The sequence below is a fragment of the Streptomyces sp. V3I7 genome (assembly GCF_030817495.1).
GTDB lineage: Bacteria > Actinomycetota > Actinomycetes > Streptomycetales > Streptomycetaceae > Streptomyces.
Genome location: NZ_JAUSZK010000001.1, coordinates 3292413 through 3521020 on the forward strand (window position 1 = coordinate 3292413; position 228608 = coordinate 3521020).

A 228608-nucleotide genomic window follows, 5' to 3' on the forward strand; every position below is an offset into this window, starting at 1 on the left:
TGCGTCACCGGAACCGAACTGGCCGGTTTCCGGCGTCGGCCACCTGGGCATCCACACCGTGGCGTGGGGCGAAGGAGGTCTCGGGGGTGGCGTTGGTGGTGGCACAGGAGGTGCCCACGTCGTCGAGCATGGCCGTACCCCATGGCCCTGCGGGCGTGGGGCTGGCGAGACGCCGTATGCGCGATCAGCTGCGCGGCGGCGGGGTATCGGAAACGGTCATCGACGATGCCGTACTGATCCTGTCCGAACTACTCAGCAATGCGTGCAAACACGGGCGCCCGCTGGGCGACGCGCAGGCCGGGGACGGGGACGTCCTGGCCGCATGGCGCGTGGACCCGCGCGGCAGGCTCATCGTCGAGGTGACGGACGGCGGTGGCCCGACCCGCCCGGCTCCGGCCACCCCCTCGGTCACCGCGCACGGCGGCCGCGGGCTGAACATCATCACGGCACTGGCCGACGACTGGGGCGTCCGGGACGACGCCCGCGGCGAGGTCACCGTCTGGGTCGTCGTCCACTCCGACGTCTACGACCCTGATGCCGGTCACCGCCGCGACGCCTTCGCTACGCGCGTCATGGCGCCGCCGGTGCCGGCGATGGCCGACCTGGATTTCGCGGACGTCTTCGACGACCTGGGCTGAGTTCCCGGCGCCTGGCGACCGCGCCGACGAGGTCCCGGTGCACGGCGACCGCGCGGACGAGGTCCCGTGGCGCGGCGACCGCGCGGACAGCGGCGACCGCGGTCGCCCGGCTCACTTCCGCCGACGGCCTCTCCGCGGGCGGGCGCCGAGTTGTCCACAGGTCCGCGTCGGCCGAGGCGCGAACGGCTAGGCTCCCGCCCGTACAGGACGAGCCGTAACCGGGAGACACCCACGATGGCCAAGAAGCGCCCCCAGACGAAGGCCAAGCGCCCGCAGCCGAGCGACGCACAGATCCCGGTGGTCGGCGCCCGCGAGCCCTGCCCGTGCGGCAGCGGCCGCCGCTACAAGGCCTGCCACGGCCGGGCCGCCGCGCACGCCGTGACCGAGCTGGTCCAGCGCCCCTTCGAGGGCCTGCCCGGCGAGGGCGACTGGGTGGCGCTGCGCGAGCTGGTGCCCGCCGCCACGGTCGGACTGACCCTCAAGGACGGCCTGCCCGAAGGCGTCCCGTCGGTCACGCTCGCCACGGTGCTGCCGATGGCCTGGCCCGCGCTGCGCCGCGACGACGGCTCGGTCCTGCTCGGCCTGCAGAACGACACGGCGTCCGGCGACCTCAGCCGCGACCTCGCCGACACGCTCCAGCGCGCGCTGGTCGCGCAGCCGGGCACGCCGGTCCAGGGCCGCCGCGCCCCCGCCGAAGGCCCCCGCCTCCAGGACCTGCTCGATCCCGAGGGCGCGTTCGAGCCGGAGGTGCACAGCGGCTTCGAGTTCTGGATCCCGGACGCGGAGAACGCCACGCCCGAGGTGACCGCCTCCCTGGAGCGGGCCAACGCCGCGGCCGTCCCCACGGTGAAGCTGGCCGGTGTCGACGCCGCGTACTGGTGCGAGACCCCGGACAAGAACCACCTGCGCTGGGTCATGCCGTACCCGGAGGAGCAGCTTCTGGACGCGCTGGCCCGGCTGCACGCGGCGGGCCGTTCCGGCCTCGGCGAGGGCACGCGCCTGGTCGGTTCCTTCCGCGCCCACGGGCTCACCGTGCCGGTGTGGGACCTGCCGAGCGGTGTCACGGCCGAGGACGTGGAGAAGCCGGCCGCCGAGTTCGCCGAGCGCCTCACCGCCGCCCTGGCCTCGGACGAACCGCTCACCGCGGACGAGCGCCGGGCGCGCGGTGGCCTGACCAGCCGTCAGGTCACGCTCAACTGACGGACGCCGTTCACACGTCTTCGCGGCTGACCGGTCGGTCAGCCGCGAAGACGTCCGGAATTCGGGTGACGCGGGTCACAACTCCCCATCGCGCCAGGCAAGTCGGTGTCTGAATGGCCGAGATCGAATTTGCGAACCGCCGATCTCTTGTTACCGTTCCAGTAGCCCGGTTGCTGGTGCATCCCCCGTCGCCAGCAACCGGGCCTCTCCATGCCCGGCCGTCGGCCGTACGAGGCGCGCGTCGCGCCAACTCCCGCTGAGAACCTAGGCGTTGCTTCCCGAGCGCAGCAGCAGCGGACCCCCGTCGCGCCGCTCCGCGAACTCCGCGACCGCCGTGTAGGAGTCCAGGCCGCCCCGCGAGCGCTCCCGAGGGGTCTCACAGGTGGCGGGCTCGTCGTCGGCGCCGGGCGCGCAGCGCATCTGCACGGTGCGGCCGCCGGGCCCCATGAGGCTCAGCACGGCGTCCAGCGCCCGGCCGGTGGCGTTGCGGTAGTACGTCCGCGCCCAGGTGTCCGGCCCCTGCGTCACGACACAGGTCTGCGCCTCGATGCCGTCGGGGGAGGAGAGTTCGGGTCCGCAGCGGACGGCGGTGCCGAGTCCCACGCCGAGCAGCAGCGGATCGGAGGCATCCCGCTCCGGGCGGGTCGAGGAGTCCTTCTCGTCCGTGTGCCGGACATCGTCCGCGCCACCGGCCGAGGTGCCGTACGGCGCGGAGACCGCGGCGTCCTGCGCGAAGCGGCGTACGGCGGGCCGTCCCTCGTCGCTCACGGGCCCGGCGGACGCCACGGCCAGAGGCAGCGCGAGCGCGCACACCGCGACGCCCGCGAGCGCGAGCAGACGAACGTTCATGATCGGACGATAACGACCAGGGCCGGGCAGCCGGTTCCCCGCGCGCCCGACACCCTCACAACTCGGGCGCGCTCACACCCGTACGAGTGAGGGCGTCGACCACGGTGTCCACCACGGCCTCGACGTCGGGCACCCAGGGCGAGGCCGAGCCGGGCAGCGGCGCGCGCTCCCAGCGCACCGGGCCCTGACCGGCCTCCGACGGGGGCAGCGCGAGATAGCCGCCCTCGCCGTGGAAGCGGAGCGAGCCCGGCACGAAGTCCTTGGCGTAGAGCAGCTCGCCCAACTGCTCCATGGAGTACGGCCGTACCAGCAGCGACCAGCGCGTGGGCGAGGCGATCACCGGGCCGAGGCGGATGCCGCGGTGGTCGAGCGCGGCCAGCGCGCGGGCGCCGGCGAGGGCCGGCAGGCTGACGGCGCAGGGCGCCTTCTGGCCGGTGGCCAGGATGACGGGCGCGGCCGGCCGGTTGGTCCACCACCAGCGCACCATGCGCTCGTCGGTGGTGGCCGCGAGCAGGCCCGGGTCGAAGGGGTGCGCTCCGGGCACCGTGCACTCCGGGTCGGGGCACGCGCAGCGGGCCCGTCCCTGCGGGTCCGGGGCCACACCCGGGAGTACGGGCCACTGCCACTGGGTGGCGAAGGTCAGGGCCGCGCCGATCACGTCAGGCCTCCCGTCGTCACGACCTTCGTCGCGCCGACCGTTCCACCAGGACAGGAGCCTGCGTCGCCTTCCGAGGATCTCGCGCATGAGCGCTCGTTCCTTTCCGTTGCACCGCTGGCAACACCGTGGACCACATCACACCATGCGTTGATCACTTCACTGTGCGTACCTGTTGGCGCATCACACCCCCGCGTCAGGCAGGGGGAACCCCAAGGGTCGAGCGTAGGCCGTGTCCGCGTCCGTACCGCGTCTGTTTCACCTGGACGGTCACGGCGTGGGGGGTGGCGAAGTCTGGCGTTTCGCCTTACCGCGTATTTCTCTCCGCCTCCGCCACGGGAGGATGGGGCACGGTCGTCGGTGGCTAAGACGCCCGGGTCGGTCACCAGGTTCCGGGTGGACTCAACCACCCCTGGTCTTCTCCGAGTACGTACCCATCACGACCGCAGTGACGCTCCATGAAGCAAGGCCAGTCGACCGCAATAAACCAATACCCGAGGCAGTTTCAAGCCAACTTCACTGTCGCGCAAGGGGCCCGGAGGGAACGCGCGCGGAAATGCGCAAGAACCCCACGGACACCAGGAATCCCGGCAGGACAATGCTGGACATCTCCTCACGAGTGCGTGTACATGTGGAGACACTGCTAGCGGCGCAGAATGACATGGGGGTTTGCGATGCTTTTCAGCAATACGCACCGGCCCGAAAGCCGGACGCCATGAACGCCCCGCACCCTCCGAAAGTGGCCGGAACCGATCCCACAATTCCCCCACCCGCACACACTGCCGCTCCCGTCCCGGGCCCCCCTCCCGTCCCCGCTCCCGGTGGACCGGCCCCCGGCGCCCTGCTCCAGGACCGGCTGGCCGGCTGGGTCTCGGATCTGACGACCCTGCACGAACTGACCGAACGCCTCGCGCGTACCCGCACACTCGACGCCGCACTCCAGGAACTGCTGCGCGCCGGGGCCGCCCTCGTCGGCGCCCGGCGCGGACTCGTCGTCCTGGAGTCCGGCGACGCGCCCGGACCCGGCACCACCGTCGGACTCGGTCTCGCCCGGGCCGACCTCGGCCACATCGAGACCGTGCCGCGCGGCGCCCTGCCCTACGGCAGACTCCTCGACACCGCCGCCGGACTTCCCGGCGGCGAGGGCGAGATCGTCCATCCCGACCTGTTCGCCGACGACGGCCTCGACCCCCGCCACCGCGAGGTCGCCGCCCGCCTCGGCTACGCCGCCAGCTACGCCCTGCCCCTGACCACCGAGGCGACCGGCCGTCTGGGCGCCGCCGTGTGGCTGTACGACGAGCCCGCCGAACCGCACGAGCGCCGGCGCCATCTCGTCGGCCTCTACGTCCGCTACGCCACCGAGCACCTGGCCCGGCTGACCGAACTCGAGTACACGCGCGCGTGCATGACGACCATCGCCGAGGAGCTGCTCCCCTCCCGGCTGCCCCGGGTGACCGGCGTCCAGCTCGCCGCCCGGCACCGCACCGGCCCGCGCGGCGGCGGTGACTGGTACGACGCGCTGCCGCTGCCCGACGCCGCGCTCGGCCTCGCGGTCGGCTCGGTCACCGGGTCCGGGCCCAGCGCGGTGGCCGCCATGGGCCGGCTGCGCGCGTCCCTGCGGGCGTACGCCGTGATGGAGGGCGAGGACCCGGTCGCCGTCCTGTCCGACCTGGAGCTGCTGCTGCGCCTGACCGAGCCGGCCCGCTCCGCCACCGCCCTGTTCGCCTACTGCGAGCCCGCGCTGCGCAAGGTCACGCTGGCCGGTGCCGGACACAGCCCGCCGCTGCTGATCGGCGAGCGGCGCACGGAGTTCGTGGAGACCTCCGTGTCCGCGCCGCTGGGCATGCTCGCCTGCTGGGAGGCGCCCAGCGTGGAGTTCGAGACCGAGCCAGGAGAGACGGTTCTGCTGTACACCGACGGACTGCTGCACCGCACCGGTGACCCTATGGACCGCGCCTTCGCCCGCCTCCACGCGGCGGCGGCCGGGGTGCCGCGCACCCTGCGCCGCGACCCGGGCGCCGTCGCCGACCACGTCCTGCGCACGGTGCTGCCGGACGGCCTCGACATGGAGGACGGCACGGAGGACGTGGTGCTGCTGGCGGCCCGCTTCGACTGACCGGTCGGTCAGCCCACGGCGGCCCCATTTCGGCACGAACGTACGATGGACCCGATCCAGTGGTGCAGTGTCGAGGAGGATGACCGTGGCCGACGAGCTCAACCCGGCGGTATCAGATGGTGCTGCTGACGCGGCGGGCCCGGAAACCGAGTCCGAAGAGCCGATCAAGCAGCGCAAGAACGGCCTGTACCCGGGCGTGTCCGACGAGCTCGCCGAGAACATGAAGTCCGGCTGGGCCGACACGGAGCTGCGTGACCTCGAACCCGTCGAGCAGGCCGAGCACACCGCGCGCCGCCGCGCCGCGCTGTCCGCCCGCTTCCCGGGCGAGCGCCTCGTCGTTCCCGCGGGCCACCTCAAGACCCGCTCGAACGACACCGAGTACAACTTCCGCGCCGCGACCGAGTACGCGTACCTCACCGGTAACCAGAGCGAGGACGGCGTCCTCGTCCTGGAGCCCGTCGCCGGCGGCCACGAGGCCACGCTGTACCTCCTGCCCCGCTCCGACCGTGAGAACGGCGAGTTCTGGCTGTCCGGCCAGGGCGAGCTGTGGGTCGGCCGCCGCCACTCCCTCGCCGAGTCCGAGGCGCTGTACGGCATCCCGGCCGCCGACGTGCGCGAGCTGGCGGAGAAGCTGCGCGAGGCCGCCGGCCCGGTGCGCGTCGTGCGCGGTCACGACGCCGGCATCGAGGCCGCTCTGACCGACAAGGTCACCGCCGAGCGCGACGAGGAGCTGCGCGTCTCCCTCTCCGAGCTGCGCCTGGTCAAGGACGCGTTCGAGGTCGGCGAGCTGCAGAAGGCCGTCGACTCGACGGTCCGCGGCTTCGAGGACGTCGTCAAGGTCCTCGACAAGGCCGAGGCCACCTCCGAGCGCTACATCGAGGGCACCTTCTTCCTCCGCGCGCGCGTGGAGGGCAACGACATCGGCTACGGCTCCATCTGCGCGTCGGGCCCGCACGCCTGCACGCTGCACTGGGTGCGCAACGACGGCCCGGTCCGCTCCGGCGACCTGCTCCTGCTGGACGCGGGCGTGGAGACGCACAGCCTCTACACCGCCGACGTCACGCGCACGCTGCCGGTCAACGGCACGTTCAGCGAGGTCCAGAAGAAGATCTACGACGCCGTGTACGAGGCCCAGGAGGCCGGCATCGCGGCCGTGAAGCCCGGCGGCAAGTTCCGCGACTTCCACGACGCCGCCCAGCGCGTGCTCGCCGAGAAGCTCGTCGAGTGGGGCCTGGTCGAGGGCCCGGTCGAGCGGGTCCTGGAGCTCGGCCTCCAGCGCCGCTGGACGCTGCACGGCACCGGCCACATGCTCGGCATGGACGTCCACGACTGCGCGGTCGCCCGCACGGAGACGTACGTGGACGGCACGCTGGAGCCGGGCATGTGCCTGACCGTCGAGCCCGGGCTGTACTTCCAGGCCGACGATCTGACCGTCCCCGAGGAGTACCGCGGCATCGGCGTCCGCATCGAGGACGACATCCTGGTCACCGAGGACGGCAACCGGAACCTGTCGGCGGCCCTGCCGCGCCGCTCCGACGAGGTCGAGGCGTGGATGGCCTCGCTGAAGGGCTGACATCGGCGAATCGGCGAGGGGCCGGGCGGCGGGAAGCCGCCCGGCCCCTTCGCATGGCTACACCGCCACGAGCGGCGCGTCCGCGCGCCACTTGAGAACCTTGTCGAAGCTCACCACCGTGCCGGCCCTGCCCGGTTCACCGCCGATGTGGACGTGGTCCGCGAGCTCCCGGATCAGGCACAGCCCCCGGCCGCTCTCGGCGTCCGCGCGCGCGGGGCGCAGGCCCCGCTCCGGCACGAACCCGGGCCCAGAGTCGATCACTTCGATGCGGCACATCTCGCCGTCGAGGTAGGCGGTGACGTGATACGCCTCCGCGAAGTCGCCGCGCGTGGTGTCCCCGCCGTGCTCGACGGCGTTGGCGCATGCCTCGCTGAGGGCGACGGAGAGGTCGTACGAGACGTCGGGGTCCACCCCCGCGGTCTCCATCGTTCCCAGCAGCAGCCGTCTGGCGAGGGGAACGCTCGCGGCTTCGCGGCGCAGATGGAGTGACCACCAGATGCTCATGCTCCAGCCTCCTGGCCGCGGCTCGACATACCGTTACGTATTGCCACCCGGCTCGGGATGTAAGCACACTCTTGACGTGACACCGCCCATATGGTGGATGTGTCCGGGCCGGATTCGGTGTATGGGGGCGGAGGATGCGGGCCGGGACCGGCGGAATCCGGCGCATGGGTCACTTTCGGACCTGCCGCACCGCGCGCGGGTGCCCGGTGCGATGATGAGCCCCGCCATGTCTGTCCCCCAGCCGCGCACGGTGCGCTCCGGAGGCGAACTCCGGGTTCTGCGGGCCGCGGTGTTCGCCGCGGTCTGCGTCGTGCTGGCCGCCGCCGGGCACACACTGGCCTCCTGCACCGCCGTTCCGCTGTGGACGCTGGGCGCCGGCTTCCTGGGCTCCCTCCTGGTCGTGGCGCCGCTCGCCGGGCGGGCACGCTCGCTGCCGGGCATCGCGGCGCTCCTCGCCGTCGGCCAGACCGTGCTGCACACACTGTTCGGGCTGGGCCAGCACGGAGCGGCCGTCTGGTCGGCGGGCGCCTCGGGCGCGATGTCGATGGGGCCCATGGGCCCGATGGGAACCTCGGCCGCACAGTCCCTGGGAACCCTGAAGTCCGCCGAAGTCACGGGGACTTCAGCGGGATCCATGAACGGGATGAGCGACGCCCTGCTCGTCGAGCGGGCCGCACGGCTCGTCTGCGGCGGCACGACGCCGATCACGCCGGGCCACGCCTACCGGATGCTCTCCGACGCCCGTCTCCTCGACGATCCGGGCGGGAACCTGGGCGTGACGAGCGGCGCCCTGCACCACGCGGGCGGCGCGACCGGCGCCCCGGCGGCCCTGCTGGCGTCGCTGCTGCCGTCCCTGCCGATGCTCCTCGCCCACGCCCTGGCCGCCGTCGCCGTCGGCTGGGTGCTGCGCCGCGGGGATCTGGCGGTGCTGCGCCTGATCGAGCTGTCGGCGCACGAGGTGGCCGAGGGGACGCTCGTACGGGCCCTGCGCGCGGCGTGCGCGATGGTGCGCGCCCTGTACGCCGGGCTGCGGCCCGAGCCGGAACCGGGCCCGCGTGAGCGCCGTACGTCACGGGACGACGTACCGGCCCCACGCACCCTCGCACTCCAGCACACGGTGATCCGACGCGGCCCGCCGTCCGCCCTCGCCGTCGCCGCCTGACGCGACCGCCGCTCCCCCGTGACCGGGACGGAGAGAGGCCGCCGTCGTGCGGCACGCGCGCGCGTGCACTCCTGGTGCCCGCATCCCGCGCGCCTCTTCGTCACCTTCGTCAACGGAACTCACTCGGAGTGGAGTGCTCCCTGCCATGAAGCCTTCTCGTATCGCCGCCGCCGCTGCCGTCGCGGGCTCGGCCGTCCTCGCCCTGTCCGCCCCCGCCTTCGCGCACGTCTCCGTGCAGCCCGAGGGCACGGCCGCCAAGGGCGGCTACGCGGTCATCGACTTCAAGGTCCCCAACGAGCGCGACAACGCCTCGACCACCAAGCTCGAGGTCAACCTGCCCACCGACCACCCGCTGGCCTCGGTGATGCCGCAGCCCGTCCCCGGCTGGAAGGTCAAGGTCACCAAGTCCAAGCTGGACAAGCCGCTGGAGATGGAGGGCGAGAAGATCACCGAGGCCGTCACCAAGGTCACCTGGACCGCCGACGGCAAGGGCGTCGAGCCCGGCTCCTTCCAGAAGTTCCCACTGTCCGTCGGCACGCTGCCCGAGGACACCGACAAGCTCGTCTTCAAGGCGCTGCAGACCTACTCCGACAAGGAGGTCGTGCGCTGGATCGAGGTGCCGCGGGACGGCCAGGAGGAGCCCGAGAACCCGGCCCCGACGCTGGAGCTGTCCGCGGCGGACGCGGACTCCCACGGCGCGGCGGGCGCCGAGGCCGCCTCCGGCGAGGAGAAGGGAACCGAGCCGCCCGCGCGCGCGGACGCCGCCGGCTCCTCCGGCTCCTCCGCGAGTGACACCACCGCGCGCGTGCTCGGCGTGGTGGGCATCGTCGTCGGTCTGGCGGGCCTCGCCTTCGGCGTGGTGGCCGGCCGACGGCGGTCCAACGCCTGACACCCCTCCGCTCACTGACACGCGCCGGGGCCGTGGCCCGCGGCCCCGGCGCGTGCCGCCCTTCACCTCTGGGATTTTCCTGATGCGCAACAAGACGTTCGCCGCGGCCGTGCTGCTCGCCGGCGCCGCCCTGACGCTGTCCGCCTGCGGCAGCGGCGACAACGGCAAGCCGCCCGTCTCCGTGGTCTCCGACGAGTCCGGCCAGGACAAGGCCGCGACCGTCCTCGACCAGCCCTTCGAGAAGCCGGACCTGGTCCTCACGGACACGCACGGCAAGAAGTACGAACTCCGCGAGAAGACCAAGGGCCACCCGACGCTGATCTACTTCGGCTACACGCACTGCCCCGACATCTGCCCGACGACGATGAGCAACATCGCCGTCGCCCTGAAGTCCCTGCCCAAGGCCGAGCAGGACCGGATGCGGGTCGTGTTCGTCACCACCGACCCCGGCCGCGACACCCCGGCCGAACTCGGCAAGTGGCTCAAGGGCATAGACCCCCGGTTCACCGGCCTCACCGGCGACTTCGCCACCATCCAGGCGGGTGCCCGCTCCCTCGGCATCTCCATCGAGCCGGCGAAGAAGGACACGAAGGGCGTGGTCAACTCCGTCCACGGCACCCAGGTCATCGCCTTCTCGCCGAAGACCGACGGCGGATACGTCCTCTACGGCGAGGACGCCACGGTCGACGACTACACCCAGGGCCTGCCGAAGATCGCCAAGGGTGCGAACCCGTGAGGCGGCTCGTCCTGCCCGCCGTGCTCCTCGCGGGCACCGTCGCCCTCACGGGCTGCGACGGCGGCGGGGACTCCGCGGCGCACGTGTCCGTCGGCTCCTCCTACATGCCCCAGCCGGTCTCGGACGAGATGGCCGCCGGTTTCCTCACCGTCGTCAACCGGGGCGGCACCGCCGACCAGCTGACCTCGGTGACCAGCGACGCGGCGAGCGACGTCACCATGCACAGCACCGCCGGCGGAGCCATGGAGGCGAAGAGCTCCTTCGCCGTCCCCGCGCACGGCCGGCTCGTGTTCCGCAGCGGCGGCAACCACCTGATGTTCGACGGCCTGAAGCGCAAGCCGAAGCAGGGCGACACCGTCACCGTGAAGCTGACGTTCGCCAGGTCCGGGACCCTCACCGTCGAGATGCCGGTGAAGTCCGCCACGTACCGACCGCCGACCGGGCACTGAGGGAGGGACCGCCGTGACACCGACCATCGCACCCCGCCTGCGGACCCTGGTTCTGCTGTTCCTCGCCGTCACCGGCGCGCTCCTCGCGGGCGCCGGGCCGGCGTCCGCGCACGCCGCGCTGACCGGCAGCGACCCCGCACAGGGCGTGGTGGTCGACCAGGCTCCCACCCAGGTGTCGCTCACCTTCTCCGAGAAGGTGGCGACGGGCGACGACTCGCTGCACGTCCTCGACCCCGAGGGCAAGCGCGTCGAGACCGGCCCGGCGTCCGACGTGAGCGGGACGACGTACGCCGTGCGGCTGCGCGGCGGGCTGGCCGACGGGACGTACACCGTCACCTACCAGGTCGTCTCGGCGGACAGCCATCCCGTCTCGGGCGCCTACACCTTCTCGGTCGGGGCGCCCTCGAAGACCAGCGTCGCGCTCTCCGGACGGACGGCGGACGACAGCGCGGTGGGCCGGCTCTACGGGTTCGGCCGGTACGTGTCGTACGCCGGGTTCATCGTGCTGGCCGGCGGCGCCGCCTTCGTCCTCGCCTGCTGGCAGCGCGGCTCGGGCGTACGGGCCGTGCAGCGGTTCGTCGTCGGCGGCTGGCTCACGCTCACCGCGGCCACGCTCGGGCTCCTGCTGCTGCGCGGCGCCTACACCACCTCCGGAAAGCTCGGCGACGTCCTCGACCTGGCCCTGCTCGGGCAGGTGCTCCAGACCAAGACGGGCGCCGCGCTGGTGTCCCGGCTGCTGCTGCTCGCCGCGGCCGCGCTGTTCATCGCCGTCCTCTTCGGGGCGTACGCCCACCGCGTGACCGGTGACGGGACCGACGCCGACGGCACGGACGCCGAGGACGCGGAGAGCGCGGAGAGCGCGGAGAGCGCGGACGTGGAGCGGCGGGACCTGACGTTCGGGCTCGGGATCGGCGGGGTCGTGATCGCCGTCGGGCTCGCGGCGAGCTGGGCGATGGCCGAGCACGCCTCCACCGGACTCCAGCCGGGCATCGCGATGCCGGTCGACGTCGTGCACCTGCTGGCGGTCGCCGCCTGGCTCGGCGGTCTGGCCAGCCTCCTCGTGGCCCTGTACCGGGCGCCCGCGACGGCCCCGGTCGAGGCCGCGGCCGTACGCCGTTTCTCGCGCGTCGCCTTCGGCTCCGTCCTCGCGCTGGTCGCCACCGGCACCTACCAGTCCTGGCGCCAGCTCGGCTCCTGGCCGGCGTTCACCGCGACCCGCTACGGCCAGCTGCTCCTCGTCAAGATCGGGCTCGTCCTGCTGCTGGTCGGCATCGCGTGGATCTCGCGGCGCTGGACTGCCCGTCTCGGGGACACGGCGGCCTCCGAGGACACCGAGACGGAGGCGGAGGAGCCCGAGAAGGCGAGCGTGGCGCGGGTGACGTCACCGGCTACGGCCGGGGAACCCAGTGCCGCGGCCGACTCCGCGCGGGCCCGGCAGCTGGCCCGGCAGCGGGCCGCCGTGGACACCGCCCGGCAGAAGCGGCTCCGGGACGCCGACCCGCACCGGTTCGGCCTGCGCCGCTCGGTGCTCGCGGAGGCCGGGGTCGCCGTCGTCCTGCTCGCCGTCACGACCGTGCTGACACAGACCGAGCCGGGGCGCACCGAGCAGGCGGCCCGGGCCGCCACGTCCGCGTCGTCCTCCGCGGCGTCCGGCGAGTCCGGGGCACTGACCCTGGACATGCCCTTCGACACGGGCGGCAGGAACGGAAAGGGCGTCGTACGGCTCGATCTCGATCCCGCGCGCGTGGGCGGCAACTCGCTGCACGTCTACGTCCAGCGGCCCGACGGCCGGGCGTACGACATTCCCGAGGTGAAGCTCGCCTTCACCCTCACCGCCAAGAAGATCGGCCCGCTCTCCGTGGCCCCCGACCACATCACCACCGGACACTGGGCGGCGAACGACGTGCAGATCCCCATGGCCGGCGACTGGAAGGTCGCCGTGACCGTGCGGACCTCCGACATCGACCAGGTGACCGTCTCCAAGAACGCGCAGATCGGCTGAATCGCACCATGGGTGACCAGTCCACGGCGGCAACCGCCGCCGAGAAGACCGAAGGGGCCGTCTCCGGGAACGGCGGCGCCGAATCGGGCCTGTCCCGCCGGACGCTGCTCGGCACCGCCGGGGCCACCGGCCTCGCGCTCGGCGCGGCGGGCGGGGCCGTGGGCTACGCCGCCGCGCCCGCCCAGGCCACGCCGCTCACCTCCGTGGGCAGCGGCCGGGCGATGTTTCACGGGAAACATCAGCCCGGCATCACCGAGGGCCTCCAGGCCCACGGCCATCTCGTCGCCTTCGACCTGAGGGCCGGCGCGGGCCGCAGGGAGGCCGCCGCGCTGCTGCGCCGCTGGTCGGCGACGGCCGAGCGGCTGATGGCGGGCGAGCCGGCCGCGCACGACGACACGGACGTGACCCGGGGCTCCGGCCCCTCCTCGCTCACGGTCACCTTCGGCTTCGGACACAGCTTCTTCTCCCGTACCGGGCTGGAGAAACAGCGGCCGGCCGCCCTCGATCCGCTGCCCGCCTTCTCCTCCGACCATCTGGACAAGGCGCGCAGCAACGGCGACCTGTGGGTGCAGATCGGCGCCGACGACGCCTTCGTCGCCTTCCACGCCCTGCGCGCCGTCCAGAAGGACGCGGGCAGCGCCGCCCGCGTCCGCTGGCAGATGAACGGTTTCAACCGCTCGCCGGGTGCCACCGCCCGCCCGATGACGGCCCGCAACCTGATGGGCCAGATCGACGGCACCCGCAACCCCCAGCCGGCCGACTCCGACTTCGACCGGCGGATCTTCGTCCCACCGTCCGGTTCGAACGACCCCGCCTGGATGGCGAACGGCTCCTACGCCGTCGTACGCCGGATCCGCATGCTCCTCGACGACTGGGAGAAGCTGTCGGTCCCGGCCCAGGAGCGCGTCATCGGGCGCCGCAAGTCCGACGGGGCGCCGCTGTCCGGGGGCACCGAGACGACCGCGATGGACCTGGAGAAGGCGAACGCCCGGGGCGAGTACGTCGTCCCGCTCAACGCGCACGCCCGGATCAGCCGCCCCGACCAGAACGGGGGCGCGGCGATGCTCCGGCGCCCGTTCTCCTTCCATGACGGCTTCGACGCGGACGGGGTGCCCGACGCGGGGCTGCTCTTCGTCTGCTGGCAGGCCGACCCGCTGCGCGGCTTCGTGCCCGTGCAGCGCAAGCTCGACCGGGGCGACGCGCTGTCGGCGTTCCTCCGGCACGAGTCGAGCGGCCTGTTCGCGGTGCCGGGCGGCGCCGGGCGGGGCGAGTACGTGGGGCAGCGGCTGCTGGAGGGCTGAGGGCGGGCCCGCTCCGGTCGCGGTCACCCCCAGGAGGGGCTCTCATGAGACAGCCGAGCCACCCTTCGTCAGGGCAACTAGGGTGAGGTCATGCCAGCGAGCTATGCGTATCTGGGTCCCGAGGGCACCTTCACGGAGGTCGCCCTGCGCACGCTTCCGGAGGCCGCGACCCGGGAGCTGATCCCGTACGTGTCGGTGCAGTCCGCCCTGGACGCGGTGCGCGCCGGTGAGGCCGAGGCCGCGTTCGTGCCGATCGAGAACTCGGTCGAGGGCGGCATCACCGCGACCCTCGACGAACTCGTCGCGGGATCGCCGCTGATGATCTACCGCGAGGTGCTGCTGTCGATCACCTTCGCGCTGCTGGTCCGGCCCGGCACCAAGCTGTCCGACGTCAAGACGGTCACCGCCCACCCGGCCGCCCAGCCGCAGGTCCGCAACTGGCTGAAGGCCAACCTCCCGGACGCCCTCTGGGAGTCGGCCGCCTCGAACGCGGACGGTGCCCGCCTGGTCCAGGAGGGCCGGTACGACGCGGCCTTCGCGGGTGAGTTCGCGGCCGCCCGCTACGGGCTCGTGCCGCTGGAGACCGGCATCCACGACGCGGAGAACGCGCAGACCCGGTTCGTGCTGGTGGGCCGGCCCGCCCGGCCCGCGGCCCCGACCGGCGCCGACAAGACCTCCGTCGTGCTGTGGCAGCGCGACGACCATCCCGGTGCGCTGCGCGATCTGCTCGGCGAGTTCGCCAGCCGCGGCATCAACCTGATGCTGCTCCAGTCCCGGCCCACCGGCGCCGGTATCGGCAACTACTGCTTCTGCGTCGACGCCGAGGGCCACATCTCCGACCGGCGGATGTCCGAGACCCTGATGGGGCTGAAGCGGCTCTGCCTTCAGGTGCGGTTCCTGGGCTCGTACCCGCGCGCGGACGTCGGTCCGGAGGGCGTGCGGCCCACGCTGCCAGGCACCTCGGACGAGGAGTTCGCGGCGGCCGCGGACTGGGTGGCGCGCTGCCAGGACGGCCGGTTCTAGTTCCTACCTGCATATTTTCGTTATCCACAGGCGTTATCCACAGGGTGGCTTCTCGACCTGGGGACAAGTCGATAACGAAGCGCCACCTAGTCGACAAATCGCCCCACAGCCCTCAAGTGCACCTCCGACCTCGCACGTCACCCTTCGTCCACCCTTTTCCTTTGATCAATCCTTTGAGGGGAGACTCTTCCACTCGAAAGTGGGGATAAACGCGGTTTGCGCCGAGAATCCTCAGCCCGGACCCCGGCCCACGGAGTGATCAATTCCGACGTCCACAGATCTTGCTCACAGCCTGTGGATAACTCTCCCCGACTGTGGATTCCTGTGGACAAGTGATCTTCAAGTCCCCTATTCCACAAGGGACTCGAGTCAACCCCGAGGTCGGTGCGTGCCCCGACCTGGGGGCGCGACACTTTTTATTGACACGGCAGGCCATTCCCGCGACAACGGAACGTAAGCCGCGTTCCGGAACCGCGACGGAATAGTGATTCGTGGGCCGGAACCCGGCACCGGTAGCCTTGGGCCCGTGATTGACCTTCGCCTGCTCCGTGAGGACCCCGACCGTGTGCGCGCGTCCCAGCGCGCCCGTGGAGAGGACGTCGCGCTCGTCGACGCTCTCCTGTCCGCCGACGAACGGCGCAGGTCGTCCGGCGTCCGCTTCGACGAGCTGCGCGCCGAGCAGAAGTCGCTCGGCAAGCTCATCCCCAAGGCCTCCGCGGACGAGAAGGCCGAACTGCTCAAGCGCGCCGAGCAGCTCAAGGCCGATGTGAAGGCCGCCGACGCCGAGCGCGACGCGGCCGACACCGAAACCCAGGAACTGCTCCTGCGGCTCGGCAACCTCGTCTACCCCGACGTGCCCGTCGGCGGCGAGGAGGACTTCGTCACGCTGGAGACGCACGGCACGATCCGCGACTTCGGCGCCGAGGGCTTCGAGCCCAAGGACCACCTGGAGCTCGGCCAGATCCTCGGCGCGATCGACGTCGAGCGCGGCGCCAAGGTCTCCGGCTCCCGCTTCTACTTCCTCACCGGCGTCGGCGCCCTGCTGGAGCTCGCCCTGGTGAACGCGGCGATGGCGCAGGCCACGGCCGCCGGCTTCACGCCGATGCTGACCCCCGCGCTGGTCCGCCCGCAGTCCATGGCCGGCACCGGCTTCCTCGGCCAGGCGGCCCAGGACGTCTACCACCTCGACAAGGACGACCTCTACCTGGTCGGCACGTCCGAGGTGCCGCTCGCGGCGTACCACATGGACGAGATCATCGACGCCGACAAGCTGCCGCTGCGCTACGCGGGCTTCTCGCCCTGCTTCCGCCGCGAGGCCGGCTCGCACGGCAAGGACACGCGCGGCATCTTCCGTGTCCACCAGTTCGACAAGGTCGAGATGTTCTCCTACGTCTCCCCCGGCGACTCGGAGGCGGAGCACCGGCGCCTGCTGGAGTGGGAGAAGGAGTGGCTGACCTCGCTGGAGCTGCCGTTCCGCGTCATCGACGTCGCCACCGGTGACCTCGGCGCCTCGGCCGCCCGCAAGTTCGACTGCGAGGCGTGGATCCCGACCCAGGGCAAGTACCGCGAGCTGACCTCGACCTCGGACTGCACCGAGTTCCAGTCCCGCCGCCTGTCGATCCGCGTCCGCGACGGCAAGCAGGTCAAGCCGCTGGCCACGCTCAACGGCACCCTGTGCGCCGTACCGCGCACGATCGTGGCGCTGCTGGAGAACCACCAGCTGCCCGACGGCTCCGTGTACGTCCCCAAGGTGCTGCGCCCCTACCTGGGCGGCCGGGAGGTCCTGGAGCCGGTGACCAAGTGACCGAGGCCGACGGCTTCCCCTACAAGATCATCGCGACCGACCTCGACGGAACGCTCCTGCGCTCCGACGGGTCGGTCTCCGAGCGCACCCGTGACGCGCTCGCGGCGGCCGCCGAGGCGGGCGCCGCGCACATCGTCGTCACCGGCCGCGCCGTCCCCTACACCCGGCACATCCTCGACGCCCTCGGCTATCAGGGCCTCGCCGTGTGCGCCCAGGGCGCCCAGGTGTACGACGCCGGGCAGCACCGCCTGCTGACGGCCGTGACCCTGGACCGGCAGCTCGCGGGCGTGGCCCTGGCGAAGATCGAGGCGGAGGTCGGCCCGCTGCACCTGGCGGCGAGCCGGGCGGGGCTGGACGGCGACGTGCTGGTCGGACCGGGCTACGCGCCCGTCGGCCACCTCCCGGCGACCCCGTTCACCGACGCGTCCGATCTGTGGGCCGCGCCGCTGAACAAGATCTACATCCAGCATCCGACGCTGTCGGACGACGAGTTGACCGAGGTCGCCCGCACGGTCGCCGGTGGCTTCGTCACGGTGGCGATGGCCGGCGCGGGGATCGTGGAGCTGCTGCCGCTGGGTCTGTCCAAGGCGACGGGACTGTCGCTGGCGGCCCGTCGGCTCGGCCTGAAGGGCACCCCGTCGATCGCCTTCGGCGACATGCCCAACGACATCCCGATGTTCGGCTGGGCGACGTACGGCGTGGCGATGGCGGACGCCCACGAGGAACTCAAGGCGGTGGCCGACGAGGTGACGTCCTCCCACGAGGAGGACGGGATCGCGGTGGTGCTGGAGCGGTTGCTGAACCGCTGAGTCCCTGGGACCTGCTGCCCCGCCGCCGCTCCGGCGCGCTGCGGGAGCCCTGCCGCTCTGACACGGCCCAGCCCCGTACTCGGCCGGTCAGAGCGGCAGGAGCGGGAGGACGGCCCACGCGAGAGCGACATCGCGTGCTCGAAGCGGCCGCCCCTGACCACTGTGCCGGGACGCCGCCCTCGGCGCCAACGAATTACCCGGCCGGGCCGTCCTCCGCTCCGGCGGCGCCTACTCCTCGCCCGCCAGCGTCAGCGAGCGCAGCTTCTGGCCCGCGAACCAGGTGGCCAGCACGGTGACCACGACCAGCAGCACCGTCGCCGTCGGCAGTCCGACGTCCGACGTCACCAGGTCCCCGCCGGCCACCTTGTGGGCCACGGCCAGCGACCACTGCTGGACGCTCAGCGTGCGCGCGCCCGGCACCAGGGAACCGAACAGGGCCTCCCAGACCAGGGCGTAGACGAGCCCGAGGACCACCGCGTGCCGGGACACCGTGCCCAGCAGCAGGAAGAGCGCCGCGTACGCGATCGACGCGACGAGCGCGGCCACCGTGTAGGCGACGGCGATCTGCTGACCGTTGCCGTTCAGGATCAGGCCCGCGAGCAGGGTCGGCACCGCCGAGAACACCATGGTCACCGCGATCGCCACGATCAGCTTGGTGAAGATGATCGTCGGCCGCTTCAGCGGCTTGGACAGCAGATACACCACCGAGCCGTCGTCGATCTCCGGGCCGATCGCGCCGGTGCCCGCGATGACACCGATGATCGGCACCATGGTGGCGAGCGCCAGCCCGCCCAGGATGTCCGCCGCCGTCTGGTCGTCGGCGCCGGTCAGGGCGCGTACCGCCACGGAGATCACGATCAGCAGCAGCGGGAGCGCGCCGAGGATGAGGGCGCGGCGTCGGCCGAGCAGGGCCCGGTAGGTGAGCCGGGCGACTGTGGGGTCGTACATCTTCGGCCTCCTACGCCGCGACGAGATACGAGAAGACTGACTCGAGGGACTCGTCGGACGGCGAGACCGTGAGCAGCCGGATGCCGTGGTCGCGGGCGACCCTCGGCAGCAGGGCGGTGAAGCGGCCGAAGTCGACGGCCTGGACGCGCAGGGCGCCCTCCGCGTGGTCGACCTCGATGCCGGACGTCGACGGGTCGGCGATCAGCGCCGCCGCGAGCGCGCGGTCGTCGCTGGAGCGGACCACGTAGCGGTGCGGCCGGTCGGTCATCAGCCGGCGGATCTTTCGGAAGTCGCCGCTGGCCGCGTGCCGGCCCGCCACGACGACCTCGATGTGCCGGGCGAGCTGCTCGACCTCCTCCAGGATGTGCGACGAGAACAGCACCGTGCGGCCCTCGTCGCCCATCCGCCTCAGCAGGTCCATGAGTTGCATGCGCTGGCGCGGGTCCATGCCGTTGAACGGCTCGTCGAGCAGCAGCAGGGACGGGTCGTGGACGAGCGCGCTCGCCATCTTCACGCGCTGGCGCATGCCCTTGGAGTACGTGGCGATCTTCCGGTCCTGCGCGTACTCCATCTCCACCGTGGCCAGGGCGCGTTGGGCCGCCTTGCCGCCGAGGCCGTGCAACTCGGCGTTGGCGAGGACGAATTCGCGGCCGGTGAGGAAGTCGTACATCGCCTCGCGCTCGGGGACGATGCCGATGTGCCGGTAGATGTCCTCGTTGCGCCACACCGGCTTGCCGTCGAGGGTGACCGTGCCGGTGGAGGGGGCGAGGAAGCCGCCCATCATGTTGATGAGGGTGGACTTCCCGGCGCCGTTGGGGCCGAGCAGGCCGGTGACGCCGGGGCCGATCGTCATGGTGATGTCGTTGACCGCCACCACGTTGCCGAACCAGCGGGAGACGTGGTCGAGGGAGAGAGTGGTCACAGCCCCACCTTCTTGTAGCGGCGGATCAGAAGGCCGTAGCAGGCGGCGATCAGGCCGAGGAGGACGAGGACGTAGACCACGCCCTGCGCGTGCGAGGGGCCCACGCCGCCGGGGGCGGCGGAGGTCGCGCCGAGGAAGGCGCTCTGGAGACCGTCGATCAGCGTGATCGGCGAGAACAGGCCGATCCACGGGATCGCGCCGGTGCTGCCCTGGGCGTCGGAGATGGCCTGGAGCGTGGAGACCGCGCCGTAGGAGATGGTCAACACCGCGATCACGGCGGCGATGCCGAAGCCGCGGCGCGGGGTGACGGCCGCGATGACCAGGCCGATGCCGGCGAACAGCAGCGAGAGCAGGGCCACGGAGACCAGTCCCTCGGCGAATCCCTCGGTCTGGTGCGCGAAGTCGAGCTTGGCCAGCAGCGCGCCCACGTAGAGCACGACCAGGGGGACGGCGGTCAGGATGAACAGCGCCGAGGCCAGCGCGGCGTACTTGGCGCGCACGTAGTCGGCGATCTCGATGGGCCGCGAGAAGTACAGCGGGATGGTCCGAAAGCGCAGGTCGCGCGAGACGGACTGGGGCGCCTGCGAGGCGACGTACAGGCTGATGACGGCCTGCATCATGATCGCGTAGCGCGTGTAGTCGACGGGTAGTTCCTTCGCCTTGGTGGCGACGGCCACGGCCACCATGATGGCCGCGGGCACGCACATCACGGCGAACAGCAGCATCGGCAGCACCTTGGACTTCACCGAGCGGCCGAGGCCGTAGGCGCCGCGCAGGGACTGCGAGTACAGGGAGCGGGTGGCGTAGGAGCGGCCGAGGCGCGGGCCGTCGTAGCCGCGGTAGCCGATGTTGTGGATCCGGCTCTGGTCACCCGCCGACGCTGCCGTCGTCTGCGCGGGCTGCGTGCGCTGCATGGGCTGCATGGGCTGCTCAACCGGCATGGCGGACCGCCTCCTTTCCCTGCTCGCTCTGTTCACGTTCCCCTTGCCCGTCGTCGCTCCGGAAGACCTCCGAGATGTGGTGCCGGCGCTGTTCCATGCGCACCAGGCCGAGGCCGAGGTCGGCGACCACGTCTCGGACGAGGTCGTACGTCTCCTCGCCGGAGGCGGTGAGCAGCAGGACGTGTCCGGCACCGGGCAGCCCGCTGCCGTCGTCGTGCGTGTCCACCCCGCGCGCGTGGAGCGCGTCACGGACCGCGCGGGTGCCGTCGGGGTGCTCGTCGCTGTCGGTGACCTCGATCGCGAGGGTGGTCGTGGTCTGCGTGAAGTCGGTGGTGGAGCTGGAGCGCAGCAGCTTGCCGCCGTCGATGACGACGACGTGGTCGCAGGTGCGCTCCAGCTCGCCCAGCAGATGGGAGGTGACCAGGACCGAGATGCCGAAGTCGGTGTGGATGCGGCGGATCAGGCCGAGCATGTCGTCGCGGCCGACCGGGTCGAGGCCGTTGGTGGGCTCGTCCAGGAAGACCAGCTGCGGGTCGTGGACGAGCGCCTGGGCCAGCTTCACGCGCTGCTTCATGCCGGTCGAGTAGCCGCCGATGGGGCGGTAGCGCTCCTCGTACAGGCCCACATGGCGCAGGGTGTCCGCGGTGCGCTCACGCGCGGCGGTCGGCGGCAGGCCGGACATGCGGGCCATGTGCACGACGAACTCGGTGGCCGAGACGTCAGGCGGCAGGCAGTCGTGCTCCGGCATGTAGCCGACCCGCTCCCGGATGGCGGCGCCCTCGGTGGCGACATCGAGGCCGAGGACGCGTGCGCCGCCCTCGGTGGCGGGGGACAGACCCAGCAGGATCTTGATCAGTGTGGACTTGCCGGCCCCGTTGGCGCCGACGAGCCCGGTCACACCGGGTCCGACGTCCACGGAGAGCCGGTCAAGCGCGGTCACCCGGGGGAACCGCTTGCTCAGGCTTTCGGTCGCGATCACAGTCACGCCCTCGACGGTAGTGACCCGGGCCGGGTGAGTCATCAGACCGAAGAGCCGTCTTGGCATCAGCCTCCAGTCGTACGGGCCCTGAGGGTTCCCCCGCGTTTTCCACATCCGTACGGCCGTCCACAGGCTCCCGCACGCCTATTGACGCTGCCTCTAACAACTGTCAGATTCGCCTGTGCCGGGTTACCCGATGAGAGCGCCTTCTGGCTGGACGACGATCTGCCGCACGTGCGGCGCTGGGCGGAGGACAAGTGACGACGCTGAAGGGCGCGCGGGAGCGCCGGGTCCACACGGGCGGGGTCGAGCTGTGCGTGGCGGAGCTGGGCGACCCCGCGCGACCGACCGTCGTGCTCGTGCACGGCTATCCGGACAGCAAGGAGGTGTGGTCCGAGGTCGCGGTCCGCCTCGCCGAGCACTTCCACGTGGTCCTGTACGACGTCCGGGGCCACGGCCGTTCCACGGCGCCGGAGCCGCTGCGGGGCGGTTTCACGCTGGCCAAGCTGACGGACGACTTCCTGGCCGTGGCGGACGCGGTCAGCCCGGACCGGCCGGTGCACCTGGTGGGGCACGACTGGGGCTCGGTGCAGTCGTGGGAGTTCGCCGACGGTCGAGCGCACCAAGGGCCGGATCGCCTCGTTCACCTCCATGTCCGGCCCGTCCCTCGACCACTTCGGGCACTGGATCAACGCCCGTATGAAGCGGCCCACTCCGCGCCGGGTGGCCCAACTCCTCGGCCAGGGGGCCAAGTCCTGGTACGTCTACGCCCTTCACACCCCGGTGCTGCCCGAACTGGCCTGGCGCGGCCCGCTCGGCAAGCGCTGGCCGGGGATCCTCCGTCGGATGGAGAAGGTGCCCGGCGGTGACTATCCGACCTCGTCGCTGCCCGAGGACGCGGCACACGGCGCCTGGCTGTACCGGGACAACGTCCGGCCCCGGCTGCTCAGGCCGCGCCCGGACGCGTACGCCCATGTGCCGGTGCAGCTCATCACGCCGCTCGAGGACGCCTTCCTCTCCGAGAAGCTGTACGACGAACTGGAGCAGTGGGCACCGCGGTTGACCCGGCGCACGCTGCCGGCCAAGCACTGGATCCCCCGCACGCGGCCGGACCAACTGAGCGCATGGATCACGGAGTTCGTCACCGACATCGAGAGCGGGCACCCCGAGCGGACGAAGGCCTCTGGCCGGTACGCGGACCGCTTCAACGGACAGCTCGTGCTCGTCACCGGTGCGGGAAGCGGCATCGGACGGGCCACGGCGTTCGCGTTCGCGGAGGCGGGGGCACGCGTGGTGGCCGTCGACCGGGACGCGAAGTCGGCCGCCCGCACGGCTGAACTGGCTGCTCTCCTGGGGGCGTCGGAAGCCTGGGCGGAGAGCGTCGACGTCTCCGACGAACAGGCGATGGAGAAGCTCGCCGAGAAGGTCGCCGCCGAGTACGGCGTGGTCGACGTGCTCGTGAACAACGCCGGCATCGGCCTGTCCGGCTCCTTCTTCGCGACGTCGCCGGAGGACTGGCGCAAGGTCCTGGACGTCAACTTGTGGGGGGTGCTGCACGGTTGCCGCCTCTTCGGGCGGCAGATGACCGAGCGCGGCCAGGGCGGCCACATCGTCAACGTCGCCTCGGCGGCCGCGTTCCAGCCCTCTCGGGAGCTGTCGGCGTACAGCACGTCCAAGGCCGCGGTCCTGATGCTGAGCGAGTGCCTGCGCGCCGAACTCGCCGACCAGGCCATCGGGGTGACCGCGGTCTGCCCCGGCTTCGTCAACACCAACATCACCTCGACGGCCCGCTTCACCGGCGTGGACGGCGAGGAGGAACGGCGCCGCCAGAAGCGCACGGCCCGTCTGTACGGTCTACGCAACTACCCGCCGGAGAAGGTGGCTCAGGCGATCCTGCGCGCGGTGACGCGGAACGAGGCCGTGACGCCGGTGACGCCGGAGGCCCGTGGCGCGCACCTCATGTCACGTTTCATGCCTCGGGTGTTGAGAAGGGTCGCGCGGATGAAGCTGAAGGTGTGAAACGGGCGGATCGCCGAACATGAGTCGTGGACTGGTCACTTGGGTGACCTGTCTCCAACCATCCTGATTCTTAGTGATCTTGACGAAGTGACCTTAATCGCCGGGAAGTTGTCCACAGATTCGTCAATTCCTCTGTGGATAAAGTCCGTTGGTTGTGGATCAAACCTACGGACGAAAAAGAGCTGCGTGATCCGCGTCTCTCCCGGCGAAGACCGCTCGCGACGCCTGCGTCATCAGCCCGAGCACATCAGGCCCGTTCTCGACAAGGGGGGCTGGGTCGAGATCAGCGCGCTGATCGCCGCGGAGGCCGGACACGGGTTCCGGTTCACCCGCGAGGAGCGCGACCATGTGGTGGCCGCGGCGACAAGCAGCGGTTCGCGATCGAGGGGACGCGGATCCGGGCCAGCCAGGGCCACAGCGCCGAGGGCGACCTGGGCTGCCCCGGCCACCCCACCGACGTACTTCTGCCACGGGACGGTCTCGCGCAGGGACTGCGCCCCATGAGCCGGCACGACGTGCACCTCTCGGCCGGACCCGAGGACCGCGCCCCCGGTCGGCTCCCGCCGCGGCCGCCCCGTTGTGCTCGCGGTCGACGCCGCCGCCATGCACCGCGACGGCCACGTCTTCCGCGTCAGCGCGAACGGCGTGTGGCTCACCCGGCCGTACCGCCCCGGTACCTGCGGTCTCCCGGGCCGCGCTGAGGCGACCTGAGAGCAGGTCCGGGGGGTGCCGTCAGCCGAGCTGGGCGAGGGCCTCCGTGGCGATGCGCTCGAAGACGTCCTGGTCCGCGGCGAAGTCCGAGTCCGGGATCGGCCAGTGGATGACGATCTCGTCGAACCCGATCTCCCGGTGCCGGCCGGCGAAGTCCACGAAGGCGTCGAGCGACTCCAGCGGGCGGCTCCGGTCCGGCGTGAAACCGGTGAGCAGGATCTTGTGCAGGGCATCGGTGTCCCGTCCCGCCTCGGCTCCCGCCTTGCGGAGCTTCTCGACCTGGTCGCGCAGGGCCTGGCGGGACTGCTCGGGCGTGCCCGACTCGTACAGCCTGGGATCGCCGGTGGTCACCCACGCCTGCCCGTGCTGCACGGCGAGCCGCATCCCGCGCGGGCCGGTGGCGGCCACGGCCAGCGGCAGCCGGGGGCGCTGCACACAGCCGGGGATGTTGCGCGCCTCGTGCGCCGAGTAGAACTCACCGGAGTACGAGACCCCGTCCGGGCCGTCCTCGGTCAGCAGCCGGTCGAGCAGCGTGACGAACTCGGCGAAACGGTCGGCCCGCTCGCGCGGGGTCCACGGCTCCTGGCCGAGCGCGGTGGCGTCGAAGCCCGTGCCGCCCGCCCCGATGCCGAGCGTGACCCGGCCGCCGGAGACGTCGTCCAGGGAGATCAGCTCCTTGGCGAGGGTCACGGGGTGCCGGAAGTTGGGCGACGTGACGAGCGTGCCCAGCCGCAGCCGCTCGGTGACCCCCGCGGCGGCCGTCAGCGTCGGGATGGCACCGAACCACGGGCCGTCCCGGAACGAACGCCAGGAGAGGTGGTCGTAGGTGTACCCGGCATGGAACCCGAGCTCCTCCGCGCGCTGCCATGCCGCACGGCCCCCCTCGTGCCAGCGGCGGTACGGGAGGATCACGGTGCTCAGGCGCAGACTCATGCCCCAGAGCCTACGGCGACCCCGATGATCGGTTCACCGGGCCACCGCACAGCAACGCGCACCTCGCCGCCGGGCGGCTCGGAGTCATCTGCGTCTCATCTGTGCGGACTCACGCACGCCCGTGCGGGCATATGCGTGAGAATGACGCGGTGACCTCAGCGACCCGACAGCCCGAGACCCCGGCCTCCACTCAGCTCTCGACCTCGCTCCACCAGGGAAACGCCTCCGCCCTCCGGCCGCGGCTGATCGCCACCGACCTCGACGGCACGCTGCTGCGCGACGACAAGTCGGTCTCCCCGCGCACGGTCGCCGCGCTGGCCGCCGCCGAGGCAGCCGGCATCGAGGTCTTCTTCGTCACCGGCCGCCCCGCCCGCTGGATGGACGTCGTCAGCGACCATGTCCACGGTCACGGCCTGGCGATCTGCGGCAACGGAGCCGCGGTGGTCGATCTGCACGGCGGCCCCGGCAACCACCGGTTCGTGAAGGTGCGCGAGCTGGCCCGGGAGAACGCCCTCGACGCCGTGCGGCTGCTGCGCGAGGCCGTGCCGGGCACGATGTACGCGGTCGAGCAGACCTACGGCTTCCACCAGGAGCCGGCGTATCCCAAGCTGCACATGGAGCTCCCGGACAAGCTCCTGCCCGCGGAGGAGCTGCTGGCCGCCGACGGCCCCAGCGCCGACCAGCCGGTCCTGAAGATCCTGGCCTACCACCTGGAACTCGATCCCGACCTCTTCCTCGCCCGCGCCCGCCTCGCCATCGGCGACCGTGCCAATGTCACCCGCTCCAGCCCCAGCGCGCTGCTGGAGATCAGCGGTCCCGGCGTCTCCAAGGCCAGCACGCTCGCCCTGTGCTGTGCGGAGCACGGCATCTCGCGCGAGGAGGTCGTCGCCTTCGGGGACATGCCCAACGATGTCGAGATGCTGACGTGGGCGGGCCGGTCGTACGCGATGGGCAACGCGCACCCGGACGTGATCGCGGCCGCATCGGGCCGTACGGTCGCCAACAACGAGGACGGCGTGGCGGTCGTCATCGAGCAACTGCTGGCGGAGCGGGCGTAACAGGCACCCGATCGGCAGGTTTCACGTGAAACACGCCCTTTGGTTCAGGGTGGGGCGTTTCACGTGAAACCCGGGAGCACTTCCGTGCTCGTCAGTGAGCCACCTCAGGGGCGATGTGCTGCGTCCCGATCCGCTTGCGGAACACCCAGTACGTCCACCCCTGGTAGAGCAGCACCAGCGGTGTGGCGATCCCCGCGCACCAGGTCATGATCTTCAGGGTGTACGGGCTGGACGACGCGTTGGTGACCGTGAGGCTCCAGTCGCCGTTGAGCGAGGACGGCATGACGTCCGGGAAGAGCGACAGGAAGAGCATCGCCACGGTCGCCACGACGGCAAGGCCCGAGAACGCGAACGACCACCCCTCACGCGCCACCTGATTCGCCACCAGGGCGGCGACCAGTGCGGCGACGGCCACCACCAGGGCCACCAGGCTCATGCGGTCACCGCGGCCAGCTTGCGTCCACAGCAGGAAGGCCGATGCCAGCACGGCCGTGACGAGACCGACCCGCAGCGCCAGCTTCCGCGCCCGCTCCCGGATGTCGCCGACGGTCTTCAGCGCGGTGAACACCGCTCCGTGGAAGGTGAACAGCGTGAGCGTCACCAGGCCGCCGAGCAGGGCGTAGGGATGGAACAGGTCAGCCACGGTGCCGACGTACTCGAAGCGCCCGTCGATCTTCACGCCCCGAGCGATGTTGCCGAACACCACACCCCACAGGAACGCCGGGATCAGCGAGGTCCAGAAGATCGCCGTCTCCCAGGTGCGCTGCCAGTTCTCCTCGGGCCGCTTCGCCCGGTACTCGAAGCCGACGCCCCGGACGATCAGGCAGACCAGGATGACCAGGAAGGGCAGGTAGAAGCCGGAGAAGAGGGTGGCGTACCACTCGGGGAAGGCGGCGAAAGTCCCACCGCCGGCCGTGAGCAGCCAGACCTCGTTGCCGTCCCAGACCGGGCCGATGGTGTTGATCAGCACCCGCTTCTCGGTCCGGCCGCGGGCGAGGACCTTGGTGAGGATGCCGACCCCGAAGTCGAAGCCCTCCAGGAAGAAGTAGCCGGTCCACAGGACGGCTATGAGAACGAACCAGACATCGTGCAGTTCCATGACGGTACGGCTCCCTCGGCCTAGTACGAGAAGGCCATCGGCTTGTCGGCGCCCCGGGGGTCGCCGCCCACCCTCGTGGGCGGGTTGAGGTCGTCCTCGCTGAGCTCGGGAGGACCGGCCTTGACGTACTTGACGAGCAGCTTGACCTCGACGACGGCGAGGACGGCGTACAGCACGGTGAAGACGAGCATCGAGGTGAGGACCTCGCCCTGGGAGACACCGGGGGAGGCCGCGTCACGGGTGCGCAGCACGCCGTACACGACCCAGGGCTGACGGCCCATCTCGGTGAAGATCCAGCCCCAGGAGTTGGCGATCAGCGGGAAGGCCAGGGTCCAGATCGCGATGCGCCAGTACCAGGTGGTGAGCTTCGGGCCGAGCGCCTTGTTCCGGAACAGGACCAGGTGCGGCACCTCGTCCTCGCCGACCCTCAGGTGCTCCGGCAGCAGGAACTTCCTGCGGGTCAGCCACAGGCCCACCAGGCCGATCGCGAAGGACGTCATGCCGAAACCGATCATCCAGCGAAATCCCCAGAAGGTGACCGGGATGACGGGCCGGTAGTCGCCGGGACCGTACTTCTCCCGCTCGGCCTTGTTGGTGTCGTTGATGCCGGGGACGTACGCGCTGAAGTTGTCGGCGGCCAGGAAGGACAGCAGCCCGGGGACGGTCAGTTCGACGGAGTTGTGACCCTTGCTGACATCGCCGTAGGCGAAGACCGAGAACGGCGCGGAGTCCTGGCCGTCCCACAGGGCCTCGGCGGCGGCCATCTTCATCGGCTGCTGCTTGAACATGACCTTGCCCAGCAGGTCGCCGCTGACCGAGGTGAGCAGGCCGGCGACGACCACGGTCACCAGACCGAGCCGCAGCGACGTCTTCATCACGCGGACGTGCTTCTTGCGCAGCAGGTGGAAGCAGGCGATGCCGACCATGAACGCGCCACCGGTCAGGAAGGACGCGGTGAGCGTGTGGAACGCCTGCGTCAGCGCCGTGTTCTGGGTCAGGACCTGCCAGAAGTCGATGAGTTCGGCGCGCCCCTTCGCCTTGTCGAGCCGGTAGCCGACCGGGTGCTGCATCCACGAGTTCGCCGCGAGGATGAAGTACGCGGACAGCAGCGTGCCGAGCGAGACCATCCATATGCAGCCCAGGTGGATCCGCTTGGGCAGCTTGTCCCAGCCGAAGATCCACAGGCCGATGAAGGTGGACTCGAAGAAGAACGCGATCAGCGCCTCCAGGGCGAGCGGAGCACCGAAGACGTCACCCACGAAGCGCGAGTAGGCCGACCAGTTCATGCCGAACTGGAACTCCTGCACGATGCCGGTGACGACACCCATCGCGATGTTGATCAGGAAGAGCTTGCCCCAGAACTTGGTCGCCCTGAGGTACTTCTCGTTCTCCGTGCGCACCCATGCGGTCTGCAGACCGGCGGTGAGAGCGGCCAGGGAGATGGTCAGGGGGACGAAGAAGAAGTGATAGACGGTCGTGATACCGAACTGCCAGCGCGCCAGTGTCTCCGGCGCCAACGCCAACTCCACGTCGAGGGCCCTCCTTGCGCAGCTTGTGAATGCGTTCACATTCACAAGACATTATGGCGCACTGCTTTTCGATGTTCGAAGGGGGGTCCCCGCTGTCCGACTGGGCGTCAGCTCAACGTTCTCACCAGGGACTTCACGGCGCTAGACCGCACGGCCCCAAACGACGCTCCCCGCCGCGGACGGGGCCGGCGGCGGGGAGGTCACAGACGGACGGGGCAGCCTCAGAGGTCCTTGCGGAAAGCTTCCGTCACCTTCAGGAAGATGTCGTTCGCCTCGCTCTCGCCGATCGTCACCCGCACGCCCTCGCCCGGGAACGGCCGGACCACGACGCCATGCTCCTCGCACGCCGCCGCGAAGGGCGCCGTGCTCTCCCCCAGCCGCAGCCAGACGAAGTTGGCGTGAGTCTCGGGCACGGTCCAGCCCTGGGCGCGCAGCGCGTCGACCACGCGCGTGCGCTCGCACACCAACGAGCCGACGCGGCCGAGCAGTTCGTCCTCACAGCGCAGCGAGGCGACCGCCGCGTCCTGCGCGAGCTGGCTCACACCGAACGGCACGGCCGTCTTGCGCAGCGCCGCCGCCACCGGCTCGTGCGCGATGGCGAAACCGACGCGCAGCCCGGCGAGGCCGTACGCCTTCGAAAAGGTCCGCAGCACACAGACGTTGGGCCGCTCCCGGTAGATCTCCACGCCGTCCGGCACCTCGGGATCGCGGATGAACTCCCGGTAGGCCTCGTCCAGCACCACCAGAACGTCCCGGGGGACCCGGTCGAGGAAGCGCTCCAGCTCCGCCCGCCGGACCACCGTGCCCGTCGGGTTGTTGGGGTTGCAGACGAAGATCAGGCGCGTCCGGTCGGTGATGGCGTCCGCCATCGCGTCCAGGTCGTGCACATCGCCCGGCGTCAGCGGCACCTGGACCGGCCGGGCGCCGCTGATCTGGGTGATGATCGGGTAGGCCTCGAAGGACCGCCAGGCGTAGATGACCTCGTCACCGGGGCCGCTGGTGGCCTGGACCAGCTGCTGGGCGACGCCGACCGAACCGGTGCCGGTGGCCAGGTGCGTGATCGGGACGCCGAAACGCTCCGCCAGCTCCTCCATCAGAGCGCTGCACCCCATGTCCGGGTAGCGGTTGAAGGCGGAGGCGGCCGCGGTCACGGACTCCATGACCCCCGGCAGCGGCGGATACGGGTTCTCGTTGGAGGACAGCTTGTAGGCGACCGGGCCGCCGGCCGCGGCGGGCCTGCCCGGCTTGTACGTGGGGATACCCTCCAGCTCGGCGCGCAGCTTCGGGCTCGTCTCGCTCACCGCATCCTCCTCGCGACCACCGGCGGACCGTCAGCGCCGCCGGCTTCCAATGCTCCTCACCTTATGAGGATTCCGCCCGCCTGCGTACAGCTGAACAAGGACGGGGACGGTCCGGAGCAGAAGCCCATGAGCCCCGCGGGCATCGAGGGCACCGCCGCACCAAGGCGTACGAAACGGGGGGGGCGCGCCGCACATATATCTACGCGCCGGTGGCTTGCGCCGTGGCGCGCGTCCCTCGTGCAGGTGAGTTGAGACCTCTTCGAAACATCAGGCACTTGGCAGGTCCATCCGCGTCGACAAGTTACGTCTTGCCATTAGATCGTTCAACTGGCTTGCTTTCCCAGGCTATTGACCGGGTGCGGCCTTGCAGAAACGTGCCTGTCAACGCGTGCATATGCGTCCGCACTACCCCACCGTATGAGCCCTACTATCGGCTCGCCATGACAGCAGCAGGGAAGCACCAGGTGAGCCGAGCGGAAACCTCACGTCGAGGCAGCCGGCCGGGCCGGGCGGGCATCAGAGACGTGGCCGCCGCCGCCGGGGTCTCCATCACGACCGTCTCCGATGCCCTCAACGGCAAGGGCCGGCTCCCGGACGCCACCCGGCGCCACGTCCGCGAGGTCGCCGACCGGCTGGGGTACAGACCCTCGGCCGCCGCCCGCACCCTCCGTACCGGCAAGTCGGGCCTGATCGGCCTGACCGTGACGACGTACGGGGATGAACCTTTCACCTTCACGGAGTTCGCGTACTTCGCGGAGATGGCCCGGGCCGCCACCTCGGCCGCGCTCGCCCGCGGCTACGCCCTCGTCATCCTGCCCGCCACCTCACGCCACGACGTGTGGTCCAACGTCGCCCTGGACGGCACGGTCGTCATCGATCCCTCCGACCATGACCCGGTCGTCAGCGAACTGGTCCGCCAGGGCTTACCGGTCGTCTCCGACGGCCGCCCGGCCGGCTCGCTGCCGGTCACCGCCTGGGTCGACAACGACCACGAGGCCGCCGTACTCGGCATCCTCGACCATCTCGCCGACGCGGGCGCCCGCCGGATCGGACTGCTCACCGGGACCACGACGGACACCTACACCCACCTGTCCACCACCGCCTACCTGCACTGGTGCGAGCGGGTCGGGCAGGACCCGGTGTACGAGGCCTACCCCGCGCACGACCCGTGCGCGGGCGCTGTCGCCGCCGACCGGCTGCTGGCCCGCCCGGACCGCCCTGACGCCGTCTACGGCCTGTTCGACCCCAACGGCACCGACCTCCTCGCCGCCGCCCGCCGCTACGGGCTGCGCGTACCGGACGACCTGCTGCTGGTGTGCTGCAGCGAGTCCACCGTGTACGCCAACACCGAGCCGCCCATCACCACGCTCTCGCTCAAGCCGCGCCGGATCGGCACGGCGGTGGTCCAGCTCCTCATCGACGCCATCGAGGGGGTCGACTCGGACCAGCCGGTCGAGCAGGTGATACCGACCGAGCTGATCGTCCGCACCTCGTCCCAGCGCCGCTCGCCCCGTACGACGGTGAGCCCGCCGCGGACATCGGACGACACGTAGCGCACCGGGGCCGGGCACGGGGCTGCGCACCGGCCCCGGCCCCGCGGACGTGTCGTGATCACCGTTAGGGGGGACGCGGCGGTTCCGGGAGACGGGCCGGGCGAGCCGGGAGATCGCCGGCCGGTCATCCTCCGGTCATCGATTCGGTCACCCGCTGGTCATGAGACGGGCCGTATGTCGGTGACCAGCCACCGACATATCCGCGTAAACAGGGCGAACGCTGCGCCGGACCGGAGTCCTACCCGGATTCACCACCCCTGGGTCATCACATGGCGCGATCCGCATTCCTATGATGGGCCCACGACACCGCGGGCCGCTGCGACCAGGCAGTCCGATGCGGTGCAGATGCGGCGCGATGGTGGAGGGGTCTGATGACTCAGGGGGCCGGTCAGGGACCCGTAGCGGAGCGGACGGCGACGACGTTGCGCGACTTCCGGGTACCCGCGTACGTCCACGAGACCGGTCCGTACGCCCACGGTGCCATCCTCGGTGTCGATGTGACGCGCGTCGACGAGGACCAGCCGGAGGGCTACCCACCCCCGCAGCGCGACCTGCCGGTCGACCTGGGAGACACGCTCGAGATGCCCGTCGAGACGGCCGCGGATCCCGCCGCGCAGCCCTCGGAGGGCACCGGCCCGCTGTACGTGGTCGGCGACGTGCACGGCTATCTCGACGAGCTGCTCGCCGCGCTCCGGGAGAAGGGCCTGATCGACTCCGACGCCCAGTGGTGCGCGGGCGACGCCCGGCTGTGGTTCCTCGGCGACTTCACCGATCGGGGCCCGGACGGCATCGGCGTCATCGACCTCGTCATGCGGCTGTCCGCCGAGGCCGCGGCGGCCGGCGGTTACTGCAAGGCGCTCATGGGAAACCACGAGCTGCTGCTGCTCGGCGCCAAGCGGTTCAGCGACGCCCCCGTCAACTCCGCCGCGGGCACCGCCACCTTCCAGGCCGCCTGGCTGCTCAACGGCGGCCAGAAGACCGATATGGACCGCCTTCAGGACCACCACCTCCAGTGGATGGCGCGGCTGGACGCCATCGAGGAGGTGGACGGCCACCTGCTCGTCCACTCCGACACCACCGCCTACCTCGACTACGGCGACTCCATCGAGGCGGTCAACGACACCGTCCGCGAGACGCTCACGCGCAACGACGTGATCGAGTGCTGGGACCTGTTCCGCAAGTTCACCAAGCGTTTCTCCTTCCGGGACGAGGGAGGCGCGGACGCCGTCCGTTCCCTGCTCGATACGTACGGCGGCACCCGGATCGTTCACGGCCACAGCCCGATTCCCTATCTGACGGGCGAGGCCGGCGCCGAGGACGGCGAGGCGGACGCGGGCCCGGTCGTCGAACGGCCGCACGTCTACGCCGAGGGGCTCGCCATCGCGATGGACGGCGGAGTGACCATGGCCGGAAAGCTGCTGGTTCAGCAACTTCCCCTGGATATCTGAGCGTTCGCCGGGCAGGCGTCCCCCGACGGCGCGTGTGCGGGTCCTGACCCAATTTCCGGCACCCCCTGTCGCCCCGAGCCGTCACCGCTCTACCATCGGCTTATCCGTAGCAGGCTCCCCTCCGTTTCTGCCCGACGGGCTCGTCGGCGTGCGAGCCCCAAGCCTTACGGAGCATCGGGGGATGCACATGAACAGCGTTCCGCAGCACCTGCTGAGCGAGGACCGCCAGGAGTACGAGCGGCTCCTCGATGAGGCGCTGCGCTCCGCCCCGCACCGTCCGGAACTCGCCGCTGTCGGACAGCGGCTCAACTCCGAACAACTGCGCACGATGGCCCTCAACGCCACCGCGCTCATCACCGCGGCCGCGGCGACCGAGTACCAGCACTACGTGAAGGTCCGCGAGGACCTGCGCCGCCCGACGCCGGCCACCGCGCCGTCCGGACATGCGTCCGGCTCCGGAGAGCCGGTCGGCGGCGCGATGGGACTCGCCACCTCCCTCGGCGAGGCCGCCGAGAGCACCGGCGCGGGTGCCATCGCCGTCGTCGCCGTGCTCGCGCCCGTTCTCGCCGGGACGGCCGCGGCGATATTCCTGCTCGTCGGCTACATCCTGAAGATGCTCGACCCCGAGCCGGCGTTCGCCCGGACCATGCTGACCGCGGGCTGGGCGTTCGGCGCGCTGACCGCGGCCGGGATCCTCGTCGCCGCCGCCGGGCTGCTGCTCACCGCCCTGCGCAACAGCCCCTCGCTGGAGGCGGGACCGTACGGAGCGGCGAACACGGATCTCACCCGCGCCAGGGAGGCCTGGGGCGACGCCCTGCTGGAGCGCGGCATACTGCCCTTCCTCCGCGAGGCACTCGCCGAACCCGGAGCGGCCACGGTCCCGCGCACCCATCCACTGGCACCGGCCGGACGCATGCCACGCCTGGGCTACGACCGCCCCGGCTTCAGCAGCCCCGACGACGGCTCCGCGTCCCGCCCGCACCCGAGGTTCAGCAGCCCTGACTACTCGAGCCCGGACTTCGGAGGCCCGGACTTCGGAGGCCCGGACTTCGGAGGCCCGGACAACCAGCCGGAATGACTCCGGCCGGCGTCCGCCGAGAGAAGCGGGCCCGGGCACCCGGTCCCGCCCGACGGCGGAACCGAGCACCCGGCCTCCCACGGCCGGGACGGCACGGACCGGCATCGCTTTCCGGACATGTGCCGGGCAGCGATCCGGACCCACCCTCCGGGCCGGTCAGTCGGCGATCGGCAGGTACACGCGGTTTCCGGCCGCCGCGAACTCCTCCGACTTCCGGGCCATGCCCTCCTCGATCTCGGCCCGAGCGCCGCCGTGTTCGCGGCGGATGTCCTGCGAGATCTTCATGCTGCAGAACTTCGGCCCGCACATCGAGCAGAAGTGAGCCGTCTTGGCAGGCTCGGCCGGCAGGGTCTCGTCGTGGAACTCCCGTGCCGTGTCCGGGTCCAGGGCGAGGTTGAACTGGTCCTCCCACCGGAACTCGAACCGGGCGTCGGACAAAGCGTCGTCCCACTCCTGCGCACCTGGGTGCCCCTTGGCGAGGTCGGCTGCGTGGGCGGCGATCTTGTAGGTGATGACGCCGGTCTTGACGTCGTCACGGTTGGGCAGGCCCAAGTGCTCCTTGGGCGTGACATAGCAGAGCATGGCCGTGCCCCACCAGGCGATCATCGCGGCACCGATGCCGGAGGTGATGTGGTCGTACGCCGGCGCGACGTCCGTCGTCAGCGGGCCAAGGGTATAGAACGGAGCTTCATCACAGATCTCCTGCTGAAGGTCGATGTTCTCCTTGATCTTGTGCATCGGGACATGTCCCGGGCCCTCGATCATCGTCTGTACATCGAAACGCCTGGCGATCCGGTTGAGTTCCCCGAGCGTCCGCAATTCCGCGAACTGCGCCTCGTCGTTGGCGTCCGCGATCGAGCCGGGCCGCAGACCGTCGCCCAGCGAGTAGGTGACGTCGTAGGCGGCGAGGATCTCGCAGAGTTCCTCGAAGTTCTCGTAGAGGAATGATTCCTTGTGGTGCGCCAGGCACCACGCGGCCATGATCGAGCCGCCCCGCGAGACGATGCCCGTCTTGCGGTTCGCGGTGAGCGGCACGTACGGCAGGCGCACGCCCGCGTGGACCGTCATGTAGTCCACGCCCTGCTCGGCCTGCTCGATGACCGTGTCCTTGTAGATCTCCCAGGTCAGTTCCTCGGCCTTGCCGTCGACCTTCTCCAGGGCCTGATAGAGCGGCACCGTACCGATGGGAACGGGGGAGTTGCGCAGCACCCACTCGCGGGTGGTGTGGATGTTGCGGCCGGTGGACAAGTCCATGACCGTGTCGGCGCCCCAGCGGGTCGCCCAGGTCATCTTCTCGACCTCCTCCTCGATGGAGGACGTCACCGCCGAGTTGCCGATGTTGGCGTTGACCTTCACCAGGAATCGCTTACCGATGATCATCGGCTCGATCTCCGGGTGGTTGACGTTGGCGGGCAGCACCGCCCGTCCCGCCGCGATCTCCTCGCGGACGACCTCCGGAGAGACGTTCTCGCGAAGCGCCACGAACTCCATCTCGGGCGTGATCTCGCCGCGCTTCGCGTACGCGAGCTGGGTGACCGCGGCCCCGTCACGACCGCGGCGTGGCTGCCGTGGCCGCCCGGGGAAAACCGCGTCCAGGTTGCGCAGTCCGCCGCGTGGCGAGGTGTGCTTGATGCCGTCGTCCTCGGGCCGGACGGGGCGTCCCGCGTACTCCTCGGTGTCGCCTCGGGCTGTGATCCAGTTCTCCCGCAGCGGCGCCAGGCCGCGCCGGACATCGGTCTCGACGTGCGGATCGGTGTACGGGCCGGAGGTGTCGTACAGCGTGACCGACTGCCCGTTGGTGAGATGCACCTGACGGACCGGCACGCGCAGGTCGGGGCGGGAGCCCGCGACATACCCCTTGTGCCAGCCGATGGACTTCCCGGCCTCCGGGGACTGTTCGTCCTGGACGGAGGCAGGCGTGCGTGCGTCCTTGATGGTCATGAGACCTACTCCCTACGCCGGCATTACCCGGTAACAGGTTCGGCGGTCGACGCAGCGGATTCCGTCAGCCGGTGTTCCCTGTGAAACATCACTCGTTCCACGTGAAACATCGCGAATACGGAGGTCAGCGCCCTCTCAGCCCGGTGCTCCGAGCTCCCGCGTGTGCAAAGGTGCCTCCACGCTAGCGTCAATTCGGGCGCGGTGAACAGTGGGCCCCTACCGTTCTTGCGATGATCGGTCGGTGACCACGACGCAGCAGCCTCCGTACCCGCCGCCTGAGCCACCGCGCCGACACGGTCCCGGACCGGGCGACGGACACCAGCACGCGGGCGCGGGACCAGGGGGCGCCCAGGGGCACGGGCAGAGGCACGGGCCCTCAAGCGGCCATGGGCACGACCACGGTCCTGCCGGTGGCCACGGGCACGGACACGGCCCTGCGCCGGGCCGCGGTCACGGCCACTCACACAGTCACAGTCACGGCCCCGCCGCGCCCGTGTCCAAGCATCTGCGCAAGGTCATCGCGGCCATCCTGATCCCGTTCACCGCAGCCGTCGTCGTGGGGCTCGTGGTGCTCTGGCCAGGCGGTGCCCCACCGCACGAGCGCACCGGCGTCGGCTTCGACCGGCAGACGCAGCAGGCCTCGGTCACCAAGGTCGTCGAGGTGAGCTGCAAGTCGGTGAACGCCTCGGGGTCGGCCGCCCCGTCGGGCGATGTCTCCGCTCCCGACGGCAACTCACCCCAGCAGCAGGCGGACGGCATCTGCAAGAAGGCCACCGTCCGCGTCGATACCGGCAAGGACACGGGCCGTACGTTCACGGAGATCGTGCGCCCGGACCAGACGCGCCAGCTGCACGAGGGCCAGAAGGTCGTGGTCGCGTACGAGCCCGCGGCGCCCAAGGAACTCCAGTACGCGGTCACCGATGTGAACCGGCAGTTCCCGATGGCTCTGCTCGCCGGCATCTTCGCGCTCGCCGTCGTGGTGGTGGGCCGGATGCGCGGCGTCATGGCGCTGGTCGCACTCGCCGTCAGCTTCCTGCTGCTGACCCTCTTCATCCTGCCCGCGATCCTGCAGGGCTCGAACCCCCTGCTCGTGGCGGTGGTCGGGTCGAGCGCCATCATGCTGATCGCCCTCTACATGTGCCACGGCCTGTCGGCACGCACGTCGGTGGCGGTCCTGGGCACGCTCGTCTCGCTGTCGCTGATCGGCGTCCTCGGCTCGGGATTCATCGGCTGGGCCGCGCTGACCGGCAACACGGACGACAACACCGGCCTGATCCACGGGCTGTACCCGTCCATCGACATGAGCGGTCTGCTGCTCGCCGGCGTCATCATCGGTTCGCTGGGTGTGCTCGACGATGTGACGGTGACCCAGACATCGGCCGTCTGGGAGCTGCACGAGGCCAATCCGACGATGGGCTGGCGCGGGCTGTACCGGGCCGGTATCCGCATCGGCCGGGACCACATCGCGTCCGTCGTCAACACCCTCGTCCTCGCCTACGCCGGTGCCGCCCTGCCCCTGCTGCTGCTCTTCTCGATCGCGCGCAGCAGTGTGGGGGCGGTCGCGGGCAGTGAGCTGGTGGCCGAGGAGATCGTGCGCACGCTGGTCGGCTCGATCGGCCTGGTCGCCTCGGTCCCGGTCACCACGGCGTTGGCAGCGCTCGTGGTCTCGGCGGACCGGCCCGGGCAGCAGCCGGCCCCGGCGGCGCAGGCCACCGCCGCGGCGAACGGCGGTGGCCGGGGCCGGCGCCGCAAGCGCTGACATCGCCGGCCTGAGCGGAAGGGCAGTCCTGAGCGAAACGGCAGTGCAGAAGCGTTCCTGCAGACGGTGAACGGCGCGGCGGAACACCGCACCCGTGACTGCCGTAACGCTTCAGCCGGCGCTCTGCTCCTCGGCCAGGATACGGTCCAGAGCATCCTCGAGGTGGGCGTCGAAGTCCGCCAGCGCGCCTTCCTGGCCCAGCGGCACCAGCTTGTCCGTACGGTCCAGGAACGCCACCAGCGGCGGCGCGGAGGACCGGAACACGGCCTGGTCGCTGCCCACCTGAAGCCGGATCAGCACCTCACCGAGCACCTCGGGATCCGTGGGGGCGATGTGCACATCGCCGTCCCCGCACGGCCGGCCCACCCCGTCGATCAGCAGCTCACGCCCGAACGCCCAGGTGACGGGGGCATCCCCGGGCAAATGGAAGGTGAGCCGCACGGCGTAGGGATCACAGGTCTCGTAGCGCAACTCCACCGGGATGCGGAAGGAGAGCTCCTCGGACACGAGAAAGCTCATCATGACCTCTGCCTGTACCGACTCGCGCATCGCCTACCCCGTCATATGACACCGACTGGCTGGGAATGATCCCTCTGATACTGGTGGCATCTTGCTGAACGTGTACACCAGATCACAAGGAGTAAGTTTTCAGATACTGATAGAGATCGCCAGTGACCCCAGATGACGCCCGACCTCGGCCTGGAGCTGCCGTACGGCGGGCAGCAGCCGGTCCGCCTGGTGGGCGGGGAGCGAGATGGCCATCGTGGCCGCCGTGGTGCCGACCGTGATCGGGATCGCGGCGCAGGCGGTCCCCAGCGCGTACTCCTGCCGCTCCGTCACCGTCTCCATCCGCCGCATCCGCTCCAGCCGCCGCATCAGGCTGTGGCCGTCGCGCACGGTGTACGGAGTGATGGACTGCACCGGATAGCGGTCGAGATGGTCCCGGCGGCCCTCCTCGTCCAGTTGGGACAGCAGGCACTGGCCGATGGCGTGCGCGTGCCCCGTCTCGCGGAAGTCGGCCCATTCCTCTACCGCCGGGTTGCCCGGTGTGTCGGAGACGCACATGACCTCGATCTCGCCCTCGCGGTAGACCGCGTAGTACACCGGCACCCCGATGGAATCCCGCCAGTGGGCGAGTGTGCTGGCCACCGTGCTGCGACGTTTCTGCTTCGCGCCGCTGCTGCTCAGCCGCTCCGCGGCCTCACCGAGGAAGAACAGGCCCTTGTCACGCCGCAGATAGCCCTCGTGCACGAGGGTACGCAGCAGGTGATAGGCCGTCGGGAGCGCGATGCCGGTCAGGCGCGCGAGTTGTTTGGCCGGGGCGCCGTGCTCGTGCTCGGCGACCGATTCCAGCAGGCGCATGGCGCGCTGCACCGAACCGATGAGCGTCGCGGAGGGCTGCTCCGGGACGGCCAGTGGGGAGGTCCGCTGCAAGGGCGCTGTGGCAGAGCGGAGCCGGGCAGGGGGTGCGTGCGATTCTGCGGGTCCGGTGTCGACCGTGGCCAAGGGGCACTCCCGAAGCGCGAGGGGGGCAGCCCGTGCGGGGAACACGGGTGGGGGTGTACGCCGCCCGCGGGGCATGACCCCGCGTCGAACTCCGGACTGTAACCGCCGGCCACCCCGCACGGGCGGGAGCCGCGGAAACTTCCCCCGCGCGAGGGAACCGGTGATTCCCGTTACCTCGTCACCCTGTCACCGTGTCCCCAGCCGTCCTCACCAGTCGCTGCGCGACGAGGAGTTCGAGGTGAACTTCCGCACCACCCAGATCAGTCCGCCGACCAGCGCCACGAAGATCAGCGCCTTGAAGAGCAGAGCGATCACGAAGCCGACCACCGTGGCTATCAGGCCGCCGAAGACGACCAGGGCGATGACCGGCACGGCGATCCACTTCACCCACCACGGCAGTCCAGCGAAGATCTCTCGCATTGCCTTCGTCCTTTGCGCTCGTGTGCGGCCTCGAAGTCCAGCACTCGCGGTCTCGATGTCTCACCGTCGATGCTAGGGCCGCGCGGGGCCCTCGCGGGGGCTCCGCATCCCTTGTCCTCCCCTGACCGGTCCCCTAGGGAACCCTGAGAGAACGGGTCACGCCTCAGGCGGAGAGAAGACCACCAGGACCCTCAGGTCCTCGCTGATGTGGTGGAACTTGTGGGCGACCCCGGCCGGCACGTAGATCACGCTCCCGCGCGCGACCTGCGTGGTCTCCAGGCCGACCGTGATCGAGGCGCGGCCGCTCACGACGAAGTACACCTCGTCCTGGGTGTGCGGCTTCTGCGGGTCGTGCTCGCCGGCGTCGAGGGCGTACAGCCCGACCGACATGTTCCGCTCCCGCAGGAACTGCAGGTACGCCCCCTCGTTCGCGGCCCGCTCCGTCTCCAGTTCGTCCAACCGGAATGCCTTCATCGCCCTGGCCCGCCCTCGCCCCACTGCTCGTCGCCGGTCTCGTCTGCCACGATCAGACACATGAAGAATTTCCTAGTCAAGACGATCGCCAACGCGGGGGCCCTGGCCGTCGCCGTATGGCTGCTCGACAAGATCACGCTCACCGGGAGCAGCACCGGCGCGAAGACCGTCACGCTGATCATCGTCGCTCTGGTCTTCGGCCTGGTGAACTTCCTGGTCAAGCCGATCGTGAAGCTGCTGACGTTCCCGCTGTTCGTCCTGACGCTCGGCCTGATCACCCTGGTGGTCAACGCCCTGATGCTGCTGCTGACCTCATGGGTGTGCGACCAGATCGACGTGGGCTTCCACGTGGACGGCTTCTGGACCGCCGTCCTCGGCGGCCTGATCATCTCGGTCGTCTCCTGGGCGCTCAACCTCGTCCTGCCCGACGGCAAGGACTGATCGCGATGACCTACCGCGTCTGTCTCGTCTGCACCGGCAACATCTGCCGCTCGCCGATGGCCGAGTCGGTCCTGCGCGCCCTCGTCGCCGAGGCGGATCTCGCGGACCGCATCGAGATCGACAGCGCCGGCACCGGCGGCTGGCACGAGGGCGACGGCGCCGACCCGCGCACGGTGTCCGTACTGGAGGAGAACGGCTACGGCAGCGGCCACACCGCCCGCCAGTTCCAGGCGTCGTGGTTCTCCCGCCTCGACCTGGTGATCGCCCTGGACGCCGGCCACCTCAAGGCGCTGCGCCGCCTCGCCCCCACGGAGGAGGACGCGTGCAAGGTGCGGCTGCTCCGCTCCTACGACCCCGCCGCCGGTGGCGACCTCGACGTACCCGACCCGTACTACGGGGGGATGGACGGCTTCGAGGACTGCCTCGGCATGGTGGAGAGGGCGAGCGTCGGACTGCTCGCCGCCGTACGGGAGGAACTGGAGGGACGGGCCGCATGAGCGACAGCGCCATGGACCACGGATCCGCCGGTGAGGGCACGCGGGCGGTCCGCGCCGGACTGCCCGAGCCGGTCAAGCACGAGCCGACGCTGCCCGGTCCGGTCTTCGCCGCTCACTTCCACCTGCCCGGCGAGGTGACGGGGCCGTACGCCTACGGCCGCGACGACAACCCGACCTGGACGCTGCTGGAGCGCGCCATCGGCGAGCTGGAGGCGCCCGGGCGGGACGACGCCGAGACGCTCGTGTTCGCCTCGGGCATGGCCGCGATCTCCGCGGTGCTGTTCTCCCAGTTGCGCGCGGGGGACACGGTCGTGCTGCCCTCGGACGGCTACCAGGTGCTGCCCCTGGTGCGGGCCCAGCTGGAGGCGTACGGCATCGAGGTGCGCACCGCGCCGACGGGCGGCGACGCGCAGCTCGACGCCCTCGACGGCGCGAGGCTGCTGTGGATCGAGACGCCGTCGAACCCCGGGCTCGACGTGTGCGACATCCGCAGGCTCGCCGAGGCCGCCCACGCGCGCGGGGTCCTCGTCGCCGTCGACAACACGCTCGCGACGCCGCTCGGGCAACGCCCACTGGAGTTGGGCGCCGACTTCTCCGTGGCGAGCGGCACCAAGCAGCTCACCGGCCACGGGGACGTCCTCCTCGGTTACGTCGTGGGCCGCGACGCCGAGGCGATGGGCGCCGTACGCCGCTGGCGCAAGATCGTGGGGGCGATATCCGGTCCCATGGAGGCCTGGCTCGCGCACCGCTCCATCGCCACGCTCCAACTGCGCGTGGACCGGCAGAACGCGACCGCCCTCACCGTCGCCCACGCCCTGCGCGAGCGGCCCGAGGTGACCGGGCTGCGCTACCCGGGGCTGCCCGACGACCCCTCGCACAAGATCGCCTCGCAGCAGATGCGCCGCTACGGCTCGGTGGTCTCCTTCACGCTGCCCTCGCGCGCGCGGGCCGAGCGTTTCCTTCAGGCCCTGCGGCTGGTGGAGGACGCGACGAGCTTCGGCGGCGTGCGTTCCACGGCGGAACGGCGCGGCCGCTGGGGCGGAGACGCGGTGCCGGAGGGCTTCATCCGCCTGTCGGTGGGAGCCGAGGACGCCGAGGATCTGGTGGCCGATGTGCTTCGGGCGCTGGACGAGTCGGCGGAATGACCGGATGACGGCTGGCGGGGTCGAGCCCCCGCTGCGTACGACGGACGGTCCGAGCCTCCCCCCTCGTGGCTCGGACCGTCCCGGTTCTGCGCGCGAAGAACCGTGCAGACAAGGCTAGTTGACTCTGCGTCAGTGTCCAATCACGGTAGCGACAGAGGCCTATCGACTTATTTATAGTTGGCCCACGCCCCAGGAAGAGTGAGCAGGACAGGGAAAGGGGGGATGCCGTGGATCTTGCGTTGCTGCGTACCTTTGTGACCGTGCACCGGGCCGGCTCCTTCACTCGTGCCGCCGCACTCCTCGGTCTCTCGCAGCCAGCCGTCACCTCGCAGATCCGCACGCTGGAGCGGCAACTGGGCCGCCCGCTGTTTCTCCGGCAGGCCCGCGGCGTGACTCCTACGACGATCGGTGACGAACTCGCCCACAAGGCGGCGCCTCATCTCGACGCCCTGGTCGAGATAACCGAGACCGGCCTCGATGACGAATCCTCTTTACGCACCCTGCATCTCGCCGGACCGCCCGAATTCACGGCCGAACGCGCGCTTCCCGCGCTCACCGAACTCGCCGGGGAGGACGGCCAGGGATACACCCTGCGCGCCTCCTTCGGGAACGCCGAGGAGACGCTGGAGGGGCTGGCCGCCGGACACCACGATCTGGCCATCAGCGCGGCCCGTCCGCGCGGCGCGCTGCTCACCGCGACCGCTCTGTGCGACGAGGAGCATGTGCTGATCGCCTCCCCGCGCTGGGCCGAGGTGATCGGACCCGGTGCGCTGTGCCGCAAGGGTGCCCCGGTCCTGGAGAACCTGCCGGTCGTCGAGGTCCACGAATCGCTGCCGTTCGTCTCGCGCTACTGGGCCTCCGTCTTCGACTCGCGCCCGGCGACCTCGGGCACCGTCATCGTTCCCGACCTGCGTGCGGTGCTCGCGTGCGCGACCGTCGGCGCCGGCCTGGCGGTGCTGCCCCGCTATCTGTGCGCTCCGCTGCTGGAGAGCGGGGAGGTGGTGGCGCTCCACGATCCTGTGGTGCCGCCCCTGCGCACCTAATTCCTCGTGGTGCGGACCGGCACGCTCGCCATGCCGCACATCGCGCGGGCGCACGAGTGGCTCCTGGAGGCGGCCAAGGACTGGGACTGAACATCCCCGCGCGACCATCACACCGTGCCGCAGACCCACAGCACTCTGCGATGTTTCACGTGGAACCAGCCGGGCCACATTCCCACCATGACCGTCCGACCCGTGGTCAAGCGCACCGCCCGGGCCGTCCTGCTGGACGGCGACGACCTGATCCTCATCAAGCGCACCAAGCCCGGCGTCGATCCCTACTGGCTCACTCCCGGTGGCGGGGTCGAACCGGGGGACGCGACCGTCGTCGACGCCCTGCACCGCGAGGTGTACGAGGAACTCGGCGCCAAGATCATCGATGTGGTGCCCTGCTTCGTCGACACCGTGGAACACATCGGTGAGGACGGCGGCGCGACCGGCGTGAAGGTGCAGCACTTCTTCGTCTGCCGGCTGGAGTCCATGGACCCCTCCCTGCGCCATGGCCCCGAGGTAGACGAGCCCCTCGGCGAGTACGAGATCGTGCGAGTGCCGTTCACCAGAGTCGGCATCGCGTCCGTCCATCTCGTGCCGCTGTCGCTGCGGCACTATCTGGACGGCAACATCGAGGGTGTACGGGCCATGCACGCCCCCGACCTCGGTTGAGCGGTCAGCCCCCGGCGACGAGGAGTTCCTCGACGGAGTCGTGCCGTATGCGCTCCCTCGGGATGCCGACGTCGCGCAGCGCGTGGATGCCGCTGCGGATCATCCCGGGCGGCCCCGAGAGATAGGCGTCGTACCGGTTCCACGGGCCGTGTCCGCGTACGGCGTCGGGAAGCCGGAGGAGCCCCTGCCCATCGACGACCGGTCGGACCGAGAGCCATGGGTGGCTCTGCTGGAGCTGGAGCATCGTGTCGAGGTCGTACAGCTCGTGGTCGGTGCGGGCGCCGTAGAACACCTCGACGGGGCGGCGTACACCGCGCTCCGCCACGTCCTCGACCAGCGCCTTGATCGGGGCGATGCCGGTGCCGCCGCCGAGACAGAGCAGCCCGCTGTCGGTGCTGTGGTCCACGGTCATGGAGCCGGTCGGCGGCCCGAGACGGATGACGTCGCCCGGTCGGGCACGATGAACCAGCGCGTTCGACACCCATCCCGCGGGGACGGCCTTCACATGGAACGTCAGCAGTCCGTCCGAGCGCGGCGCGCAGGCGAAGGAGTAGTGCCGCCAGACCCGTGGCCACCAGGACGTCTCGATGCTGGTGTACTGCCCGGCGAGGAACGCGTACGGCTGGTCGGGCCGGACGGTGATCACCGCGACGTCCCTCGTCCTGAGCTCATGGGTGACGATCTCCGCGTGCCACCAGGCCGGAGCGCGCAGCTCGTCCGCGGCCGCCGCGTCAATCATGGCCTGGGACATGGTCGTGTACGTCCGTACCCACGCCGCCTGCGTCTCGGCGTTCCAGACGCCGTGGGCGTACTTGCTCAACGCACCGATGAGGCACTCCCCGACGGCCGGGTAGTGCTCGGCCCGGGTGCCGTACTTGCGGTGACCGCGGCCCAGGTTCCGCAGGTAGTCGACGAGGACGGGCGGGTTGTCGATGTGCTCGGCCGCGGTCAGCAGGGCCTTGAACAGCCGATCCCGCTGAACGTCCATCGCCACGGGGAACATCGACCTCAGGTCGGGGTGACGGACGAAGAGGAGCGCGTAGAAGTACGAGGTGACCTCGTCGGCGATGGGCGCGATCGCGCCCATGGTGCGCCGGATGAGGGCGGCGTCCGAGGAGCCCTGAGCGGCCGAGGGCAGCGCCAGGCCGGCCGAGCGCTGCTCGGGCACGCGTCGCTCGAACAACGAGACGTCGGAGCCGGGGGAGGCACCCTGACCCCATACCGCGGGGAGAAGCTCGCCGGTCCTCACCGGGTCACCGCCCGGCGGCTCGGTGCGCGGCGTGAACCAGTTGTCCCCGCCGGACAGGCCGTTGCCCGCCGACATACTGGTCGGAGCATCCATGGTGTGCCTCGCCTCGAACATCTCTTGGTCGGTCTGCGCGCTTCCTCGATCGGAAGGTCCTTGCTCTCCCCCACGAACGGACTGCCCTTCCCAGCCCGGCTGAACGGCCCATAAGGGCCATCGAGGCACACCTCACACACGGATGCCTCAGCCGTGAACACCTGGAAAGCGGGTCTGCGCCCGCTCCGTCCCGTCGCCCTGCCCCGGCTCGTCAGGATGTTCGCACGACATCCTGGATGTGAACCGGAGTCGACCATACCGGTCACCACCGCGCACACAAGCCTTCTCTTCCCTCCCCACGATGGTCGCGCAGGACGTCCTCCCCACTCCCCCAACTGCCGCTCGTATGACGCTCATTCACCTGGGCATGACAGCAGTTCACTTGGCCGGAAGCACACACGTCCGACCCGAAACCGCTGGACGCAGGGGTCACCTCTCCGACAGCCTGACCTGCGTGTCGACTCCTTCCCTCCTCTCTCTCCCGATCCGCCGTCTGTGGCCCTCAGATCTGATGTCCTGCGCCGACCTGTCGGAGGACCGCGGGTGGCTGCGCGTGGAACACAAGTGGGGCTTCCTTCTCACGGCGGGAACGGGCTACGGCATCGACGACCCCGCCGGCGGTCTCGCCGCAGCGTGCGTCGTCACGCGGTACGGACCGCCCGACCGCCCGGATCTCGGCGCCATCGGCATGGTTTTGGTCGCCGCGCGGCACGCCCGCCAGGGCCTCGGACGCCGGCTGATGCGCCACGTCGTCGCGGCGATGGGGCCCACACCCCTGACCCTGCACGCGACGCCGTACGGCCGTCCGCTGTACGAGGAGCTCGGCTTCAAAGCCGTCGGCCGGGTGGAGATGGTGAAGGGCGACTTCCTACCCGTCGGGGAAACATCCGGGGTGGCCACACGCGCGGCCACCGCCGAGGACCTCGCGCCGGTTCTCCGGCTCGACGAGGAGGTGTTCGGCGCGGACCGCACTCCCCTCATCGCGCGGCTGCCGGCCTTCGCCGACCACTTCCATGTCGCCGAGGGCGACGGCCGCATCGCCGGCTACGCGGCCGCCTGGCCGAACACGGACAGCCATGTCATCGGGCCGCTGATCGCCCACGACACCGAGACGGCGAAGGCCCTCGTGACCTCGCTGGCCGCTCACGTCGACCGGCCGCTGCGCACCGACATCGACGTACGCCACGAGGACCTGCTGGCGTGGATGAAGGAGCGCGGGCTGCGGGCCGTGGGCGCCAGCGACGTGATGACGTACGGCATCCCGGAACTGCCCGGGGACTGGACGCGCCGGTTCGCTCCGCTGACGGTGGCGGCGACCTGAGAGGTCCCCGTACGACAGAACGCCGGCCCCGCACCAAGGTGGGACCGGCGTTGTCGTTGTCGCCGCGAGATCAGGCGAGCGCGGCGACGGCGGCGAGGGCGAAGCCGTGGTCCTGCTCCGGCGCGCCGCCGCCCACGCCGATGGCGCCGATCAGGTGGCCGTCGCGGTGGACCGGGATACCGCCCGCGATGAAGAGCAGGGGCCGGTCGAGGGCGGTGGGCAGGGTGTGGAAGAGGCCACCGGGCTGGACGGCGTCGACGAGGTCGGCCGTGGGGGCGTTCAGCTGCAGGGCGGTGTAGGCCTTGCGGGTGCTGGTCTCGCCCGAGATCAGCACGGCGCGGTCGTCCCGGCGGAAGGCGAGCAGGTGGCCGCCGGCGTCGAGGACGGTGATGCTGACGGTGACACCCGCGGCCTCGGCCGCGCGACGGGCCTCGGCGACGAGGGTCTCGGCGTCCTGGGTGGTGAGCGGGGCGACGGTGGTCGTGCTCATGGAACAACTCCTTGGGGCATTACTGAGGGGGTGGTGCCGAGGTGAGCGCGCTGCGGGCCCGTGCCCGGACCCGACGCCCGCCTCGGCCGTCGGAGGGGGTCAGGGGTGGACAGCGGTCCGCTCTCCGGTGGGCGCGGCGCCCGTCACGACGGTGCCGGCGGCGTTGTCGCGGCGCTCCAGCGCGGCCGAGAGGAAGGACAGGAGCAGCGCGGCCGCGGCGAGGACGGCGCCGACCCAGTTGGGGGCGGTGTAGCCGAAGCCCGCGGCGATGACCATGCCGCCGAGCCAGGCGGACAGGGCGTTGCCCAGGTTGAAGGCGCCGATGTTCACGGCCGAGGCCAGCGTCGGGGCGCCGTGCGCCTGGTCGAGGACGCGCTTCTGCAGCGGGGGCACGGTCGCGAAGCCCAGGGCGCCGATCAGGACGATGGTCACCGCGGCCGCGATCTTGTTGTGCGCGGTGAGCGTGAAGAGCGCGAGGACCAGGGCGAGGGCGCTCAGGGAGACGTACAGCATGGGCATCAGCGCGCGGTCGGCGAACCTACCGCCGACGAGGTTGCCGCCGACCATGCCGAGGCCGAAGAGCACGAGCAGCCAAGTGACGGAGCCGTCGGCGAATCCGGCGACGTGCGTCATCATCGGCGCGATGTAGGTGATGGCCGCGAAGACCCCGCCGAAGCCGAGGACGGTCATCGCCATGGCGAGCAGGACCTGCGCGTTCTTGAAGGCGGCCAGCTCGTGGCGCAGATACACGCCCTCGGGCCTCGGCACGTCAGGGATCAGCTTGGCGATACCGGCCAAGCCCACGACGCCGAGGGCCGCGACGATGCCGAAGGTCACGCGCCAGCCGATGTTCTGCCCGATGAGCGTGCCGAGGGGGACACCCACGACGTTGGCGATGGTCAGGCCGGTGAACATCATCGCGATGGCGCCTGCCTTCTTCTGCGGGGCGACCAGACCGGCCGCGACGACCGACCCGATGCCGAAGAATGCGCCGTGGGCGAGCGACGCGACGATGCGGCCGATCAGCATGACCGCGAACACAGGCGCGACGGCGGACAGCAGGTTGCCGATGATGAACAGGCCCATCAGCACCAGGAGCATCCGCTTGCGCGAGATCTTGGTGCCGAGCACGGTCATCAGCGGAGCGCCGATCACCACGCCGAGCGCATAGCCGGTCACCAGCAGGCCGGCCGAGGAGATGGAGACCCCGAAGGTGCCCGCGACCTGGGGCAGCAGCCCCATGATCACGAACTCGGTCGTTCCGATTCCGAAGGCCCCGATCGCGAGGGCCAGAAGCGCGAGAGGCATGTGGGGGTACACCCTTCCCAAACGATTGCAGGAGCGCTTTGCGTGCGTCCACAATAGTTGCAGACGCGGCATAACTGCAACCGCTGGCAATTGCGGCACTGCCCTATCCTGGTCTCAGCCGCTCCGGGACGGAGGAAACGCCAATGACAGCGACGGACCCCGCACTCACCGCCCTGGCCCAGGGCTGGTCCGCTCTTGCACTGCTGCACGGGAGGATCGAGGCGCATATCGAGCGCGCCCTGCAGGCCGAGCACGACCTGAGCGTGCGCGAGTACTCCCTGCTCGACGTGCTCAGCCGGCAGCACGACGGCGAAGGGGGCCATCTGCAGATGAAGCAGGTCGCCGACGCGGTCGTCCTCAGCCAGAGCGCGACCACCCGGCTGGTCACCCGGCTCGAGGACCGCGGGCTGCTCGAGCGCTACCTGTGTCCGACCGACCGCCGCGGCATCTACACGAACGTCACTCCCGCGGGTCTCCGCCTGCTCGAAGAAGCCCGTCCGACCAATGACGCGGCGCTGCGGGAAGCCCTCGACACGGCGGCCCTGAACCCCGAATTGGCGCCGCTGGTAAAGGTCGTGGAGTCACTGAGCGTACCGGCGCAGGTCGGGGAGTGACTGGGCGCGCACGTCTAGAGTGCGGCCATGGGAGATCTTGAAATACGCGCGGCCGTCGCGGACGACGTCGCCGCCATCGTGGCCATGCTCGCCGACGACCCGCTGGGCGCGCAGCGCGAGTCACCGGACGACCTGGCGCCGTACCTGGCCGCGCTGGAGCGGCTCAGCGCCGACCCGAACCAGCGCCTGGTCGTGGCCACGCGCGAGAGCCGCGTGGTCGGCACGCTCCAGCTCACGATCATTCCGGGGTTGTCAAGGCGGGCCTCGACCCGGTCGATCATCGAAGGCGTCCGCATCCACGCCGACGAGCGAGGCAGTGGCCTGGGGTCGCAGCTCATCATGTGGGCGGTCGATGAATCCCGCGCACAGGGCTGCCAGTTGGTGCAGTTGACGTCCGACGCGTCGCGCACGGATGCCCACCGCTTCTACGAGCGCCTCGGCTTCGAGGCCTCGCACGTGGGCTTCAAGCTCCAGCTCTGAGCGCCGCCGGGCGGCCTGTTTGCCTGTTTCACGTGAAACAGGCCGCTCCTGCGATCGGGGTGCGGGATGGCCGGGGCTCGGTCCCGTGCGACGCTCTAGCCGATGCCGCGCCAGCCGTCCGGGTCCACGCCGCCCGGCACCGGGGCTTCCTCGTCGTATGGCTGGCGCGTGAACACGAAGGATCCGAGGTCGAGATGGCTCACGGATCCGTCCGGGCGCCGGACGGCTCGCAGTAGCTCTCCGGCGTAATAGCCCTCCAGGCCGGCCCAGGTGCCGTCACCGTTGGACCGGAAGCGCGCGCGACGGCCGGTGCCGGAGAGCGGCTCCAGTGCGATGAGCCCGTCAGCCGTCACCCGCAGCGCGAACGCCTGAGTGCCCCAGCACCACGGGCCCGCCAACTCCAGGACGGAGCGCTCGACTTCACGCAGCGGGCGCCACGGCTCGGGAATCCTCGGCTCGGCCTCGGCGACGATGCGTACGAGATCGGCACCCACCGCGGACAGCAGCGGGCCGGAGGTGCAGTTGGCCAGCACCACGGCGGCCACATCGTCCGCCACGCTGATGGTGAGGTTGGCCAGGAACCCGGGCAGCGAGCCGGAGTGCCCCACGAGGAGCCTGCCGTCACGGTGCTGGATCTGCAGGCCCAGGCCGTACGTGGCGCCGCCCGCCACATCCTCCGCCGCGGCAGGAGCCGCGGGGGTCCGCATCTCACGGACCGATTCCGCGCTCAGCACCTGGTCGTCGCCGTGGGCCAGGAAGGCGGCGAAGCGCGCCAGGTCACCGGTGGTGGACCAGAGCTGTCCGGCAGGCGCCATGCGCCCGAGGTCCTCCATGGGCTCGGGCAGCAACGCGTCGGCCCAGGGATGTACGGCCCAGCCACTCGCGTGAGGCGCCTGCGGCTGAGCGCTCGTACGGTGAAGCCCCAGGGGTTCCAGCACCTCACGCCGCAGGGCCTCGTCCCAGGGAGCGCCGCGCAACTGCTCCACCAGGGCGCCGAGCAGGGTGTATCCCGGGTTCGAGTAGTGGTGCCGCCGACCGACGGGATGGACGAGGGGTCGGTCACCGAGGACGTCGCTGAGTTCAGGGCGCAGGGAACCCGGGGTGCGTTCCCACCAGGGCGCAGGAGACTCGGCCGCCAACCCACCGGTGTGCGCGAGCAGTTCGGCGACGGTGGCCTCACCCGCGCCGGTGCGCGGAAGATGCTTCTCCAACGGGTCGCCCAGGTCGAGCACACCCTCGTCGCGCAGCCGCAGCACCAGGACGGCGATGAACGTCTTGGTGATCGACCCGATCCTGTACTGCACCGTCTCGTCGGGGACCTCCCCGTCCACCGAGGTCCGTGCGCCGTGCCACACAGCGTGCCCGCCCCGCACCACCGCGGCCACGAGCGACGGCGCCCGCCCCTCGGACTGCGCCACGGCGATCCGGTGCACCAATGCCCGCTGTGTACTGGGAAGCAGCTCTTCTGGAGATGTCGTCATGCCCCAAGTCCATCCGGTGGGGCGGCAGTACGTCGAGTTCATTCCTGGGATGGGCGGCCGAGAGGCTCACGCGCGCGGCCGAGTCCCGCCATTATCCGGCGGGAGGGCGAGCCAGGGATCAGGTCTGCGCCATGTCCACGAAGCGCGAGTAGTGGCCCTGGAAGGCGACCGTGATCGTCGCCGTCGGACCGTTACGGTGCTTGGCGACGATCAGGTCCGCCTCGCCCGCGCGCGGGGACTCCTTCTCGTACGCGTCCTCGCGGTGCAGCAGGATGACCATGTCGGCGTCCTGCTCGATGGAGCCGGACTCACGCAGGTCGGAAACCATCGGCTTCTTGTCCGTGCGCTGCTCGGGACCACGGTTCAGCTGCGAGAGCGCGATGACCGGGACCTCCAGTTCCTTGGCGAGCAGCTTGAGGTTACGGGACATGTCCGAGACCTCCTGCTGACGGCTCTCGGCGCGCTTCGAGCCGCCGGACTGCATCAGCTGGAGGTAGTCGATGACGACCAGGCGGAGGTCGTTGCGCTGCTTCAGACGACGGCACTTGGCCCGGATCTCCATCATCGACAGGTTCGGGGAGTCGTCGATGTAGAGCGGGGCGGCCGAGACGTCCGGCATCCTGCGCGCCAGACGCGTCCAGTCCTCGTCGGTCATCGTGCCGGAGCGCATGTGGTGCAGGGCGACGCGGGCCTCGGCGGACAGCAGACGCATCGCGATCTCGTTGCGGCCCATTTCGAGGGAGAAGATGACGCTCGGCAGGTTGTTCTTGATCGACGCCGCGCGCGCGAAGTCCAGTGCGAGCGTCGACTTACCCATGGCCGGACGGGCGGCGATGACGATCATCTGGCCCGGGTGCAGACCGTTCGTCAGCGAGTCGAAGTCCGTGAACCCGGTGGGCACACCCGTCATCTCGCCGCTGCGCGAACCGATCGCCTCGATCTCGTCGAGGGCGCCTTCCATGATGTCGCCGAGCGGCAGGTAGTCCTCACTGGTCCGCTGCTCGGTGACCGCGTAGATCTCGGCCTGCGCGCTGTTGACGATCTCGTCGACGTCGCCGTCGGCCGCGTATCCCATCTGCGTGATGCGCGTGCCGGCCTCCACCAGGCGGCGCAGGACGGCGCGCTCGTGGACGATCTCCGCGTAGTACTCGGCGTTCGCCGCCGTCGGCACCGTCTGGACGAGAGTGTGCAGATACGACGCGCCGCCGACCTTGTTGATCTCACCGCGCTTGGTGAGTTCGGCCGCGATGGTGATGGGGTCGGCGGGCTCGCCCTTGGCGTAGACGTCGAGGATCGCCTGGTAGATCGTCTCGTGGGCCGGCTTGTAGAAGTCGTGGCCCTTGAGGATCTCGACGACGTCGGCGATGGCGTCCTTGGACAGCAGCATGCCGCCCAGGACGGACTGCTCGGCGTCCAGGTCCTGCGGCGGCACCCTCTCGAAGGAGGAACCCCCGCCCTCCCATGAGTCGCTCTCACGCCCCCGGTCGTGCTGCTCGTCACGGCCGCGGCCGCCCCCGTCACCACGTCGGCGGGAGGCAGGCAGACGATCAACGGGTGCGCTGTCGGCCCACGGGTCGTCCAAGGGCTCGGAAATGCTCACCGAGCCACCTCCTCCCGTCCGCCCAGCGGACCCTCGCCATGCCCCTCTGTTCTACGGCACGGCACTGACAAATGAGACGCCCAACTCCGGTTCTGACGCGTCAGTTTTGTGACGTTTCCCAGGCCGACGCAGGGAGCAGGCGCCGGACCACGGTAGGCCTCTCGGCACCGTCAGCCAATCTGGTTATCCACAGGCCCTGTGGACGACGGCTCTGATGCTGTGGAGAACCTGGCAAAACCTGTGCACGACCCGGTGGACAGCGCTGTGAACAAGCCCTCGATCGCGCCCATGCCAATACCCTGACCTGGTCTTTTAGCGTCCACTGGCTGTGCAGAAGAAAAACTTTTCCCGCCGAACCAAGATCACTTCGAACGGCGCGCGAAAGCGTGCGGCCTACAAACGAGAGTAATAGGCGCAATGTATTTGTGTCACTTACCTGTGGATGGTTAGATTGGTGCTCATGCCCCAGGCTCCCGCGATACCCAGCGCCGCCCGTCGACGTCATGACCGAGAGATCATCGCGCTGGCCGTGCCGGCCTTCGGCGCACTCGTCGCCGAGCCCCTCTTCGTCATCGCGGACAGCGCGATCGTGGGCCACCTCGGCACCGCCCAGCTCGCCGGGCTCGGCGTGGCCTCGGCCCTCCTCACGACCGCCGTGAGCGTCTTCGTCTTCCTCGCGTATGCGACCACCGCGGCCGTCGCCCGACGCGTCGGTGCGAACGATCTCCAGTCCGCCATCCGGCAGGGCATGGACGGCATCTGGCTCGCGCTGCTCCTCGGTGCCGCCGTCATCGCCGTCGTGCTGCCCCTGGCTCCCGCCCTGGTGGACCTCTTCGGCGCCTCGTCCACCGCGGCCCCGTACGCCACCACCTATCTGCGGATTTCCTCGCTCGGCATCCCCGCCATGCTGATGGTGCTCGCGGCCACCGGCGTCCTGCGCGGCCTTCAGGACACCCGGACCCCGCTCTACGTAGCGGTGGCGGGCTTCATCGCCAACGGCGCCCTGAACGCAGCGCTCGTCTACGGCGCCGGACTCGGCATCGCCGGTTCCGCCTGGGGCACCGTCATCGCCCAGTGCGGCATGGCGGCGATCTACCTCGCCGTGGTCGTCCGCGGCGCCCGCAGGCACGGCGCCTCCCTGCGACCCGACGCCGCCGGGATCCGGGCCTCCGTCCAGGCCGGCGTCCCGTTGCTCGTCCGTACGCTCTCGCTGCGGGCGATCCTCATGATCGCCACGGCTGTCGCCGCCCGCCTCGGCGACGCCGACATCGCGGCCCACCAGATCATCCTGTCCCTGTGGAGCCTGCTGGCCTTCGCCCTCGACGCCATCGCCATCGCAGGTCAGGCCATCATCGGGCGCTATCTCGGCGCCGACGACGCGGAGGGAGCCCGCGAGGCCTGCCGCCGCATGGTCCAGTGGGGCCTCGCAGCAGGAGTCGTCCTCGGGATGCTGGTAGTGGCCGCCCGGCCGCTCTTCCTGCCGGTGTTCACCAGCGACTCCATCGTGAAGGACGCGGCGCTGCCCGCCCTCGTCATGGTGGCGCTCTCCCAACCGATCTGCGGGGTGGTCTTCGTCCTGGACGGCATCCTGATGGGTGCCGGCGACGGGCCGTACCTGGCCTGGGCCATGGTCGCCACCCTCGCGGTCTTCATCCCGGCGGCACTGCTGGTGCCCGTCCTGGGCGGCGGCCTCACCGCACTCTGGGCGGCGATGGTGCTGATGATGGCGGTCCGGATGCTGACTCTCTGGCTGCGCACCCGCTCCGGACGGTGGATCGTCACCGGCGCGACCCGCTGACCCGTTCGGCTGCCTCAGCGCTGGCGGTTTCACGTGAAACAGCCCCTGATCGTCTTCGGGCACGAAGAAGGGCCGTACCCACTGGGTACGGCCCTTCTCTCAGCTCTTCAAGCCGAGCGCGGCGATTCAGCCCGCGACGACCTCGATGTTGACCTTGGCGGCAACCTCGGGGTGCAGACGCACGGACGTCTCGTGGGCGCCCAGGGTCTTGATCGGCGCACCGAGCTCGATGCGGCGCTTGTCGACCTCGGGGCCACCGGAAGCCTTGATCGCGGAAGCGACGTCGGCGGGGGTGACGGAACCGAAGAGACGACCGGCGTCGCCGGAGCGGACGGCCAGGCGGACCTTGACGCCCTCGAGCTGGGCCTTCACAGCGTTGGCCTGCTCGATGGTCTGGATCTCGTGGATCTTGCGGGCGCGGCGGATCTGCTCGACGTCCTTCTCGCCACCCTTGGTCCAGCGGATAGCGAACTTCCGCGGGATCAGGTAATTGCGAGCGTAACCGTCCTTGACGTCGACGACGTCGCCGGCGGCGCCGAGGCCAGAGACCTCGTGGGTGAGGATGATCTTCATGTTTCGGTCACCCTTCCCTTATCGCGCGGTGGACGTGTAGGGCAGCAGCGCCATCTCACGGCTGTTCTTCACGGCCGTGGCGACGTCACGCTGGTGCTGCGTGCAGTTGCCGGTCACGCGGCGGGCACGGATCTTGCCGCGGTCGGAAATGAACTTCCGCAGCATGTTCGTGTCCTTGTAGTCCACGTACGTGACCTTGTCCTTGCAGAAAGCGCAGACCTTCTTCTTCGGCTTGCGCACAGGCGGCTTCGCCATGGTGTATCTCCTGTGTGATCAAGAAGTTTGGGTAACGACCCGCCCTTGACCCGGCCGGTCCCGGAGGACCTGACACAAAGATCTAGAAGGGGGGCTCGTCCGAGTAGCCGCCACCGCCGCCAGAGCCTCCGCCCCAGCCGCCGCCACCCTGGTTGCCACCGGACGGACCGGAAGCCCACGGGTCGTCGGCCGGAGCGCTGCCACTCTGCTGCTGGCCGCCGCCGGGGCCACCGCCCCAGCCGCTGCCACCCTGCTGGTTGCCACCGCCGCCGTAACCGCCCTGGCCACCGCGACCGCTGGTCTTGGTGACCTTGGCCGTGGCGTTGCGCAGGCTGGGGCCGACTTCCTCGACATCCAGCTCGTAGACCGTGCGCTTGACGCCCTCACGGTCCTCGTAGGACCGCTGCTTCAACCGGCCCTGCACGACGACGCGCATGCCCTTCTGAAGCGACTCGGCGACGTTCTCCGCCGCCTGACGCCAGACCGAGCAGGTCAGGAACAGGCTCTCGCCGTCCTTCCACTCGTTCGTCTGGCGGTCGAAGGTGCGGGGAGTGGACGCGATGCGGAACTTCGCGACCGCCGCACCGGACGGGGTGAAGCGCAGCTCGGGGTCGTCGACAAGATTGCCGACGACCGTGATGACGGTCTCGCCTGCCATGGGGGAACCTCTCGGCGGGTTTGCTCTGGCTGCTTGGTTGCTACTCGAATCCCGAGATCAGCTGAGCGAGAGCTCAGTGGGTCTCGGGGCGGAGGACCTTGGTCCGGAGGACCGACTCGTTCAGGTTCATCTGGCGGTCGAGCTCCTTGACGACCGCAGGCTCGGCCTGCAGGTCGATGACCGAGTAGACGCCCTCGGGCTTCTTCTTGATCTCGTACGCGAGACGACGACGGCCCCAGGTGTCGACCTTCTCCACCTTGCCGCCGCCATCACGGACGACAGACAGGAAGTTCTCGATCAGCGGGGAGACAGCGCGCTCCTCGAGATCGGGGTCGAGGATGACCATCACCTCGTAGTGACGCATGTGGAACCCACCTCCTTTGGACTCAGCGGCCACGGTCGTTCCGTGGCAGGAGGGTTGTTATGCGTGGGCAACGGTATCGGCCGCCACTGACAATCGGGCCCCTCAGGGACCACGCCAGGACATGGACAGACACCGGTGCAGACGGTACAGACTACCCGCACACCGGCTTCCTGTTGAAATCCGGCCGGGGGGCCCGCCAATCTGTATACGTCGGGTGTGTACGGCGCTACGATGCGCCGCCTTTTCCGCAGGAGGTGCCCTATGGCACAGGCATTGCGACCCAACATCGCCGGATCCCTCTTCGCCACGGACGGCAGGCCCCATCCGCTCCAGGACGGTCTGACCGTGGTGACGCTGGTGCTCGGGCTGACGGCCTTCATCGCGTCCTTCTTCGACAGCATGCACCTGCTCAGCTCCTGGACCGGCCTCGTGGGCATCATCATGGGGGCGTACGGGCAGTGGATCTCGGTGACCACGCGCGAGCGCTTCGGTCTGATCGTGGGTCTCGGTGCCGCCGGGCTCGGCTTCTTCCTCGGCATGGCACACGGGGGTCTCTTCGGCGGCCTCATCGGCAGCTGAACCCGCGGCGGGGCCGGGCATATGCGGCCGGCGGGCGCTCGGGGTGGCACGCGTCCGGGTATCTTCACGGACCACCACAAAGCGCCCCCAGCCGCCATGCGCCGCGTCCGAACGTGGCCATCTGCCCAGTCGGGGCGCCCGTAAGGCGCAGTAGGCTTCGCGCGAGAGCCGGAGCCCCTGTACCCATGGGGACACACCAGCCCGAGGAGCGCCCCGAATGAGCCTGACCCTGAGGACCATCAGCCGCGAGCAGCATCTGGCATATATCCAGAGCCTGCCGTCGGCGAGCCACATGCAGGTCCCGGCATGGGCAGACGTCAAGGCGGAGTGGCGCTCCGAGAGCCTCGGCTGGTTCGACGAGCGGACCGGCGAGCTCGTCGGCGCGGGCCTGGTGCTCTACCGCCAGCTGCCCAAGCTCAAGCGCTACCTCGCCTACCTCCCCGAGGGCCCGGTCATCAACTGGTTCGCGCCGAACCTCGACGACTGGCTCCAGCCGATGCTCGCGCACCTCAAGCAGCAGGGCGCCTTCTCCGTGAAGATGGGCCCGCCGGTGATCATCCGGCGCTGGAACGCCACCTCTATCAAGCAGGGCATCCAGGACCCGGATGTCAAGCGTCTGCGCGACATCGAGGCCGACTTCATCGAGCCGCGCGCCTTCGAGGTCGCCGACAAGCTGCGCCGCATGGGCTGGCAGCAGGGTGAGGACGGCGGCGCCGGCTTCGGCGACGTCCAGCCCCGCTACGTCTTCCAGGTGCCGCTGGCGAACCGCTCCCTGGAAGAGGTGCACAAGAACTTCAACCAGCTGTGGCGCCGCAACATCAAGAAGGCCGAGAAGGCCGGCGTCGAGGTCGTCCAGGGCGGCTACGAGGACCTCGAGGAATGGCAGCGGCTGTACGAGATCACCGCCGTGCGCGACCACTTCCGGCCGCGCCCGCTGTCGTACTTCCAGCGGATGTGGACGGCCCTCAACAGCGAGGACCCCAACCGCATGCGGCTGTACTTCGCGCAGCACAACGGCGTGAACCTGTCCGCGGCGACGATGCTGATCGTGGGCGGCCACGTCTGGTACTCCTACGGCGCCTCCGACAACATCGGCCGTGAGGTCCGGCCCTCGAACGCGATGCAGTGGCGGATGCTGCGCGACGCCTACGCGCTCGGCGCCACCGTCTACGACCTGCGCGGCATCTCCGACTCGCTCGACGAGACCGACCACCTCTTCGGCCTGATCCAGTTCAAGGTCGGCACGGGTGGCGAGGCCGCCGAGTACCTCGGCGAGTGGGACTTCCCCCTCAACAAGCTGCTCCACAAGGCGCTCGACATCTACATGTCGCGTCGCTGACCTCGGGCCATTTGGTTCCATAGCTTCCACACCTCAGATACACCGCAGCCACGAGAAAGGTTCCGGGTCCGGCCATGGCGCTCACGCTCTACGTCGACACCGCGCGCTGGCGGGCGCACCACAAGCACGTGCAGGAGCAGTTCCCGGGACTCGTCCCGGTCTGCAAGGGCAACGGCTACGGCTTCGGGCACGAACGCCTGGCGGAGGAGGCCACCCGACTGGGCTCGGACATCCTCGCCGTCGGCACGACCTACGAGGCCGCGCGGATCAAGGACTGGTTCAGCGGTGACCTGGTGGTGCTGACGCCGTACCGGCGCGGCGAGGAGCCCGTGCCGCTGCCCGACCGGGTCATCCGGTCGGTGTCGTCCATCGACGGCGTGTACGGCCTCGTCGGTGCCCGTGTGGTCATCGAGGTGATGTCCTCGATGAAGCGGCACGGCATCAGCGAGCAGGACCTCCCGCAGCTGCACGCCGCGATCGAGAACGTCCGGCTGGAGGGCTTCGCCATCCATCTGCCGCTGGACCGCACCGACGGCTCGGACGCCGTCGAGGAGGTCATCGGCTGGATGGACCGGCTGCGCGCGGCCCGGCTGCCGCTGCACACGCTGTTCGTCAGCCACCTCAAGGCCGACGAACTCGCCCGGCTCCAGCAGCAGTTCCCGCAGACCCGCTTCCGCGCCCGTATCGGCACGCGGCTGTGGCTGGGGGACCACGATGCCACCGAGTACCGCGGCGCGGTCCTGGACGTCACGCACGTCGCCAAGGGCGACCGCTTCGGCTACCGCCAGCAGAAGGCCGCCTCCGACGGCTTCCTGGTGGTCGTGGCGGGCGGTACGTCGCACGGTGTGGGCCTGGAGGCCCCGAAGGCGCTGCACGGTGTCATGCCGCGCGCCAAGGGCGTCGCACGGGCCGGTCTTGCCACGGTCAACCGGAACCTCGCCCCCTTCGTCTGGGCCGGCAAGCAGCGCTGGTTCGCGGAGCCGCCGCACATGCAGGTGTCCATCCTGTTCGTGCCCTCGGACGCGCCCGAGCCGAAGGTCGGCGATGAGCTGGTGGCCCATCTGCGACACACCACCACGCAGTTCGACCGCATCATGGATCGCTGAGCACCTGAGCATCTGAGCACTTGAGCAGCCGAAAGGCCGTACACGGACCGGTCCGTGTACGGCCTTTTCCATGGCCTGCACGAAGTCAGCCGGGCAGCCTCCGCACCTACCGTTCGCTCAGAGCGAACCGCCCGTCGGGGTTTCCGCGGAGGGCACCATGGGGGCCGCCGCGTCCCGGCTTCTCCACTCCACCTGAGGACCGTCGAAGTGGGCGGCGTGCCGCGGCGGATGGCCGGACGTCCCCAGCACGAAGACGTCCTCCGCACCGTCGAGAACCCCACCCGCGGGATCGTCCGCTCCGTTCCGGCGCACCACGTCCCGCTCCGGCATGAGGATGTCGCGGACGACCACGGCGCACAGGTACAGCGTGCCCAACAGGTGCAGCAGGATCGCCCAGTGGTAGCCGTGGGCGGGCAGTCCCTTGTGCGCGTCGCCGCTCGTCGTGTACGCGAGGTACATCCAGATCCCCAGGAAGTACGCCACCTCGCACGCCTGCCAGATCAGGAAGTCCCGCCACTTCGGCCGGGCCAGCACGGCCAGCGGGATCAGCCACAGGACGTACTGCGGTGAGTAGACCTTGTTCGTGACGACGAAGGCCGCCACGATCAGGAAGGCGAGCTGGGCGAAGCGCGGCCGGCGCGGAGCGGTGAAGGTGAGCGCCGCGATGCCCGCGCTGCACAGCACCATCAGCAGCGTGGCCAGCATGTTGACCGTGTCGGTGGTGAGCGGGTGGCTCGAGTTCTGGGCCCAGATCAGCCAGAAGGAACCGAAGTCCACGCCCCGCTCCTGACTGAACGTGTAGAACTTCGACCAGCCGTCGAAGGCGAAGAGCATCACCGGCAGGTTCACGACGAGCCAGGCGACCACCGCACCCCCGAGGGCCTTGCCGAAGTCGCGCCACTTGCCCGCGCGCCAGCACAGGACGAGCAGCGGTCCGAGCAGCAGCACGGGATAGAGCTTGGCGGCCGTGGCGAGCCCCAGCAGGGCACCGAAGGCGAGCGCACGGCCGCGCGCCCACATCAGCATCGCCGCGGCCGTCAGAGCGACTGCCAGCAGGTCCCAGTTGATGGTGGCGGTCAGCGCGAAGGCCGGGGCCAGGGCGACCAGCAGTCCGTCCCAGGGTCGCCGGGCGTTCGTACGGGACACGCAGACGGCGATGACGGCAGCGCACACCATCAGCATCCCGGCGTTGACGAACCAGTACCACTGCTCCTGGTGCTGGATGGTGCCGCTGCTGGGCGTGAGCCATGAGGCCACCTCCATGAACACACCGGTCAGCACCGGGTATTCGAGGTAGTCCATGTCGCCGGGGAGCCTGTCGAAGTACGGAACGAGCCCGTCGGCGAATCCACGCCCCTGGTAGAGGTGCGGGATGTCCGAGTAGCACGCGTGCGTGTACTGCGAACTGGCACCGAAGAACCAGGCGCCGTCGTAGCAGGGCACCTTCTGGATCAGACCGAGAGCGAACATGCCGATCGCCACGAGCGCGACGATCCGTACGGGCGTCCACCAGGACGTCCCGAGCAGGGCACGCCGACCGATGGGGCCGCCGATCAGCTCACTGGCGGCCGCGGCGACCTCGTCCTCGCGGGTCGGCCGCACCGACTCCGGCTCGTGCACGCCCGCGGGCGTCGTTTCTGCACTGGGCATGGGGCACATCCTGCCGTACCCGACCCCGGACATGCCGAGGGCCGCCGCACCTCGCAGGTGCGGCGGCCCATGTTTCACGTGAAACACCCTCGACGGTCGATATGACCGCCAACCGGGCGGACGTCGGCGTTATCCGGCAGGTCCGCCGAAGATGCCTCCGTTGCCATTGCCCTTGGTGGTACCCGGGTCGGTCGTTTCCGGGGCGGTCGGTGTCGAGGTCGTACCGCCGTCTGTACCGGCCGTGTCGGTCGGGTCGGGGCAGACCCACTTCCACTTGCAGGTCTCGCTGGCCGAGGGAGACGGTTCGGCTGTCTCACTGGGCGAGGTGCTCGGCGACGCGCTCGGGGACTCACTCTGCGTGGCGCTGGCCGACGGTGTCGGGGAGGGGGCACCTGCCTCGTCCGCGATCTGGCCGATCTTCACGGCCGGCGGGAACGGGGAATCGGGCTCATTCTGAAGTGCGACCTTCATGTACTCGGTCCACACAGACGTCGGGATGTCACCACCGTGGATGGATGCCACGCCGGCGGTGCCGTTCATGGAGAGCAGCTTGTGGTTCTTCGGGTTCTCCCGGAACATCGCGACCGAGGTCGAGAGCTGCTTGGTGTAGCCGACGAACCAGGCCGACTTGTTGCTGTCGGTGGTACCGGTCTTACCGGCCGCGTGCCTGCCCAGGGCCCTGGCCTTCTGGCCCGTACCATTCTGGATCACGTTCTCGAGCGTGTCCGTGACGTTGTTGGCCACGTCCGCCCGGATCGCTTCCTTCACCTCCGGCTTGCTGAAGCCGTGCACCTCCTGGCCGTCCTTCTTGACGGCGGTCACGGAGTACGGGTCCGCGTGCTGTCCCGAGGCAGCGAACGTCGCGTAGGCGTCGGCCATACGGATCGCGCTGGGCGTGGAGGTACCGAGGGCGAAGGACGGGTTGGGGTAGGCGAAGCTGTCCTTCAGGATTCCCGCCTTCTCGGCGACGTCCCTGACCTTCCCCATGCCGACGTCCCAGCCGAGCTGTACGAACGGCGTGTTGATGGACTGCTCCATCGCCTTGCGAAGGGTGATGTAGCCCCAGGGGTGGTCGCTCTCGTTGTTCTGGTAGAAGTCCTTGTTGTCCTTGGTCTGGACGTAGGTGCCATCCGGGTTGCGGACCCTGAGGTGGTCGTCGCCGTTGTACTTACTCATGGGCGATACACCGACGCCGTCGGTCTTGTACGTGCCGTACTGCATGGCCGCGGCGAGCACGAACGGCTTCCAGGTCGAGCCCACGGGGACACCCGAGGTGTCCGCGTTGTTCGTGAAGTGACCGTTCTCGTAACCAGCGCCGCCGTAGAGCGCGACGATCCTGCCGTCATTCGGCACCACGGACGCCGCGCCGAACTGGGCGTACTTGTCCCTCTGACGGTGCTCGGGGTCGAGTCGGCTCTTCTCGATCTTCTTGACCGCCGCGCTCAGCGCCTGGACCTTCTTCTTGTCGAAGGTCGTGTAGATCTGGTAGCCGCCCTGGTCGAACTGCTGCTCCGTGATCTTGGAGTGGTTCAGGACGTACTTCTTGGCCGTGTCGGCGAGATAGCTGATCTGGCCGGTCATCCCCTTGATCGCCTTGCGGCCCTGAGGCTTGGGATAGTGCGAGACAGCCTTCTGGTACTGAGCGTCCGTGAGATGCCCGTCCTTGTGCATCTCACCGAGAATCCAGTGCCAACGGAGCTTGGAGCGCCTGGTGTTGGCCGCCTGCGTCGCCGCCGGGTCCCAGTTCGGGTTACCCGCCGGGTCGTAGTACGTCGGCCCCTTGAGGAGAGCGGCGAGGACGGCACACTCGCTCGGGGTGAGCTTGACCGCGTCCTTGCCGTAGTAGGTCTGTGCGGCGGCCTGGATGCCCGAGGCGCCACGACCGTAGTACGACGTGTTCAGGTACCCCTGCAAGATCTGCTGCTTCGTGAGCTTCGTTCCCACCTTGAGGGAGATGAGCATCTCCCTGAACTTCCGGGAGATCGTCTGCTCCTGGTTCAGGTAGGTGTTCTTGACGAACTGCTGGGTGATCGTCGAACCACCCTGCGTATTTCCCCCCCGGGCCATGTTGACCAAGGCACGCGCGATACCCATGGGGTCGACGCCCGAGTCCTTGTAGAAGGTCTTGTTCTCGGCCGAGATCACCGCGAACCCCATCTCCTTCGGAATCTGATCGAAGGGGATGTTCTGCCGGTTCGCACCCGAGCCTGCCGTGACCATCTGGGTCTTGTCAGCCCAGTAATAGACGTTGCTCTGCGACTTGGCGGCGGCATTCTCGCTGGGCAGGCCCACCATCGCGTACCCCACACCGAACAGCGCGATGAGGCTGCCGAAGAAGGTCAGACACAGACCGGTGACGAGCTTCCAGGACGGCATCCAACGCTGCCATCCGTACTTGCCCGCCCTGGGGTAGTTGATGATGCGGTTCGCGGCCGGCTCGGCGCTGCGGCCCCTGCCGCGACCACCGGGCACACCACGTCCCGCGTTGTCGGCAGCCCTCCGACGGCTGCCTCCCCCTCTCTGCGCCGCTCGGCGGGCTTCGGCCCGACCGCCGTAAGGGCGCTCCTCACCTCCCGGGTCATAGGCGTCCGACCCGTAGGAACTGGATCCGTACGAGTCGGAAGGAGACCCGGTGGCGCCTCGCGGCGCCCCGCGACGGGCAGAGGACGAACCGGGCGGCTGGCCGCGTCGGGCCGCGGCACGTCCGCCTCCCTGCGGCTGCGGCGGTTTGCGACGGTGCTCGCTCATCGAACGATTACTCCTCGGGCAGGCGCACCCTTGCGCGCCTGGAAACGGCGGCTGGTTTCCGGTCCCCCCGAAGTACGGATGTGGTCGGTACTGCATTCACCCGTACTGCACCGGGGACAAGGACGTCCCCAGGAGTCTCTTGGTTCCCGGAGGTGTGCATGCCGCACAGACTACGCAGCGCCAAAACCTGCCTAGCCCTGAAGTTCACCCCAAAACAGGCAACTTGCGTACAACGAATCGGTGATGTGACCCCGCTCACTCACGGCACTCTTGTCGCACCCGGGTGGTCGATCTATCGTCGTGATGTATCGAGCCGATACATCAGCGCGAGATAAGCGTCGAGAGGAGGGCGATGATGAGCCGCCGTTCCGGCATCCTCGAGTTCGCCGTACTCGGCCTGCTCCGCGAGTCCCCGATGCACGGCTACGAGTTGCGCAAGCGACTCAACACCTCACTCGGGGTGTTCCGCGCGTTCAGCTACGGAACGCTCTACCCCTGCCTCAAGACGCTGGTCGTCAACGGCTGGTTGATCGAGGAGCCGGGGCACACCACCGAGGACGCCCTCGCCGCTCCGCTCACCGGGCGCCGCGCCAAGATCGTCTACCGGCTGACCGCGGAAGGTAAGGAGCACTTCGAGGAGCTGCTCTCGCAGACGGGGCCCGACGCCTACGAGGACGAGCACTTCGCCGCTCGTTTCGCCTTCTTCGGGCAGACGTCGCGGGACGTGCGCATGCGCGTCCTGGAAGGCCGTCGCAGCAGGCTGGAGGAGCGCCTCGAGAAGATGCCGCGTCTCTCTGGCCCGCACCCGGGAACGCCTCGACGACTACACGCTTGAGCTCCAGCGCCACGGGATGGAGTCCGTGGAGCGCGAAGTGCGCTGGCTGAACGAGCTCATCGAGAGCGAGCGGGCCGGCCGGGACCTGCGAGGTTCCGCGTCCGAGGAGTCCGCTCAGCACGACACATCATCTGGAGCGACGGGCGGCCTGCCCCGTCCCGGGAACCCCCAAGGGACGGATACGCCCGACGACACCGCCACGTGAGGCCCATCCAGGGCTTCACTCGTACACACAGGGAGCAACCGGAATGGGTTCGGTTCGCGTAGCCATCGTCGGTGTGGGCAACTGCGCCGCATCGCTGGTCCAGGGAGTCGAGTACTACAAGGACGCCGACCCGGCGTCCAAGGTCCCCGGCCTGATGCACGTACAGTTCGGCGACTACCACGTACGGGACATCGAGTTCGTCGCCGCCTTCGACGTCGACGCCAAGAAGGTCGGCCTCGACCTGGCGGACGCCATCGGCGCCTCCGAGAACAACACCATCAAGATCTGCGACGTGCCCTCCACCGGTGTCACCGTCCAGCGCGGCCACACCCTCGACGGCCTCGGCAAGTACTACCGCGCCACCATCGAGGAGGCGGACGCCGAGCCGGTCGACGTCGTCCAGGTCCTGAAGGACAAGCAGGTCGACGTGCTGGTCTGCTACCTGCCCGTCGGCTCCGAGGACGCGGCGAAGTACTACGCCCAGTGCGCCATCGACGCCAAGGTCGCCTTCGTCAACGCCCTCCCGGTCTTCATCGCCGGCACCAAGGAGTGGGCGGACAAGTTCACCGAGGCGGGCGTCCCGATCGTCGGCGACGACATCAAGTCCCAGGTCGGCGCCACCATCACGCACCGTGTGATGGCGAAGCTGTTCGAGGACCGTGGTGTCCGTCTCGAGCGCACCATGCAGCTCAACGTCGGCGGCAACATGGACTTCAAGAACATGCTGGAGCGCGACCGGCTGGAGTCCAAGAAGATCTCCAAGACCCAGGCCGTCACCTCCCAGATCCGCGACCGGGAACTCGGCGACAAGAACGTCCACATCGGCCCGTCCGACTACGTCGCCTGGCTCGACGACCGCAAGTGGGCGTACGTCCGCCTCGAGGGCCGCGCCTTCGGTGACGTTCCGCTGAACCTGGAGTACAAGCTCGAGGTCTGGGACTCCCCGAACTCGGCCGGCATCATCATCGACGCCCTGCGCGCCGCGAAGATCGCCAAGGACCGCGGCATCGGCGGCCCCGTCTTCTCCGCGTCCTCGTACTTCATGAAGTCCCCGCCGGTGCAGTACTTCGACGACGAGGCCCGCGAGAACGTCGAGAAGTTCATCCGCGGTGAAGTCGAGCGCTAGCACCGCCCGGCGCCACACGCCGGACACCGCTCGCTGAGAACGCTCCTGCCAGGGCTGTGAGGGTCCCCGGGTTCTATGGCCCGGGGACCCTTGCCATGTGTGAGGCTGGGCCCCATGCCTGTCGTCCGCGACCTGCGCGTCCTGCTGCGCCTGCGGGACTTCCGCCGTCTGCTCGCCGTACGTCTGCTGTCCCAGGGCGCCGACGGGGTCTACCAGGTCGCGCTCGCCACCTACGTCGTCTTCTCGCCCGAGAAGGAGACCTCACCGGCCGCGATCGCCTCGGCGATGGCCGTCCTGCTGCTCCCCTACTCCCTGGTCGGCCCCTTCGCGGGCGCCCTGCTGGACCGCTGGAGCCGCCGTCAGGTCTTCGTCCACGGAAACCTGCTGCGGGCGGTGCTCGCGGTGGTCACCGCCGTTCTGATGGTCAGCCACGTCCCCGCCTGGCTGTTCTACGCCTCCGCCCTGTGCGTCACCGCCGTCAACCGCTTCGTTCTCGCCGGCCTGTCCGCCGCGCTCCCGCGCGTGGTCGACGCCGAGCGCCTGGTGATGGCCAACTCCCTTTCTCCGACAGCGGGAACGCTCGCCGCGACTGGAGGCGGTGCCCTCGCGTTCGCCGTGCGGCTGCTGGCGTCGGACTCCGACGCCGTCGTGGTGCTGCTGGGCGCGTCGTTCTATCTGTGCGCGGCGCTGGTGTCGCTGAGCATGGCCCCCGAACTGCTGGGCCCTGACCGGGCGGTGACACCACCGCGTCTGGGCACGGCACTCGTCGGCACCGCCCGGGATCTGCGACTGGCGGTGCGATATCTCGCCGCGCCGCGGCGTCGGGAAGTGGTCTGGGCGCTCTTCGCCATGACGCTCATGCGCTTCTGCTACGGCGCGCTGCTGGTCATGCTGCTGATGCTGTGCCGGTACGCCCTCGCCACCGACCCGGAGGACGGAATGCGCCTCCTGGGGCTGGCGTTGGGCATCTCCGGTGCCGGGTTCTTCACGGCGGCCGCCGTGACCCCGTGGGCAGCGGGACGGCTCGGCCCCGGTCGCTGGATCACCGTGTGCGCGGCGGGGGCCGCCGTTCTGGAGCCCGCGCTCGGCCTGCCGTTCGCCACCGTCCCGCTGCTCCTCGCCGCCTTCGTCCTCGGCCTGACCACGCAGGGCGCGAAGATCGCCACGGACACGATCGTCCAGTTCGCCGTCGACGACGGCTTCCGCGGCCGCATCTTCTCCGTGTACGACGTGCTGTTCAACGTCGCCTTCGTCGGCGCCGCCGGGGCCTCCGCCTTGATACTTCCCGCCGACGGCCGCTCGGCGGCTCTGGTGCTCATGGTCGCCCTCGTCTACGCGGCGGTTGCCGTGGCCATGGCCCGCGTCGAGCGCCGGTAAGCCCTCGTCAGAAGCCCTCAAACGGCTCCCGGTTACATGATTGTCAGTGGGTGCCGTTAATTTACGTGAGTCTTACCTCGCGCCCCGCGCATCCACATCCCAGGGGGGATTTCCAGTGACGACTCCGCCGCCTCACGGCCAGAGCCCATACGCCCAGACGCCTCCGCCGTCCCCGGGCGCCGCCCCGTACACCCAGGCACCGCCGCCGCCGGGGCAGCCGACCGGGCAGCCGGGTGTTCCGCCGCAGGCGCCCTACGCACCGTTCCCCAACCAGGGCGCGCCCGTGCCGCCGCCGAGCGCTCCGGCCAAGAGCGGGCGCAAGAAGTTCCTGCGCTTCGTCGGCGTCGTCGTGGTCGCGGTCATCGTCGGCATCCTCAAGTTCGGCGCGGGCTGGTTCCTGACCCGGGACGACGCGGAGACCACGGCTGTCGGCTCGTGCATGCACAACGACGGTTCGTACTCCAAGCCGGACCTTAACGAGGTCGACTGCACATCCCACGACTCCCAGTACGAGGTTGTCCAGAAGTTCGACGACTCCAGCGACGAGGAGAAGTGCAAGTCCGTCACGGAGTCGACGATCTACTACGTCCAGTCGGGCGGGGGCCATGACGTGGTGCTGTGCTTGAAGGAGACCAAGTAACGGCTCGGCCGACGGACGTCGGAGGGGTGGTGTTTCACGTGAAACACCACCCCTCACCGCATCTCTGCGACGTCATGTTTCACGTGAAACATGACGTCCTTCCATGATTCAGCCCTGCTCGCTCCACCAGGCCTTGAGCGCCGCCACGGCCGCGTCGTGCTCCATGGGGCCGTGCTCCAGCCGAAGCTCCAGCATGTGCTTGTAGGCCTTGCCGATGGCCGGGCCCGGGCCGATGCCGAGGATCTCCATGATCTGGTTGCCGTCGAGGTCGGGACGGATGGCGTCGAGCTCTTCCTGCTCCTGGAGCTGGGCGATGCGCTCCTCCAGACCGTCGTACGCACGCGAGAGTGCCGCCGCCCTGCGCTTGTTCCGGGTGGTGCAGTCGGAGCGCGTCAGCTTGTGCAGGCGGTCGAGCAGCGGGCCTCCGTCACGGACGTAGCGGCGGACCGCCGAGTCCGTCCACTCCCCGGTGCCGTAGCCGTGGAAGCGCAGGTGGAGCTCGACCAGACGCGAGACGTCCTTCACCAGCTCGTTGGAGTACTTCAGGGCCGTCATGCGCTTCTTGGTCATCTTCGCGCCGACCACCTCGTGGTGGTGGAACGAGACCCGGCCGTCCGTCTCGAAGCGGCGCGTGCGCGGCTTGCCGATGTCGTGCAGCAGCGCGGCCAGGCGAAGGGTGAGGTCGGGGCCCTCCTTCTCCAGAGCGATGGCCTGCTCCAGAACGATCAGGGTGTGCTCGTAGACGTCCTTGTGCCGGTGGTGCTCGTCACTCTCCAGCCGCAGGGCAGGCAGTTCGGGCAGCACGTGATCGGCGAGCCCGGTGTCGACCAGCAGTCGCAGACCCTTGCGGGGGTTCACGGAGAGGATCAGCTTGTTCAGCTCATCCCGGACCCTCTCGGCGGAGACGATCTCGATCCGCGCGGCCATCTCCGTCATCGCGGTGACGACCTCGGGGGCGACCTCGAAGTCCAGCTGAGCGGCGAAACGCGCGGCCCGCATCATGCGCAGCGGGTCGTCCGAGAAGGAGTCCTCAGGCGTGCCGGGGGTGCGCAGGATCCGGTCCGCGAGGTCCTCGAGACCGCCGTGCGGGTCGATGAACCGCTTCTCCGGCAGCGCCACCGCCATGGCGTTGACCGTGAAGTCACGCCGGACGAGGTCCGCCTCGATGGAGTCGCCGTAGGACACCTCGGGCTTGCGCGAGGTGCGGTCGTACGCCTCCGACCGGTACGTGGTCACCTCGATCTGGTAGCCGTCCTTCTGCGCACCGACCGTGCCGAAGGCGATTCCGACCTCCCAGGTGGCGTCGGCCCACGGGCGCACGATCTTCAGTACGTCCTCGGGCCGGGCGTCGGTGGTGAAGTCCAGGTCATTACCGAGCCGGCCGAGCAGCGCGTCCCGCACCGAGCCACCGACCAGGGCGAGCGAGAAGCCGGCCCCCTGGAAACGGCGGGCGAGGTCGTCGGCGACAGGGGCCACCCGCAGCAGTTCGCTCACCGCGCGCTGCTGCACCTGGCTCAGGGCAGTGGGAGTGTCTTCGTTGGCGTTCGGCACAACAGAACAGGGTACGTGGCCCGGGCAGCGGGAGGCTCCCCCTATATACGCGCGCGGACAGCTCCCTCCATATCCGCACATGGCCTGCGGCACACCGCGTACGCGGGTCCTCCGCTCGATACCGGATATAGAGGACAGGCGCAAGCCGCCCGTCGATCTTGTGGGGCAGACCACGGCACTTCCCCTCGGCGCGCATCGTTACCATGCGTGGACGCACATTCCAACGACCACTGACGACGACGAGGGACGGACGAGCGCGTGGCCGAGGCGGCAGACTTCCAAGGGACGAGTCCCTCACCTGCCCGTCGGTGGCTGAGACGCACCGGAGCACTGCTCGCCGGGGCGCCTCTGCTGGCCGGCCTGCTCCAGCTGCCCGGCGCGGCGAGCGCCCAGGCCACCCCCGCTGACGCGCCCAAGCAGGCCGGCTCCTCGGACGGCGTGTCCGTGTCCCTGGACTCGCTCAGCCCAGGCGTCCCCACGGACGGGGACACGGTGACCGTCTCGGGCACCGTGACCAACAACAGCAAGCAGACCGTCACCGGCGCCCACGTGGGCCTGCGAGTGGGGCCCCAGCTGAGCACCCGCTCGGCCATCGACAGCGCCGCTCACCAGTCCGACAGCCTTCGGGCCTCCATCGGGCCCGAGGTCGGCGGCAAGTACACCGAGAAGTTCGCCAAGCTCGCCCCCGGGGTGTCCCAGCACTTCAGCCTCTCGGTGCCGGTCGACAAGCTCGACCTCGGCGACGACGGCGTCTACCAGCTCGGCGTCGCGCTCTCGGGCCGGACGGCAGCACGGCCATGGGACCGGATGCTCGGCATCCAGCGGACCTTCCTGCCGTGGCAGCCGCAGGAGGCCGACGCCAAGACGAAGACGACGTACCTGTGGCCGCTGATCTCCAACGTCCACGTGTCGGCGAAGACGGGCGCGGGTGAGAGCCAGACACCGGTCTTCCTCAACGACGACCTCGCCAAGGACCTGGCCCCGGGCGGGCGCCTGGCCCAGATGCTGGCCCTCGGCAAGGACCTCGACGTGACCTGGGTCATCGACCCGGACCTGCTCGCCTCGGTGGACGCCATGACCCGCAGCTACCGGGTCCAGGGCCCCGGCGACACCACCACGGCCGGCACCCACCAGGCGCTCGCCAAGCAGTGGCTCGCCGACCTGCAGAAGGCCGTGGCCGGCCACGAGGTCGTCGCACTGCCCTTCTCCGACCCGGACCTGGCCTCACTCGCCCACACCGGCACGAGCGTCACCGGCTCGCTGAGCCACCTCAAGGACGCGACGGACGTCGCATCCACCACGGTCCAGACCGTGCTCCATGTCACCCCGAAGACGGACTTCGCCTGGCCCGTGGACGGGGCGGTGGACCCGTCGATCATCAAGGTCGCCACCTCCGCGGGTGCCGACAAGGTGATCGCCCGAAGCGACAGCCTCCGGGAGACCGGCGGCCTCACCTACAGCCCGTCCGCGGCCCGGCCGATCGGCGGCGGCACGACGGCGGTCGTGGCCGACGCGGGCCTCTCGACGGCGTTCGAGGGCGACCTGACGAAGGCGGGCTCCTCCACCCTCGCCGTACAGGAGTTCCTGGCACAGAGCCTCGAGCTCGACCGCCAGACGGACAAGCAGCGCAGCATCGTCGTCGCCCCGCAGCGCATGCCCTCCGCCAGCCAGGCTCAGGCGATGGCCCAGGCGATCACGGCCCTCAAGGGCGAGACCTGGTCCCAGCCGCAGGACCTGGCCGCGGCGGCCAAGACCAAGCCCGACCCGCGTGCGACCACGAGGATCCCCTCGACGTCCGCGTACCCCTCCTCGCTCCGCAAGCAGGAGATGCCGCGACATGCCTTCGAGCAGACCGCGCGGACGCAGGACAAGCTCGACAACTTCCAGGTCATCCTCAGCGACCAGTCCCGCGTGGTGACCCCCTTCGGGCGGGCCATGAACCGCGAGATGTCCACGTCGTGGCGGCAGGAGCGCACCGAGGCGGACCACTTCCGCACGGGCGTGGAGTCGTGGCTCGACGACCTCGCCGACCAGGTCAAGCTGATCGACAAGTCGGAGACGAAGCTCTCCGGCCGCAGCGCCACGATCCCGGTCACCGTCCAGAACAACCTGGTGCAGGGCGTCGACCACCTGGTCCTGCGGCTCACCTCGAGCCAGCCGACCCGTCTCAAGATCGGCGGGAAGGCCTACTCGGAGCAGCCCGTCGATGTCTCCGGCGGCCACAGCCAGTCCGTGAAGTTCGACACGTCGGCCAACGCCAACGGCCGGGTGACCGTGTACGCGCAGCTGTACACGCAGGATGGCCAGGAGTACAGCAACCGGGTCCGCTTCGATGTGAAGGTCACCGAGGTCACGCCCACCGTGATGCTGGTCATCGGCGGAGGTGTCCTGCTGCTCGTGCTGGCCGGCTTCCGGATGTACACGCAGCGCAAGCGCGCCGCCGCCCGGCAGGAGGAGAACGGTCCCGACGAGGCGGGGGACGGCCCGGCAGGGCCGGAGAACCCCGAGGGCCCGGGAGACCGTCTTCAGAAGGAGTCCGACGGCCACTCCCCGGCGGACGACCCGGAGCAGCCGAGTGACCCGACACCGGACACCGCACCGGAAAGCGCCGGCCCATCCGGGACGGGTGAGAGAGTGGACCGTTGAGCGATGTCGTGGCCGGTGGGCCCGGGGACGATGAGGTGGGGTAACCATGAACGCGCCGTACGACGGTGACCGCGGCCAGGCCGCGGCGGGCTCGGGCCACCCCGAGCCGCCGTCCGAGCCCGGCCAGGTGCCGCCGCAGCACGCTGCGGACATGTACCTCCAGGACGCCTACGACGAGGACCCGTACCGGGAGCAGGACCTCTCCGCCCAGGATCCCGTCGCCGAGGCGCTCTACGACCGTGCCTCGCACCCTCCGCCGCCTCCCGGCACGCACCCGCAGCAGCCGCTGTACGGTCAGCCGACCCGGTCGGCGTACGCCCCCGACCCGAACGTGTGGGCCGAGACCCCCGCGCCGGAGCCGGGCAGCTCGACGCAGTACCTGCCCTATGGCGACAACCCCCGTACGTCCCAGTTCGTGGGAGTGGACGACCTGGTGACGCACTCCGGTGAAGAACGCCACGAGCCCGACGCCTTCGCCCACCTCCTCCGGGACCAGCAGCAGGGCGGCAGCCGCCCGTCGATGGAGTCCGGGGCCGTCCCGGGACCGCTGAGCACGCCGAACGCGGGACAGCGTCCCGGCGGGCCCTTCCCGGGAGCGCCCTACGCCGCGAACGCCACCCCGGGCCCGGCGGCCTCGTACACGGCGGCTCCCGCGTCGGCGCCTCCCGCTCCGCCCGCGCCCGCACCCGCGAAGAAGGGCGGGCGGGCCTCCGGCCTGCTGAAGTCCAGCGCCCTCATGGCCGCCGGCACGATGGTCTCCCGCCTCACCGGCTTCATCCGCTCCGCGCTGATCGTCTCGGCGTTGGGCGTCGGCCTGCTCGGTGACACCTTCCAGGTCGCCTACCAGCTGCCGACCATGATCTACATCCTGACCGTCGGCGGTGGCCTCAACTCCGTCTTCGTGCCGCAGCTCGTGCGGGCCATGAAGGAGGACGAGGACGGCGGAGAGGCGTACGCCAACCGCCTGCTGACGCTGGTGATGGTGGCGCTCGGCGCGCTGACCGTGCTCGCGGTCCTCGGCGCCCCGCTGCTGATCCGCGTGCTGTCGGACTCGGTCGCCAGCACCCCGGCCGCCAATGACGTCGCCGTCACCTTCGTGCGCTACTTCCTGCCCTCGATCTTCTTCATGGGCGTCCACGTGGTGATGGGTCAGATCCTCAACGCCCGTGGCAAGTTCGGCGCGATGATGTGGACCCCGGTCCTGAACAACATCGTCATCATCGTCACGCTCGGCCTGTTCATCTGGGTGTACGGCACCGCCGCGCACTCCGGGATGAAGGTGACCAGTATCCCGGTGGAGGGGCAGCGTCTCCTCGGTGTCGGTGTGCTGCTCGGCCTGGTCGTCCAGGCGCTGGCGATGATCCCGTACCTGCGCGAGACCGGCTTCCGGGTGCGTCCGCGCTTCGACTGGCGGGGCCACGGCCTGGGCAAGGCGGTCACGCTCGCCAAGTGGACGTTCCTCTTCGTCCTCGCCAACCAGGCGGGCGCGCTGGTCGTGTCCCAGCTGTCCACCGCGGCCGGCAAGACGGCCGAACCCATCCAGGGTGCCGGTTTCGCCGCCTACGCCAACGCCCAGCTGATCTGGGGTCTGCCGCAGGCCATCATCACGGTCTCGCTCATGGCGGCCCTGCTGCCGCGCCTCGCGCGCTCGGCCGTCGAGAACGACTCGGGCGCCGTCCGTGACGACATCTCACAGGGCCTGCGGACGACGGCGGTGGCGATCGTGCCCGTCGCGTTCGGCTTCCTGTCCCTCGGCATCCCGATGTGCACGCTGATCTTCGGCTCCTCGGGCACGAACGCCGCCACGAACATGGGCTTCATGCTGATGGCCTTCGGCCTCGGCCTCATCCCGTACTCCGTGCAGTACGTCGTCCTCCGTGCCTTCTACGCCTACGAGGACACGCGCACCCCCTTCTACAACACGGTCATCGTGGCCGCCGTCAACGCGGGTGCCTCGGTCGCGTGTTACTTCCTGCTGCCCGCCCGCTGGGCCGTGGCCGGCATGGCGGCCTCCTACGGCGTCGCCTACGCGATCGGTGTGGGCGTCGCCTGGAAGCGGCTGCGCAAGCGGCTCGGCGGCGACCTGGACGGAGCGCGGGTCCTGCGGACGTACGCGCGCCTGTGCATCGCCTCGGTCCCGGCGGCCCTGCTCAGCGGCGCGGCCTGCTACGGGATCGGACACACCCTCGGCCAGGGCGTCCTCGGCTCCTTCGTCGCCCTCGTGGCCGGCGGGGTGGTCCTTCTCGGGGTCTTCTTCGTGGCGGCCCGTCGCATGCGCATCGAGGAACTCAACTCGCTCGTGGGCATGGTGCGGGGCCGTCTGGGCCGCTGAGGCGGGGGTACGCGCACAACCATCGTCCGCCGCCGCGTGTCGTGCATAGCGGCGGACTGTGGGCACAATTGGTTTCGGCGTCGGAGCGTGCAACGAAATGGGGAGGCAGGGAACGACGGTGGCGGAACGGAGCACGGCTGCCGTCGACGTGGCAGACAACAGCGGTGACGAGCCGCTGACCGCCAAGGCGGATCAGGCCACGGCCGACGGGGTGGCCCAGAACCCGGAGCGGGACACGGAGAGCGACGAGGCCAAGGGGAGTGGCGGGACCGACGGTTCCGAGACCCAGGCCTCGCCTCCTGAACTGCACAGCGGTCACAAGCTCGCAAGACGCTACCGTCTCGAGGAGTGCGTCACTCGTCTGGACGGATTCAGCAGTTGGCGCGCGGTCGACGAGAAGCTCCGTCGTGCCGTCGGTGTCCACGTGCTGCCCGCAGACCATCCGCGGGCCCGTTCGGTGCTGGCGGCGGCCCGTTCCGCCGCCCTGCTCGGTGACCCACGCTTCGTGCAGGTCCTGGACGCCGTCGAGGAGAACGACCTCGTCTACGTCGTGCACGAGTGGCTGCCCGACGCCACCGAGCTGACCACGCTGCTCTCCTCGGGGCCGCTGGAGCCGCACGACGCCTACCAGATGGTCAGCCAGCTCTCCTCCGCGATGGCGGCCGCCCACCGTGAGGGCCTCGCCCATCTGCGCCTCAACCCGAACGCGGTGCTGCGTACGTCCACCGGCCAGTGGCGCATCCGCGGCCTCGCCGTGAACGCCGCCTTGCGCGGCATCAGCTCGGACACTCCACAGCGCACGGACACCGAGTCGATCGGCGCACTGCTGTACGCCGCGCTGACCCAGCGCTGGCCGTACGAGGACGACGCCTACGGGCTGTCCGGCCTGCCCAAGGACGTCGGCCTCATCGCGCCGGACCAGGTGCGCGCCGGCGTCCACCGCGGCCTGTCGGAACTCGCCATGCGTGCCCTGGCGAACGACGGCGCCACCGCCTCCCGCCACGAGTCCCCGTGCACCATGCCGGAGGAACTGGTGAAGGCGATCGGCGAGATGCCCCGCATCCGCCCGCCGGAGCCCGCGTTCACGGCTCCGCCCGAGTACCAGCGCACGACGTACCAGCAGGGCACGTACGGGCGTACGGCGTCCCATCCGGGCGCCGCCCAGCCCATCCAGCCCCCGCCGCCGCTCCAGAGCCGCACGGGCAAGGCCCTCAAGTGGGCGGTCGCCGCTCTCCTGATCGCCGCCCTCGGTCTCGGCAGCTGGCAGCTGGCGGACGCTCTGATGGACCAGGGCGACAAGGGCGACACCAACAAGTCGCAGACGGACGACGGCGGGGACAAGGGCCTGAAGAAGCCGGCGGCGGGTACGCCCATCGCGATCAAGGGTGCCCGTGACTTCGACCCGTTCAGTGACCAGAGCGAGAAGCCGTCCGACGTCGGCAAGGTCTACGACAGCAGCCCGGCCACCTACTGGCAGACGGACTTCTATCTGAGCCCGAAGTTCGGCAACCTGAAGCCGGGCGTCGGTGTCATCCTCGACCTCGGCAAGGTGCAGCAGGTCGGAAAGGCGACCGTCACCGTCCTGGGCCAGACGTCGGTCGAACTCCGGGCCGCGAGCGCGGAGTCGGCGTCGGAACCGACGTCATTCGACGACTTCACCAAGGTCGCCGACGGATCGGGTACGACGGTGGAGCTCCGTCCCGGCAAGTCCCTCAAGACCCGGTACCTGCTCGTGTGGTTGACGCAGCTTCCCCCGGACAACGCGGGCCACTGGCGGGGCAGGGTGGCGGACGTCAAGGTGACCAGCTGATCGAGACGGTGATGCGGGAGGGGAACCGTTGGACGAGGCCACGGGCGATGCGGTCAGTGATCAAGACCTCCTCGCCCGCCACGTAGAAGGCGACCCCGACGCCTTCGGTGAGATCGTACGGCGGCACCGTGACCGGCTCTGGGCCGTGGCACTGCGAACGCTGGGGGACCGCGAGGAGGCCGCTGACGCGGTGCAGGACGCCCTGGTGTCCGCCTACCGCGCCGCCCACACCTTCCGGGGCCAGTCGGCCGTCACGACGTGGCTGCACCGCATCACGGTGAACGCCTGCCTGGACCGTGCCCGCAAGGCGGCCTCCCGGAAGACCGCCCCCGTCGACGACACCGAGCGGCTGGAGCAGTTACTGGAGCCGCACGAGGCCGCCTCGGCGCCGGCCGAGCGCGGTGATCTCCACCGCCAGCTCCTCGAAGCCCTTGGCACCCTTCCGTACGACCAGCGCGCGGCCCTCGTCCTGGTGGACATGCAGGGCTACCCCGTCGCGGAAGCCGCCCGCGTTCTCGACGTGCCGACCGGAACGATCAAGAGCCGCTGCGCACGCGGCAGAGCCCGGATTCTCCCCCTGCTCGCCCATCTGCGGCCACCAGGGCGGAACCAGACGCGGCGAACGTCCGTCCCACCGGCAGCGGGACCTCCGGACGACGGACTCCGCACATCGGGGTCGAGCGATTCAGCCACAGCGAAGGGCGGAGGCGGGCGAGCGTGACTTCCACGACGGACACAACCGGGCACCCGGACGTCGCCGAACTCTCCGACCTCACCGAAGGCCTCCTCCCGCCATCCCGGTCCGAAGACGTGCAGCGCCATCTGGACGCCTGCGAACCGTGCGCGGACGTCCATGCCTCGCTGGAGGAGATCCGGGGGCTGTTGGGCGGCGTGCCGGCCCCCGCGCAGATGCCCGAGGACATCGCGCGCCGGATCGACGCCGCCCTCGCCGCCGAGGCCCGGCTGACTCCCACCGCTCCCGAGACCCCCGTTTCACGTGAAACATCGACTCGGGTGGATCGACCGGCCGGACGCCCGTACGCGACGACCGGACCGGGCCGCAAGGGCCGTACGTCCCGCGGGCGCCGCCGGACCGTGGCCCTGGGCGCTGCCCTCACCGCGGCCGTTCTGGGCGCCGGGGCGCTGTTCCTCCAGTCGCTCGACCACGGCCGCTCCGCGGCGACGGCACAGGGCAGGCAGACCGCCGCTGCGGACACGCTCTCCGAGAACCGGCTCAAGGGCGAGGTGACCGACCTTCTGTCAGCGGAGCACCGCCCGCGGCGCGGTTCCGACAGTCAGAAGCCGAGCATCGGCGTCGAGTCCGAGCCCAACACTCCAGAATCGACCGCGAGCGTGAACACCCTGATCCAGCCTTCGGTTTCTGTCCCGAACTGCGTCCGGCAGGGCATCAGCAGCCAGGGCGTCGTCCTCGGCGCCAAGAAAGGCACCTACGGCGGGAAGGACGCCTACCTCGTGGTGCTGCCCGAAGGCTCCGACACAACGCGCGTCACTGCCTATGTCGTCGATACGACCTGTGTCGGCCGGAAGGCCGCCTCCCCGGGCAAGGTTCTTCTGAAACGGTCCTTCGCCCGCCCTTGAGTAGTCAGGTGCATCGTCCCGGCTCGGGTTTGTACCGTGCGGCGTCCCGTGTGGCCGGACGTATGGGGAATGCGCGCCCCTTAGGATCCGTTGGGTGGGGTGAGAGTTCTGAGAGGGGCTCCCACCGGTCGGATAGAGCAGTCCAGAGACGAGGAATCAAGCCGTGAGCGACGTCCGTAACGTGATCATCATCGGCTCCGGGCCCGCCGGTTACGCGGCGGCGCTCTACACCGCGCGCGCGTCGCTGAAGCCCCTCGTGTTCGAGGGTGCCGTCACCGCGGGCGGTGCGCTGATGAACACCACCGAGGTGGAGAACTACCCGGGCTTCCCTGACGGCATCATGGGCCCCGAGCTCATGGACAACATGCGTACCCAGGCCGAGCGTTTCGGTGCTGAGCTCAACCCGGACGACGTCGTCTCGGTCGACCTGACGGGTGACATCAAGACCGTCACCGACAGCGTGGGCACGGTCTACCGCGCCAAGGCCGTCGTCGTGGCCACCGGCTCGCAGCACCGGAAGCTGGGCCTTCCGAACGAGGACGCCCTCTCCGGCCGCGGCGTCTCCTGGTGCGCCACCTGTGACGGGTTCTTCTTCAAGGACCAGGACATCGCCGTGATCGGTGGCGGTGACACCGCGATGGAGGAGGCCACCTTCCTCTCCCGGTTCGCCAAGTCCGTGACGGTCATCCACCGCCGGGACACCCTGCGCGCCTCCAAGGCGATGCAGGAGCGCGCCTTCGCCGACCCGAAGATCAAGTTCATCTGGGACAGCGAAGTGGTCGAGATCCTGGGCGATCCGAAGCTCACCGGCCTCAAGCTGCGCAACCTCAAGACCGGCGAGACCTCGGACCTGGCGGTGACGGGACTGTTCATCGCGATCGGCCACGACCCGCGCACGGAGCTGTTCAAGGGCCAGCTGGACCTCGACGCCGAGGGCTATCTCATGGTCGACGCGCCGTCCACGCGGACCAACGTTCCCGGTGTCTTCGGCGCCGGTGACGTCGTGGACCACACCTACCGCCAGGCGATCACCGCCGCCGGTACCGGTTGCGCCGCCGCTCTCGACGCAGAGCGTTTCCTCGCCGCCCTCGCGGACGAGGAGAAGCCCGAGCCCGAGAAGACCTCTGTCTGACCTCTCTTTCCCCCCTGCAAGATCGAATTAAGGAGCCCGCCGTGGCCGGCACTCTGAAGAACGTGACCGACGCCTCCTTCGACGAGGACGTCCTCAAGAGCGACAAGCCCGTCCTGGTGGACTTCTGGGCCGATTGGTGCGGTCCGTGCCGCCAGATCGCGCCCTCCCTCGAAGCGATCGCGGCCGAGTACGGCGACAAGATCGAGGTCGTCAAGCTCAACATCGACCAGAACCCGACTACGGCCGCCAAGTACGGCGTCATGTCGATCCCGACCCTGAACGTGTACCAGGGTGGCGAGGTCGCCAAGACCATCGTCGGCGCGAAGCCGAAGGCCGCGCTCGTCCGCGACCTCGAGGACTTCATCGCCGAGTAATCGGCGGCGCTGTCGGACCGACAGACGCATGTTTCACGTGAAACACGAATGGGCCAGCCCTCGCAGGCTGGCCCATTCGCATGAGAGGCGTCAGAGCGGGCGGAACGCCGGCTCCTTCTGTACGGCCCCCAGCAGCCGGTCCAGCGCCATCTCCACGTCTTCCTTCCAGGAGAGCGCCGTGCGCAGCTCCAGACGCAGTCGCGGGTACGTGGGGTGCGGTCGCACCGTCTTGAAGCCGACGGCCAGCAGGTGGTCGGCAGGGAGCACGCAGGCAGGGTCCTTCCAGCGGGCGTCGCCGAAGGCCTCGACCGCCTTGAAGCCTCGCCTCAGCAGATCCTTGGCGACCGTCTGGACCATCACCCGCCCCAGGCCCTGCCCCTGGTAGCCCGGCATGATGAACGAGGTGATCAGCTGCACCGCGTCCGGCGAGACGGGGCTCGTGGGAAACGCCGTGGAACGCGGGACGTAGGCGGGAGGAGCGTAGAGCACGAAGCCCACGGGAACGTCGTCCACGTAGACCACCCGGCCGCAGGAGCCCCAGTCGAGCAGGACCGCGGAGATCCAGGCCTCCTTCTCCGCGGAGGCCCTGCCTTCCCTTACTGCCGCCTCCCCGCTGACCGGGTCAAGCTCCCAGAAGACGCACGAGCGACAACGCTTGGGAAGGTCCTGAAGGTTGTCCAGCGTGAGCGGTACGAGCCGACGGCCCATGAAAGCTGTTCCTCGCTTCCTTCGCCCGCAGCAGCACGAGCGGCTGTCAGGGCGCTCCGTTCCCTGAGCAGGCTGCCGACGAAGCCGCCGACCACGCCCAGTCCCAGGCTCGCACGCGCCAGTCCAGTGCGGCTCACCGATCGCATGGCCCCCGCCTCCCCCTCCGAGGTGCTGCCAGGTGGATACGCCATACCCGAACGCATCGTATCCACGATGCGATTCCATCGATACCGCCTGAAAGCCAAAGAGCGGACCGTGTTCCGGTACACACCGGACACGATCCGCTCTCTGACCCAGCCGGGTGGGATCACCGAGGCTCAGTCCTCCGCTTCCTCCTCGAAAGCGTCGTCGTGCAGGCCCGCCTGGAAGACCTTCCCCTCGCCCGGGGCAAGCGTCCCGAGGATGCGGTCGAGGTCTTCCATCGAGGCGAACTCGACGGTGATCTTGCCCTTCTTCAGGCCGAGGTCGACCTTCACCCGCGTTTCGAAGCGGTCCGACAGACGGCTCGCGAGATCGTTCAGCGCCGGGGAGACCCGGGCGCCGGCACGCGGCCCCTTGGGCCGCTGCGAGGTCTGCGGACGCGAGCCCATCAGGGTCACGATCTCCTCGACCGCCCGCACCGAGAGCCCCTCGGCCACGATCCGGTGAGCAAGCCGATCCTGCTCCTCCGAGTCCTCGACGGAGAGCAGCGCCCGGGCATGCCCCGCGGAGAGAACCCCGGCGGCCACCCGCCGCTGGACCGACGGCGAGAGCTTCAGCAGACGCAGGGTGTTGGAGACCTGCGGACGGGAGCGTCCGATACGGTCCGCCAGCTGGTCGTGCGTGCAGTTGAAGTCCTTGAGCAGCTGGTCGTAGGCGGCTGCCTCTTCCAGCGGATTCAGCTGTGCACGGTGCAGGTTCTCCAGGAGCGCGTCCAGGAGCAGCTTCTCGTCGTCCGTGGCACGCACGATCGCCGGGATCGCTTCGAGACCGGCCTCGCGGCAGGCACGCCACCGCCGCTCACCCATGATGAGCTCGTAGCGGCCAGCACCCAGCTGCCGCACGACGACGGGCTGGAGAAGGCCGACCTCCTGGATGGAGGTGACCAGCTCCTGCAGCGCGTCCTCGTCGAAGACCTCACGCGGCTGGCGCGAGTTCGGCGTGATGGAGTCGAGGGGAAGCTCGGCGAAGTGGGCACCCAGGGGCGCCGCGGGCGCCTCGGCCCCACGTGTCGACACCTCCTCGGTTTCATGTGAAACAGGCGGCAGCGTGGCCACCTTCGCCGCGGCCACCCCGCGGTCGGTCGTCAGCACCGGCGCTCCCGAGGACGCGGACACCGCGCCCCCCACCGCGGCCGAAGCCGGGTTCTTCTCGGTTGGGGCTGCAGGGATCAACGCGCCGAGACCACGACCCAAACCCCTCCGTCGATCGCTCACTGAATCCCCTCCACCGTGCTCGGGTTGCTCTGGGCGCCGATGTGACTCTGTGTCGGGTCATAGCTGACGCCGACACCCCTCAGCGCGATTTCTCGTGCCGCCTCAAGATAGGAGAGGGCACCACTCGATCCTGGATCGTAGGTCAGCACCGTCTGCCCGTAACTCGGGGCCTCCGAGATACGGACCGAGCGGGGAATGCTCGTCCGCAGTACCTCTTCACCGAAGTGACTGCGCACCTCTTCCGCGACCTGTGAGGCGAGACGCGTCCGGCCGTCGTACATGGTGAGCAGGATGGTCGACACGTGCAGGGCGGGGTTGAGGTGCCCGCGTACCAGGTCGACGTTGCGGAGCAACTGCCCCAGGCCCTCCAGTGCGTAGTACTCGCACTGGATCGGGATGAGGACCTCGGCTCCGGCCACCATCGCATTGACCGTCAGCAGGCCGAGCGACGGCGGGCAGTCGATGAGGATGTAGTCCAGCGGCTGCTCGTACGCCTGGATCGCTCGCTGAAGTCGGCTCTCCCGGGCCACCAGTGACACCAGCTCGATCTCCGCACCGGCGAGATCGATCGTGGCGGGAGCACAGAAGAGGCCCTCGACATCCGGGACCGGCTGCACGACGTCGGAGAGGGGCTTGCTGTCGACCAACACGTCATAGATGGATGGAACTTCGGCGTGGTGGTCGATTCCCAGAGCCGTGGAGGCGTTGCCCTGCGGGTCGAGGTCGATCACCAGGACACGGCCGCCGTGCAGCGCCAGCGACGCGGCGAGGTTGACGGTCGTCGTCGTCTTGCCGACACCGCCCTTCTGGTTGGCAACCACGACGACGCGGGTCTGCTCGGGCCGGGGCAGGCCTTCGCCGGCGCGGCCCAGCGCCTCGACCGCCAGTTGGGCAGCACGACCGATGGGAGTGTCGTCCATCGGAGGCGGTGTTTCACGTGAAACATCCGCCCCCATCGACTCGGTACGGGGACCGGGGACCGGATCGGTCATCGGTCCCGCGATGTTGGCGTCGGACCGCAAGGATTCACTCTCCTCGACTTCAGGCTCGCAATGAACAGAGCCTCCCATGCCTTCGGGGTGATGAACCAGTGAGGCCTGACGTTCTGTGGAGAAATCCACCTCTGTGGACATCTCTGTCACCTCTCCGAGTGAACCGAGAGGCTTACGCTCGCGGGGTTCGGCCGCAGCGCGGCCGCGACTGATGATGCCGTGCAACAGTGAGCGACGTTTCACGTGAAACACGATGCCGAGCGTCACCAGTCGGATTCACGCGACACTCCGACGCACACCGACAGGGCAGCTTGTGGAGTACTGCTCGACCGTGGCGCGGCCGGCACGACGAAGGGCGGACCAGCAACGCCGATCCGCCCTTCGCTCTTCTGCGTTCTCAGCGACGCCGACGCACCCGGCCCGCCCGTGCTGCCTTGGCCCGCTTGGCCGCGAAGCGCACACCGCCCGGACTCTCGCCGACCTCGACGCGTACGACCGTGGACAACGGGTCCACCACGCCCTCGCCGACATGCAGGATCGACGTCGACTCGGCTCCGAGCTTGCTCAGGGCCGTGCCCGCCGCCTTCAGCTCCTCCTCGGCCGTGTCGCCCTTGAGGGCGAGCATCTCGCCGTAGGGACGCAGCAGGGGGATGCCCCACGCGGCCAGTCGGTCCAGGGGAGCCACCGCACGGGCGGTCACCACGTGCACCGGCTGGAGCTTGCCGAGGACCTCCTCGGCCCGGCCGCGGACGACCGTCACATGGTCCAGGCCCAGGAGCTCGACGACCTCGGTGAGGAAGTTCGTACGCCGCAGCAGCGGCTCCAGGAGCGTGATCTTCAGATCGTCCCGGACGAGCGCCAGTGGAATGCCCGGCAGGCCCGCACCCGAGCCGACGTCGCACACCGTCACCCCCTCGGGGACGACCTCGGACAGCACCGCACAGTTCAGCAGGTGCCTCTCCCACAGGCGGGGTACTTCCCGCGGGCCGATCAGACCACGCTGCACGCCCGCATCAGCGAGCAGCTCCGCATAGCGGACCGCATCGTCGAAGCGATCGCCAAACACTTCCCGCGCCTTGTCGGGCGCAGGGGGGAGCTCCGCTGCCTCCGTCACGGGGACCGTCCTTCCGTACAGCGCCGACGCTCCGAGCGCCGACCACCAGAACTACCAGGCTGACAAAGTTCGGCCCCGTCTGCGCAACAGACGGGGCCGGTAGATGTTGAGGCCGATCAGGCAGGCAGCACGACGACGAACCGCTGCGGCTCCTCGCCCTCCGACTCGCTGCGCAGCCCCGCGGCCTTGACCGCGTCGTGCACGACCTTGCGCTCGAACGGGGACATCGGCTTGAGCTTGACCGACTCGCCGGTGCTGCGGACCTCGTCGGCGGCCTTGGTGCCCAGCTCCGAGAGCTCGGCGCGCTTCTGGGCCCGGTAGCCCGCGATGTCCAGCATCAGGCGGCTGCGGTCCCCGGTCTCCCGGTGCACGGCCAGACGCGTGAGTTCCTGGAGCGCCTCCAGCACCTCGCCGTCCCGGCCGACCAGCTTCTGCAGGTCGCGGCTGCCCGCGTCGCTGATGATCGACACGGCGGCGCGGTCGGCCTCGACATCCATGTCGATGTCGCCGTCGAGGTCGGCGATGTCCAGCAGACCCTCGAGGTAGTCCGCCGCGATCTCACCCTCCTGCTCCAGGCGGGTGAGGGTGTCTGCACCCTCGGCAGCGGCGGAGGTGGTGCCTTCCGTCACGGGATGGGCTCCTTCTTACTTCTTGGACGGGGACTTCGGGCGCTGCGAGCCGCCCTTGCGCTGCCCGGACTGGGCCTTGCTGCGGGCACCGGCACCGGGCTTGGAAGCGGCCTTGGCGTCCTGCGGCTTGTCGGACTTCTCCAGCGACGGAGCCTCCGTGGACGACGCCTCGGCCTCATCCGCCGCCTTCGAGGCGGTGGACTGCCGCTGGGACTTCGTCTGGCGCTTGGGCTGCTGACGCTTGGGAGCGGCGGCCGTCACCGTGCCGTCTTCGGTCTGCGCCTCCGCGGCGACCTGCGCCTCGGCCTTCACCACAGCGCCGTCGGCCTGGGCCGCGAGGCCCGCCTTCGTCAGGCTGTTGATGAACTTGCGCTCGTTGTCGTTGCGGTCACGCCCCTTGGCGACGATCGCCTTGACGATGGCCTTCTGGCTGCGCCGGCGGATCTTGCCGTGCTGCGTGACGTGCTTGGTCAGGCGCTCCAGGTAGGCGCCCTGAGCCTTGGAACCCGGGGTCGGGTTGTTGTGGATGACGTACATCTGCTGGCCCATGGTCCACACGTTGGTGGTCAGCCAGTAGACGAGGACACCGACCGGGAAGTTGATACCGAAGACGGCGAACATGATCGGGAAGACGTACATCAGCATCTTCTGCTGCTGCATGAACGGCGTCTTCACCGTGGTGTCGACGTTCTTCGTCATCAGCTGGCGCTGCGTGTAGAACTGCGACGCCGACATCAGGATGATCATGACCGCGGTGACGATCCGGACGGCCGTCAGCGAAGCGCCGAGCGCCTCGACCGACGCGGCGCTCGACGTGAATTTCGCCGCGAGCGGAGCACCGAAGATGTGAGCCTTCTGCGCGCTCGCCAGCAGTGACTGGTCGATGACACCGATCGTCTTGTTCGACGCGATGCCGTTGAGCACGTGATACAGGGCGAAGAAGAACGGGGACTGCGCCAGGATGGGAAGGCACGAGGAGAGCGGGTTGGTACCCGACTCCTTGTACAGCTTCATCATCTCTTCGGACTGACGCTGCTTGTCGTTCTTGTAGCGCTCCTGGATCTTCTTCATCTCGGGCTGGAGCGTCTGCATGGCCCGGGTCGCCTTGATCTGCTTCACGAAGAGCGGGATCAGGCAGATGCGGATCAGGATCACCAGGGACACGATGGACAAGCCCCAGGCCCATCCCGTGTCAGGGCCGAAGATCTGCCCGTACACCGAGTGGAACTGGACGATGATCCAGGAAACAGGTGTCGTGATGAAGCTGAAGAAGCTGGCAATCGTGTCCACTAATCATGCTCCTTGGGCATGGGACGAGTTCTCTGCGGCCGGGCTCGAAGGAAGCTCGGAGTGAGGCTTCCTCTCAGTGGCCGGTTCGGCGGCGGAGGGCCCGCCCGTGCGAGCGCGCCAAGCGCTTCGCAGCATTTCGTGCCATCGAGGGCGCTTGCGGGGCGGAACATGGTCCACACCGCCCAGCGACCACGGATTGCACCGCAGAATGCGCCAGGCCGTGAGTGCTGTTCCCTTGATGGCACCGTGCCGGTCGATGGCCGTGTAGCCGTAGTGGGAGCACGACGGGTAGTACTTGCACACCGGCCCGAGCAGTGGACTGATCGTCCACTGGTACAGCTTGATCAGAGCCAGTAGCGGGTACTTCATCGCGCGCCCCCTCCCAGTAGCCGTTGCAAGGCGGCGTCCAGGTCTTGGGCCAGCTGTGCGTAGTCGGCGTCACCCGCACCGGGCAGCGCTCGTACGACTACCAGGCTACCGGGGGCAAAAAGGGCGACTCGGTCACGCATCAGATGGCGAAGTCTGCGCTTCACTGCGTTGCGCACGACCGCACCACCCACTGCTTTGCTCACGACGAAACCCGCATGCGTCGGGGGAGCGCTCTCCCCAGGCGCATGCGGGTCCGTTGAACCGCTACGTAGGTGGACGACGAGGAGCGGGCGACCAGCCCGGCGACCTCGTCGTACCGCGGTCGCGAATTCCTCGCGCCGCCTCAGCCGGTTTTCGGTGGGCAGCACGACGTCATGACCTGATCGGAATCAGGCGGACAGGCTCGCGCGACCCTTGCCACGGCGGGCGGCGAGGATCGCGCGACCGGCACGGGTCCGCATACGCAGCCGGAAGCCGTGGGTCTTGGCGCGACGACGGTTGTTCGGCTGGAAGGTGCGCTTGCTCACTCGGGGGCTCCAGAAAGTATCGGTAGTTGGCGGGGTGCCGTCCTGGCTGTCACCGTGCGCCCACGAGTAGCTCGCGTCACGCCCGTGTGCACCGCTTCCCGATCACCTTCAGCGATCTGTGCCCATCGGAGGCAGGCGGCAGCAGCCATCGACAACTCGACCTGGTTACGGTACGCGGGGCTACGCCATCCGGTCAAACCAGCTGCCCTTGGGGGACACTATCCACAGGCTGGGGACAACAACTTGAACCCTACCCGTCGCGCTGACTACCTTGGCTGAACCCCAATTCGTTCCCTTGTCCCCGCACCACCCGATTTACATCCCGACTTTCCCGCGAATCACACGTTCGTGGGACCTGTGAGAGAGCGTGCCCTGTGGCTGACGTACCTGCCGATCTTGCCGCAGTGTGGCCGCGAGTACTGGAGCAGCTCCTGGGCGAGGGGCGCGACCAGGGGGTCGAGGCGAAGGACGAGCACTGGATCCGGCGCTGCCAGCCGCTCGCGCTGGTCGCGGACACCGCCCTGCTCGCCGTACCGAACGAATTCGCGAAGAACGTGCTGGAGGGCCGGCTCGCCCCGGTCGTCAGCGAGACCCTGAGCCGTGAGTGCGGCCGTCCGATCCGGATCGCGATCACCGTGGACGAGTCCGCGGGCGCCCCGGCGGCCCCCGCCACTCCGGCCCCGCCCGCACCGGCGCCCTCGCACGGGCGGCCGGGCCCCGCGTCCCCGCAGTCGCGTTACGACGAGGACCGTCCCTCCGGACCCTACGAGGGCTACGGCCGCCACCGCGGTGAGCAGCCGTCGGGCGAACCGGCCGGCCGCGGCGACCAGCTCCCGACCGCGCGTCCCGCGTACCCCTCCGAGTACCAGCGCCCCGAGCCGGGCTCCTGGCCGCGGCCGGCGCAGGACGAGTACAGCTGGCAGCAGCCGCGGCTCGGCTTCCCCGAGCGCGACCCGTACGCCTCACCGTCGTCGAAGGACTCCTACGGATCGTCCGCGCGCGACTCGCGCGACTCCTACGGTGCGTCGCAGGACTCGTACGCCGCGCAGCAGGACTACCGCCCGCAGTCCATGGAGCGCCCGCCGTACGAGCAGCAGCGCGGCGAGTACGGGACGAGACGCGGCGACTACGACCAGCAGGGCCCCGCCCGTCGCGAGCTGCCCGACTCCTCGGCCGGCTCCGGCCAGGGCCACCGCGGCGGACCGGAGCGGCCGGCGTCCGGCGCTCCCGGTCCGCTGGCCGCGAAGCCCGCGCCGGCGACCGGCCCGGGTGAGCCGACCGCACGGCTGAACCCCAAGTACCTCTTCGACACGTTCGTCATCGGCGCCTCGAACCGGTTCGCGCACGCGGCCGCGGTCGCCGTCGCCGAGGCGCCCGCGAAGGCCTACAACCCCCTCTTCATCTATGGGGAATCAGGCCTCGGCAAGACCCACCTGCTGCACGCCATCGGGCACTACGCGCGCAGCCTCTACCCGGGCACGCGTGTGCGGTACGTGAGCTCGGAGGAGTTCACCAACGAGTTCATCAACTCGATCCGCGACGGCAAGGGCGACAGCTTCCGCAAGCGGTACCGCGAGATGGACATCCTGCTCGTCGACGACATCCAGTTCCTGGCGGACAAGGAGTCGACGCAGGAGGAGTTCTTCCACACCTTCAACACGCTCCACAACGCCAACAAGCAGATCGTGCTCTCCAGCGACCGGCCGCCCAAGCAGCTGGTCACGCTGGAGGACCGGCTGCGTAACCGGTTCGAGTGGGGTCTGATCACCGATGTCCAGCCGCCCGAGCTGGAGACGCGCATCGCGATCCTCCGCAAGAAGGCGGTTCAGGAGCAGCTCAACGCCCCGCCGGAGGTGCTGGAGTTCATCGCCTCCCGGATCTCGCGCAACATCCGCGAGCTGGAGGGCGCGCTGATCCGTGTGACGGCCTTCGCGTCGCTCAACCGGCAGCCGGTGGACCTGGGGCTGACGGAGATCGTCCTCAAGGACCTGATCCCGGGCGGTGAGGACGCGGCGCCGGAGATTACCGCGACGGCCATCATGGCGGCGACGGCGGACTACTTCGGGCTGACCGTCGAGGACCTGTGCGGTACCTCGCGCGGCCGCGCCCTGGTGACGGCCCGCCAGATCGCCATGTACCTGTGCCGTGAGCTCACCGACCTCTCGCTGCCGAAGATCGGCGCGCAGTTCGGCGGCCGCGACCACACGACCGTCATGCACGCCGACCGCAAGATCCGCGCGCTGATGGCCGAGCGGCGCTCGATCTACAACCAGGTGACCGAGCTGACGAACCGCATCAAGAACGGCTGACGACCGCCGCTGTACGGCGCGAAGGGCGCCTCCGGGAGCGAGATCCCGGAGGCGCCCTTCGCCGTGTGCACCCGCGCCACAGTCGGCCGACGGCCCGCTTGTCCCACGACCAACCGACCCCTCAGCCGCCGTCCACGGCGGTTCAGCGACCTCGACAACCCCCGCGACGGTGCCCGCGACACCTCTGCGACGCCCTTGGGCGACTCTTCGACGCCCCTCGACCGCCGTTCCGTACCCGCTCCACCGACCTGCACCCACCCCTCGGTGTTCGATTACCTGCCGGGTTACGGTCGCTCTCCACAGATTCGATGACTTTCTTCCGTCCACATCCTGGGGACTGGCAAGTTGTCCAGATCGTGTCCACAGCCAAGCCTGTTGAAAGACCATCAGCCCAGGTCAGCTGGCTGTGGATTCGTGGACGAACGATCTCCACAGGCTGTGGACGAAGAGAGGATCCACAGGCTGTGGGAAAAGTTGTCCACCGGCGACCCACAGGCTGGAGCCGGTTGTCCCCAAGGATCGTCAGCTTCTCCACATGACTGTCCACTGTTCGGCAACGTGCCGCCCCCGATCACCGCGTCGAGTGAAAGCGGTCACACCAAGGTGCCGGATTGGGCTGTGGGAAACGTGAGTAAACCTGGGGACGCAGCTGGGGAGAAGTCAGCCCCGGCTGTGGGCGGGGTGTGCAGAACTTCCTGTTCTCCACAGAGACGCCCGGTTGTCCACCGCCGTCACCCACAGGGCCGGTGGACAAAATCTCCGCGCTGAGCTGGGCAAACGTGGTTATCCACGGTATCCACAGGCCCTACTACTACTCCCGACTAGAGAGAGTGCGGAATTCGCTTTGAAGCGGGGCCTGTGCACAACTTGCCGTCTCGAGCCCGACCGCCCCTCCGAGCGACTTGACCCCGACGGGCACCGACTGTCAGTGCGGTGCGTCAGACTGGTTCCCGGCGTCCTTCCCGTCCCAGAGGGCTGTGACGCCGAGTCGTAGGACTCAGTAGCAACAGCAGGAGGCGGCTTACGGTGAAGATCCGGGTGGAACGCGACGTACTCGCGGAGGCAGTGGCCTGGGCGGCCCGCAGCCTTCCGGCCCGTCCGCCGGCGCCTGTCCTCGCCGGCCTGCTGCTCAAGGCCGAGGACGGCCAGCTGAGCCTCTCCAGCTTCGACTACGAGGTCTCCGCGCGCGTGTCCGTGGACGCCGAGGTCGAGGAGGACGGCACGGTCCTGGTCTCCGGCCGGCTGCTCGCCGACATCTGCCGCGCCCTCCCCAACCGCCCGGTGGAGATTTCCACAGACGGTGTACGGGCGACGGTGGTCTGCGGATCCTCGCGCTTCACACTCCACACCCTGCCTGTGGAGGAGTACCCGTCGCTGCCGCAGATGCCGAACGCGACGGGCACGGTCCCCGGTGAGGTCTTCGCCTCTGCGGCCGCCCAGGTCGCCATCGCCGCCGGCCGCGACGACACGCTGCCCGTCCTCACCGGTGTGCGCATCGAGATCGAGGGCGACACGGTCACCCTGGCCTCCACCGACCGCTACCGCTTCGCGGTCCGCGAGTTCCTGTGGAAGCCGGAGAACCCGGACGCCTCCGCGGTCGCCCTGGTGCCCGCCAAGACGCTCCTGGACACCGCCAAGGCGCTCACGAGCGGCGACAGCGTCACCCTGGCGCTCTCCGGCTCGGGCTCCGGCGAGGGCCTGATCGGTTTCGAGGGCGCCGGGCGGCGGACGACCACCCGCCTCCTCGAGGGCGACCTGCCGAAGTACCGCACGCTGTTCCCGACGGAGTTCAACTCCATCGCCGTGATCGAGACCGCCCCCTTCGTGGAGGCCGTCAAGCGTGTGGCCCTGGTCGCCGAGCGCAACACCCCGGTGCGGCTGAGCTTCGAGCAGGGCGTGCTCATCCTGGAGGCCGGCTCCAGCGACGACGCACAGGCTGTGGAAAGGGTCGACGCCCAGCTCGACGGCGACGACATCTCCATCGCCTTCAACCCGACCTTCCTGCTGGACGGCCTGAGCGCCATCGACTCCCCGGTGGCCCAGCTGTCCTTCACGACGTCCACCAAGCCCGCGCTGCTCAGCGGCAAGCCGGCCGTGGACGCCGAGGCCGACGAGGCGTACAAGTACCTGATCATGCCGGTGCGCCTCAGCGGCTGAGCCCGCTCGCCGACAGAGCCGCAGGTGAGGGCGTGCGCGTGAGCGCGTTTGCCCACAGGTGTGCATAAGCGTCCGGGTTTAGGCTCGGACGCAGGTACGCATGTGCCGCACAGCGACGGCGAGGGCCGGTGGACTGTGGAAGCCGCCATCGGCCTCGCGGCACCCGCGACCGAGAACGACGAGAAGCAGCAGTCCACCGGGTCGCCCAGCGATCCACAACCTCTGGGGGAGGTCGGCGCACGACCATGCACGTCACGCATCTGTCGCTGGCCGACTTCCGCTCGTACGCGCGGGCGGAGGTCCCGCTCGACCCGGGCGTCACCGCCTTCGTCGGCCCCAACGGGCAGGGCAAGACGAACCTGGTCGAGGCCGTCGGCTATCTCGCCACCCTCGGCAGCCACCGCGTCTCCGCGGACGCCCCGCTGGTGCGCATGGGCGCGGACCGCGCGATCGTCCGGGCACAGGTCCGGCAGGGCGAGCGGCAGCAGCTGGTCGAGCTGGAGCTGAACCCGGGCAAGGCGAACCGCGCCCGCGTCAACCGGTCGTCGCAGGTCAAGCCGCGTGACGTGCTCGGGATCGTACGGACCGTCCTCTTCGCGCCCGAGGACCTCGCCCTGATCAAGGGCGATCCCGGGGAGCGGCGGCGCTTCCTCGATGAGCTGATCACCGCCCGCTCGCCGCGCATGGCGGGCGTGCGCTCCGACTACGAGCGCGTGCTGAAGCAGCGCAACACCTTGCTGAAGTCCGCCGCGCTCGCCCGGCGCCACGGCGGCCGCTCGATGGACCTGTCCACGCTCGACGTCTGGGACCAGCACCTCGCGCGCGTGGGCGCGGAGCTGCTCGCCCAGCGACTCGACCTGATCGCCGCGATCCAGCCGCTCGCCGACAAGGCGTACGAGCAGCTGGCGCCCGGTGGCGGTCCGGTCCACCTGGAGTACAAGCCGTCGGCGCCCGGCGACGCTCACACGCGCGACGGGCTCCACGAGCAGCTGATGGCCGCGCTCGCCGAGGCGCGCAAGCAGGAGGTCGAGCGGGGCGTCACCCTGGTCGGCCCGCACCGCGACGACATGGTCCTCCGGCTCGGCCAGCTGCCGGCCAAGGGGTACGCCTCCCACGGCGAGTCCTGGTCGTACGCGCTGGCGCTGCGCCTGGCCTCGTACGACCTGCTGCGCGCCGAGGGCAACGAGCCCGTGCTGATCCTCGACGACGTGTTCGCCGAGCTGGACATCCGGCGCCGGGAGCGGCTCGCCGAGCTGGTCGCGCCCGGCGAGCAGGTCCTGGTGACGGCCGCGGTCGACGACGACGTACCGAATGTGCTGGCCGGAGCCCGGTACGCGGTGTCCGGCGGCACGGTGGAGCGCGCATGAGCACCGGCGAGCCCATGCCCGGCAAGAAGCCCGAGCCGACCGGTGTCGATCTCGCGCGCGTGGCGCTCCGCGCGGCACGGGAGCAGGCCCGCGCGCGGGGTGACGCGGCGCGGCAGAAGAAGCAGGCGCGGCGCGGTGGCCTGCGCTCCGGCGCGCGCGCCGACGGCCGCGATCCGATGGCACTCGGGTCGGCGATCAACCGGCTGATCACCGAGCGGGGCTGGGAGGCCCCGGCCGCGGTGGGCGGCGTGATGGGCCGCTGGCCGGAGATCGTCGGCGAGGACGTGGCCAAGCACTGTGTGCCGGAGAAGTACGACGAGGACGAGCGCGTGCTGATCGTGCGCTGCGACTCCACGGCATGGGCGACCAATCTGCGGCTGCTCGCCCCGACGCTGGTGGCCCGACTCAATGAGGACCTCGGCCACGGCGCGGTGAAGCTGATCAAGGTGTTCGGCCCGGCCGGACCCACCCGCCGGTACGGCCCGCTGCGCGCTCCGGGCAGCATGGGACCGGGCGATACGTACGGGTGACGTACTTCACTCGATGGAATTGGTACGGCGTAGCCGTGCGACCGCACATGGTTGCGAATCCCGACCTGACCCTGGAGTAGCCAGGGTTGACGACCGGAGGCGCTGAGCGGCTCTGTGAGCGTCTTGGAGCCCCCTTCCGTATATCGGGACCCGATCGAGGCCGATTCAGGGCGGCACATGCGGACTCAGGTACCCGCAAACCCCCATCACTGTCGGCGCTACCGGTAGACTGGAAGGCAATCCCGCCCCAATCGTGGGGACCGTCCGGGACAAGCTGAGCAACGCTGATCAGGGCTTACCAACGCAACATGCCGCAGCCGCTCCGGCGACCTGCCGACGAGCCCGGCTCGTGCTGTGCCAGAAAGGGCGCTTCGTGGCCGATTCCGGCAACCCCAACGAGAACATCCCGTCCACCGACGCCGGCGTGAACGGCGAGGCCAGCGCCTCGTACGACGCCAGCGCCATCACCGTGCTCGAGGGCCTGGACGCGGTTCGCAAGCGACCCGGTATGTACATCGGCTCGACCGGCGAGCGCGGCCTGCACCACCTCGTGTACGAGGTCGTCGACAACTCCGTCGACGAGGCGCTGGCGGGGCACGCGGACACGATCGATGTGACGATCCTCGCCGACGGCGGTGTCCGGGTCGTCGACAACGGCCGTGGCATCCCGGTGGGCATCGTCGCATCCGAGGGCAAGCCGGCCCTCGAGGTCGTGCTGACCGTGCTGCACGCGGGCGGCAAGTTCGGCGGCGGCGGCTACGCGGTCTCCGGTGGTCTGCACGGCGTCGGCGTGTCCGTCGTGAATGCCCTGTCGTCGCGTGTCTCCGTCGAGGTCAGGACCGATGGGCACCGCTGGACGCAGGACTACAAGATGGGCGTCCCCACGGCTCCGCTGGCCAAGCACGAGGCCACCGAGGAGACCGGCACCTCGGTCACCTTCTGGGCCGACGGCGACATCTTCGAGACCACCGACTACTCCTTCGAGACGCTCTCGCGGCGCTTCCAGGAGATGGCGTTCCTCAACAAGGGCCTGACCATCAGGCTCACCGACGAGCGCGAGTCGGCGAAGGCCACGGCCGGTGCGGACGAGGCGGGTGCGGACGAGAAGGACGAGGTCAAGTCCGTCACGTACCACTACGAGGGCGGCATCGTCGACTTCGTGAAGTACCTCAACTCCCGCAAGGGAGAGGTGACGCCGTCGACCGTGATCGACATCGAGGCCGAGGACAAGGACAAGCACCTGTCCCTCGAGGTCGCGATGCAGTGGAACAGCGGCTACAGCGAGGGTGTCTACTCCTTCGCCAACATCATCCACACGCACGAGGGCGGTACCCACGAAGAGGGCTTCCGCGCCGCGCTGACATCGCTGATCAACAAGTACGCGCGCGACAAGAAGCTGCTGCGCGACAAGGACGAGAACCTCACGGGCGACGACATCCGCGAGGGTCTGACCGCGATCATCTCGGTCAAGCTCAGCGAGCCCCAGTTCGAGGGCCAGACCAAGACCAAGCTGGGCAACACGGAGGCCAAGACCTTCGTCCAGAAGGCGGTCTACGAGCGCCTGAGCGACTGGCTGGACCGCAACCCGGTCGAGGCCGCGGACGTCGTCCGCAAGGGCATCGCGGCGGCCACCGCGCGCGTGGCGGCCCGCAAGGCCCGCGACCTCACCCGCCGCAAGGGTCTGCTGGAGTCGGCGTCCCTGCCGGGCAAGCTCTCCGACTGCCAGTCGAACGACCCGGCCAAGTGCGAGATCTTCATCGTCGAGGGTGACTCCGCCGGCGGCTCGGCCAAGTCCGGCCGCAACCCGGAGTACCAGGCGATCCTCCCGATCCGCGGCAAGATCCTCAACGTCGAGAAGGCCCGGATCGACAAGATCCTGCAGAACCAGGAGATCCAGGCGCTGATCTCCGCCTTCGGCACCGGTGTGCACGAGGACTTCGACATCGAGAAGCTGCGCTATCACAAGATCATTCTGATGGCGGACGCGGACGTCGACGGCCAGCACATCAACACGCTGCTGCTGACCTTCCTGTTCCGCTTCATGCGGCCCCTGATCGAGGCCGGGCACGTCTACCTGTCGCGTCCCCCCCTGTACAAGATCAAGTGGGGTCGGGACGACTTCGAGTACGCGTACTCCGACCGCGAGCGCGACGCGCTGCTGGAGATGGGCCGTCAGCGCGGCAAGCGCGTCCGCGAGGACTCGATCCAGCGCTTCAAGGGCCTTGGCGAGATGAACGCCGAGGAGCTGCGCGTGACCACCATGGACGTCGACCTCCGGGTCCTCGGCCAGGTGACCCTCGACGACGCCGCCCAGGCCGACGACCTGTTCTCGGTCCTGATGGGCGAGGACGTCGAGGCCCGTCGCCAGTTCATCCAGCGCAACGCCAAGGACGTCCGCTTCCTCGACATCTGAGTCGGTCCCCGCTGACCGCACCAGGAAGGATCTTCACCAGCAATGGCCGACGAGAACATCCCGCCCACGCCCGAGTCCGACGAGGGCGTGACCACGCTGCGCATCGAGCCCGTCGGGCTCGACGCGGAGATGCAGCGCTCGTACCTGGACTACGCGATGTCCGTCATCGTGTCGCGTGCGCTGCCCGACGTCCGTGACGGTCTCAAGCCCGTCCACCGCCGCGTCCTGTACGCCATGTACGACGGCGGCTACCGTCCCGAGCGCGGCTTCTACAAGTGCGCCCGCGTCGTCGGCGACGTGATGGGTAACTACCACCCGCACGGCGACAGCTCCATCTACGACGCCCTGGTCCGCCTCGCCCAGCCGTGGGCGATGCGCATGCCGCTCGTCGACTCCAACGGCAACTTCGGCTCTCCGGGCAACGACCCGGCGGCCGCCATGCGCTACACCGAGTGCAAGCTGGCGCCGCTGTCGATGGAGATGGTCCGTGACATCGACGAGGACACCGTCGATTTCAAGGACAACTACGACGGCCGCTCCAAGGAGCCGACCGTCCTGCCCGCCCGCTTCCCGAACCTGCTGATCAACGGCTCGGCGGGTATCGCGGTCGGCATGGCGACCAACATCCCGCCGCACAACCTGCGCGAGGTCGCGGCCGGCGCCCAGTGGTACCTGGAGAACCCGGAGGCCTCGCACGAGGAACTCCTGGACGCGCTGATCGAGCGCATCAAGGGCCCCGACTTCCCGACCGGCGCCCTCGTCGTCGGCCGCAAGGGCATCGAGGAGGCGTACCGTACGGGCCGCGGCTCCATCACGATGCGCGCGGTCGTCGAGGTCGAGGAGATCCAGAACCGCCAGTGCCTGGTGGTCACGGAGCTGCCGTACCAGGTGAACCCCGACAACCTGGCGCAGAAGATCGCCGACCTGGTCAAGGACGGCAAGATCGGCGGCATCGCCGACGTCCGTGACGAGTCGTCGTCGCGCACGGGCCAGCGCCTGGTCATCGTCCTGAAGCGGGACGCGGTCGCCAAGGTCGTCCTGAACAACCTGTACAAGCACACGGAGCTGCAGACCAACTTCGGCGCCAACATGCTGGCGCTGGTCGACGGCGTCCCGCGCACGCTGTCCCTGGACGCGTTCATCCGCCACTGGGTGACGCACCAGATCGAGGTCATCGTCCGCCGGACCCGTTTCCGGCTGCGCAAGGCCGAGGAGCGCGCCCACATCCTGCGCGGTCTGCTGAAGGCCCTGGACGCCATCGACGAGGTCATCGCGCTGATCCGCGGCAGCCAGACCGTCGACATCGCGCGCGAGGGCCTGATGGGCCTGCTGGAGATCGACGAGATCCAGGCCAACGCGATCCTCGAGATGCAGCTGCGCCGGCTGGCGGCCCTGGAGCGTCAGAAGATCATCCAGGAGCACGACGAGCTCCAGGCGAAGATCACCGAGTACAACGAGATCCTCGCCTCGCCGGTGCGCCAGCGCGGCATCGTCAGCGAGGAGCTGGCCGCGATCGTCGAGAAGTTCGGCGACGACCGCAAGAGCACGCTGGTGCCCTACGACGGCGACATGTCCATGGAGGACCTGATCGCCGAAGAGGACATTGTCGTCACCATCACGCGCGGTGGCTATGTCAAGCGCACCAAGACGGACGACTACCGCTCGCAGAAGCGCGGCGGCAAGGGCGTGCGCGGCACGAAGCTGAAGGAAGACGACATCGTCGACCACTTCTTCGTCTCGACCACGCACCACTGGCTGCTGTTCTTCACCAACAAGGGCCGCGTGTACCGCGCCAAGGCGTACGAGCTCCCCGACGCCGGCCGGGACGCGCGCGGGCAGCACGTCGCGAACCTGCTGGCCTTCCAGCCGGACGAGGCGATCGCCGAGATCCTCGCGATCCGCGACTACGAGGCGGCGCCGTACCTGGTGCTGGCCACCAAGGCCGGTCTGGTCAAGAAGACGCCTCTGAAGGATTACGATTCGCCGCGCTCCGGTGGTGTCATCGCGATCAACCTGCGGGAGACCGCGGAGGGCACCGACGACGAGCTGATCGGCGCCGAGCTGGTGTCGGCCGACGACGACCTGCTGCTGATCAGCAAGAAGGCGCAGTCGATCCGGTTCACCGCGTCGGACGAGACCCTGCGTCCCATGGGCCGCGCGACCTCGGGCGTCAAGGGAATGAGTTTCCGCGAGGGCGACGAACTGCTCTCGATGAATGTGGTCCGACCCGGTACGTTCGTCTTCACTGCCACCGACGGCGGGTACGCGAAGCGGACCCCTGTCGACGAGTACCGCGTCCAGGGCCGTGGCGGCCTCGGCATCAAGGCCGCCAAGATCGTCGAGGACCGTGGGTCGCTCGTCGGCGCGCTGGTGGTCGAGGAGACCGACGAGATCCTCGCCATCACGCTGTCCGGCGGTGTGATTCGTACGCGAGTCAGCGGGGTCAGGGAGACGGGCCGTGACACCATGGGCGTCCAACTGATCAACCTGGGCAAGCGCGATGCCGTGGTCGGCATCGCTCGTAACGCCGAGGCGGGGCGCGAAGCGGAGGAAGTCGACGGTGACGTCGCCGTCGACGAGGCCGCCGACGGCGCCGAGACCATCGGCACGGACGAGGGTGAGGCGCCCTCGGCCGAGTAGCACCGAGGAGTGAGTCATCGTGAGCGGAGCCACGGGCGCCGGTTCGGTCGGTACCTCGACCGACACCTCTGCCGACAAGAAAGCGGAGGGCGGCGGCCGTGGCTCCGCCGCGCATACGAAGGACTCGCACTCGCCTGACACTCATGGATCCGATGGATCCCACGGATCCCAGGGGGGAACTGTGACGGAAACCCGCGGCTCGCAGGCGCACGCGTCCGGAGAGGGCCCGGCCACACCCGGCGCCCAGCCGGCCCCCGAGGCGGCGCGCGCGGCGTCGCCGCTGCCCAGCGAGCGTCAGCCGCAGCAGCCCTCCGAGCCGTACCACCCGCCGCAGGCCTACCCGGCGCAGGCGCCCGCGGGCGCCGTACGCCGCCCGCGCACCGGCGCGGGCGTCCGTACCGCCCCGCGCACCCGCAAGGCCCGGCTGCGCGTGGCCAAGGCCGACCCGTGGTCGGTGATGAAGGTCAGCTTCCTGCTCTCCATCGCGCTCGGCATCTGCACGGTCGTCGCGTCGGCGGTGCTGTGGATGGTCCTGGACGCCATGGGCGTCTTCTCCACCGTCGGCGGCACGATCTCCGAGGCGACGGGCGCGACCGAGGCGACGGGCTTCGACCTCCAGGCCTTCCTGTCCCTCCCGCACGTCCTGATGTTCGCGGCGGTCATCGCGGTCATCGACATCGTCCTCGCGACGGCCCTGGCCACGCTCGGCGCGTTCATCTACAACCTCTCCGCGGGCTTCGTCGGCGGCATCGAACTCACGCTGGCCGAGGACGAGTAACCCCTCGCCTGACGGGCCCCCGACAACCGATTTTGGGACTGCCCCGGTCGTGCGCTAATCTTCAGGAGTCAGCGCGCGGGACACACACCGCACAGCGCGGCGGGGCTATAGCTCAGTTGGTTAGAGCGCATCCCTGATAAGGATGAGGCCACAGGTTCAAATCCTGTTAGCCCCACCAGTTCGAAGACCCCCGGTCCACTAGGGCCGGGGGTCTTTTGGCACCCACGATTGACACCAACAGTGACGGTCAACCGATGAGCGGGGTTTTCAGCAGCTCGGCGAAGAGCGTTTCCGGTCTTCGCGGCGGATTCAGTGGGCCCGTGGAGGGGCAGCAAGGCGGTGGAGGTCGGCCGGTTCGGTCCCGTACGACGCTGGAGTGCGCATGAAGGTCTCGGTCAATCAGGACCACTGTTACGGCTCGCGCGACTGCGTGTACCGGGTGCCGTCGGTGTTCACCGTCGTCGACGGGTTCGGGGCCGTCATTCCGGGGCGGGAGGACTCCGGGGACGATCCGCAGGTGCGGGCGGCCGCCGAGGCGTGTCCCTCACAGGCCATCACCATCGCCGAGGGGTGAGGACGGCCGGAGGCCGAGCGGGCCGCGAGATCCCGTACGGGCCGCGCTAGTTGCCCGCCCCGGGGCCGTGCGGGTACCGCCACCCGAAGGACTCCAGCGCCCTGGCCCGCGCCTCGGCGACCGCCATGCGCGCCTGGCGTTCGGCCGGGTCCACGTGGGATGCCTGGCCGGTCACCTGTCCCTCCCACTTGCGGTAGAAGAGGCCCGCCTCCGCCGTGAACCAGCCGCGGCTGACCGCGTCGAGGGCGAGGAGCAGGCCGGTGTCCTCGGACGCCGGCAGCGCCATCCAGCCACCGAGGGCGAGCAGCAGGTCGCGGCGGACGAAGAGGGTCGCCGGATGGACCTGGGCCAGGTAGCCGTTCGCCGCCCAGTGGTCGAGGACCGCGCCCCGCTCGATGGGGCCGGGAGCGGGGTCGCCGGGAAAGCCCCGCGTCGAGCCGTCGGGCAGCAGGTCCAGGGCCCGGGACGTCGCCCAGCCGAGCGTGGGATCGGCCTCGAGGGCGGCCAGGTCGCGGGCCAGCGCGCCCGGGGTGAGCTGGTCGTCGGCGTCCAGGACCTTCACGTACGCCCCGTCGGCGTGCGCCAGGGCGATCGTGCGGGCGACGCCGGGGCCGCCGGGACGGCCCTGCCGGAAGGTCACCCGCTCCTCGTCGGGGACGTACGGGCGGACGTCGTCCGACCTTCCGTCCTCCTGGATCAGCCACTGCCACTCCCACCCCCGCGGAAGCCGCTGCTCGCGCAGCGACTTGTACGCGTCCGGCAGGAAGCCCGCCGAGGGGCCGTGGACAGCGGTGACGACGGTGATGCGCCGGCTCACGGCTGCACTCACCACCTTTCCAGGGGAGTGGTGAACAGAAGCTCCGTGCGGTCGCCGGGGAGCGTCACGTCGGCGACGTCCACGACGCGGTCCTCGATGTCGTACGACGTCTTGCGCAGCAGGATCACCGACGTGCCCGGCGGGAGTTCCAGCTCCCGCGCCTCCTCCGGCGTCGGCGGCCGCGCGGTGAAGCGTTCCTCGACGCGGTCCACCTCGATGGCCACGGTGTGGAGCTGGTGCTGGGTGCCGCCGGGCCACGGCTCGTTCGAGGCATCCAGCAGCGCGGGGTTCGCCGCGACCATGTCCCGGACGAGGTACGACGTCACGAGGCTGAACGGAGCCGTCTCGGCGGCGCAGCGCGTGCGGTAGGTCCGGGCGAGGAGCGCGGTGCCCTCCGGGACGCCGAACGCCTCGGCGAGGTCCCGCGGCGCGCCGATCTCGCGGTACTCGGCGTGGAAGACCAGGTCCCTGGCCTGCAGTCCGGTGTCGTGCTCGGTGGCTCCGTTGCCGGCCAGCTGGGCCTGGGGCCGGCGGGCCCGGTCCTTCTCCCACTGGTGTCGCGCGTTGTCCCGCACCGCCCGCGCGCGCGGGTGGCGGACAAAGGTGCCGCGGCCGTGCTGTTTGTCGATCAGGCCCTCGTGGTTCAGCAGGGTCAGCGCGGCCTGGACCGTCGGCCCGCTGCGGCGGAACCGCCGCATCAGGTCGTCTTCCGAGGGCAGCTGGTCGCCGGGCCCGTACACGCCCTCACGGATGGATCTGCGCAGGTCGTCGGCGATCTCTTCGTACGCCTTGGGCACTGTTGCTCACCGTTCCGTTCTCGTCCGGTCCCGCCCGAGCGCATGCGCGGAGGCCTCGGGCGAGGGTAACTCCTAAAGAGGTCTTGAGGAGCGGTGTCAGGGGTCAGCGCAGGCGCGTCACCGTCACCGCGGCACGGTGCGCGCTGCTCGCCAGCACCTCCACCGTGAGCCCGGGCTCCGCGGCCGTGTACGCGTCGCCCGCCGCCGTCTCGGCCTGCCCGGCCGGCGGCGCGGCGCCCAGGTCCGGCGCGACCTGGGCGGCCAGCGGCGCGTCGAGCCGCTGCGACAAGGCCGTACGCCCGTCGGGCAGCCGTACCGCCAGCATCCGCGGCTGGAGCGGCGCACCCGTGTAGCCGACGACCTCGGCGTCCACCGTCTCGGCATGCTTGATCTTCTGCCAGGCCGCCGAGCGCCCGGCCCGGTACGGCGAGGTCCCCAGCTTCGCCACCACGCCCTCCACCCCGGTGTCCCGCAGCGAGTCGTACCAGGCCTGGGCCACCTCCAGCTCCTCCGTCGCCGACACCGCCTGGAGGCGTGAGGGCGACGGCAGCCCGGCGAGCACGTCGAGCATGGCCGCGCGCCGCCACTCGTACGGCCGCCCCCGCACGTCCCCCGAGGGCAGCGCCAGTACGTCCCACACCACCAGCAGCGCCGGATGCTCCTGCGCCAGCCGGCGGGCGCGGGCCGGCGACGAGGCCGCCCGGGACTGGACCGCCTCGAAGCTGATCCGCCCGTCGACCACGATCACCACCTCGCCGTCCAGCACGACGCCCGGCGGCAGTGCCATGCCGTCGGCCGCGACATCCGTCCACCAGGTCGTCACGTCCCGTCCCGAGCGCGACTGGAGACGCACCGCCTCCGCGGTGCGCCACAGGACCGTGCGATGGCCGTCGAGCTTGATCTCGTACCACCAGTGCGGCCCGGTCGGCAGGATCGGCGCCGGCTGTGCGAGCTCGACCTCGACGGGAAACTCCACGTCACCAGCGTGCGGCCCGTCGGTCCGGTCCGCGCGGCGGCCTACTCCGCCCAGCCCGGGGGGTTCGGCGGTCACGCGCTGCCGCGCTGCCCCTGCGGGACTCCTTCGATACGCAGCTTCTCCGTGGCGACGCCCGCGCGCGCGGAGGCGTGCGGCGGGGGCGCGAGCGTGATCCCGGCGTCCGTGAGCATCGAGAGGTCCAGGTCGTAGTCCCGCCGCGACCGCGCCTCCCAGGTCTGGAAGGCGCGGTGGACGTGCTCACGGGCCTGCCGCTCGGTCATGCCGGTCACGCGCATCAGGTGCCGCAGCGCCTCCTCGCCGAGCCCGCGAAGCTGGGCGAATCCGAAGTGGGTGGCGTTGTGGCAGTCGGTGCACAGGGAGATCAGCCGGCCGAGTTTCTGGGTGCGCCGGGCGTCGTCGTACTCCCACCGTTCGTGCGCTTCGAGCCAGCGCTTCTTCTTGCGGTCCTCCTTGGCGCCGCACACCTCGCAGCGCTGCCCCGCGCGGGCGGTGATCATCCGCCGCAGGCGCTTCCAGTCCCGGGGGGACACACAGGAGCGGACGTTCGTGAACCAGCACGACGACGGCACCAGGTCCACGAACAGGCCCTGGCCGAGCGACCGGTCCTCCCCGGGGAGGAGATCGGGCACGTCAGGGGCGGCCTTCCAGCGCTCCAGCGCCGCCTCGTGCCCGGGCGGGGCGTACCAGCGCCGTGCCATCGGGTCCCAGCGCGCGCCGGCCGCCTTGGCCTGGTCCTTCTCCGGGTAGCCCACGTCCAGCCATGTCCGCTCAGCAGCCATCCTGTCCCGTCCTCACTCCTGAAGGAATCTCCTCCTCCAGGATGGGAAGCACGACGGCTCCCGACCAGCGCTGCTGGTCGGGAGCCGTCGCATATGGCGTTTGTGTACGCAAGTTCGCCGTCGCGCAACTACGTCAGGACGGGACCATGTCGTCCGAGCGTCCGTACGTCGCTACGTGTTGTTGCTGTTATTGCTGTTCCGTCTGTGTTGCTACGTCCGCTGGGCGGTGTCGCCGCGTCGGGTCCGTCAGCAGGTGAGAGGCGGCTCCGTGAGGTCGGCCGGGGTCTCGGTCTGCGAGTCGTCCAGGGGGCGCTGGCGGCAGCTGGGGGATTTTCCGTGGGCCTCGGCGCCGATGCGCTGTTTCATCGTGGGGGGCAGCGCCCTGGCATGGGACCAGGTCCAGGGGAGCATCGCCGGCACTGTGACGTCCGGGGTGCTGGTGCTCGGGGCCTCGGTCCGCGGTACGGCCGCGGCGGCCGTCGTGGCAGCGGTCGTGGTGATCAGTCCGAGCGCCGTGCACAGCGCGATGATTGCGGTGACCAGCGTGGTCCACAGTTTCATGACCTGGTTCCGGGCCATGGCCCCTCACTTTCGGGTCGGGCGATTTGCGTACTTTCCTCATGATGTGTATGCGGCTCGCGAAGTGATGGACCTGAGCCCGTGGCGCGTCGATGTTCAGATGAACACCACTCGTATGGACGCAACGGCGCCGAAAATCCCCTCAAGACGGGTGGGCAGGGTGAATCCCGAGCAAATGTCACCGCCCGTGGAGGTGTCCTCACCCTCCGGTCAGCACGGCGTTCCCCGCGCCTACTACGGTTTGATGGGCGGGAGTTGACCCCCGATGCAGGTCACCGATCGATATCGGGTGGTGTGTATAGTCGGGCGGCAGAGGTCCCCTACGTCAAGGAAAGACGAGGTCGCGCGGTGAAGAAGCTTCTCCTGGTCGCACTGGCCGCTATCGGCGGGCTCCTCGTGTACCGCCAGATCCAGGCGGATCGCGCCGAGCAGGACCTGTGGACGGAGGCGACCGACTCCGTGCCCACGGGTTCTTGAGTACTGACACCGGAAACTGAGCAGACCCCGACCGCCTTCGCGGTCGGGGTTTTGTGTTGCGGCGACCCGTTTCCTGTGCCTGGGCCGGTGCGGAACACGGTGGCCGTGAGCCGGATGTTTCGGACGCTCGTATGGATTAGGCGGGTGGCACGGGCACGGACGCGGCAGTATGGGCCGCGGTCCGGGACGACGCGGCGGCCCGCCGGGGGGTGCGGGTGGCGGCAGCGGTCGTACGGGGACGACGGCCGTGTACGACGACGAGGGGGCGTGCGATGGGGCGGCGGCGTACGGCGTGGGGGCTGCCGGGGGGACGACCGCGCCGTCGGCTGTCCACGGGTGCCGTGCGCGGCACCGCCGCAGGGGCGGTGCTGTGCGTCGTGGCGGCCCTGCCGGGCGGGACCGCGGTGGCCTCAGGTGCGGCGGGCGGATTTCCGGGCGGCCCGGGCGACCCAGGCGGCTACGCCTTCGCCGAGGACGCCCGCTCCGTCACCGGAGCGCCCGCCACCTCGGACGCTCCGCTGCTGAAACCCGGTGAGACGTACCGGAGTTCCCTCTCCGGGCGCGCCAAGCTGTACTTCCGCCTCGAACTCGACGCCGCGACGACCGCGTACGTCCCCGTCACCGCCGTGCCCCCGGCCGGGGCCGGCGTCTCCGCCAACGACGGCATCAAGGTCTCGGTGCAGGACGCCAACGGCGGCACCTGCGGCTCCTACGCGTCGGCGCGCATCGGCGCCGGGCTGAGCCCCCGCCCGCTCACGGCGCTGGGTACGCGCGAGGCCGGCCGGGTGCTGTGCCGGGAGGCGGGCACGTACTACGTGCTCGTGGAACGACTCGATGCCACGGGGGCGGGGGCGGCCGGCGCGTTCACGTCCGGCACCTGGAAGCTGGAGCTCGCCCCGGCCTCGGAGCCGCCGGTGGCCAAGGGCGGGGCGACGAGCGCGCCCGAGGTCTGGAACTCGGCCTCGCCCGAGGCTCTTTCGGGCGAGCGCCGGCGCCGGGACGGCGGACCGGGCTTCGCCACGGCACGGGCGCTGGAGCAGGGCGTGTGGCAGACCGGCCTCACGCCGGGTCAGACCCTCTTCTACACGGTGCCCGTCGACTGGGGCCAGCAGCTCTACGCCACCGCCGAGCTGGGCAGCGCGGGCGGCGGGGCGACGAGCGGCACCGGAGCGAGCGCGAGCCGGGGCTCCGTCGGTGAGGCCCTCGACGTGTCGCTCTACAACCCCGTCCGCGGCTACGTCGACGACGTGGCCCTCAGCTACGACGGCAGCCAGAAGTCGGCCGCCCTCCCTCCGCTGCCGCCCGTCGAGTACCACAACCGGTACGGCGTCCTCGATCGCGTGCGGAACATGCGGTTCGGTGGCTGGTACTTCCTCGTCGTGCATCTCAGCGAGCAGGTGGCCGGCACCTTCGGCCGGGAACCACTCGGGCTGACGCTGCGCGTCCGGGTCAGCGGCACTCCGCACGCCGGGCCCGGATACGACGGACAGCCCAAGGGGCCGCAGGGGACACGCCTCTTCGAGGTCACGGCCCAGGACCGGATCGCGGCGGCGACGGGGGACGACACTGGGAGCGGTGACAGCAGCGCGATGCGGGCGCTCGCGGTGGGCGGCATCGGCACGGGCAGCGCGCTGCTGCTGGTGCTCGGGGTGTGGACGGTGGCCGCCCGGCGCAGGGCCGGGGCTCAGATGCGCGTCAGCGCCCAGACGCCCACGGCGTAGCAGCCCAGCGCGAGCAGCAGCAGCGGGATCGCGACCTTCGCCGGGGGACCGGCACGTCCGGGCCGGCGGAGCCGGTGCGAGCGGCCCTCGGAGCGGTGCGACGCCATCGCCTGCTCCGGACGGGGAACCTGCGCGGGCTGGGCGGTGTACGCGGCGGTGGAGACGTCAACGCGCTGCGGGAGCACGGGAGTCAGGGCCTGCGCGGGGTTCCAGGGGGTGTGGGGCTGCGGCGCTCGGGGCGGCGGCAGATGGAAGCTCCCGGTGTCCGACATGGAGGGCGGCTGGGAGCCGGCTGACGGGGGCGGGGCTGTGGGGGGAGCCGGGATCGGCGCGGGAGGTACGGATCCCGTGCCGGGCCAGGCGGGCGGGTGCGACGGAGCCGGCGGGGTCGGTACGCCGCCGGAGGAAGCACGTGGCTGGGTGCCGCCGGTGGCGTCGAGCTTCACACCCTTGGCGAGCTTCAGGGGGCCGTCGGGTCCGAAACCCGGTGGCAGCGGGCCGAGTTGGTCGAAGATTTCGATCAGCTCGTCGTCGACGCCCGTCTCCGGCAGGAGTTCAGCGGCCGACGCGAGCGCCTTGCGCGCACCGGTGGCCGTGCGGAAACGGCCCCGCGGATCCGGCTGGAGCAGGCCGGCCACGACCTGCCAGAGCGGCTCGGGAATGCCCTTGGGCGCACTCGGCGTCCCGTACTCGGCGAAGTGCTGGATCAAGGCCTTGGCGTCGGGCTTGGCGCCCTCCAGCAGATAGACCGCGACCAGGCCGACGGCGAACAGGTCGGCGGGGAAGTCCGGTTCGGCGCCCAGCATCTGCTCTGGAGCGAGATAACCGGGCGTCCCCACCACGAGGTTGGTGTCCGTCAGGCGCGGCTCGCCCAGCCGCATCGCGATGCCGAAGTCCGACAGCCGCAGCCGCGGGCGGCCCGTGCCGGTGGCCTCCAGCAGGATGTTGGCCGGTTTGACGTCACGATGCACGACCCCTTCCGCATGCACCGCGGAGAGTCCGGAGAGGAGCTGGTCGAGCAGCGTGCAGACGAACGCCGGCGGCAACGGGCCGTAGTCGCCGACCAGATGGACCAGTGAACCGCCGGACACCAGGTCCATGGTGAACAGGACCTGGTCGTCGTCGGCGGCCCAGCTGGCCGGTGCGAGGACATGCGGATGGTCGATCCGCAGGGCCTGTTCGCGTACGAACCGCAGGAGCGCGTGGGCGTCGCGCTGCTGGAGCACCTTGGCGGCCACATAGCGGCGGCGGCGGTGGTCCCAGGCGCGCCAGACGGCGCCCACACCACCGCGTCCGATCGGGTCGGCCAGTTCGTACCGGCCGGCGAAGACCTCACCCATGGCTGTCCCTCGCTCCTCCCCTGCGACCGACCCGCCTCACCCAGGTGCGTGGGACCCACGCCGCCGGACCCCCTCCGGCGGCATCCCCTCCAGCGGACCCCCCTCCGCTGGCCGGGGCGTGGGCTCAGCTCTGGTGGGACTGGTAGTGCGCGACCGCGTCGGAGGTGCGGCCCGCTCCGTACACCCGGAGGAACTCTGCCAGTTCCGGGTGGGCCGGGGCGAGGGTATGGGCGGCCTCGATGATGTCGCCGGCGGCGGCCACCGAGCGCAGCAGCGACTGGATCTCGCGCACCACCCGCTTGACGGTGGGGGCGCCCGAAGTGCTCGTCGTCTGCGTGGTGTTGCTCAGCACCGAGCCTCCCTGGGACTTCTTGATCTCGTCCATGCGCTCCGTCGCCTCGGCCGCGCTGACCGCGCCGTCCGCTACCTGCGCCGCCAGATCCTGCAGCAGCTGCACCCGCTGGACCACCGCGGGATTGCCGATCTTCGCCCGTTGCCCGCTCATCAGCTGCGACAGCATCGGCGCGGACAGTCCCAGCACTGCCGCGAGACGAGCCTGGTTGAGCCCAAGATCGTCGATGAGCTTACGGAAGAGCGCCCCCAGCGGCTCTCCGTACCAGTTCCGCTGCAGCTCCCGCGCTCTTGCGGTGGCTTCCTGCTGTGCGGCGTCCATTGCGTCTCCCCATCGCTTCCCCAGAACGTGGTTCGCTGTAGCGAACCACGTCGAGCATCTTACGGAGAGTGGTCGTTTACTGGGACCCCCAAGTTTTTTGCGAGATCCCCCGGGTGACCCGGTACTCTGGTCTGCGGCGCCCGCGGGAGTGAGATCCTTCCGGCGGACGCTTCTCTCAAGGGGCCTTAGCTCAGTTGGTAGAGCGCTGTCTTTGCATGGCAGATGTCAGGGGTTCGACTCCCCTAGGCTCCACCCAGAAATCCCCCTCCGACCTGTGTGAACATGGTCGGAGGGGTTTTTTGTGCCCGCAGGCGCGACGACGGTCCGCGCTGCCTCGTGATCCCTTGTGGCGCCTCAGGACGGCGCGTTCGTCCGTCCCCCTGCCGCGTCCTGCCTGGACGGATCGGGCGGTGGGCGAGTGGCTGCTCCCGGTAAGCGCCTCGGCCCGTTACGTGCGTCGGCTCTCCTCCGTGCACGCGACTGCCTCCGGGGACGGACTCGCGCGACGCGCTGGTCGGCGGGACGGTGTCGATGCCGGACGCAGTGCAGGTTACGGGTGGGGCGGCTGATGTATTTGCGAAAGCAGAGGTTGAACAGGATATTTCCTGTCCGTTGTTTCAACGGTACGACCGGGAGATCGTCCGGGTCTCGTTCATGACTGCAATGGCTGAAGCGCGGGGCGTTTCACGTGAAACACGGAATGCGGGGCGGGGGACATGCAAGTCGCCCGCCCCGCAGGGGTGTTCGTGTCGGTAGAGGTCAGAAACGATCGTCGTCCCGTGTGGCCCGGTCCTGGGCCTCCCTGGCCTCCACCTCGGGGTCGAGGGCGGACAGGTCGGCGGTGCCCTCCACCGTGGTCAGCCGGGTCGTCTCGGTCACCTCCGTCGCGGCGGGCGGTTCGACCAGCCAGTCGGGGTTGGCCTGCTTGTCCCACCACTTCCAGACGGCGAAGGCGCCGCCGGCCACGATGCTCAGCACGGCCAGCGTCTTGACGGCACGGGCCGTCTTCGCCCGGCGCTCGTGCTTGCGGGCCAGCTTCTGGATCTCCTGGGGGGTGACCTGTCCGCGCAGAGCGGCCAGGGCGGCAGAGCCCCAGGCCGCGGCCTCCTCGCGGGCCGGCCCTGTCGCGGCCGCCGCCTGCTCGAACTTCGGCCGGGAATAGTCGGCGGCCTGCCGAGCAGCATGGCGGGTACGGACAGCGGCTTCGTGCGCGGCGTGGTCGACCTTGGGCGGCACGTGTGCGCGAGCCTGTCCCAGGCGCGGTGCGACACGGACGTCGTACTGCACACGGGCCTGCTCGGCGGCCTGCGACACCACGGGTGCGAGCCGCACGCGTGCCTCTTGCGCGTAGTGCGTGGCACGCTCCTTGGCCGTGTCGGCGTAGGGCGCGACCGCTTCCGCGGCGTGCAGCACGCTGTCCTTGGCCGAGCCGGTTGCGGCGCGCACGCTGTCGATGCGGGTCACGAGCTTCCTCCTCCTTGGCGGCGTACGGTATTTCGACTTTCCACCCTTTTGCGGATCATGCATCCTGGCGGGCCGCGAAGCATGCGCGGGCGGGCATACGGGTGCTGATCACGGGGCATACGGGTGCAGACCGGAGCGACGGATCACCATGGCGCGCTTCGCCACGGGAGGACTCGAGCGGTGTTCCGCAAGCGATTCGTGCAGATGTGGACCTGCGGGCCGCCGTCGCGGGACGGGCGGACAGGGTCGTGCGAGGATCGGACGGTTACAAGAAGCCAACGGAAGGCAGATCGTGGCCGAGCAGCTGTACGCCACCCTGAAGACCAACCACGGCAACATCGAGGTACGGCTCTTTCCGAACCACGCGCCGAAGACGGTCAAGAACTTCGTGGAACTCGCCCAGGGCGAGCGCGAGTGGAGGCACCCGGCTACCGGCGTGACGAGCAAGGACAAGCTCTACGACGGCACGGTCTTCCACCGAGTGATCAGCGGCTTCATGATCCAGGGCGGCGACCCGCTGGGCTCCGGCATCGGTGGCCCCGGTTACGAGTTCGAGGACGAGTTCCACCCCGACCTCTCCTTCAACAAGCCGTACCTGCTGGCCATGGCGAACGCGGGCCCGGGGACCAACGGCTCGCAGTTCTTCATCACGATCGGCCCGACGACCTGGCTGAACCGCAAGCACACCATCTTCGGCGAGGTCGCCGACCCGGCCGGGCAGAAGGTCGTGGACGCCATCGCCGCGGTGCCGACCAGCCGTCCGAACGACCGGCCGCTCGAGGACGTCGTCATCGAGTCGGTCGTCATCGAGAAGCGCGAGGGCTGAGCCCGACGGCTTCCGGCGGTTTCCCGGATTCGCCCGGAGGGAACCAAACGCCCCGCTCGTCCGTAAGGATGGGCGGGGCGGTGTATTGCCGACGACTGATCGAGGGGACCTCATGGATCACGCCGCAAGCGGCGCGCGGGACGCCCACAGCATGCCCGCGTGCTATCGGCACCCGGACCGCGAGACCGGCGTCCGCTGCACGCGCTGCGAGCGCCCGATCTGCCCCGAGTGCATGGTCAGCGCGTCGGTCGGCTTCCAGTGCCCCGACTGCGTCCGTGGAGGGGCCTCCTCCCACCCGGCCAGCGGATCCGAGAGCGGCGCGAGCCGCCCCGCGGGACCTCCGGCGGCCGCGTCCCGGCCCCGGACCCTGGCGGGCGGCACGGTGACGGCCGATCCACGGCTGGTCACCAAGATGCTGATCGGCCTGAACGTGGCCCTCTTCGCGGTGCAGCAGATCGTGGGCGACCGCTTCACCGACGCCCTCGACCTGATCGGCCGGGCCCCCTTCACCCCGTTCGGCCCGCTGGAGGGCATCGCGGAGGGGCAGTACTACCGGCTGCTGACCTCGATGTTCCTGCACGGCAGCTTCATCCACATCCTGTTCAACATGCTCAGCCTGTGGTGGATCGGCGGCCCTCTGGAAGCCGCCCTCGGCCGGGCCCGCTACCTGGCGCTCTACTTCGTCTCGGGGCTGGCCGGCGGCGCGCTCACCTATCTGCTCGCCGCACCCAATCAGCCCTCCCTGGGCGCGTCCGGTGCGATCTTCGGGCTCTTCGGCGCCACGGCCGTCCTGCTGCGCCGGCTCAACTACGACATGCGCCCGGTCATCGCCCTGCTGGTGATCAACCTGATCTTCACGTTCAGCCCGGGCTTCAACATCGCCTGGCAGGCGCACATCGGCGGCCTGGTCGCGGGCGTCATCACGGGCTACGCGATGGTCCACGCCCCGCGCGAGCGGCGAACCCTGATCCAGTACGGCACCTGTGCCGTGGTCCTCGCCGTCGTGGTGGTCCTCACGCTGATCAGGACCAGCCAGCTCAGCTGATACCGAACCGTTGTCCACAGTCTGTGCCGGATCTTGTGCATAGTGTGCGTGAACAACTGTGCCCCCTGTCGCTCACGTGTGTTTCCGCAGGTGAGGCAGGGGGCGAGGGGGTTTTCGGACGCCGGTGTGTCAGTCGTATCGGCGTCAACGTCCGACGGGTTATCCACAGATCGTCGTCTTTTCCCCAGGGGTCTGTGGAAATCGAACCTTGGCTGTGGATAACTCAGCGGATAGCCGTGGGGAGAGCTGCGTTCATCAGGACGCAGCTCTTACGCCACTTGCTACTTCCACTGGGTGGAGACGCCGAATCCGGCGGCGATGAAGCCGAAACCGACCACGATGTTCCAGTTGTCCAGCGAGTCCACGGGGAGCGAGCCGTCGGTCACGTAGAAGACGACGATCCAGGCCAGACCGATGAGGAACATGGCCAGCATCACCGGCGCGACCCAGGCGCGGCTGTCCAGCTTGATGCTGGCCGCCTGCTTGGACGGCGGGGGCGTGTAGTCGGCTTTCTTGCGGATACGTGACTTCGGCACGAGGGTCTCTCCTGTCGATGCGCTGCGTGGCCGCGCAGGTAACTGGGTCGGGCTCGGGGCAGCGTACAAGGGGACACTGAGTGCTCCCCCGGGCGTCCGTTAGCGTAGTGCTTCCGCGCCGCCGAAGGAGATAAGGGTACGTTGAGCAATTCTGCCGACTCCCCCGGGACGGGATCAATGGGTTCCACCCCAGCCCGTAAGTCGGGCTTCCCGCCGGTGCGGATCTTGACGGTGGCCGTCTTCGCCCTCGCCGGGCTCATCTTCTTCACCAGTTTCCATACGGCCAGGGGTACGGATATCCGTACGGATGCCTCCTTGCTGAAGCTTTCCGACCTCATTCAGGAACGCAGCCGCAAGAACAAGGGGCTCGACGAGTCCAACGCGACCCTGCGCCAGAACGTGGAAGGGATGGCCGAGGGCGACGACGGCAGCACCCGGGCCCAGGACGAGAAGATCGCTGGCCTGGAGCAGGACGCGGGCACCCGCAAGGTCACCGGCCAGGCGATCACCGTCACCCTCAACGACGCCCCGCCGAACGCCACCGCCAAGCTCCCCGGCTATCCCGAGCCGCAGCCCGACTACCTCGTCATCCACCAGCAGGACCTCCAGGCCGTGGTGAACGCGCTGTGGCAGGGCGGGGCCAAGGGCATCAAGGTCATGGACCAGCGGTTGATCTCGACCAGCGCCGTCCGCTGCGTGGGCAACACCCTGATCCTCCAGGGCCGCGTCTACTCGCCGCCGTACAAGATCACCGCGGTCGGTGACCCGGCGAAGCTGAAGCAGGCGCTCGCGGACTCGCCGGCCATCCAGAACTACATGGTGTACGTCAACGTCTACGGGCTCGGCTGGAACGTCGCCGACAACGGGCCGATCACCCTCCCCGGCTACGCGGGCACCGTGGATCTGCACTACGCGAAGCCCGCCGAATAGCTCCGGCACCGGAGCGCGACCCCGGGGCACCTTCGGGCCGCCGCCTCGGTTTCACGTGGAACATCGCGAAGATCGTTGAAGCGATCGCACCCGGGCTACGTAAGTTCGGTTAGGGCCCGACAGGCCCTAAGGGCCGGTCCGGTGCGCCCGGACTTCACGCAGCCTGTGGAGGCAGGCAAACCGCGGGCGCCGCGCCGTTAGTCTGGTGCCGTACGGCGTGAGTCTGGTGCCGTGGCGCGACGGAAGGGACGGCATGTACGGCTGGATCTGGCGGCATCTGCCGGGCAACGTGTGGCTGAGGGCACTGATCTCCCTCGTTCTGATCGTGGCCGTGGTCTACGTCCTCTTCCAGTACGTCTTTCCCTGGGCCGAGCCGCTGCTGCCCTTCAACGATGTGACGGTGGACAACCAGTGAGTGCGCGGATTCTCGTCGTCGACAACTACGACAGCTTCGTCTTCAACCTGGTCCAGTACCTGTACCAGCTGGGCGCCGAGTGCGAGGTGCTGCGCAACGACGAGGTGTCGACGGCGCACGCTCAGGACGGCTTTGACGGCGTGCTGCTGTCGCCGGGCCCCGGCACCCCCGAACAGGCCGGTGTCTGCGTCGAGATGGTGCGCCACTGCGCCGCCACCGGCGTCCCGGTCTTCGGCGTCTGCCTCGGCATGCAGTCGATGCAGGTGGCGTACGGCGGGGTGGTGGACCGCGCGCCCGAACTGCTCCACGGCAAGACCTCGTTGGTCGAGCACACCGACAAGGGCGTCTTCGCCGGACTTCCCTCCCCCTTCACCGCGACCCGGTACCACTCCCTGGCCGCCGAGCCGGCGACGGTTCCGCCGGAGCTGGAGGTCACGGCCCGTACGCACGACGGCATCATCATGGGCCTGCGCCACCGTGAACTGCCCGTCGAGGGCGTGCAGTTCCATCCGGAGTCGGTGCTGACCGAGCACGGGCACCGGATGCTGGCCAACTGGCTGGTGGAGTGCGGGGACCAGGACGCGGTGGCGAGGTCGGTGGGGCTCGCCCCAGTGGTGGGCAGGGCCACGGCGTGACCGCGCTGCGCCCGGAGCCCGAGACCGATGCCTCGTACGGGGATCAGTCGTACGAGGCATCCGGCGCGCTCGGCGGGGAGTGGTACGGCGAGGGCACGTACCAGGAGGGGTATCCCCGGGGATATCAGGAGGGGCACGGCGGCGGCTTCCCGGCGGGGCACCCCGGGACAGGACACCCCGGGGGCTACCCGCAGACGCCGTACGAGCAGCCGTACGAGCATCCCGCGGCCCGGTACGAGCACCCCACGGCCCCGTATCAGCAGCCGCCCGCCGAGGTTCCGCTCGAACCCGGCGAGGTCCCGTACGAGCCTCCCCGCGACCCGGAGACGGTGGCGCTGCGGCTCTCCGACACGGCGTCCGCCGCGGGAGCGTCCGCATCGGCCTCTGGGGCCTCGTCCGGCGTCTCCTCCGGCCCGGCTGCGGCGGGTGGCCGTGCGGCCCGCAGAAAGGCCGCCAAGCGGCGCGGTGGGCGGCACGGCGGCGGACGCGAGATGTCGCAGGCGTCGGCGTCGGCGGAGGAGTCGGTGTCGCAGGGACCGCTGTCCCGAGTGGAGGCCCGGCGTCAGGCGCGGCTGCGCAAGCCGAGCCCGTCGGTCGTCGCGAGCCGGGCGATCGGCGAGGTGTTCATCACCACTGGTGTGCTGATGCTGCTGTTCGTCACCTACCAGCTGTGGTGGACCAACGTCCGGGCGCACGCCCAGGCCGGCGACGAGACGAGCACGCTCCAGAACGACTGGGCGAGCGGCAAGCGGGCGCCGGGGTCGTTCGAGCCGGGGCAGGGGTTCGCCATCCTGCACATCCCCAAGCTGGACGTGGTGGTGCCGATCGCCGAGGGCGTCAGCAACAAGAGGGTGCTCGACAAGGGGATGGTCGGGCACTACGGCGAGGCCCCGCTGAAGACGGCCATGCCGGATGCGAAGACGGGCAACTTCGGCCTGGCGGCCCACCGCAACACGCACGGCGAACCGTTCCGCTACATCAACCGTCTCCAGTCCGGTGACGACGTCGTGGTCGAGACGCAGAGCAAGTACTTCGTGTACAAGGTGACGTCGATGCTTCCGGTGACGCAGCCGAGCAACACGAGCGTGCTGGACGCGGTCCCCAGGGGGTCGGGCTTCACCGGGCCCGGCCGGTACATCACCCTGACCACGTGCACGCCGGAGTTCACCAGCAAGTACCGGTTGATCGTCTGGGGCAAGATGGTCGAGGAACGGTCGCGCAGCAAGGGCAAGCCGGATGCGCTCGTCGAGTAAGGGCAGATGAACAGTGGCAGCGACCGCGGACGACACCGCAGAGCACACGGGAGCGGATTCCCCGGCGTCCGGCCCGCGCCCCTGGGGCACCGGCCGGGTCGCCACGGCGATCAGCGTCTTCGGTGAACTCCTCATCACGGCGGGCCTGGTGCTCGGCCTGTTCGTCGTCTACTCCCTGTGGTGGACGAACGTCGTCGCCGACCGCACGGCGCACAAGCAGGCCGACAAGGTCCGCGACGGCTGGGCGACCAAGGACACCGGTCCCGGCGCGCTGGACACCAAGAACGGCATCGGCTTCCTGCACGTTCCCTCGATGCACAACGGCGAGGTCCTGGTCGCGAAGGGCACGTCGACCGAGGTCCTGAACGAGGGCGTGGCCGGCTACTACACCGAGCCGATGAAGGCCACGCTCCCGATGGCCGGCAAGAAGGGCAACTTCACCCTGGCTGCCCACCGCGACGGGCACGGCGCCAAGTTCCACAACATCGACAAGGTGAGGAAGGGCGACCCGGTCGTCTTCGAGACGAAGGACAAGTGGTACGTCTACAAGGTCTACGGCATCCTCCCGGAGACCTCGAAGTACAACGTCAAGGTCGTCGCCCCGATCCCGAAGGAGTCCGGCAGGAAGAAGCCGGGCCGCTACATCACGCTGACGACCTGTACGCCGGTGTACACGTCCCGGTTCCGGTACGTGGTGTGGGGCGAGCTGGAGCGAGTGGAGAAGGTCGACAGCGAGCGGACGCCGCCGAAGGAGTTGCGTGGCTGACTGAGTTCCTAAGGGGAACCCAGTCGCCTAACATGACGGAGGCCCGAAGCCGCAACCATCTTTTGCGGCTTCGGGCCTTTCCGTGCGGAGGGGTCCTACTTCAGGACGCTCAGGACGCCCCCCGCGCTCCACTCCTCCAGCAAGCCACGGTGTACGGCGGTGATGCCGGCTTCGGTGGCGATGCTCAGGGCGTCGGGCGTGAAGCGAGGCGTCCATGGCGGCCATGACACCGGCCAGCGGGCGTTCCTTTCGCGGGCTCTCCAGCCTCCGTAGCCGGGCGTGGTGTTGCTGGAGCCGCCGCTCGATGTGCTGGACACCTGTGCGGAGCGCGATGAGCTCCCTGCGGTGTTCGCCCGAGGTTTCGTTGAGCGCGTTGAACATGGGGACGACTGTCTTGCCGAGGATGTGGGTGATGCGCTGGTCGATTCGGTCGTCGAGGGACACGGGGTTCGGCCGGGTGGAGTTTTCCACAGGTTGTGTGCGTGCCAGGTACTCCATGTCGAGGAGGTACGTGCGCACCTGACGGGCTACTTCGCTGTCCCGCAGGAGCATGGCGACGTTGAGGACGGCTCGACGCGACCAAAGGGCAAGGCTGGAACGGGGCTGTGGATAACTGCCGGGATAGGAACTCAAGTTGAGTTCCTTAAATTGCTGCAGGTCAGGGCCGCGCAGCACGTGCAATCCGTTGGACTCCAGCTCCTGCCTATGACGACTCAGCAGGTTGTTGATCACTGTTTCAGCGACCTCGAAGTACGCCGCCACCATCGCCGTCGTCACATGCATCCCGTCCGGAAGCAGCGACAGTGCCTTCACGCGGTCGAGTACGTCGGTGCGGTCCAGCACGCTGTCGCGCAGGGCCTTGGACTCCAGCAGAGCCGTTTGGTCGATCATCTTCTGCCCTTTCACTCGTCTCGTGGCCGTATGGCCAGGGCAGAGTGCTGATCCGATTCCCCGCCCCACCCGATCAACGAGTCGGCACATGTGAAGACACGATCGACACAGGAACCGGCGTGCTACTGCAGGACGCGGTGCCGGAGAGACAAGTGGGCCCCTACCGGAATGTCCGGCAGGGGCCCACCCGTATGTGCCTGACGTCAGCCGAAGAGGCCTCCGCCGCCGTTGCCGTTCTGCCCGTTGGGAGCGGTGATGAGGTCAACCTTCTGACCGGGCTTGACCGGCTGGCCCTCCGGCGGATTGCTGCCGAACACGACGGCGTTGTCGTCCTTGTCGCCCGGGCCGGCGATCTTGCCGATCTGCAGGTTGGCACCCGCGAGGACCTGCTTGGCCTGGCCGACCGTCATCCCGGTCACCTTCGGCATCGCCACCGGGGCCTGCGGCGCCTTGGCGATCTTGATGTTGACCGTGGTGCCACGGTCGACGTCGGAGCCGGGCGCGAAGCTCTGCTCGAAGATCTTGCCCTCGGGCTGGGCCGCGGACTCCGCCTGCTCCTGGGCTCCCAGGACCAGGCCCTTGGCCTGAAGCAGGCTGTTCGCCTCGTCGGGCGTCTTGCCCGTCAGGTCCGGCACGGTGACCTGGGCCGTCGCCTTCGCGACGGTCACGACGACCGTGGAGCCCTTCTGCCGCGACGCACCGGCCTTGGGGTTCTGGGCGAGCACGGTGTCCGGGGTCTCGGTGGACTCCTGGGCCTGCTTCTCGACCTCGAAGCCCTTCTTCTTCAGCGTCGACTCCGCGTCGGCGAAGGCGAGGCCGCTCACGTCGGGGACGTCGACCTTGGGCGCGCCCGTCGAGACCACCAGGGTCACTGTCTCGCCCTTGTGGATGGTGGTATCGGCCTTCGGGTTCTGCGAGCAGATGTTGCCCTTGGGCTGGTCGTCGCAGGGCTTGCGGCTCAGATCCAGCTTCAGGTCGACGTTCTCGGCCTGTTTCTTGGCCGTCGCCTGGGTCTGCCCGACGAAGTTCGGCGTGGGCAGCGTGTCGTCACCGATTCCCTTGCCGGTGAAGGCGTACTTCCCGATCAGGATCGCGCCGATCAGCACCAGGACGCCCGCGACCACGAGGAGGATCGTCGAGGTGTTGGACTTCTGCTGCTGGCGGCGGCGGGCGGGGCGGTCGTCGTAGCCGAAGCCGCCGTCGTCCGGGTTCGCCGGGGGAAGCACCGTGGTGGCAGCGCCCCCGCCCGGGCCGCCGTCCGCACGCAGCGCGGTCGTCGGCTGGTCGTTCGGGTAGCCGCCGTAGCCGACCGAGCCCATGGCCGCCGTGGCGCCGACCGGCTGGCCGTCGAGGCAGGCCTCGATGTCCTGGCGCATCTCGTCGGCGGACTGGTAGCGGTAGTTCGGGTCCTTGACCAGTGCCTTCAGGACGATGGCGTCCATCTCGGGCGTGATCTCGGGGTCGAAGACGCTCGGCGCCTGCGGCTCCTCGCGGACGTGCTGGTAGGCCACGGCCACCGGGGAGTCGCCGACGAAGGGCGGCCGTACCGTCAGCAGCTCGTACAGCAGGCAGCCGGCGGAGTAGAGGTCGGACCGGGCGTCGACCTGCTCGCCCTTCGCCTGCTCCGGAGAGAGGTACTGGGCGGTGCCGATGACGGCCGCGGTCTGCGTCATCGTCATGCCGGAGTCGCCCATGGCCCGGGCGATGCCGAAGTCCATCACCTTGACCTGGCCGTTGCGCGTGAGCATCACGTTGGCCGGCTTGATGTCGCGGTGGACGATGCCGTTGCGGTGGGCGTACTCCAGGCCCTGCAGGATGCCGATGGTCATTTCCATCGAGCGCTCGGGCAGCAGCTTGCGGCCGCTGTGCAGAAGCTCACGGAGCGTGGAGCCGTCGACGTACTCCATCACGATGTACGGGATCGAGACCCCGTCGATGTAGTCCTCGCCCGTGTCGTAGACCGCGACGATCGCGGGATGGTTGAGCGAGGCGGCCGACTGGGCCTCCCGGCGGAACCGGGCCTGGAAGGACGGGTCGCGCGCGAGATCCGCGCGCAGCGTCTTCACCGCAACCGTGCGGCCGAGGCGGGTGTCATGCGCGAGGTAGACCTCCGCCATGCCACCGCGGCCGAGCACGTGGCCCAGTTCGTACCGGCCGCCGAGGCGACGCGGCTCTTCCATAGTTCCCTACCAGCCCTCTCCGTCGGTCCCGGCCGGCACGGAGGTGTGCGACCGGAGGCTGCCGTCCGGGCCTACCGTACCCGGCTCTGTTTGTGTGACCTGGCCAAGCCCGCAACCCGATACAGGACCGGTACCGCAACGTGCACCGATGTGAAGGTGACGTGATCGGGCTCACTTCTTGGAGTTGATGACCGCCTCCATGACGTTCTTCGCGATGGGGGCGGCGAGGCCGCCGCCGGAGATGTCGCCGCGGTTGGCGTTGTCGTCCTCGACGACGACCGCCACGGCGACCGGCGAGCTGTGGTCGGGCAGCTTGGCATAGGAGATGAACCAGGCGTACGGGTTCTTGCTGTTCGCCACGCCGTGCTGGGCGGTACCGGTCTTGCCGCCGACCGTGACGCCCGGGATCTGCGCGTTCTTGCCCGTGCCGTCCTTGACGACGGTCTCCATCATCGACTGCAGGATCTGCGCGTTGCCGGAGGACAGCGGGCGGCTGAGCTCCTCCGGGTCGGTCTGCTCGACGGTGTCGAGGTTCGACGACTGGAGCTTGTCGACCATGTACGGCTTCATCAGCTTGCCGTCGTTGGCGACGGCCGAGGCGACCATGGCCATCTGCAGCGGAGTCGCCGCGGTGTTGAACTGGCCGATCGAGGACAGTGCGGTCTCCGACGGGGCCATCTTGTCGGCGAACACCGAGGCGTTGGCGCGGACCGGGGTGAACTGCTCGGCGTCGAAGCCGAATTTCTTGGCTTCCTTCAGCATCTTGTCGTTGCCGAGGTCGGCGCCGATCTTGCCGAAGACGGTGTTGCAGGAAACCCGCAGCGCCTCACGCATGGTGGCGTTCTCGCAGGGGATGTTGCCCTCGTTGTTCAGCGGCCTGGTCGTGCCCGGCATGGTCCAGGGCAGCGGAGAGTCGGTCTTCTCGTCCGCCGAGTTGTACAGCCCGTTCTCCAGCGCGGCCGCGGCCGTGACCACCTTGAAGGTGGAGCCCGGCGGGTAGGTCTCGCGCAGTGCCCGGTTCAGCATCGGGTCACTGAGGTTGTTCTTCTTCTGCAGGTTCTTCCACGCCTTGTCGTCCTCGTCCAGGGCGCCGGCGAAGGAGGACGGGTCGTACGACGGGTAGGAGGCCAGCGCCAGGATCTTGCCGGTGGACGGCTCGATGGCGACGGCGGCACCCTTGGCGCCGATGTTCTTCAGGCCCGTGTAAGCGGCCTTCTGTGCCGCCCCGTTGAGGGTGGTGACGACGTTGCCGCCCTGCTTCGGCTTGCCCGTGACCATGTCCAGGGTGTTGCGGAAGAAGAGCCGGTCGTCGTCGCCGGTGAGGATGCCGTCCTCGAGCTTCTCCAGCTGGTTGGCGTCGAAGGCCTGGGAGGCGTACCCGGTGACCGGCGCCCACATCGCCCCGTTCTTGTACGTGCGCTTGTACTTCAGGTCGTTCAGACCGGTCTTGCTCGTCGCGGTGGACCCGGTGATCGGGTTGCCGTCGACGATGATGTCGCCGCGCGGGGTGGAGTAGCGGGCGATGGTCACCCGGCGGTTGTTCTTGTCCTCGCGGAGGCTGTCGGCCTTGACGTACTGGAGCCAGTTGTCGCGGATGAGCAGGGCGAGGATCAGGAGACCACAGAAGATCGCGATCCGGCGCAGGGGCTTGTTCACGGGCGGACCACCTGGGTCATCTCGGCGTCGGGGTTCGAGGCGGGGGCCGGGGCCGGGCGGCGGGCGGTGTCGCTGATGCGGATCAGGATGCCGATGAGGGCCCAGTTGGCGATGACGGACGAGCCACCGTACGCGAGGAACGGCATCGTCATACCGGTCAGCGGGATGAGGCCCATCACACCGCCGGCCACGACGAAGACCTGGAGGGCGAAGGCGCCGGAGAGACCCATGGCCAGCAGCTTGCCGAACGGGTCGCGGGCGGCGAGGGCGGTGCGCGCGCCGCGCTCCACGATCAGGCCGTAGACCAGCAGGATGGCCATGAGACCGGCCAGGCCGAGCTCTTCGCCGAAGGTGGCGAGGATGAAGTCGGAGTTGGCGGCGAACCGGATCTGCTCGGAGTGGCCCTGGCCCCAGCCGGTGCCGAGGGTGCCGCCGGAGCCGAACGCCCACAGGGCCTGCATGGCCTGCTCGGAGTGGCCGGCGACGCCCTGGCGGCTGAGCGTGTACTCCTTCATCGGGTCGGCCCAAGCCTGGACGCGCTGCTGGACGTGCGGTTCGAAGCTCGCCACGCCGACCGCGCCGATCGCGGACATCAGCAGACCGAAGACGATCCAGCTGGTCCGCTCGGTGGCGACGTACAGCATGATCACGAACATGCCGAAGAACAGCAGCGACGTACCGAGGTCGGTCTCGAAGACGAGGATGAGGATCGAGATCATCCACACGACGATGATCGGTCCGAGGTCGCGGCCGCGAGGCAGGTAGAGACCCATGAAGCGGCGGCTGGCCAGGGCCAGTGCGTCGCGCTTCACCATCAGGTAGCCGGCGAAGAAGATCGCGAGCACGATCTTGGCGAACTCACCGGGCTGGATGGTGAAGCTGCCGACCTGGATCCAGATCTTGGCGCCGTAGACGTTGGCGCCGAGGCCGGGGACCAGCGGGAGCAGCAGGAGGAACAGCGCTCCGGCCATGGAGATGTAGGTGTAGCGCTGCAGGGTGCGGTGATCCTTGAGGAAGATCAGCACGACGACGAACAGCGTGATGCCCAGTGCGGTGTAGACGAGCTGGTTGGTCGCCTTGCCGCCGGCCTGGCCGATGGACTGCAGCAGCTTCGACTGGTCGAGCCGCCAGATGCAGACCAGGCCGAGGCCGTTGAGCAGCGTGGCCAGCGGCAGCAGCAGCGGGTCCGCGTACGGCGCGAACTTCCGTACGACGAGATGGGCGACGCCGGCCAGCAGGCCGAGGCCCAGGCCGTAGCCCAGCAGGCCGGTAGGCACCTGGCCGCTGATGGCCAGGCCCACGTTGGCGTAGGCGAACACCGGGATGGCCACTGCGAACACCAGGAGCGCGAGCTCGGTGTTGCGGCGGCTCGGCGCGCCGATGGAGCCGATCGTGGACGTGTGGTGCGTCGACGTGTTGGTAGTACTGCTCATCGTGTGACGGGGCCTCTCACGGCTTGCCTACTGCTTACCGCACAGCGAGACGACCTTCTGCTCATCCTCCGAGAGGGTGGGGCCGGGGCTGGGGTTGGTGGCGGTCGCGGACGGGGTCGTGGACGGAGACTTCGACGGGGACGTTGCCGAGCCCGACGGGTTCGGCGTCGGTGATGCCTTGGACGAATAGGAGGCACGGTTGGTTCCCGTGGTGTCCCCGACCTGGCCCTGCGCCTTCGCGTCGTTCTGCTTCGCGGCGGCCTGACGCTGCGTCTCCTTCTTGCAGGCGGAGGCCTGCACGGACAGCTCCTGGATCTTCGACTCGGCGTCGGGCAGGCCGCCCTGCGTGATCGTCGCCTTGACCTGCTTCTGCTGATAGGGCGGCAGGTACTTGAGTTCGATCTCGGGGTGGTCCTTCTCCACGTTCGACAGCGAGACCCAGGCGAGGTCCTGGCTGATACCGCGGTAGAGGGCGACGTGCTCGCTCTTGGCGCCGACGTAGTACTGCGTCTGCGTCCAGCGGTAACCGCCGTACAGACCGCCGCCGATGACACCGAGGGCGAGGGCGCTGAAGAAGGTCCGCTTGAGCCACTTGCGGCCCCGGCGCGGCTTGACGAAGTCGTCGTCGCCGTAGCCGCCGTCGGGCGTGTAGCCGGTGTCGTCGTTGCCCGGTCCGCCGTACTCGCCGCCGCTCGCGCGGCCTCGGCGGCCGAGGTTCGCGGCGCGTCCGGCCGGGGTCTGCATGATGCCGTTGTCGTGCGGGTGGAGCTGGTTCTCCGCGACCGCGCCGACCACCACGGGGGTGTCGGAGAGCTGCGCGTTGAAGGTGTCCCCGGTGTCCAGGTCGAGGACGTCGGCGACGATGACGGTGATGTTGTCGGGGCCGCCGCCGCGCAGCGCGAGCTGGATCAGCTCCTGCACGGTCTCCTGGGGGCCCTGGTAGCTGGCGAGGGCCTCTTCCATCGTCTGGTGGGAGACGACGCCGGACAGTCCGTCGGAGCAGATCAGATAGCGGTCGCCGGCCCGGACCTCGCGGATGGACAGGTCGGGCTCGACGTGGTCGCCGCTGCCCAGTGCCCGCATCAGCAGCGAGCGCTGCGGGTGGGTGGTGGCCTCTTCCTCGGTGATCCGGCCTTCGTCGACCAGGCGCTGCACCCAGGTGTGGTCCTGCGTGATCTGGCTGAGGACGCCGTCGCGCAGCAGGTACGCGCGCGAGTCGCCGACGTGGACGAGGCCGAGGCGCTGTCCGGTCCACAGCAGGGCGGTCAGGGTCGTGCCCATGCCCTCGAGCTGCGGGTCCTCCTCGACCATGGCGCGCAGCTGGTCGTTGGCGCCCTGCACGGCGACGCCGAGGGAGGTGAGGATGTCGGACCCGGGCACGTCGTCGTCGAGCGTGACCAGTGCGGAGATCACCTCGGAGGAGGCGACCTCGCCGGCCGCCTGTCCGCCCATGCCGTCGGCGATGGCGAGCAGCCGCGGACCGGCGTAACCGGAGTCCTCGTTATGTTCCCGGATCATTCCGACGTGCGATCCGGCGGCGAAGCGCAGTGACAGACTCATGCGCACCTCGCCTGTCGGCTCCGGGTACAGCCGGTCGTGTCGAGCCACACTGCCCACCCTCCGGTCGGGAGCGCGCCGGCGACCACTGTGCGGTCCGCCCCTGCGTGCTCGCTCCGCTCGCTCATTGTCGTACTACTTCCGCAGCTCGATGACGGTCTTGCCGATGCGGATCGGCGCTCCCAGCGGGATCGGCTGAGGGGTCGTCAGCCGGGACCGGTCCAGGTACGTGCCATTGGTGGACCCGAGATCCTCGACGATCCACTGGCCGTCGCGGTCGGGGTAGATCCTGGCATGGCGGCTGGAGGCGTAGTCGTCGTCCAGCACGATCGTGGAGTCGTGCGCGCGGCCCAGGGTGATGGTCTGGCCCTGGAGCGCCACGGTGGTGCCGGTCAGGGTGCCCTCGCTCACGACCAGCTTGGTGGGGGCGTTGCGGCCCCGGCGGCCGCCGCCCTGCTGAGCGCGCTGCTGCGGGGGCGCGGCCTGCTGGCGTGCGGCCTGCTGCGGCCGTCCCGCGTCCCTGCGGGCGCTGCGCTGCGCACCGCGCTGGGTGACGCGCGTACCGAACAGGTCGCTGCGGATGACCTGCACGGCCACGATGACGAACAGCCACAGTACGGCCAGGAAACCCAGCCGCATGACCGTGAGGGTCAGCTCTGACATTGCCCCCGCTTCACCCTTCGGCTTGCCGGTAAATGATGGTGGTGCTGCCCACGACGATCCGCGAGCCGTCGCGGAGCGTAGCGCGGGTGGTGTGCTGTCCGTCCACCACGATGCCGTTGGTGGATCCGAGATCCTGGATCGTCGAGGGCGTTCCGGTCCGGATCTCGCAGTGCCGGCGGGAGACGCCGGGGTCGTCGATCCGCACGTCGGCCTCGGTGCTGCGGCCCAGCACCAGCGTCGGACGCGAGATCTGGTGGCGGGTGCCGTTGATCTCGATCCAGTGGCGCGTGCGCCCGCCGCTCGGCGGTGCGCTCGAGGACGCCGGCGAGGAGGGCTGCGGGTAGCCGTAGCCGCCGGGCCGGGCGCCAGGGGGCGCGGGCGGCGCGGAGGGCATCGGGGGTGCGCCCGCGGGCGTGGCCCGGCGGCGGGTAGCCGTAGCCGCCCTGGGCGCCGGACTGCGGGGCCTGCTGCTGGTCGCTGGAGGACGCGAGCGTCCGGCTGCGCACTCGGTACAGACCGGTGTCCAGGTCCTCGGCCTTCTGCAGGGTGACCTTGATCGGCCCCATGAAGGTGTAGCGCTGCTGCTTGGCGTAGTCGCGCACCATGCCGGCGAGCTCGTCGCCGAGTTGGCCGGAGTAGGGGCTGAGCCGCTCGTGGTCCGGCGTGCTCAGCTCCACGATGAAGTCGTTGGGTACGACGGTCCGGTCGCGGTTCCAGATCGTCGCGTTGTTGTCGCACTCCCGCTGGAGCGCGCCGGCGATCTCGACGGGCTGGACCTCGGACTTGAACACCTTGGCGAAGGTGCCGTTGACCAGACCTTCGAGACGTTGCTCGAACTTCTTCAGGACTCCCATGGGGCACCTCCTCCGTCGTTGCCGTACTGCTGCTCTGCGGTACTGCCCGCTGCCGTGCTGTACGGCCGGGCCGTACGGGTCTGCCAGGTACTGCTTGCTGGTGCTGCTTACTCGTACTGCTTACTGATCGTATCCACGCGCCAGGCAATCAGCCGGTTCCCCCAGCGGCTCCCCTTCGAACTCCTGCTGCCAAGGATCGTAGAGGCGGGCGAGGACCAGTGTCCCGCACGCGGCGGCCGTACCGGTCCGCCTCCCGGGGAGATGCCTGTCACCGGTACGAGGTTGATACGTGAACGATTCCCGGCGTCCCTGCGGCCGGGCTCCGGGGCGGCGTCCGGGGGGCTCCCGAACGGGGCTGTGGGCAGGGTCATGGCCAGGGTTCCGGCCGGGGCGTGCGGGGCCGGAGGGGCGGTCACCTGGGCCGATGCGTCGTCGGGGGTGGTGAGGGGGCCGGAAGCAAGGGATGTGAATCCACCCCGTCCGGCATGCTAATGTTCTCGATGTCGGAAGGCGCCGGACCGAAAGGAACGGAGCCGGAGGACACACCCAATGCGCGGGTGGCGGAATAGGCAGACGCGCTGGATTCAGGTTCCAGTGCCCGCAAGGGCGTGGGGGTTCAACTCCCCCCTCGCGCACAGAGGCAAAGGGCCCATCGTGATCACGATGGGCCCTTTGGCGTATCCGTGGTCGGATGTGCGGGGTATGTGACCCGGCATCGCAGTGTGATGAGTCTCTCAGCAGCTCAGCGCGTCCGCTGTCCACAACCGCGGGGTTGTCCACAGGGTCTGACGCGTTTCGATCACCGCCTGTACGGTCGGCACGAGTTGATGTTCGTGCGGGTGCGGGTGCGGGTGCGGGTGCGGGTGCGTGAGCGGGGGAGGCGGTCGTGGTGACCGAAGCCGGTGCGGGAGTGACGGAGACGGCGAAGGCGGCGGAGGCTTCGCAGGGGCCGGTCACCGAGGTCGGCCGCAGACTGCCTCAGCCGCGCGGGTTCGCCGCCTGGCCGCACGAGGGCGGTTCCACGAAGCGGGACGGCAAGGCGCTGCGGACGAGCGTCCCGCGCAGTGCGCACAGCATCTTCGACCTCGACGCCTCCCGGCCGGACGCGGTGAGCGCGGTGGAGGAGTCCAACCGGGGCCGCATCGCCGGGCTCACGCCGATACGCGTGGGCAGGATGGCCGCCTCTCCCTTCGCCTTCCTGCGCGGCTCGGCGGGCCTGATGGCCTTCGACCTGGCCCGCACCCCGACGACCGGGATCCGTACCCAGATATGCGGCGACGCCCATGCGGCCAACTTCGGTCTGTACGGGGACGCCCGCGGTGATCTGGTCATCGATCTGAATGACTTCGACGAGACGGTGCACGGCCCCTGGGAGTGGGACCTCAAGCGGCTCGCCGCCTCCCTGGTGCTGGCCGGCCGGGAGGCCGGGGCCGACGAGGACTCCTGCCGCGCGGCGGCGCGGGACGCGGTGGGCGCCTACCGGCGCACCATGCGCCTGCTCGCCAGACTCCCGGTCCTGGACGCCTGGAACGCCATCGCGGACGAGGAACTCGTCTCGCACGCCGACGCCCACGATCTGCTCGGGACCCTGGAGCGGGTCTCGGCGAAGGCGCGCGCCAACACCAGCGGGCGCTTCGCCGCCAGGTCGACCGAGGCCACCGAGGACGGCGGGCGCCGCTTCGTGGACGCGCCTCCGGTGCTGCGCCGCGTGCCCGACGCGGAGGCGGCGGCGGTGGTGACGTCCCTGGAGCAGTACGTCACGACCCTGCCCGGCGACCGGCTCCCGCTGCTCGCCCGGCACGCGGTGCACGACGTGGCGTTCCGCGTGGTCGGCACGGGCAGCGTGGGCACGCGGTCGTATGTCGTCCTGCTCCTGGACCACCGCGGCGAGCCTCTGGTCCTCCAGGTCAAGGAGGCACGCCCGTCGGCGCTGGTGCCGCATCTGGCGACGGCCGGCTTCGAGACCGCGCCCGTCGGCCACGAGGGACGGCGCGTGGTCCTGGGCCAGAAGCGCATGCAGGTGGTCAGCGACATCCTGCTCGGCTGGACGACGGTGGACGGACGGCCTTTCCAGGTACGGCAGTTCCGCAACCGCAAGGGCAGCGTCGACCCCGCCGTCCTCGCCGCGGACCAGCACGACGACTACGGCCGTATGACCGGCGCCCTCCTGGCCCGCGCCCACTCCCACGGCGTCGATCCGCGGCTCATCGCCGGCTACTGCGGCAAGAACGAGGAACTGGACGAGGCGATAGCCGAGTTCGCGGTCACGTACGCCGACCGTACGGAGGCGGACCACGCGGAACTGGTCGCCGCGGTGAACTCGGGACGCATCGCGGCGGAGACGGGCGTGTGACGAAAAGGCCGTGGGTGTCCGAGAGCACGGAACCGGCCGGGGGAGCCGTGGCCTACGCTGGTCGGGTGACGACCCCCGAAGCTGAGCAGGCCCAGGAGCCGCGGCCCGAGGAGCGGCTGGAGCGGGCCGTGCGGGCCGCAGAGCAGGCGCTGATCGAGTTCGAGATCGCGGTGGAGACGTTCCGCGTCGAGGTGGAGAACTTCTCGCGGCTGCACGAGCAGAAGCTCGGCCCGATGTACGCCCGGCTCGAAGAGCTGGAGGCCCAGATAGCCGAGGCCAGGGCGGCGCGCACCGGCGACCCCGAGGACATCCGCCTCGCCGAGGAGGCGCGGGCCCGGGTGCTGCCCATCCCCGGCGTGGAGGAACTGCTCCACGGCTGGATGGACGGCCATGGCCTGTTCCCCGAGGCCACCGCGATGCTCACGGACCAGGCGGTCCGGCCCCCGCAGCGGGTACGCCCGAGCGAGGAGGCCCGCCGGCTCTACCGTGAGCTGGCCCGCAAGGCCCACCCCGACCTCGCGCAGGAGGAGCGGGAACGGCAGCGGCGTGAGGAGTTCATCACCCGCGTCAACGCCGCCTACGGCCGCGGCGACGAGGCCCAGCTGCGGGAACTGGTCGAGGAGTGGGCCGCGGGCCCGGTCCTCGCCGAGCAGCCCCCGAGCCGCAGCGAGGAGCTCTACGCCCGCCTGGAATGGCTGTCCCAGCGCAAGGAACTCCTCACGCTGATCGCCCGCGAGCTGGAGGACAGCGCGATCGCGTCGATGCTGCGCATGGCTCCCGACGACCCCGACGGCCTCCTGGACGAGATCGCAGAGAAGCTGCGGGCCGACGTGTACAAGCGCGAGGCGGAGCTGGCGGAACTGCTGACCCAGGGCTAGCCGGGGCCCCGCCGGGGCACGCAAGCCGCCTGGGACCGCCGGTCGGGTAGCGTCGGGCCCATGAACTTCGGAGCTGGTGTGCCCACGGTCGAGGTCCCGGACCTCAAGGACGGCGACTTCCTGCTGGACGTCCGCGAGGACGACGAGTGGCAGGCGGGTCACGCCGCGGGGGCGCTGCACATCCCCATGAGCGAGTTCGTGGCCCGGTACGGCGAGCTGACCGAGGCCGCCCCGCAGGACGGCCGGGTGCACGTGATCTGCCGCTCCGGCGGCCGCTCGGCCCAGGTCACGATGTACCTGCTCCAGCAGGGCCTCGACGCCGTGAACGTCGACGGGCGGCATGAAGGTCTGGCAGGCCGCGGGGCGCCCCGTCGTCACCGAGCAGGGGCAGCCGGGCCAGGTCATCTGAGCCGCTGCCGCTGCCACTGCCGCGTCCGCCCGCTGCCGCGCTACGCCCGCTGAGCGGAGCCGGCTGCCGCGTCCGCGTCTGTCAGGTGGCCGACGCCGCTCCCGGGCGGGCTCGGGTGCGCCCGTCGGACATCAGCGGTCGAAGTCCAGCTCCACCTGTTCCGTCACCGGGTGAGACTGGCAGGCCAGTACGTATCCGGCTTCCGTCTCCTCCGCCTCCAGCGCGAAGTTGCGGTCCATACGGACCTCGCCCGAGACGAGGAACGCCCGGCACGTGCCGCACACGCCGCCCTTGCAGGCGTAGGGCGCGTCGGACCGGTTGCGCAGGACCGTGTCCAGCAGCGACTCCCCGTCCTGGACGGGCCAGGTCCCACCGCGCCCGTCGAGCCGAGCGGTGACGGTGCTGTGCGCGGGGGCCGTGGGGGAGGTCATGGGCGCCGCACCGGCGTCCACATGGAAGATCTCCTCGTGGATCCGGGACCGGTCGACCCCGAGTCCCCGCAGGGCCCATTCCGCGCCCTGCACCAGTCCGAACGGACCGCACAGGAACCAGCCCGCCACGCCGTCCACCGGCAGCAGCGCGGGCAGCAGCTCCGTCAGCCGCTCGCGGTCCAGGCGCCCGGACGGCAGGCCCGCCTGCTGTTCCTCCCGGGAGAGCACGGTCACCAGCTGAAGCCGCTCGGGATAGCGGTCCTTCAGGTCGGCGACCTCCTCCAGGAACATCGTCGACGCGGCCGTCCGGTCGCTCCGTATCAGACAGAATCTGGCCTCGGGCTCGCGCGCCAGCAGGGTCGAGACGATCGACAGCACCGGGGTGATGCCGCTACCGCCGACGATCGCCGCGTACAGCCCGGGCGCGGGATCGAGGGTGAAGCGCCCGGCCGGGGTCATCACGTCCAGCTCGTCACCGACGTTGACCTCCTTCAGCGCATACGTCGAGAAGGCGCCGCCCTCGACCAGGCGCACCCCGACCCGCAGGATCTGCGGCCCTTCACCACCGGGCGCCGGTGCCGCGGAGCAGATCGAGTACGTCCGCCGAGTCTCCGCACCGTCGCTCCGGCGGCGCAGGGTGAGGTGCTGGCCGGGCGCGTGCCGGTACTCCTCGCGCAGCTCCGCGGGGACGGTGAAGGTGAGGGCGACGGAGTCGTCGGTGATCCGGTCGACCGCGGCCACCGGGAGCGGGTGGAAGCGCGCCATCACAACTCCTTGAAGTGGTCGAACGGTTCGCGGCACAGGAGGCAGCGCCGCAGCGCCTTGCACGCGGTCGAGGAGAACCGGCTGAGCAGTTCGGTGTCCGCCGATCCGCAGTGCGGGCAGCGGACCGGGTCCGGTTCGTCGGTGCGGGTCCGTGTCGTGCCGAGGGTGAGCGGCACGGGGCCGGACTCGTGCAGGGTACGCGGGGGAGCGATGCCGAACTCCCGCAGCTTGCGCCGCCCTTCGTCGGTGATGTCGTCGGTGGACCAGGCGGGGCTGAGTACCGTGCGCACGGTGACGTCCCGTATGCCGTGCTCGTGCAGCACCCGCTCGATGTCCAGGGCCATCGCCTCGATCGCCGGGCAGCCGGTGTAGGTGGGGGTGAGGTCGACCTCAACGGTGTTGGTGTCGCGGACGTGCACCGCGCGCAGTACACCCAGCTCCGCCAGGGTGAGCACGGGCAGCTCGGGGTCGGGCACCGAACCGGCGAGTTCGAGGAGCTCGGCTTCGAGGGGCGTCGGGGCCGTGGTCGTCACCATGTCGCCCCCGGGTGACTGCGGTGCAGGTGCTGCATCTCGGCGAGCATCCGGCCGAACGGCTCGGTGTGCAGGCCCTGTCGGCCGGCGCCGGCCGACCAGGCCCCGGTCCGCGGTCCCTCGGGGACCGTCAGCGTGGCCCGGCGCAGCACGTCCCCGACCGACTCCAGCCACGCCGCTTCCAGGGCTGCCCGGTCCACGTCCAGGCCTTCCACCGGCTGGAACATCTCGCCGGTGAAGCGCCAGAGTTCCTGGCAGGCCAGCGCCATCCGCTCGTGGCTGACGTCCGTGCCGTCGCCGAGGCGCAGGGTCCACTGCTCGGCGTGGTCGCGGTGGTACGCCACCTCCTTGACGGCCTTCGCGGCGAGCGGCGCGAACGGCGTGTCCCCGGAAGCAAGTTGGCCGTAGAGCAGGTGCTGGTAGGTGGAGAAGTACAGCTGGCGGGCGATGGTGTGTGCGAAGTCGCCGTTCGGCTGCTCGACCAGCTGGAGGTTGCGGAAGGACCGTTCCTCGCGCAGGTAGGCCAGCTCGTCCTCGTCGCCCGCCATCGACAGCAGCACCCGGGCCTGGCCGAGCAGGTCCAGCGCGATGTTGGCGAGGGCGACCTCCTCCTCCAGGACGGGGGCGTGGCCGGCCCACTCCCCCAGGCGGTGGGAGAGCACCAGGGCGTCGTCGCCGAGGGCCAGTGCGGCGGCGGTGGTGGTGGGCATGGTGGCGGTCACAGGTGCTTCACCCCCTCCGGGATGTCGTAGAAGGTCGGGTGCCGGTAGGGCTTGTCGGCGGCCGGCTCGAAGAACGGGTCCTTCTCGTCGGGCGACGACGCGGTGATCGCGGCTGCGGGGACGACCCAGATCGAGACGCCCTCGCCGCGTCGGGTGTACAGGTCACGGGCGTTGCGCAGGGCGAGCTCCGCGTCCGGGGCGTGCAGGCTGCCGGCGTGGGTGTGGGAGAGGCCGCGCCGGGAGCGCACGAAGACCTCCCACAGGGGCCAGTCGGTGTTCGTCATGCCTGCGCTCCTCCTGCCGCGCCGGTGCCTGTCCCGGCCGTGTGCTTGGCCGCGTACGCCGCGGCCGCTTCCCGTACCCATGCGCCCTCGTCGTGTGCCCGGCGGCGCTGGGTGATGCGCTGTTCGTTGCAGGGGCCGTTGCCCTTGAGGACGTCCCAGAACTCCGTCCAGTCGATCGCGCCGAAGTCGTAGTGCCCCTGCTCCTCGTTCCACCGCAGGTCGGGGTCGGGGAGCGTGAGGCCGAGGGACTCGGCCTGGGGGACGCAGATGTCGACGAAGCGCTGGCGCAGCTCGTCGTTCGAGTGGCGCTTGATCTTCCAGGTCATCGACTGCGCGGAGTGCTGGGACTCGTCGTCGGGCGGGCCGAACATCATCAGCGACGGCCACCACCAGCGGTCCACCGCGTCCTGGGCCATGGCGTGCTGCTCCGGGGTGCCGTTGCTGAGGGTCAGCAGCAGCTCGTACCCCTGGCGCTGATGGAAGGACTCCTCCTTGCAGATGCGGACCATGGCGCGCGCGTACGGTCCGTACGAGCAGCGGCACAGCGGCACCTGGTTGGTGATCGCGGCGCCGTCCACCAGCCAGCCGATCGCGCCGACGTCGGCCCAGGTCAGCGTGGGGTAGTTGAAGATCGAGGAGTACTTCTGGCGGCCGCTGTGCAGCTTGTCGAGCAGTTCGTCGCGGCTGGTGCCGAGGGTCTCGGCCGCGCTGTAGAGGTAGAGGCCGTGGCCGGCCTCGTCCTGGACCTTGGCCATGAGGATGGCCTTGCGGCGCAGCGAAGGCGCGCGCGTGATCCAGTTGGCCTCCGGCTGCATGCCGATGATCTCGGAGTGGGCGTGCTGGGCTATCTGCCGGACCAGCGTCGCGCGATAGGCGTCGGGCATCCAGTCGCGGGGCTCGATGCGCTCCTCCGCGGCCACGGCGGCGTCGAACGCGCTCTCGTAGGCCGCCGTGTCGACGGTGTGCTGGGCGCCGCCGTACGCCTCCGTGCGGGCCGTACGGTGCGCGGCTGCTGTGGCCATCCGGTCCCCCTGACCTCGGGCTCCTGTCGGAACACGGAGCCGACCGATCGTTCGGTCCGTGCGATTCAATGGTGGGTGAGCGGCCGTAAGGTGTCAACCGCTGTGGACAACCGTGACGGCTGCCTGTGGACAACGTGTGCGTCCGCTGTTCCCCCCGGGGCTGCGCCCGGCGGGTGGGGCTGAGTACCGTTCCGTTCGAGCGCCTCGGACGCGGTGCTCGCCCGCGGCGGAGGTGCTCGCCGGTGGGAGACCGTGGAGAAGCGGGATCGGGATCGGGACCGGGGACCGGGGACCGAGAGCCGGGGAAACGGAACGGGGCGAAATGGACGCGTACGACGAGGACTCGAACGCACCCCACGTTCCGCCGGACCCTCACGAACCGGAAGCCTCGCAGGTCACAGGGCCTGGCAGTCACCTGGAGCCGGCCGCTCCCCGTGTCGGCATAGCCGCGCTGTCCTTCAAGTACCAGGTCGGCGCCGCCCTGGCGCTCGCGGGCGTCGCCGTCGCCGCGTGTGTCCACCTGGGCATGGTCTTCCTGAGCGTCGCGCCGGCGAACACCGTGACGAAGCAGCACGGCAAGGCGATAGAGGACTGGGTCTACCCGGAGTTCGAGCAGAACTGGCGGCTGTTCGCGCCCAACCCGCTCCAGCAGAACATCTCGGTGCAGGCCCGCGCGCGGATCCGGACGGCCGACGGCGGCACCGAGACCACCGGCTGGAGCGACCTGTCCGCGCTGGACAACGAGGCCATCGAGGGCAGCCTGCTGCCGAGCCACACCGCGCAGAACGAGTTGCGCCGGGGCTGGGAGTTCTTCGTCGCCACGCACGGCGCGGACAACCACGCCGTCGGTCTGCGCGGCGCGCTCTCCGAGCAGTACCTGCGCCGCATCGTGACCTTGCGCCTGCACCGGGTGGGCGCGGCGGGCCGGGACGGTGCCATCCAGAGCGTCCAGGTCCGCTCGCGGACCACCAACGTGGCCCCGCCAGACTGGAGCGACGAGCGGGTTTCCCGGAAACCCGCGTACCGCCTGCTGCCCTGGTGGACGGTCGCCCCCGACGAGGCCGCGGGAGGCGTGCGGTGAACCGTGTCGCCCTGTCGCTCTCGCGCGGCATCGCCCGCGTCACCGAGTCGGCCCTCGCCCCCTACCAGTCCGCCGTGGTCCGCATCGGCTTCGCCGCGACGTGGCTGCTGTTCCTGCTGCGCGAGTTCCCCCACCGCCAGGAGCTCTACGGGCCCGACGGCCCCTGGAGCCGGACGCTCGCCCGGCAACTGACCGCCGGGAACGAGGCGTTCACGACCGTCCTGTGGTTCGACGGGCAGTTCTGGTTCGAGGCCTGCTACCTGCTCGCCGTCGTCGCGAGCGTCCTGATGCTGCTGGGCTGGCGCACCCGCATGTCGTCCGTGCTGTTCATGGTGGGCGTGCTGTCCCTGCAGAACCGCAGCATCTTCATGGGCGACGGCGGCGACAACGTGCTGCACCTGATGAGCATCTACCTGGTGTTCACGCGCTGCGGACAGGTCTGGTCCCTGGACGCCCGGCGGGCGGCGCGCGACAGCGCGGCACGCGCGCGTGGGGAGTGGGTCACCGACCGGGTCGGCCCGGTCCTGTGGGTGGTGTCCGGGTCGGCACTGACCGGCGCGACGCTGGCGGGCCGGCTCGGGCCAGGCTGGCAGGTGCCCGTACTGCTGTGGGCGGTGTGGGTGGCGCTGGGCGCGTGGGGGGCCGTCGCGCGGTGGGCGCGGTCGGCCGAGCCACGGATCCTGCTGGACGTCGTCGCCAACATCCTCCACAACGGCGCCCTTCTGGTGATCACGACCGAGGCGTGCCTGATCTACGCCACGGCCGGCTGGTACAAGATCCAGGGCTCTCGCTGGCAGGACGGCACAGCGGTGTACTACCCGCTCCACCTCGACTACTTCTCACCCTGGCCCGCGCTCGCCGACCTGCTGTCCTCCAACGGCACGCTGGTCATGCTGATGACGTACGGGACGGTCATGGTGCAGGTCGCCTTCCCGTTCACCCTGTTCAACCGGCGGGTCAAGAACGTCCTGCTGGCCGCGATGATGACCGAGCACGCGGTGATCGCGGTCGTCCTGGGGCTGCCGTTCTTCTCGCTGGCGATGATCGCGGCGGACGCGGTCTTCCTGCCGACATCGTTCCTGCGCGGCCTCGGAGGCTGGGCCGCACGCGCGCGTGCGCGGCTCGCGGGGCCGCCCGGAGGCCGTGCGGTGCCGCAGCCCCGCTCCCCCCGGAGCGAGGAGCGCGCCCGCGTAGGCTTCCCGATATGACCGACCCCCTGCCCCTCTGGCGCGAGCGCTCCGGCTCGGCCGTGCTGCTCGACGGCTTCCACGCCCTCAAGCACGCCCTGCGCTTCGGGGCCGAGGTGCCGGTGGCCGTCGCCACGGACCGGCGGGCGGCGCTCGCCCTCGCCGACGAGCTCGCCCCGGACGTCCGGGACACGCTGGACGCGCTCCTGACCGAGGTGCCGGAGGCGGCGTACGCCTCGCTGGTGCCGCGCCCTCATCCCACCGGGGTGGCGGCTCTGGCGGTACGTCCGTCGCGCGCGGCCAACCTGGAGAGGCTGACGCACACGCCCCGCACGGCGCCGGTCGTGGTCCTCGACAACCCGCGCAACCTCGGCAACGCGGGCGCCGTGATCCGGCTGGCCGCCGGTTTCGGGGCGACCGGGGTCGTCACCACGGGCACGCTCGACCCCTGGCACCCCACGGTCGTGCGCGGCGGGGCCGGCCTGCACTTCGCGACCGCCGTGGAGCGGCTCGCCGTCGACGAGTTGCCCGCCGGCCCGCTGTTCGCCCTCGACCCGGAGGGCGAGGACATCCGGGGCACGAAGCTGCCGGACGACGCCGTTCTCGCCTTCGGCTCGGAGCGCAGCGGGCTGTCCGGCGAACTGCGCGCGCGGGCCGACCACTTGGTGGCGCTGCCGATGCGCCCCCAGGTCTCCAGCTACAACCTCGCCACCAGTGTGGCCATGACGCTGTACCACTGGAGCCTGACCGGGGGCACACCCGCGGCACCCGCGGTCTCCTAGGCCTCCCGGCGCACCTCGACCACGCGGAAGCGGTTCGCCACGAACGCGCCGTCGCACAGCGCCGCGTTGGCCGCCGGGTTGCCGCCCGAGCCGTGGAAGTCGGAGAAGGCGGCCGTCTGGTTGACGTACACCCCGCCGACGAGGTTGAGCGACAGCTGGGCGGCCTCCTCCAGACAGACATCCTGGACCGCCTGCTCGACCTCCTCGTCGGTCGTGTACGCGCCGACGGTCATAGCGCCTTTGTCGCGGACCGTCCGGCGCAGCAGCTCCACCGCGTCGGCCGCCGAGTCGACCGCGACGGCGAAGGAGACGGGGCCGAAGCACTCGCTCATGTAGGCGGCCTCGTCGTCCGGCTTGGCGCCGTCCAGCTTCACGATGACGGGCGTACGGACGACGGCTCCCGGGTACTCCGGGTTGGCGACCTCGCGCGAGGCGAGCGCGACCTCGCCCAGCCCGGCCGCGGCCTCCAGGCGGGCCTTGACGTCCGGGTTGACGATGGCGCCGAGCAGGGCGTTCGCGCGCGCGTCGTCGCCGAGGAGGCCGTCGACCGCGCGGGCGAGGTCGGCGACCACCTCGTCGTAGGACTTGTGGCCCTCGTTGGCGCGGATGCCGTCCCGGGGGATCAGCAGGTTCTGCGGGGTGGTGCACATCTGGCCGCTGTACAGGGACAGCGAGAAGGCCAGGTTGGAGAGCATGCCCTTGTAGTTGTCGGTGGACTCCACGAGCACCGTGTTGACGCCGGCCTTCTCCGTGTAGACCTGCGCCTGACGGGCGTTGGCCTCCAGCCAGTCACCGAACGCGGTCGAGCCCGTGTAGTCGATGATCCTGATCTCGGGGCGGGTCGCGAGGGTCTTGGCGATGCCCTCGCCGTCCCGCTCGGCGGCCAGCGTCACCAGGTTCGGGTCGAAGCCCGCCTCCGCGAGTACCTCGCGGGCCACCTGCACGGTGAGCGCGAGCGGCAGCACCGCGCGCGGGTGGGGCTTGACCAGGACCGCGTTGCCGGTGGCGAGGGAGGCGAACAGGCCCGGGTAGCCGTTCCAGGTCGGGAAGGTGTTGCAGCCGATGACCAGGGCGATGCCGCGCGGGACCGCCGTGAACTGCTTGGTGAGCGCCAGCGGGTCGCGCTTGCCCTGGGGCTTGCTCCACTCCGCCGTGTCCGGCGTGCGGACCTGCTCCGCGTACGCGTACGCCACCGCCTCCAGGCCGCGGTCCTGCGCGTGGGGGCCGCCCGCCTGGAACGCCATCATGAACGCCTGGCCGCTGGTGTGCATGACCGCGTGGGCGAACTCGTGCGTCCGGGCGCTGATGCGCTTGAGGATCTCCAGGCAGACCACGGCTCGCGTCTGCGCGCCCGCGTCCCGCCACGCGCGCTGCCCGGCCTTCATGGCGGGCAGCAGCGTGTCGATGTCCGCGTGCGGGTAGCTCACGCCCAACTCAAGCCCGTAGGGCGACACTTCGCCGCCCACCCAGTCGTCCGTGCCGGGCTGGCCGAGGTCGAGGCGGGTGCCCAGGAGAGCGTCGAAGGCGGCCTTGCCCGCGGCCGCGTCCAGGCTGCCGTGCTCGCCGTAGGCCTTCGGGTGCTCCGGGTGTGGGGACCAGTACGCGCGCGTACGGATCGCCTCCAGCGCCTGGTCGAGGGTGGGCCGGTGCTTGGCGATCAGCTCGTGGGTGGTCAGTTCGGCGGCCATGGGGGATCAACTCCTCGTTTCATGGGCTCTTCGTCGAGCTCATGACCTGGGCAGAAACATGGGCAGGAACGGCCAGTCAGAGTTAGAGTAACCGAACGATCGGTCGGTTCAAGGGGGTCCGCCGCATCTGTGGAAAACCCCGTGCGGGAGGATCGCGCCCATGACAGCACTCGACCTCAGCAGCCCCGTGGCCGTCGTCGGCACCGGCACCATGGGCCAGGGCATCGCCCAGGTCGCACTGGTCGCGGGCCATCCCGTGCGGCTGTACGACGACGTGCCCGGGCGGGCCCGGGAAGCGGCCGCGGCGATCGGCGCCCGCCTCGACCGGCTCGTCGAGAAGGACCGGCTCACCGGCGCCGACCGGGACGCGGCCCGCGCGCGCCTCGCGCCCGCCGAGAGCCTGGCCGAGCTCGCCGACTGCGCGCTGGTCGTCGAGGCGGTCCTGGAGCGGCTGGATGCCAAGCAGCAGCTTTTCCGCGAGCTGGAGGACGTCGTCGCCGACGACTGCCTGCTCGCCACCAACACCTCGTCCCTGTCGGTCACGGCCATCGGCGGCGCCCTGCGCAACGCCTCCCGCTTCGTGGGCCTGCACTTCTTCAACCCGGCCCCGCTGCTGCCGCTGGTCGAGGTCGTCTCCGGACACGCCACCGACGTCGCGTCGGCCACGCGCGCGTACGAGACCGCCCGCGCCTGGGGCAAGACGCCGGTCGCCTGCGCGGACACCCCCGGCTTCATCGTCAACCGCGTCGCGCGCCCCTTCTACGCCGAGGCCTTCGCTGTCCTCGAGGCCCAGGGCGCCGACCCGGCCACCATCGACGCCGTGCTGCGCGAGTGCGGCGGCTTCCGGATGGGCGCCTTCGAACTGACCGACCTCATCGGGCAGGACGTCAACGAGTCCGTCACGCACTCGGTGTGGCAGTCCTTCTTCCAGGACGTCCGCTTCACGCCCTCGCTGGCCCAGCGCCGCCTGGTCGAGTCCGGCCGGCTCGGCCGCAAGTCCGGACAGGGCTGGTACGACTACGGCGACGGCGCCGAGCGTCCCGAGCCGCACACCGCCGACAAGGCGCCCGCGCCCGCGTACGTCGTCGTCGAGGGCGACCTGGGGCCGGCCGGCGACCTGATCGGGCTGATCCGCGAGGCGGGCATCCAGGTCCGCCCCGAGGAGGAGGACAACGGCACCCGTATGGTGCTGCCCAGCGGCGGCCAGCTCGCCCTCGCCGACGGCCAGACCTCGATCGAGTTCCGCGACGTCGTCTACTTCGACCTCGCCCTCGACTACCGCAAGGCCACCCGGATCGCCCTGTCCGCCTCCCAGGACACCTCGCCGCAGACCCTCGCCGAGGCCACGGGCCTCTTCCAGGCGCTCGGCAAGGACGTCAGCGTCATCGGTGACGTCCCCGGCATGATCGTCGCCCGCACGGTCGCCCGGATCGTCGACCTGGCGCACGACGCCGTCGCCAAGGGCGTGGCCACCGAGGAGGACGTCGACACCGCGATGCGTCTGGGCGTCAACTACCCGCTCGGCCCGCTGGAATGGAGCCGCAGGCTGGGCCGCGGCTGGGCCTACGACCTCCTCGACGACCTCCACATGCGCGACCCCTCGGGCCGGTACGCGCCGTCGCTCGCGCTGTACCGCCACGCGTACGCCACCGACAAGCGGGAGGGCACGTCATGACCACCGCCAAGCGCGACACGTACACCCCCGAGACGCTGCTCTCCGTCGCTGTCCAGGTGTTCAACGAGCGCGGCTACGACGGCACCTCCATGGAGCATCTCTCCAAGGCGGCCGGGATCTCGAAGTCGTCGATCTACCACCACGTCGCCGGCAAGGAGGAGCTGCTGCGGCGCGCCGTGAGCCGGGCGCTGGACGGGCTCTTCGGGATCCTCGAGGAGGAGCACGCGCGCGTGGGGCGGTCCGTGGACCGCCTGCAGTACGTCGTGCGGCGCACGGTCGAGGTGCTCATATCCGAGCTGCCGTACGTGACCCTGCTGCTGCGGGTGCGTGGCAACACCGACACCGAGCGCTGGGCCCTGGAGCGGCGCCGCGACTTCGACCACCGGGTGGCCGCACTGCTGAAGGCGGCGGCCGCCGACGGGGACGTGCGCGACGACGTGGAGGTGCGGCTGGCGACCCGGCTCGTCTTCGGGATGATCAACTCCGTCGTGGAGTGGTACCGGCCCGACGGCCGGGGCGTGAGCGAGCGCGAGGTCGCGGACGCAGTGGTGCGCCTCGCCTTCTGCGGGCTGCGCAAGGAATGACGGCCGGCATCGGCCGGGGGTGAAGGGCGCCCGCGGCCGGCCTCAGGTGTCCGGATCCAGGTCCTCCTCCTCGAAGACCAGGAGCGTGCGCGTGCTGAGCACCTCCGGGATCGCCTGGATCCGGGTGAGGACCAGCTCGCGCAGCGCCCTGTTGTCCGGCGTGTGCACCAGGAGCAGTACGTCGAAGTCGCCGCCCACCAGCGCGATGTGGGAGGCGCCGGGCAGCTGACGCAGCTGCCCGCGCACCGTTCGCCAGGTGTTCTGCACGATCTTCAGGGTGATGTACGCCGACGTCCCCTGGCCCGCGCGCTCATGGTCGACCCGGGCCCCGAAGCCGCGGATGACGCCGTCCTCGATGAGGCGGTTGATGCGCGCGTAGGCGTTGGCGCGGGAGACGTGGACCCGCTCGGCGACCGACCGTATGGAGGCGCGGCCGTCCGCCTGGAGTATCTGGAGGATGTCCTGATCGATGGCGTCCAGCGGGCGCGGCGGCGGCAGGACGGCACTGTCTCCTGGGCCCGCGGCCATTTGTTCAGGTGCCATGTCCCCCCGCCTTCCTACCATGGACGTACTGCGTTCATTTCAGGCTGTGGAGAACCGATTGTCCACAGCCTCACGGGGCCTGTAGCCAAAATGTGCCGACGACCGAACAATCGGTAGGCGAGGCGGGTCACAGGCGACGCGCCTCCCGTAGCCACTCCCACGAGGAGGTGCCGTCATGACGGTCATGGAGCAGCGGGGCGGGTACCGGCCATCGCCGCCGCCCGCCTGGCAGCCCCGTACCGACCCCGCGCCGCTGCTGCCCGACGCGGAGCCGTACCGCGTCCTCGGCACGGAGGCGGCCGCCAAGGCCGGCTCCGAGCTGCTGCGGCTGCTGTACGCGCAGCTGGTGCGCGGCCGTCGGTACAACGCGCAGGCCACCGCCCTCACCAAGCAGGGCCGCCTCGCCGTCTACCCCTCCAGCACCGGCCAGGAGGCCTGTGAGGTCGCCGCCGCGCTGGCTCTCCAGGAGCGCGACTGGCTCTTCCCCAGCTACCGCGACACCCTCGCCGCCGTCGCCCGCGGGGTCGACCCCGTGGAGGCGCTCACGCTGCTGCGCGGCGACTGGCACACCGGCTACGACCCCTACGCGCACCGCGTGGCGCCCCTGAGCACCCCGCTCGCCACCCAGCTCCCGCACGCGGTCGGCCTCGCGCACGCCGCGCGCCTCAAGGGCGACGACGTGGTCGCGCTCGCCCTGGTCGGCGACGGCGGCACCAGCGAGGGCGACTTCCACGAGGCGCTGAACTTCGCCGCTGTCTGGCAGGCGCCGGTCGTCTTCCTGGTCCAGAACAACGGCTACGCGATCTCCGTCCCGCTCGCCAAGCAGACCGCCGCCCCCTCCCTGGCCCACAAGGCCGTCGGTTACGGCATGCCGGGCCGGCTGGTCGACGGCAACGATGCGGCGGCCGTGCACGAGGTGCTCAGCGCCGCCGTGGAGCACGCGCGCGCGGGCGGCGGTCCGACGCTCGTCGAGGCGGTGACGTACCGCGTGGACGCCCACACCAACGCCGACGACGCCACCCGCTACCGGGGCGACGGCGAGCTGGAGGCATGGCGCGAGCACGACCCGATCCAGCTGCTGGAGCGGGAGCTGACCGACCGCGGCCTCATCGACGAGGACGGCATCCAGGCCGCGCGCGACGACGCCGAGGCGATGGCCGCCGATCTGCGCGAGCGCATGAACCGCGATCCCGAACTCGACCCCATGGACCTGTTCTCCCACGTGTACGCCGAGCCGACCCCGCAACTGCGGGAGCAGCGCGCCCTGTTGCGGGCCGAGCTGGAGGCCGAGCAGGAAGGCGGTCACCGATGACCACCGTGGCCGTCAAGCCCGCCACCATGGCGCAGGCCCTCACGCGCGCGCTGCGCGACGCGATGGCCGACGACCCGGCCGTGCACGTCATGGGTGAGGACGTCGGCACGCTCGGCGGCGTCTTCCGGGTCACCGACGGGCTCGCCAAGGAGTTCGGCGAGGACCGCTGCACGGACACCCCGCTGGCCGAGGCGGGCATCCTCGGCACGGCCGTGGGCATGGCGATGTACGGGCTGCGCCCGGTCGTGGAGATGCAGTTCGACGCCTTCGCCTACCCGGCGTTCGAGCAGCTGATCAGCCATGTCTCCCGCATGCGCAACCGCACCCGCGGCGCGATGCCTCTGCCGATCACCATCCGTGTGCCCTACGGCGGCGGGATCGGCGGCGTCGAGCACCACAGCGACTCGTCCGAGGCGTACTACATGGCGACTCCGGGGCTCCATGTCGTCACGCCCGCGACGGTCGCCGACTCCTACGGGCTGCTGCGCGCCTCCATCGCCTCCGACGACCCGGTCGTCTTCCTCGAACCCAAGCGCCTGTACTGGTCGAAGGACACCTGGAACGCCGAGCACCCGACGGCCGTCGAGCCGATCGGCCGTGCGGTGGTGCGACGCTCCGGCCGCAGTGCCACGCTCATCACGTACGGGCCGTCGGTGCAGATCTGCCTCGAAGCCGCCGAGGCGGCCCAGGCGGAGGGCTGGGACCTCGAAGTCGTCGATCTGCGCTCCCTGGTGCCGTTCGACGACGAGACGGTCTGCGCCTCGGTACGCCGGACCGGGCGCGCGGTCGTCGTGCACGAGTCGGGCGGCTTCGGCGGACCGGGCGGCGAGATCGCGGCCCGCGTCACCGAGCGCTGCTTCCACCACCTGGAGGCGCCGGTGCTGCGTGTGGCCGGGTTCGACATCCCCTATCCGCCGCCGATGCTGGAGCGACACCATCTGCCCGGCGTCGACCGGATCCTGGACGCCGTCGCGCGTCTGCAGTGGGAGGCCGAGAGCTGATGGCACAGGTGCTGGAGTTCAAGCTCCCCGACCTCGGGGAGGGGCTCACCGAGGCGGAGATCGTCCGCTGGCTGGTGCAGGTCGGTGACGTGGTCGCCGTCGACCAGCCGGTCGTCGAGGTCGAGACGGCCAAGGCGATGGTCGAGGTCCCCTGCCCGTACGGCGGCGTGGTCACCGCCCGCTTCGGCGAGGAGGGCACGGAACTGCCCGTGGGCGCCCCGCTGTTGACGGTGGCCGTCGGCCAGGCGGCCGCCGAAGGCGAGACCGAGGGTTCGGGGAACGTACTGGTCGGATACGGCACGTCGGACGCGCCGGCGCGGCGCCGCCGGGTCCGCCCGACGCCGCTCGCGGCACCGGCGGCGAACGGGACGTCCGGGGCGGACACGATGCCCGCGCGGAACAACGCCTCCCGGGCGACCGGAGCGAGCGTGCCCACCGGGCCGGGCGGCGCTGCGACGGCGGTCGGCAACGCCCCCGCGCGCGTGGAGGCGATCCAGCACGACGGTCCCGTCCCCGTGATCTCCCCGCTCGTGCGCCGGCTCGCCCGTGAGAACGACGTGGACCTGCGCTGCCTCGCCGGATCGGGCCCCGACGGACTCATCCTGCGGGCGGACGTCGAGGGCGCGATGCGGGCCGGGACGACGGCCGCGACCGTCACGGCGGCGCCGTCCGCCGTGACCGCGGGACGCCGCATCCCGCTCAAGGGCGTCCGCGGTGCCGTCGCCGACAAGCTCTCCCGCAGCCGCCGCGAGATCCCGGACGCGACCTGCTGGGTGGACGCCGACGCGACCGAGCTGATGCGCGCGCGGGCGGCGATGAACGCGGCAGGCGGCCCGAAGGTGTCCCTGCTCGCGCTGCTCGCCCGGATCTGCACGGCCGCCCTCGCCCGGTACCCCGAGCTCAACTCCACCGTGGACACGGAGGCCCGCGAGGTCGTCCAGCTCGAGCACGTCCACCTCGGGTTCGCCGCGCAGACCGAGCGCGGCCTGGTCGTGCCCGTCGTACGCGACGCGCACGGCCGCGACGCCGAGGGACTGACGGCGGAGTTCGCGCGGCTCACCGAGGCCGCACGGTCCGGGACCCTGACCCCGGCGGAACTCACCGGCGGGACCTTCACGTTGAACAACTACGGAGTGTTCGGCGTCGACGGCTCCACCCCGATCATCAACCACCCCGAAGCGGCCATGCTCGGTGTCGGCCGCATCGTCCCCAAGCCCTGGGTGCACGAGGGCGAGCTGGCCGTGCGCCAGGTCGTCCAGCTCTCGCTCACCTTCGACCACCGGGTGTGCGACGGCGGCACCGCGGGAGGCTTCCTGCGGTACGTGGCGGACTGCGTGGAACAGCCGGCGGTGCTGCTGCGGACGCTGTGACAGGCGGCGGGGCGAGGCCGCTCCCGCCCCGGCTTCCGTAGCGGATGAGGGCAATGATCCCCACGGAGCCCATACTCGAAGGATGAGCTCCCACGCCCCCGCCACCCCGCAGACAACCGAGCCGTACGACGCCGTCGTGCTGGCCGGCGGTGCCGCCCGCCGGCTCGGCGGCGTCGACAAACCCGGCGTGCGGGTCGGCGGGCGCCCCCTGCTCGACCGGGTGCTCGCGGCGTGCGCCGACGCCCGCGCCACCGTCGTCGTGGCCGACCCCCGGCCAACCGCCCGTCCGGTGCGCTGGGCGCGCGAGGAGCCGTCCGGCGCCGGACCGGTCGCCGCGCTCGACGCCGGGCTGCGCCACACCACGGCCGAGTACGCCGTCGTACTCTCCGCCGACCTGCCGTTCCTCGACCACGCCACGGTGCGGCGGCTGCTGACCGCCCTGGCAGATACCGGCGCCGAGGCCGCGCTGCTCACCGACGCGGACGGCCGCGACCAGCCGCTGGTGGCCGCGTACCGGACGGCCGCGCTGCGCCGCGAACTGGCGAAGCTCGCCGGCGACTCCGGGGCGCTCACCGGACTGCCCCTGCGCCGGCTGACCGGGGCGCTCGCACTCACCCGCGTGCCGGACCCGCTCGCGTCCTTCGACTGCGACACCTGGGACGACATCGCCACCGCGCGGGCGCGCATCAGGGAGCATGGGTACGTGTTGGACGAATGGATCACCGCAGTCAAGGACGAGCTGGGTATCGACCTGGACGTCGACACCGGCCTCTTGCTCGACGTCGCACGCGACGTCGCCCACGGTGTGGCCCGGCCCGCCGCACCGCTGACCACCTTCCTCGTCGGCTACGCGGCCGGACAGGGCGAGGGCGGCCCCACGGCGGTCGCGGAGGCCGCCGGGAAGACCGGCGTGCTGGCGCAGCGCTGGGAGGAAAAGGACGACGCCGACGCGGAGTCCGCCACCCACCCGGACGCCGGATGAGCGCCTACGGCCCCGGGACCGGATCGGCCGCCGCAGGCGCCGAGGACCTCGACGTCGAGGAGGCACTCGCCCTCGTGAGGGATGCGAAGAAACCGATGGCACAGAAGGAGCCGATGGACCACCAGGCCGGCCGCGACCACGCGCCCGGTTCCGGAGGCGCGCACGCGCGGCACAAGGCCACCCCCTGGCCCGACGCGCGGGAGATCGCCGCACGGGCCGCCCGTTCCGGCGGACGCCGCGCCCCGGTCTCCGTGTCCCTCGATGACGCCCTCGGCCTGGTCCTCGCCGCGCCCCTCGACGCGCTCACGGACCTGCCCCCCTTCGATACGTCCGCGATGGACGGCTGGGCGGTCGGCGGACCCGGCCCCTGGGAGGTGCGCGACGAGGGCGTGCTGGCCGGGCATACCCGCCCCGAGTCACTGACGGACGGGGAGGCGCTGCGCATCGCGACCGGTGCCCGCGTCCCCGGCGGCACGACGGCCGTCCTGCGCAGCGAGCACGGCCGCGTCGACGGCCAGGGCCGCCTCCACCCGACCCGCGACATGCGCCACGGCCAGGACATCCGCCCGCGCGGCCAGGAGTGCCGTACCGGAGACCAACTGCTGCCCGTCGGCACCCTCGTGACCCCCGCCGTCCTGGGACTGGCCGCGGCCGCCGGATACGACACCCTCACGGCCGTCCCGCGTCCCCGCGCCGAAGTCCTCGTGCTCGGCGACGAGTTGCTCACCCAAGGCCTGCCGCACGACGGGCTGATCCGTGACGCCCTCGGTCCGATGCTGCCGTCCTGGCTGCGCGCGCTGGGCGCCGACGTCGTCGCGGTGCGGCGGCTCGGTGACGATGCCGAGGCCCTCTACAAGGCGATCACCTCGTCCGAGGCCGACCTCGTCATCACGACCGGAGGCACCGCGTCCGGGCCGGTCGACCATGTCCACCCCACGCTGGAGCGCATCGGCGCCGAACTCCTCGTCGACGGCGTCGAGGTGCGCCCCGGACACCCCATGCTGCTGGCCCGTCTGAAGAAGGACCAGCATCTCGTGGGCCTGCCCGGAAACCCGCTCGCGGCCGTCTCCGGCCTGTGCACGCTCGCCGAGCCCCTGCTGCGCACCCTGGCGGCCCGGCCGGCTCCCGAGCCGTACACCCTGCCGCTGCGGGACGAGGTGCACGGGCATCCGTACGACACCCGGCTCGCCCCGGTCGTGCTGCGCGGCGACCATGCTGTGCCGCTGCACTTCAACGGCCCGGCGATGCTGCGTGGCGTGGCCGCCGCGGACGCGCTCGCCGTCGTACCGCCGGGCGGTATCGGTCAGGGCCAGGAGGCGGAGCTGCTCGATCTGCCGTGGGCGGCCGCCGGGATCGGGGTGTGTTTCACGTGAAACCGAACCATGGCGCGTCGGCGGGTGCCGGTGCCGGCCCCGCCCCCGCGCGGGTCTCGGCCCCCGCCCGTACCGGCGGGGAGTAGCGTCGCCGTCATGCATGCGATCACGATTCCCGAACCTGGTGGGCCCGAGGTGCTGGAGTGGGGCGAGGTCCCCGATCCGGTGCCCGGCGAGGGCGAGGTACTTGTCGACGTGGTGGCCACCGCGGTCAACCGCGCCGACATCATGCAGCGGCAGGGCCACTACGACCCGCCGCCGGGCGCGTCGCCGTACCCGGGCCTGGAGTGCTCCGGCAGGATCGCCGCGCTCGGTCCCGGGGTCTCCGGCTGGGCGGTCGGCGACGAGGTGTGCGCACTGCTGGCGGGTGGTGGATACGCCGAGAAGGTCGTCGTCCCGGCCGGTCAGTTGCTGCCCGTGCCCAAGGGCGTCAGCCTGGTGCAGGCCGCGGCGCTGCCCGAGGTGGTGTGCACGGTCTGGTCGAACGTCTTCATGGTCGCCCATCTGCGCCCCGGCGAGACGCTGCTCGTGCACGGCGGCTCGAGTGGCATCGGCACGATGGCGATCCAGCTGGGCAAGGCGGTGGGCGCGCGGGTCGCCGTCACGGCGGGCACCCAGGAGAAGCTCGACTACTGCGCCGAGCTGGGCGCGGACATCCTGATCAACTACCGCGAGCAGGACTTCGTCACCGAGATCAAGCGGGCCACCGACGGTGCGGGTGCCGACGTCATCCTCGACAACATGGGCGCCAAGTACCTGGACCGCAATGTGCAGGCCCTGGCCGTCAACGGACGGCTCGCGATCATCGGGCTCCAGGGTGGCATCAAGGGGGAGCTGAACCTCGCCATGCTGCTTGGCAAGCGTGCCGCCATCAGCGCCACCTCGCTGCGGGCCCGGCCGCTCACCGAGAAGGCGGCCATCGTGGCGGCCGTACGCGAGCACGTGTGGCCGCTGCTCGAATCGGGCCACATCCGTCCGGTCGTCGACCGTGAGCTGCCGATGACGGAGGCGTCCGAGGCCCACCGCGTGCTGGAGGCCAGCGGTCACATCGGCAAGGTGCTGCTGATCGCGCCGTAGGGCCGGTCACGCGGATCACGCGGATCACGCGGATCAAGGGGACCACCGTCACGCCCGGCCGGACCTGCCACGCGCAGGACCGGACCGGGCGTTCGGCTTTCCCGTGGCTGCGCCTGGCGCACCCGCAGCGGTCAGCTCTTGCGCACCCGCAGACCGATGAACGCCAGCCCGAGGCCCAGGCCGATGAGGACCAGGCCGCTGCCCAGCGGCAGGATCCGCAGGGTCGGCTCCGTGGAGGCCTCGCCGTGGGTGAGGTCCCGGCCGGCGGGGTCCATCGAGGGCGACGACGGCGTCTGGGGCGCGGCGGACGCGGACGAGGCCGCGTCATCGTCATCGCCCGTGTCCCCGTTGCCGTCGTGCCGGTGGCCGTGGTCCCGGTGATCGCTGTGCTCCCGGGACGTGTCGTCGTCCTCGTCCTCCTCCCAGGGCGTCTCCGACCTGCCCGGCCGCTCCCGTCCCTCCCCCGCCTCGCTCCCCGCCCGGGACGGGGCGGCGGCCGAGGCGTGGGCAGAGGCGCCGTGCGGAGCGGCGGCAGGGGAGTCCGGGGCCCCGGGGAACTTTGAGGCGCCGGCGGTGACCTTCGACACGGCGGCGGAGGACCGCGCGGCGGCAGGCGAGGCCGGGCGCGATGGCGACGCCGGGGAGCCCGAGGGCGGCCCGGAACCGGGCGGCGCCGACGGAGCGCCGTACGAGACGGCGGCGCCGAAGGTCAGGAGACCTGCCGCGAGGACGGTCAGCAGTCCCGTCCCGCGCAGAGTGAGGCGCAGCCATGGAGTCGTGAAGCGCTGCCATGGAGTCACGTTGCCGACCCCTTCCCGGAGCCCACTGGCCAAGACCGACGCACACCACACTCACATCGGCTCACCAATCCGGCATTTCAGGTTCCCCCGACGGGCCGAACCGTGTGTTCGAAGACCGTCGCGCACGCAGGGGAACGGCGTCGGCCGGGGGCAGGACGAGGCGGGCTGTGCCGGTGCGGGACAATGGCGGCATGGAGATGCCGAGGAACGAAAGGTCGCCCGAGAATCCCCAGGTCCTGGTCGTCGGCCAGGACGGGATGGCGCTCGGCGGCGGCGGAGACGATGACTCCCGCGAGATCCCGGTGACGGAGCAGGTGGAGCAGCCCGCCAAGGTCATGCGCATCGGCAGCATGATCAAGCAGCTGCTGGAGGAGGTGCGCGCCGCTCCCCTCGACGAGGCGAGCCGGGCCCGTCTCAAGGAGATCCACCGCAGCTCCGTCAAGGAGCTGGAGGACGGTCTCGCCCCGGAGCTCGTCGAGGAGCTGGAGCGGCTCTCCCTCCCCTTCACGGACGGGACGACCCCGAGCGACGCCGAGCTGCGCATCGCGCAGGCCCAGCTCGTGGGGTGGCTGGAGGGGCTCTTCCACGGGATCCAGACGACCCTCTTCGCCCAGCAGATGGCCGCGCGGGCCCAGCTGGAGCAGATGCGCCGCGCGCTCCCCCCGGGCGTGAGCCTGGACGAGGGCGACGGCCAGCCGGGCGGTCGCTCGGGCGGTCCGTACCTGTAGGTGTCCGCACAGGGGGCAGTGGCCCCCGTATGACGACAGTGGTCCCCGTAAGACGTCCCCGTACGACAAGGAGTGGCCCGGCAGTCCGCTGCCGGGCCCTTCACATGTCCGGACGGGGTGTGGTTTCGGACGTTGGCGTGCGTGAGCTTGGACACGGCCCGGACACCACTGCGTAACGATCACGGGATGCCGTGTCCGGCCCACCGGGCATGCGGGGTCCGAACGCGGCCCGGCCACACGTTCTCACGTGTTCACCTGCTGGGTCCGGCGCTCTCGAAGATCGGATGTTTCTTTCCCACAAAGTCTTTCGCTGGGCCGTGACACGTCAAGTTCGGTGCCCGTTCCGTGGCCGTACGCGAAAGAAGTGGCGTGCCGACGCCACAGGAGCCGTACGACGGCTCCACAGAACTTGCACGTCGGGCTGTGCTCCGGGTTTCATGGCCGGTCCGTCCAGGGCCGGTTCTGGTACCGATCCCGGACCGGTGGCTTGCGCGGAGGCTGTAGCGTGGCCGACGGAGACCGTGACAACACCGCGCGCAGCACCGCGGGCAGAAACGACGGCGAGGACCGATGGCACAGACGCAGCGCGCCCAGGGCCCGTCCGACCCCGAGGCGGCTGGCGGCGGTATGTCAGAAACGCCGGAGTTGTGGGGTAACGGCGGGCTTGTCGGCGACGGCCGGTACCGGCTGACCCGGAAGCTCGGCCGAGGTGGCATGGCCGAGGTCTTCGCGGCCGAGGACGTACGGCTCGGCCGTACCGTCGCGGTCAAGCTGCTGCGCTCCGACCTGGCCGAGGACCCGGTCTCCAAGGCGCGCTTCACGCGCGAGGCCCAGTCGGTGGCCGGCCTCAATCACCACGCGATCGTCGCCGTGTACGACTCCGGTGAGGACAAGGTGAACGGCCAGTCGGTGCCGTACATCGTCATGGAGATCGTCGAGGGCCGCACCATCCGCGACCTGCTGATCGACGCCGAGGCGCCCGGGCCCGAGCAGGCCCTGATCATCGTCTCCGGTGTCCTGGAGGCGCTCGCGTACTCGCACCAGCACGGCATCGTGCACCGCGACATCAAGCCCGCCAACGTCATCATCACCGACAACGGCGCGGTCAAGGTCATGGACTTCGGCATCGCCCGCGCCCTGCACGGCGCGCAGTCGACCATGACGCAGACCGGCATGGTCATGGGCACGCCCCAGTACCTGTCCCCCGAGCAGGCGCTCGGCAAGGCCGTCGACCACCGCTCCGACCTGTACGCGACCGGCTGCCTGCTGTACGAACTCCTCGCGCTGCGGCCCCCGTTCACCGGTGAGACCCCGCTGTCGGTGGTCTACCAGCACGTCCAGGACACCCCGGTGCCGCCGTCGCGGGTCGCGGAGGCCGCGCCGCCGGAGCTCGACGGTCTGGTCATGCGCTCGCTGGCCAAGGAGCCGGACGACCGCTTCCAGACGGCCGAGGAGATGCGCGGCCTGATCCAGTACGCCCTGCAGATGCTGTACGACCAGGGCAGTCACACCGGCACCTGGAACACCGGCCCGGTCGACGGGCACGACGGCCGGCGCACCCCGCCGGGCGGCTTCGCGGGCACGAACGCCATGCAGCACCCCATGGGCGCCTCAGGCACCACCCAGATCCCGCAGCCGATCCTGCCCTCCGGGTACGGCGACGACGGCGGCTTCGAGGGGTACGGCAACAAGGGCAGCGGCCGCGGCAAGCTGTGGATCTTCGCCGCCCTCGCGCTGATCGCCGTCGTGGCGGGTGTGGCGCTGGCGCTGAACAACACCGGCAACGGCAAGCAGCACAAGGGTCCCGCCAAGCCGCCGGCCAGTTCGCAGTCCGCCAAGGACGAGACGGCCAGCGACAGTCCGACCGACGAGTCGACCGAGCAGAACACCGACACGTCCACCGAGGACACCACGGGCACGGGCGGCGGCTCCGACTACACCCAAGAGCCCTCCGACCCGGCGTACACCCCCTCCGAGACGGCGCCCAGCGAGCCGACCGACGAGCCGAGCGACCCGGTGACCACCGAGGCGCCGACGGATCCGGGGACCACGTCGCAGCCGGAGCCCACCGACCCGCCGACCGAGCCGACGGGCGGCACGGACACGGGCGGCTCGGGTCTCCCGGGCGTCACCGGCGGATGACGGACGCCGTCTGAGACACCCTTCACGCGCGCGTGAGAGCCACTTCGTGCTCCACGCGCGCGTGGCGTTTTCACACCCCTCACGGCTCACCGGCACGCGGCCGATGCTAGGGCACCCGGACAGGCCCGGTGAGCTGGGGGTTGTCGCTCACCGTCGCCGATAGTCGCTTTGGGTGACGATGTCGCCCAGGTCCCGTATCGCCGATGGCCGGATTCCGCACCGGCGGATATGGCGATTTCTCCGCTTTGGCGAACGAGGCCTGTCTCACACTCGACTCTTCCCGCGACCTGGGTGGTCGGGATAACGTGCCGTAGCTCCGGCCCCCTGCAAGGCTGTGACCAGGTACCTTCCCGCTCGCGTCGATTTGCTTGGATATCCAAGTAAAAACGCAGGTCAGGAGGGGTTTCGCAGAAATGTGGAGCACTGGGTAACGTGATTGCAGGGCGCTCACCGGGGCACCTGTCACGCCTGTTCCCGGCCGAGTGGCACCCCACCCCGTGCACGGATGTCGGAACAGGTGAGCCTCTCCCGAGCTCGACGAGACGGGGGAGGAACCCCAGGCCACCCGGCAACCCCGGGGGCCGGACCGACGGAGGAGCACACGTGACCGTGGAGAGCAGTGCCGCGCGCCAGCCGCGACGCAGCGCCGCAGGAAAAGCCGGCGCCACCGGCACCAAGCGCACGACCCGCACCACCGGCAAGAAGCGCACCGAACCCGAACTCGTCCAACTGCTGACGCCCGAGGGCGAGCACGTCGAGGACCCCGCGTACGCGGAGTACGCCGAGTACGTCGCCGGGATCACCCCCGAGGAACTCCGCGGCCTGTACCGCGACATGGTGCTCACCCGGCGCTTCGACGCCGAGGCCACCTCCCTCCAGCGCCAGGGCGAGCTGGGCCTGTGGGCCTCGCTGCTGGGCCAGGAGGCCGCCCAGATCGGTTCCGGCCGGGCCACCCGCGAGGACGACTACGTCTTCCCGACCTACCGCGAGCACGGCGTCGCCTGGTGCCGCGGCGTCGACCCGACCAACCTGCTCGGCATGTTCCGCGGCGTGAACAACGGCGGCTGGGACCCGAACGGCAACAACTTCCACCTCTACACGATCGTCATCGGCTCCCAGGCGCTGCACGCCACGGGCTACGCGATGGGCGTGGCCAAGGACGGCGCCGACTCTGCGGTCGTCGCCTACTTCGGCGACGGTGCCTCCAGCCAGGGCGACGTGGCCGAGGCGTTCACGTTCTCCGCGGTCTACAACGCCCCCGTCGTGTTCTTCTGCCAGAACAACCAGTGGGCGATCTCCGAGCCCACCGAGAAGCAGACCCGCGTCCCGCTCTACCAGCGCGCCCAGGGCTTCGGCTTCCCCGGCGTCCGCGTGGACGGCAACGACGTGCTGGCCTGCCTCGCGGTCACCAAGTGGGCGCTCGAGCGCGCCCGCCGCGGCGAGGGCCCCACGCTGGTCGAGGCGTACACCTACCGCATGGGTGCCCACACCACCTCCGACGACCCCACCCGCTACCGCCACGACGACGAGCGGGCCGCTTGGGAGGCGAAGGACCCGATCCTGCGCCTTCGCCGGTTCCTGGAGGCCTCAAACCACGCGGACGAGGGATTCTTCGCGGAACTCGAGACCGAGAGCGAAGCGTTGGGCAAACGAGTGCGCGAAGTGGTCCGCGCCATGCCGGACCCGGACGACTTCGCCATCTTCGAGAACGTGTACGCGGACGGGCATGCGCTCGTCGACGAGGAACGAGCCCAGTTCGCCGCCTACCAGGCGTCGTTCGCGGACTCTGAGGGGGTCTGATCATGGCAGCGGAGAGCAAGGCTGTGACGTCCAAGAACATGGCGCTGGCCAAGGCGATCAACGAGTCGCTGCGACGCGCCCTGGAATCGGACCCGAAGGTCCTCATCATGGGTGAGGACGTCGGCAAGCTCGGCGGCGTCTTCCGCGTCACCGACGGCCTGCAGAAGGACTTCGGCGACAGCCGCGTCATCGACACCCCGCTCGCCGAGTCGGGCATTGTCGGCACCGCGATCGGCATGGCCCTGCGCGGCTACCGCCCGGTGGTGGAGATCCAGTTCGACGGCTTCGTCTTCCCGGCGTACGACCAGATCGTCACGCAGCTCGCGAAGATGCACGCGCGCTCGCTCGGCAAGGTCAAGCTCCCCGTCGTCATCCGCATCCCCTACGGCGGCGGCATCGGCGCGGTCGAGCATCACTCCGAGTCCCCCGAGGCCCTGTTCGCGCACGTGGCGGGCCTGAAGATCGTCTCCCCGTCGAACGCGTCCGACGCGTACTGGATGATGCAGCAGGCCATCCTGAGCGACGACCCGGTGATCTACTTCGAGCCCAAGCGCCGCTACTGGGACAAGGGCGAGGTCAACACCGAGGCCATCCCCGACCCGCTGCACAAGGCGCGCGTGGTGCGCGAGGGCACCGACTTGACCCTCGTCGCGTACGGCCCGATGGTGAAGCTCTGCCAGGAGGTCGCCGACGCGGCCGCCGAGGAGGGCAAGTCGCTGGAGGTCCTCGACCTGCGCTCGGTCTCCCCGCTCGACTTCGACGCCGTCCAGGCCTCGGTCGAGAAGACCGGCCGCCTGGTCGTGGTGCACGAGGCGCCGGTGTTCTTCGGCTCGGGCGCGGAGATCGCCGCCCGGATCACGGAGCGCTGCTTCTATCACCTGGAGGCTCCGGTGCTGCGGGTGGGCGGCTACCACGCCCCGTACCCGCCGGCGCGGCTGGAGGAGTCCTACCTTCCGGACCTGGACCGCGTGCTCGACGCCGTCGACCGCTCGCTGGCGTACTGAGGAGAGGGGTCGTGACGACGATGACGGAAGCTTCCGTGCGCGAGTTCAAGATGCCCGACGTGGGCGAGGGACTCACCGAGGCCGAGATCCTCAAGTGGTACGTCCAGCCCGGTGACACGGTCACCGACGGCCAGGTGGTGTGCGAGGTCGAGACCGCCAAGGCGGCCGTCGAACTCCCCATCCCCTACGACGGCGTGGTCCGCGAGCTGCGCTTCCCCGAGGGCACCACGGTGGACGTGGGTACGTCCATCATCGCGGTGGACGTCTCGGGCGGCGCGGCCGTACCGGCGCCCGCCGAGGCGCAGCCGGCCGAGCAGGCCGCGCCGGAGGAGCCGAAGAAGGAGGGCCGCCAGCCCGTGCTGGTCGGCTACGGCGTGTCCACCTCCGCGACGAAGCGCCGCCCGCGCAAGACGGGCACCGCCGCTCCCGAGGCCGCCCAGGCGGTCCAGGCCGAGCTGAACGGCCACGGCTCGGCGCCCGCCGCTCCGGCCGCCGTGCCCGCGCCCGCCCCCGCGGCCGGTCAGCCCCGCCCGCTGGCCAAGCCGCCGGTGCGCAAGCTGGCCAAGGACCTCGGTGTCGACCTGGCGACGGTGACCCCCTCGGGCCCGGACGGCATCATCACGCGTGACGACGTGCACGCGGCGGTGGCTGCCCCGGCCGCCCCCGAACCGGTGGCCGCGGCGCCCACGGCTCCCGCGGTCCCGGCGCCGGTCGTGGCGTACGACGGAGCGCGCGAGACCCGGATCCCGGTCAAGGGCGTCCGCAAGGCGACCGCCCAGGCCATGATCGGCTCGGCGTTCACGGCGCCGCACGTCACGGAGTTCGTGACGGTGGACGTCACGCGCACGATGAAGCTGGTCGAGGAGCTCAAGCAGGACAAGGAGATGCAGGGGCTGCGGGTGAACCCGCTGCTGCTGATCGCCAAGGCCCTGCTGGTCGCCATCAAGCGCAACCCGGACGTCAACGCGTCCTGGGACGAGGCCAACCAGGAGATCGTGCTCAAGCACTACGTCAACCTGGGTATCGCGGCCGCCACCCCGCGCGGACTGATCGTCCCGAACATCAAGGACGCCCACGACAAGACGCTGCCGCAGCTGGCGGAGGCGCTCGGCGAGCTGGTGTCCACGGCGCGGGAGGGCAAGACCTCCCCCGCCGCGATGCAGGGCGGCACGGTCACCATCACCAACGTCGGCGTCTTCGGCGTCGACACCGGTACGCCGATCCTCAACCCCGGCGAGTCCGCGATCCTCGCGGTCGGCGCGATCAAGCTCCAGCCGTGGGTCCACAAGGGCAAGGTGAAGCCGCGTCAGGTCACCACGCTGGCCCTGAGCTTCGACCACCGCCTGGTGGACGGCGAGCTGGGCTCGAAGGTGCTCGCCGACGTGGCGGCGATCCTGGAGCAGCCGAAGCGGCTGATCACCTGGGCGTGAGCGCGCCACGCGTGGCCTGATGCCGAAGGGGCCTGCCGCATCGTGCGGCAGGCCCCTTCGCATACACGGTGACGTCAGCTCAGCGAGGCAGAGCCGTGGTGCAGGCCGTCGCTCAAGCCGTAGTTCACTTGGCGAAGCCGTAGTTCAGGAGCTTTGTCGCGTCGGTGGCGCGCTGCGAGACCGAGGAGGAGGCGAGAACGGTTCCGATGACCGTCTTGCCGTCGCGGGTCGCGGCGAAGACCAGGCAGTACTTGGCCTCGGGGCCCGAGCCGGTCTTCACACCGATGGTGCCGCTGTAGCTGCTCAGCAGCGTGTTCGTATTGGTCCACGCTCCCATCGTGCGGGTGCTGCCGGACGAGGTGATCGTCTTCGCCGTGTACGACTTGGTCTTGACGATCGTGCGGAACGTGGTGCTCTTCATCGCGCTGCTGGCGATCTTCGTCAGGTCGCGCGGCGTCGAGTAGTTGGAGCCGTGGCCGATGCCGTCGAACGAGTCGAAGTGCGTGTTCTTCAGGCCGAGGTTCACGGCGGCGGCGTTCATCTTGCTGATGAACGACTGCTGGCGGGCGGAACGGGTGGTGCCCGAGCCGAACTTGTCCGCGAGCACGTAGGCGGCGTCGCAGCCGGACGGCAGCATCAGGCCGTACAGCAGCTGACGGACGGTGACCTTATCGCCGACGATCAGATGCGCCGAGGAGGCGTTGTTGGCGACGATGTAGTCGCTCGCGCCCTTCGGGATCGTGACCTTGGTGTCCAGGTTCAGGTTCGGCTGCGCCAGCACCACCTTGGCGGTCATGATCTTCGTGGTGGAGCCGGTGGAGCGCCGGGTGTCCGCCGCCTTGGTGTACAGCGAGGTGCCGGTGGAGTTGTTCATGACGTAGCCGCCGGCGGCCACGATCGACGGAGTCGTCAAGGCCTGTGCGGGCGCCGCGGTGAGGGCTCCGGTCGCGAGCATCGCGCCGGACGTGATGGCGACGGCGGCGGCCTTGCGGAAGCGGCCGCTCTTCATGCCGCTCTTCATGCTGGTCTTCAAAAGAGGTACCCCGATTACGTTGAATGCCCCTGATGTGCGGCCGAGTTGGGGTGACGGGCGAGTAAGGCCGCACGTATGAGACACCCGGACGGCACAGAAGGTTGCGCGGAGTCCCGTGATTTTTCTGACGCCGTGGTGGTGTGAGCGCCCGCAGGGGCGTACGGGGGCGCGCAGGAGCGCGAAAAGCCCGTACGCACGGAAGGTGCGGCGACGGCAGCGGTGACGACGGCGGGGCGGATGGCGGCTCCGGTCCGCATCGTGGACCGGACCCCCTCATGCGTACGTGTTGTATCTATGATGTGCGCATGCCTTCAGCCCCACCTGTTCCGCCCCAGGCCGCCGCGAAGACGGCCGCGAAACAGGCCCCCGCCGCCGACCGCGTCTACACCCACGTCAAACAGGGCGTCCTGGACCGCCGTTACGAGGGCGGCACGCTCCTCACGGAGGGCGAACTGGCCGAGGCCGTCGGAGTCTCGCGCACCCCGGTGCGCGAGGCGCTGCTGCGGCTCGAGGTGGAGGGGCTGATCCGGCTCTACCCGAAGAAGGGCGCCCTGGTGCTGCCCGTCTCCGCGCAGGAGATCGCCGATGTCGTCGAGACCCGGCTCCTGGTGGAGGAGCACGCCGCGCGCAAGGCCGTCCCCGCGCCGCCGTCCCTGATCGCGCGCCTGGAGGAGCTGCTCGACCGGCAGAAGGAGCAGGCCGCCGCCGGGGACTTCGCCGGGGCCGCTGTCTCCGACCGCTGCTTCCACGCCGAGATCGTGCGCAGCGGCGGCAACGAGATCCTCTCGCGCCTCTACGACCAGCTCCGCGACCGCCAGTTGCGGATGGGCGTCGCCGTCATGCAGTCCCACCCCGACCGGATCGCCAAGACGCTCAGCGAACACGAGGAGATCCTCGACGCCCTGCGCTCGGGCGATCCGGAGGCGGCCGTCGCGGTCGTGCACCGCCACGTCAGCTGGGTCTCGAACCTGGCGCGGGGCGAGGTCCGATGAGCGGAACCGGTCTCCCCGGCGCCCCTTCCCCGATGCCCGGCGGGCCCCCCTCCCGGGACGCCCTCGGCGGCTCCCGAGCGGTCGCGGTCTGGGGCATCGGCGTCGCGGTCTACTTCGTCGCCGTCATCTTCCGTACGTCCCTGGGCGTCGCCGGCCTCGACGCGGTGGAACGTTTCCACGTGGGCGCCTCGGCCCTGTCGACGTTCTCGATCCTCCAACTGCTCGTCTACGCGGGCATGCAGATACCCGTGGGCCTGCTGGTCGACCGGCTCGGCACCAAGAAGGTGCTGGCGCTCGGGGCACTGCTCTTCACGGCCGGCCAGCTGGGCTTCGCGTTCTCCCCCACCTACGGCACCGCGCTCGCCTCGCGCGCGCTGCTCGGGTGCGGGGACGCGATGACGTTCATCAGCGTGCTGCGGCTCGGCACGCGCTGGTTCCCCGCGCGGCGCGGCCCGCTGATCGCGCAGCTCGCCAGCCTGGTCGGCATGGCGGGCAACCTGATCTCGACGCTGGTACTGGCCCGGTTGCTCAACAGCGTCGGCTGGACCGGGGCGTTCGCGGGCAGCGCGCTCGCCGGAGCGGTCGTCCTCGTGCTGGTCCTGCTCTTCCTGAAGGACCACCCCGAGGGGTCCGAGCCCGAGCCCTTCCCGCACCAGGGCGCCGCCTACGTGCGCCGGCAGATCGCCGCGGCCTGGCGCGAGCCGGGGACCCGGCTGGGCATGTGGGTGCACTTCACCACCCAGTTCCCGGCGATGGTGTTCCTGCTGCTGTGGGGCCTGCCGTATCTGGTCGAGGCGCAGGGCCTCAGCCGGGCCACGGCCGGCGAACTGCTGACCCTGGTGGTGCTGTCCCACATGGTGATCGGCCTCGTCTACGGCCAGATCCTCGCCCGGCACCACGCGGCGCGGCTGCCGCTGACGCTGGGCACGGTCGCGGCGACCGCCGTCGCCTGGGCGGCGCCCCTCGTCCACCCCGGGGACCACGCGCCGATGTGGCTGCTGGTGGCCATGTGCGTGGTACTGGGCGCGTGCGGCCCGGCGTCGATGATCGGCTTCGACTTCGCCCGCCCGGCCAACCCGCCCGAGCGGCAGGGCACGGCGGCCGGCATCACCAACATCGGCGGCTTCACCGCGTCGATGACCACGCTGTTCGCGATCGGTGTCCTGCTGGATGCCACCGGCGACAACTACCGGATCGCCTTCTCGGCAGTGTTCGTGCTCCAGGCCCTGGGCGTGAGCCAGATCCTGCGACTGGGCAGGCGCGCCGCGCGCCGGGAGCGGGAACGGCTGGTCGCCAGCCGGGTGGAGACGGTGCACGTTCCCGCGTAGGCAGGGCGCCGCGAGGCCCCGCTGAGAGGCCCCGATGCGGCGGCGCGGCTACGACGTGACCGCGAAGTGGCGCAGGATCGCCGCCGTCAGCTCCGGGTCGCCCTCCGCCTTCACCCGGTCCGCCACGCCCTCCGGCGTCACCCGGCCGCAGGCCAGGCGGACGTACGTCTCCCAGTCGAGGGTGAAGGAGGCCGCCGGGCCGAGGGCGGGGGCGGTCTCCAGGGTGCCGCGGCCCTGGATGTCGACGCGGATGGTGCGCAGGAACTCGATGGGGCCGTGCACGTCGAAGACGATGGCCGAACTGCGCGGCGCGTGCGCCTCGCCCGCGACCACGCGCGGCAGCTCGGCGAGCAGCACATCCCGGGCGACGTGCGCTCCCGGCGAGTCGAGGTTGCCGGGGCGGCCGAGGGAGGCGCGCAGGTCCTGCTCGTGCACCCACACGACGAAGGCGTGGTTGCGCATGGACTCCTCCAGCGTCGTCTCGACGCCCAGCGGGCCGCGCACCTTGGTGCCGGGGTCGCGGGACTCGTTGCGCAGCTGGCGGTTGCGGCGGATGACCGTGTACTCAAGCTCGGACGTCATCTCCGGCGCCGTGTGATGGCGGCGGACGTCGACCTGCATCTCCATGTAGCGCTGGTGGTCGTTCGTGACGTGGAACAGGTCGCGGGGCAGCGTGTGGATGGGGCGCGGGTCGCCGAGCATCTCGCAGTCCAGGCCGATGACGTGCGAGACGACGTCGCGCACGGACCAGCCCGGGCAGGGGGTCCGCTGGTTCCACTCGCCCTCCACAAGCGGCTGCACCAGCTCGGATATCGCTTCGATGGAGTGCGTCCAGGCATCGGCGTAGGGCTGGAGGGTGGGATGCAGACTCACGGAACGGGACCCCTCGGCGGTGGGAACTCGGGCAGGTTGTGGCGGCGGTGTCAGCGGGAGGCGGCTGCAGGGCGGTGGCTCGGGACGCCCCCACGCTCTCGGTTAGGCTCGAGCAAGGAGGACCCCCAAGTTACGCCGCTGCGGGGCAGCCCGGCAGTGCTTTCGTGTGACGATCGTAGGCCCGTGTGGACCGCTCGAATGCCAGGACGGTGGTAGTGTGCGCGCTTCGCTGATTCAGATCGCCGTAGACCCGGAGGAATCGGTCGAATCCCGTCGAGCGCGGGTGGCCTCGCTGGTGCGGGATCAGGCCGGCGCGGCCGATCTCGTGGTGCTCCCCGAACTGTGGACGACGGGCGCCTTCGCGTACGAGGAGTTCGGCCGGGAGGCCGAGCCGCTCGACGGTCCGACGTACGAGGCGATGGCGAAGGCCGCCGCGCACGCCGGGGTGTGGCTGCACGCCGGTTCCATCCCGGAGCGAGCCCCCGAAGGCCCCCTCTACAACACGTCTCTCATCTTCTCCCCCTCCGGCGAACTGGCCGCCGCCTACCGCAAGATCCACCGCTTCGGCTTCGACCAGGGCGAGGCCGTGCTGATGGGCGCCGGGCGTGACCTGGTGACGGTCCGGCTCCCCGAGACCACGCTCGGCGTGGCCACCTGCTACGACCTCCGTTTCCCCGAACTGTTCCGCTCCCTCGTCGACGCCGGCGCCGAGACCCTGGTGATCCCGGCGGGCTGGCCCGAACGCCGCCGCGCGCACTGGACGTTGCTGGCCCAGGCGCGGGCGGTCGAGAACCAGGCGTACGTCCTTGCTTGTGGAACGGCCGGGACGCATGCGGGAGTTCCACAGGCGGGTCACTCGATCGTGGTCGATCCCTGGGGCGAGGTGCTGGCCGAGGCGGGCCCCGGTGAGGAGATCCTCACCGTCGACTTCGATCCGGCGAAGGTCGCCGCGACCCGCGAGCAGTTCCCGGCGCTGAAGGACCGGATGCTCGGCCTGGCGCCCCCGAAGCGCTAGCGAGAGATCCGGCCCGGCCGTCCTCAGCCCCCGTCCCCCCCGGCCCTCTCAATCCCCGTCGCCCGCGTCCTCCCCGTGCTCCTTCTCCCGCTCCTTCTCGGCGAGATGGATCACGCACACCGTCACCGCGATCAGCAGCGCCGCGTCGGCGTCGTCCCGGACGACATCGAGCTCGTACGTCTCCCGGACGTGCAGCCGGCGCCGCGAGATCACGGCGAGCAGCTCACCGTCGTACTCGACGGCGAACTCGCGGTCGAGGATCTTGCCGCTGACGTCCAGCTCGCTGCCGTCCGCCAGGAACACCCGGTAGTGGTTGCGCAGCAGGGACAGCCGCTTGCGCCGGACGGTCGCCAGGGGGCCGCCGTCCCGCTCGATCACCATCGTGTCCCGCACGGCGATCATCTTCTGGTGGATGTCGATCAGGACCCGCCCGCGCGTGTCCTTCAGCTCGAAGGTGTCCCGCAGCCGCATGGCCTTGCCGTCGACGAGGAACACCTTGGTGCCGTGCTCGTCCTCGATCCAGTAGTCGTCACCGAAGCCGAGGAGCCGGTCGCGTACGAGGAATCTCATACCGTTACCGCTTCCCCGGGGACCGCCACGAAACGCGGCCGGTAGGCCGACGGGTCTACGAAAGGCCGCGGCGGCCCGGCCCCGGCCCCAGCGCTCCGCGCCGGCGTCAAGTGGCACCCTTGATCCATGAGCGACATATCCCCTGCCCCGGCTCCCCGACGCGCCCGGGTCCGTGCCCCCGAGCTGATCGGCAAGGGCGGCTGGCTGAACACCGGTGGTACCGAGTACAGCCTCGCCGACCTGCGTGGACGCATCGTCATCCTCGACTTCTGGACGTTCTGCTGCATCAACTGCCTGCACGTCCTCGACGAGCTGCGCGAGCTGGAGGAGAAGCACCGGGACACGGTCGTCGTGATCGGTGTGCACTCGCCGAAGTTCGTGCACGAGGCCGATCATCAGGCGGTCGTCGACGCGGTCGAGCGGTACGGCGTCGAGCACCCCGTGCTGGACGACCCCGAGTTGGCCACCTGGAAGCAGTACGCGGTGCGGGCGTGGCCGACGCTGGTCGTGATCGACCCCGAGGGGTACATCGTCGCCCAGCACGGCGGTGAGGGGCATGCTCACGCCATCGAGCGCCTCGTGGCGGAGCTGGAGGCCGAGCACGAGGCCAAGGGCACCCTGCGCCGGGGCGACGGGCCGTACGTGGCGCCGGAGCCCGAGCCGACCGCCCTGCGCTTTCCCGGCAAGGCCCTCGTTCTGCCCGGCGGGAACTTCCTGGTCAGCGACACCACCCGGCACCAGCTCGTCGAGCTCGCCGAGGACGGCGAGACCGTCGTGCGGCGTATCGGCTCCGGCGGTCGCGGGCTCGCCGACGGCGGCCCCGAGCAGGCGTCCTTCAACGAGCCGCAGGGACTCGCCCTCCTCGACGACACCTCCGTGGTCGTCGCCGACACCGTCAACCACGCCCTGCGCCGCCTCGATCTCGCCACCGGCGAGGTGACGACCCTCGCGGGCACCGGCCGGCAGTGGTGGCAGGGCTCGGCGACCGACGGCCCGGCCCGCGAGATCGACCTGTCCTCGCCGTGGGACGTGACCGTCTTCGGCGGCAAGGTCTGGATCGCCATGGCGGGCGTGCACCAGCTGTGGGCGTACGACCCCCAGGCGGGCATCGTCGGTGTCGCGGCCGGCACGACCAACGAGGGTCTCGTCGACGGACCCGGCGCCGAGGCCTGGTTCGCCCAGCCGTCCGGGCTCGCCGCCACCGCCGACCGGCTCTGGCTCGCCGACTCCGAGACGTCCGCGCTGCGCTGGGTGGACCTCGACGGTCACGTCCACACCGCCGTCGGCACCGGCCTGTTCGACTTCGGCCACCGTGACGGCGCCGCTGAACAGGCCCTGTTCCAGCACCCGTTGGGCGTCACCGCGCTCCCCGACGGCTCGGTCGCGGTCAGCGACACGTACAACCACGCGCTGCGCCGCTACGACCCCGCGACCGGCGAAGTCACCACACTGGCCACCGACTTGCGTGAGCCCAGCGACGCCGTACTCGTCGGCGACGACATCGTGGTCGTCGAGTCCGCTGGCCACCGCCTGACCCGGCTGCGCCTGCCCGAGGAGGCCGTGCGCGTCGAGTCCGTCGCCCACCGCACGCAGCGGGCGGCCACGGAAGTGGCCCCCGGCACGCTGCGGTTGGACGTCATCTTCCAGGCGCCGCCCGGCCAGAAGCTGGACCTGCGCTACGGCCCCTCCACCCGGCTGCTGGTCTCCTCGACCCCGCCCGAGCTGCTGTGCTCCGGCGAGGGCGCGGACACGGACCTCTCCCGCACCCTGGAGCTCAACCCGGAGCTGACCGAGGGCGTGCTGCACGTCTCCGCGATGGCCGCGTCCTGTGACGACGATCCGGCCAACGAGTACCCCGCCTGCCACGTCCACCAGCAGGACTGGGGCGTGCCGGTGCGGATCACCGAGGGCGGGGCCGCCCGGCTGCCGCTGGTCCTCGCGGGCATGGACGCCGCTCAGACGCCGTAACCGTCGCTGTATCCGTCGCCGCTGCGGTGGTGATGGTGGTGCCGTTCGTCCTCGACCACGGTCGTGGGCGGCGGCACCACCACGCGCCGGCGCCGGGCGATGCCGCTGAAGGTGGCGACACCGATCAGGCCGACGATCATCAGGATGACGCCCACCAGGTGGACGTTCACCCCTGGCATGTCCCAGTCGGTTGCGAACGCCAGAATGGCGCCTACGGCCATGAGCAGGATGCACCCGCCGAGCCCCATGAACTTCGCCTCCCCGTCCGGTAGTTCCGGTAGGTCCGGTGGTTCCGGTCGAGGTCGGGTACCCCCGGTCACGCGGGCTATGCGGGTCGCCGCCCGGACGGGGCCGGTGACCGGGAGGGCGAACTAGGGTCTGTCGTTTGGATCAGGCCGGCTGTGAGGTGCGGTACTTCCCGACCGACCCGAGCGGGGTCTGGTGCGTGCAGCTGCAAGGCGGAGGAGGGCGTCAACGCGATGGGGGTCCCCCCGCGCGAGCGGAGCCGAGCGTGGGGGAGTTGGCAACCGACGACAACGCGGCAGATGTGCGTGCCAGGCCCCGCGACGCCGGGATGATCCAAACGACAGGCCCTAGCCTTCCAGGAAGGCCACCAGGGCGTTCGCCAGCATGAACGGGTCCTGCGCGCCGCACAGTTCGCGTGCGCTGTGCATCGAGAGGATCGCGACGCCGATGTCCACCGTGCGGATGCCGTGCCGGGCCGCCGTGATGGGGCCGATCGTGGTGCCGCACGGCATGGAGTTGTTGGAGACGAACGACTGGAAGGGCACGTCCGCCTTCTCGCAGGCGGCGGCGAACACCGCCCGGCCCGAACCGTCCGTTGCGTAGCGGTTGTTGACGTTGACCTTGAGGATCGGGCCGCCGTTGACGCGCGGGTGGTGCGTCGGGTCGTGCCGCTCCGCGTAGTTGGGATGCACGGCGTGGCCCGTGTCGGAGGACAGGCAGACGGTGCCCGCGAAGGCGCGCGCCCGGTCCTCGTACGAGCCGCCGCGCGCGAACACCGAGCGCTCCAGGACCGAGCCGAGCAGCGGGCCGTCGGCGCCGGTGTCCGACTGGGAGCCGTTCTCCTCGTGGTCGAAGGCGGCGAACACCGGGATGTAGGGCAGGGCGGTACCGGAGGTCGCCACCGCCGCCAGGGCCACCGTACCGGCGTGCACGGACAGCAGGTTGTCCATGCGCGGGCCGGCCACCAGCTCGCGGTCGCGGCCCAGGTAGGCCGGGGGCTCCACGGAGTGCGTCATCAGGTCCCAGCCGGCCACCTCGCCCGCCGGCAGCCCGCTCTCCTCCTCCAGGAAGGCGATGAGGTCGCCGTCGCGCACGTCGTCGCCCATGCCCCAGATCGGCTGCATGTGCCGCTGCTTGTCGAGCTTCAGGCCCTCCGCGGTCACCGACCGGTCCAGGTGGATGGCGAGCTGCGGCACGCGCAGCAGCGGCCGGTCGATGTTCACCAGCCGGGTGGAGCCGTCGCGCAGGGTCAGCCGGCCCGCGAGACCGAGGTCGCGGTCGAGCCAGGAGTTCAGCAGCGGTCCGCCGTAGATCTCGACGGCGATCTGGCGCCAGCCGTGCGCCCCGCTGTCGGGCAGCGGCTTGACCCGCAGGTTGGGGGAGTCGGTGTGCGCGCCGACGATCCGGAACGGCGTGTGGGGCGCGGCGCCCTCGGGGACGTACCAGGCCACGATGGCACCGCCGCGCAGCACGTACTTGCCGCCGCTGGTCCCGTCCCAGGCGTCCGTCTCGGCGACCTGGCGGAATCCGGCCTTCTCCAGCCGCTCGGCGGCGTTCGCCACGGCGTGGTACGGCGACGGTCCGGCCGCCAGGAAGGACATCAGGTCGTCGGTGTGGCCGCGGTCGAACCGGGCTGGTGCGCTCATGGGTTCACCTTAACGACGTACGAGGGCTGGTCGACGGGGTACACGGGCCCCGCGGGCGAGGGCCATCGCAGTCCGGTCGGCGGCGTTACGCGGAGCCCCGCGGGCGAGAGCGATCGGCCTGGACGAGGGCGTACGAGGGCCCCGCGGGCGGTGTGTGGCGGGGCGGGTCCACGACGGGCGCGGGCCCGCTCCCGGTGAGGGGAGCGGGCCCGCGCTGGTCGTCGGTCGGACGAGCGGGACGCCGGTCAGAACGCGGCCTCGTCCAGCTCCATCAGGTCCAGCTCGACGTTCTCCGAGATCTTGCGGGCGAGGGTGACGCCCGGCAGGACGTTGGCCGCGAAGAACTTCGCCGCCGCGATCTTGCCGGTGTAGAAGGCCTTGTCCTTCGCCGACGCCGTCTGCAGCTTCTCGGCGGCGATGGCCGCGCCCTTGAGGAGCAGGTAGCCGACGATCACGTCACCGGAGGCCAGCAGCAGGCGGGTGCTGTTGAGGCCCACCTTGTAGATGTTCTTGACGTCCTGCTCGGTGGCCGCGAGGTCGGTCAGCATCAGGCCGACGATCGCCTCCAGCTCGACGGCGGCCTTGGCGAGCTGCTCGCGGGCGCCCGCCAGCTCCTCGCCGCCGGTGCCGAGCGCCAGGAACTTCTTGATGTCCTCGGCGATGCCGTTCAGCGCGGCGCCCTGGTTGCGGACGATCTTCCGGAAGAAGAAGTCCTGGCCCTGGATCGCGGTCGTGCCCTCGTAGAGGGTGTCGATCTTGGCGTCGCGGATGTACTGCTCGATCGGGTACTCCTGCAGGAAGCCGGAGCCGCCGAAGGTCTGCAGCGACTGGGCGAGCTGCTCGTAGCCCTTCTCGGAGCCGTAGCCCTTGACGATCGGCAGGAGCAGGTCGTTCAGCGCGTGCTCGGTCTTGGCGTCCTCGCCGTTCGCCTCCTTGACCGCGATCGCGTCCTGGATCGAGGCGGTGTAGAGGACGAGGGCGCGCATGCCCTCCGCGTACGCCTTCTGCGTCATCAGCGAGCGGCGTACGTCGGGGTGGTGCGTGATGGTGACCTTGGGCGCGGTCTTGTCCATGAACTGCGCGAGGTCCGGGCCCTGGACGCGCTCCTTGGCGTACTCCAGCGCGTTGAGGTAGCCGGTCGACAGCGTCGAGATCGCCTTCGTGCCGACCATCATGCGGGCGAACTCGATGATGCGGAACATCTGGCGGATGCCGTCGTGCTTGTCGCCGATCAGCCAGCCCTTGGCGGGGTGACGGTCGCCGAAGGTCATCTCGCAGGTGTTGGAGGCCTTCAGGCCCATCTTGTGCTCGACGTTGGTGGCGTAGACGCCGTTGCGCTCACCCAGCTCGCCGGTCTCGAAGTCGAAGAGGTACTTCGGGACGAGGAAGAGGGACAGGCCCTTGGTGCCGGGGCCGGCGCCCTCGGGGCGGGCGAGGACGTAGTGGAGGATGTTCTCCTCCATGTCGTGCTCACCGGACGTGATGAAGCGCTTGACGCCCTCGATGTGCCAGGAGCCGTCCTCCTGCTGGATCGCCTTGGTGCGGCCGGCGCCGACGTCCGAGCCCGCGTCGGGCTCGGTGAGCACCATGGTGGAGCCCCAGGTCCTGTCGACCGCGATCTGGGCCCACTTCTTCTGCTCCTCGGTGCCCTCCTCGAAGAGGATGCGCGCGAACGCGGGGCCGGAGGCGTACATCCAGATCGCCGGGTTCGAGCCGAGGATCAGCTCCGCGTACGACCAGATCAGCGACGGGGGAGCGGTGGTGCCGCCGATCTCCTCCGGAATGCCGAGGCGCCAGTACTCGGAGTCCATGAAGGCCTTGTAGCTCTTCTTGAAGGCCGCCGGGACGGGCGCGGTGTTCGTCTCCGGGTCGAAGACCGGCGGGTTGCGGTCGGCGTCGGCGAAGGAGGCGGCCAGCTCGTTCTCCGCGAGGCGCGTCAGCTCCTCGAGGACGCTCTTCGCGGTGTCCGTGTCCATCTCGGCGAACGGGCCGGTGCCGTACAGCTTGTCGCGTCCGAGCACCTCGAAGAGGTTGAACTCGATGTCGCGGAGATTCGGCTTGTAGTGCCCCATGTGACGGCTCCGTATCGGACTCGGCGAGGCACTGACTCCTCGCGACTGGTTCACGTACCAACAAGTAGCTACTGGGATGATGCTACCCGCCAGTAATAAAGCGCAACCCGGTCGGGCCAAGTGTGATCCGGGTCTACGGACGGCGGTGCGAGCGGTACCGCGGGTAGCTCCGCATACGGGCATCGCGGGCCCGGCGCCTCTCGGTACGCTTGCGCGCATGTACGGCTACGACCAGAGCGCTCAGCAGCAGTACGCCCAGCCGCAGCAGAACATGTCCGGCGGCGCCGGCGGGTACGGGCAGCAGTCGCCGCTCTACCCGGAGCCGTCCGCGCCGTCGCTCGCGGATGCGGTGCGCGCCTTCACCACCGGGCAGATGTCCGTCGAGGACTTCCAGCAGGTGTTCGCCACGTCCAAGGTCTACTGCCCCCGCGGCGACAACCCCGGCTTTCTTGCCTTGCACAACACCCAGCAGCCGGTGATCCCGATGTTCACCACGCTCAAGGAGCTGCGCCGGTACGCGGGCAAGGAGTCCAAGTACTTCGTGATCACCGGAGCCGAGGTGATCGACCTGCTGCCGACCGGCTACGGCTTCGTCCTGGACATGGAGGGCGAGCACCGCATGGTCTTCGACGCCAAGGCCGTCGAGCAGATGGTGGAGTTCGCGATGCGGCGGATGTACGGCTGACCAGCGCCGACGCTGCCTTGAGGCCCGGAGGGAATTCCCTCCGGGCCTTCTCTGTTATGACTGGCGAAAAGTTCAACGCTCAACTAAAGTGGGCGCACTAAGGAGGTACTGACATGCCTGCAGTGACTGTCGAGAACCCGCTGGCGCTTCCCCGCGTGACTGCACCGGCCGACGCGGTGGCCCGCCCGGTGCTCGCCGTCCAGACCGCGCCGAGCGGTTTCGAGGGTGAGGGCTTCCCGGTGCGCCGCGCGTTCGCCGGAATCAACTACCGCCACCTCGACCCGTTCATCATGATGGACCAGATGGGTGAGGTGGACTACGCGCCGGGCGAGCCCAAGGGCACCCCGTGGCACCCCCACCGTGGCTTCGAGACGGTCACGTACATCATCGACGGGACCTTCGACCACCAGGACAGCCACGGTGGTGGCGGCACCATCACCGACGGCGACACCCAGTGGATGACCGCCGGCTCGGGCCTGCTGCACATCGAGGCCCCGCCGGAGGCGCTGGTGATGTCCGGCGGGCTCTTCCACGGCCTCCAGCTGTGGGTGAACCTCCCGGCCAAGGACAAGATGATGGCGCCGCGCTACCAGGACATCCGCGGCGGCAGCGTCCAGCTGCTCACCACCCCCGACGGCGGCGCGCTGCTGCGGGTCATCGCCGGTGAGCTGGACGGCCACGCCGGTCCCGGCATCACGCACACGCCGATCACGATGGTCCACGCGACGGTGGCGCCGGGTGCGGAACTCACCCTGCCCTGGCGCGAGGACTTCAACGGTCTCGCGTACGTCCTTGCGGGCCGCGGCTCCGTCGGCGCCGAGCGCCGCCCGGTCCACCTGGGCCAGACCGCCGTCTTCGGGGAAGGCTCCTCGCTCACCGTCCGCGCGGACGAGAAGCAGGACTCGAACACGCCGGCCATGGAGGTCGTGCTGCTCGGCGGACGTCCGATCCGCGAGCCCATGGCGCACTACGGACCGTTCGTGATGAACACCCGCCAGGAGCTCCAGCAGGCCTTCGAGGACTTCCAGAAGGGCCGCTTCGGCAACATCCCGGCGGTGCACGGCATGACCGAGGAAGGGCCGACGGCCTGACCCCGAATCACCCGAGGGCCGAGCCAGGGCCGAGCTGGGGCACCGCCCCTGGCTCGGCTCCGGCGGCTTCGGCGCTCCGGCGGCGCGGGCGTCGGTGGGCTGCTCATCGAGCGGCTGCGGTCGGTCGCCGCGCGGCTGCCCGGCGTACGGGAGGTGCGCGGGCTCGGGTTGATGATCGGCGTCGAGCTGGTGACGCCCGGCACCGACGAGGTCGACCCGCAGGCGGCTGCCGCCCTGATGGAGGCCGGAACGGGCGGCTTGAGCGGGCCGCCCTGCCTGACGCCGTGTCACCCGGGCGGGCCGTCCGCGCAGGACAGCCCGCCCCGCCTGTGATCCGCTGGGAGCGTGCCGGATCCCAGCCGACTGCTCCCCGACCCCGTCCGCCGTCTCGCCGTCTGGTGCGTGGTGATCCTGCTGGTCGCCGGGGTCGTGTACGTCGGGATCCAGCTGATCGTGACGTTCCGTACGGCCGTCGTGCCGGTGATGCTCGCCCTGCTGGGGACCGCACTGCTCAGGCCGTTGTACGTGCGGCTCGCGCGGGCCGGGGTGAACCGGTCGCTGGCGGCCGGGCTCACCTGCGTCGCGGTCGTGGCGGTGGTCGGCGGCGCCGTCTACATCGTCGTCTCCGCGCTGGTCGACAGCGGGGACCAGATCATCTCCTCGCTGCGCGACGCCGCCAAGTCGCTCGCCGAGCGCTTCGGCGCGGCCGGCACCTCGCTCGACGACCTCGCCACCAACTCCGGGGACCTGCTCCGTAAGTTCGGCGGGACGGCCGCCTCCAACGTCATCAGCGGGGTGAGCGTGGTCGGCGAGGGCATCGCCGAGGCCGTCCTGGCGCTGCTGCTCTCCTTCTTCTTCCTGCGCGACTCACCGCGCGCCCTGCGGGCGCTGAGGACCGTCGCCCCGCACGGCACCGCCGGTCTGCTGGAGGCCATGGCGCGGCGGGCCTTCGAGCGGGTCGAGGGCTTCATGCGCGGGACCACGCTCATCGCCCTCATCGACGCCATCTGCATCACCATCGGCCTGCTCGTCCTGCGGGTCCCCGGCGCGCCCGGCCTCGGCGCGCTCGTCTTCGTCACCGCGTACATCCCCTATCTCGGCGCCTTCCTCTCCGGTGCGGTGGCCGTGCTGGTCGCGCTGGCCGACCGGGGGTTCGTGATCGCGCTGTGGGCACTCGGGGTCGTCATCGCCGTGCAGATGCTGGAGGGGCACGTGCTCCAGCCGTTGATCCAGAGCCGCACCGTGCAGATGCATCCGGCGGTCGTCATGGTGGCGATCACTGCTGGGGCCTCCGTGGCCGGGATCCTCGGGATGCTGCTCGCGGTCCCGCTGACCGCGGCCGGCTTCGGGATCGTGCACGAGCTCAGGGTGCGGTACGGCGCCGGGGAGTGACGCCGTACGCCTGCCGTCGGTCGCGCCTCACTGCGCCTCGTACAGCTCGAACCAGATGCTCTTGCCCTCGCCCCGCGGGTCCACGCCCCAGGCGTCCGCGAGCAGTTCGATCAGCATCAGGCCGCGGCCGGAGGAGGCCAGCTCGCCCGGGCGCCGCTTGTGCGGCAGGTCGTCGCCGGCGTCCGTGACCTCGACCTTCAGCCGCCGCTCGCCCGGATCGCCGCTGACCTCGACGAGCAGCGCGGCGTCGGTGTCGGTGTGCACGAGGACGTTGGTGAGCAGCTCGGAGAGCAGCAGGACCGCGGAGTCGACCTGGTCGGGCGAGGCCCAGTCGTGCAGCAGCTCGCGCAGATGCCGGCGGGCCTCGGCGATCCGCTCGGGTTCGGCCTGGGCCACCCCCAGCAGCGTGCGCCGGACCGTCGGCCGCGGGACGAGGGTGCCGGTCTCCTCCCCCGGCCGGTGCAGCAGCAGGAGGGCGATGTCGTCCTCGCGCCGGTCGGCGAGCGGGCCGGTGGTGTGGTGGGAGGACGGCCCGTGCACGCCCTGCACCAGCCCCTCGGCGAGCGCCTCCAGGGTTCCCTCGTGGTTCTCCAGGATGGCGCGCAGGCGCCGCCAGCCGCTCTCCATGTCGTGGCCGCCGGTCTCGATCAGCCCGTCGGTGCAGATCATCATGGTCTCGCCGGGCTCCAGCGTGAACCGTGTCGTCGGGTAGTCGGCGTCCGGGTCGATGCCCAGCGGCAGCCCGCCCGAGGTCGGCCGGGTCACGACCGTGCCGTCCCCCAGGCGTATCACCGGCTCCGGGTGCCCGGCGCGGGCGATCTCCAGCACGCCGGACGCCGGGTCGGTCTCCAGATAGAGGCAGGTCGCGAAGCGCGGGTCGGCGGACTGGTCGCCGCCGGTGATCCCGTGCAGGAAACGGGAGGCGCGGGAGAGGACGGCGTCGGGGCGGTGGCCCTCGGCGGCGTAGGCCCGTAGCGCGATCCGCAGCTGGCCCATCAGCCCGGCGGCCCGTACGTCGTGCCCCTGCACGTCCCCGATGACGAGCGCGCGGCGCCCCGAGGGCAGCGGGATCACGTCGTACCAGTCGCCGCCGACCTGGAGACCGCCGCCCGTCGGGATGTAGCGGGCGGCGAGGCGCATGCCGGGGATGTCCGGGCCGAGGACGGGCAGCATGGAGCGCTGGAGCCCGTCGGTCAGCTCCCGTACCGACTCGGTGGCCTCGGCACGGGACAGGGCCTGGGCGAGCATGCGGGCCACGGTCGTCAGCACGGATCGCTCGTCGGGGGTGAAGGCGACCGGGTGGGTGAAGGCCGCGAGCCAGGCGCCCATCGTGCGGCCGCCCGCCGTCAGCGGCAGGAACGCCCAGGACTGGCGGCGGAAGGGCGCGGCGAGCGGCCAGGTCAGCGGGTAGCGGGACTCGTACTCCTCGGGCGAGGAGAGATAGACGGCGCGGCCGGTGCGGACGACCTCCGTGGCCGGGTAGTCGGTCTCCAGCGGCATGTGGAAGAAGGGCGCCTCGTCGCCGAGCTTCTGCCCGTGGTGGCCGATGATCGTCAGGTGGTCGCCCTCCACCCCGAACACGGCGAGCCCGTCGGGTGTGAACCCCGGCATCGACAGCCCGGCCGCGACCCGCAGCACCTCCTGGGTGGACCGCGCCTCGGCCAACGCCCGGCCCGCGTCCAGCAGGAACGCCTCGCGTGAGCGCCGCCAGTCGCCGTGGACCGCGCGGCGGCCGGCCGGGGTGCCCGGGGTCGGCTCGGTGACCTCCTGGAGGGTGCCGATCAGTTCGTACGTCCTCCGGTCGGTGTCGAAGGACGGCTTGGACCGGCTGCGGACGACCCGCACGATGCGGCCGTGCCCGTCCATGACCCGGATCCGCACCTCGGCGAGGGTGTCCTCGGCGGCGGCGAGCTGGACCACGCCGGTGATCTCGTTCCAGTCGACGGGGTGGAGGCGGGACCGCACCTGGGCCTCGGTGAGGGTGGCCGGCGCGGCGGGCAGCCCGAGGAGCCGTGCCGCCTCCGCGTCCACGCTGACCAGGCCGGTGGCGGTGTCCCAGCGCCACACCCCGGTCGCGAGGACGGTGAGGACGTCCGCCACGGCGGGCAGCGGCTCGTCTGTTCGCATTGCCCCACTTTAAGAAGACGGGATCGGAACGTGCCACACATGATCCGAGGTCATCCCGTCCGCCGCCCGTGCCGCGTCTGCCGCTGGTGGATGGCGTCAATGGTGGGGAGGCGACCTTGGGGTGCCCGGTACGCTGGGGGAGAGTTTCACGTGAAACAAGCCACCCGATCCGCGAAGACTGGATGAACGACGATGCATCGGTACAGGTCCCACACCTGCGGCGAGCTCCGCGCCTCTGACGTCGGCACCGACGTCCGGCTGAGCGGCTGGCTGCACAATCGGCGCGACCTGGGCGGCATCCTCTTCATCGATCTGCGCGACCACCACGGCATCACGCAGCTCGTCGCCCGCCCGGGCACGCCCGCGTACGAGGCCCTGGACAAGCTGTCCAAGGAGACCGTCGTCCGCATCGACGGCACGGTCGTCTCCCGCGGCGCCGAGAACATCAACACCGAGCTGCCCACCGGTGAGATCGAGGTCGAGGTCGGCGAGGTCGAGGTGCTGGGCGCGGCCGCCCCCCTCCCCTTCACGATCAACACCGAGGACGGGGTCAACGAGGAGCGGCGTCTGGAGTACCGCTTCCTGGACCTGCGCCGCGAGCGCATGCACCGCAACATCATGCTGCGTACGGCGGTCATCTCCGCCATGCGCCAGAAGATGTCCGCGATGGGCTTCAACGAGATGGCGACGCCGATCCTGTCCGCCACCTCCCCCGAGGGTGCGCGCGACTACGTCGTCCCGTCCCGCGTCCACCCGGGCCGCTTCTACGCCCTGCCGCAGGCGCCGCAGCAGTTCAAGCAGCTGCTGATGATCTCGGGCTTCGACCGCTACTTCCAGATCGCGCCCTGCTTCCGCGACGAGGACGCCCGCGCCGACCGCTCGCCGGGCGAGTTCTACCAGCTCGACGTCGAGATGAGCTTCGTCGAGCAGGAGGACATCTTCCAGCCGATCGAGAAGCTCATGACGGAGCTCTTCGAGGAGTTCGGCGGCGGACGCCACGTCACCTCCCCCTTCCCACGCATCCCGTTCCGCGAGGCGATGCTCAAGTACGGCTCCGACAAGCCGGACCTGCGCGCCAAGCTGGAGCTGGTGGACATCACCGACGTCTTCGAGGGCTCGGCGTTCAAGGCCTTCGCGGGCAAGCACGTGCGTGCCCTGCCGGTGCCGGACGTCTCCGCCCAGCCGCGCAAGTTCTTCGACCAGCTCGGTGAGTTCGCGGTCGCGCAGGGCGCGCAGGGCCTGGCCTGGGTCCGCGTCGGTGAGGACGGTTCGCTGACCGGCCCGATCGCCAAGTTCCTCACCGAGGACAACGTCGCGGAGCTGACCAAGCGCCTTTCGCTGGCCCCGGGCCACGCGGTCTTCTTCGGCGCGGGCGAGTTCGACGACGTCTCGAAGATCATGGGCGCGGTCCGCGTCGAGGCGGCTCGCCGTGCCGGCCACTTCGAGGACGGCGTCTTCCGCTTCTGCTGGATCGTCGACTTCCCGATGTACGAGCGGGACGAGGAGACCGGCACGATCGACTTCTCGCACAACCCGTTCTCCATGCCGCAGGGCGGCCTGGAGGCCCTGGAGAACCAGGACCCGCTGGACATCCTGGGCTGGCAGTACGACATCGTCTGCAACGGCGTCGAGCTGTCCTCCGGCGCGATCCGGAACCACGACCCGGAGATCATGCTCAAGGCCTTCGAGATCGCGGGCTACGACCGCGAGACGGTCGAGGAGAAGTTCGCGGGCATGCTCCGCGCCTTCCGCTTCGGCGCCCCGCCGCACGGCGGCATCGCCCCGGGCGTCGACCGCATCGTCATGCTCCTCGCGGACGAGCCCAACATCCGCGAGACCATCGCCTTCCCGCTCAACGGCAACGCCCAGGACCTCATGATGGGCGCCCCGACGGAGCTGGACGCGTCGCGCCTGAAGGAACTGCACCTGTCGGTGAACAAGCCGCAGCCGAAGTAATCGACGGTTGTCGAGTGAGGGCCCGGATTCCCGAGGGCGGGATTCCGGGCCCGTTCACTTTCCGGCATCGGAGCTGCGGTTCACTTCCTGCCCTCGCGGGCATCCCGTTCTTCGATGAACAGGTCCGCGGCTCTGTCGACCGTCATGGACCGCTTCAGCCAATGGGTGAGGGTGGCCAGGTCGGAGCAGGAGGTGACACGTTCCCACGTGGTGCCGGTGACGTGGATGCCTCGGCCTTGCAGGACCCTCAGGACCGCAGTCGCCCTTCCCTCGGCGAATCCATCGGCCCACCCTTGCGCGTGATCCTCGGTCCAGCCGCCTGCTTTGGCGCGCAGGTGCGTGACCTCCTCCAGGGAGAGTGAGTCTCTGCGGCTCAGCTCGTTCAGGTGCGCGTTCTGATCGGCGATCGCGTCCTTCGGGGGAAGTCCCATGGCCATGGACAACGCCGTGACCGTATAGCGGCCTGTCAGCTTTTCCTGTAGCTCTGGACTCAGGCGATCGAATCGGAGATCCCGCCTCACGGCGCGGCGTCCGTCGGAGCGGCCGTGTCATCGGTGAACAGATCTTCCGCGCACTCGACCGTTCCGGAGCGGTCGAGCCAGTCGGCCAGCGTGTCGAGGTCGGTGCAGGAAGTGATGCGCTCGCGGACGTCGTCGGAGACGGTCAGTTTGCGAACCTCAAGGACCTTCAGGATCCCCTTGGCCTCGCCGCGAGCCTCACCCTCGATGTAGGCCTTCTCCAGGACCGTGCCGCGGCCGGGGAAGTAATTGACGAAGGTCATGATGTGCCTCCATTTTTCTCCGGCGGGGGTGCCCCCCAGGGCGGAGTCCAGGAACTGGTAGAAGTAGCTGGCCGCGCTCCAGTCCATGCCCGCGAGGGCACGGCCCAGTGCGTCCAGTATGGCGCCGTGTTCGGGGCTGTTGGCATGAGCCAGAGCGGAAAACGCCGCCATCGCGGGCTTCTCGGCCGCGGTTCTCTCGTCGGTGATCACCGGGAGGTTGTCCGGTCCGGCAACCAAGGGGTATGTCCGCTGGGCGGTCCAGCCACGTGCGCCGCATTCGAAGGGGCCGACAGCCCACTTGGTCGTGGCCCGGTCACGGCAGACGACGAGAAGCAGCACCGGCAGGCCGTACTTCGCCTGAAGATACGCGACGTAGTAGGCCCAGCTCGACTCCTTCTTCAAGTCCCGTCGCTCCTGCGCTTCGACGGCGAGGATGAAGTCATCTCCGTCGGATGGATCGATACGCAGGACTGTGTCGACGTGGCGTGCCATGGGCTTGGTCTCCGTCACGTCTGAGGGAATCGCGTACGCCGCTGCCTTGTCGGGTAACGCGATGCCCAGGGCATCGAAGACAGGACTCAGGATCTCGGGCCGCTCCTGGAAGATGCGGTGCATGCCCTCGTGGGCTGATGTGACCATGTGCGCAACCTAGGTTGATCAAGGGGCGAGTTGTCTGGGCGATCGGCGGTCGTTCACTCTTTCGGGGCGTGAGTAAACGTTCACGCGACAGTGGCGGTGACCGTGGTCAGTTCGCACCAGACGTACTTGCCGCGGTTGCCGAAGCGGGAGAGGGGTTGCCAGCCCCAGAGGTCGGAGCAGGCGCGGACCAGGGCGAGGCCGCGGCCTTCCTCCAGATCCGTGAGGTGCTCCAACGGGCTTGGTGGTTCCGGAGGTTCGGGATCGGTGTCCCAGGTCCCGATGCGGAGGACGCCGGGCCTGTAGCGGACGCGCAGGGCGGCCGGTCCCTTGGTGTGCCGTACGGCGTTGCCGATCAGCTCCGACGTGAGGAGTTCGGCGGTGTCGACGAGGGCGATCAGGCCGTGCATCGTGAGGATGAGGCGGAGCGTGCGGCGGGTGATCGTGACGGCCCTCGGGTCGTTGGGGATGTAGAGGGAGTACTCCCAGGGGGCGTCGGCTCTGCTTTCGGGCATGGGGCAACTCCGGATGGCGGTGGGGCGGTTGATGGCGAGCTGCGCACGACGGGCGGTGGCTCTGTCGCCGCCGTCATGGCATGACGGGGCGGTGCGCTTCCGGGTCCCCGGGTTTCGCAGTGTGTGCGTCGTGTCACGGACGGTAGGGGGAAATATTGCTCCCCTGCAAGCCGCTCGCGTAATCTCCCACTCGATCGAGGTCACCAACCTCTCGTAGAGAAAGCGCTGTTGTAGAGACGAGGACCCTATGCCTGCCAGGACTCAGCCGACTGCCCGCCAGATGCGCCTCGGCGCCGAGCTGCGGAAACTGCGCGAGGCTGCCGGCCTGTCGTCACGTGACGCTGCGGGGCTACTGGGGGTGACCCCGGCCCAGATGAGTCAGTTCGAGGCGGGCAACGCAGGGATCAACGAGGAGCGCGTGCGCCGACTGGCAGGTCACTACGCCTGTGTGGATGGCGAGTTGATCGACGCGTTGGTGGAAATGGCGGCGGACCAGACCCGAGGATGGTGGGAGAAGTTCCGGGGCGTGCTACCGATGTCGTTCCTCGACCTGGCTGAGCTGGAGCACCATGCGACGTTCGTTCACGAGATCGGGACCACACATGTGACCGGTCCTCTGCAGACCGAGGACTATGCGCGCGCCGTCTTCGAGTACTGGCGCCCGGAGCTTCCGACGAGTGAACTGGATGCGCGTGTCGCTCATCGCATGCACCGCAAGGCGGTTCTCGCCAGGGAGGGCGATGCGCCGTACACGGCGATCCTGCACGAGTCCGTACTGCGTACCCGTGTGGCCGATCGGCGTGTGGCGCGTGCTCAACTGCGCGAGATCATCAACCAGGCCGAGCGGCCTGGTGTCACCGTGCGGGTGATTCCGTATGACATCGACGGGTTTGCCGGTGCGAGTGCGGCTCTCCTCTATGCCGGGGGACGCGTACCCGCTCTCGACACCGTGCAGAAGGACACGCCGTCGGGGTCGGGATTTGTGGATGCGGCTGCACAACTCGGAGCGATGCGAACACTTTTCCGTAAAGTGGAGTCGGCGTCCTTCGACCCCGGCCGGTCGCGGGATTTCATCCACCAACTCGCGATGGAGTTGTAAGCCGTGATCCAGTGGCAGAAGTCGACCTTCTCCAGCGGTTCGGACGGAGCCTCCTGCATCGAACTTGCCGAAGACAGCTCGTTGTTCCTCCGTGAGAGCGACGACCCCGACCGGATGATCATCGTCGCCCCCGTCGCCCTCGCCGCTCTCCTCCGTCAGGTGTCGTACGAGCCGTTCCATGGGGCGGTGAAGCCGAGGCGGTCCGGGTAGAGCTCGGCCCAGCCGCCGTCCTCGTCGGTGCCGGTCAGGAGGCCGAACCGTACGCCGTCCACGGTGAGTTGGAAGGGGCGTATGGCGATGTCCGTGTAGGAGCGGCGGGGGAGACTGCGCAGCAGTTTCGCCAGGTGGGCGCGGGCGAGGGCGAGGACCGAGTCGGCGCCGTGCGGGTTGCGCTGCTGCTCGGCCCAGGTGCCGGCGCACCAGATGTCCGAGTCGCGGTAGCGGCCCTCGGCGTCGAAGAGGTGAAGCACCGTGTAGAGGCACTTGTGGTCTTCCCAGCCGTCGTCGGGACGGTATCCCTCACGGAACGCGTACGTGATCGACGCCAGGAACTGACCACCGGCGTACCGGCCTATGGTCTCGGTGCGGTGCTTCGGCTCGTAGGCGATCGGAATCACCTCGGGAACTGCCATGACGCTCACCTTACGGAGGGGCATGGACGTACCCGCACTCGGACCCGGATTCTCCACCATCAACCCTCTTAACCCCCGCAGTCGTCCGGAGACGCCCCCTCCTCCAGCAGGCGCTCCGCGATGTCCGTCGCCCAGGACTGGGCCCAGGCCCGTAGGGCGGTGATCTCCTCGTCGGTGAGGGCGTACGTCGTGAAGGCCGCGTCCGCGTAGGAGTCCGTGCCCTCCAGGCGAGTCTGGAGGGTGGGGAGGTCGAAGTCGTCCCTGGCGTGGCGGCGGGCCAGTTCCTCCAGGCCGGGGTGAGTGAAGCGGGCGGATGCCGCTCTCGCGTCGATCAGGTCGACCGGCAGGCCTCGGTCGTACAGGGCGCGGATCTTCGTGCCTACCGCGTCCTCCAACGCGAGCGTCGGGCCGTACGGGGTCAGGACGGGTGGGCTCCAGAGGGTTTCCTTGTGGAGGCCGAGGAGGGACCGCGTGCCGGATTCCGGGTCCGTGACCGTCAGATGGGCCGAGAGGGGGTCCGCGTCCTGGAGGGTCACCTCGCGGCCCCGGGAGGTCAGCGCGTCGCGGAGGCCGGCCGCGATATCCGGCATCGGCTCGGCGCTCTCCGTCGCGAAGTCCACGTTCGCGTGCGGGCGTTCGAGCAGGCCGTGGGCCTGGAGGGCGTAGCCGCCGGCCAGGGCCAGGGGGGCGGCCACGGCGAGGACGTCGGTGAGGAGGCGGCGGTGGGGTTCGGGGAGGTTCACTCGACGAATTTTCCGGGCCTTCTGCCACCCGCGCCCGGTTTCAGGCGTCAGTGGTGTGTCCGGACCTGAAGCCGCCGCGCTCGCTCTTGGGGCCGAGGGCTGAGCATCGGTCCCCGGCCTCACCGCCCCGCCGGCGGACGAGGCCCGGAACCAGCCTGTCGTGGGCGGTTCCGGGCCTCGTCCCGTGCGTGCGCGGGTGCGCTTACGCGGTCGGCTTCTCCTCCAGGCGCGGGAAGAGGACCGCGCCCTTCGTCACCGTCGAGCCGGCCGGGAGCTTGCCCCACTCGCTGACTTCCTGGACCTTCTGGTCGGCCAGGGCGCCGAGGGAGGCCTCCGCGCCCAGGGAGTCCCAGAGCTTCTGGGAGGTCTCCGGCATGACCGGGTTCAGCAGCACGGCCACCGCACGCAGCGACTCCGCCGCCGTGTAGAGGATCGTGGCCAGGCGGGCCTTGCCCTCGGGGCTGTCGTCCTTGGCCACCTTCCACGGCTCCTGCTCCGTGATGTAGCCGTTGACCTGCTTGACGAAGTCGAAGACGGCCAGGATGCCGCCCTGGAAGTCGAGCTCGTCACCGATGCGGCGGTCCGCCTCGGCCGCGGCCTTGGCCAGGCCGTCGTGGACCGCGCGCTCTGCCTCGCCGTCGGCCGACGCCTCGGGCAGCGCGCCGCCGAAGTACTTGCCGACCATCGCCGCGACGCGGGACGCCAGGTTGCCGTAGTCGTTCGCCAGCTCGCTCGTGTAGCGGGCGGAGAAGTCCTCCCAGGAGAACGAGCCGTCCTGGCCGAAGGCGATGGCGCGCAGGAAGTACCAGCGGTACGCGTCCACACCGAAGTGGGAGGTGAGGTCCTGCGGCTTGATGCCGGTCAGGTTCGACTTCGACATCTTCTCGCCGCCGACCATCAGCCAGCCGTTCGCGGCGATCTTGCCGGGCAGGGGCAGGCCCTGCGCCATCAGCATCGCCGGCCAGATGACCGCGTGGAAGCGGAGGATGTCCTTGCCGACCAGGTGGACGTCGGCCGGGAAGGTCGACTCGAACTTCTCCTGGTTCTCGTTGTAGCCGACCGCCGTGGCGTAGTTCAGGAGCGCGTCGACCCACACGTAGATCACGTGCTTGTCGTCCCACGGGATCGGGATGCCCCAGTCGAACGTCGAGCGCGAGATGGAGAGGTCCTGCAGGCCCCGGCGGACGAAGTTCACGACCTCGTTGCGCGCGGACTCGGGCTGGATGAAGCCGGGGTTGGCCTCGTAGTGGGCGAGGAGCTTCTCGCCGTACTCGCTCAGCTTGAAGAAGTAGTTCTCCTCGCTGAGGATCTCCACCGGCTTCTTGTGGATCGGGCACAGCTTCTGACCGGCGTACTCGCCCTCGCCGTCGAGCAGCTCGCCCGGGAGCTTGTACTCCTCGCAGCCGACGCAGTACGGGCCCTCGTAGCCGCCCTTGTAGATCTCGCCCTTGTCGTACAGGTCCTGCACGAACTCCTGGACGCGGTCCGTGTGGCGCTTCTGCGTGGTGCGGATGAAGTCGTCGTTCGCGATCTCCAGGTGCTCCCAGAGGGGCTCCCAGGCCTCGCCGACGAGCTTGTCGCACCACTCCTGTGGGGACACTCCGTTGGCTTCGGCAGTGCGCATGATCTTCTGACCGTGCTCGTCCGTGCCGGTGAGGTACCACACCTTCTCGCCACGCTGGCGGTGCCAGCGGGAGAGCACGTCGCCTGCGACGGTCGTATAGGCGTGGCCCAGGTGAGGAGCGTCGTTGACGTAGTAAATGGGGGTGGAGACGTAGTACGCCTTCGCACCCTGCTTCTCGGATCCAGTGGCCGCCATAGGTCGAAATCCTACTGGGCTCGTGGAGATCGACTCACACGCGTTTCGGGGGGCGGACGGGTGGGTGGACGGCTGGGTGGACGGAGCAGCGGACGGGGGCGGGCGGAAGTTCCGCCCGCCCCCGTGTGGTTGCGTCTCGCTACGCCGTGGCGTTGTTACGGACGCCAGGCCGCCAGTACGCCCTCGTAGAGCTCCGTGTCCGTGAGCTCGCGGGGGGTCGGGCCCGCGTGGAAGAAGGCCGTGTTGTTCGTCTTCAGTTTGCGGAGGTAGTCGAAGGCCTTGTTGTCGTGCTCGCCGAAGGCGACGAAGGAGAAGAACACGGAGGGGTGGTTCTTCGCGGCGTCGGTGAGGGACTGGGTGGCCGGGGTCTTGGCGTCGGGGGCGCCGTCGGTCTGGAAGACGACGAGGACCGGGGTGGCCGGGTCGTTGTGCTTCTCGTGGTGGGCGAGTACGGCCTCCACGGCGGCGTGGTAGCTCGTACGTCCCATGCGGCCGAGGCCGGCGTGGATCTCGTCGATCTTGTTCTCGTGGTCGGTGAGGGTGAGGTCGGCGGTGCCGTCCACCTCCGTGGAGAAGAAGACGACGTGCAGCTTGGCGTCCGGGGCCTCGGGGTCGAGGTGCGCGGCGAGGGCGAGGGTCTGCTCGGCGAGGGCCTGGGCGGAGCCGTCCTTGTAGTACGGGCGCATGCTCGCGGAGCGGTCCAGCACGAGGTAGAGCTTCGCTGTGGTGCCGGTGAGGTTGGTGTTGGTGAGGGTGGTTGCTGCGGCGTGGTGGGCTGTGGTGAGGGTGGTGGGGATGGTGGCGTCGGTGGGGGTGCCGGTGGTAGGGGTGGCCGGGGTCGCCTCGGCTTCGCCTTCGGTGGAGACGGTGTCCCCGCCCGCACCACCCGTGCTGCTTTCGTCGTCGAGTGCGGGTGACACCTGTGGGGCGTCCCCGCCGTCGGCGGCTGCGGGTTCGGGGGACTGGGGGGTGGGCTCCGGCTCGTCTGCCTGAGCGGCGGGCTCGGGGGTGGGGGCCTCGGCCACCTCGGGCTCGTGCTCGTGGGCCGGGGTGGCCTCCGAGGCGTGGGGCTCGTGGGCCGGAGTGGTCTCCGAGGCGTGGGGCTCGTCGGCCTTCGGCTCGGCGGCCTGGGCGGCTGCGGGTGCGTGGGGCTCGTCGGCCTTCGGCTCGTCTGCCGGGGTGGCTTCGGGTGCGTGGGCCTCGGCGACGGTGGGCTCGTCAGCCGGGGTGGTGGCCTCGACAGCCTCCGGTTGGTCAGCCTGAGTGGTGGCCGGCGCGTGTGCTTCGGCGGCGAGCGGGGCATCGGCCTCGGCGGCCTGCGGCTCGGGCTGGTCGTCGGGGGCGGCAGACGTCTCCGGCTCTGCCTCTGGGGTGAGGTCCAGTTCGGTGGCCGTCGGGTCCGGGTCGAGCGTGATGACCAGTTCGGGCTCGGCGGGGGCCGCGTCGGTCACGGGCGCCGAGGCAGCGACGCGCTCGGCCTGGGCCGAGGTCTCGGCGGTCGGCTCGGCGTCCACGGTTTCAGTGGTGGCCTGCTCGGCCTCGGCCGGAGCCTCTGCGGTGGGCTCGATCTCCGGCTGCGCAGGTGCTTCCGGCGCGGTCTCGGCGACCGGCGCCGGCTCCTGCACGGAGGTCGGCTCAGCGTCGGCGACGTCCTGCGGCTCGGGTGCGGCGGAGCCGGTCACCGTCTCCTGCTCGACCTCGACCGAAGCTTCAGCCACCGACGTCGGCGTGGAGTCGTTCTCCTGCTCGGTCTCCGGCTCGGCCTCGGCAGTCGCCGCCTGCGACTCGGGCTCAGCGGCCGGCTCGGTCACCGCCTCCTGCTCGACCTCTGACGGGGGTTCGGCCACCGGCGTGGAGTCCGTCTCTCCCTCGGTCTGGACGACGGGCTTGGTCACCGTCTTCGATGCCGCCTCAGCGGCCCGCTCGGGCTGCGCCTCGTCGGACGTCGGCTCGGCAGACGGCTCCGCCGACTCACCCGAGTCACCCGAGTCAACAGACTCCGTCGGCTCCACCCGCTCCACGGCATCCACCGGCTCCGTCGCCTGCTTGGGCACCGTGAGGTTGTCGAAGGCGGCCGAGACCAGGTCGTGGTCGTCGGGGGCGGACGGGCGGGGTTCCGGGACCTGGGCGGTTGGGGTCGGCCGGGGTTCCGGGGACTGGGTGGGGATCGTCGGTTCCCGTGTTGCCTCCGGTGTCTCTTCCTGTGCGGGGGCCGTCAAGGGCGCTTGTGTCGCACCCTCTGCTTCGGCGGTACGCCCCTTGCGTGACCGGCCGAATGCGTTCCGCAAGAGAGTGAGAATGCCCATGTGCGCAACCCCTTCGGGTGAGTTGATGCCCGTCAATCCCTGGCCAGGACGGACACGTAAGGTTAGCGGTCCTAAGTGGTGATCTTGGGAAGGGGCGACGGGGCAGCAGTGGCACGTCTCCGCGCCCGCGCCCCCTGGCGCTCTGCCCCCCGCGCCCCTGAGGCGAGGAAGCCGCGCGCCACACAGTCGGCCGACCTTACCGACCCCACGACCCCACGACCCCACTGCCCCCCACTGCCCCCCACGCCCCCCCCACGCCCCCCCACGCCCCCCCACGCCCCCCCCACGCCCCCACCGCAGCCCGCGCCCCCACGACCCCACCGCCCCCTGCGCGGCCCGCGCCCCCGCGCCCCAGAGCCAACCGTCCCCCGGCTCCCCGACCCTCAGTGCGGCGAAGTCACCGCGCGGGCCGCTGCCACCTCCTGGCGGAGGGGTTCCAGGACGCTGTCCGACGGGCCCGTGAGGTCGGTGCGGAGGGCGGTGAGGGTGTCGGACTGGCGTAGACCGGCGGCCAGTTCGCGCAGTTGCATCGTCAGCTGGGAGATCTCCGACGACGTGGGGGGCGGGGCTCCGTGGCGTACGCGGACCCTTGCCGCCGTCGTCGCGTCGACGATGCGTTCCACGGCGACCACCAGCGGCCACCACGCCGCGGCCCGGCGGCCGGTGGGCGGGGGCTCGGTCAGGGCGCGCTGGAACTCGGTGCGGATGACGGAGAGATCGCGGTAGAGGCGGCGGCGCATGCGGGAGGTGGCCGCGCCCTCCGCCTCCGCGTCGGCGCCCGTGGCGCCCGTGCCGACCGTCGTGCCGAACGCCGTCTCCAGGTAGCGCGCCGTGTCCGCTACCGCGTCCGCGAGCCGGTCGCCCACGCGGCTGTGCCAGCTCTCCGGCCACAGCAGATAGCCCGCGACAAGCGCCACCGCGCAGCCGATGAGGGAGTCCACCAGCCGGGGGAGCAGCAGGGCGGTGCCCTGGTGGCTCAGGATGTCGGAGAGCAGCAGGATCACCGGGGTGATCGCGGCGGTCTGGAAGCCGTAGCCGCGCGGCGTCAACCCCGGGATCAGCGGGGCGAGGAGCAGCATCACGGGGACGTCCCACCAGCCGCGCGGCACCTCCGACAGGACCGCCGCCGCGATGCCCAGCCCGGCCACCGTGCCGAGCGCCCGCATCAGTGCGCGGGAGAAGACCGAGCCGAAGTCGGGCTTGAGGACGAAGGTGATGGTGAGGGCGACCCAGTAGGAACGCTGGACCGGGGCGATGGAGACCAGCACCTGGGCCAGGCCGATGCACAGGGCCAGACGCAGGCCGTACCGCCAGGAGTTGGCGGACATGACGACGTTGCGGGCGGCGTGGGCGGCGCGGATGCCCAGCGTGGCCGGGCTGCCGAGGCGGTCGACGATGCCGTGCGGGTCGACGTCCGGGGAGGTGACGACGGAGGCGGCGTGCCGTACCGCGTGGTCGATCGCGCGGCCCGTCTCGGTGGTGGGGAAGGGCAGGGCCGGCTCGGCCGCGCCGGTGCCGCCGGTCGCCACGGCGCGGGCGAGGGCGTCGACGGCCTGGGGGATCTCCCGGGGCAGGCGGTGGCCGGCGAGGTGGGCGGCGGGGGCCACCTCCACGACGTGCGTGATGGCGTTCAACTGGGCGAGCAGCCGGGTCAGTTCGGGGCTGCGGCCGTGGTGCCGGGTGCGCCGGCCGAGGATGAGGTCGTACGACTGGTTCAGCGACTGGGTGACGGCGCGGCGGGCGTTGTCGTACTTCTCCGGGCGGTCGGTGCCGACCGCCGCCAGCAGTCCGGCCACCGTGCGGTACGTCCGCGCGACCGCAGCCCGTTCCGGCACCCCGCCCCGCAACGGCCAGGCGAGCAGGGCGAGCAGGAGGACGAGCAGGCCGCCGCCGGTCATCAGCAGCGGGCCCAGCCACCATGGCCCTGGCAGCGGAAGTCCCGCGCCGATGACGCAGTTCATCAGCAGCACGAGTCCCGACACGGACGCCACCGCGCCGATCGACGAGATCATCCCGGAGACCAGCGCGACGCCGGTGACGACGGCGACCGCGACCCAGCCGCGGCCGTAGGCGAGGTAGCCGAGGATGATGCCGACGGAGCCGAGCAGTTGCGGGATGGCGATGTGCAGCAGCCGCAGCCGGTAGGCGTCGGCGGTGTCGCTGATGACGCCGGACAGGGCGCCCATGGAGGCGAGTGCGCCGTACTCCGGCCGCCCGAGGGCGAGTCCGACGGCGAGGGGGAGGCTCATGGCGATGGCCGCGCGGGTCATGGCGGACCAGTTGAAGGGAGCCTGCTGTGGCTGGAGGTTCCGGATCAGCCAGTCGGGAGGGGTGAGGCCGATGGGGAACTGGCGGGGCATACGCCCATTATGGCCGCTCCCGGCCCTCGGCCGACGGCGTCGCTCCGGCCGCCCCTCGCGGCCCCTCGCCGCGCTTCTCCGCGGTGGAGCGTCAGGTCGACGACAGCGTGGGGTGGTCGGTTCCGGCGAGACGCAGCAAACGGGCGTCGCTCACCGCGAAGTCACGGGCACGGGCCACGGGGGTACGAGGGCGGGCGGCGGGCGGCGTCACTTGTCCGGGGTGCTCGGCAGCCGGTCGCGGGAGCGCAGGCGGACGTACCGGGTGAGCCAGGTGACCAGGGCGACGGTCAGGCCCAGGCCCAGCAGCAGCCAGGAGGTGGTGCGCAGGGTGGCCGTGAGGGCGTCGTAGACGACGCCCGCGGCGGGATGGGGGACGTCGGCGGGCAGGTCGGCGAGGGTGAGGCGGCGGCCGACGGCGACGATGAGGCCGAGCAGGGCGCCGCCCAGGGCGGTGCCGAGGGCGGTCGCGGTGATCGCGCGGCGGCGGTGGACGGCGACGGCGATCCCGGCGCCGGCGAGGACGACGGCCGCGACGGGCAGCCAGAACCCGGCGACTTCGAGGATGTCGAAGCCCTGTTTCAGCAGAGCCAGCTCGTGCGCCGGGAGGACGGCGACGTCGGTGTGCTCGACCGGGATGCGGCCCGCCAGCGGCACGTGGTCCTCGGTGAGCTGGGCCTTGACCTGGGAGGTGAGGGTGGCGAGGTCGACGGTGACCGGGCGGCCGGGCGCACCGGCGATGCCGTCGTCGGCGCGCAGGGCGCGCAGCACGGCGTCGTGGGTGATCCGGTTGCCCGCGTCCCAGGCCAGGCGGAAGGTGCGGGTCTGGGTGAAGGAGTGCACGGCGTCGTGCACGAAGGGCCCCACGGTGGAGCGCAGCGGGCGGACGTCGGGCTGGTGGCCGACCTCGCGCATGATGCCGTCCCCGACGGTGTCCGCGACGGCGTCCCGTACGGACGGGTCGGCGGCGAGCGGCGCCATCGTCGTGACGTACCGGCCGGTGTCGGCGAGCCCGTACGCCGCCCAGGCCGCCAGCGCGCCGAGCGGCACGAGGAGGCAGGACAGGGCGATGAGCGCCGCCGACAGGGCGCTCCTGAGGCGTGGGGGCACCCTTCCAGCCAAGGGCCTGGGCCCGGCGCGGGCGAACCGTAGGCCTGCATTCGGGGGTACGGGTCACACCGAACGAGTGTCACTCCGCCGGGCCCCTCGGCGGCCGGCGGACCGGGCCGGTGGCCTTGGCGGAGCTGGGCCGTCCGCTCTCCGGTGGAGCGTTCACCCGAACGGGTGTTTCCTGGTTCTGGGGACTCTCACGACCATCCCGCGGCTTTTGGCCGCGGCCTTGGACGCCGTCGAGTCCGTGGAGCCGGCTCGGCGGCCGGTGAGGAGGGAACAGGGGAGCGCGTGGGCTCCGGCGTTTCGGCGCCGGGGCCCACGCGTGTGTTCCGTGCGGCCGTGTTCTGTGCGGCTGTGTGTCGCCTGCGGCGGGGGCGGGGGCGGGGGCGGGACCGTCAGCCGGTCCGGCGGCCCTCCGCGTCCTCGTGCGTGTAGTACCAGTAGAAGAGCACGAGGAAGAAGGCCACCGCGATGACCAGCGCGGTCCCCGAGACGCGCAGCAAGGGCGCGCCGGTCTGGGCGAACAGGAAGCCGAACGCGATGCCCGCGAACGCCGACCACGCCACCGCGTGCACCTCCCGTCGCACATGCGGGCCGACCTCCAGCAGGGCCCAGCACACGAGGGCGAAGACGAACGCGGTCACGAAGCCGAGCAGCAGGTTCCAGCCGGTGATCGGGCCGCCGCTGCGCTGGTTGGCCGCGGCCCAGTACCCGTAGATCAGGCCGAGGCCGACGGGCACCGCCACCCGGGCCCGCGCGTGGGTGCGCGTATCGAAGACGTCGGGCGTACGGGCGCGCCGGTGTGTGCCGGGCGCAGCGCCGGACACGGGTGCAGCTTGGGCCATGGGAGCACTCCTCTCGCTCGCTCCGGGCCTGTCCCGGTCCCCGCATCCAGCGCACACCTGGGGCGGGGGCCCGGCAACTCGGGTGCCCGGATGCGGGCCGGGGCGGGGCGTGTTTCGCTGGGGGCCGTGACCGACGACGCATCCCCGCGGCGGGACGCTCAGCCGCTGCGGGTGCGGGGGCGCAGCATCGCCTGGCTCCTGCCGCTGTTGCTGCTCGCCGGCATCGTGCTGGTCGACCTCAACACGAGCGAGCGGTTCCGGATCGTCACCTGGATCGTCCTCGTGCCCGGGCTCGCCGCCTCGGTCTGCGCGGTGTGGACGACCGCCGCGTTCGGTGTGCTCTCGCTGGTGGTGTACGTCGCCGTGGACGGCGCGTTCCCCGACGAGTACCGGGCCGGCCTGGCCGACTTCATCCTGGTCGCCATGGGCGGCGCCCTGGCGGTGCTGGCCTGCGTGCTGCGGGTGCGCCACGAGCACCGCATGCTGCACATGCGCACCATCGCCGAGACCACCCGCCGCACCGTCCTGCGCCCGCTGCCGCGCTACGGCGCCGGCCTGGAGCAGGCGGCCGCCTTCCTGGCCGCCGACAGCGACGCCAACGTCGGTGGCGATTTCTACGACATCCAGCCGGGCCCGCACGGCACCCGGGTGCTCGTCGGCGACGTGCAGGGCAAGGGGCTGGGCGCGGTGGAGACGGCGGCCGCGCTGCTCGGCACCTTCCGGGAGGCGGCGTACCACGAGGCGGACCTGACGACGGTCGCGCGCCGTCTGGAGATCCGTATGCTGCGCCACCGCAACCTCGGCGCCCTGCTCGGTGACGAGGTATGCGACCGCTTCGCCACCGCCGTGCTGGTCGGCTTCCCCCTCCACGACGACGGCACGGTCGAGATCGTCAATTTCGGCCATGAGCCGCCGCTCGCGGTCGGCCCCGGCGGCGTCCGCCAGTTGCCGGCCGGCGACGGGCTCCCGCTCGGCCTCGGTGAGTTCACCGGCGAGAGCTGTCCGCCCGTGCACCGCACGCCGCTGGCCGCCACGGAGACCCTGCTGCTGGTGACCGACGGGGTGACCGAGGCCCGCGACGCGGCCGGGCAGTTCTATCCGCTGGTCCCGGAGGTGACGCGGGCGCTGGCGTCGGACGCGCGCACGGTCGAGCCCCGGCGCCTGGTGGCTCTCGTACGCGACGGTACGCTCCGGCACTCCGGCGGCCATCTCACCGACGACACCACGGTCTTCGCGGTACGGCGGACCGAGCGGCGGCCCGGCGCGCAGGCGGAAGCCCGGGCCGGCCGCAACCTGTGAACCTCTCCCCAAGTCTTTGCCAAACCAATAGACTTCCGGGGCTTCGGCGCCCGTACTGATGTGTGGCCGAACCGTCTGCGGGCGGGATTGACGACCGGGCAGGAGGCACGGTGCGCTTTTCGCGGAACGCGATGGGGACCCTCTTCGTGGGGGGTGCCCTGAGCCTGACCCTCGCCGCGCTCGCCTACCCGAGCATGCTGGGCCTGTCCACCGTCTCCACCGACCAGTCGCGGATCATCGCCCAGACCCAGTGGGGTCCGCTGACGGAAGGGGAGCGGGACTTCGTCGTCAAGGTGCGGGCCGCCGGGCTGTGGGAGTACCCCCTGGGGCAGATGGCGCTGAGGAAGGGGACCACCAAGGAGGTCCGCACCGCGGGAGAGCACCTGATCCAGGGGCACGCGGGGCTGGACGCGAGCTGCCGCAGGATCGCCCCGATGCTCAACATCACCCTGCCCAACGTCGCGAGCCCGCAGCAGCAGGGCTTCGTCAGGACGCTGGCGGCGGAGAGCGGCGGGCAGTTCAACCGGGACTTCGCCAACATCCTGCGCATGACGCACGGTTCGATCTTCAACACGATCGCGAAGGTCCGGTCCACCACCAAGAACACCCTGGTGCGGGCCCTGGCGGACCAGGCCAACGCGACGGTCCTGGACCACATCACGGTCATGGAGAAGACCGGTCTGGTCGACTTCGACCAGACCGTGTTCCAGCAGACGACGCCGCCGAAGCTGCCGACGTCGGACCTGACCCCGCCCCCGCCGCCCCCGGGCCAGCCCCAGGTGGTGCTGACCCCTCCGCCGGGCTCGGGGAACTCGCCCACGCCCAGTCCGACCGTGAGGTGACCTCGGGGCAGGGGCGCTGATCAGGCACCCAGCCAGGCCGTCGTGTCCGGCGGCAGCACCCCGGCGCCCGGCTCCTCCAGCGGGGTGCTGGCCAGCAGCAGCTCGCCCGGTGGCATCGGGACCGGTGCGTCCGACAGGTTGGTGACGCACCGCCAGCCCTGCGAGCGGGCGAAGTGCAGCACGCCGGGCGGGGTGTCCGCCGCCCAGGTCAGCCGCTCGCCCTCCAGCAGCTTGCGGCGCAGGCGCAGGGCCGTGCGGTACAGCTCCAGGGTCGAGCCCGCCGCCCCGGCCTGTGCCTCGACGGCGTACGACGCGAACGACTCGGGCTGCGGCAGCCAGGCGCCGCCCGCCCCGAAGCCGTACGACGGTCCGTCCGTCGTCCACGGCAGTGGCACCCGGCAGCCGTCGCGGCCCTTGCGGGTGCGGCCGGTCTGCTCCCAGATCGGGTCCTGGAGCGCGGCCTGGGGCAGGTCGGCGACCTCGGGCAGGCCCAGCTCCTCGCCCTGGTAGAGGTACGACGACCCGGGCAGCGCCAGCATCAGCAGCGTCGCCGCCCGCGCCCGGCGCAGGCCCGCCCGCTCGTCGACGGCCGGGGCGCGGCCGCCGGACAGCAGCCAGGCGTTGTCGTCCGTGTCGGGCGGCAGCACGAGGCGCGAGGCGTGCCGGATGACGTCGTGGTTGGAGAGCACCCAGGTGGCGGAGGCCCCGGCCGAGCGGGCCGCGGCCAGCGCGTCGATGATTCTCCGACGCAGCTCGTCCGCGTCCCAGGGGGCTTGCAGATAGGGGAAGTTGAAGGCCTGGCCGAGTTCGTCGGGGCGGGCGTACAACGCGGTGCGCGGGCCGGGGACCCAGGCCTCGGCGACGGCCGTGCGCGACGGGGAGTAGGCGTCGAAGACCTTGCGCCAGTCGCGGTAGATCTCGTGCACCTCGTCGCGGTCCCAGTAGGGGTGGGTGCCGGGCGCCACCCGCTCCAGGGCGTCCTCGCCGGTGGCGGCCAGGTCGCCGATGTCGCGGAGCGGTTCGGTGAGGTCCTTGGCCAGGCCGTGGGCCACGTCGACGCGGAAGCCGTCCACGCCCCGGTCGGCCCAGAAGCGCAGGGTGGTACGGAAGTCGGCGCGGACCTCGTCGTGGTCCCAGTTCAGGTCGGGCTGTTCGGCGGCGAACAGGTGCAGGTACCACTCGCCGTCCGGGACCCGCTGCCAGGCGCTGCCGCCGAACACGGACTGCCAGTCGCTGGGCGGAAGTTCACCGTGCTTGCCCTTGCCCGGCCGGAAGACGTAACGCTCGCGCGCCGGGGAGCCGGGGCCCGCGCGCAGGGCCTCCTCGAACCAGAGGTGTCGGTGCGAGGTGTGGTTGGGGACGATGTCGACGATGACCTTCAGGCCGAGCCGGTGGGCCTCGGCGACCATGGCGTCGAAGTCCGCCAGGGTACCGAGCCGCGGGTCGACGTCGCGGTGGTCGGCGACGTCGTAGCCGCCGTCGGCCAGCTCGGAGGGGTAGAACGGGCTGAGCCACAGGGCGTCGACGCCGAGCGTGCTCAGATGCGTGAGGCGCTCGGTGACGCCCCTGATGTCACCGAGTCCGTCGCCGTCGGCGTCGGCGAAACTGCGCGGATAGACCTGGTAGATGACGGCCTGACGCCACCAGTCGGGGTTCCTGGACGAGAGGTCGGTCACGCGGACTCCTTCGCACGGACGCGGGGCACGGCATACCGGACGGATACCTACCCGCGCCGCCCGGTCATCCCGCGCCGTCCGGTCATCCCGCGCCGTCCGGTCATCCCGCCACGGTCTCCAGATAGATCACGGGGACGGCCGTCCGGTCGCTCACTGCGGTCTCCTTCTCCCTCGGCCCCGCACGTCCGCGGGTCCCTCGGTCCCTCGCGCTCTTCCCCTCCCCGGGCCGGGTATACGTCCGTCCGGCAGCCGTCCTCACCCGGACGGGTCGCCGCGCTGGTGGGGCGGGGTGGGCGGTGGTGCGGTGAGAGGGGCACATGCCGGCGCCGGCGCGGCCGGCCTGTGCCCCACCCTCTGCTCGACCCACACCTCTGCTCGACCACCTCTGCTCGACCACCGCTCGGGAGCCCCGTCATGCCCCTCCTCGCCCCGGCCCGCCGCCTGCTGCCCGTCTCCGCCGGCGCCCTCGCCGTGCTGCTCGCCGTCTCCGGCTGCCTGAGCCGGGAGCCGGTGCGCGCGGGCCAGGAGGGCGTCGACGCGTCCGCGGCCGCCCGGCGCTCCTCGGGCGCGCTCACCGACGCGCAGGCGCGGGACGCGCTGATCGGCCAGGCGGACCTGGGCGCGCCGTGGAAGCCGACCGAGGGGACCGCCGGCTGGCGGGACGGGCTGCTGAAGGCGACCACCCAGAACGCCGAATGCCAGCGGCTGATGGACGGGCTGTACGCGGATGAGCTGCTGGGCGAGCCGACGAAGACGTACGCCGTGACCGCGCTCGACGACGCCGACGACCAGGCCCAGCTCCGCTACCAGGTCGCCACCCGCCGCGCGGCCGACGTGGACCGCACGCTGGCCTGGCTGAAGAAGCTGCCGCAGACGTGCGCGCAGTTCACGGCGAACACCGTCGCCCAGGGCACGCAGTACGTCCAGGTCGCCCCCATCGCGCTGCCGGCGTACGGCGACGCCCGGCAGGGCCTGCGGATCACGGTGACCGGCACGAGCAGCTCCGAGGACACCGCGCCGACCACGCTCACCCTCGACGTCGCGGCCGTCCGCGCCGGCGACGACGCGATCGTCCTCACCAACGGCGCCCTCGGCACGCTGCCCGCCGACGCCACCCGCCAGGCCCTCGAACGCGGCACCCGGCGCCTGGCCGAGGTGCGCGAGCGGGGCCGGGTCCAGGCCTGATCCGGCCCCGCCGCCGGTGGCCCGACTCCCCCGGGCCCCCTTGCCGTCGCGCTTCACCAGCCCCTAGGTTGAACGGCGCCCAGGCCTGCCGAATACGTCGCTGTCGTTGCGAGGTTGCCGTGCTCGGACGTTCCTCCGCACGCTACGGACCACCCCTCACCGCACTCACCCGATCCCGGATCCGGGCGCTCGGGGCGACGCCCACGGCAAGAGGCGTGGCCGCGGCCGTGGTCGCCGCGGCCGCCCTGATCGCGGTGGCGAACGCCGGCCCGGCGCGGGCGGCCCAGAACGGCCAGAACCCGCGCTTCGTCCTGCACGTCCAGCGCTTCGAGGACGCCCGGCACGGCCAGCCGGGCGGTGCGCTCGGCAACGGCTGGCACCTACGCACAGTTGACAGACTGTTGACCTGATCGCGGTCGAGTCGGGGAGGGACCCACGCCTACCTTGGCCGCATGCCCCCACACCCGGCCCCCCGGCCACCCTCCGCGCTGCCCGTTCTCCCTTACCGCAAGCCCACCAAGGGCCGCGACTACTGGGTGCTGGACGACGTCCTGCCCGACGTGGACGCCGTGCGGGAGCGCTGTCTGGCCAAGGACGACTGGGCCGAGGGCTATCCGTACACTCAGGAGACCTGGCCGGGGCTGCGGGCCATGCCCGGGCTCGCCCCGGACGAACTCGCCCACGTGGAACGGCTGGTGAGGAAGGCCACCGGGGCCAGGGAGCTGTGGGTGCAGCAGACGCCGGGCGGCGGCACCCTCAACCACAACTGCGTGCAGGTCGTCGGCGAGGGCGAGAGCCGGCCGCGCCCGCACACCGACTCGCGCGCCCTGTGCCGGTACGCCGCCGTGCTCTATCTCAACCCCGGTGTGCCCAAGGACTGCGGGACCAGCTTCTTCCGGCAGTCGCTGCCCGGCGGGCGGCTCGGCGGCAACGTCGTCCAGGCCCCGCACACCAACCTCGTCGAGGCCCTCGGGACGCGCTTCGTGGCCCCGGACGCCTTCGAGGAGGACGTGCGGGTGCCGCACAAGTACAACCGGCTGCTGCTCTACCACGCCAACCTGGTGCACAGCGCGACCGGTTACTTCGGGACGGCCCTGGAGGAGAAGCGGATGACGGCCGTCTTCTTCTGGATGGCCTGAGCCCGGGCATTCTTCCGGATGGCCTGAGCCCGGGTGCGGGGGTGCCCGCGTCAGTAGCGCAGTGCCCGCGCCACCTCGGTCTTCACCTCGCCCGTCAGCTTGCGCGTGCTGCGGGCGGTGGCGTTGCCGGTCGCGCCCGCCCGGACGTCGCGGACCGTGGCGACGACCGTGTCGAGGAGATTGCCGTTCGCGTCGTTGAACTGGACCTGCACGGCGAAGGACTTGGTCTCGCTCGCCTTGTTGTCGGCGGTGACCTCGACGGTGACCCGGCCGTCCGGATCGGTGCCCGGGGTGCCGAGCTTCACCTCGTCCTTGGCGTTGACGCCGCCCTTCACCCCGTCGAGCCGCCGCTTCGCCTCCGCCGACGCCGAGGCCAGCCCCTCGGCGGCCTGAGAGGCGAGGGAGGAGGCGGCCGACGCCGCCGACGCGGCCTTGCTGGCCGGGTTCGACGGTGTGCCGTCGCCGTCCGAGCAGCCGCCCAGTCCCACGAGCGCCGCGAGGACGGCCGTCACCGCGGTCACGCCGCCTGCCCACCAATGCCGCTGACCGGCCATCGTGTGTCTCCCTGTTCCTGGCCCGCGGCACCACGGATCGGCCACGGCTCCGCCCTCCAGTCAAGAGCCCGAGTCACACGGCGGCACGCCGGGTTCGCCCGTACGGCCGACCCGAAGTCTTGGCCAGACCTTTTCCCGGGCTCCGCGCCGACGCGCGCGGCCGCTCGGGCAAGATGCCCGCGTGAACGAGCACATAGCGAAGCACCCCGGCCTGCGGTCCGTGCACCGTGCGGACCGGTGGGCCGTGGGTGCCCTGCTGCTCGCCGGAGCCGCCTGGGCGGCCAAGACCGTGATGGAGGTCCGGCTGTACGCGGCCGGGGAGCCGCACTCCGGACCGCCGGCGCGGGGCGGCGAGCACCGCCCGCTGACCGCGCTGGAGAACGCGTACCACCTGGTCCACTCGGTCTGCGGGGGAACGGCGCTGGTCTGCGCCTTCGTGTTCATCGCGTGGCTGTGGCGGGTGCGGGACAACGGGATGGTCCTGTCGGGCGAGCGGCCGCGGTACGCCGGGTTCTGGGTCTACGCGGGCTGGGTCGTGCCGCTCGTGAACCTGTGGGTGCCGCGCGGTCTCATCGCCGACGTGTACCGGTCGAGCGTGCCCGGCAGGCGGCCGCCGTGGGTGCTGAACGTGTGGTGGGGGCTGTGCCTGGTCGGTTCGTTCGGCGGGGTCGGTCTGTTCGGTGATGAGCCCGTCGAGAAAACCATCGAGCGCGCCTACTCGGACATCGGGCCGCTGGTGGCGTACGACGCGGCCGTCGTGGGGGCGGCCGTGGCCGGTGCCTTCCTCGTCCGTGCCGTCACCGCGGCCCAGCTGGAGCGCCTGGAGACCTGGACGCCGCCGGGCGCCGAAGCCCCGGCCGTGGATCTGGAGAAGCCGCGGACATCGACAGGGTGTGACGCTCCGACAGAAAAGGCCCCCTGAGGTTCACCGTGCGTGAGTAACGGCGGCTCGTTTTTCCCGGATTGAGGTGGCGGAACCCCATTTGCGCCCCCCACGATGGTGCGAGTCGACCGGCGCGCACCCTCAAGGGGGTCTAGATGGCTGTGGAAATCCCCGCTCTGATCTCGCCTTCCCGGCTGAGAAGCCGAGGGGGCCTGCTGGGCGAGTGCCTCGCGGAGTTCCTCGGAACGTTCGTCCTGACGATGTTCGGCTGCGGCGTGGTCGCGACGGCGGTCGTGGCCCTGCCGGGCTCGGGCCGTACCGAGGGGCCCACCACGTTCTTCCTCGCCGCGGGCGACTGGCTGCTGATCACCTGGGGCTGGGCCCTGGCCGTGGTCTTCGCCGTGTACGTCGCCGGCGGCGTCAGCGGCGCCCACATCAACCCGGCGGTGACCCTGGCGTTCGCGGTGCGGCGCAGGTTCCCCTGGGCCAAGGTCCTGCCGTACTGGTTTTCGCAGCTCGTGGGCGCCTTCACCGGGGCGGCGCTGGTGTACGCCGTCTACCACGACGCGATCAGCGCGTTCGACCTGGTCGTGAAGGCACCGAAGACGAACGGCCACACGGTCGCCTCGTTCTCGATCTTCGCCACCTTCCCGGCGCCGTACTTCCACGGCGGCATCTGGGGTCCGCTGCTCGACCAGATCGTCGGCACCGGGCTGCTGGTCATGCTGGTCGTGGCGCTCATCGACCTGCGCAACCTGCCGGTGCAGTCGAACCTCGGCCCGCTGCTGACCGGTTTCGCGGTCGCGGCGATCGGCATGTCCTTCGGCGCGAACGCCGGATACGCCATCAACCCGGCCCGCGACTTCGGTCCGCGCCTGTTCACCTGGGTGGCGGGCTGGGGGGCGCTGGCCTTCCCGGGCACCGAAGCCGGGGCGTTCAGCGACTACTGGTGGATCCCCGTCGTCGGCCCGCTCATCGGCGGTGTGCTCGGGGTGCTGGTGTACGACCTGTTCATCGGCGACGTCCTCAACATCCGCGCCCGCGCGGGCGAACTCCCGCAGCCCGGCCGCACCCGTCCGGTGACGGGCACCGACGAGTGACGTGCTCGAGTGACGCGGCGTGAGACGACGCCGGACGGCGCGCCCTCACTCTGACGGACCAACGGGTCCGACCGGACAACCACCAACGCTCCGCAACAACGGGCGCCCCCGCCGAACCGGCGGGGGCGCCCGACGTCGTGGCTCAGTTCCCGGCCTCGGGTCCCGCCGCCCCGGCGTAGCCCGCCACCACGTCCACGTCCCCGGCCCGGACGTACCCGATCCGCTGGCCGAGCTGGATCTCGTAGTACTCCTCGCTCCCCTGCACCACGGGGCGCGGCGCGGCGTCGAAGACCGACCGGTCGGCGTAGGTGCCGACGACGCTCGACTGCGTCACGTACCGCTGGCCCTCCAGCAGGGAGTACGGCAGCGGCGACTCGGACGGCGGTTCCATGTCCTCCGGGTAGGCGCTCTCCTCCGGCAGGGGCCGGCCGAACACCGGGATCTCCTCCAGGCCTTCCTTCGGCGTCACCATCCGGCCGGTCGCGCCGACGGCGACCGGGCGGCCCTTGGGGTTCCGGAACCAGCCCTTCTCGCCCTGGTACCAGATGGCCGTCCAGTCCCCGCTGCGGTCGGCGACCGCGAAGGTCTGGCCCGCGGAGACCCGCGACCCCAGGTCGTGCACGTCCACCGTGGAGTCGTCGCCCTCGGGGCGCCGTCCCGGGTCCTGGATCAGCGGGGCGTCGTCGGCGGGCTCGGTGTGCAGCCGCACCGCGCTGGAGCCGTGCGGCCTGCAGGGCACGTCGTCCTTGTCGCAGCCCGTGTACAGCGGCTTGTAGGTGCGGTAGTCCGGCAGGATCATCACGACGTCGCTGTCCGGGCCGGCCGTGGCCCGCAGGGGCGCGCCGAGCAGGTCGAAGTAGTGCCGCCAGTCCCAGAAGGGACCCGGGTCGTCGTGCATGTCGGGGATGGACGTGGCGGTCGGGGACGGCACGTTGTCGTGGCCGAGGATGTGCTGCCGGTCCAGCGGGACGTCGTACTTCCTCGCCAGCCAGCGCACCAGACGGGCCGAGGTCCGGTACATCGTCTCCGTGTACCAGGCGTCGGGCTGCTTGAGGAAACCTTCATGCTCGATGCCGATCGAGCGGGCGTTCACGAACTGGCTGCCCGAGTGCCAGGCCTCGTCCTTGGTGCGGACGTGCTGGGTGACCTGGCCGTCCTTGGAGCGGATCGAGTAGTGCCAGGACGGCTCGGTCGGGTTCTGCACCGTCTGGAGCATGGACTTCAGGGGCGCCTCGGTGTCGTGGATGACGATGTAGTCGATCTTCTCGTCCCGGGGCCGGTCGGCCGGGTCGTGGTTGCCGTAGGCCTCGTCGTCGATCTTGACGTGCGGCGCGCTGAGCCAGGAGCAGGACAGGTCGACCGGGCACTCGACCTGCTTCGGCCGGTTCGTGTCCCTGAGCAGCACCCGGTGGGGGCGTACGCCGGGAGCGGCGGCGAGGCTGACGTGCTGGCCCGCGTCGGTGGTGCGGTTGGCGCCCCGGCGGATCAGCGCGAAGACGTCGTTGGCGTACGTCGCCGCCGCGATGGTGTCGCTCGCCCCCGGGAAGCGCGCCACCGCCTCCCACCAGTCGGCCGGGTCGGCGCTCAGCGGGTGGCCGAGCTGCCGTTGGGCCGCGGCGAGGAGGGCCGCGCCGCCGCGCACGTTGGCGGTGCTGTCGCTGCGCAGCCGGGCCGCCGGGGTGCCGATGAGCCGGGCGGCCCGGTGCAGGTCGGTCGGCTGCCCGGCGGGGGCGGCCGCGGGTTTGCCGCCGGAGGCCGCGGGCGCCCCCGCGAGCGCCTGCCCGCCGTCCTCGCCCGCCTGTCCCTGCCCCTGGCTCTGTCCCTGCCCCTGCCCCTGCGCCTGGCCCTGCGCCCAGGCGCGGCCCGCGGCGGCCTTCGTGTCCACCAGGTGCATCGGCCCGTAGCCGCCGGCGACGCTCGGGACGCCGGGGTGGGCGTCCCAGCGCGACTGCTGGTACGAGACGGCCATGAGCACGCTGCGCGGCACGTGGTACTCGTCCGCGGCCTGGGTGAAGTCGCGCTGCAGACGCTCGTCGGCCGCCACGTCGTCGTCGGCCGTCGGGCCGATGAGCAGCGGTGGAAGGAGCGCCGCCGACGCCGTCGCGCAGACCAGCCAGCGGTGCCGGAAGACGGTGCTGCGGACGCGGGAGGCGAGAGGTCTTCTCATCGGGGGCTTCTCCAACCATGCTCGGCGCAACCAGGATTCAGCCAGGGCTCGAACAGGGCGCGACCGGAACACCGGGGTTGCCCCGCACGCCCACCCCTCGTACGTTTCCGTGCCCCGGCCGCCGCGTCGCGCCAACCGTCACCGGCGTGGACCAGTGGTCCGGCACAGGCCACCCGGTCGGCGGCAGTACGTTCGCCGTGGGTGGCGAGGTCGGAGAAAAGGGTGTCGGGCGTGGCGGAGGCGTCGTCCGCCGGAGTGTCAGATGTCGCCCGTCGGGGTGTCGCAAGCCGCCCGGCGGCGCGTCAGATGGCGTTTCTCACACCCGTCGTGACGGCTCATTCCGCCACGACGGGATCGACCTGCCAGTCCGGATGTCCCGGCATCGGCGGGGTCCGCGGCCCGTACAGCCATGCCTTCAGAAACTGCGTCAGGTCGCGTCCGGCGACCTCGGAGGCGAGGGCGATGAACTCCCGGGTTCCGGCCGCTCGCCCCTGATAGCGCGTCACCCAGGTCCGCTCGATCCGCCCGAAGGTCTCCTCACCGACCTCCTCGCGCAGGGCGTAGAGCACCAGCGCCGAGCCGTCGTAGCGCATCTGACGGAACAGAGAGGAGGCGGACGGTTCGGCGGGGGCGCCGTCGTCGTGCCGCCACTGGTCGTGCTGCTCGTACGCCGCCCTCATGACGTCCTCGAGGGCGCGCCCGCCGTGCTCGGCCGAGTACAGCCGCTCGTAGTAGCGGGCGTGACCCTCACTCAGCCACAGGTCGGACCAGCGCGCGATGGCGACGCTGTTCCCGGTCCAGTGGTGGGCCAGTTCGTGCACGAGGTTGCGCTCGGCGTCGACCTGATCGCCCAGCAGATCGGCGCTCGGTACGACGGACAGCGACTGCGTCTCCAGCGCCACCGGCAGGTCGGCGTCGCCCACCAGGACGCCGTAGCGGCCGAACGGATAGGGCCCGAGCCGCTGTTCCAGCCAGCGCAGGTGCTCGGGGGTCAGCGCCCGGGACTCCTCGGTGCCGGCCACCAGATCCCCTGTCGGCACCACGTCCCGCACCGGGAGCCCGCGTGGCCCGGTGCTGTCGACGAACGTGAACCGCCCGATCGCCAGCTGCACCAGTTGCGCGGCGATCGGCTGCTCGGAGTCGTACGTCCATGTGACGCGCCCGCCCGGCCGCCGCTTCCGCTCGACGAGCCGCCCGTTGGCCACGGCACTGACGTCCGGCGGGGTGGTGACGTGGAAGGTGACCGGAGCGCGCAGGCTCGGGTGGTCGTCGACGGGGAAGACCATCTTGGCGCCGTCGGGCTGGGCCAGCAGCACGGTGCCGTCGGCCGTGGGCATCCACCCGTAGTCGCCGATGGCGTCGTCGCGATGGCGCTGCTGCGTCGGGTCGGCGGTGTAGGAGACCCGCACGGTGAAGGCGCGGCCACGGGCGATGGGCCGCGGGGGCGTCAGGACGAGTTCGTCGCCCTCGCGCCGTACGTCCTTCGCCGGTACGCCGTCGACCGTGACCGAGTGCAGCGTGTTCCCCGCGAAGTCGAGGTCGAACCGGGACAGCGCCTGGGTGGCGACCGCGCTGACGGTGGCCCCGGCCCGGAAGGGCGTCCTCGGCGCCTGCCAGTCGAAGTCGAGCGTGTACCGGCGGACGGTGTAGCCGCCGTTGCCGTCGAGCGGGGCGAGCGGATCACCGATGCCGGCGGCGCCCGGGGCGGGGGCCTGGGCGGCGGGGCCGGGGTGTGCGGGACGGGAGGGCCGGTCCTCGTCGGCCGGGGCGAGGAGGAGCGCGATCCCGGCGACGCAGGCGAGCGTGAGGCCGAGGGTGAGGAGGACGGCGCGGGGCCGCCCGGCGAAGGGCGCCGTCACCGCGGGAACCCGTGACGCGTACGACTGATCCCGCTGACTCCGGCTCGGCTGCCGTCCGCCGTGATCTCCATGGCGGCACTATGACACCAAGAGATGCCGATATGGATAAATGCCCGCATATGGCACGCGGGGCTGGGCCGGGCGGGTGAGCGACCGCCCGTCCCTCCTTCGCGCCCTGGCCGACTGGACTGGTCACCAGATACTCCTGGTCAGCCCGTCCCGCTCACTCCGCCGCCCCCGGCCCCACCGGGACGTCGCCGCTCAGGGTGATGCGGTGCATGACGCGGTGCTGGTCCCCGTAGTCGCGGTTGGCGTAGTGGGCCGTGCCGCGGTTGTCCCACAGGGCGACGTCACCGGGGCGCCAGCGGTGGCGTACGACGTGCTCGGGCTTGGTGAGGTGGGCGTAGAGGATGTCGAGGATGCCGCGGCTCTCGTGCTCGGAGACGCCGGTGATGTGCGAGGTGAAGCCGGGGTTCACGAACAGGCCCTTGCGTCCGCTCTCGGGGTGGACCCGCACCACCGGGTGCTCCACGGGGGCGAGTTCGGTGAACACCTCGCCCTCCCAGAGGTTGCCGCGGCCGCGCCGGCGCTGGGCGAGGTAGTAGCCGAACTCGCGGCTGCCGTCGTGGATGGCGGTGAGGGTGTCGACGTACGCGCGCAGGCCCGGCGACAGCGACTCGTAGGCGAGCTGGCTGTCGGCCCAGTTGGTGTCGCCGCCGGTGGGCGGCAGCGCGACGGCCCGCAGCACGGAGATCGCGGGCGGTCGCCGGACGAACGTGACGTCCGTGTGCCACACGTCGGCGAACCCGTTGTCCTGGCTGTCGAGCGCGTACACCTCGGGGGCCACGTCACCGGAGTCGTGGACCGGGTGGCCGACGGTGACCTCGCCGAGGCGGCGGCCGAACTCGATCTGCGCGGCGTCGTCGAGCCCGTCCTGTCCGCGCACGAACAGCACCTTGTACGCCACGAGCGCCTCGCGCAGGGCGAGGATCTGGTCGTCGTCGAGGCGGCCGAGGTCGACGCCGTGGATCTCGGCGCCGAAGCGGGGGCCGAGCGGGGTGAGTGGGAGCCGGGTGGCGGTGGCGGTGGGGCGGTCGCTGAGGATGCTCATGGTGTCCTTCCCTGTGGGGTGAGCCGGTCTCTTGTGGGGTGAGCCGGTCTCTTGTGGGGTGGGCCGGTTTTCTTGTGGGGTGGGCCGGTTTCTCGTGGGGTGGGCCGGTTTCTTGTGGAGTGGGGCCGGTCAGGCCGCGGCCGTTTTCACGGCGTGCGCCACCTGGGCGCGCAGCTCCGCGAACTCCGGTGAGCGGCGCAGCTCTTCGGGGTCGCCTCCCTCGCGCGGCAGGCCGATGGGCAGGTCGAGGGCCACGGTCCCCGGGCCCCTGGTCAGCACGACGACGCGGGAGCCGAGGAACACCGCCTCGTCCGCCGAGTGCGTGACGAACACGGTGGTCCGGCCGGTCCGTACGGTCATCCGGCGGATGTCCTCCTGGAGCCGCTCCCGGGTCAGCGCGTCGAGCGCGGCGAACGGCTCGTCGAGGAGGAAGAGCGGATGCTCGGCGGCCAGCGCCCGGGCGATGGCGACGCGCTGCCGCTGACCGCCGGAGATCTCCCAGGTACGCCGCCTCCCGGCGTCCTCCAAGCCGACGCGCGCCAGCAACTCCGCGCGCCGGGCGGGCCATTGGGCGCGGTCGACACCGGCGTACCGCAGCGCCAGGTCGAGGTTGCCCCGTACGGTGCGCCACGGGAACAGCCGCGGCGTCTGGAACACCATGCCGGCCGTCTCGCCGGGCCGGGGCTCGGCGCCGGACACCCGCACCGAGCCGTCGGTGGGCCGCTCGAACCCGGCGATCAGCCGCAGCAACGTGCTCTTGCCGCAGCCGGAGGCGCCCACCAGGACGAGGAACTCCCCTGCGGGGACGGTCAGATCGACGGGGCCGACGGCGGTGACGGCGCCGTACCGGTGCGTGACCCGGTCGAGCCGTGCGGAGCCCGCACCGGTACGCGTGACGCTCGCGGGGGCGACGGTCTCACTGGAGGACATCGGGCAGCCCCTTCAGATAGAAGGCCTCGCGGATCGCGGCCTCGGACGGGGCCTTGTCGATCTGCTTCTGCTCGGCCAGGAAGCGGCCGGTGTCGCCGACGTAGGCCAGCAGCTTTCCCGGGCCGGCGGCGGTGCCCAGCCAGTCGGCGGACGCCACCTGCTCCGGGGAAAGGAACACGCCCTGGGCGAGCTGGGCCTCGGCGTCCGCGGTGCTGATGCCGAGCTCGGTGGCGACCGCCTTGGCCGAGCCGCCCGGATCGGACCGGAGCAGGCGCAGCCCCTGGGCCTGCGCCCGGCGCCAGACGTCGATCACGCGGGGGCTGCGGGCGATCAGGTCGTCGGAGACGACGGCCAGGTCCAGGGTCGGTCTGCCCGCGCGCCCGATCTCCTGGCTGCTGGTCAACTGGGTACCGGTCCGGCGCAGTTCGCCGAGGGTGGGCAGCCAGACGTAGGCGGCGTCGATGTCGCCGCGCTGCCAGGCGGCGAGGATCGCCTGCGGCTGCAGATCGACGAGCCGGACGTCCGAGGGCGTCAGACCGGCCGCCTTCAGCGCCGCGAGCAGGCTGTAGTGCGAGGTGGACGCGAACGGCGTGGCGATCGTCCTGCCGCGCAGCCCGGCGACCTCGCGTATTCCGGTCCGCCTGCGCGCCACGAGTGCCTCGTTCTCGCCCGCCACGTCGAGGATCCACGCGACCTTGTACGGGATCGGCGCCGGCCCGGACACGCCCCGGGCGAACGGGCTCGACCCCAGGGCGGCGATGTCCAGGGACCCGCCGAGGAAGGCCTGGTTGACCTCGGCACCGGAGTCGAACTTCACCCAGGTGATGTCGTGGTCCGGCAGGGCCTTCTCCAGCAGCCGCCGGTGTTTGACGATCAAGTCACCGCTGGGAAAGGCGAAATGACCGATGCGCAGCCGCCGGCCGTTGCCGGACGAGGCGGCCTCGCTGGGCGCCGAGCAGCCGGAGAGCGCGGCCGGTACGGCGGCGAGGGCGCCGGTGAGCAGCAGCCGGCGGGACGGGCCGTGAGGGATACGGGGCATGAGGCGACCGTTTCTGTGCAGAGGGGCTTCTTCCGCGGGCGGCGCGGGTGGCACGGGCGGTGTGGGCCGCGCGGGGCTCACGCGCGCCCGCGCCAGGGCAGGGCGGCGCTTTCCAGGCGCCGCAGCAGACCGTCGATGAGCAGTCCGGAGACGCCGATGGCGGTGATGCCGACGATGACCACCGGGGTGTTGTTGTAGTTGGCGGCGTCCTTGACCATGCCGCCGATGCCGGGCAGCCCGTTGACCAACTCGGCTGCCACGAGGGAGGAGTAGGCCACCCCGACGGCCAGGCGGACTCCGGTCAGCGTCTCCGGCAGCGCGGAGGGGAGCACGACGTCCCGGACGACGTCCCACCGCGAGGCGCCGAGCGCCCGGGCCGCCTCGACCAGGCTCTCCGGCACGGCCGCCACGGCCGCCGTGGTGGACACCGCCACCGGCGGGAACGCGGCCACGGCCAGCAGCGTGACCTTCGGCTCCTCGTCGATACCCAGCCAGATGACCAGCAGCGAGAAGTACGCCAGCGGCGGCAGCGTCCGCAGGAAGGTGATCCAGGGCTCGAACAGCGAGCGCACCCAGCCGACGGTGCCCATGAGCAGCCCGAGGACCACGCCGGCGGCGATGCCGGCGCCGGCCCCGATCGCGATGCGCCGCAGGCTGATGCCGAGGTGCTCGACGAGATAGGTGCCGTTGTAGCCCCGTACGCCGTCATGCGTCGTGGACACGGTCACGAAGGCGTCCCAGACCCGCCCCGGCGGCGGCACCAGCGTCGGACTCCACGCCCCGCCTGCCGCCAGCAGCTGCCAGAGGACGAGGAACAGCAGGAGGGAGCCGAAGGGCAGAGCCATCTGCCGTACAGCGGCGAGGACTTGAGGACGAGGGCGGCGCGACCGTTCGCCGGGCGGGGCGCCTGGACCGGCTTCGTCCAGGCGCGAGAGGGTGGACACGAGGCAGCCTCCAAAAGACGCCGGGGCAGCACGACAGGGCGCGGTCCGGCGGAGGTGAACGCACGGAACCGGACACGAAAAGGCGGCCCGGCGCCGTACCGAGGGAAGTGGAATCAGCCCGCTACGCGATGCGGGGAACATGCCTCACCGGCGCGCGGAACCCCGGCGGCCGGCGGGAAGCGTCAACGGACGCGGTGACAACGACAACACGCGGCCGGGCGTCGGCACAGGTCGATGACCAGGCGTCGCACCAAGGGCTCGTGAGTCATGGCGCTCTTTCTACAACAGGGCACGGCCGCCTACCAAGAGCCGTCCCACGTTGTGGACTTCGGACACGGGAGGCCGAAGATGTACTCCCTGAGGGCCGGGGCAGGACACCGCCCGTCGTGGCCGTACAGCCATCGGAGCCGTACAACCATCGGACGCCCGCGCATGTCGAAGATCGCGGTTCACGGCCCGCTTACAGCCCGCTCACAGCCCGTCTGTGCCCGGACAACACAACGTAGGAGCAACGGAGAATCATGCGCGCCACGGGTATCGCCCTCGCCGCCGCCGCGGCCGTCGCGGCGGCGGTCTGCACGCCGATCGTCCTCGCCCCCTCTGCGGTCGCCGCGGCCGCCAGGCCGGCCGACGACTTCGACGGTGACGGCTATCGCGACTTCGTCATGCTCGGCGGAGAGCACGGCAAGGACGGCCGGGTGACCGTCGTCTACGGCACGTCGACCGGCCCCGGCACCCGCGTCCAGACCCTCCACCAGGACTCGCCCGGCATCCCCGGCGCCGTGGAGGAGGGCGACCAGTGGGGCTTCGCCGCCACCAGCGCCGACCTCGACCGGGACGGTTACGCGGACCTGGTCGTCGCCTCTCCGGGCGAGCAGGTCGGCGACATCAAGAACCGCGGCGGCCTGACCGTCGTCTGGGGCGGCTCGAAGGGCCTCGGCTCGGGCACGGTCTTCTCGTCCCCGATCGCGCCGGAATACCCGGGATCGGGCGACAAGTTCGGACTGGACGTCGTCGCGGGCGACTTCGACGGCGACGGCGACCAGGACCTCACCGCGATCAGCGACAGCCAGGCCGGCGCCGTCCTGCTCAAGGGCCCCTTCACCCGGACCGGCGGACACGGCGGCTGGCAGTCCCTCGGCGGCGACTACGGCCTGCCGAACATCTCCCAGCTGGCCGCGGGCCGGGTCACCGCCGACGGCGCCACCGACCTCTACCTCCTCGGCCGCGACCTCGAGCGCGACACCGACGTGTACCTGTGGGTCTACTTCCACCGGGGCGGCGCCGACTTCACCCGGCGCGCGTCCGCGACGCGCATCCCCGACGACGGCGGCCACCAGCTCGGCGGCGGCCCCCTCACCGCCATCGGCGACTTCGACAAGGACGGATACGGCGACCTCGCCCTCGGCCGCGGCTTCGAGAACCCGGACGGCGAACGCGGCTACGTCACCGTCCAGTACGGCGGCCCCACCGGCCCCGACACGGCTCGCACGCCGGTGAAGTTCACCCAGGACACGGCGGGAGTGCCCGGCGCCTCGGAGAACGAGGACCACTTCGGCGCCGTGGTGGCCGCCGGCGACGTGAACGGCGACGGTTACGCCGACCTCGCCGTCGGTGCCCCCGGCGAGGACCTGGAGGGCAAGCGCGACCCCGGCCTGGTGACGGTGCTGCTCGGCCGCGCGGGAGGCCTCTCGGGCACCGGCGCCAAGTCCTATGGCCAGAGCACCTCCGGCATCGCGGGCACGGCAGAGAACGACGACCGCTTCGGCCAGGACCTCAAGCTCACCGACTACACCCGCGACGGCCGCGCCGACCTCATGGTCGACGTGAACGAGCAGCTGGACAACACCCGTTGGGGCCTGGTGCACCTGCTGAAGGGCACGACGTCCGGCATCACGGCCACGGCCTCGAAGACGTACAACGTCACCTCGCTGAACCTGCCGTACACCAAGGTGGGCGGGCCGTTCGCGCAGTGACGCGGGCGCCATGGACTGGGGCTGCGCAGATGAAAGCTGACCGGCCGGTGATCTTTCCGTCTTCGCGCGTCGGAAGTACCGTCGGGCTGCTCTTCATGCGAGAGGCAGCGACTTCGACCGGAAGGTGACGAGCGAAACCCGCCCCTGACCTATGGTCAAATCCAGAGAAGTGGCCGAGAAGTGAGACATATACAACCGCAGTTTCTGACGCTTCTTACGCGAATAAGCCGCAGGACTGCGTTCTCCGCATGGCGTCGACCACGGGCGAGACTCTGGGCCGTAGCGGGTGTCGTGGTTCTCGGGTTCCTCATTGCGCTGGAGATCGCCGCACGTCGTTACGGCCTGCCCGGGCCCATCACCAACCAGGTGCGAGAGGTGATATTCGCCCCCAAGTCGGGCGGCCTGCTGTACGCCTCCATGGCGTTGATGTCGGTGGTGCTCACCTGGCGGCAGAGGTTCATCGCGGTGGCTGCCGCGATCGGTATCGACGTCGCCGTCTTCGCGGTCCGGTGGGCGACCGACTCCCCGGTGACCGACGGCCACCCCTTCGGCAACGGCGCGCTGTGGGTGACGCTGGGCTGTGGGGTCATCGCCGTCACCCGCCGCACCGGCCGGGAACGTGTCCTGCTGCTGAAGGGTGTCGGACTGGGCCTGCTGCTGATGGCCGGCCGCAAGACCGGTGACATCTGGTTGCTCATCACCGCGAAGACCCGTCCGGCGGTGCTCGACCAGTACGTGGCAACCGCCGACCACGCGCTGGGCGACCCGTCATGGCTGGCAGGCCGGATCGTCACGGCCACCGGCCCCCTCGGCTTCAATTTCCTCGACTTCGTCTACGGCCAGCTACCGGTGGCCGCGGTCGTCGTCGCGCTGTATCAACTGCGTGGCGTGGCCCGCGAACGCCGCTTCCCGCGCCACCACCTGGTGCGCACCTTTCTGGTGATCGGTCTCCTCGGGCCGGCGATCTACATGATCTTTCCGGTGGTCGGACCGCTCTTCGCCTACGGCACCGGCACCGAGCACTGGGCGGCGGTCCGCCTGTGGGCGCCGGACATCACGTCCAGCGGTCCCTGGGCGGTGGCCGACCTGTGGCCGCAGACGCCGCCGCCGATCAACACCCCGCACCACATGGCGTTCGACGAGATCACCCCGCGGAACTGCATGCCCAGCCTGCACACGGCGTGGGCGGTCGCGATCTTCATCCATTCCCGGACCGGCCCACGGATCCTGCGACTCGCAGGCACGTTCTGGCTGATCGCCACGCTCTTCGCAACGCTGGGATTCGGCTACCACTACGGCGCGGACATCATCGCCGGCGTGGTCTTCACGCTCACGATCGAGGCAGCTCTGCGCTCGTTCGACCGCGGCTGGGACCGATCGGGGATCCAGCTGGTCGTTCACGGCGCCACGGTCTTCGCCGCGCTCCTGGTGTCCTATCGCTGTCTGCCGTTGGAGATGGCCAGGCATCCGTGGGTGGCCGGCCCCCTCCTCGTACTGGCCATGACCTCGGTGATCTACGGCTACGTACGGACCATCACGCCGTGGGAACCGAGGACCGCACCAGCTCGGCAACCGGAACCGCAACCCGAACCGATCTGAATCGCGTCGCACCAGGCTCTCGGCTGAACACGGGCCCGGGCCGTGCGCGTCTTCACTCATGTGCGTCCCGGAGCCGTACGTGGGCGGGCGGCCCGCCCGCGCGTACGTGATCAGCCCGAACCGGGATGGGGGCTGCCGGACGCTTCGTTCGCGGCACGGCGGTACTCGGCGTTGATGCGCTGAGCTTCCTCGAGCTGGTCCTCGAGGATGACGATGCGGCAAGCAGCCTCGATCGGGGTTCCCCTGTCGACGAGTTCGCGCGCGCGAGCGGCGATCCGCAGTTGGTAGCGGGAGTACCGGCGATGTCCGCCCTCCGAGCGCAGCGGAGTGATCAGACGTGCCTCACCGATGGCTCGGAGGAACCCAGGGGTGGTGCCGAGCATTTCGGCGGCCCGGCCCATGGTGTACGCGGGGTAGTCGTCGTCTTCCAGACGATCGCTGAGTGGAGTATCTGCTGCCATGTCACCTCGTTGTGCAACGCGTCGAGGGGCCCTGATGCCGTACGGCACCAGGGCCCCGAAGGGAATTCAACACCATCTGTCGGCCCTCATGCTGTGCCGACCTTCTGTTTCCGCTACCCGGCCCCGCGAGGGGAGGGGTGCGGGGATCGCGGCTGCGTGACCGGGGACCACCATCCAATCCGGGGTCTTGCGGTACCCGGGCCGAGAACTTCTCGGGCCGGGCGATCCTGATGGCGTCTGCTCCTCCGTCCTTCCTCTGAACCTGAACCAACCTCTTGGTGAACGGGTACTGCGGTACTGCGGTACTGCACGGTGTTGCCGTTGGCAGCCCCTCGACCTGCGGGCTGCCCAGTGCGGCTCTCAGCCCCGTCACCGTTCTGCGAACACCGTGGCTTCGGAGCTCCAGAGCCGCACTGACCTGCGAACTTCAGACACTGCTACCCGCCAGTTCGTGTCTGCCGGGTCTCGCTGACCGTGTCAACGAGAAAGAGATTAACCATGCCAGGATCCAATGTCTACTCCGACAAAGACAGATTTTGGAATGCAGGAGTCAGAGGCATCCGGCATCCTGTGGCTGCGATAACGCCTTCGCAAACGCCTTCGCACGGACGGCGAGGCCGCGAGGGCAGCGGGGGGCGGCGCGGGGCGGCGAGGGCGGTCGAGGCCGCGATACGACGGTGAGGGCCCTGCCGACGCGCGTCGGCAGGGCCCTCACCGGGTCTCTGGTGGCGGTGTTCCGCCTGTCCTCACGCCTCGGGGGAGGCGGCGTACCCGAGCAGCGCCGACGCGGTCTGGAGCGGCGTGGGGACACCAGCCGGCGCGGTCTCGGGCTGCTGGTGGCAGGTGAAGCCGAGGAGGGTCATGGCCCGGACGACTTCGCCGCTGGTGAAGTCGCGGCGGTCCTGCCGGGTGATGACCTGGCCTACTTGCTTGACCGGGTAGCGCCGGCGGCCGATGGTCACGGACTCACCCGTGACGAGCTCGGGCGTGACGCCCTTCATCGAGGCCAGCACCCCGCTCTTGGTCAGGTCGAACGGGTACCGGGCGATGACACAGCGCATGATGCCTCACAGCGGAGAAGAAGAAGGCGGACGAGCTGACCGGGCGGGGTGGATCAGCGGGCGAAGGTGAGGACGCCAGGGGTCCGGCCATGCTCACCGATGGCGGCGGCCCGAGCGCCGGACGACGAGAACGGTCCGGCGGATACGTCACGCAGCCGGATCCGGTCCGTGTAGGCGGGGCTGTCGCGGAGAGCGGACAGCCGGGCCAGGGTGATCATGCCCGTGCGCTGGTCGTCCCCGTCGCAGACGACGAGGTGGTCGACACGAGCACCGGCCATGAGGGACAGGGCCACCTCGACCGTCATGTCGTCACAGACCCGAGGTCCGGACACGTCCCCCTGGTCGACCTCGGCCTGGGGGGAGGGATCCACTGCACGGTGCTGCGTCGGAGCCGGCGTCATAGGTGCCTCCTACAGGAAAGGGATCGGCCAGGAAGGTGTCGGTCGGCTTGTGATCGCAGCGGCTCCATAGGGGGTGCTCGTCGGTCAGGCGAGCCCGGCCTGACCGACGAGACACCCGCTAGGCAGCCGAGTCGAAGCCGGGCCGCCGCTGTGACCTGCGGCGCGCCGCTTCGCCGACGGACCGGCCCTGGCCGGCGGGGCCCCGGCGACCCCGACGTCCCTGGGACGGAGAGGACGCGCCGCGGGGACGTTCCATCGCCGGCGAGGTGATGACGACCGGGACACCGGAAGGGGCCTGGGCCCCGGTGATGCGGCTCAGCTCCGCCTCGCCCGAACGCACCTGGGCGACCTGGGGAGTGACGCCTGCCGAAGCCATCAGGCGGCTCATACCGCGACGCTGGCCAGGGGTCACCAGGGTGACGACGCTGCCGGACTCGCCGGCGCGGGCCGTACGACCGCTGCGGTGCAGGTAGTCCTTGTGGTCGCTGGGCGGATCCACATTGACGACCAGGTCGAGGTTGTCGACGTGGATCCCGCGCGCCGCGACGTTGGTCGCCACCAGTACCGTCACATGCCCGCTCTTGAACTGGGCCAGGGTCCGCGTCCGCTGTGGCTGGGACTTGCCACCGTGCAGGGCCGCGGCGCGGACGCCGTTGCTCAGCAGGTGCTCGGTCAGCCGGTCCACCGCGTGCTTGGTGTCGAGGAACATGATCACCCGGCCGTCTCGCGCCGCGATCTCGGTGGTCGTCCGGTGCTTGTCCGCGTCGTGCACATGGAGGACGTGGTGCTCCATCGTGGTGACCGCGCCGGCCGACGGGTCGACGGAGTGGACCACCGGGTCCGTCAGGTAGCGGCGGACCAGCAGGTCGACGTTGCGGTCCAGGGTGGCCGAGAAGAGCATCCGCTGCCCGTCGGGACGTACCTGGTCGAGCAGGGCGGTGACCTGGGGCATGAAGCCCATGTCGGCCATCTGGTCGGCCTCGTCGAGGACCGTGATGGCGACATCGTCCAGCCGGCAGTCGCCCCGGTCGATGAGGTCCTTGAGCCGCCCGGGCGTCGCTACGACCACCTCGGCCCCGGCGCGCAGCGCACCGGCCTGCCTGCCGATGGACATCCCGCCGACGACGGCGGCCAGCCGCAGGCTCACGGAGCGGGCGTACGGAGTGAGTGCGTCGGTGACCTGCTGGGCGAGCTCGCGGGTGGGGACGAGGATGAGGGCGAGCGGCTGCCGCGGCTCGGCGCGCTGCCCCGCCGTCCGGGCCAGTACGGCGAGGCCGAAGGCGAGGGTCTTGCCCGAGCCGGTGCGGCCACGACCGAGTACGTCACGACCGGCCAGAGAGTTCGGCAGGGTCGCCGCCTGGATCGGGAACGGTACGGTCACGCCCTCGCGGCCGAGCGTGGCCAACAGCCGCGCGGGCATGGCGAGATCGGCGAACGCCTCGACGACGGGCAGCGCGGGCGTGACCGTCTTCGGCAGGGCGAACTCGCCCTGTACGGCCCGTCCGGCCTGTCGATTTCCGTATCCGTTGCCGTATCCCTTGGAACGGCGCGGCCCTCCTGAGCGGTTCGCGCCGGCGCTTCCTCCGAAGCGGTCATAGGTACGAGATGTGCGGGCACTATTCATGCGGAGCCTTCCTTGATGAGGCGCGTAGCAAGGAATTCCCGCAGCAGATGAGCGGCGCAGAGAATCTCGGGACGAGCCAAAGTCGATGCGGGCCGAGTCGGAACCGACGGGGAATGTGTCACCGGTCGGTGAGGAGGCGGAGCTCTCCGGTCACGTGCCCTGAAATGCAGCGAGCCGGGGCCCGCACCCCAGAGGTGCGGGCCCCAGCTACGAAGTACGCGTCAGCGCTTTGCGTCAGGCGGGAACGATGTTCTCGGCCGTCGGGCCCTTCTGGCCCTGCGCGATGTCGAACGACACCTTCTGGCCTTCCAGCAGCTCGCGGAAGCCCTGGGTGGCGATGTTCGAGTAGTGGGCGAAGACGTCGGCGCCGCCGCCGTCCTGCTCGATGAAGCCGAAGCCCTTTTCCGCGTTGAACCACTTCACGGTGCCAGTAGCCATTTCATTTCCCCTTCGGAGACGGTGTCAAGAATTCACCCTGTGTGAATCCCGTGTCGCCGTGATGATTACCCCGTCGGAAATGAATCTTCTGGCAACCACACCTGCAACTGAGATCGACAGTAGCACGGTGCGATCGGCTCCGCACGGTCGATAATTCTCTCCGGATGGCGGCCCAAGAAAGACTCGCCGGGCCCCGCACCTATTTCTCACTTCACGGGAACAGATATTGCTCTCCGTGGCTGTGGTTTTCCTGCCGCGCACGTCCACCCACAGCCGCGTGACCTCCGCTGATCGTACGTACGGCCTCCCTAGTTGGAGACGTGAGGGCTCGGCAGGGCGGCTCCGAAGTAGCCCTTGGTGTTGCGAACGGTGATTCCGGCGCTCTTGCCGCACAGGTTGACCGAACCGCTCAGGACTGGGCCAGAGGCGGAGCCGCGGGCGGTCCACAGGCAGCCGTCGCTGTTCTCGGTGGGTACGCCGACGACCGTCTCGGCCTTGCCGTCCTTGTTGAGGTCGGCGAGGTGGACGGCCGCGCCGAACTGGTCGCCGGCCTCTGCGGCACCGGGTACGTCAGCCGTGTTCTGGGTGTACCCGACCGCCTTGGCTGTGGTCAGGCCGGAGGCGGAGCCGCGCAGCAAAACGGCTGTGCCTGCAAATTTGAGCGTGCCGACCGCCTCACCGGGAGAGCCGACGAGGACGTCGGCGTACCCGTCGGCGTTGACGTCGCCGACGCTGAGCGACTGTCCGAACTGGTCGCCGTCCTCAGCGGTTCCCGGGACTCCGGCCGTGGCCTGGTGGAAGACCTGTGGCTGCTGGTCGACGGTGATGCCCTGCGCGCTGCCGTAGAGGACCTGGATCTCGCCACCGCGGTGCGCCGCGCCGGTCGCATTCATAGTGGAATCGTCATCCGCGATACCAGTGACGAGGTCGCCGTAGCCGTCACCGTTGATGTCACCGATCTGGCCGGCGTGGCCGTCGGCGTAGGGAAGTTCGGTGGGCCAATTGGCCGACTCGTCGGCGCCCGGGGGACCGTTGTCGACGTACACAGATCCACGAAGGTCGTCGTCCGAGGGCCCCGGCAGCCAGAAGCGCTCCGCTCTGCCGTCGCCGTTCACGTCACCCATCACCACGCCACGGGTCCCGCCGAAGCGGTCATCCAGGTAGTGGGATGCGGCCTTGCCGATGCGGGTGAAGGGGCCGGTGTAGGAGGTGCCCTCGCAGCGCGAGCCGATGCTCACCTCCGGGGCGCCGTCCCCGTTCATGTCACCTGTGGCCAGGGAGTTCCCGAAGCCGCAGTACGTGCGGCCGTCCCCGTATCCGGCCGGCGGAGAGATGGTCGCACCGCCCGTCAGCCCGCTGGGCCCACCCCATACGACGGTCACAGAGCCCCGGAGTTCCTTGTCGCCGACCTGCTCCCTCGGAGTGCCGACGAGTAGATCCGCGTACCCGTCCCGATCGAGATCGGCGCTGGCGACCGTCGCGCCGAAGGCGTCCCATTCCTCGGGCTCTCCAGGGATCCCGGAGGTCGCCTGCGTGATGACCGTCCGGCGCGTGGTGCTCACCGATGAGGCCGACCCGTACAGGACGACGACGGCGCCGGCTTCCTCCACGGTGCCGTTGGCGGCGTGGGGCGCGCCGACGACCAGGTCACGGTAGCCGTCACCGTTGAAGTCGTCCTGGACGGCTGCGGTGTTGGCCCCCTTGTAAGGACTGATGGCGGAAGCGGTCGTCGGGGTGAGGGCAACGGCGAGAAGGGGGGCGAGCACGGCGGCGGCCGTGGCTGCTCTGCGCAACGGGACTCCTTGACGGAAGGACGGGGACTGCAGGGACAGCGGAACGACCAGAGCGACAGCACGTGAAGCTCAGTCGCCCCACTGGACACACGAGAAGCCCTCATGGTTGTGCGGGATCCCCCATCTCGCGACGTCCTAGCTGCGATCGTCGTGAGGTCGCCGACGGGATCGATGAGATGGTGCGCGCTCAGCATGCGAAGCACAGACGACAAATGAGGCCCAGGTCAGCTGACCTGGGCCTGAAATACGGAGCGGGTGACGAGAATCGAACTCGCGCTCTCAGCTTGGGAAGCGATGGCGTTTGCTCGCTGAACAGCACGCTGACCTGCGGTAACACGGAACCAGAGTTCCATGGTCAGGCCGGGAGCGCACCTTTGGTGACCGCTGTTGTCCGCCCTGAAGGGCACGGATGGGGCACGCGATTGAAGCGAGGGCCGTGCGGGCGCCTTCAGCGCGACGTCGACTTCCGTTCCCGGGACGGGAGTCGAGCGACAGCTTGGGGCTTTACCTGGGCGACGTGTCAGGTATCCACAAGCCGGGAGCCCCTGGCAGGGGATCTTGATGGTGGAGAGATGTCTCAGGCGGGCATGTCGACGGTCAGTCCGGCTGCTTGGGCGGCATCGGCCAGTCGTTTGTCATACGTGACGAACGAGGTGAGCTGGGAGCGGATACGGAGAGCCGTTGCCAGGTGGATGGCGTCCAGACTCCGTACGGTCGCCGGTTTCACGGTCTGGGCCAAGATACGAATGCCGGCGTCCAGCTCCACCAACTCGATCAGGTCGAGGACCGGGTGGAGCCGGGCGACGGCTTCCGGGGCGTAGCGTGCCAGGGCCCGCGATGACTCGATCTCCACCAGAACCGAACTCGTCCAGCCAGTCTCCGCCCGTTCGTCGAGCCAGTCGCGCAATGCCTGCGACTCGGACTCGGCGTGGACGAGTTTCACGACGGCGGCCGAGTCGAGGTAGATCATCAGCGCTCGTCCTCGCGGCTGTGGGCGATCTCCGCGGCGATGTCGAGGCCGTCCGGTTCGCCGAGCGGCATACGCAGGACGGCGCGACGCATCGCGGCAGCCCGCTCTTTGCGGAGGGCGGCTTCGAGCACGGCTTGTCGGATGGCCGCCGAGCGTGAGCTGCCGTCATGGGTGAGAACGTCCAGAGCGTGCTCGGTCTCCGAGTCACTGCGGATCGTGATGGTGTCAGCCATGCAACCAATGTAAGACGATGCGTCTTACATGGCAAGCCCCTGCTTGCCGTCCCCTTCGCAGGTGCGGTAGAGGACGTTGGCGTCGTAGATGGCGACGAAAGCCATGTGCTGGACCATTCCCATTTCCTGGCCGAGCTGGGTGAGCTCGTCGGCGGCTTCGCGGCGACGCTGGTCGTCCTTGCGCTTGTACTCCAGGAGTGAGGACGCGGTGATCCGCCGGTGTGTGCCGACGGTTTGCCGGACCCCAGGTGGGCCAGCATGCCGGCGAGCAGTTCCACGGCCTCGCGGGGGAGGGCGAGGGGCTCGCGCTTTCCGTCCCCGACCGTCACGGTGATCTCTGCGAGGCCGTGGGGTGCCGCCAGGTAACTGCGGACCAGTGCGAGCGAAACAATCGAAGTAAACGCAACAAATGAAACAAGGTGATGGTTCGGGAGGCTGTCGAGCCCGCGGCACTCCGAACGCGCAGGGGCTGACTCTGACCGGTCGCTCCCGAGCCGGGAGAATAGCTGGTCATGCGCACACTTTCGGGCTCGGGAGCGGAGTAGTGTGAAGACACCGGGAGTTCTTCGCACGCCGGTTCCCCTGTGGTGTCGTTCCCGGTGATCGACAACGCCGGGCTGTCGCAGACGAGCCCGGGGGCAGGTCCGCGCCATGACCATCGACCGTACGACTACGAGTGAGCGCGCGCCCTCGCCGCCGGTTCGCCTGTCCCTGACGCCGGTGAGCCCGGTTCCAGGCCTGTTGGACGGCGCGTGGTGGCCTCGCTCCCGCGACCTCACCCGTGAGCTGCCGCCTCTGACAGCCGTACTGGACCCCCTCTGGGGTCGGATCACTCATGTCACGGTGAACCCCGCCCACTGGCCCGTCATCCCGCACAAGGTGCCCGTCGCCGGGCACACGGTGCACGTGGGATGGTTCACCGACGAGCAGGATCCGCACGAACTGCTTCTCCTCTCCTACACCGTCGGCCGCTGGGACCTTCTGGTGATTCCGCCGGAAACCGCTGCGGCTGCCGCCGCCCGGCTGATGGCTGCCGCGGCCATGGCGGGCGGTCTTCGTACCGCCAGCCAGCTGATGGCGGACGAGGTCGCGACCGGCGACGGCATCGACGCCGGAGGCCGGGAAGCAGTAGACGGTGTCGCTGCCCGGAGCCGGGAAGAGGCGTGGGAGACCGATGGCGGGGCAGCTCCGACGTCGCCTGTGCCTCGGCACACCGGCTCGCCAGGGCGTATGCCCTCCGGCCAAGGGATGTGAGAGTGCCATGACCGTCATCGCGGTGGCTGTGTTGCTGGTCGTGATCGTCGTCGGAGTCGTTCTCATCCACCGGCTCAACGTTCAGCACAGCGAACGGATCGCTGCCTTCCACTACAGCAATGTCCTGCCGGGGATCGGCCGCCGGATCCGGAGGCGCCGCCGGTCCGCGGCGGACGGGACCGTCGAGGCGCCTCACCACGACAGAGACCGCGGATGACATCGAGGAAGAGCGTGGCTGAGTCGGCCGCCGCGCATCGGCCTCCCGGACCGAAGTGAGCCTTCGCAAGGATTGCGCATGTCGGATTAATCCCTTTGGCGTAATGTGGAAAGCGGGTCGGCGCACGCTCACGTGCAATGACCCGGAAGGGCGGCTCCGGCGCGTATACGCCGGAGCCGTTGCCTGTCTCCGGACCCCTGCGGTGAAGCGCTCGCGCGAGCGTCACCCAATGAGCTCACGTCACCCAGCTTCGGGCGGAATCCCGGCCGCCGTGCAGCGCTATGAAGTGTCGTCCTCAGCCGACCCGTCCGGACTGCGGAGGCAGCAGTGCAGCTTCTGCGGGCGTCGGAGTCCGCGCCTCTGTGACGTCTGCCCGCCGTGCGGTACGCCGGCACAGCTGTCCCAGGCGCCGGTAGAAGCGGTCCGGGAGGAACACGGCGTCCGCGACGATCATCGCGCCGGAGAAGAGCGGCAGGCCCAGGAGCACCGCGATCCCCACGTGCATGCCCAACAACGTCGCCAGAACGGGGTACTTGAGCCTGCCGAACAGGACGAACGGGAAGGCCACCTGCAACAGCACCGTCAGGTAGCAGGCGATGGCGATCAGTACGTCGTGTTCGTCCACCATGAGGGAGAGTCCGGGCCACGGCCGGAACACGTCGAGGTTCAGGGCGTAGTGGAGGGCGGTGCCGTTTCCCCAGGAGCCGCCCTGCACCTTGTACAGGCCTGCTGATCCGTAGAGGAAGCAGACCTGGGCGGCGATGACGAGCATGCCGCAGTTGTGCAGCACGGTGATCACTGTCTGGCGCGCGTCGCGCAGATGGAGTCGGAACTCGCCGGATGGCTGGTCCAGCCGGTGCCCGGCAGTCGTGTCGGCGGATGCCCGGATCCGGGTCCTGCGCGCGTCGAGGGACCAGCGTCGGCCGCATGCGGTGAACACGAGGTAGAGGGCCATGAGGAGGATGAGGTTGTCCCCTCCGTCCGTCATGAAGATCGCCCTGGCGTGGAACGACGTCACCACGACCGCGAACAGCACGGACACGGCCCTGGTCCGCCAGCCCAGCAGGAACAGTGCGGAGGTGACGAGGGCTGCCGTGTAGCAGACCTCGAAGTAGGCCCGGCTGTCGGACAGGGTGAGGACGCTGAGCCACCCGGTCTGGTCGAAGAGCTGCCTGGCCAGTGCCGCCGTCCACGGTGAGCCGGGGCCCCAGATCTCGTCGCGGTGGGGAAACTCGCGCAGCAGGAAGGCGAAGTAGAGGAATCCGTACCCGATACGCAGAACCGCCGCGGCGTACAGGGAGATCGGCTGCTCCAGCAGGAGGGTGAGAAGCGCGCCGATACGGTCCGGCATTCGCTGCGGCGTGCGTGCGCCCGCGCGCTCGGGGCCGTGTCCCGGGCGTGACGGCATGGTTGCCGCGACCGATGCCTGCTCAGCCTGCTGCATGAGGGGCCACCTTCCACCAGGGCAGGTAACGGGTGCCGGCGGGTTTCGGTGCGGCCGCGCCGGGACGGGGGCCGCCCGCTGTGGCGGGCGCGGCGATGGGCAGGCTGATCACCCGCAGCTGGATGAAGTCGAACGTGCCGTGGCGATGGGCGGCGACGCGATCCGCCGCGATGTTGCGCAGGTATTGCTGGATCATCCGAGCGCGCTGCGAGCGCGGTTGGTCGTCACCGCCGTGCGTTTCGAGGTAGGAAGTCCAGGCCCGGCGCAGCATGTTCTGTGCTGTATGGCTCGGGAAGGGGTTGTGTTTCACCGCGGCTGTGTCGACGGCGGTCAGGTCGAACCAGCCGCTCACCTGGGCGGTGCCGTCGGGGGCGGTGCGCATGGTCCTTGCCGAAATCTGCCGGTTGACCGACTCCGGGTCCGGGGCGAAGAGCCGCCAGTTCTGTTCGAACAACGGGAAGACCCAGGCGTTGACCTGTCGGCTGTACTGCCGGGAGACGGGATTCGGTGGTGCCACGTGCAGGAATACCAGGAGTACGTGTACCAGGGCAGTCGCCAGACACAGGATCACGGCGATTCGCACTCCGGCCTTCAGAGCGACGGGCGGATCTGAAGGCGCTGGGGACGCGGGCGGCCTCCCGCCCCTTTTCTGCGCGGTTGACCCAGTGCCGGCCGCCTGGTCCGAGCAGTCGGCATCCGCTGATGGAACGCCACTGTGCACGGCCCCGTCCGGCCTTTCCGTCCCGACTTCTCTCACCTGGTTCTCCTGAGGTTCTGCCGGGCGGCGTGCGGCGGAATCGGTGACGATCCGCGCCGCACGCCGCTCGTCCTACTCGCCCACGGGGGTGGCTGTCTCCGAGGACTCACCCCGGCGGAGTGGGCCCTGCATGCTAGGCGGCGTCACAGCCGTAGTCGTCGCCCTTGCCGGGCTTGTCGCCATACCCGTAGGAGCAGTCGTTGCCGTATCCACCGGTGGTGCCGGTGGTGGTGCTGCCCGTGCTGCCGGTGGTGGTGGCGCCGGTGCTGCCGGTGGTGCCGGTGGTGGTGCTGCCAGTGCTGCCGGTGGTGGTGGCGCCGGTGCTGCCGGTGGTGCCGGTGGTGGTGCTGCCAGTGCTGCCGGTGGTGCCGGTGGTGGTGCTGCCAGTGCTGCCGGTGGTGCCGGTGGTGGTGCTGCCAGTGCTGCCGGTGGTGCCGGTGGTGGTGGCGCCGGTGCTGCCGGTGGTGGTGGCGCCAGTGCTGCCGGTCGTTGTGGTGCCCGTGGTTCCGGTGGTGGTGGCGCCGGTGCTGCCAGTGCTGCCGGTGGTGCCGGTGGTCGTGGTGCCCGTGGTGCCGGTCGTCGTGGTCCCACCGGTGGTGCCGCCCGCGCACTCCGGCCGGGTGATCGTGTTCGTGTCCAGCGTCACGGCACCGTTACGGGCCAGCGCCCGACCTTCGATCGTCGCGCCCGTCGTGGCGGTGATCGAGGTCATGGCCAGGATGTTGCCCACGAAGGTCGAGCTGGTGCCGAGGGTGGCCGAACTGCCGATCTGCCAGAAGACATTGCACGGCGAGGCGCCGTTGATGAGGCGCACCTCGCTGAAGGACGCCGTCGTCAGACCCGAACCGACCTGGAACACCCAGACGGCGTTGGGGTTCGTCTGGGCGTCCAGGGTGAGGGTGCCGGTGAGCCCGAGAGTGGAGGAGGAGGTGTAGACGCCCGGAACCAGCGTCAGGCCGCCGGCGTCCGGGGGAAGGGCCCCGTTGGAGGCCTGTCCGGCGGCGTCGTCGTACGCCGCGACCAGGTCGGTCTGGGCGTCCTGGGCCTCACTGTCCGCAGAGTGCAGAGTCCCGTTGACCACGGCGGGCGGCCCGTATCCGGTGATGGACGATCCCGGAGACACTCCGACGTCTCCGGTGATCACCGAGGGGCCGGTGTTGGTGGTGGCCGAACCGGCCAGCACCGCGAAGCTGTCCGCCCTACCCAGAGGTACAGGTGTGGCGAGGGCATTTGCCTGTGTCTGCGTCACAGTGACTACGACAGCGGCGATCACCACGGCGAGTAGCGCCGCGATCCAAACCGACAATGTGCGCCGTAGAGGCGCGACAGGGATATTCAGCGTCATGGAGGGGCCAGTCCTGTGAGGGGATGGTCGCGTTTGGCGGTTCCCGGTCGCATGGAATCGCCTGCTTCTGTCGCTGGCATATTACTCAGGAGAATGGGCCGGGGTTACGATGCATTCGAGTGATTTCTTCGAACCCGACAAGGAGATCGCGGATGCACGGAAAATGATTAATGGGCCGAGTGGCCGTGTCAGTTTGGTTCAGATGGGCGACACGACGACGTTTCCGCCCAGGTCAGCGCAGGTGTCAATCGGATTGGTGCATTCGTAGTCGGCCGTACCCGAGCGGAACATGCGGAAGCAGCATGGAATTCAGGGTGGTGCGCTCTCACGTGTAACCGCCCGGGTAACGGTGACCCCGGCGTGTACGCGTAGGGGTCCTAGCGCCGACCGTCGGCGTCACGGCGCGAGGGAAATGCGGGAATACCCGCCCGGTCCGTGAACGGCGCACCGAGCGGCACCCCGTTCGGCAGGGAGAGAGAGCATGATTCAGGCAGCCGACATCCGCGAGTGGCGCAACCACGACGTCGTCGACCCGAAGGGTCACAAGACCGGTGTGCTCGAGGCGATCTACGTGGACACCACCACCGACCAACCGGCATGGCCACCGTCCGGACCGGCCTGCCCACCCGCCGGCACCTGGTCTTCGTCCCCCTCGACGAGACAATCCTCGGGCCCGCCTACGTCAAGGTCTCCTACGACAAGGCACTGGTGAGGAAGTCCCCTCCGATCGGCACGGACGACGTACTGCCCGCCGAGCAGGAAGAAATGATCTTCCACTACGGCATTGCCTGCCAGCCAGGCGCCGCCGGCGAACGGCAACTCGCGCGCCGGAACGTTCAGTCCGCAATCCGGGACTTCCTGCGTCGTAAGTTCCGGCTTCAACCGTTGAACGTGCCGCAACCTGCCTCTTTGCCCTTTGTCGGTTGCGCCGGTGCTGGAGTGTCGCCTGCGAGTGCCGCCCGCGGTGAGACTCGCCCTTACTGGCGGATGAGTGCGACTGAAACGAGAGCGTTGCCAACTCCTCTCGTCACTTGCGGCCGATGCTTCATGGTGAGGATGGCGCTTGCCTGGTCTGGCGAACTAGCGCTTTGCGTATGCGACTTCACTCGCGAGGGCACTGGAAGTGGTGCGGGTCACAGGAAATGCGTCTCGCTATTCGAGGTGATTGGCTGACGCGTCGTCGGGAAGTGCACCTCCGGTGCCCTCTGATGGGCACATTCGTGCGACTTGGGGCACGTGGAGGGCGCGAAGCCCCCGAAATGGTCTAGACAACAAATAAGCCCCAGGTCACTGACCTGGGGCTTCATCGTGGAGCGGGTGACGAGAATCGAACTCGCGCTCTCAGCTTGGGAAGCTGATGTTCTACCATTAAACTACACCCGCGTAAGACGCCGACCGGAGTCGGTGCCGAAATGCTCGCTCACTGTACCTCATCCTGGGTCCCCGGCGTCGATGCCGTGGGGCCTGAGTGCGCTTCAGGGGTGGATCGCGCTGCGGGGTGCGGGAGTTGGGGCGTACGGTGGGGGTGTGGGAGAGAGGCCGGGCAGGGCCGGAGTGCCGCCTGGAGAGTCGTCTCTTTGATCCCGTAACGTGGCTTTTGTCGTCAGGGCAGTTGGCCAGACGAGGCTCTTGGGGAAGGGACTCTGGGACTTGATGGAACGCACCGTCGTCCGTTGTGCCGAAGGGCACGTGTTCAGCACCGCTTCGTTCCCGATGCAGAAGGCCGAGCGGCTCGGCCCCGGCCGGCTCGTCCGGTGTCCGCGGTGTGCCCGGCTCCGCAGTGCGGTGCCCGTCGCCGTCGAGAAGCGGTAGGGGCGGCAGCGGGCAGCAGGGCGCAGGCCCTTGCGGGAAGGCCCGCAGCGGTAGTGGCAGCAGGGTCGTAGTAGGTAGTACGCCGTAGGCCGTAGACCGGTCTCGGCGGTAGGGCCGAGGCAGGCCCAAGGCAGCGAAGAGGCGCGCGGAGTCGTCACGATTGTCATGGCTCCGCGCGCCTTGCGTATCCTCGGGGCGTGCTTCTCTCAGACAAGGACATCCGGGCCGAGATCGACGCCGGCCGGGTACGGATCGACCCCTACGACGAATCCATGGTGCAGCCGTCGAGCATCGACGTCCGGCTGGACCGCTACTTCCGGGTGTTCGAGAATCACCGGTACCCCCACATCGACCCCTCCGTCGAGCAGACCGACCTGACCCGGCTCGTCGAGCCGGAGGGCGACGAGCCGTTCATCCTGCACCCCGGTGAGTTCGTGCTGGCCTCGACGTACGAGGTCATCACGCTGCCGGACGACCTCGCCTCGCGCCTGGAGGGCAAGAGCTCACTCGGGCGGCTGGGGCTCGTGACCCACTCCACCGCCGGGTTCATCGACCCCGGCTTCTCCGGGCACGTCACGCTGGAGCTCTCCAACCTCGCCACCCTGCCGATCAAGCTGTGGCCCGGCATGAAGATCGGGCAGCTGTGCATGTTCCGGCTCTCCTCGCCGACCGAGCACCCGTACGGCAGCGAGCGGTACGGATCGCGGTACCAGGGACAGCGCGGGCCGACCGCCTCCCGTTCCTACCTCAACTTCCACAGGACCCAGGTGTGAGCAGCGTGACGGAGACGACGAGCATGGCGGACATACGCGAGAACCTCACCTACGAGCGGTTCGGCACCGCCGTGCGCGAGCTGGCCCAGACCATCGCCGACGACGGCTACGAGCCCGACGTCGTGCTCTCCATCGCCCGCGGTGGCGTCTTCGTGGCGGGCGGCCTCGCCTACGCGCTCGACTGCAAGAACATCCACCTGGTGAACGTCGAGTTCTACACCGGCGTCGGCACCACGCTCGAGATGCCGGTCATGCTCGCGCCGGTCCCCAACCTGATCGACTTCTCCGACAAGAAGGTCCTGATCACCGACGACGTCGCCGACACCGGCAAGACGCTCAAGCTGGTGCGCGACTTCTGCCTCGACACCGTCGCCGAGGTGCGCTCCGCCGTGGTCTACGAGAAGTCCCACTCCCTCGTGAAGTGCGAGTACGTGTGGAAGCGGACCGACGACTGGATCAACTTCCCGTGGAGCGTCGAACCGCCGGTGGTCAAGCGGGCCGGGCAGGTTCTGGACGCGTAGCGGAGGGCTACGAGTACACGACCGGCAGCTGAAATCCCTTCGTGCCGGGGCCGGCGATGCCGGGCCCCGGTGCGCCATGCTCCTTCACCGAGACGGACACCTGGTACTTCTCGCCGTGGTCCAGGGGCTTGCCGACCTTGAATTCCCTCCACTGCTGCCCGGTGCCGGGGGTGGGTGAGGCTGTCACGTTGAGCGCCGCCATGCCGTTCTGGACCGACGCGCCCGGGTAGACGACGGTCGTGCCCGTGGCGTCCTCCAGCCACACATAGACGTCGACCATGGCCGAGCCCGACGTCGTGCGCCACTCGGCGATCATGTACAGCGCGCCGTCGTCGCCGATCCGCATGCACGGCTTGACCTGGACTCGGCTGAACCCTGCGTCGTGCCACGACGTACAGGACGTCGCCGGGTTGCGCAGGGGCCCGGACGGAGACGTGGACGGTGTCGTCGCCGCCGGAGCAGGCTGCTCACCGCGTGGTGCCGTCGGCGCCGGGCTCGGAGAGGCCTTGCTGGTCGGCTTGGCGGTGGTGCTCGGTGTCGGGGAGGGCGACAAGGAGCCCTGCGTCTTCGCGTCGCTCGCGGGCGCCGCGTCCGCCGCTGTGTGCCGTTCCCACAGGTCGGCTCCTGCGACCGCGCCGAGTGCCAGGATCGTTGCTCCGGCCAGCGACCAGGCGATGCCCGACCTGAGTGAGCGGCGCGGTGCGTAGTGGTGGTGCTCGTTGATCGTCTGGTCGCGGCCGGTCTGGTACGCCCGTGCCTGCTCCGTCGGGGTCGCGGAGAAGGACTGCCTGGAGGGCTCGGAGGCCGGGGCGGGCTTGGCGGTCTTGGCGGGCCGGTCCGGCGTAGGGGTCGTCTGTTCGGTCATGGGTGGTTGATCGTCTGGTTCCCGGCGGACTGGTAGACGCGTGCATGCCCGGACGGCGCGGCGTTGAACACCATGGAGCCGCTCTGGGGCGGGACGGGCAGCGCCGGGGTGAGGTCCTCGGCCAGCACCCGTCGGAGATCCTCGGCGAGGTCGGGACGCGTGACGAGCAGGCGACGGAAGCGCAGGCGCCACTCGTCGGCGGAGTCCTCCGCGATCTCGTCCTCCGGGGCGCGGAGGAGCAGCGCGCGGGTCTCCGCGAGCTCCGCCTCCACAGTGGCGGCCCGCTCCGGGTGAGCGCGCCGCCAGAGGGAGCCGACCGAGGACTGGGCCCGCTGCCACAGATCGGTGGTGAGGGCGGCTACCAGCGCGCTTCCGGCAGACGAGGCGAGGGCCATCAACTCGGCGTCCACTGCCCCTCCTTCATCGAGGCTCTCGTAAGCAGGGCGGCGCCATCCTAGGGCATCAACTGCGCTATCAGGCACGCTAGTTGGGAGGACGCGTGGGGATGTCGCGCAGGCGCGCATATCAGGTGATCGGTGGGGGAAAGGCCTTTCCGGCACCATCCACGAGCGGTGCGGGCCGATGGCCCGGGCGTCCATGGCTGTGACGCCTGCTACGACAGCTGAGGGGGAGCTATGGCGGACGGGAACGGTGGCCCCTTATCGGACAGACAGCCCATGCGGCCGGGGTCCGGGGAAGCCGATGCGGACGGCGCACCGTCGGGCGGCCGGTTGTCGCGAGCGGGCGGTTGGGTGCGTCGGCACGGGCCCCAGACTCTGATCGGTTCCCTGATCGTCACGGTGGTCGGCGCGGTCGTCTCGGTCGTGCTCACCTCGATGGTCAGCGACGGCGGTGACGACCACGGCATCAAGGGCGGCCTGAGTGTGTCGGCGTCGGCAGGGCGTGCCGGGAGCGGCTCGGCCACGCCCTCCTGCTCGGGGCAAGGGTGCGACGGGCTCGATCCCAAGAGCACGAGATGCGCGGACGACGCCCAGACCATTGCGAAGGACTGGGCGGGCACCATGTACCTCGAGATCCGCTTCAGCCCCAGGTGCCGCACGGTGTGGGCCAAGCTGACCGGGGCGGAGGTCGACGACACGGTGGAGATACGGACGTCGCCGAACCGTCGGCAGGCCGCGAAGGTGCACACCGGGCATACGAACTACACGCCCATGCTGGCGGCCGGCGGTGCCGGTGCGGAGGACGCGCAGGACTTCACCGCCCAGGCGAGCGCCGTCGCGGTCAACCCCATGAAACGCGCCGTCGAGCACGGGTACGTGATGACGATCGGGGCCGGTGCCACGGACCTTCCGTCCGCGACGCCGACCCCGTGAGTCTCAGAGCTCGTACGAACTCAGACCGTGCCCAGCTTCACCAGCGACAGCAGTGCGATCAGCTGGATCGCCGAGGCGCCCAGGGCCTTCGGCCACGGCAGGTCGTGCGAGCGGCTGACCATCATCGTGAGCAGCGCGCCGCCGGCGACCCAGGTCACCCAGCCGAGGACCTGGACGAAGCTGGCGTCGCCGCCCGCGAACATCGCGACGAACAGGCGCGGGGCGTCCGTGATCGACATGATCAGCATGGACAGGCCGACCGTGGGCTGCCAGGCGCCGTCGCCGCCCAGCTGGCGGGCGAGGGTGTTGGTGACCACGCCCAGGATGAAGGCGCTGAGGACGATGAGCACGGCGCTGATCAGCACGATCGGGATCGCGTTGGTGAGCGTGGCGCCTATCACGTCCTCGCGGGCCCCGTCGAAGCCGAAGACCGCGAGGACGCCGTAGAGGAACGTCACGATGAGGGCCGGGCCCCACATCGTGTAGTCGCGCATCACGAGGAACGTGTGGGTGGGCTCCAGCACGATGCCGCGCAGCAGCTGCTTCCAGTGCAGGCGCGGGCCGATCGGGCCGGACGGGGCCGGGGGCCCGGCGTACGGGCCTGCCTGCGGGTACCCGTCGGCGTCGACCGCGAACGCCTGGGTGTGACCCGGGTTGTTGGCCGCGTACGGGTCGGGGCCGCCCTGGGCCGGGCGGCCGGCGGTGCCCCGCGGGTCGTCGCCGGAGCCGTCGCCGAAGTACTCCGGCTCGCCACCGCCGCCCTGCGTCCACTGCCGGCCGCCGGGCTGCGGCCGCGCTTGCGGGCGCTGCGGGTACGACGGCTGAGGCGCCGAGGGGTAGCCGCCGTACGACGACGGTCCCTGCGGAGCCTGCTGCCCGTACGGGGGGTGTTGCGGTCGCGCTTGCGGGGCGCGCTCGTTGCGGCCGCCCCGTCCGTTCCTGAATCCAGCCACGTAATCGAACGTACCCGGTCCCGGAGGGTGACGTGCCGGGCACGGCCGTCCGGACCCGGCATTGCGGCCGAGCTGTGACATCCCTTAAGGGGCGGACGGATCCGCTCTCCGGGGAGTTTCGGGGTGAGGCGCCCCGACCGGGCCGGACCGGACTACGCCGGACCGGGCTCGGCCAGATGAAGCACCTCACCCCGTACGGCCGTCAGCCCGCCAGTACGTCACCGAAGTACGCGTCGCCCGCCGGACCGCCCAGAGTGGTGGAGCCGAAGGACTTGGAACCGGTGGCCGTGATGCCGGAGGTGCTGGACTTGAAGACCCAGACCGCGCCGTCGCTCGTGTTCTCGCCCCGGGCGGACGCCACCAGTTCCGCACGGCCGTTGCCGTCCACGTCCGTGAGCCGCACGGCCGAGCCGAAGAAGTCGTACGACTCCGCGGTGCCGGGGACCCCTGTCGTGCTCTGGGAGAAGGCCTTGGAGCCCGCACCCGTCAGGCCGGTGGAGGAGCCGCGCAGGACCACGATCGAGCCCGCCTTCGACGCCGAGCCCAGGGACTCCTGCTGGACGCCGATCGCGATGTCGGTGTAGCCGTCGCCGTTCGTGTCGCCCGCGGACAGGCTCCAGCCGAAGTTGTCGTTCTTCTCGGCCGCGCCCGGCACGCCGGCCGTGTCCTGGGTCCAACGGACGGGGGTGCGGCTGCTCAGGCCGGTCGCGGCGCCGTACGTCACTGTGATCTGTCCGCCGAGGCCACCGTCCGGCTCGGTCGTCGACTTCTCCATGAAGTTGCCGGTGACGATGTCGCCGAAACCGTCCTTGTTGACGTCGCCGATGACCGCTTCGTAGCCGCCCGCGACCTTGCCGCTCGCCTTCATGCCGGTGGCGGAGCCCTTGTAGAGGACGCTGCGGGTGCGGTAGCCGCCGCTGAACTCCTCCTGGCCCATGACCAGCAGGTCCGTCGTGCCGTCGCCGGTGACGTCGCCCGCGACGAGCTTGTCGGCGTTGATGCCGGTCTCGTTCATCGTGTCGATGCCGACGAGGTCCGTGGCCGCGCCGCTGCGGGTGAACGGGCCCTTGAAGATGTTCAGTTCGGGGAAGGCGATGTTCGCCGCGGCGAGGTCGGTGTCGCCGTCGCCGTCGAAGTCACCGGTGGCGACGGACCAGCCGAGTTCGTTGCGGTTCTCCGGGAGGGGAGAGGAGATGTCGGTGGCGGTCTTGATGCCGCTCGCGCCGCCCCACAGCACGGTCAGTGTGCCCGACTCGTCGGTCGAGCCGATCCGCTCGCCGTGCACGCCGACGACGATGTCCGTGTAGCCGTCGCCGTCCAGGTCGCCGGTGGTCATCCGGTCGCCGAAGTAGTCGTGCGACTCCGCGACGCCGGGCACACCGGTGGTGTCCTGGCTGATGATCTGCCGGTGGGTGGTGTCCAGGCCGGTCGCCGAGCCGTACACGACGGCGATGGCGCCGGCGCCGCTGCGGGTGCCCACCTTGGCGATGGGGGCGGAGATGGCGAGGTCGGCGTAGCCGTCGCCGTTGAAGTCGGCCCGCGGGGCGTTCGCCCTGCCCACGGCGGTCGCCGGTGCAGCGGAGAACGTGAGCAGACCGCCGGTCAGCGCGGCGGCGGTGGCCGTCGCGAGGGCGAGTCGCACGGGGTGGTGCGGGCGGTGCTGGTGCATGCGGGAGCTCCCTGCGCACGTGGAGGATGCCTGGTGGACATTCGTACAGGTGGATGGTGGGGGTGGGGAGGAGAACCGGGCCGGACGGCACGGTGTGGCGTCCGGCCCGGCGTGCCTGACGGGGCTGCTGATCAGTCGGCGAAGTTGGCGCCGAACATCGGCGTGCCCGTCGTCGAGACGCCCGAGGCGCTCGGGGTGATCGAGCGGGAGCCGGTCGTCGTGATCTTCGTGCCGCTGGACGGGAGGTAGGTCACGGCGCCGTTGCCCGCGTTCTCCACGGAGCCGACGACCAGGTCGGCCTTGCCGTCGCCGGTGACGTCGTCGAGCTTGACGTCCACGCCGAACATGTCGTCCGTCTCGTCGCCGCCGGGCACGCCCGCGGTGGACTGGGCGAAGAACTGGGCGCCGGAGTCGGTGTTCAGGCCGTCCGCCGTGCCGTAGAGGACGGTGACCGCGCCGGTGTCCACGGCGCTGCCGAGGTTCTCGCCGGCCGCGGCGACCGCGAGGTCGAGGAAGCCGTCGCCGTTGATGTCGCCGAGGTCGAGCTCGTAGCCGAAGGAGTCGTTGTTCTCGGCGGTGCCGGGGACGTTGCCCGTGTCCTGGGTGATGCCGGTGGCGCTGGAGGTCTGGGGGCCGCTGTCGGAGCCGTACGTCACCCAGACCTTGCCGCCCTTGCCGGAGTCCGGGATCGGCGTGCCGTCCTCCGTGGTGGTGTTCCACTCGGCGCCGCTGACGATGTCGCCGTAACCGTCGGCGTCGATGTCACCGATCGCGGTGATCACGCCGGCCTTGAGGACCTTCGCCCCGGACATCGTCAGACCGCCGGTGCTGCCGGGGATGAAGTAGTTGCGGTTCCAGCCGTCCTGGGTGTCCGTCTCGAAGCCGTCGACCACCAGGTCGGTCCCCGGGCCGCCGTCGACGTTGCCGGCGGTCAGGTTGAGCGGGCCGATGCCGTCGCCCTGGATCGGGGGCTTGACGGTGTAGCGGCCACCGGGGGTGCCGGAGGAGTTGAAGCCGCCCTTGTAGACGTAGATGGTGGGGGCGGAGCTGCCGACGGCCAGGTCGGCCTTGCCGTCGCCGTCGAAGTCGCCGGCGGCGAGGGTGCGGCCCCACGCGTCGTGGCCGCTGGGTGCCGGGTCGGCGACGGTGACGCCCTTGCCGGTGATGCCCGAGGCGGAGCCCCACAGGATGGCGACGGTGCCGCCGTCGGCGTCGCTGCCGACGTCCTCGCCGGGGGCGCTGACCGCGACGTCGTCGTAGCCGTCGCCGTTGAAGTCGGCGTACGCCGTGTCCGAGCCGAAGGCGTCGCCGCTCTCCGCGCCGCCGGGGACGCCGGCGGTGTCCTGGCTGATCACGGAGCGCTTGGCGGACGACACACCGGTGGCGGTGCCGTACAGGACGACCAGCTGGCCGGCGGTCTTCTTGCCGCTGACGTAGGCGCCGGAGGCCGAGAACGCCACGTCGCCGACGCCGTCGCCGTTGAAGTCGGCCCGCGGGACCTTCGTGGAGTCGGCGGCGGTCGCCGTGACGGCCGAGAACGTGAGCAGACCGCCGGTCAGTGCGACGGCGGTGGCCGCCGCGAGCGCGAGGCGCACGGGGCGGGGGGCGTGCATGTGCATGCGAGTTCTCCTGCGGCAGGCGGGGGTGCCTGGCTGACACCCCCTGCGATAGAGGGGGACCGTCCGCGTTCACCCGGTGTTGGCCGGGGGTTGGCGGTGCGGTCGGCGATCAGGAGACCCGCGATGGGAGGTAAGGGTTGTACGTGAGTTGGGTGAAGTGCCGGGAGGTGTGGTGTCAGTGACCATCGGCGCCGAGTTCGCACCAGACGTACTTGCCGTTCCCCCGGGCCCCGTTGACCTGGAACCAGCCCCAGTCGTCCGCGTACGCGTGGACGAGCCGTAAACCGTGTCCGTTCTCGCCTTCGCCAGGCGGCAATCGGGTCGGCGGAGCGGGGTCCGTGTCCCAGGCGCCGAGCCGCAACGACGACCCGGACCCGCGCAGCTTCAGCGCGGCGGGTCCCGCGGTGTGCCGGATCGCGTT

At 70.4% G+C, this 228608-nt stretch carries 200 protein-coding genes, 4 tRNA genes, 9 pseudogenes and 1 riboswitch (2 of these 214 cut by a window edge); of the genes and pseudogenes, 109 read left to right on the forward strand and 104 right to left on the reverse strand.

What is annotated here, in order from left to right:
* Positions 1-638 carry the 3' portion of an ATP-binding protein gene (locus QFZ74_RS15305; protein WP_307621359.1) on the forward strand. The gene continues 1 nt to the left of window position 1, outside the view, so the window shows 638 of its 639 coding nt (coding positions 2-639); only part of the start codon is in view: it crosses the left edge, with 2 bases visible at positions 1-2; the stop codon is at positions 636-638.
* A gap of 234 nt (positions 639-872) precedes the next feature.
* Entirely contained in the window at positions 873-1838 is a 966-nt protein-coding gene (locus tag QFZ74_RS15310) for a DUF5926 family protein (protein ID WP_307621360.1), read from the forward strand.
* A gap of 264 nt (positions 1839-2102) precedes the next feature.
* On the opposite strand, the gene QFZ74_RS15315 is transcribed toward QFZ74_RS15310, so the two are convergent.
* Positions 2103-2687, reverse strand: a complete 585-nt coding sequence (locus QFZ74_RS15315) for a hypothetical protein (RefSeq protein ID WP_307621361.1) — start codon at positions 2685-2687, stop codon at positions 2103-2105.
* A 55-nt stretch (positions 2688-2742) separates the two neighbouring features.
* Positions 2743-3432, reverse strand: coding sequence for a bifunctional DNA primase/polymerase (locus QFZ74_RS15320; RefSeq protein WP_307621362.1), 690 nt, complete (start codon positions 3430-3432; stop codon positions 2743-2745).
* 508 nt (positions 3433-3940) lie between these two features.
* On the opposite strand from QFZ74_RS15320, the gene QFZ74_RS15325 reads away from it, so the two are divergent.
* Both QFZ74_RS15325 and QFZ74_RS15330 read left to right on the forward strand, forming a co-directional pair.
* A complete protein-coding gene (locus QFZ74_RS15325; RefSeq protein WP_307624164.1) occupies positions 3941-5458 on the forward strand; it encodes a PP2C family protein-serine/threonine phosphatase in 1518 nt (505 codons plus the stop codon).
* A gap of 79 nt (positions 5459-5537) precedes the next feature.
* On the forward strand, positions 5538-7031 hold the full coding sequence (locus tag QFZ74_RS15330; RefSeq protein ID WP_307621363.1) for an aminopeptidase P family protein: 1494 nt from the start codon (positions 5538-5540) through the stop codon (positions 7029-7031).
* Between the two features lie 57 nt (positions 7032-7088).
* Here QFZ74_RS15330 and QFZ74_RS15335 read toward each other — a convergent pair whose 3' ends face one another.
* Entirely contained in the window at positions 7089-7535 is a 447-nt protein-coding gene (locus QFZ74_RS15335) for an ATP-binding protein (RefSeq protein WP_307621364.1), read from the reverse strand.
* A 226-nt stretch (positions 7536-7761) separates the two neighbouring features.
* On the opposite strand from QFZ74_RS15335, the gene QFZ74_RS15340 reads away from it, so the two are divergent.
* From QFZ74_RS15340 to QFZ74_RS15380, 9 genes are all read left to right on the forward strand, one after another.
* Entirely contained in the window at positions 7762-8697 is a 936-nt protein-coding gene (locus QFZ74_RS15340; RefSeq protein ID WP_307621365.1) for a hypothetical protein, read from the forward strand.
* Positions 8698-8842: 145 nt separating this feature from the next.
* Positions 8843-9586, forward strand: coding sequence for a YcnI family protein (locus QFZ74_RS15345; RefSeq protein ID WP_307621366.1), 744 nt, complete (start codon positions 8843-8845; stop codon positions 9584-9586).
* An 82-nt stretch (positions 9587-9668) separates the two neighbouring features.
* On the forward strand, positions 9669-10322 hold the full coding sequence (locus tag QFZ74_RS15350; RefSeq protein ID WP_307621367.1) for an SCO family protein: 654 nt from the start codon (positions 9669-9671) through the stop codon (positions 10320-10322).
* Entirely contained in the window at positions 10319-10771 is a 453-nt protein-coding gene (locus QFZ74_RS15355) for a copper chaperone PCu(A)C (protein WP_307621368.1), read from the forward strand. Before QFZ74_RS15350 ends, QFZ74_RS15355 begins: the two co-directional genes overlap by 4 nt.
* A gap of 13 nt (positions 10772-10784) precedes the next feature.
* On the forward strand, positions 10785-12773 hold the full coding sequence (locus QFZ74_RS15360; protein WP_307621369.1) for a copper resistance CopC/CopD family protein: 1989 nt from the start codon (positions 10785-10787) through the stop codon (positions 12771-12773).
* An 8-nt stretch (positions 12774-12781) separates the two neighbouring features.
* Complete coding sequence (gene efeB / locus QFZ74_RS15365; RefSeq protein ID WP_307621370.1) at positions 12782-14074, forward strand: iron uptake transporter deferrochelatase/peroxidase subunit; 1293 nt, start codon at positions 12782-12784, stop codon at positions 14072-14074.
* Positions 14075-14164: 90 nt separating this feature from the next.
* Complete coding sequence (gene pheA, locus QFZ74_RS15370; protein WP_307621371.1) at positions 14165-15097, forward strand: prephenate dehydratase; 933 nt, start codon at positions 14165-14167, stop codon at positions 15095-15097.
* 526 nt (positions 15098-15623) lie between these two features.
* Complete coding sequence (serS, locus tag QFZ74_RS15375) at positions 15624-16901, forward strand: serine--tRNA ligase (RefSeq protein WP_307621372.1); 1278 nt, start codon at positions 15624-15626, stop codon at positions 16899-16901.
* The gene (locus tag QFZ74_RS15380) at positions 16898-17710 is read left to right on the forward strand and encodes an HAD family hydrolase (protein ID WP_307621373.1); all 813 of its coding nucleotides are present in this window, start codon (positions 16898-16900) and stop codon (positions 17708-17710) included. Before serS ends, QFZ74_RS15380 begins: the two co-directional genes overlap by 4 nt.
* A gap of 228 nt (positions 17711-17938) precedes the next feature.
* Here the strand turns inward: QFZ74_RS15380 and QFZ74_RS15385 are convergent, their stop codons facing one another.
* The 4 genes from QFZ74_RS15385 to QFZ74_RS15400 are packed head-to-tail and all read right to left on the reverse strand — an operon-like array spanning position 17939 to position 21500.
* Positions 17939-18658, reverse strand: coding sequence for an ABC transporter permease subunit (locus QFZ74_RS15385; protein WP_307621374.1), 720 nt, complete (start codon positions 18656-18658; stop codon positions 17939-17941).
* 10 nt (positions 18659-18668) lie between these two features.
* Entirely contained in the window at positions 18669-19580 is a 912-nt protein-coding gene (locus QFZ74_RS15390) for an ABC transporter ATP-binding protein (RefSeq protein WP_307621375.1), read from the reverse strand.
* Positions 19577-20494, reverse strand: coding sequence for an ABC transporter permease (locus tag QFZ74_RS15395; RefSeq protein WP_307624165.1), 918 nt, complete (start codon positions 20492-20494; stop codon positions 19577-19579). The genes QFZ74_RS15390 and QFZ74_RS15395 overlap by 4 nt, the downstream gene beginning before the upstream one ends.
* Before the next feature lie 16 nt (positions 20495-20510).
* Complete coding sequence (locus tag QFZ74_RS15400; RefSeq protein WP_307624166.1) at positions 20511-21500, reverse strand: ABC transporter ATP-binding protein; 990 nt, start codon at positions 21498-21500, stop codon at positions 20511-20513.
* Between the two features lie 386 nt (positions 21501-21886).
* Here QFZ74_RS15400 and QFZ74_RS30435 point away from each other — a divergent pair.
* From QFZ74_RS30435 to QFZ74_RS15410, 3 pseudogenes are all read left to right on the forward strand, one after another.
* Positions 21887-22282 (forward strand): annotated as a pseudogene (locus QFZ74_RS30435) (alpha/beta fold hydrolase); the annotation flags it as partial.
* Positions 22173-23519: pseudogene (locus tag QFZ74_RS15405) on the forward strand (SDR family oxidoreductase); the annotation flags it as partial. The pseudogenes QFZ74_RS30435 and QFZ74_RS15405, both read left to right, overlap by 110 nt.
* Positions 23520-23705: 186 nt before the next feature.
* A pseudogene (locus tag QFZ74_RS15410) lies at positions 23706-24220 on the forward strand (RNA 2'-phosphotransferase).
* Positions 24221-24251: 31 nt separating this feature from the next.
* Here the strand turns inward: QFZ74_RS15410 and QFZ74_RS15415 are convergent.
* Complete coding sequence (locus QFZ74_RS15415) at positions 24252-25163, reverse strand: LLM class flavin-dependent oxidoreductase (RefSeq protein WP_307621376.1); 912 nt, start codon at positions 25161-25163, stop codon at positions 24252-24254.
* Between the two features lie 131 nt (positions 25164-25294).
* Between QFZ74_RS15415 and QFZ74_RS15420 the strand changes: the two genes are divergently transcribed.
* Positions 25295-26221, forward strand: a complete 927-nt coding sequence (locus QFZ74_RS15420) for a Cof-type HAD-IIB family hydrolase (protein ID WP_307621377.1) — start codon at positions 25295-25297, stop codon at positions 26219-26221.
* Between the two features lie 91 nt (positions 26222-26312).
* Here QFZ74_RS15420 and cydB read toward each other — a convergent pair whose 3' ends face one another.
* From cydB to hisC, 3 genes are all read right to left on the reverse strand, one after another.
* Positions 26313-27320, reverse strand: coding sequence for a cytochrome d ubiquinol oxidase subunit II (gene cydB, locus QFZ74_RS15425; RefSeq protein WP_307621378.1), 1008 nt, complete (start codon positions 27318-27320; stop codon positions 26313-26315).
* 20 nt (positions 27321-27340) lie between these two features.
* Positions 27341-28849, reverse strand: a complete 1509-nt coding sequence (locus tag QFZ74_RS15430) for a cytochrome ubiquinol oxidase subunit I (protein ID WP_307621379.1) — start codon at positions 28847-28849, stop codon at positions 27341-27343.
* Positions 28850-29070: 221 nt separating this feature from the next.
* Positions 29071-30150: a histidinol-phosphate transaminase gene (gene hisC / locus QFZ74_RS15435; RefSeq protein ID WP_307621380.1), complete on the reverse strand. Its 1080-nt coding sequence runs from the start codon at positions 30148-30150 to the stop codon at positions 29071-29073.
* Positions 30151-30590: 440 nt separating this feature from the next.
* On the opposite strand from hisC, the gene QFZ74_RS15440 reads away from it, so the two are divergent.
* The 3 genes from QFZ74_RS15440 to QFZ74_RS15450 all read left to right on the forward strand — a co-directional run bounded on the left by QFZ74_RS15440 (position 30591) and on the right by QFZ74_RS15450 (position 34229).
* A complete protein-coding gene (locus QFZ74_RS15440) occupies positions 30591-31703 on the forward strand; it encodes a LacI family DNA-binding transcriptional regulator (RefSeq protein WP_307621381.1) in 1113 nt (370 codons plus the stop codon).
* Between the two features lie 371 nt (positions 31704-32074).
* A complete protein-coding gene (locus QFZ74_RS15445; RefSeq protein ID WP_307621382.1) occupies positions 32075-33151 on the forward strand; it encodes a metallophosphoesterase family protein in 1077 nt (358 codons plus the stop codon).
* A 181-nt stretch (positions 33152-33332) separates the two neighbouring features.
* A complete protein-coding gene (locus tag QFZ74_RS15450) occupies positions 33333-34229 on the forward strand; it encodes a hypothetical protein (RefSeq protein ID WP_307621383.1) in 897 nt (298 codons plus the stop codon).
* 156 nt (positions 34230-34385) lie between these two features.
* On the opposite strand, the gene thiC is transcribed toward QFZ74_RS15450, so the two are convergent.
* A complete protein-coding gene (thiC, locus tag QFZ74_RS15455) occupies positions 34386-36170 on the reverse strand; it encodes a phosphomethylpyrimidine synthase ThiC (protein WP_307621384.1) in 1785 nt (594 codons plus the stop codon).
* Positions 36163-36340: riboswitch (TPP riboswitch) on the reverse strand. It overlaps the preceding gene by 8 nt.
* A gap of 71 nt (positions 36341-36411) precedes the next feature.
* Between thiC and QFZ74_RS15460 the strand changes: the two genes are divergently transcribed.
* Positions 36412-37929, forward strand: a complete 1518-nt coding sequence (locus QFZ74_RS15460; protein ID WP_307621385.1) for a YibE/F family protein — start codon at positions 36412-36414, stop codon at positions 37927-37929.
* Positions 37930-38040: 111 nt separating this feature from the next.
* On the opposite strand, the gene QFZ74_RS15465 is transcribed toward QFZ74_RS15460, so the two are convergent.
* The 4 genes from QFZ74_RS15465 to QFZ74_RS15480 all read right to left on the reverse strand — a co-directional run bounded on the left by QFZ74_RS15465 (position 38041) and on the right by QFZ74_RS15480 (position 40329).
* On the reverse strand, positions 38041-38478 hold the full coding sequence (locus QFZ74_RS15465; protein WP_307621386.1) for an SsgA family sporulation/cell division regulator: 438 nt from the start codon (positions 38476-38478) through the stop codon (positions 38041-38043).
* A 99-nt stretch (positions 38479-38577) separates the two neighbouring features.
* Entirely contained in the window at positions 38578-39435 is an 858-nt protein-coding gene (locus QFZ74_RS15470) for an IclR family transcriptional regulator (RefSeq protein ID WP_373462391.1), read from the reverse strand.
* A gap of 207 nt (positions 39436-39642) precedes the next feature.
* Positions 39643-39855 carry a DUF5326 family protein gene (locus tag QFZ74_RS15475; protein ID WP_307621388.1) on the reverse strand — a complete coding sequence of 71 codons (213 nt, stop codon included), beginning with the start codon at positions 39853-39855 and terminating at the stop codon, positions 39643-39645.
* A gap of 156 nt (positions 39856-40011) precedes the next feature.
* Positions 40012-40329 carry a cupin domain-containing protein gene (locus tag QFZ74_RS15480; protein ID WP_307621389.1) on the reverse strand — a complete coding sequence of 106 codons (318 nt, stop codon included), beginning with the start codon at positions 40327-40329 and terminating at the stop codon, positions 40012-40014.
* A 60-nt stretch (positions 40330-40389) separates the two neighbouring features.
* On the opposite strand from QFZ74_RS15480, the gene QFZ74_RS15485 reads away from it, so the two are divergent.
* The 5 genes and pseudogenes from QFZ74_RS15485 to QFZ74_RS15505 all read left to right on the forward strand — a co-directional run bounded on the left by QFZ74_RS15485 (position 40390) and on the right by QFZ74_RS15505 (position 44115).
* Positions 40390-40770 (forward strand): phage holin family protein, encoded by a 381-nt coding sequence (locus tag QFZ74_RS15485; RefSeq protein ID WP_307621390.1) that lies wholly within the window; start codon positions 40390-40392, stop codon positions 40768-40770.
* A gap of 5 nt (positions 40771-40775) precedes the next feature.
* Positions 40776-41267 (forward strand): low molecular weight protein-tyrosine-phosphatase, encoded by a 492-nt coding sequence (locus tag QFZ74_RS15490; protein ID WP_307621391.1) that lies wholly within the window; start codon positions 40776-40778, stop codon positions 41265-41267.
* Positions 41264-42412: a cystathionine gamma-lyase gene (locus QFZ74_RS15495; protein ID WP_307621392.1), complete on the forward strand. Its 1149-nt coding sequence runs from the start codon at positions 41264-41266 to the stop codon at positions 42410-42412. Before QFZ74_RS15490 ends, QFZ74_RS15495 begins: the two co-directional genes overlap by 4 nt.
* 227 nt (positions 42413-42639) lie before the next feature.
* Positions 42640-43545, forward strand: a pseudogene (locus tag QFZ74_RS15500) (LysR family transcriptional regulator).
* Positions 43546-43632: 87 nt separating this feature from the next.
* Complete coding sequence (locus QFZ74_RS15505) at positions 43633-44115, forward strand: NUDIX domain-containing protein (RefSeq protein WP_307621393.1); 483 nt, start codon at positions 43633-43635, stop codon at positions 44113-44115.
* A 4-nt stretch (positions 44116-44119) separates the two neighbouring features.
* Here QFZ74_RS15505 and QFZ74_RS15510 read toward each other — a convergent pair whose 3' ends face one another.
* On the reverse strand, positions 44120-45478 hold the full coding sequence (locus QFZ74_RS15510; RefSeq protein ID WP_307621394.1) for a globin domain-containing protein: 1359 nt from the start codon (positions 45476-45478) through the stop codon (positions 44120-44122).
* Between the two features lie 433 nt (positions 45479-45911).
* Here QFZ74_RS15510 and QFZ74_RS15515 point away from each other — a divergent pair, with 433 nt between their 5' ends.
* A complete protein-coding gene (locus QFZ74_RS15515) occupies positions 45912-46778 on the forward strand; it encodes a GNAT family N-acetyltransferase (RefSeq protein WP_307621395.1) in 867 nt (288 codons plus the stop codon).
* A 70-nt stretch (positions 46779-46848) separates the two neighbouring features.
* On the opposite strand, the gene QFZ74_RS15520 is transcribed toward QFZ74_RS15515, so the two are convergent.
* Both QFZ74_RS15520 and QFZ74_RS15525 read right to left on the reverse strand, forming a co-directional pair.
* A complete protein-coding gene (locus tag QFZ74_RS15520; protein WP_307621396.1) occupies positions 46849-47268 on the reverse strand; it encodes a heme-binding protein in 420 nt (139 codons plus the stop codon).
* Between the two features lie 99 nt (positions 47269-47367).
* Complete coding sequence (locus tag QFZ74_RS15525; RefSeq protein WP_307621397.1) at positions 47368-48576, reverse strand: MFS transporter; 1209 nt, start codon at positions 48574-48576, stop codon at positions 47368-47370.
* 143 nt (positions 48577-48719) lie between these two features.
* Between QFZ74_RS15525 and QFZ74_RS15530 the strand changes: the two genes are divergently transcribed.
* Positions 48720-49190, forward strand: coding sequence for a MarR family winged helix-turn-helix transcriptional regulator (locus tag QFZ74_RS15530; protein ID WP_307621398.1), 471 nt, complete (start codon positions 48720-48722; stop codon positions 49188-49190).
* A 27-nt stretch (positions 49191-49217) separates the two neighbouring features.
* Positions 49218-49670: a GNAT family N-acetyltransferase gene (locus QFZ74_RS15535; protein WP_307621399.1), complete on the forward strand. Its 453-nt coding sequence runs from the start codon at positions 49218-49220 to the stop codon at positions 49668-49670.
* A gap of 95 nt (positions 49671-49765) precedes the next feature.
* Here QFZ74_RS15535 and QFZ74_RS15540 read toward each other — a convergent pair whose 3' ends face one another.
* Both QFZ74_RS15540 and dnaB read right to left on the reverse strand, forming a co-directional pair.
* The gene (locus QFZ74_RS15540; RefSeq protein WP_307621400.1) at positions 49766-51151 is read right to left on the reverse strand and encodes a serine hydrolase; all 1386 of its coding nucleotides are present in this window, start codon (positions 51149-51151) and stop codon (positions 49766-49768) included.
* Positions 51152-51269: 118 nt separating this feature from the next.
* Positions 51270-52751 (reverse strand): replicative DNA helicase, encoded by a 1482-nt coding sequence (gene dnaB / locus QFZ74_RS15545; RefSeq protein ID WP_307621401.1) that lies wholly within the window; start codon positions 52749-52751, stop codon positions 51270-51272.
* 460 nt (positions 52752-53211) lie between these two features.
* On the opposite strand from dnaB, the gene QFZ74_RS15550 reads away from it, so the two are divergent.
* Positions 53212-54549 carry an MATE family efflux transporter gene (locus tag QFZ74_RS15550; RefSeq protein WP_307621402.1) on the forward strand — a complete coding sequence of 446 codons (1338 nt, stop codon included), beginning with the start codon at positions 53212-53214 and terminating at the stop codon, positions 54547-54549.
* A gap of 126 nt (positions 54550-54675) precedes the next feature.
* Here the strand turns inward: QFZ74_RS15550 and rplI are convergent, their stop codons facing one another.
* From rplI to rpsF, 4 genes are all read right to left on the reverse strand, one after another.
* A complete protein-coding gene (gene rplI / locus QFZ74_RS15555; protein WP_307621403.1) occupies positions 54676-55122 on the reverse strand; it encodes a 50S ribosomal protein L9 in 447 nt (148 codons plus the stop codon).
* A gap of 18 nt (positions 55123-55140) precedes the next feature.
* Positions 55141-55377 carry a 30S ribosomal protein S18 gene (gene rpsR, locus QFZ74_RS15560; protein ID WP_003949403.1) on the reverse strand — a complete coding sequence of 79 codons (237 nt, stop codon included), beginning with the start codon at positions 55375-55377 and terminating at the stop codon, positions 55141-55143.
* An 82-nt stretch (positions 55378-55459) separates the two neighbouring features.
* Complete coding sequence (locus tag QFZ74_RS15565; RefSeq protein WP_307621404.1) at positions 55460-56035, reverse strand: single-stranded DNA-binding protein; 576 nt, start codon at positions 56033-56035, stop codon at positions 55460-55462.
* A gap of 73 nt (positions 56036-56108) precedes the next feature.
* Positions 56109-56399, reverse strand: a complete 291-nt coding sequence (rpsF, locus tag QFZ74_RS15570; RefSeq protein WP_307621405.1) for a 30S ribosomal protein S6 — start codon at positions 56397-56399, stop codon at positions 56109-56111.
* 261 nt (positions 56400-56660) lie between these two features.
* On the opposite strand from rpsF, the gene QFZ74_RS15575 reads away from it, so the two are divergent.
* The 3 genes from QFZ74_RS15575 (at position 56661) to QFZ74_RS15585 (ending at position 59423) form a co-directional block, all read left to right on the forward strand.
* Positions 56661-56978, forward strand: coding sequence for a hypothetical protein (locus QFZ74_RS15575; RefSeq protein WP_307621406.1), 318 nt, complete (start codon positions 56661-56663; stop codon positions 56976-56978).
* A 217-nt stretch (positions 56979-57195) separates the two neighbouring features.
* On the forward strand, positions 57196-58317 hold the full coding sequence (femX, locus tag QFZ74_RS15580; protein WP_307621407.1) for a peptidoglycan bridge formation glycyltransferase FemX: 1122 nt from the start codon (positions 57196-57198) through the stop codon (positions 58315-58317).
* 74 nt (positions 58318-58391) lie between these two features.
* The gene (locus tag QFZ74_RS15585) at positions 58392-59423 is read left to right on the forward strand and encodes an alanine racemase (protein ID WP_307621408.1); all 1032 of its coding nucleotides are present in this window, start codon (positions 58392-58394) and stop codon (positions 59421-59423) included.
* Between the two features lie 117 nt (positions 59424-59540).
* On the opposite strand, the gene QFZ74_RS15590 is transcribed toward QFZ74_RS15585, so the two are convergent.
* Together QFZ74_RS15590 and QFZ74_RS15595 are read right to left on the reverse strand one after the other, a co-directional pair.
* Positions 59541-61073, reverse strand: a complete 1533-nt coding sequence (locus QFZ74_RS15590) for a glycosyltransferase family 87 protein (RefSeq protein WP_307621409.1) — start codon at positions 61071-61073, stop codon at positions 59541-59543.
* Between the two features lie 129 nt (positions 61074-61202).
* Positions 61203-63449 (reverse strand): transglycosylase domain-containing protein, encoded by a 2247-nt coding sequence (locus tag QFZ74_RS15595; protein ID WP_307624167.1) that lies wholly within the window; start codon positions 63447-63449, stop codon positions 61203-61205.
* Between the two features lie 727 nt (positions 63450-64176).
* On the opposite strand from QFZ74_RS15595, the pseudogene QFZ74_RS15600 reads away from it, so the two are divergent.
* The 4 genes and pseudogenes from QFZ74_RS15600 (at position 64177) to QFZ74_RS15615 (ending at position 68004) form a co-directional block, all read left to right on the forward strand.
* Positions 64177-64861: pseudogene (locus tag QFZ74_RS15600) on the forward strand (helix-turn-helix transcriptional regulator).
* A gap of 43 nt (positions 64862-64904) precedes the next feature.
* On the forward strand, positions 64905-65987 hold the full coding sequence (locus QFZ74_RS15605; RefSeq protein ID WP_307621410.1) for an inositol-3-phosphate synthase: 1083 nt from the start codon (positions 64905-64907) through the stop codon (positions 65985-65987).
* Between the two features lie 114 nt (positions 65988-66101).
* The gene (locus QFZ74_RS15610) at positions 66102-67364 is read left to right on the forward strand and encodes an MFS transporter (RefSeq protein WP_307621411.1); all 1263 of its coding nucleotides are present in this window, start codon (positions 66102-66104) and stop codon (positions 67362-67364) included.
* Positions 67365-67479: 115 nt separating this feature from the next.
* Positions 67480-68004: a hypothetical protein gene (locus tag QFZ74_RS15615; RefSeq protein WP_307621412.1), complete on the forward strand. Its 525-nt coding sequence runs from the start codon at positions 67480-67482 to the stop codon at positions 68002-68004.
* 108 nt (positions 68005-68112) lie between these two features.
* On the opposite strand, the gene QFZ74_RS15620 is transcribed toward QFZ74_RS15615, so the two are convergent.
* The gene (locus tag QFZ74_RS15620; protein ID WP_307621413.1) at positions 68113-69555 is read right to left on the reverse strand and encodes a CCA tRNA nucleotidyltransferase; all 1443 of its coding nucleotides are present in this window, start codon (positions 69553-69555) and stop codon (positions 68113-68115) included.
* A 258-nt stretch (positions 69556-69813) separates the two neighbouring features.
* On the opposite strand from QFZ74_RS15620, the gene QFZ74_RS15625 reads away from it, so the two are divergent.
* The 7 genes from QFZ74_RS15625 to trxA all read left to right on the forward strand — a co-directional run bounded on the left by QFZ74_RS15625 (position 69814) and on the right by trxA (position 79448).
* Positions 69814-72201 (forward strand): DUF6049 family protein, encoded by a 2388-nt coding sequence (locus QFZ74_RS15625; protein ID WP_307621414.1) that lies wholly within the window; start codon positions 69814-69816, stop codon positions 72199-72201.
* Positions 72202-72247: 46 nt separating this feature from the next.
* Positions 72248-74533: a murein biosynthesis integral membrane protein MurJ gene (murJ, locus tag QFZ74_RS15630; protein WP_307621415.1), complete on the forward strand. Its 2286-nt coding sequence runs from the start codon at positions 72248-72250 to the stop codon at positions 74531-74533.
* A 118-nt stretch (positions 74534-74651) separates the two neighbouring features.
* Complete coding sequence (locus QFZ74_RS15635) at positions 74652-76343, forward strand: protein kinase family protein (RefSeq protein WP_307621416.1); 1692 nt, start codon at positions 74652-74654, stop codon at positions 76341-76343.
* Positions 76344-76371: 28 nt separating this feature from the next.
* Positions 76372-77064: an RNA polymerase sigma factor SigM gene (gene sigM, locus QFZ74_RS15640; protein ID WP_307621417.1), complete on the forward strand. Its 693-nt coding sequence runs from the start codon at positions 76372-76374 to the stop codon at positions 77062-77064.
* On the forward strand, positions 77061-77942 hold the full coding sequence (locus tag QFZ74_RS15645) for an anti-sigma factor (RefSeq protein WP_307621418.1): 882 nt from the start codon (positions 77061-77063) through the stop codon (positions 77940-77942). The genes sigM and QFZ74_RS15645 overlap by 4 nt, the downstream gene beginning before the upstream one ends.
* 163 nt (positions 77943-78105) lie before the next feature.
* A complete protein-coding gene (gene trxB / locus QFZ74_RS15650) occupies positions 78106-79074 on the forward strand; it encodes a thioredoxin-disulfide reductase (protein ID WP_307621419.1) in 969 nt (322 codons plus the stop codon).
* Between the two features lie 41 nt (positions 79075-79115).
* A complete protein-coding gene (trxA, locus tag QFZ74_RS15655) occupies positions 79116-79448 on the forward strand; it encodes a thioredoxin (protein WP_307621420.1) in 333 nt (110 codons plus the stop codon).
* Between the two features lie 90 nt (positions 79449-79538).
* On the opposite strand, the gene QFZ74_RS15660 is transcribed toward trxA, so the two are convergent.
* The 9 genes from QFZ74_RS15660 to rpmH all read right to left on the reverse strand — a co-directional run bounded on the left by QFZ74_RS15660 (position 79539) and on the right by rpmH (position 86492).
* On the reverse strand, positions 79539-80156 hold the full coding sequence (locus QFZ74_RS15660) for a GNAT family N-acetyltransferase (protein WP_307621421.1): 618 nt from the start codon (positions 80154-80156) through the stop codon (positions 79539-79541).
* A gap of 317 nt (positions 80157-80473) precedes the next feature.
* Entirely contained in the window at positions 80474-81571 is a 1098-nt protein-coding gene (locus tag QFZ74_RS15665) for a ParB/RepB/Spo0J family partition protein (RefSeq protein WP_307621422.1), read from the reverse strand.
* Positions 81568-82641, reverse strand: coding sequence for a ParA family protein (locus QFZ74_RS15670; protein WP_307624168.1), 1074 nt, complete (start codon positions 82639-82641; stop codon positions 81568-81570). The genes QFZ74_RS15665 and QFZ74_RS15670 overlap by 4 nt, the downstream gene beginning before the upstream one ends.
* A 319-nt stretch (positions 82642-82960) precedes the next feature.
* A complete protein-coding gene (gene rsmG / locus QFZ74_RS15675; protein WP_307621423.1) occupies positions 82961-83677 on the reverse strand; it encodes a 16S rRNA (guanine(527)-N(7))-methyltransferase RsmG in 717 nt (238 codons plus the stop codon).
* Positions 83678-83793: 116 nt separating this feature from the next.
* Positions 83794-84306, reverse strand: coding sequence for a R3H domain-containing nucleic acid-binding protein (locus QFZ74_RS15680; protein ID WP_307621424.1), 513 nt, complete (start codon positions 84304-84306; stop codon positions 83794-83796).
* Positions 84307-84321: 15 nt separating this feature from the next.
* Positions 84322-85596, reverse strand: coding sequence for a membrane protein insertase YidC (gene yidC / locus QFZ74_RS15685; protein ID WP_307621425.1), 1275 nt, complete (start codon positions 85594-85596; stop codon positions 84322-84324).
* Positions 85597-85599: 3 nt separating this feature from the next.
* Entirely contained in the window at positions 85600-85965 is a 366-nt protein-coding gene (gene yidD / locus QFZ74_RS15690; protein ID WP_307621426.1) for a membrane protein insertion efficiency factor YidD, read from the reverse strand.
* On the reverse strand, positions 85962-86333 hold the full coding sequence (gene rnpA, locus QFZ74_RS15695; protein ID WP_307621427.1) for a ribonuclease P protein component: 372 nt from the start codon (positions 86331-86333) through the stop codon (positions 85962-85964). Before rnpA ends, yidD begins: the two co-directional genes overlap by 4 nt.
* A gap of 21 nt (positions 86334-86354) precedes the next feature.
* Positions 86355-86492, reverse strand: a complete 138-nt coding sequence (rpmH, locus tag QFZ74_RS15700) for a 50S ribosomal protein L34 (RefSeq protein WP_030059672.1) — start codon at positions 86490-86492, stop codon at positions 86355-86357.
* Positions 86493-86866: 374 nt separating this feature from the next.
* On the opposite strand from rpmH, the gene dnaA reads away from it, so the two are divergent.
* The 9 genes from dnaA (at position 86867) to QFZ74_RS15745 (ending at position 99260) form a co-directional block, all read left to right on the forward strand.
* Positions 86867-88801 carry a chromosomal replication initiator protein DnaA gene (gene dnaA / locus QFZ74_RS15705; RefSeq protein ID WP_307621428.1) on the forward strand — a complete coding sequence of 645 codons (1935 nt, stop codon included), beginning with the start codon at positions 86867-86869 and terminating at the stop codon, positions 88799-88801.
* A gap of 1026 nt (positions 88802-89827) precedes the next feature.
* Positions 89828-90958 carry a DNA polymerase III subunit beta gene (gene dnaN, locus QFZ74_RS15710; RefSeq protein WP_307621429.1) on the forward strand — a complete coding sequence of 377 codons (1131 nt, stop codon included), beginning with the start codon at positions 89828-89830 and terminating at the stop codon, positions 90956-90958.
* A gap of 245 nt (positions 90959-91203) precedes the next feature.
* The gene (gene recF / locus QFZ74_RS15715) at positions 91204-92325 is read left to right on the forward strand and encodes a DNA replication/repair protein RecF (protein WP_307621430.1); all 1122 of its coding nucleotides are present in this window, start codon (positions 91204-91206) and stop codon (positions 92323-92325) included.
* Entirely contained in the window at positions 92322-92855 is a 534-nt protein-coding gene (locus QFZ74_RS15720) for a DUF721 domain-containing protein (RefSeq protein WP_307621431.1), read from the forward strand. Before recF ends, QFZ74_RS15720 begins: the two co-directional genes overlap by 4 nt.
* Positions 92856-93204: 349 nt before the next feature.
* On the forward strand, positions 93205-95268 hold the full coding sequence (gyrB, locus tag QFZ74_RS15725; protein WP_307621432.1) for a DNA topoisomerase (ATP-hydrolyzing) subunit B: 2064 nt from the start codon (positions 93205-93207) through the stop codon (positions 95266-95268).
* A gap of 42 nt (positions 95269-95310) precedes the next feature.
* Positions 95311-97908 (forward strand): DNA gyrase subunit A, encoded by a 2598-nt coding sequence (gyrA, locus tag QFZ74_RS15730; RefSeq protein WP_307621433.1) that lies wholly within the window; start codon positions 95311-95313, stop codon positions 97906-97908.
* A gap of 19 nt (positions 97909-97927) precedes the next feature.
* Entirely contained in the window at positions 97928-98686 is a 759-nt protein-coding gene (locus QFZ74_RS15735; protein WP_307621434.1) for a DUF3566 domain-containing protein, read from the forward strand.
* 101 nt (positions 98687-98787) lie between these two features.
* Positions 98788-98864 (forward strand) — tRNA-Ile (locus QFZ74_RS15740).
* A 204-nt stretch (positions 98865-99068) separates the two neighbouring features.
* Entirely contained in the window at positions 99069-99260 is a 192-nt protein-coding gene (locus QFZ74_RS15745) for a ferredoxin (protein WP_307621435.1), read from the forward strand.
* A gap of 46 nt (positions 99261-99306) precedes the next feature.
* Here QFZ74_RS15745 and QFZ74_RS15750 read toward each other — a convergent pair whose 3' ends face one another.
* The 5 genes from QFZ74_RS15750 to QFZ74_RS15770 form a co-directional block, all read right to left on the reverse strand.
* Positions 99307-100077 carry a glycosyltransferase family A protein gene (locus tag QFZ74_RS15750; protein WP_307621436.1) on the reverse strand — a complete coding sequence of 257 codons (771 nt, stop codon included), beginning with the start codon at positions 100075-100077 and terminating at the stop codon, positions 99307-99309.
* 8 nt (positions 100078-100085) lie between these two features.
* Positions 100086-100874 carry a GntR family transcriptional regulator gene (locus tag QFZ74_RS15755; protein ID WP_307621437.1) on the reverse strand — a complete coding sequence of 263 codons (789 nt, stop codon included), beginning with the start codon at positions 100872-100874 and terminating at the stop codon, positions 100086-100088.
* A gap of 103 nt (positions 100875-100977) precedes the next feature.
* A complete protein-coding gene (locus tag QFZ74_RS15760) occupies positions 100978-101850 on the reverse strand; it encodes a DNA ligase (protein WP_307621438.1) in 873 nt (290 codons plus the stop codon).
* A gap of 71 nt (positions 101851-101921) precedes the next feature.
* On the reverse strand, positions 101922-102650 hold the full coding sequence (locus QFZ74_RS15765; protein WP_307621439.1) for a DUF5710 domain-containing protein: 729 nt from the start codon (positions 102648-102650) through the stop codon (positions 101922-101924).
* 246 nt (positions 102651-102896) lie between these two features.
* Positions 102897-103229 (reverse strand): DUF6344 domain-containing protein, encoded by a 333-nt coding sequence (locus QFZ74_RS15770; protein ID WP_307621440.1) that lies wholly within the window; start codon positions 103227-103229, stop codon positions 102897-102899.
* Positions 103230-103577: 348 nt separating this feature from the next.
* Here QFZ74_RS15770 and QFZ74_RS15775 point away from each other — a divergent pair, with 348 nt between their 5' ends.
* Together QFZ74_RS15775 and QFZ74_RS15780 are read left to right on the forward strand one after the other, a co-directional pair.
* Entirely contained in the window at positions 103578-103706 is a 129-nt protein-coding gene (locus tag QFZ74_RS15775; protein WP_003999697.1) for a DLW-39 family protein, read from the forward strand.
* A gap of 341 nt (positions 103707-104047) precedes the next feature.
* Positions 104048-105427: a hypothetical protein gene (locus QFZ74_RS15780; protein WP_307621441.1), complete on the forward strand. Its 1380-nt coding sequence runs from the start codon at positions 104048-104050 to the stop codon at positions 105425-105427.
* Here QFZ74_RS15780 and QFZ74_RS15785 read toward each other — a convergent pair.
* Together QFZ74_RS15785 and QFZ74_RS15790 are read right to left on the reverse strand one after the other, a co-directional pair.
* On the reverse strand, positions 105391-106767 hold the full coding sequence (locus QFZ74_RS15785; protein ID WP_307621442.1) for a serine/threonine-protein kinase: 1377 nt from the start codon (positions 106765-106767) through the stop codon (positions 105391-105393). The genes QFZ74_RS15780 and QFZ74_RS15785 overlap by 37 nt on opposite strands.
* A 124-nt stretch (positions 106768-106891) precedes the next feature.
* Positions 106892-107440: a DNA-binding protein gene (locus tag QFZ74_RS15790; RefSeq protein WP_307621443.1), complete on the reverse strand. Its 549-nt coding sequence runs from the start codon at positions 107438-107440 to the stop codon at positions 106892-106894.
* 179 nt (positions 107441-107619) lie between these two features.
* Between QFZ74_RS15790 and QFZ74_RS15795 the strand changes: the two genes are divergently transcribed.
* Positions 107620-107692 (forward strand) — tRNA-Ala (locus QFZ74_RS15795).
* A 507-nt stretch (positions 107693-108199) separates the two neighbouring features.
* Here QFZ74_RS15795 and QFZ74_RS15800 read toward each other — a convergent pair.
* Positions 108200-108904: a DUF5324 family protein gene (locus QFZ74_RS15800; RefSeq protein ID WP_307621444.1), complete on the reverse strand. Its 705-nt coding sequence runs from the start codon at positions 108902-108904 to the stop codon at positions 108200-108202.
* 292 nt (positions 108905-109196) lie between these two features.
* Here QFZ74_RS15800 and QFZ74_RS15805 point away from each other — a divergent pair, with 292 nt between their 5' ends.
* Entirely contained in the window at positions 109197-109730 is a 534-nt protein-coding gene (locus tag QFZ74_RS15805; RefSeq protein ID WP_307621445.1) for a peptidylprolyl isomerase, read from the forward strand.
* 112 nt (positions 109731-109842) lie between these two features.
* Complete coding sequence (locus tag QFZ74_RS15810) at positions 109843-110775, forward strand: rhomboid family intramembrane serine protease (RefSeq protein ID WP_307621446.1); 933 nt, start codon at positions 109843-109845, stop codon at positions 110773-110775.
* A 281-nt stretch (positions 110776-111056) separates the two neighbouring features.
* On the opposite strand, the gene crgA is transcribed toward QFZ74_RS15810, so the two are convergent.
* A complete protein-coding gene (gene crgA / locus QFZ74_RS15815) occupies positions 111057-111311 on the reverse strand; it encodes a cell division protein CrgA (protein WP_307621447.1) in 255 nt (84 codons plus the stop codon).
* A 141-nt stretch (positions 111312-111452) separates the two neighbouring features.
* Here crgA and QFZ74_RS15820 point away from each other — a divergent pair, with 141 nt between their 5' ends.
* From QFZ74_RS15820 to QFZ74_RS15840, 5 genes are all read left to right on the forward strand, one after another.
* Positions 111453-112241, forward strand: a complete 789-nt coding sequence (locus tag QFZ74_RS15820) for a DUF881 domain-containing protein (protein ID WP_307621448.1) — start codon at positions 111453-111455, stop codon at positions 112239-112241.
* 217 nt (positions 112242-112458) lie between these two features.
* Positions 112459-112656: a hypothetical protein gene (locus tag QFZ74_RS15825; protein WP_307624330.1), complete on the forward strand. Its 198-nt coding sequence runs from the start codon at positions 112459-112461 to the stop codon at positions 112654-112656.
* Positions 112653-113291 carry an aminodeoxychorismate/anthranilate synthase component II gene (locus QFZ74_RS15830; RefSeq protein ID WP_307621449.1) on the forward strand — a complete coding sequence of 213 codons (639 nt, stop codon included), beginning with the start codon at positions 112653-112655 and terminating at the stop codon, positions 113289-113291. The genes QFZ74_RS15825 and QFZ74_RS15830 overlap by 4 nt, the downstream gene beginning before the upstream one ends.
* Positions 113288-114544 carry a class E sortase gene (locus QFZ74_RS15835; protein ID WP_307621450.1) on the forward strand — a complete coding sequence of 419 codons (1257 nt, stop codon included), beginning with the start codon at positions 113288-113290 and terminating at the stop codon, positions 114542-114544. The genes QFZ74_RS15830 and QFZ74_RS15835 overlap by 4 nt, the downstream gene beginning before the upstream one ends.
* Positions 114545-114557: 13 nt before the next feature.
* Entirely contained in the window at positions 114558-115310 is a 753-nt protein-coding gene (locus QFZ74_RS15840; protein WP_307621451.1) for a class E sortase, read from the forward strand.
* 27 nt (positions 115311-115337) lie between these two features.
* On the opposite strand, the gene QFZ74_RS15845 is transcribed toward QFZ74_RS15840, so the two are convergent.
* From QFZ74_RS15845 to QFZ74_RS15875, 7 genes and pseudogenes are all read right to left on the reverse strand, one after another.
* Entirely contained in the window at positions 115338-116201 is an 864-nt protein-coding gene (locus tag QFZ74_RS15845) for a restriction endonuclease (protein WP_307621452.1), read from the reverse strand.
* Between the two features lie 203 nt (positions 116202-116404).
* Positions 116405-118381: a Stk1 family PASTA domain-containing Ser/Thr kinase gene (gene pknB, locus QFZ74_RS15850; protein WP_307621453.1), complete on the reverse strand. Its 1977-nt coding sequence runs from the start codon at positions 118379-118381 to the stop codon at positions 116405-116407.
* 171 nt (positions 118382-118552) lie between these two features.
* Positions 118553-120037, reverse strand: a complete 1485-nt coding sequence (locus QFZ74_RS15855; RefSeq protein WP_307621454.1) for a penicillin-binding protein 2 — start codon at positions 120035-120037, stop codon at positions 118553-118555.
* A complete protein-coding gene (locus QFZ74_RS15860) occupies positions 120034-121470 on the reverse strand; it encodes an FtsW/RodA/SpoVE family cell cycle protein (RefSeq protein ID WP_307621455.1) in 1437 nt (478 codons plus the stop codon). The genes QFZ74_RS15855 and QFZ74_RS15860 overlap by 4 nt, the downstream gene beginning before the upstream one ends.
* Before the next feature lie 27 nt (positions 121471-121497).
* Positions 121498-123030, reverse strand: coding sequence for a Stp1/IreP family PP2C-type Ser/Thr phosphatase (locus QFZ74_RS15865; RefSeq protein WP_307621456.1), 1533 nt, complete (start codon positions 123028-123030; stop codon positions 121498-121500).
* Positions 123031-123162: 132 nt separating this feature from the next.
* The gene (locus QFZ74_RS15870) at positions 123163-123690 is read right to left on the reverse strand and encodes an FHA domain-containing protein (protein ID WP_307621457.1); all 528 of its coding nucleotides are present in this window, start codon (positions 123688-123690) and stop codon (positions 123163-123165) included.
* 10 nt (positions 123691-123700) lie between these two features.
* Positions 123701-124544, reverse strand: a pseudogene (locus QFZ74_RS15875) (FhaA domain-containing protein).
* Positions 124545-125095: 551 nt separating this feature from the next.
* Between QFZ74_RS15875 and QFZ74_RS15880 the strand changes: the two are divergent.
* From QFZ74_RS15880 to QFZ74_RS15895, 4 genes and pseudogenes are all read left to right on the forward strand, one after another.
* Positions 125096-125179: transfer RNA gene (locus QFZ74_RS15880), tRNA-Leu, on the forward strand.
* Between the two features lie 275 nt (positions 125180-125454).
* Positions 125455-126897, forward strand: coding sequence for a DUF2252 domain-containing protein (locus QFZ74_RS15885; RefSeq protein WP_307624169.1), 1443 nt, complete (start codon positions 125455-125457; stop codon positions 126895-126897).
* A gap of 65 nt (positions 126898-126962) precedes the next feature.
* On the forward strand, positions 126963-127775 hold the full coding sequence (locus QFZ74_RS15890; RefSeq protein WP_307621458.1) for a hypothetical protein: 813 nt from the start codon (positions 126963-126965) through the stop codon (positions 127773-127775).
* 78 nt (positions 127776-127853) lie between these two features.
* Positions 127854-128184, forward strand: a pseudogene (locus tag QFZ74_RS15895) (rhodanese-like domain-containing protein).
* A 131-nt stretch (positions 128185-128315) separates the two neighbouring features.
* Here the strand turns inward: QFZ74_RS15895 and QFZ74_RS15900 are convergent.
* The 5 genes from QFZ74_RS15900 to paaA are packed head-to-tail and all read right to left on the reverse strand — an operon-like array spanning position 128316 to position 131941.
* Positions 128316-129380, reverse strand: coding sequence for a 2Fe-2S iron-sulfur cluster-binding protein (locus QFZ74_RS15900; RefSeq protein WP_307621459.1), 1065 nt, complete (start codon positions 129378-129380; stop codon positions 128316-128318).
* Entirely contained in the window at positions 129380-129916 is a 537-nt protein-coding gene (gene paaD / locus QFZ74_RS15905) for a 1,2-phenylacetyl-CoA epoxidase subunit PaaD (protein WP_307621460.1), read from the reverse strand. The genes QFZ74_RS15900 and paaD overlap by 1 nt, the downstream gene beginning before the upstream one ends.
* Positions 129910-130623 carry a 1,2-phenylacetyl-CoA epoxidase subunit PaaC gene (gene paaC, locus QFZ74_RS15910; protein WP_307624170.1) on the reverse strand — a complete coding sequence of 238 codons (714 nt, stop codon included), beginning with the start codon at positions 130621-130623 and terminating at the stop codon, positions 129910-129912. The genes paaD and paaC overlap by 7 nt, the downstream gene beginning before the upstream one ends.
* Positions 130624-130631: 8 nt before the next feature.
* Positions 130632-130919, reverse strand: coding sequence for a 1,2-phenylacetyl-CoA epoxidase subunit PaaB (paaB, locus tag QFZ74_RS15915; protein ID WP_307621461.1), 288 nt, complete (start codon positions 130917-130919; stop codon positions 130632-130634).
* A complete protein-coding gene (gene paaA / locus QFZ74_RS15920) occupies positions 130916-131941 on the reverse strand; it encodes a 1,2-phenylacetyl-CoA epoxidase subunit PaaA (RefSeq protein WP_307621462.1) in 1026 nt (341 codons plus the stop codon). Before paaA ends, paaB begins: the two co-directional genes overlap by 4 nt.
* Before the next feature lie 322 nt (positions 131942-132263).
* Here paaA and QFZ74_RS15925 point away from each other — a divergent pair, with 322 nt between their 5' ends.
* Genes QFZ74_RS15925 through QFZ74_RS15935 form a run of 3 tightly spaced genes read left to right on the forward strand, consistent with a single transcriptional unit; the run spans position 132264 to position 134991 of the window.
* Complete coding sequence (locus QFZ74_RS15925; protein ID WP_307621463.1) at positions 132264-133022, forward strand: DUF5819 family protein; 759 nt, start codon at positions 132264-132266, stop codon at positions 133020-133022.
* Entirely contained in the window at positions 133019-134230 is a 1212-nt protein-coding gene (locus tag QFZ74_RS15930) for an HTTM domain-containing protein (RefSeq protein ID WP_307621464.1), read from the forward strand. The genes QFZ74_RS15925 and QFZ74_RS15930 overlap by 4 nt, the downstream gene beginning before the upstream one ends.
* Positions 134227-134991, forward strand: coding sequence for an RNA methyltransferase (locus QFZ74_RS15935; protein ID WP_307621465.1), 765 nt, complete (start codon positions 134227-134229; stop codon positions 134989-134991). Before QFZ74_RS15930 ends, QFZ74_RS15935 begins: the two co-directional genes overlap by 4 nt.
* On the opposite strand, the gene paaN is transcribed toward QFZ74_RS15935, so the two are convergent.
* Positions 134988-136679, reverse strand: a complete 1692-nt coding sequence (gene paaN, locus QFZ74_RS15940) for a phenylacetic acid degradation protein PaaN (protein ID WP_307621466.1) — start codon at positions 136677-136679, stop codon at positions 134988-134990. The two genes, QFZ74_RS15935 and paaN, sit on opposite strands and share 4 nt — an antisense overlap.
* A 160-nt stretch (positions 136680-136839) precedes the next feature.
* Here paaN and QFZ74_RS15945 point away from each other — a divergent pair, with 160 nt between their 5' ends.
* Together QFZ74_RS15945 and QFZ74_RS15950 are read left to right on the forward strand one after the other, a co-directional pair.
* Positions 136840-138354, forward strand: a complete 1515-nt coding sequence (locus QFZ74_RS15945) for a 3-hydroxyacyl-CoA dehydrogenase (protein WP_307621467.1) — start codon at positions 136840-136842, stop codon at positions 138352-138354.
* Positions 138351-138938 (forward strand): TetR/AcrR family transcriptional regulator, encoded by a 588-nt coding sequence (locus QFZ74_RS15950; protein ID WP_307621468.1) that lies wholly within the window; start codon positions 138351-138353, stop codon positions 138936-138938. Before QFZ74_RS15945 ends, QFZ74_RS15950 begins: the two co-directional genes overlap by 4 nt.
* Before the next feature lie 42 nt (positions 138939-138980).
* Here the strand turns inward: QFZ74_RS15950 and QFZ74_RS15955 are convergent, their stop codons facing one another.
* Entirely contained in the window at positions 138981-139466 is a 486-nt protein-coding gene (locus QFZ74_RS15955) for an Lrp/AsnC family transcriptional regulator (RefSeq protein WP_373462484.1), read from the reverse strand.
* A gap of 190 nt (positions 139467-139656) precedes the next feature.
* On the opposite strand from QFZ74_RS15955, the gene pdhA (QFZ74_RS15960) reads away from it, so the two are divergent.
* From pdhA (QFZ74_RS15960) to QFZ74_RS15985, 6 genes are all read left to right on the forward strand, one after another.
* Positions 139657-140793: a pyruvate dehydrogenase (acetyl-transferring) E1 component subunit alpha gene (pdhA, locus tag QFZ74_RS15960; protein WP_307621470.1), complete on the forward strand. Its 1137-nt coding sequence runs from the start codon at positions 139657-139659 to the stop codon at positions 140791-140793.
* The gene (locus QFZ74_RS15965; protein ID WP_307621471.1) at positions 140790-141794 is read left to right on the forward strand and encodes an alpha-ketoacid dehydrogenase subunit beta; all 1005 of its coding nucleotides are present in this window, start codon (positions 140790-140792) and stop codon (positions 141792-141794) included. The genes pdhA (QFZ74_RS15960) and QFZ74_RS15965 overlap by 4 nt, the downstream gene beginning before the upstream one ends.
* Positions 141794-143164 (forward strand): dihydrolipoamide acetyltransferase family protein, encoded by a 1371-nt coding sequence (locus tag QFZ74_RS15970; RefSeq protein ID WP_307621472.1) that lies wholly within the window; start codon positions 141794-141796, stop codon positions 143162-143164. Before QFZ74_RS15965 ends, QFZ74_RS15970 begins: the two co-directional genes overlap by 1 nt.
* An 82-nt stretch (positions 143165-143246) precedes the next feature.
* Entirely contained in the window at positions 143247-144146 is a 900-nt protein-coding gene (locus QFZ74_RS15975; RefSeq protein WP_307621473.1) for an NTP transferase domain-containing protein, read from the forward strand.
* Positions 144143-145519 (forward strand): molybdopterin molybdotransferase MoeA, encoded by a 1377-nt coding sequence (locus tag QFZ74_RS15980; RefSeq protein WP_307621474.1) that lies wholly within the window; start codon positions 144143-144145, stop codon positions 145517-145519. Before QFZ74_RS15975 ends, QFZ74_RS15980 begins: the two co-directional genes overlap by 4 nt.
* A gap of 96 nt (positions 145520-145615) precedes the next feature.
* A complete protein-coding gene (locus tag QFZ74_RS15985; RefSeq protein ID WP_307621475.1) occupies positions 145616-146596 on the forward strand; it encodes an NAD(P)H-quinone oxidoreductase in 981 nt (326 codons plus the stop codon).
* Positions 146597-146727: 131 nt separating this feature from the next.
* Here the strand turns inward: QFZ74_RS15985 and QFZ74_RS15990 are convergent, their stop codons facing one another.
* Positions 146728-147396, reverse strand: a complete 669-nt coding sequence (locus QFZ74_RS15990) for a hypothetical protein (RefSeq protein ID WP_307621476.1) — start codon at positions 147394-147396, stop codon at positions 146728-146730.
* A 191-nt stretch (positions 147397-147587) separates the two neighbouring features.
* Here QFZ74_RS15990 and QFZ74_RS15995 point away from each other — a divergent pair, with 191 nt between their 5' ends.
* The 5 genes from QFZ74_RS15995 to QFZ74_RS16015 all read left to right on the forward strand — a co-directional run bounded on the left by QFZ74_RS15995 (position 147588) and on the right by QFZ74_RS16015 (position 154500).
* Positions 147588-148124, forward strand: a complete 537-nt coding sequence (locus QFZ74_RS15995; RefSeq protein ID WP_307621477.1) for a bacterial proteasome activator family protein — start codon at positions 147588-147590, stop codon at positions 148122-148124.
* Positions 148125-148694: 570 nt separating this feature from the next.
* The gene (locus QFZ74_RS16000; RefSeq protein ID WP_307621478.1) at positions 148695-150266 is read left to right on the forward strand and encodes a protein kinase; all 1572 of its coding nucleotides are present in this window, start codon (positions 148695-148697) and stop codon (positions 150264-150266) included.
* Between the two features lie 603 nt (positions 150267-150869).
* Complete coding sequence (pdhA, locus tag QFZ74_RS16005) at positions 150870-152066, forward strand: pyruvate dehydrogenase (acetyl-transferring) E1 component subunit alpha (protein ID WP_307621479.1); 1197 nt, start codon at positions 150870-150872, stop codon at positions 152064-152066.
* Positions 152067-152068: 2 nt separating this feature from the next.
* Positions 152069-153070 (forward strand): alpha-ketoacid dehydrogenase subunit beta, encoded by a 1002-nt coding sequence (locus QFZ74_RS16010; RefSeq protein WP_307621480.1) that lies wholly within the window; start codon positions 152069-152071, stop codon positions 153068-153070.
* 11 nt (positions 153071-153081) lie between these two features.
* On the forward strand, positions 153082-154500 hold the full coding sequence (locus tag QFZ74_RS16015; RefSeq protein WP_307621481.1) for a dihydrolipoamide acetyltransferase family protein: 1419 nt from the start codon (positions 153082-153084) through the stop codon (positions 154498-154500).
* A 124-nt stretch (positions 154501-154624) separates the two neighbouring features.
* Here the strand turns inward: QFZ74_RS16015 and QFZ74_RS16020 are convergent, their stop codons facing one another.
* Positions 154625-155521 (reverse strand): D-alanyl-D-alanine carboxypeptidase family protein, encoded by an 897-nt coding sequence (locus QFZ74_RS16020; RefSeq protein WP_307621482.1) that lies wholly within the window; start codon positions 155519-155521, stop codon positions 154625-154627.
* 317 nt (positions 155522-155838) lie between these two features.
* Between QFZ74_RS16020 and QFZ74_RS16025 the strand changes: the two genes are divergently transcribed.
* Together QFZ74_RS16025 and QFZ74_RS16030 are read left to right on the forward strand one after the other, a co-directional pair.
* Positions 155839-156525 carry a GntR family transcriptional regulator gene (locus QFZ74_RS16025; protein WP_307621483.1) on the forward strand — a complete coding sequence of 229 codons (687 nt, stop codon included), beginning with the start codon at positions 155839-155841 and terminating at the stop codon, positions 156523-156525.
* Positions 156526-156557: 32 nt separating this feature from the next.
* Positions 156558-157853 carry a nitrate/nitrite transporter gene (locus tag QFZ74_RS16030; RefSeq protein ID WP_307621484.1) on the forward strand — a complete coding sequence of 432 codons (1296 nt, stop codon included), beginning with the start codon at positions 156558-156560 and terminating at the stop codon, positions 157851-157853.
* Between the two features lie 48 nt (positions 157854-157901).
* Here the strand turns inward: QFZ74_RS16030 and QFZ74_RS16035 are convergent, their stop codons facing one another.
* Positions 157902-158726 carry a maleylpyruvate isomerase family mycothiol-dependent enzyme gene (locus QFZ74_RS16035; RefSeq protein WP_307621485.1) on the reverse strand — a complete coding sequence of 275 codons (825 nt, stop codon included), beginning with the start codon at positions 158724-158726 and terminating at the stop codon, positions 157902-157904.
* Positions 158727-158943: 217 nt separating this feature from the next.
* On the opposite strand from QFZ74_RS16035, the gene QFZ74_RS16040 reads away from it, so the two are divergent.
* Positions 158944-159741, forward strand: a complete 798-nt coding sequence (locus QFZ74_RS16040; RefSeq protein ID WP_307621486.1) for a carbon-nitrogen family hydrolase — start codon at positions 158944-158946, stop codon at positions 159739-159741.
* A gap of 48 nt (positions 159742-159789) precedes the next feature.
* Here QFZ74_RS16040 and QFZ74_RS16045 read toward each other — a convergent pair whose 3' ends face one another.
* Complete coding sequence (locus QFZ74_RS16045) at positions 159790-160311, reverse strand: LURP-one-related/scramblase family protein (RefSeq protein ID WP_307621487.1); 522 nt, start codon at positions 160309-160311, stop codon at positions 159790-159792.
* Positions 160312-160437: 126 nt separating this feature from the next.
* Here QFZ74_RS16045 and QFZ74_RS16050 point away from each other — a divergent pair, with 126 nt between their 5' ends.
* Positions 160438-162279, forward strand: coding sequence for an NHL domain-containing thioredoxin family protein (locus QFZ74_RS16050; protein WP_307621488.1), 1842 nt, complete (start codon positions 160438-160440; stop codon positions 162277-162279).
* On the opposite strand, the gene QFZ74_RS16055 is transcribed toward QFZ74_RS16050, so the two are convergent.
* The 3 genes from QFZ74_RS16055 to QFZ74_RS16065 all read right to left on the reverse strand — a co-directional run bounded on the left by QFZ74_RS16055 (position 162267) and on the right by QFZ74_RS16065 (position 166243).
* Entirely contained in the window at positions 162267-162527 is a 261-nt protein-coding gene (locus QFZ74_RS16055) for a DUF6458 family protein (protein ID WP_307621489.1), read from the reverse strand. The two genes, QFZ74_RS16050 and QFZ74_RS16055, sit on opposite strands and share 13 nt — an antisense overlap.
* A gap of 345 nt (positions 162528-162872) precedes the next feature.
* The gene (locus QFZ74_RS16060; RefSeq protein WP_307621490.1) at positions 162873-164171 is read right to left on the reverse strand and encodes a M18 family aminopeptidase; all 1299 of its coding nucleotides are present in this window, start codon (positions 164169-164171) and stop codon (positions 162873-162875) included.
* 245 nt (positions 164172-164416) lie between these two features.
* Positions 164417-166243 carry an acyl-CoA dehydrogenase gene (locus QFZ74_RS16065; protein WP_307621491.1) on the reverse strand — a complete coding sequence of 609 codons (1827 nt, stop codon included), beginning with the start codon at positions 166241-166243 and terminating at the stop codon, positions 164417-164419.
* 217 nt (positions 166244-166460) lie between these two features.
* On the opposite strand from QFZ74_RS16065, the gene QFZ74_RS16070 reads away from it, so the two are divergent.
* The 4 genes and pseudogenes from QFZ74_RS16070 to QFZ74_RS16085 all read left to right on the forward strand — a co-directional run bounded on the left by QFZ74_RS16070 (position 166461) and on the right by QFZ74_RS16085 (position 169411).
* Positions 166461-166928 carry an SseB family protein gene (locus tag QFZ74_RS16070; RefSeq protein WP_307621492.1) on the forward strand — a complete coding sequence of 156 codons (468 nt, stop codon included), beginning with the start codon at positions 166461-166463 and terminating at the stop codon, positions 166926-166928.
* Between the two features lie 113 nt (positions 166929-167041).
* Complete coding sequence (locus tag QFZ74_RS16075; RefSeq protein ID WP_307621493.1) at positions 167042-168019, forward strand: pirin family protein; 978 nt, start codon at positions 167042-167044, stop codon at positions 168017-168019.
* A gap of 90 nt (positions 168020-168109) precedes the next feature.
* A pseudogene (locus QFZ74_RS16080) lies at positions 168110-168277 on the forward strand (aspartate aminotransferase family protein); the annotation flags it as partial.
* An 87-nt stretch (positions 168278-168364) separates the two neighbouring features.
* A complete protein-coding gene (locus tag QFZ74_RS16085) occupies positions 168365-169411 on the forward strand; it encodes an AI-2E family transporter (RefSeq protein ID WP_307621494.1) in 1047 nt (348 codons plus the stop codon).
* A 27-nt stretch (positions 169412-169438) separates the two neighbouring features.
* Here the strand turns inward: QFZ74_RS16085 and QFZ74_RS16090 are convergent, their stop codons facing one another.
* Positions 169439-171538: a SpoIIE family protein phosphatase gene (locus QFZ74_RS16090; RefSeq protein WP_307621495.1), complete on the reverse strand. Its 2100-nt coding sequence runs from the start codon at positions 171536-171538 to the stop codon at positions 169439-169441.
* Between the two features lie 192 nt (positions 171539-171730).
* Between QFZ74_RS16090 and aspS the strand changes: the two genes are divergently transcribed.
* The gene (gene aspS, locus QFZ74_RS16095; protein ID WP_307621496.1) at positions 171731-173494 is read left to right on the forward strand and encodes an aspartate--tRNA ligase; all 1764 of its coding nucleotides are present in this window, start codon (positions 171731-171733) and stop codon (positions 173492-173494) included.
* 80 nt (positions 173495-173574) lie between these two features.
* On the opposite strand, the gene QFZ74_RS16100 is transcribed toward aspS, so the two are convergent.
* The 3 genes from QFZ74_RS16100 to QFZ74_RS16110 form a co-directional block, all read right to left on the reverse strand.
* On the reverse strand, positions 173575-174015 hold the full coding sequence (locus QFZ74_RS16100; RefSeq protein WP_307621497.1) for a hypothetical protein: 441 nt from the start codon (positions 174013-174015) through the stop codon (positions 173575-173577).
* A complete protein-coding gene (locus tag QFZ74_RS16105) occupies positions 174012-174890 on the reverse strand; it encodes a hypothetical protein (RefSeq protein ID WP_307621498.1) in 879 nt (292 codons plus the stop codon). The genes QFZ74_RS16100 and QFZ74_RS16105 overlap by 4 nt, the downstream gene beginning before the upstream one ends.
* Before the next feature lie 104 nt (positions 174891-174994).
* The gene (locus QFZ74_RS16110) at positions 174995-175426 is read right to left on the reverse strand and encodes an ATP-binding protein (protein WP_307621499.1); all 432 of its coding nucleotides are present in this window, start codon (positions 175424-175426) and stop codon (positions 174995-174997) included.
* A gap of 247 nt (positions 175427-175673) precedes the next feature.
* Between QFZ74_RS16110 and QFZ74_RS16115 the strand changes: the two genes are divergently transcribed.
* Together QFZ74_RS16115 and QFZ74_RS16120 are read left to right on the forward strand one after the other, a co-directional pair.
* Positions 175674-176525, forward strand: coding sequence for a helix-turn-helix transcriptional regulator (locus tag QFZ74_RS16115; RefSeq protein WP_307621500.1), 852 nt, complete (start codon positions 175674-175676; stop codon positions 176523-176525).
* Between the two features lie 3 nt (positions 176526-176528).
* A complete protein-coding gene (locus QFZ74_RS16120) occupies positions 176529-176735 on the forward strand; it encodes a DUF397 domain-containing protein (protein WP_307621501.1) in 207 nt (68 codons plus the stop codon).
* On the opposite strand, the gene QFZ74_RS16125 is transcribed toward QFZ74_RS16120, so the two are convergent.
* The 7 genes from QFZ74_RS16125 to QFZ74_RS16155 all read right to left on the reverse strand — a co-directional run bounded on the left by QFZ74_RS16125 (position 176681) and on the right by QFZ74_RS16155 (position 186340).
* Positions 176681-177157 carry a hypothetical protein gene (locus tag QFZ74_RS16125; protein ID WP_307621502.1) on the reverse strand — a complete coding sequence of 159 codons (477 nt, stop codon included), beginning with the start codon at positions 177155-177157 and terminating at the stop codon, positions 176681-176683. The two genes, QFZ74_RS16120 and QFZ74_RS16125, sit on opposite strands and share 55 nt — an antisense overlap.
* Before the next feature lie 68 nt (positions 177158-177225).
* The gene (locus QFZ74_RS16130; RefSeq protein WP_307621503.1) at positions 177226-177900 is read right to left on the reverse strand and encodes a hypothetical protein; all 675 of its coding nucleotides are present in this window, start codon (positions 177898-177900) and stop codon (positions 177226-177228) included.
* Positions 177901-178102: 202 nt separating this feature from the next.
* Entirely contained in the window at positions 178103-179719 is a 1617-nt protein-coding gene (metG, locus tag QFZ74_RS16135; protein ID WP_307621504.1) for a methionine--tRNA ligase, read from the reverse strand.
* A gap of 155 nt (positions 179720-179874) precedes the next feature.
* Positions 179875-182025, reverse strand: coding sequence for a VWA domain-containing protein (locus QFZ74_RS16140; RefSeq protein WP_307621505.1), 2151 nt, complete (start codon positions 182023-182025; stop codon positions 179875-179877).
* 383 nt (positions 182026-182408) lie between these two features.
* Positions 182409-184385 carry an FUSC family protein gene (locus QFZ74_RS16145; RefSeq protein ID WP_307621506.1) on the reverse strand — a complete coding sequence of 659 codons (1977 nt, stop codon included), beginning with the start codon at positions 184383-184385 and terminating at the stop codon, positions 182409-182411.
* A 207-nt stretch (positions 184386-184592) separates the two neighbouring features.
* Positions 184593-185492: a hypothetical protein gene (locus QFZ74_RS16150; RefSeq protein ID WP_307621507.1), complete on the reverse strand. Its 900-nt coding sequence runs from the start codon at positions 185490-185492 to the stop codon at positions 184593-184595.
* Positions 185493-185890: 398 nt separating this feature from the next.
* A complete protein-coding gene (locus QFZ74_RS16155; protein ID WP_307621508.1) occupies positions 185891-186340 on the reverse strand; it encodes a hypothetical protein in 450 nt (149 codons plus the stop codon).
* 90 nt (positions 186341-186430) lie between these two features.
* Here QFZ74_RS16155 and QFZ74_RS16160 point away from each other — a divergent pair, with 90 nt between their 5' ends.
* Positions 186431-187639, forward strand: a complete 1209-nt coding sequence (locus QFZ74_RS16160; RefSeq protein ID WP_307621509.1) for a PP2C family protein-serine/threonine phosphatase — start codon at positions 186431-186433, stop codon at positions 187637-187639.
* A 131-nt stretch (positions 187640-187770) separates the two neighbouring features.
* The gene (locus tag QFZ74_RS16165) at positions 187771-188481 is read left to right on the forward strand and encodes a DUF4142 domain-containing protein (RefSeq protein WP_307624171.1); all 711 of its coding nucleotides are present in this window, start codon (positions 187771-187773) and stop codon (positions 188479-188481) included.
* Positions 188482-188501: 20 nt separating this feature from the next.
* On the opposite strand, the gene QFZ74_RS16170 is transcribed toward QFZ74_RS16165, so the two are convergent.
* Positions 188502-190157, reverse strand: a complete 1656-nt coding sequence (locus QFZ74_RS16170) for a glycoside hydrolase family 13 protein (protein ID WP_307621510.1) — start codon at positions 190155-190157, stop codon at positions 188502-188504.
* 414 nt (positions 190158-190571) lie between these two features.
* Between QFZ74_RS16170 and QFZ74_RS16175 the strand changes: the two genes are divergently transcribed.
* From QFZ74_RS16175 to QFZ74_RS16185, 3 genes are all read left to right on the forward strand, one after another.
* Entirely contained in the window at positions 190572-191342 is a 771-nt protein-coding gene (locus QFZ74_RS16175) for a hypothetical protein (RefSeq protein ID WP_307621511.1), read from the forward strand.
* 215 nt (positions 191343-191557) lie between these two features.
* Positions 191558-191752, forward strand: a complete 195-nt coding sequence (locus tag QFZ74_RS16180) for a hypothetical protein (RefSeq protein WP_307621512.1) — start codon at positions 191558-191560, stop codon at positions 191750-191752.
* 42 nt (positions 191753-191794) lie between these two features.
* Positions 191795-192481, forward strand: a complete 687-nt coding sequence (locus tag QFZ74_RS16185; RefSeq protein ID WP_307621513.1) for a DUF6445 family protein — start codon at positions 191795-191797, stop codon at positions 192479-192481.
* Between the two features lie 50 nt (positions 192482-192531).
* On the opposite strand, the gene QFZ74_RS16190 is transcribed toward QFZ74_RS16185, so the two are convergent.
* Complete coding sequence (locus QFZ74_RS16190; protein ID WP_307621514.1) at positions 192532-193035, reverse strand: FxLYD domain-containing protein; 504 nt, start codon at positions 193033-193035, stop codon at positions 192532-192534.
* A 181-nt stretch (positions 193036-193216) separates the two neighbouring features.
* Here QFZ74_RS16190 and QFZ74_RS16195 point away from each other — a divergent pair, with 181 nt between their 5' ends.
* Positions 193217-193957: a DUF4328 domain-containing protein gene (locus tag QFZ74_RS16195; RefSeq protein WP_307621515.1), complete on the forward strand. Its 741-nt coding sequence runs from the start codon at positions 193217-193219 to the stop codon at positions 193955-193957.
* A 116-nt stretch (positions 193958-194073) separates the two neighbouring features.
* Positions 194074-195018 (forward strand): MIP/aquaporin family protein, encoded by a 945-nt coding sequence (locus tag QFZ74_RS16200; protein ID WP_307621516.1) that lies wholly within the window; start codon positions 194074-194076, stop codon positions 195016-195018.
* A gap of 142 nt (positions 195019-195160) precedes the next feature.
* On the opposite strand, the gene QFZ74_RS16205 is transcribed toward QFZ74_RS16200, so the two are convergent.
* From QFZ74_RS16205 to QFZ74_RS16230, 6 genes are all read right to left on the reverse strand, one after another.
* Positions 195161-197185: an N-acetylmuramoyl-L-alanine amidase gene (locus QFZ74_RS16205; protein WP_307621517.1), complete on the reverse strand. Its 2025-nt coding sequence runs from the start codon at positions 197183-197185 to the stop codon at positions 195161-195163.
* Between the two features lie 335 nt (positions 197186-197520).
* A complete protein-coding gene (locus tag QFZ74_RS16210; RefSeq protein WP_307621518.1) occupies positions 197521-199044 on the reverse strand; it encodes a M1 family metallopeptidase in 1524 nt (507 codons plus the stop codon).
* A 223-nt stretch (positions 199045-199267) separates the two neighbouring features.
* Complete coding sequence (locus QFZ74_RS16215) at positions 199268-200155, reverse strand: TauD/TfdA family dioxygenase (protein ID WP_307621519.1); 888 nt, start codon at positions 200153-200155, stop codon at positions 199268-199270.
* A 129-nt stretch (positions 200156-200284) separates the two neighbouring features.
* A complete protein-coding gene (locus tag QFZ74_RS16220) occupies positions 200285-201085 on the reverse strand; it encodes an ABC transporter ATP-binding protein (RefSeq protein WP_307621520.1) in 801 nt (266 codons plus the stop codon).
* Entirely contained in the window at positions 201072-202124 is a 1053-nt protein-coding gene (locus QFZ74_RS16225; RefSeq protein WP_307621521.1) for an ABC transporter substrate-binding protein, read from the reverse strand. Before QFZ74_RS16225 ends, QFZ74_RS16220 begins: the two co-directional genes overlap by 14 nt.
* 77 nt (positions 202125-202201) lie before the next feature.
* Positions 202202-203068 carry an ABC transporter permease gene (locus QFZ74_RS16230; RefSeq protein WP_373462393.1) on the reverse strand — a complete coding sequence of 289 codons (867 nt, stop codon included), beginning with the start codon at positions 203066-203068 and terminating at the stop codon, positions 202202-202204.
* Between the two features lie 521 nt (positions 203069-203589).
* Between QFZ74_RS16230 and QFZ74_RS16235 the strand changes: the two genes are divergently transcribed.
* The gene (locus tag QFZ74_RS16235) at positions 203590-205044 is read left to right on the forward strand and encodes an FG-GAP and VCBS repeat-containing protein (protein WP_307621523.1); all 1455 of its coding nucleotides are present in this window, start codon (positions 203590-203592) and stop codon (positions 205042-205044) included.
* A gap of 222 nt (positions 205045-205266) precedes the next feature.
* Entirely contained in the window at positions 205267-206643 is a 1377-nt protein-coding gene (locus QFZ74_RS16240; protein WP_307624172.1) for a phosphatase PAP2 family protein, read from the forward strand.
* 110 nt (positions 206644-206753) lie between these two features.
* Here QFZ74_RS16240 and QFZ74_RS16245 read toward each other — a convergent pair whose 3' ends face one another.
* The 8 genes from QFZ74_RS16245 to QFZ74_RS16280 form a co-directional block, all read right to left on the reverse strand.
* Entirely contained in the window at positions 206754-207104 is a 351-nt protein-coding gene (locus QFZ74_RS16245) for a MerR family transcriptional regulator (RefSeq protein ID WP_307621524.1), read from the reverse strand.
* Positions 207105-207850: 746 nt separating this feature from the next.
* The gene (locus QFZ74_RS16250; RefSeq protein WP_307621525.1) at positions 207851-208165 is read right to left on the reverse strand and encodes an SCO5918 family protein; all 315 of its coding nucleotides are present in this window, start codon (positions 208163-208165) and stop codon (positions 207851-207853) included.
* Between the two features lie 53 nt (positions 208166-208218).
* A complete protein-coding gene (locus QFZ74_RS16255) occupies positions 208219-208536 on the reverse strand; it encodes a CBS domain-containing protein (RefSeq protein WP_373462394.1) in 318 nt (105 codons plus the stop codon).
* A gap of 148 nt (positions 208537-208684) precedes the next feature.
* Positions 208685-210190, reverse strand: coding sequence for a DEAD/DEAH box helicase (locus QFZ74_RS16260; protein ID WP_307621527.1), 1506 nt, complete (start codon positions 210188-210190; stop codon positions 208685-208687).
* A gap of 234 nt (positions 210191-210424) precedes the next feature.
* The gene (locus QFZ74_RS16265; RefSeq protein WP_028799214.1) at positions 210425-210628 is read right to left on the reverse strand and encodes a cold-shock protein; all 204 of its coding nucleotides are present in this window, start codon (positions 210626-210628) and stop codon (positions 210425-210427) included.
* Between the two features lie 308 nt (positions 210629-210936).
* Positions 210937-212421, reverse strand: coding sequence for an FG-GAP-like repeat-containing protein (locus QFZ74_RS16270; RefSeq protein WP_307621528.1), 1485 nt, complete (start codon positions 212419-212421; stop codon positions 210937-210939).
* A gap of 577 nt (positions 212422-212998) precedes the next feature.
* On the reverse strand, positions 212999-213391 hold the full coding sequence (locus QFZ74_RS16275) for a type II toxin-antitoxin system VapC family toxin (protein WP_307621529.1): 393 nt from the start codon (positions 213389-213391) through the stop codon (positions 212999-213001).
* Positions 213391-213624 (reverse strand): hypothetical protein, encoded by a 234-nt coding sequence (locus QFZ74_RS16280; protein ID WP_307621530.1) that lies wholly within the window; start codon positions 213622-213624, stop codon positions 213391-213393. Before QFZ74_RS16280 ends, QFZ74_RS16275 begins: the two co-directional genes overlap by 1 nt.
* Positions 213625-214275: 651 nt before the next feature.
* Between QFZ74_RS16280 and QFZ74_RS16285 the strand changes: the two genes are divergently transcribed.
* Entirely contained in the window at positions 214276-214878 is a 603-nt protein-coding gene (locus tag QFZ74_RS16285; protein ID WP_307621531.1) for a DUF5994 family protein, read from the forward strand.
* 7 nt (positions 214879-214885) lie between these two features.
* Entirely contained in the window at positions 214886-215095 is a 210-nt protein-coding gene (locus tag QFZ74_RS16290; RefSeq protein ID WP_307621532.1) for a hypothetical protein, read from the forward strand.
* A gap of 295 nt (positions 215096-215390) precedes the next feature.
* Here QFZ74_RS16290 and QFZ74_RS16295 read toward each other — a convergent pair whose 3' ends face one another.
* The 3 genes from QFZ74_RS16295 to QFZ74_RS16305 form a co-directional block, all read right to left on the reverse strand.
* On the reverse strand, positions 215391-216446 hold the full coding sequence (locus QFZ74_RS16295; protein WP_307624173.1) for an HTTM domain-containing protein: 1056 nt from the start codon (positions 216444-216446) through the stop codon (positions 215391-215393).
* 79 nt (positions 216447-216525) lie between these two features.
* On the reverse strand, positions 216526-217110 hold the full coding sequence (locus QFZ74_RS16300; protein ID WP_307621533.1) for a DUF5819 family protein: 585 nt from the start codon (positions 217108-217110) through the stop codon (positions 216526-216528).
* A 319-nt stretch (positions 217111-217429) separates the two neighbouring features.
* Positions 217430-218545 (reverse strand): ice-binding family protein, encoded by a 1116-nt coding sequence (locus tag QFZ74_RS16305; protein ID WP_307621534.1) that lies wholly within the window; start codon positions 218543-218545, stop codon positions 217430-217432.
* A 577-nt stretch (positions 218546-219122) separates the two neighbouring features.
* Here QFZ74_RS16305 and QFZ74_RS16310 point away from each other — a divergent pair.
* Positions 219123-219472 (forward strand): annotated as a pseudogene (locus QFZ74_RS16310) (PRC-barrel domain-containing protein); the annotation flags it as partial.
* 478 nt (positions 219473-219950) lie between these two features.
* Here the strand turns inward: QFZ74_RS16310 and QFZ74_RS16315 are convergent.
* Positions 219951-220024 (reverse strand) — tRNA-Gly (locus QFZ74_RS16315).
* A 626-nt stretch (positions 220025-220650) separates the two neighbouring features.
* Here QFZ74_RS16315 and dcd point away from each other — a divergent pair.
* On the forward strand, positions 220651-221226 hold the full coding sequence (gene dcd / locus QFZ74_RS16320) for a dCTP deaminase (RefSeq protein ID WP_307621535.1): 576 nt from the start codon (positions 220651-220653) through the stop codon (positions 221224-221226).
* 23 nt (positions 221227-221249) lie between these two features.
* On the forward strand, positions 221250-221747 hold the full coding sequence (locus tag QFZ74_RS16325; protein ID WP_307624174.1) for a phosphoribosyltransferase: 498 nt from the start codon (positions 221250-221252) through the stop codon (positions 221745-221747).
* A gap of 7 nt (positions 221748-221754) precedes the next feature.
* Here the strand turns inward: QFZ74_RS16325 and QFZ74_RS16330 are convergent, their stop codons facing one another.
* A complete protein-coding gene (locus QFZ74_RS16330) occupies positions 221755-222612 on the reverse strand; it encodes a hypothetical protein (RefSeq protein WP_307621536.1) in 858 nt (285 codons plus the stop codon).
* Positions 222609-223022, reverse strand: a complete 414-nt coding sequence (locus QFZ74_RS16335; RefSeq protein WP_307621537.1) for a hypothetical protein — start codon at positions 223020-223022, stop codon at positions 222609-222611. Before QFZ74_RS16335 ends, QFZ74_RS16330 begins: the two co-directional genes overlap by 4 nt.
* Positions 223023-223364: 342 nt before the next feature.
* On the opposite strand from QFZ74_RS16335, the gene QFZ74_RS16340 reads away from it, so the two are divergent.
* The gene (locus QFZ74_RS16340) at positions 223365-223946 is read left to right on the forward strand and encodes a DUF2690 domain-containing protein (RefSeq protein ID WP_307621538.1); all 582 of its coding nucleotides are present in this window, start codon (positions 223365-223367) and stop codon (positions 223944-223946) included.
* 20 nt (positions 223947-223966) lie between these two features.
* Here QFZ74_RS16340 and QFZ74_RS16345 read toward each other — a convergent pair whose 3' ends face one another.
* The 4 genes from QFZ74_RS16345 to QFZ74_RS16360 all read right to left on the reverse strand — a co-directional run.
* The gene (locus tag QFZ74_RS16345) at positions 223967-224980 is read right to left on the reverse strand and encodes a YIP1 family protein (protein WP_307621539.1); all 1014 of its coding nucleotides are present in this window, start codon (positions 224978-224980) and stop codon (positions 223967-223969) included.
* A gap of 121 nt (positions 224981-225101) precedes the next feature.
* A complete protein-coding gene (locus QFZ74_RS16350) occupies positions 225102-226568 on the reverse strand; it encodes an FG-GAP-like repeat-containing protein (RefSeq protein ID WP_307621540.1) in 1467 nt (488 codons plus the stop codon).
* 131 nt (positions 226569-226699) lie between these two features.
* The gene (locus QFZ74_RS16355) at positions 226700-228187 is read right to left on the reverse strand and encodes a VCBS repeat-containing protein (RefSeq protein WP_373462395.1); all 1488 of its coding nucleotides are present in this window, start codon (positions 228185-228187) and stop codon (positions 226700-226702) included.
* A 175-nt stretch (positions 228188-228362) separates the two neighbouring features.
* A protein-coding gene (locus QFZ74_RS16360; RefSeq protein WP_307621541.1) for an ATP-binding protein crosses the window boundary here: on the reverse strand, positions 228363-228608 show its 3' portion. The gene runs 147 nt beyond the window's last position; the window shows 246 of its 393 coding nt (coding positions 148-393); its start codon lies off the right edge, out of view; its stop codon occupies positions 228363-228365.

Bases quoted from the DNA above. Each gene is read 5' to 3' on its own strand.
- QFZ74_RS15310 (WP_307621360.1), top strand. From the start codon at position 873: ATGGCCAAGAAGCGCCCCCAGACGAAGGCCAAGCGCCCGCAGCCGAGC.
- QFZ74_RS15315 (WP_307621361.1), bottom strand. From the start codon at position 2,687: ATGAACGTTCGTCTGCTCGCGCTCGCGGGCGTCGCGGTGTGCGCGCTC.
- QFZ74_RS15320 (WP_307621362.1), bottom strand. From the start codon at position 3,432: ATGCGCGAGATCCTCGGAAGGCGACGCAGGCTCCTGTCCTGGTGGAAC.
- QFZ74_RS15325 (WP_307624164.1), top strand. From the start codon at position 3,941: ATGCTGGACATCTCCTCACGAGTGCGTGTACATGTGGAGACACTGCTA.
- QFZ74_RS15330 (WP_307621363.1), top strand. From the start codon at position 5,538: ATGACCGTGGCCGACGAGCTCAACCCGGCGGTATCAGATGGTGCTGCT.
- QFZ74_RS15335 (WP_307621364.1), bottom strand. From the start codon at position 7,535: ATGAGCATCTGGTGGTCACTCCATCTGCGCCGCGAAGCCGCGAGCGTT.
- QFZ74_RS15340 (WP_307621365.1), top strand. From the start codon at position 7,762: ATGTCTGTCCCCCAGCCGCGCACGGTGCGCTCCGGAGGCGAACTCCGG.
- QFZ74_RS15345 (WP_307621366.1), top strand. From the start codon at position 8,843: ATGAAGCCTTCTCGTATCGCCGCCGCCGCTGCCGTCGCGGGCTCGGCC.
- QFZ74_RS15350 (WP_307621367.1), top strand. From the start codon at position 9,669: ATGCGCAACAAGACGTTCGCCGCGGCCGTGCTGCTCGCCGGCGCCGCC.
- efeB (WP_307621370.1), top strand. From the start codon at position 12,782: ATGGGTGACCAGTCCACGGCGGCAACCGCCGCCGAGAAGACCGAAGGG.
- pheA (WP_307621371.1), top strand. From the start codon at position 14,165: ATGCCAGCGAGCTATGCGTATCTGGGTCCCGAGGGCACCTTCACGGAG.
- QFZ74_RS15385 (WP_307621374.1), bottom strand. From the start codon at position 18,658: ATGTACGACCCCACAGTCGCCCGGCTCACCTACCGGGCCCTGCTCGGC.
- QFZ74_RS15395 (WP_307624165.1), bottom strand. From the start codon at position 20,494: ATGCAGCGCACGCAGCCCGCGCAGACGACGGCAGCGTCGGCGGGTGAC.
- QFZ74_RS15415 (WP_307621376.1), bottom strand. From the start codon at position 25,163: ATGAGTCTGCGCCTGAGCACCGTGATCCTCCCGTACCGCCGCTGGCAC.
- QFZ74_RS15420 (WP_307621377.1), top strand. From the start codon at position 25,295: ATGCGTGAGAATGACGCGGTGACCTCAGCGACCCGACAGCCCGAGACC.
- cydB (WP_307621378.1), bottom strand. From the start codon at position 27,320: ATGGAACTGCACGATGTCTGGTTCGTTCTCATAGCCGTCCTGTGGACC.
- QFZ74_RS15440 (WP_307621381.1), top strand. From the start codon at position 30,591: ATGACAGCAGCAGGGAAGCACCAGGTGAGCCGAGCGGAAACCTCACGT.
- QFZ74_RS15445 (WP_307621382.1), top strand. From the start codon at position 32,075: ATGACTCAGGGGGCCGGTCAGGGACCCGTAGCGGAGCGGACGGCGACG.
- QFZ74_RS15450 (WP_307621383.1), top strand. From the start codon at position 33,333: ATGCACATGAACAGCGTTCCGCAGCACCTGCTGAGCGAGGACCGCCAG.
- thiC (WP_307621384.1), bottom strand. From the start codon at position 36,170: ATGACCATCAAGGACGCACGCACGCCTGCCTCCGTCCAGGACGAACAG.
- QFZ74_RS15465 (WP_307621386.1), bottom strand. From the start codon at position 38,478: ATGCGCGAGTCGGTACAGGCAGAGGTCATGATGAGCTTTCTCGTGTCC.
- QFZ74_RS15475 (WP_307621388.1), bottom strand. From the start codon at position 39,855: ATGCGAGAGATCTTCGCTGGACTGCCGTGGTGGGTGAAGTGGATCGCC.
- QFZ74_RS15480 (WP_307621389.1), bottom strand. From the start codon at position 40,329: ATGAAGGCATTCCGGTTGGACGAACTGGAGACGGAGCGGGCCGCGAAC.
- QFZ74_RS15485 (WP_307621390.1), top strand. From the start codon at position 40,390: ATGAAGAATTTCCTAGTCAAGACGATCGCCAACGCGGGGGCCCTGGCC.
- QFZ74_RS15490 (WP_307621391.1), top strand. From the start codon at position 40,776: ATGACCTACCGCGTCTGTCTCGTCTGCACCGGCAACATCTGCCGCTCG.
- QFZ74_RS15495 (WP_307621392.1), top strand. From the start codon at position 41,264: ATGAGCGACAGCGCCATGGACCACGGATCCGCCGGTGAGGGCACGCGG.
- QFZ74_RS15505 (WP_307621393.1), top strand. From the start codon at position 43,633: ATGACCGTCCGACCCGTGGTCAAGCGCACCGCCCGGGCCGTCCTGCTG.
- QFZ74_RS15510 (WP_307621394.1), bottom strand. From the start codon at position 45,478: ATGTTCGAGGCGAGGCACACCATGGATGCTCCGACCAGTATGTCGGCG.
- QFZ74_RS15520 (WP_307621396.1), bottom strand. From the start codon at position 47,268: ATGAGCACGACCACCGTCGCCCCGCTCACCACCCAGGACGCCGAGACC.
- QFZ74_RS15525 (WP_307621397.1), bottom strand. From the start codon at position 48,576: ATGCCTCTCGCGCTTCTGGCCCTCGCGATCGGGGCCTTCGGAATCGGA.
- QFZ74_RS15530 (WP_307621398.1), top strand. From the start codon at position 48,720: ATGACAGCGACGGACCCCGCACTCACCGCCCTGGCCCAGGGCTGGTCC.
- QFZ74_RS15535 (WP_307621399.1), top strand. From the start codon at position 49,218: ATGGGAGATCTTGAAATACGCGCGGCCGTCGCGGACGACGTCGCCGCC.
- QFZ74_RS15540 (WP_307621400.1), bottom strand. From the start codon at position 51,151: ATGACGACATCTCCAGAAGAGCTGCTTCCCAGTACACAGCGGGCATTG.
- QFZ74_RS15550 (WP_307621402.1), top strand. From the start codon at position 53,212: ATGCCCCAGGCTCCCGCGATACCCAGCGCCGCCCGTCGACGTCATGAC.
- rplI (WP_307621403.1), bottom strand. From the start codon at position 55,122: ATGAAGATCATCCTCACCCACGAGGTCTCTGGCCTCGGCGCCGCCGGC.
- rpsR (WP_003949403.1), bottom strand. From the start codon at position 55,377: ATGGCGAAGCCGCCTGTGCGCAAGCCGAAGAAGAAGGTCTGCGCTTTC.
- QFZ74_RS15565 (WP_307621404.1), bottom strand. From the start codon at position 56,035: ATGGCAGGCGAGACCGTCATCACGGTCGTCGGCAATCTTGTCGACGAC.
- rpsF (WP_307621405.1), bottom strand. From the start codon at position 56,399: ATGCGTCACTACGAGGTGATGGTCATCCTCGACCCCGATCTCGAGGAG.
- QFZ74_RS15575 (WP_307621406.1), top strand. From the start codon at position 56,661: ATGGCACAGGCATTGCGACCCAACATCGCCGGATCCCTCTTCGCCACG.
- femX (WP_307621407.1), top strand. From the start codon at position 57,196: ATGAGCCTGACCCTGAGGACCATCAGCCGCGAGCAGCATCTGGCATAT.
- QFZ74_RS15585 (WP_307621408.1), top strand. From the start codon at position 58,392: ATGGCGCTCACGCTCTACGTCGACACCGCGCGCTGGCGGGCGCACCAC.
- QFZ74_RS15590 (WP_307621409.1), bottom strand. From the start codon at position 61,073: ATGCCCAGTGCAGAAACGACGCCCGCGGGCGTGCACGAGCCGGAGTCG.
- QFZ74_RS15595 (WP_307624167.1), bottom strand. From the start codon at position 63,449: ATGCCGTCCTGGAAGCTCGTCACCGGTCTGTGTCTGACCTTCTTCGGC.
- QFZ74_RS15605 (WP_307621410.1), top strand. From the start codon at position 64,905: ATGGGTTCGGTTCGCGTAGCCATCGTCGGTGTGGGCAACTGCGCCGCA.
- QFZ74_RS15610 (WP_307621411.1), top strand. From the start codon at position 66,102: ATGCCTGTCGTCCGCGACCTGCGCGTCCTGCTGCGCCTGCGGGACTTC.
- murJ (WP_307621415.1), top strand. From the start codon at position 72,248: ATGAACGCGCCGTACGACGGTGACCGCGGCCAGGCCGCGGCGGGCTCG.
- QFZ74_RS15660 (WP_307621421.1), bottom strand. From the start codon at position 80,156: ATGGGCCGTCGGCTCGTACCGCTCACGCTGGACAACCTTCAGGACCTT.
- QFZ74_RS15670 (WP_307624168.1), bottom strand. From the start codon at position 82,641: ATGGGAGGCTCTGTTCATTGCGAGCCTGAAGTCGAGGAGAGTGAATCC.
- yidD (WP_307621426.1), bottom strand. From the start codon at position 85,965: ATGAAGTACCCGCTACTGGCTCTGATCAAGCTGTACCAGTGGACGATC.
- recF (WP_307621430.1), top strand. From the start codon at position 91,204: ATGCACGTCACGCATCTGTCGCTGGCCGACTTCCGCTCGTACGCGCGG.
- QFZ74_RS15720 (WP_307621431.1), top strand. From the start codon at position 92,322: ATGAGCACCGGCGAGCCCATGCCCGGCAAGAAGCCCGAGCCGACCGGT.
- gyrA (WP_307621433.1), top strand. From the start codon at position 95,311: ATGGCCGACGAGAACATCCCGCCCACGCCCGAGTCCGACGAGGGCGTG.
- QFZ74_RS15745 (WP_307621435.1), top strand. From the start codon at position 99,069: ATGAAGGTCTCGGTCAATCAGGACCACTGTTACGGCTCGCGCGACTGC.
- QFZ74_RS15765 (WP_307621439.1), bottom strand. From the start codon at position 102,650: ATGGCTGCTGAGCGGACATGGCTGGACGTGGGCTACCCGGAGAAGGAC.
- QFZ74_RS15770 (WP_307621440.1), bottom strand. From the start codon at position 103,229: ATGGCCCGGAACCAGGTCATGAAACTGTGGACCACGCTGGTCACCGCA.
- QFZ74_RS15785 (WP_307621442.1), bottom strand. From the start codon at position 106,767: ATGGGTGAGGTCTTCGCCGGCCGGTACGAACTGGCCGACCCGATCGGA.
- QFZ74_RS15790 (WP_307621443.1), bottom strand. From the start codon at position 107,440: ATGGACGCCGCACAGCAGGAAGCCACCGCAAGAGCGCGGGAGCTGCAG.
- QFZ74_RS15810 (WP_307621446.1), top strand. From the start codon at position 109,843: ATGGATCACGCCGCAAGCGGCGCGCGGGACGCCCACAGCATGCCCGCG.
- QFZ74_RS15845 (WP_307621452.1), bottom strand. From the start codon at position 116,201: ATGATCGACCAAACGGCTCTGCTGGAGTCCAAGGCCCTGCGCGACAGC.
- pknB (WP_307621453.1), bottom strand. From the start codon at position 118,381: ATGGAAGAGCCGCGTCGCCTCGGCGGCCGGTACGAACTGGGCCACGTG.
- QFZ74_RS15860 (WP_307621455.1), bottom strand. From the start codon at position 121,470: ATGAGCAGTACTACCAACACGTCGACGCACCACACGTCCACGATCGGC.
- QFZ74_RS15865 (WP_307621456.1), bottom strand. From the start codon at position 123,030: ATGAGTCTGTCACTGCGCTTCGCCGCCGGATCGCACGTCGGAATGATC.
- QFZ74_RS15870 (WP_307621457.1), bottom strand. From the start codon at position 123,690: ATGTCAGAGCTGACCCTCACGGTCATGCGGCTGGGTTTCCTGGCCGTA.
- QFZ74_RS15900 (WP_307621459.1), bottom strand. From the start codon at position 129,380: ATGGCGCGCTTCCACCCGCTCCCGGTGGCCGCGGTCGACCGGATCACC.
- paaD (WP_307621460.1), bottom strand. From the start codon at position 129,916: ATGGTGACGACCACGGCCCCGACGCCCCTCGAAGCCGAGCTCCTCGAA.
- paaC (WP_307624170.1), bottom strand. From the start codon at position 130,623: ATGCCCACCACCACCGCCGCCGCACTGGCCCTCGGCGACGACGCCCTG.
- paaB (WP_307621461.1), bottom strand. From the start codon at position 130,919: ATGACGAACACCGACTGGCCCCTGTGGGAGGTCTTCGTGCGCTCCCGG.
- paaA (WP_307621462.1), bottom strand. From the start codon at position 131,941: ATGGCCACAGCAGCCGCGCACCGTACGGCCCGCACGGAGGCGTACGGC.
- QFZ74_RS15925 (WP_307621463.1), top strand. From the start codon at position 132,264: ATGGACGCGTACGACGAGGACTCGAACGCACCCCACGTTCCGCCGGAC.
- QFZ74_RS15935 (WP_307621465.1), top strand. From the start codon at position 134,227: ATGACCGACCCCCTGCCCCTCTGGCGCGAGCGCTCCGGCTCGGCCGTG.
- paaN (WP_307621466.1), bottom strand. From the start codon at position 136,679: ATGGCCGCCGAACTGACCACCCACGAGCTGATCGCCAAGCACCGGCCC.
- QFZ74_RS15945 (WP_307621467.1), top strand. From the start codon at position 136,840: ATGACAGCACTCGACCTCAGCAGCCCCGTGGCCGTCGTCGGCACCGGC.
- QFZ74_RS15950 (WP_307621468.1), top strand. From the start codon at position 138,351: ATGACCACCGCCAAGCGCGACACGTACACCCCCGAGACGCTGCTCTCC.
- QFZ74_RS15955 (WP_373462484.1), bottom strand. From the start codon at position 139,466: ATGGCCGCGGGCCCAGGAGACAGTGCCGTCCTGCCGCCGCCGCGCCCG.
- pdhA (WP_307621470.1), top strand. From the start codon at position 139,657: ATGACGGTCATGGAGCAGCGGGGCGGGTACCGGCCATCGCCGCCGCCC.
- QFZ74_RS15965 (WP_307621471.1), top strand. From the start codon at position 140,790: ATGACCACCGTGGCCGTCAAGCCCGCCACCATGGCGCAGGCCCTCACG.
- QFZ74_RS15970 (WP_307621472.1), top strand. From the start codon at position 141,794: ATGGCACAGGTGCTGGAGTTCAAGCTCCCCGACCTCGGGGAGGGGCTC.
- QFZ74_RS15975 (WP_307621473.1), top strand. From the start codon at position 143,247: ATGAGCTCCCACGCCCCCGCCACCCCGCAGACAACCGAGCCGTACGAC.
- QFZ74_RS15980 (WP_307621474.1), top strand. From the start codon at position 144,143: ATGAGCGCCTACGGCCCCGGGACCGGATCGGCCGCCGCAGGCGCCGAG.
- QFZ74_RS15985 (WP_307621475.1), top strand. From the start codon at position 145,616: ATGCATGCGATCACGATTCCCGAACCTGGTGGGCCCGAGGTGCTGGAG.
- QFZ74_RS15995 (WP_307621477.1), top strand. From the start codon at position 147,588: ATGGAGATGCCGAGGAACGAAAGGTCGCCCGAGAATCCCCAGGTCCTG.
- QFZ74_RS16000 (WP_307621478.1), top strand. From the start codon at position 148,695: ATGGCACAGACGCAGCGCGCCCAGGGCCCGTCCGACCCCGAGGCGGCT.
- QFZ74_RS16010 (WP_307621480.1), top strand. From the start codon at position 152,069: ATGGCAGCGGAGAGCAAGGCTGTGACGTCCAAGAACATGGCGCTGGCC.
- QFZ74_RS16020 (WP_307621482.1), bottom strand. From the start codon at position 155,521: ATGAAGAGCGGCATGAAGAGCGGCCGCTTCCGCAAGGCCGCCGCCGTC.
- QFZ74_RS16025 (WP_307621483.1), top strand. From the start codon at position 155,839: ATGCCTTCAGCCCCACCTGTTCCGCCCCAGGCCGCCGCGAAGACGGCC.
- QFZ74_RS16030 (WP_307621484.1), top strand. From the start codon at position 156,558: ATGCCCGGCGGGCCCCCCTCCCGGGACGCCCTCGGCGGCTCCCGAGCG.
- QFZ74_RS16045 (WP_307621487.1), bottom strand. From the start codon at position 160,311: ATGAGATTCCTCGTACGCGACCGGCTCCTCGGCTTCGGTGACGACTAC.
- QFZ74_RS16050 (WP_307621488.1), top strand. From the start codon at position 160,438: ATGAGCGACATATCCCCTGCCCCGGCTCCCCGACGCGCCCGGGTCCGT.
- QFZ74_RS16055 (WP_307621489.1), bottom strand. From the start codon at position 162,527: ATGGGGCTCGGCGGGTGCATCCTGCTCATGGCCGTAGGCGCCATTCTG.
- QFZ74_RS16060 (WP_307621490.1), bottom strand. From the start codon at position 164,171: ATGAGCGCACCAGCCCGGTTCGACCGCGGCCACACCGACGACCTGATG.
- QFZ74_RS16065 (WP_307621491.1), bottom strand. From the start codon at position 166,243: ATGGGGCACTACAAGCCGAATCTCCGCGACATCGAGTTCAACCTCTTC.
- QFZ74_RS16070 (WP_307621492.1), top strand. From the start codon at position 166,461: ATGTACGGCTACGACCAGAGCGCTCAGCAGCAGTACGCCCAGCCGCAG.
- QFZ74_RS16075 (WP_307621493.1), top strand. From the start codon at position 167,042: ATGCCTGCAGTGACTGTCGAGAACCCGCTGGCGCTTCCCCGCGTGACT.
- QFZ74_RS16090 (WP_307621495.1), bottom strand. From the start codon at position 171,538: ATGCGAACAGACGAGCCGCTGCCCGCCGTGGCGGACGTCCTCACCGTC.
- aspS (WP_307621496.1), top strand. From the start codon at position 171,731: ATGCATCGGTACAGGTCCCACACCTGCGGCGAGCTCCGCGCCTCTGAC.
- QFZ74_RS16105 (WP_307621498.1), bottom strand. From the start codon at position 174,890: ATGCACCGCATCTTCCAGGAGCGGCCCGAGATCCTGAGTCCTGTCTTC.
- QFZ74_RS16110 (WP_307621499.1), bottom strand. From the start codon at position 175,426: ATGCCCGAAAGCAGAGCCGACGCCCCCTGGGAGTACTCCCTCTACATC.
- QFZ74_RS16115 (WP_307621500.1), top strand. From the start codon at position 175,674: ATGCCTGCCAGGACTCAGCCGACTGCCCGCCAGATGCGCCTCGGCGCC.
- QFZ74_RS16125 (WP_307621502.1), bottom strand. From the start codon at position 177,157: ATGGCAGTTCCCGAGGTGATTCCGATCGCCTACGAGCCGAAGCACCGC.
- metG (WP_307621504.1), bottom strand. From the start codon at position 179,719: ATGGCGGCCACTGGATCCGAGAAGCAGGGTGCGAAGGCGTACTACGTC.
- QFZ74_RS16140 (WP_307621505.1), bottom strand. From the start codon at position 182,025: ATGGGCATTCTCACTCTCTTGCGGAACGCATTCGGCCGGTCACGCAAG.
- QFZ74_RS16145 (WP_307621506.1), bottom strand. From the start codon at position 184,385: ATGCCCCGCCAGTTCCCCATCGGCCTCACCCCTCCCGACTGGCTGATC.
- QFZ74_RS16155 (WP_307621508.1), bottom strand. From the start codon at position 186,340: ATGGCCCAAGCTGCACCCGTGTCCGGCGCTGCGCCCGGCACACACCGG.
- QFZ74_RS16160 (WP_307621509.1), top strand. From the start codon at position 186,431: ATGCGGGCCGGGGCGGGGCGTGTTTCGCTGGGGGCCGTGACCGACGAC.
- QFZ74_RS16165 (WP_307624171.1), top strand. From the start codon at position 187,771: ATGGGGACCCTCTTCGTGGGGGGTGCCCTGAGCCTGACCCTCGCCGCG.
- QFZ74_RS16175 (WP_307621511.1), top strand. From the start codon at position 190,572: ATGCCCCTCCTCGCCCCGGCCCGCCGCCTGCTGCCCGTCTCCGCCGGC.
- QFZ74_RS16185 (WP_307621513.1), top strand. From the start codon at position 191,795: ATGCCCCCACACCCGGCCCCCCGGCCACCCTCCGCGCTGCCCGTTCTC.
- QFZ74_RS16190 (WP_307621514.1), bottom strand. From the start codon at position 193,035: ATGGCCGGTCAGCGGCATTGGTGGGCAGGCGGCGTGACCGCGGTGACG.
- QFZ74_RS16200 (WP_307621516.1), top strand. From the start codon at position 194,074: ATGGCTGTGGAAATCCCCGCTCTGATCTCGCCTTCCCGGCTGAGAAGC.
- QFZ74_RS16205 (WP_307621517.1), bottom strand. From the start codon at position 197,185: ATGAGAAGACCTCTCGCCTCCCGCGTCCGCAGCACCGTCTTCCGGCAC.
- QFZ74_RS16215 (WP_307621519.1), bottom strand. From the start codon at position 200,155: ATGAGCATCCTCAGCGACCGCCCCACCGCCACCGCCACCCGGCTCCCA.
- QFZ74_RS16220 (WP_307621520.1), bottom strand. From the start codon at position 201,085: ATGTCCTCCAGTGAGACCGTCGCCCCCGCGAGCGTCACGCGTACCGGT.
- QFZ74_RS16225 (WP_307621521.1), bottom strand. From the start codon at position 202,124: ATGCCCCGTATCCCTCACGGCCCGTCCCGCCGGCTGCTGCTCACCGGC.
- QFZ74_RS16235 (WP_307621523.1), top strand. From the start codon at position 203,590: ATGCGCGCCACGGGTATCGCCCTCGCCGCCGCCGCGGCCGTCGCGGCG.
- QFZ74_RS16245 (WP_307621524.1), bottom strand. From the start codon at position 207,104: ATGGCAGCAGATACTCCACTCAGCGATCGTCTGGAAGACGACGACTAC.
- QFZ74_RS16250 (WP_307621525.1), bottom strand. From the start codon at position 208,165: ATGCGCTGTGTCATCGCCCGGTACCCGTTCGACCTGACCAAGAGCGGG.
- QFZ74_RS16260 (WP_307621527.1), bottom strand. From the start codon at position 210,190: ATGAATAGTGCCCGCACATCTCGTACCTATGACCGCTTCGGAGGAAGC.
- QFZ74_RS16265 (WP_028799214.1), bottom strand. From the start codon at position 210,628: ATGGCTACTGGCACCGTGAAGTGGTTCAACGCGGAAAAGGGCTTCGGC.
- QFZ74_RS16275 (WP_307621529.1), bottom strand. From the start codon at position 213,391: ATGATCTACCTCGACTCGGCCGCCGTCGTGAAACTCGTCCACGCCGAG.
- QFZ74_RS16280 (WP_307621530.1), bottom strand. From the start codon at position 213,624: ATGGCTGACACCATCACGATCCGCAGTGACTCGGAGACCGAGCACGCT.
- QFZ74_RS16285 (WP_307621531.1), top strand. From the start codon at position 214,276: ATGACCATCGACCGTACGACTACGAGTGAGCGCGCGCCCTCGCCGCCG.
- QFZ74_RS16290 (WP_307621532.1), top strand. From the start codon at position 214,886: ATGACCGTCATCGCGGTGGCTGTGTTGCTGGTCGTGATCGTCGTCGGA.
- QFZ74_RS16295 (WP_307624173.1), bottom strand. From the start codon at position 216,446: ATGCCGGACCGTATCGGCGCGCTTCTCACCCTCCTGCTGGAGCAGCCG.
- QFZ74_RS16325 (WP_307624174.1), top strand. From the start codon at position 221,250: ATGGCGGACATACGCGAGAACCTCACCTACGAGCGGTTCGGCACCGCC.
- QFZ74_RS16330 (WP_307621536.1), bottom strand. From the start codon at position 222,612: ATGACCGAACAGACGACCCCTACGCCGGACCGGCCCGCCAAGACCGCC.
- QFZ74_RS16345 (WP_307621539.1), bottom strand. From the start codon at position 224,980: ATGTCACAGCTCGGCCGCAATGCCGGGTCCGGACGGCCGTGCCCGGCA.
- QFZ74_RS16350 (WP_307621540.1), bottom strand. From the start codon at position 226,568: ATGCACCAGCACCGCCCGCACCACCCCGTGCGACTCGCCCTCGCGACG.
- QFZ74_RS16355 (WP_373462395.1), bottom strand. From the start codon at position 228,187: ATGCACATGCACGCCCCCCGCCCCGTGCGCCTCGCGCTCGCGGCGGCC.